This is a genomic window from Streptomyces sp. NPDC098789 (assembly GCF_044759975.1).
Taxonomy (GTDB): Bacteria; Actinomycetota; Actinomycetes; order Streptomycetales; family Streptomycetaceae; genus Streptomyces.
Genome location: NZ_JBIWAJ010000013.1, coordinates 109,556 through 275,472, shown reverse-complemented (window position 1 = coordinate 275,472; position 165,917 = coordinate 109,556). Strand labels below are relative to the sequence as shown.

At 73.2% G+C, this 165,917-nt stretch carries 149 protein-coding genes, 1 pseudogene and 1 riboswitch (1 of these 151 cut by a window edge); of the genes and pseudogenes, 73 read left to right on the top strand and 77 right to left on the bottom strand.

From position 1 onward, the window contains the following. Positions 1–32: 32 nt before the first annotated feature. Both ACIQWR_RS25925 and ACIQWR_RS25920 read right to left on the bottom strand, forming a co-directional pair. Positions 33–905, bottom strand: coding sequence for a trypsin-like serine peptidase (locus ACIQWR_RS25925; RefSeq protein WP_404013856.1), 873 nt, complete (start codon positions 903–905; stop codon positions 33–35). 253 nt (positions 906–1,158) lie between these two features. Then, on the bottom strand, positions 1,159–2,376 hold the full coding sequence (locus tag ACIQWR_RS25920; protein ID WP_404013853.1) for an amidohydrolase family protein: 1,218 nt from the start codon (positions 2,374–2,376) through the stop codon (positions 1,159–1,161). Positions 2,377–2,508: 132 nt separating this feature from the next. Between ACIQWR_RS25920 and ACIQWR_RS25915 the strand changes: the two genes are divergently transcribed. Beyond that, a complete protein-coding gene (locus ACIQWR_RS25915; RefSeq protein WP_404013850.1) occupies positions 2,509–5,634 on the top strand; it encodes a BTAD domain-containing putative transcriptional regulator in 3,126 nt (1,041 codons plus the stop codon). Positions 5,635–5,832: 198 nt separating this feature from the next. After that, positions 5,833–6,084 carry a hypothetical protein gene (locus ACIQWR_RS25910; protein WP_399268619.1) on the top strand — a complete coding sequence of 84 codons (252 nt, stop codon included), beginning with the start codon at positions 5,833–5,835 and terminating at the stop codon, positions 6,082–6,084. 222 nt (positions 6,085–6,306) lie between these two features. Here the strand turns inward: ACIQWR_RS25910 and ACIQWR_RS25905 are convergent, their stop codons facing one another. Beyond that, positions 6,307–7,107, bottom strand: a complete 801-nt coding sequence (locus ACIQWR_RS25905) for an IclR family transcriptional regulator (protein ID WP_404013847.1) — start codon at positions 7,105–7,107, stop codon at positions 6,307–6,309. A gap of 207 nt (positions 7,108–7,314) precedes the next feature. Here ACIQWR_RS25905 and ACIQWR_RS25900 point away from each other — a divergent pair. Continuing rightward, a pseudogene (locus ACIQWR_RS25900) lies at positions 7,315–8,067 on the top strand (class I SAM-dependent methyltransferase); the annotation flags it as partial. Positions 8,068–8,189: 122 nt separating this feature from the next. On the opposite strand, the gene ACIQWR_RS25895 reads toward ACIQWR_RS25900, so the two are convergent. After that, a complete protein-coding gene (locus tag ACIQWR_RS25895; RefSeq protein ID WP_404013908.1) occupies positions 8,190–9,791 on the bottom strand; it encodes a FadD3 family acyl-CoA ligase in 1,602 nt (533 codons plus the stop codon). A gap of 218 nt (positions 9,792–10,009) precedes the next feature. On the opposite strand from ACIQWR_RS25895, the gene ACIQWR_RS25890 reads away from it, so the two are divergent. From ACIQWR_RS25890 to ACIQWR_RS25880, 3 genes are all read left to right on the top strand, one after another. Beyond that, on the top strand, positions 10,010–11,161 hold the full coding sequence (locus ACIQWR_RS25890; RefSeq protein WP_404013844.1) for a lipid-transfer protein: 1,152 nt from the start codon (positions 10,010–10,012) through the stop codon (positions 11,159–11,161). Between the two features lie 91 nt (positions 11,162–11,252). Beyond that, positions 11,253–11,684, top strand: coding sequence for a Zn-ribbon domain-containing OB-fold protein (locus ACIQWR_RS25885; RefSeq protein ID WP_404013905.1), 432 nt, complete (start codon positions 11,253–11,255; stop codon positions 11,682–11,684). Next, the gene (locus tag ACIQWR_RS25880) at positions 11,681–12,460 is read left to right on the top strand and encodes an enoyl-CoA hydratase/isomerase family protein (protein ID WP_404013841.1); all 780 of its coding nucleotides are present in this window, start codon (positions 11,681–11,683) and stop codon (positions 12,458–12,460) included. The genes ACIQWR_RS25885 and ACIQWR_RS25880 overlap by 4 nt, the downstream gene beginning before the upstream one ends. Before the next feature lie 24 nt (positions 12,461–12,484). On the opposite strand, the gene ACIQWR_RS25875 is transcribed toward ACIQWR_RS25880, so the two are convergent. Next, positions 12,485–12,970: a hypothetical protein gene (locus ACIQWR_RS25875; protein WP_404013838.1), complete on the bottom strand. Its 486-nt coding sequence runs from the start codon at positions 12,968–12,970 to the stop codon at positions 12,485–12,487. 152 nt (positions 12,971–13,122) lie between these two features. Here ACIQWR_RS25875 and ACIQWR_RS25870 point away from each other — a divergent pair, with 152 nt between their 5' ends. The 3 genes from ACIQWR_RS25870 to ACIQWR_RS25860 all read left to right on the top strand — a co-directional run bounded on the left by ACIQWR_RS25870 (position 13,123) and on the right by ACIQWR_RS25860 (position 14,702). Continuing rightward, complete coding sequence (locus ACIQWR_RS25870) at positions 13,123–13,632, top strand: hypothetical protein (RefSeq protein WP_404013835.1); 510 nt, start codon at positions 13,123–13,125, stop codon at positions 13,630–13,632. A gap of 80 nt (positions 13,633–13,712) precedes the next feature. Continuing rightward, on the top strand, positions 13,713–14,174 hold the full coding sequence (locus ACIQWR_RS25865; protein ID WP_404013832.1) for an SUKH-3 domain-containing protein: 462 nt from the start codon (positions 13,713–13,715) through the stop codon (positions 14,172–14,174). A 33-nt stretch (positions 14,175–14,207) separates the two neighbouring features. After that, complete coding sequence (locus ACIQWR_RS25860) at positions 14,208–14,702, top strand: SUKH-3 domain-containing protein (RefSeq protein WP_404013829.1); 495 nt, start codon at positions 14,208–14,210, stop codon at positions 14,700–14,702. 84 nt (positions 14,703–14,786) lie between these two features. On the opposite strand, the gene ACIQWR_RS25855 is transcribed toward ACIQWR_RS25860, so the two are convergent. From ACIQWR_RS25855 to ACIQWR_RS25840, 4 genes are all read right to left on the bottom strand, one after another. After that, a complete protein-coding gene (locus ACIQWR_RS25855; RefSeq protein WP_404013827.1) occupies positions 14,787–15,065 on the bottom strand; it encodes a hypothetical protein in 279 nt (92 codons plus the stop codon). Positions 15,066–15,242: 177 nt separating this feature from the next. Continuing rightward, a complete protein-coding gene (locus ACIQWR_RS25850; protein WP_404013824.1) occupies positions 15,243–15,737 on the bottom strand; it encodes a peptidylprolyl isomerase in 495 nt (164 codons plus the stop codon). 68 nt (positions 15,738–15,805) lie between these two features. Then, the gene (locus ACIQWR_RS25845) at positions 15,806–18,286 is read right to left on the bottom strand and encodes a serine/threonine-protein kinase (RefSeq protein ID WP_404013822.1); all 2,481 of its coding nucleotides are present in this window, start codon (positions 18,284–18,286) and stop codon (positions 15,806–15,808) included. A 225-nt stretch (positions 18,287–18,511) separates the two neighbouring features. After that, entirely contained in the window at positions 18,512–19,312 is an 801-nt protein-coding gene (locus ACIQWR_RS25840; protein ID WP_404013819.1) for a VOC family protein, read from the bottom strand. Between the two features lie 325 nt (positions 19,313–19,637). Here ACIQWR_RS25840 and ACIQWR_RS25835 point away from each other — a divergent pair, with 325 nt between their 5' ends. Continuing rightward, positions 19,638–20,285: a TetR family transcriptional regulator gene (locus ACIQWR_RS25835; protein WP_399268649.1), complete on the top strand. Its 648-nt coding sequence runs from the start codon at positions 19,638–19,640 to the stop codon at positions 20,283–20,285. Between the two features lie 65 nt (positions 20,286–20,350). On the opposite strand, the gene ACIQWR_RS25830 is transcribed toward ACIQWR_RS25835, so the two are convergent. Both ACIQWR_RS25830 and ACIQWR_RS25825 read right to left on the bottom strand, forming a co-directional pair. After that, positions 20,351–20,824 (bottom strand): nitroreductase family deazaflavin-dependent oxidoreductase, encoded by a 474-nt coding sequence (locus ACIQWR_RS25830; RefSeq protein ID WP_404013816.1) that lies wholly within the window; start codon positions 20,822–20,824, stop codon positions 20,351–20,353. Next, positions 20,824–22,083, bottom strand: coding sequence for an acyl-CoA dehydrogenase family protein (locus tag ACIQWR_RS25825; protein ID WP_404013813.1), 1,260 nt, complete (start codon positions 22,081–22,083; stop codon positions 20,824–20,826). Before ACIQWR_RS25825 ends, ACIQWR_RS25830 begins: the two co-directional genes overlap by 1 nt. A 123-nt stretch (positions 22,084–22,206) precedes the next feature. Here ACIQWR_RS25825 and ACIQWR_RS25820 point away from each other — a divergent pair, with 123 nt between their 5' ends. The 4 genes from ACIQWR_RS25820 to ACIQWR_RS25805 all read left to right on the top strand — a co-directional run bounded on the left by ACIQWR_RS25820 (position 22,207) and on the right by ACIQWR_RS25805 (position 25,324). After that, entirely contained in the window at positions 22,207–23,403 is a 1,197-nt protein-coding gene (locus ACIQWR_RS25820) for a thiolase C-terminal domain-containing protein (RefSeq protein WP_404013810.1), read from the top strand. Between the two features lie 90 nt (positions 23,404–23,493). Beyond that, on the top strand, positions 23,494–24,165 hold the full coding sequence (locus ACIQWR_RS25815; RefSeq protein WP_404013807.1) for a pyridoxal 5'-phosphate synthase: 672 nt from the start codon (positions 23,494–23,496) through the stop codon (positions 24,163–24,165). Positions 24,166–24,329: 164 nt separating this feature from the next. Continuing rightward, entirely contained in the window at positions 24,330–24,701 is a 372-nt protein-coding gene (locus ACIQWR_RS25810) for a DUF1304 domain-containing protein (RefSeq protein WP_404013805.1), read from the top strand. After that, positions 24,701–25,324 (top strand): TetR/AcrR family transcriptional regulator, encoded by a 624-nt coding sequence (locus ACIQWR_RS25805; protein WP_404013802.1) that lies wholly within the window; start codon positions 24,701–24,703, stop codon positions 25,322–25,324. Before ACIQWR_RS25810 ends, ACIQWR_RS25805 begins: the two co-directional genes overlap by 1 nt. Here the strand turns inward: ACIQWR_RS25805 and ACIQWR_RS25800 are convergent. Further along, positions 25,321–25,746, bottom strand: coding sequence for a Zn-ribbon domain-containing OB-fold protein (locus ACIQWR_RS25800; protein WP_404013799.1), 426 nt, complete (start codon positions 25,744–25,746; stop codon positions 25,321–25,323). The genes ACIQWR_RS25805 and ACIQWR_RS25800 overlap by 4 nt on opposite strands. 14 nt (positions 25,747–25,760) lie before the next feature. Beyond that, entirely contained in the window at positions 25,761–26,213 is a 453-nt protein-coding gene (locus ACIQWR_RS25795; protein WP_404013796.1) for a DoxX family protein, read from the bottom strand. A gap of 217 nt (positions 26,214–26,430) precedes the next feature. Between ACIQWR_RS25795 and ACIQWR_RS25790 the strand changes: the two genes are divergently transcribed. The 3 genes from ACIQWR_RS25790 (at position 26,431) to ACIQWR_RS25780 (ending at position 31,013) form a co-directional block, all read left to right on the top strand. Then, positions 26,431–27,684 carry a flavin-containing monooxygenase gene (locus ACIQWR_RS25790; protein ID WP_404013793.1) on the top strand — a complete coding sequence of 418 codons (1,254 nt, stop codon included), beginning with the start codon at positions 26,431–26,433 and terminating at the stop codon, positions 27,682–27,684. A gap of 237 nt (positions 27,685–27,921) precedes the next feature. Next, complete coding sequence (locus ACIQWR_RS25785) at positions 27,922–30,165, top strand: acetate--CoA ligase family protein (RefSeq protein WP_404013902.1); 2,244 nt, start codon at positions 27,922–27,924, stop codon at positions 30,163–30,165. 59 nt (positions 30,166–30,224) lie between these two features. Then, complete coding sequence (locus ACIQWR_RS25780; protein WP_404013790.1) at positions 30,225–31,013, top strand: enoyl-CoA hydratase/isomerase family protein; 789 nt, start codon at positions 30,225–30,227, stop codon at positions 31,011–31,013. A gap of 257 nt (positions 31,014–31,270) precedes the next feature. Here ACIQWR_RS25780 and ACIQWR_RS25775 read toward each other — a convergent pair whose 3' ends face one another. The 4 genes from ACIQWR_RS25775 to ACIQWR_RS25760 all read right to left on the bottom strand — a co-directional run bounded on the left by ACIQWR_RS25775 (position 31,271) and on the right by ACIQWR_RS25760 (position 33,511). After that, positions 31,271–32,050 (bottom strand): VOC family protein, encoded by a 780-nt coding sequence (locus tag ACIQWR_RS25775; protein ID WP_404013788.1) that lies wholly within the window; start codon positions 32,048–32,050, stop codon positions 31,271–31,273. Between the two features lie 208 nt (positions 32,051–32,258). Beyond that, positions 32,259–32,900 (bottom strand): DUF4937 domain-containing protein, encoded by a 642-nt coding sequence (locus ACIQWR_RS25770; RefSeq protein WP_404013785.1) that lies wholly within the window; start codon positions 32,898–32,900, stop codon positions 32,259–32,261. A gap of 192 nt (positions 32,901–33,092) precedes the next feature. Continuing rightward, the gene (locus ACIQWR_RS25765; RefSeq protein ID WP_404013782.1) at positions 33,093–33,278 is read right to left on the bottom strand and encodes a hypothetical protein; all 186 of its coding nucleotides are present in this window, start codon (positions 33,276–33,278) and stop codon (positions 33,093–33,095) included. Then, a complete protein-coding gene (locus ACIQWR_RS25760; protein ID WP_404013780.1) occupies positions 33,278–33,511 on the bottom strand; it encodes a hypothetical protein in 234 nt (77 codons plus the stop codon). Before ACIQWR_RS25760 ends, ACIQWR_RS25765 begins: the two co-directional genes overlap by 1 nt. A gap of 70 nt (positions 33,512–33,581) precedes the next feature. Between ACIQWR_RS25760 and ACIQWR_RS25755 the strand changes: the two genes are divergently transcribed. The 5 genes from ACIQWR_RS25755 to ACIQWR_RS25735 all read left to right on the top strand — a co-directional run bounded on the left by ACIQWR_RS25755 (position 33,582) and on the right by ACIQWR_RS25735 (position 37,579). Next, positions 33,582–34,226: a TetR/AcrR family transcriptional regulator gene (locus ACIQWR_RS25755; RefSeq protein ID WP_404013778.1), complete on the top strand. Its 645-nt coding sequence runs from the start codon at positions 33,582–33,584 to the stop codon at positions 34,224–34,226. Between the two features lie 333 nt (positions 34,227–34,559). Continuing rightward, the gene (locus tag ACIQWR_RS25750; RefSeq protein ID WP_404013776.1) at positions 34,560–34,925 is read left to right on the top strand and encodes a WXG100 family type VII secretion target; all 366 of its coding nucleotides are present in this window, start codon (positions 34,560–34,562) and stop codon (positions 34,923–34,925) included. Beyond that, positions 34,922–36,211, top strand: coding sequence for a hypothetical protein (locus tag ACIQWR_RS25745; RefSeq protein WP_404013773.1), 1,290 nt, complete (start codon positions 34,922–34,924; stop codon positions 36,209–36,211). The genes ACIQWR_RS25750 and ACIQWR_RS25745 overlap by 4 nt, the downstream gene beginning before the upstream one ends. After that, positions 36,208–37,119 carry a hypothetical protein gene (locus ACIQWR_RS25740; protein ID WP_404013771.1) on the top strand — a complete coding sequence of 304 codons (912 nt, stop codon included), beginning with the start codon at positions 36,208–36,210 and terminating at the stop codon, positions 37,117–37,119. Before ACIQWR_RS25745 ends, ACIQWR_RS25740 begins: the two co-directional genes overlap by 4 nt. Positions 37,120–37,204: 85 nt before the next feature. Further along, positions 37,205–37,579 (top strand): VOC family protein, encoded by a 375-nt coding sequence (locus ACIQWR_RS25735; RefSeq protein WP_404013768.1) that lies wholly within the window; start codon positions 37,205–37,207, stop codon positions 37,577–37,579. 4 nt (positions 37,580–37,583) lie between these two features. Here the strand turns inward: ACIQWR_RS25735 and ACIQWR_RS25730 are convergent, their stop codons facing one another. Next, a complete protein-coding gene (locus ACIQWR_RS25730) occupies positions 37,584–38,525 on the bottom strand; it encodes a hypothetical protein (RefSeq protein ID WP_404013766.1) in 942 nt (313 codons plus the stop codon). Between the two features lie 179 nt (positions 38,526–38,704). Here ACIQWR_RS25730 and ACIQWR_RS25725 point away from each other — a divergent pair, with 179 nt between their 5' ends. Beyond that, positions 38,705–39,316, top strand: a complete 612-nt coding sequence (locus ACIQWR_RS25725) for a flavin reductase family protein (RefSeq protein WP_404013900.1) — start codon at positions 38,705–38,707, stop codon at positions 39,314–39,316. Positions 39,317–39,341: 25 nt separating this feature from the next. Here ACIQWR_RS25725 and ACIQWR_RS25720 read toward each other — a convergent pair whose 3' ends face one another. Then, a complete protein-coding gene (locus ACIQWR_RS25720; RefSeq protein ID WP_404013764.1) occupies positions 39,342–39,785 on the bottom strand; it encodes a hypothetical protein in 444 nt (147 codons plus the stop codon). A gap of 90 nt (positions 39,786–39,875) precedes the next feature. Here ACIQWR_RS25720 and ACIQWR_RS25715 point away from each other — a divergent pair, with 90 nt between their 5' ends. Further along, on the top strand, positions 39,876–40,955 hold the full coding sequence (locus ACIQWR_RS25715; RefSeq protein ID WP_404013762.1) for a sigma-70 family RNA polymerase sigma factor: 1,080 nt from the start codon (positions 39,876–39,878) through the stop codon (positions 40,953–40,955). A 67-nt stretch (positions 40,956–41,022) separates the two neighbouring features. On the opposite strand, the gene ACIQWR_RS25710 is transcribed toward ACIQWR_RS25715, so the two are convergent. From ACIQWR_RS25710 to ACIQWR_RS25700, 3 genes are read right to left on the bottom strand one after another with little or no spacing between them, the layout of a single operon-like run. Further along, complete coding sequence (locus ACIQWR_RS25710) at positions 41,023–42,090, bottom strand: Zn-dependent alcohol dehydrogenase (RefSeq protein ID WP_404013760.1); 1,068 nt, start codon at positions 42,088–42,090, stop codon at positions 41,023–41,025. Beyond that, positions 42,087–43,292, bottom strand: a complete 1,206-nt coding sequence (locus tag ACIQWR_RS25705; RefSeq protein ID WP_404013757.1) for an acyl-CoA dehydrogenase family protein — start codon at positions 43,290–43,292, stop codon at positions 42,087–42,089. Before ACIQWR_RS25705 ends, ACIQWR_RS25710 begins: the two co-directional genes overlap by 4 nt. Before the next feature lie 8 nt (positions 43,293–43,300). Continuing rightward, on the bottom strand, positions 43,301–44,221 hold the full coding sequence (locus ACIQWR_RS25700) for an SDR family NAD(P)-dependent oxidoreductase (protein ID WP_404013755.1): 921 nt from the start codon (positions 44,219–44,221) through the stop codon (positions 43,301–43,303). 97 nt (positions 44,222–44,318) lie between these two features. Here ACIQWR_RS25700 and ACIQWR_RS25695 point away from each other — a divergent pair, with 97 nt between their 5' ends. Beyond that, positions 44,319–45,245: a cyclase family protein gene (locus tag ACIQWR_RS25695; RefSeq protein ID WP_404013752.1), complete on the top strand. Its 927-nt coding sequence runs from the start codon at positions 44,319–44,321 to the stop codon at positions 45,243–45,245. Between the two features lie 223 nt (positions 45,246–45,468). Here ACIQWR_RS25695 and ACIQWR_RS25690 read toward each other — a convergent pair whose 3' ends face one another. The 4 genes from ACIQWR_RS25690 to ACIQWR_RS25675 all read right to left on the bottom strand — a co-directional run bounded on the left by ACIQWR_RS25690 (position 45,469) and on the right by ACIQWR_RS25675 (position 49,645). Beyond that, positions 45,469–45,942: an ATP-binding protein gene (locus tag ACIQWR_RS25690; protein WP_404013750.1), complete on the bottom strand. Its 474-nt coding sequence runs from the start codon at positions 45,940–45,942 to the stop codon at positions 45,469–45,471. Positions 45,943–46,199: 257 nt separating this feature from the next. Beyond that, positions 46,200–47,252 carry an acyl-CoA dehydrogenase family protein gene (locus ACIQWR_RS25685; RefSeq protein WP_404013747.1) on the bottom strand — a complete coding sequence of 351 codons (1,053 nt, stop codon included), beginning with the start codon at positions 47,250–47,252 and terminating at the stop codon, positions 46,200–46,202. 6 nt (positions 47,253–47,258) lie between these two features. Beyond that, on the bottom strand, positions 47,259–48,428 hold the full coding sequence (locus tag ACIQWR_RS25680; RefSeq protein WP_404013745.1) for an acyl-CoA dehydrogenase family protein: 1,170 nt from the start codon (positions 48,426–48,428) through the stop codon (positions 47,259–47,261). A 5-nt stretch (positions 48,429–48,433) separates the two neighbouring features. Next, entirely contained in the window at positions 48,434–49,645 is a 1,212-nt protein-coding gene (locus ACIQWR_RS25675; protein WP_404013742.1) for an amidohydrolase family protein, read from the bottom strand. 216 nt (positions 49,646–49,861) lie between these two features. Here ACIQWR_RS25675 and ACIQWR_RS25670 point away from each other — a divergent pair, with 216 nt between their 5' ends. Beyond that, complete coding sequence (locus tag ACIQWR_RS25670; RefSeq protein ID WP_404013740.1) at positions 49,862–51,436, top strand: class I adenylate-forming enzyme family protein; 1,575 nt, start codon at positions 49,862–49,864, stop codon at positions 51,434–51,436. Between the two features lie 37 nt (positions 51,437–51,473). On the opposite strand, the gene ACIQWR_RS25665 is transcribed toward ACIQWR_RS25670, so the two are convergent. Beyond that, complete coding sequence (locus ACIQWR_RS25665) at positions 51,474–52,364, bottom strand: aldo/keto reductase (RefSeq protein WP_404013897.1); 891 nt, start codon at positions 52,362–52,364, stop codon at positions 51,474–51,476. Positions 52,365–52,559: 195 nt separating this feature from the next. On the opposite strand from ACIQWR_RS25665, the gene ACIQWR_RS25660 reads away from it, so the two are divergent. Beyond that, the gene (locus ACIQWR_RS25660; protein ID WP_404013737.1) at positions 52,560–53,564 is read left to right on the top strand and encodes a DUF5937 family protein; all 1,005 of its coding nucleotides are present in this window, start codon (positions 52,560–52,562) and stop codon (positions 53,562–53,564) included. Positions 53,565–53,653: 89 nt separating this feature from the next. Here ACIQWR_RS25660 and ACIQWR_RS25655 read toward each other — a convergent pair whose 3' ends face one another. Then, positions 53,654–54,202, bottom strand: a complete 549-nt coding sequence (locus ACIQWR_RS25655; protein ID WP_404013733.1) for an EF-hand domain-containing protein — start codon at positions 54,200–54,202, stop codon at positions 53,654–53,656. A gap of 277 nt (positions 54,203–54,479) precedes the next feature. On the opposite strand from ACIQWR_RS25655, the gene ACIQWR_RS25650 reads away from it, so the two are divergent. Together ACIQWR_RS25650 and ACIQWR_RS25645 are read left to right on the top strand one after the other, a co-directional pair. Then, complete coding sequence (locus ACIQWR_RS25650) at positions 54,480–55,043, top strand: sigma-70 family RNA polymerase sigma factor (protein WP_385774981.1); 564 nt, start codon at positions 54,480–54,482, stop codon at positions 55,041–55,043. After that, a complete protein-coding gene (locus tag ACIQWR_RS25645) occupies positions 55,040–56,353 on the top strand; it encodes a zf-HC2 domain-containing protein (protein WP_404013731.1) in 1,314 nt (437 codons plus the stop codon). The genes ACIQWR_RS25650 and ACIQWR_RS25645 overlap by 4 nt, the downstream gene beginning before the upstream one ends. A 490-nt stretch (positions 56,354–56,843) precedes the next feature. Here the strand turns inward: ACIQWR_RS25645 and purU are convergent, their stop codons facing one another. Together purU and ACIQWR_RS25635 are read right to left on the bottom strand one after the other, a co-directional pair. Then, positions 56,844–57,719, bottom strand: coding sequence for a formyltetrahydrofolate deformylase (purU, locus tag ACIQWR_RS25640; protein WP_404013728.1), 876 nt, complete (start codon positions 57,717–57,719; stop codon positions 56,844–56,846). 37 nt (positions 57,720–57,756) lie between these two features. Next, on the bottom strand, positions 57,757–58,203 hold the full coding sequence (locus tag ACIQWR_RS25635) for a hypothetical protein (protein ID WP_404013894.1): 447 nt from the start codon (positions 58,201–58,203) through the stop codon (positions 57,757–57,759). Positions 58,204–58,410: 207 nt separating this feature from the next. Between ACIQWR_RS25635 and ACIQWR_RS25630 the strand changes: the two genes are divergently transcribed. After that, complete coding sequence (locus ACIQWR_RS25630; RefSeq protein WP_404013725.1) at positions 58,411–59,727, top strand: ABC transporter substrate-binding protein; 1,317 nt, start codon at positions 58,411–58,413, stop codon at positions 59,725–59,727. 15 nt (positions 59,728–59,742) lie between these two features. Here ACIQWR_RS25630 and ACIQWR_RS25625 read toward each other — a convergent pair whose 3' ends face one another. Both ACIQWR_RS25625 and ACIQWR_RS25620 read right to left on the bottom strand, forming a co-directional pair. After that, a complete protein-coding gene (locus tag ACIQWR_RS25625) occupies positions 59,743–61,326 on the bottom strand; it encodes a hypothetical protein (protein ID WP_404013723.1) in 1,584 nt (527 codons plus the stop codon). 71 nt (positions 61,327–61,397) lie between these two features. After that, positions 61,398–62,780, bottom strand: a complete 1,383-nt coding sequence (locus tag ACIQWR_RS25620; RefSeq protein WP_404013721.1) for a transcriptional regulator — start codon at positions 62,778–62,780, stop codon at positions 61,398–61,400. 292 nt (positions 62,781–63,072) lie between these two features. Between ACIQWR_RS25620 and ACIQWR_RS25615 the strand changes: the two genes are divergently transcribed. The 3 genes from ACIQWR_RS25615 to ACIQWR_RS25605 all read left to right on the top strand — a co-directional run bounded on the left by ACIQWR_RS25615 (position 63,073) and on the right by ACIQWR_RS25605 (position 66,334). Beyond that, complete coding sequence (locus ACIQWR_RS25615) at positions 63,073–63,759, top strand: bifunctional DNA primase/polymerase (protein ID WP_399268869.1); 687 nt, start codon at positions 63,073–63,075, stop codon at positions 63,757–63,759. A 134-nt stretch (positions 63,760–63,893) separates the two neighbouring features. Then, entirely contained in the window at positions 63,894–64,712 is an 819-nt protein-coding gene (locus ACIQWR_RS25610) for an ABC transporter ATP-binding protein (protein ID WP_404013718.1), read from the top strand. Further along, the gene (locus ACIQWR_RS25605) at positions 64,709–66,334 is read left to right on the top strand and encodes a transporter (protein ID WP_404013715.1); all 1,626 of its coding nucleotides are present in this window, start codon (positions 64,709–64,711) and stop codon (positions 66,332–66,334) included. Before ACIQWR_RS25610 ends, ACIQWR_RS25605 begins: the two co-directional genes overlap by 4 nt. A gap of 226 nt (positions 66,335–66,560) precedes the next feature. Here ACIQWR_RS25605 and ACIQWR_RS25600 read toward each other — a convergent pair whose 3' ends face one another. Both ACIQWR_RS25600 and ACIQWR_RS25595 read right to left on the bottom strand, forming a co-directional pair. Further along, positions 66,561–67,457 carry an alpha/beta fold hydrolase gene (locus ACIQWR_RS25600; protein WP_404013712.1) on the bottom strand — a complete coding sequence of 299 codons (897 nt, stop codon included), beginning with the start codon at positions 67,455–67,457 and terminating at the stop codon, positions 66,561–66,563. A gap of 284 nt (positions 67,458–67,741) precedes the next feature. Continuing rightward, the gene (locus ACIQWR_RS25595) at positions 67,742–68,434 is read right to left on the bottom strand and encodes a metal-dependent transcriptional regulator (protein ID WP_404013709.1); all 693 of its coding nucleotides are present in this window, start codon (positions 68,432–68,434) and stop codon (positions 67,742–67,744) included. Between the two features lie 212 nt (positions 68,435–68,646). Here ACIQWR_RS25595 and ACIQWR_RS25590 point away from each other — a divergent pair, with 212 nt between their 5' ends. Then, the gene (locus ACIQWR_RS25590) at positions 68,647–69,402 is read left to right on the top strand and encodes an SIS domain-containing protein (RefSeq protein WP_404013706.1); all 756 of its coding nucleotides are present in this window, start codon (positions 68,647–68,649) and stop codon (positions 69,400–69,402) included. 16 nt (positions 69,403–69,418) lie between these two features. Here ACIQWR_RS25590 and ACIQWR_RS25585 read toward each other — a convergent pair whose 3' ends face one another. Continuing rightward, positions 69,419–70,738 carry a PAS domain-containing protein gene (locus ACIQWR_RS25585; RefSeq protein WP_404013703.1) on the bottom strand — a complete coding sequence of 440 codons (1,320 nt, stop codon included), beginning with the start codon at positions 70,736–70,738 and terminating at the stop codon, positions 69,419–69,421. 385 nt (positions 70,739–71,123) lie between these two features. After that, complete coding sequence (gene pdxH, locus ACIQWR_RS25580; RefSeq protein ID WP_404013890.1) at positions 71,124–71,747, bottom strand: pyridoxamine 5'-phosphate oxidase; 624 nt, start codon at positions 71,745–71,747, stop codon at positions 71,124–71,126. 239 nt (positions 71,748–71,986) lie between these two features. Between pdxH and ACIQWR_RS25575 the strand changes: the two genes are divergently transcribed. After that, positions 71,987–73,087, top strand: a complete 1,101-nt coding sequence (locus ACIQWR_RS25575) for a citrate synthase 2 (RefSeq protein ID WP_404013701.1) — start codon at positions 71,987–71,989, stop codon at positions 73,085–73,087. A 38-nt stretch (positions 73,088–73,125) separates the two neighbouring features. Here the strand turns inward: ACIQWR_RS25575 and ACIQWR_RS25570 are convergent, their stop codons facing one another. From ACIQWR_RS25570 to ACIQWR_RS25525, 10 genes are all read right to left on the bottom strand, one after another. Further along, on the bottom strand, positions 73,126–73,758 hold the full coding sequence (locus ACIQWR_RS25570) for a TetR/AcrR family transcriptional regulator (RefSeq protein WP_399268810.1): 633 nt from the start codon (positions 73,756–73,758) through the stop codon (positions 73,126–73,128). Then, positions 73,746–74,483: an enoyl-CoA hydratase family protein gene (locus tag ACIQWR_RS25565; RefSeq protein WP_404013699.1), complete on the bottom strand. Its 738-nt coding sequence runs from the start codon at positions 74,481–74,483 to the stop codon at positions 73,746–73,748. Before ACIQWR_RS25565 ends, ACIQWR_RS25570 begins: the two co-directional genes overlap by 13 nt. 24 nt (positions 74,484–74,507) lie before the next feature. Then, positions 74,508–75,671 (bottom strand): acyl-CoA dehydrogenase family protein, encoded by a 1,164-nt coding sequence (locus tag ACIQWR_RS25560; RefSeq protein ID WP_404013697.1) that lies wholly within the window; start codon positions 75,669–75,671, stop codon positions 74,508–74,510. After that, positions 75,668–77,662 carry a biotin carboxylase N-terminal domain-containing protein gene (locus tag ACIQWR_RS25555; protein ID WP_404013695.1) on the bottom strand — a complete coding sequence of 665 codons (1,995 nt, stop codon included), beginning with the start codon at positions 77,660–77,662 and terminating at the stop codon, positions 75,668–75,670. The genes ACIQWR_RS25560 and ACIQWR_RS25555 overlap by 4 nt, the downstream gene beginning before the upstream one ends. 8 nt (positions 77,663–77,670) lie before the next feature. After that, positions 77,671–79,269, bottom strand: coding sequence for an acyl-CoA carboxylase subunit beta (locus ACIQWR_RS25550; RefSeq protein ID WP_404013692.1), 1,599 nt, complete (start codon positions 79,267–79,269; stop codon positions 77,671–77,673). After that, on the bottom strand, positions 79,266–81,011 hold the full coding sequence (locus ACIQWR_RS25545; RefSeq protein WP_404013689.1) for an acyclic terpene utilization AtuA family protein: 1,746 nt from the start codon (positions 81,009–81,011) through the stop codon (positions 79,266–79,268). The genes ACIQWR_RS25550 and ACIQWR_RS25545 overlap by 4 nt, the downstream gene beginning before the upstream one ends. After that, positions 81,008–81,832, bottom strand: a complete 825-nt coding sequence (locus tag ACIQWR_RS25540) for a TIGR03084 family metal-binding protein (RefSeq protein WP_404013686.1) — start codon at positions 81,830–81,832, stop codon at positions 81,008–81,010. The genes ACIQWR_RS25545 and ACIQWR_RS25540 overlap by 4 nt, the downstream gene beginning before the upstream one ends. A 104-nt stretch (positions 81,833–81,936) precedes the next feature. Further along, on the bottom strand, positions 81,937–83,247 hold the full coding sequence (locus ACIQWR_RS25535) for an MFS transporter (protein ID WP_404013684.1): 1,311 nt from the start codon (positions 83,245–83,247) through the stop codon (positions 81,937–81,939). Between the two features lie 1,312 nt (positions 83,248–84,559). Beyond that, a complete protein-coding gene (locus ACIQWR_RS25530) occupies positions 84,560–85,513 on the bottom strand; it encodes an EamA family transporter (RefSeq protein ID WP_404013682.1) in 954 nt (317 codons plus the stop codon). An 82-nt stretch (positions 85,514–85,595) separates the two neighbouring features. Continuing rightward, positions 85,596–88,370, bottom strand: a complete 2,775-nt coding sequence (locus tag ACIQWR_RS25525; protein ID WP_404013679.1) for an FAD-binding and (Fe-S)-binding domain-containing protein — start codon at positions 88,368–88,370, stop codon at positions 85,596–85,598. Between the two features lie 84 nt (positions 88,371–88,454). Between ACIQWR_RS25525 and serC the strand changes: the two genes are divergently transcribed. The 4 genes from serC to ACIQWR_RS25505 all read left to right on the top strand — a co-directional run bounded on the left by serC (position 88,455) and on the right by ACIQWR_RS25505 (position 94,747). After that, positions 88,455–89,573, top strand: a complete 1,119-nt coding sequence (serC, locus tag ACIQWR_RS25520; protein ID WP_404013676.1) for a phosphoserine transaminase — start codon at positions 88,455–88,457, stop codon at positions 89,571–89,573. A 353-nt stretch (positions 89,574–89,926) separates the two neighbouring features. Next, a complete protein-coding gene (locus ACIQWR_RS25515; RefSeq protein WP_404013673.1) occupies positions 89,927–90,736 on the top strand; it encodes a hypothetical protein in 810 nt (269 codons plus the stop codon). Then, entirely contained in the window at positions 90,729–91,349 is a 621-nt protein-coding gene (locus ACIQWR_RS25510; RefSeq protein ID WP_404013670.1) for a class F sortase, read from the top strand. Before ACIQWR_RS25515 ends, ACIQWR_RS25510 begins: the two co-directional genes overlap by 8 nt. An 83-nt stretch (positions 91,350–91,432) precedes the next feature. After that, positions 91,433–94,747: a sacsin N-terminal ATP-binding-like domain-containing protein gene (locus ACIQWR_RS25505; protein ID WP_404013667.1), complete on the top strand. Its 3,315-nt coding sequence runs from the start codon at positions 91,433–91,435 to the stop codon at positions 94,745–94,747. Between the two features lie 387 nt (positions 94,748–95,134). On the opposite strand, the gene ACIQWR_RS25500 is transcribed toward ACIQWR_RS25505, so the two are convergent. Next, a complete protein-coding gene (locus ACIQWR_RS25500) occupies positions 95,135–97,603 on the bottom strand; it encodes a cation-translocating P-type ATPase (RefSeq protein WP_404013664.1) in 2,469 nt (822 codons plus the stop codon). A 94-nt stretch (positions 97,604–97,697) separates the two neighbouring features. After that, on the bottom strand, positions 97,698–98,021 hold the full coding sequence (locus ACIQWR_RS25495) for a DUF2530 domain-containing protein (RefSeq protein ID WP_404013662.1): 324 nt from the start codon (positions 98,019–98,021) through the stop codon (positions 97,698–97,700). 266 nt (positions 98,022–98,287) lie between these two features. On the opposite strand from ACIQWR_RS25495, the gene ACIQWR_RS25490 reads away from it, so the two are divergent. Beyond that, a complete protein-coding gene (locus tag ACIQWR_RS25490; protein ID WP_399266668.1) occupies positions 98,288–99,727 on the top strand; it encodes an NCS2 family permease in 1,440 nt (479 codons plus the stop codon). 30 nt (positions 99,728–99,757) lie between these two features. Here the strand turns inward: ACIQWR_RS25490 and ACIQWR_RS25485 are convergent, their stop codons facing one another. Then, the gene (locus ACIQWR_RS25485; RefSeq protein WP_283458154.1) at positions 99,758–99,940 is read right to left on the bottom strand and encodes a ribbon-helix-helix protein, CopG family; all 183 of its coding nucleotides are present in this window, start codon (positions 99,938–99,940) and stop codon (positions 99,758–99,760) included. A 120-nt stretch (positions 99,941–100,060) separates the two neighbouring features. Between ACIQWR_RS25485 and ACIQWR_RS25480 the strand changes: the two genes are divergently transcribed. The 3 genes from ACIQWR_RS25480 to thpR all read left to right on the top strand — a co-directional run bounded on the left by ACIQWR_RS25480 (position 100,061) and on the right by thpR (position 102,757). Next, a complete protein-coding gene (locus ACIQWR_RS25480; protein WP_404013659.1) occupies positions 100,061–100,498 on the top strand; it encodes a MarR family winged helix-turn-helix transcriptional regulator in 438 nt (145 codons plus the stop codon). Between the two features lie 24 nt (positions 100,499–100,522). Continuing rightward, positions 100,523–101,890, top strand: coding sequence for an MFS transporter (locus ACIQWR_RS25475; protein ID WP_404013656.1), 1,368 nt, complete (start codon positions 100,523–100,525; stop codon positions 101,888–101,890). Between the two features lie 324 nt (positions 101,891–102,214). Continuing rightward, a complete protein-coding gene (gene thpR, locus ACIQWR_RS25470) occupies positions 102,215–102,757 on the top strand; it encodes an RNA 2',3'-cyclic phosphodiesterase (RefSeq protein ID WP_404013653.1) in 543 nt (180 codons plus the stop codon). A gap of 135 nt (positions 102,758–102,892) precedes the next feature. On the opposite strand, the gene ACIQWR_RS25465 is transcribed toward thpR, so the two are convergent. After that, a complete protein-coding gene (locus tag ACIQWR_RS25465; RefSeq protein ID WP_404013651.1) occupies positions 102,893–103,882 on the bottom strand; it encodes an aldo/keto reductase in 990 nt (329 codons plus the stop codon). A gap of 59 nt (positions 103,883–103,941) precedes the next feature. Further along, positions 103,942–104,643, bottom strand: a complete 702-nt coding sequence (locus ACIQWR_RS25460) for a GDSL-type esterase/lipase family protein (RefSeq protein ID WP_404013648.1) — start codon at positions 104,641–104,643, stop codon at positions 103,942–103,944. Between the two features lie 92 nt (positions 104,644–104,735). Between ACIQWR_RS25460 and ACIQWR_RS25455 the strand changes: the two genes are divergently transcribed. After that, positions 104,736–105,788: a WD40 repeat domain-containing protein gene (locus tag ACIQWR_RS25455; protein ID WP_404013646.1), complete on the top strand. Its 1,053-nt coding sequence runs from the start codon at positions 104,736–104,738 to the stop codon at positions 105,786–105,788. Between the two features lie 194 nt (positions 105,789–105,982). Here ACIQWR_RS25455 and ACIQWR_RS25450 read toward each other — a convergent pair whose 3' ends face one another. Beyond that, positions 105,983–106,570, bottom strand: coding sequence for a TetR/AcrR family transcriptional regulator (locus tag ACIQWR_RS25450; protein WP_404013643.1), 588 nt, complete (start codon positions 106,568–106,570; stop codon positions 105,983–105,985). 86 nt (positions 106,571–106,656) lie between these two features. On the opposite strand from ACIQWR_RS25450, the gene ACIQWR_RS25445 reads away from it, so the two are divergent. The 3 genes from ACIQWR_RS25445 to ACIQWR_RS25435 all read left to right on the top strand — a co-directional run bounded on the left by ACIQWR_RS25445 (position 106,657) and on the right by ACIQWR_RS25435 (position 110,267). Then, positions 106,657–108,183 (top strand): MFS transporter, encoded by a 1,527-nt coding sequence (locus tag ACIQWR_RS25445; protein ID WP_404013641.1) that lies wholly within the window; start codon positions 106,657–106,659, stop codon positions 108,181–108,183. Positions 108,184–108,250: 67 nt separating this feature from the next. Continuing rightward, on the top strand, positions 108,251–108,469 hold the full coding sequence (locus tag ACIQWR_RS25440) for a hypothetical protein (protein ID WP_404013638.1): 219 nt from the start codon (positions 108,251–108,253) through the stop codon (positions 108,467–108,469). Between the two features lie 196 nt (positions 108,470–108,665). Next, positions 108,666–110,267 (top strand): SPFH domain-containing protein, encoded by a 1,602-nt coding sequence (locus ACIQWR_RS25435; protein ID WP_404013635.1) that lies wholly within the window; start codon positions 108,666–108,668, stop codon positions 110,265–110,267. A gap of 55 nt (positions 110,268–110,322) precedes the next feature. On the opposite strand, the gene ACIQWR_RS25430 is transcribed toward ACIQWR_RS25435, so the two are convergent. The 3 genes from ACIQWR_RS25430 to ACIQWR_RS25420 form a co-directional block, all read right to left on the bottom strand. Beyond that, entirely contained in the window at positions 110,323–111,690 is a 1,368-nt protein-coding gene (locus ACIQWR_RS25430) for a nitrate/sulfonate/bicarbonate ABC transporter ATP-binding protein (protein ID WP_404013632.1), read from the bottom strand. Positions 111,691–111,700: 10 nt separating this feature from the next. Continuing rightward, positions 111,701–113,464: an ABC transporter permease gene (locus ACIQWR_RS25425; RefSeq protein ID WP_404013630.1), complete on the bottom strand. Its 1,764-nt coding sequence runs from the start codon at positions 113,462–113,464 to the stop codon at positions 111,701–111,703. Positions 113,465–113,969: 505 nt separating this feature from the next. Further along, positions 113,970–114,896 (bottom strand): DUF3027 domain-containing protein, encoded by a 927-nt coding sequence (locus ACIQWR_RS25420; RefSeq protein ID WP_404013627.1) that lies wholly within the window; start codon positions 114,894–114,896, stop codon positions 113,970–113,972. A gap of 358 nt (positions 114,897–115,254) precedes the next feature. Here ACIQWR_RS25420 and ACIQWR_RS25415 point away from each other — a divergent pair, with 358 nt between their 5' ends. The 4 genes from ACIQWR_RS25415 to ACIQWR_RS25400 all read left to right on the top strand — a co-directional run bounded on the left by ACIQWR_RS25415 (position 115,255) and on the right by ACIQWR_RS25400 (position 118,927). Then, positions 115,255–116,637 carry an MFS transporter gene (locus ACIQWR_RS25415; protein WP_399266652.1) on the top strand — a complete coding sequence of 461 codons (1,383 nt, stop codon included), beginning with the start codon at positions 115,255–115,257 and terminating at the stop codon, positions 116,635–116,637. A gap of 109 nt (positions 116,638–116,746) precedes the next feature. Then, on the top strand, positions 116,747–117,253 hold the full coding sequence (locus ACIQWR_RS25410) for a DUF2771 domain-containing protein (RefSeq protein ID WP_404013625.1): 507 nt from the start codon (positions 116,747–116,749) through the stop codon (positions 117,251–117,253). Positions 117,254–117,261: 8 nt separating this feature from the next. After that, complete coding sequence (locus ACIQWR_RS25405) at positions 117,262–118,041, top strand: futalosine hydrolase (RefSeq protein ID WP_404013622.1); 780 nt, start codon at positions 117,262–117,264, stop codon at positions 118,039–118,041. Then, positions 118,028–118,927 carry a 1,4-dihydroxy-6-naphthoate synthase gene (locus ACIQWR_RS25400; RefSeq protein ID WP_404013619.1) on the top strand — a complete coding sequence of 300 codons (900 nt, stop codon included), beginning with the start codon at positions 118,028–118,030 and terminating at the stop codon, positions 118,925–118,927. Before ACIQWR_RS25405 ends, ACIQWR_RS25400 begins: the two co-directional genes overlap by 14 nt. 152 nt (positions 118,928–119,079) lie before the next feature. Here ACIQWR_RS25400 and ACIQWR_RS25395 read toward each other — a convergent pair whose 3' ends face one another. Beyond that, positions 119,080–119,463: a cold-shock protein gene (locus ACIQWR_RS25395; protein WP_385778512.1), complete on the bottom strand. Its 384-nt coding sequence runs from the start codon at positions 119,461–119,463 to the stop codon at positions 119,080–119,082. A 145-nt stretch (positions 119,464–119,608) separates the two neighbouring features. Between ACIQWR_RS25395 and ACIQWR_RS25390 the strand changes: the two genes are divergently transcribed. Beyond that, entirely contained in the window at positions 119,609–119,884 is a 276-nt protein-coding gene (locus ACIQWR_RS25390) for a hypothetical protein (RefSeq protein ID WP_404013616.1), read from the top strand. 76 nt (positions 119,885–119,960) lie between these two features. Here the strand turns inward: ACIQWR_RS25390 and ACIQWR_RS25385 are convergent, their stop codons facing one another. Then, on the bottom strand, positions 119,961–120,617 hold the full coding sequence (locus tag ACIQWR_RS25385; RefSeq protein ID WP_404013613.1) for an HAD family hydrolase: 657 nt from the start codon (positions 120,615–120,617) through the stop codon (positions 119,961–119,963). 81 nt (positions 120,618–120,698) lie between these two features. Between ACIQWR_RS25385 and ACIQWR_RS25380 the strand changes: the two genes are divergently transcribed. The 3 genes from ACIQWR_RS25380 to ACIQWR_RS25370 are packed head-to-tail and all read left to right on the top strand — an operon-like array spanning position 120,699 to position 123,585. Beyond that, positions 120,699–121,730: a FecCD family ABC transporter permease gene (locus ACIQWR_RS25380; RefSeq protein ID WP_399266646.1), complete on the top strand. Its 1,032-nt coding sequence runs from the start codon at positions 120,699–120,701 to the stop codon at positions 121,728–121,730. Beyond that, positions 121,727–122,800, top strand: a complete 1,074-nt coding sequence (locus tag ACIQWR_RS25375; RefSeq protein ID WP_404013610.1) for a FecCD family ABC transporter permease — start codon at positions 121,727–121,729, stop codon at positions 122,798–122,800. Before ACIQWR_RS25380 ends, ACIQWR_RS25375 begins: the two co-directional genes overlap by 4 nt. Continuing rightward, entirely contained in the window at positions 122,797–123,585 is a 789-nt protein-coding gene (locus ACIQWR_RS25370; RefSeq protein WP_404013607.1) for an ABC transporter ATP-binding protein, read from the top strand. The genes ACIQWR_RS25375 and ACIQWR_RS25370 overlap by 4 nt, the downstream gene beginning before the upstream one ends. Before the next feature lie 638 nt (positions 123,586–124,223). On the opposite strand, the gene ACIQWR_RS25365 is transcribed toward ACIQWR_RS25370, so the two are convergent. Further along, on the bottom strand, positions 124,224–125,306 hold the full coding sequence (locus ACIQWR_RS25365; protein ID WP_404013604.1) for a hypothetical protein: 1,083 nt from the start codon (positions 125,304–125,306) through the stop codon (positions 124,224–124,226). Positions 125,307–125,436: 130 nt separating this feature from the next. Here ACIQWR_RS25365 and ACIQWR_RS25360 point away from each other — a divergent pair, with 130 nt between their 5' ends. From ACIQWR_RS25360 to ACIQWR_RS25350, 3 genes are all read left to right on the top strand, one after another. Continuing rightward, a complete protein-coding gene (locus ACIQWR_RS25360; RefSeq protein ID WP_404013601.1) occupies positions 125,437–127,902 on the top strand; it encodes a helicase C-terminal domain-containing protein in 2,466 nt (821 codons plus the stop codon). Between the two features lie 85 nt (positions 127,903–127,987). After that, positions 127,988–128,578, top strand: a complete 591-nt coding sequence (locus tag ACIQWR_RS25355) for a DUF4291 domain-containing protein (protein WP_404013598.1) — start codon at positions 127,988–127,990, stop codon at positions 128,576–128,578. Between the two features lie 97 nt (positions 128,579–128,675). Next, a complete protein-coding gene (locus tag ACIQWR_RS25350; RefSeq protein ID WP_399266639.1) occupies positions 128,676–130,319 on the top strand; it encodes a DNA repair helicase XPB in 1,644 nt (547 codons plus the stop codon). Between the two features lie 68 nt (positions 130,320–130,387). On the opposite strand, the gene ACIQWR_RS25345 is transcribed toward ACIQWR_RS25350, so the two are convergent. Next, complete coding sequence (locus tag ACIQWR_RS25345; RefSeq protein WP_404013595.1) at positions 130,388–130,621, bottom strand: hypothetical protein; 234 nt, start codon at positions 130,619–130,621, stop codon at positions 130,388–130,390. A gap of 502 nt (positions 130,622–131,123) precedes the next feature. Here ACIQWR_RS25345 and ACIQWR_RS25340 point away from each other — a divergent pair. Both ACIQWR_RS25340 and ACIQWR_RS25335 read left to right on the top strand, forming a co-directional pair. Beyond that, positions 131,124–133,127 carry a HelD family protein gene (locus tag ACIQWR_RS25340; protein ID WP_404013887.1) on the top strand — a complete coding sequence of 668 codons (2,004 nt, stop codon included), beginning with the start codon at positions 131,124–131,126 and terminating at the stop codon, positions 133,125–133,127. A gap of 197 nt (positions 133,128–133,324) precedes the next feature. Continuing rightward, on the top strand, positions 133,325–133,726 hold the full coding sequence (locus ACIQWR_RS25335; RefSeq protein ID WP_404013592.1) for an SHOCT domain-containing protein: 402 nt from the start codon (positions 133,325–133,327) through the stop codon (positions 133,724–133,726). Between the two features lie 69 nt (positions 133,727–133,795). Here the strand turns inward: ACIQWR_RS25335 and ACIQWR_RS25330 are convergent, their stop codons facing one another. Next, positions 133,796–134,482 carry a copper homeostasis protein CutC gene (locus ACIQWR_RS25330; protein WP_404013590.1) on the bottom strand — a complete coding sequence of 229 codons (687 nt, stop codon included), beginning with the start codon at positions 134,480–134,482 and terminating at the stop codon, positions 133,796–133,798. Positions 134,483–134,607: 125 nt separating this feature from the next. Between ACIQWR_RS25330 and ACIQWR_RS25325 the strand changes: the two genes are divergently transcribed. Together ACIQWR_RS25325 and ACIQWR_RS25320 are read left to right on the top strand one after the other, a co-directional pair. Continuing rightward, positions 134,608–135,303 (top strand): hypothetical protein, encoded by a 696-nt coding sequence (locus ACIQWR_RS25325; protein WP_404013588.1) that lies wholly within the window; start codon positions 134,608–134,610, stop codon positions 135,301–135,303. Positions 135,304–135,389: 86 nt separating this feature from the next. After that, a complete protein-coding gene (locus ACIQWR_RS25320) occupies positions 135,390–136,613 on the top strand; it encodes a Cmx/CmrA family chloramphenicol efflux MFS transporter (protein ID WP_404013884.1) in 1,224 nt (407 codons plus the stop codon). On the opposite strand, the gene ACIQWR_RS25315 is transcribed toward ACIQWR_RS25320, so the two are convergent. The 5 genes from ACIQWR_RS25315 to ACIQWR_RS25295 form a co-directional block, all read right to left on the bottom strand. Then, positions 136,610–137,938 (bottom strand): lanthionine synthetase C family protein, encoded by a 1,329-nt coding sequence (locus ACIQWR_RS25315; protein ID WP_404013586.1) that lies wholly within the window; start codon positions 137,936–137,938, stop codon positions 136,610–136,612. The genes ACIQWR_RS25320 and ACIQWR_RS25315 overlap by 4 nt on opposite strands. Next, a complete protein-coding gene (locus ACIQWR_RS25310) occupies positions 137,935–141,117 on the bottom strand; it encodes a lantibiotic dehydratase (protein WP_404013584.1) in 3,183 nt (1,060 codons plus the stop codon). Before ACIQWR_RS25310 ends, ACIQWR_RS25315 begins: the two co-directional genes overlap by 4 nt. A 119-nt stretch (positions 141,118–141,236) precedes the next feature. Next, positions 141,237–141,392, bottom strand: coding sequence for an SCO0268 family class II lanthipeptide (gene lanA / locus ACIQWR_RS25305; protein ID WP_354381260.1), 156 nt, complete (start codon positions 141,390–141,392; stop codon positions 141,237–141,239). 488 nt (positions 141,393–141,880) lie between these two features. Further along, positions 141,881–142,150 (bottom strand): DUF4031 domain-containing protein, encoded by a 270-nt coding sequence (locus ACIQWR_RS25300; RefSeq protein ID WP_351041706.1) that lies wholly within the window; start codon positions 142,148–142,150, stop codon positions 141,881–141,883. Between the two features lie 14 nt (positions 142,151–142,164). Beyond that, positions 142,165–142,536, bottom strand: a complete 372-nt coding sequence (locus ACIQWR_RS25295) for a hypothetical protein (protein ID WP_404013580.1) — start codon at positions 142,534–142,536, stop codon at positions 142,165–142,167. 190 nt (positions 142,537–142,726) lie between these two features. Here ACIQWR_RS25295 and ACIQWR_RS25290 point away from each other — a divergent pair, with 190 nt between their 5' ends. The 3 genes from ACIQWR_RS25290 (at position 142,727) to ACIQWR_RS25280 (ending at position 146,372) form a co-directional block, all read left to right on the top strand. Continuing rightward, positions 142,727–143,680 carry a MurR/RpiR family transcriptional regulator gene (locus ACIQWR_RS25290; protein WP_404013881.1) on the top strand — a complete coding sequence of 318 codons (954 nt, stop codon included), beginning with the start codon at positions 142,727–142,729 and terminating at the stop codon, positions 143,678–143,680. A gap of 124 nt (positions 143,681–143,804) precedes the next feature. Next, a complete protein-coding gene (gene murQ, locus ACIQWR_RS25285; protein WP_404013577.1) occupies positions 143,805–144,776 on the top strand; it encodes an N-acetylmuramic acid 6-phosphate etherase in 972 nt (323 codons plus the stop codon). Positions 144,777–144,821: 45 nt separating this feature from the next. After that, on the top strand, positions 144,822–146,372 hold the full coding sequence (locus ACIQWR_RS25280) for a PTS transporter subunit EIIC (RefSeq protein ID WP_404013574.1): 1,551 nt from the start codon (positions 144,822–144,824) through the stop codon (positions 146,370–146,372). Positions 146,373–146,408: 36 nt separating this feature from the next. On the opposite strand, the gene ACIQWR_RS25275 is transcribed toward ACIQWR_RS25280, so the two are convergent. Genes ACIQWR_RS25275 through ACIQWR_RS25265 form a run of 3 tightly spaced genes read right to left on the bottom strand, consistent with a single transcriptional unit; the run spans position 146,409 to position 148,477 of the window. Beyond that, a complete protein-coding gene (locus tag ACIQWR_RS25275) occupies positions 146,409–147,653 on the bottom strand; it encodes a serine hydrolase domain-containing protein (protein ID WP_404013571.1) in 1,245 nt (414 codons plus the stop codon). A 48-nt stretch (positions 147,654–147,701) separates the two neighbouring features. After that, positions 147,702–148,262 carry an amidase gene (locus tag ACIQWR_RS25270; protein ID WP_404013568.1) on the bottom strand — a complete coding sequence of 187 codons (561 nt, stop codon included), beginning with the start codon at positions 148,260–148,262 and terminating at the stop codon, positions 147,702–147,704. Continuing rightward, positions 148,259–148,477 (bottom strand): hypothetical protein, encoded by a 219-nt coding sequence (locus tag ACIQWR_RS25265; protein WP_399266625.1) that lies wholly within the window; start codon positions 148,475–148,477, stop codon positions 148,259–148,261. Before ACIQWR_RS25265 ends, ACIQWR_RS25270 begins: the two co-directional genes overlap by 4 nt. A gap of 114 nt (positions 148,478–148,591) precedes the next feature. Here ACIQWR_RS25265 and ACIQWR_RS25260 point away from each other — a divergent pair, with 114 nt between their 5' ends. Further along, a complete protein-coding gene (locus tag ACIQWR_RS25260; RefSeq protein WP_404013564.1) occupies positions 148,592–149,428 on the top strand; it encodes a Scr1 family TA system antitoxin-like transcriptional regulator in 837 nt (278 codons plus the stop codon). Next, positions 149,415–149,669 (top strand): DUF397 domain-containing protein, encoded by a 255-nt coding sequence (locus ACIQWR_RS25255; RefSeq protein WP_404013562.1) that lies wholly within the window; start codon positions 149,415–149,417, stop codon positions 149,667–149,669. Before ACIQWR_RS25260 ends, ACIQWR_RS25255 begins: the two co-directional genes overlap by 14 nt. 62 nt (positions 149,670–149,731) lie before the next feature. Here the strand turns inward: ACIQWR_RS25255 and ACIQWR_RS25250 are convergent, their stop codons facing one another. Together ACIQWR_RS25250 and ACIQWR_RS25245 are read right to left on the bottom strand one after the other, a co-directional pair. Then, positions 149,732–151,210 carry an MFS transporter gene (locus ACIQWR_RS25250; protein WP_404013559.1) on the bottom strand — a complete coding sequence of 493 codons (1,479 nt, stop codon included), beginning with the start codon at positions 151,208–151,210 and terminating at the stop codon, positions 149,732–149,734. A gap of 388 nt (positions 151,211–151,598) precedes the next feature. Next, positions 151,599–152,189, bottom strand: a complete 591-nt coding sequence (locus ACIQWR_RS25245; RefSeq protein ID WP_404013556.1) for a TetR/AcrR family transcriptional regulator — start codon at positions 152,187–152,189, stop codon at positions 151,599–151,601. A gap of 19 nt (positions 152,190–152,208) precedes the next feature. Between ACIQWR_RS25245 and ACIQWR_RS25240 the strand changes: the two genes are divergently transcribed. Continuing rightward, positions 152,209–152,694, top strand: coding sequence for a DUF6463 family protein (locus ACIQWR_RS25240; protein WP_404013553.1), 486 nt, complete (start codon positions 152,209–152,211; stop codon positions 152,692–152,694). Here the strand turns inward: ACIQWR_RS25240 and ACIQWR_RS25235 are convergent. The 3 genes from ACIQWR_RS25235 to ACIQWR_RS25225 form a co-directional block, all read right to left on the bottom strand. After that, positions 152,640–154,100, bottom strand: coding sequence for an alanine/glycine:cation symporter family protein (locus ACIQWR_RS25235; protein WP_404013550.1), 1,461 nt, complete (start codon positions 154,098–154,100; stop codon positions 152,640–152,642). The genes ACIQWR_RS25240 and ACIQWR_RS25235 overlap by 55 nt on opposite strands. Positions 154,101–154,211: 111 nt before the next feature. Next, positions 154,212–154,937: a beta-glucanase gene (locus ACIQWR_RS25230; RefSeq protein WP_404013547.1), complete on the bottom strand. Its 726-nt coding sequence runs from the start codon at positions 154,935–154,937 to the stop codon at positions 154,212–154,214. A gap of 96 nt (positions 154,938–155,033) precedes the next feature. Next, complete coding sequence (locus ACIQWR_RS25225) at positions 155,034–155,660, bottom strand: phosphoribosylanthranilate isomerase (RefSeq protein WP_404013546.1); 627 nt, start codon at positions 155,658–155,660, stop codon at positions 155,034–155,036. A gap of 136 nt (positions 155,661–155,796) precedes the next feature. On the opposite strand from ACIQWR_RS25225, the gene ACIQWR_RS25220 reads away from it, so the two are divergent. Then, complete coding sequence (locus ACIQWR_RS25220) at positions 155,797–156,369, top strand: Uma2 family endonuclease (protein ID WP_404013878.1); 573 nt, start codon at positions 155,797–155,799, stop codon at positions 156,367–156,369. A 45-nt stretch (positions 156,370–156,414) separates the two neighbouring features. After that, positions 156,415–156,750, top strand: coding sequence for a helix-turn-helix domain-containing protein (locus tag ACIQWR_RS25215; protein ID WP_404013543.1), 336 nt, complete (start codon positions 156,415–156,417; stop codon positions 156,748–156,750). An 86-nt stretch (positions 156,751–156,836) separates the two neighbouring features. Here the strand turns inward: ACIQWR_RS25215 and groL are convergent, their stop codons facing one another. The 4 genes from groL to thrC form a co-directional block, all read right to left on the bottom strand. After that, entirely contained in the window at positions 156,837–158,459 is a 1,623-nt protein-coding gene (groL, locus tag ACIQWR_RS25210; protein ID WP_330331771.1) for a chaperonin GroEL, read from the bottom strand. A 350-nt stretch (positions 158,460–158,809) separates the two neighbouring features. After that, on the bottom strand, positions 158,810–159,016 hold the full coding sequence (locus tag ACIQWR_RS25205; protein WP_003967346.1) for a cold-shock protein: 207 nt from the start codon (positions 159,014–159,016) through the stop codon (positions 158,810–158,812). A 416-nt stretch (positions 159,017–159,432) separates the two neighbouring features. Further along, entirely contained in the window at positions 159,433–159,708 is a 276-nt protein-coding gene (locus ACIQWR_RS25200; RefSeq protein ID WP_399266612.1) for a ubiquitin-like small modifier protein 1, read from the bottom strand. A gap of 33 nt (positions 159,709–159,741) precedes the next feature. Continuing rightward, positions 159,742–161,052 (bottom strand): threonine synthase, encoded by a 1,311-nt coding sequence (gene thrC / locus ACIQWR_RS25195; protein ID WP_404013542.1) that lies wholly within the window; start codon positions 161,050–161,052, stop codon positions 159,742–159,744. Between the two features lie 17 nt (positions 161,053–161,069). Then, positions 161,070–161,221: riboswitch (SAM riboswitch) on the bottom strand. 237 nt (positions 161,222–161,458) lie between these two features. Here thrC and ACIQWR_RS25190 point away from each other — a divergent pair. The 3 genes from ACIQWR_RS25190 to ACIQWR_RS25180 all read left to right on the top strand — a co-directional run. Continuing rightward, on the top strand, positions 161,459–162,409 hold the full coding sequence (locus tag ACIQWR_RS25190; RefSeq protein WP_404013540.1) for a glucosyl-3-phosphoglycerate synthase: 951 nt from the start codon (positions 161,459–161,461) through the stop codon (positions 162,407–162,409). 46 nt (positions 162,410–162,455) lie between these two features. Then, complete coding sequence (locus tag ACIQWR_RS25185; RefSeq protein ID WP_404013538.1) at positions 162,456–163,898, top strand: trehalose-6-phosphate synthase; 1,443 nt, start codon at positions 162,456–162,458, stop codon at positions 163,896–163,898. Between the two features lie 153 nt (positions 163,899–164,051). Then, positions 164,052–165,917: the 5' portion of a CHAT domain-containing protein gene (locus ACIQWR_RS25180; RefSeq protein WP_404013536.1), read on the top strand. 567 nt of this gene lie beyond the right edge of the window; 1,866 of the gene's 2,433 nt are visible here — the first part of the coding sequence; the start codon lies at positions 164,052–164,054; the stop codon falls past the right edge of the window.

Genomic DNA, 165,917 nt, shown 5'->3' with positions numbered 1-165,917 from the left:
CTAGGGGGTGTGACCTCCGCTCCCCGGGGCCGTCAGGCCTTGGGGGCGGTCGCCTTCGTGTAGAGGGCGCCGGCCCAGTCGCCGAAGACCGTGCTGGTCGAGACGTCGTCGGTGTCGCCGCCGGTCAGGATGCCGATGATCTTTCCGTCGCGGGCGATCCAGGCGCTGCCGCTCGTGCCGCCGGGGAAGTCCGCGCAGTCGAAGCGCTGCTCGGTGGCGCTGTCGCGGATCGTGACGGCCGTGCAGGTGCGGGGCACCTTGCGGTCGGCGGGGTAGCCGGTGACCGTGACCTCCTCGGCCGCCCGGCCGGAGACGTCGAGGGCCGCGGCGCCGGTGACGTCCTCGACGTTGCGGCCCGCGGAGTCCGGGGCGAGCCGGGCGAAGGCGAGGTCGAAGGCGTCGTCGTTGCCGTCGGACCAGCGCTCGTCCTCGAAGACCTTCTCGATCTTCCAGGTGCCGTACGGGGCCGCCCCGTTCGCGTACGCGGGTGCGAAGACCGGCCCGGCGTCACCCTGGTCCCCCTCGACCAGGCAGTGCCCGGCCGTGACGATCATGTTGTGGCCCGCGCTGCGCACCACGGTCGCCGTGCAGAAGTGGTCGCCGTCCAGACCGCCGGTGAACAGCGCCCCGGCGATGGCCGTGGGCTTGCCGGGCGGGGACGAGGGGGCGGGCTTCCCCGAGGCGGAGGGTGCGGATGAGCTGCCCGGGGCCGGAGTGGTCAGCTGCGACTGCGTGGATGATTGCGATCGCGACGACGAGGGGGTCGGCCGCTTGGGCGCGGGCGCGGCCTTGACCTGTACGGACGGCTCGGACCCGGGGCTCGGCACCACCTCGGTCATGGCCGCGGAGGCGCCGATCGCCGCCACCGCGCACAGCACGACCGTCACCACGGTCCGCTTGTCCACCACAGCCACTCCTCCCTCTTTGCTCCGGCGAAGCATGCCCTGAGGTCAACACGACCGCAAGGGGTACTCCGTTGGTGGAGCCCCGGGCCCCACCATCTCACTTCCGGAGCGGGAGAGTTGACGCCTCGCCGGGATCCCGCGGCGCCGCCCGGGCCGTTCGGCGGCAACCGCGGTGATCAGGTCGGGCACGGACACCGCCTTCCAGTCGCCGGCGAGGATGAGCCGGCAACTGGACTCCCGACGCCCGCGCCCCCTACCCCGCCCACAGCCCTTCCGGGCTCAGCCCCAGCAGGTCGATCGCGTTGCCGCGGACGATGCGGTCCACCACGTCCGGGGCGAGGTGGCCCATCTGGGCCTCGCCGACCTCGCGGGACTTCGGCCAGGTCGAGTCCGAGTGGGGGTAGTCCGTCTCGTACAGGACGTTGGCGGCCCCGATCGAGTCCAGGTTCTTCAGCCCGAAGGCGTCGTCGAAGAAGCAGCCGAAGACGTGCTCGGCGAAGAGTTCCGACGGGGGTCGCAGCACCTTGTCGGCGACGCCGCCCCAGCCCCGGTTCTCCTCCCAGACCACGTTCGCGCGCTCCAGGATGTAGGGGATCCAGCCGATCTGGCCCTCCGCGTACATGATCTTCAGGTTGGGGAAGCGCTCGAACTTGCCGCTCATCAGCCAGTCGACCATCGAGAAGCAGCAGTTGGCGAAGGTGATGGTGGAGCCGACGGCGGGCGGGGCGTCCGCCGAGGTGGACGGCATCCTCGACGAGGAGCCGATGTGCATGGCGATGACCGTGCCGGTCTCGTCGCACGCCTCCAGGAAGGGGTCCCACTCGTCCGTGTGAATGGACGGCAGGCCCAGGTGCGGCGGTATCTCGGAGAAGGCGACCGCCCGCACGCCGCGCGCCGCGTTGCGCCGGACCTCGGCGGCGGCGAGCCGCGGGTCCCACAGCGGGATGAGGGTGAGCGGGATCAGCCGGCCCTGCGCGAGCGGGCCGCACCACTCCTCCACCATCCAGTCGTTGTAGGCCCGTACGCCGAGCAGCCCCAGCTCACGGTCATTGGCCTCGGTGAAGGTCTGCCCGCAGAACCGCGGGAAGGTCGGGAAGCACAGGGCCGACTGGACGTGGTTGACGTCCATGTCGGCGAGGCGCTCGGGAACCGAGAAGGACCCCGGGCGCATCTGCTCGTAGGTGATGACTTCCAGCTTGATCTCGTCGCGGTCGTACCCGACCGCCGTGTCCAACCGGGTCAGCGGCCGGTGCAGGTCCTCGTAGACCCACCAGTCACCGATCGGCCCGTCGTCGCCCTTGGCGCCCATGACCGGGGCGAACTTGCCGCCCAGGAAGGTCATTTCCTTGAGGGGGGCGCGTACGACGCGGGGGCCGACGTCGTGGTACTTGGACGGGAGCCGGTCCCGCCAGACGTGGGGGGGCTCAACCGTGTGGTCGTCCACCGAGATGATCTTCGGGAAGGTCTCCATGGCTCCCACGTTAGCGCCGATCTGACGATGCGTCAGCTAGTTGGACGGTGATCGGTCCACCGCGGACTGACGTCTCACCGCAAGACAGGGCAGACTGGCCACCACACCGACGGAAGGCAGGGGGGACGAGAGATGCAGGGCATACCGGCCATCCCGCACCAGCGGAACCACCCCGAGGCGGCCCGGCCCGGCTCCGCGGCAGCCCGATCCGCCGTCCCGCCCCCCGCTCCCGCCGAACCGGAACGGGACCCGGCGCCCACCGCGCCGGCCCCGAAAGCCGCGAAGGCCCCGAAGGCCCCGCCGGGGCCCACGGCCCCCACAGCCCCCGCGGCCGACTCCCGGTTCGCCGTGCTCGGCCCCATCCGCGCCTGGCGCGGCAGCGAGCCGCTGTCCTCCGGCAGCCCGCAGCAACGCGCCCTGCTCGCGGCCCTGTTGCTGCGCGACGGCCGGACCGCCACCGCCCCCGAGCTGATCGACGCGATCTGGGGCGAGGACCCGCCGCCGCAGGCCCTGGCGGCCGTACGGACCTACGCCTCCCGGCTGCGCAAGGTGCTCGACACCGGCCTGCTCGTCAGCGAGTCCGGCGGGTACGCCATCCGCCTCGGCTCCGCCGCGGCCCTCGACCTCGGCGTCGCCCGCTCCCTCGCCGCGGACGCCGACAAGGCCCGTACCGCCGGTGACCGGGCCCTCGCCCGGACCCTGCTGGCCCGCGCGCTGGACCTGTGGGACGGCGAGCCGCTGGCCGGGGTGCCCGGGCCCTACGCCGAGACCGAGCGCGTCCGGCTCGGCGAATGGCGCCTCCAGCTGCTGGAGACCCGTCTCGACCTCGACCTCGACATCGGCCACCACGCCGAGGCCGTCTCCGAACTCACCGCGCTCACCGCCGCGCACCCGCTGCGCGAACGCCTGCGCGAGCTGCTCATGCTCGCCCTCTACCGCAGCGGGCGCCAGGCCGAGGCCCTCGCCGTCTACGCCGACACCCGCCGCCTCCTGGCCGACGAACTGGGCGTCGACCCCCGCCCCGAACTCGCCGCCCTCCAGCAGCGGATCCTGCGCGCCGACGCCGAACTCGCGGTCGCCGCCGACCCGGCCCCGACCGCCAACCCGGTCCAGATCCGCCCGGCACAACTGCCGGCCACCGTGCCCGACTTCACCGGCCGCGCCACCTTCGTCACCGAGCTCAGCCGGGTACTCGCCGGCGCCGACGGCCAGGTCATGGCCGTCTCCGCGCTCGCGGGCATCGGCGGCGTCGGCAAGACCACCCTCGCCGTGCACATCGCGCACGCCGCCCGCCCCCACTTCCCCGACGGACAGCTCTACGTCGACCTCCAGGGCACCGAGGCCCGCCCCGTCGAGCCCGAGGCCGTCCTCGGCGCCTTCCTGCGGGCGCTGGGCACCCCCGACGCCCGGATCCCCGACTCCCCCGCCGAACGGGCCGCGCTCTACCGCTCCACCCTCGACGACCGCCGCGTCCTGGTCCTCCTCGACAACGCGCGCGACGCCGCCCAGGTGCGCCCCCTGCTCCCCGGCACGGCGGGCTGCGCCGCCCTGGTCACCAGCCGGATGCGGATGGCCGGGCTGGCCGGGGCCCACCTCGTCGACCTCGACGTGATGAGCCCCGACGAGGCCCTGCTCCTCTTCACCCGGATCGTCGGCGGCGAGCGGGTCGGCGCCGAGCGCCAGGCCGCCCTCGACGTCGTCGGCGCCTGCGGGTTCCTGCCGCTGGCCATCCGCATCGCCGCCTCCCGGCTCGCCGCCCGCCGCACCTGGACCGTCTCCGTCCTCGCCGCGAAGCTCGCCGACGAGCGCCGGCGCCTGGACGAGCTCCAGACCGGCGACCTCGCCGTCAAGGCCACCTTCGAGCTGGGCTACGGCCAGCTCGAACCCGCCCAGCAGCGCGCCTTCCGACTGCTGGGCCTCGCCGACGGCCCGGACATCTCGCTGTGCGCCGCGGCCGCCGTGCTGGACCGCAGCGAGCACGACACCGAGGACCTCCTCGAAGCCTTAGTCGACTGCTCCCTGCTGGAATCCGCCGCGCCCGGCCGCTACCGCTTCCACGACCTCGTACGCCTCTACGCGCGTGCGTGCGCCGAACGCGACGAGCAGCCCGCGAGCGCGCGGACCGCCGCCCTGGACCGGCTCCTCGACTTCTACCTCGCCACCGCCGCCCGCGTGTACGCGCTGGAGCGCCCCGGCGACCGTCTGGTGGCCCACCTGTCCCCAACCCGGTACCCGGGGCGGGACTTCGCCGACCCGCGCGCCGCCCTGGACTGGCTCTACGCCGAGGCCGACACCGTCCTCGCGTGCGTGCGCCAGACCGCGGCCCGCAGCGCGCCGCCCACGGCGCCGGGCGGCGCGCCCGACGACGTGCTGCGGCGCGCCGTGGACCTCCTGTGGGCGGCGAAGGACCTCGCCGAGTCCGGGGCCAACTCCAAGCAGTACGAATCCACGGCCGGCGCCGTCCGCGACGCGGCCCGGGCCGCGTGCGACCCGCGATCCGAGGGCCGGGCCCGCACCACCCTCACCACCGTCCACCTGATCGCGGGCCGCTTCACCGCGGCCGACGACGAGGCCCGCCAGGCCCACGCCCTGGCCAAGGCCGCCGGAGACCCGCTGCCCAGCTGCTGGGCGCCCAACGACCGCGGGATCATCGCGCTGCACCAGGGCCGCTTCGCCGACGGCGAGCGCTTCCTGCTGGAGGCCATCGACAACTTCCGCGCCGACGGGAACCACGTCGGCGAGGCCTCCGCCCTGTGCAACCTCTCCCGCATCCACGTGGAGCTCGGCCGGCTGCCCAGCGCCATAGAGCTGGCCCAGCAGGGCATCGCCATCTACGACCGGATGGGCCTGAGCCTGCGCCTCGCCAACGGCCGTTACGCGCTCGGCATCGCCCTGACCCAGGCCGGCCGGCTCCAGGAGGCCCAGGACCAGCTCACCGAGGCGCTGTCGCTGTTCCACGAGAACCGACAGCCCTTGTGGGAGGGCGTGACCCACTACCGGCTCGCCGAGGCGCACCTGGCCGCGCGCCGTCCCACGCTCGCCGCCTCGCACGCCGAGCAGGCGATCGCGCTGCGCGGGATCGGCGGCGAGTGGCGGCGGGCGACCGTGCTGACGGTGCTGGGCAAGGCGCTGCGCAGCCTGGGGCAGACGGACCGGGCGCGGGTCTGCTGGCGGGACGCGGAGTCGGTGTTCGAACAGCTCGGTTCCTCCGAACTGGCGGAAGTGCGCGCGCTGTTGGCATCGGCGATCGCCGCGTGAACGCATCCGGTCAGCGGACGCCCCGGCCCTGACCTGGGGCGGGCGAAGATGAACGACTCGTTCATCGTTCGTTTATCGCCACCCGCCACCATGAGTACATCGACTCGTCGCTTCGGGGGAGGCGGGTCGGCTGGACCACCCGTTCGGCGGTCGCGGGGGAATCGCCGAACGGGCCCGACCCATCATCAGGAGTGCGCGATGACGACGAACGAGAACGCCCTGCCGAACGTGCCGAACGTGACGGCCGTACCCAAGGCTCCGACCGCGCCCGGCCTGCTGCCGCTGACCGATGACGGCGAGTTGAATCCGCTCGACAACCACGCTTCCGGTGGTGAGACCAAGCCGCTGGACAACCACGCCTCGGGGGCCGAGACCAAGCCGCTCGACAACCACGCCTCCGACGAGGAGCTCCGGACGATGGACAACCACGCGTCGGGGCCGCGTCCGTAGGGACGCCCACACGTCCGGTCCTCGCCCGTCACAGGGGGTCACGGGTAAGGACTGACGAAGGTACGGGGGACGGCGGTCGCGATGGCCCGGAGGGGGAGCCATCGCGACCGCCGTGTACGTATGTCCGGACCCGGGTGCGCGCGGGCGGTCGTACGGGCGGCGGTCGTACGGGCGGCGGTCGTACCCGCGGCTCGCGGGGGCCGTACGGTCAGCCCGGTACGGTCAGCCCAGCTGGAGCAGCCGTTCCACGCCGCGCGCCGCCTCCGACAGGGCCGGCGCGTACGCCTCCAGCTCCTCGCCCGAGGTCAGGAAGGTGACCGCGCTCAGGCCCAGCCCGCCGACCGGCGCGCCGTCGCGGTCGAAGACCGGGGCGGCCATGCAGCGCACGGAGACCTCGCTCTCCTCCTGGTCCAGCGCGTAGCCGCGGGCCCGCACCGCGACCAGCTCGTCCGCGAGGCGCTCGACCGTGGTGATGGTCCGCCGGGTGATCGGCGCCAGCCCGGTCGCGAGCGCCAGCGCCTCGACCTCCGCGCCGGGCAGGTGGGCCAGGACGGCCTTGCCGATGGCGCTGGCGTGCAGCGGCAGCCGCGTACCGACACGGGTCGAGGTCCGAAAGGCCCGGTCGCTCTCGGCCTTGCGGACGCAGGTGAGGCCCGTCCCGCCGTCGTAGAGGGCGAGGTGGACCGACTGGCCGGTGCTGCGCTGGAGGAATTCCAACAGCCGCACGATGCCCTCGGGCCGGTCGGCCCCGACCTGGGCGGCGAGCGTGCGCAGCTGGAGGCCCATGCCGTAGCCGCCCTCGCCGTCGGTGACGGCGTAGCCCTGCTCGACCAGGGAGACCAGGACCCGGTAGGTGCTGGACTTGGGGACGCCGGAGGAGGCGGCCACCGATCCGAGCCGGTGCGGGCCACCGGGGGCGGCCAGCGCCTCCATGATCCGCAGGGTCTTCTCCAGCGCACTGCCGGCCGCCGGGGCGCGGTCGGCCGACCGCGGGGCCGGCACCCCGGTCCGTATGGCATTCACCACGAAATCCTCAAGAATTGGCAAAATCATCTGTTTCACCCTACGACACGCACCGCGGGCCCCCGGGCGGGCCGAAGGACCCGAACCGCCGGTCCCTAAGGCGCGAACCACCCCCGCGGCCCTGGGGCCTGTCGTCAAAGTCGAGTCTGCCCCGCGACGCCTGCCGGGCGACGACCCGACTTTGACGACAGGCCCTACGCTGACCCGGTGTTCACCACCGAGGGTCCGAGCGTGCGCGAGCTGGCCGTACAGGCCCTGTCCTCCGTCGAGCGGGGCTACGACCTGCTCGCGCCCACCTTCGACCACACCCCCTTCCGCACCCCCGACCGGATGCTCGACGCCGTCGAGGAGACCCTCGCCCAGCGCGAGGGGTCCTTCGGCGCCGGGCTGGACCTGTGCTGCGGGACCGGGGCCGGGACCGGAATGCTGCGGCGGCTGTGCCGGGACCGGGTGACCGGGGTCGACCTCAGCGCCGGGATGCTGGAACGGGCCCGCCTCGCCCACCCGGGCGGGGAAGGGGCGGCCGACGGGGGCGGTCCGGGCGCGCCCGAGTTCGTACGGGCCGATGTCCTCGCCCTGCCCGCGGACTTCGCGGACTCCTACGACCTGGCCGTCAGCTTCGGCGCCTTCGGGCACTTCCTGCCCGCCGAGCGGCCCGCCCTCTTCGCCGCCGTGCACGGCGCGCTGCGTCCCGGCGGGCTCTTCGCCTTCCCCATCGGGGCGCCCTTCGCGCCGGGCTCGGCGGCCTGGTGGGTCACCACCGGCTTCGACGCGGCGATGCGGGTGCGCAACGCGGTGTGGCGGCCGCCCTTCGTCATGTACTACCGGACCTTCCCGCTGGGCGCGGTCCGCGGCGACCTCGCGGCGGCCGGCTTCTCCGTGGAGACGGCGCCCCTGGAACACTTCGGGCGCCGCCCGCGCGACGGCAGGCCGAACTGGCGGCTCGTCCTGGCCCGCAAGACGGCCTGCCGCCCGGTCCCGACGCGGGGCCCACGCCCGCCCACGACCGCGCGCCCGGTCCCGACCGCCCGCACGCTCGTCACCGCGCGCCCGTCACCGCCCGCCCGTCACCGCGCGCCCGCTCACGGCCGGGCGCGCAGCTCCGTCTTGAGCACCTTGCCGCTCGCGTTGCGCGGCAGGTCCACCACGAACTCCACCGACCGCGGCACCTTGTAGTTCGCCATCTCCCGGCGCGACCAGGCGATCAGGTCGTCCGCGGTCAGCGTCGAGCCGGGGCGGCGCACCGCGTACGCCCGGCCGACCTCGCCCAGCCGGGGATCCGGTACGCCGATGACCGCCACGTCCGCGATGTCCGGGTGCAGGCCGATGAGTTGCTCTATCTCGGCGGGGTAGGCGTTGAAGCCGCCCACGATGAACATGTCCTTGATCCGGTCGGTGATCCGCAGGTTGCCCGCCTCGTCCCGCACCCCGACGTCACCGGTCCGCAGCCAGCCCTCGGGGGTGATGGCCCGCGCGGTCTCCGCGGGGTCCTCGAAGTACCCCCGCATGACGTGGTGCCCGCGGACCCAGACCTCGCCCGCCTCCCCCGCGGCCCGCGAGCGGCCCTCCGCGTCGGCGATCATCACCTCGGTCCCGGGGATGGGCCGCCCCGAGGTGGCCGCGATGGTCTCGGCCGGGTCGCCGCGCCGGCACATGGTCACGATGCCGCTGGCCTCGGAGAGCCCGTAGGCCGTCAGGACCGTCGCGATCCGCAGCTCGCCGCGCAGCCGTTCCACCAGCCGCAGCGGGACGACGGCGGCGCCGGTCACCACCAGGCGCAGCGCGGAGAGGTCGTGGTGGTCGCGGGAGGGGTGGTCGAGGAGCGACTGGTGCAGGGTGGGCGGACCGGGCAGGACGGAGATCCGTTCGGCGGCGACGTTGGCGAGGACGGTGTCCACGTTGAAGACGGGCTGCGGCACCATCGTCGCCCCGCGCATCAGGCAGGCGATGATGCCGGCCTTGTAGCCGAAGGTGTGGAAGAACGGGTTCACGATCAGGTAGCGGTCGCCCTCGCGCAGCCCGGCCAGCTCGCTCCACACCTGGTAGCAGCGCAGGGTCTGGGCGTGCGTGATGACGGCGCCCTTGGGACTGCCGGTGGTGCCCGAGGTGAAGATGATGTCGGAGGGGGCGTCGGGGCGCACCGCCTCGGCGCGGGCGCGGACGGCGTCCGCGGTGACGGCGTCGCCGCCCGCCAGGAAGTCCTTCCAGGTGCGGAAGGACTCGGGGGCGTCGTCGGCGAGGACCACCACGTGCTCCAGGTGCGCCAGCCCGGGCAGCGGCCCCCGACCGGGGCCCTCGGCGGCGGCGCGGCGCAGGGAGGCCACGTAGGAGGTGCCGAGGAAGGTGCCGGTGACGAAGAGCATCCGGGCCCGGCTACGCTGGAGCACGTACGCCGCTTCCGCGCCCTTGAAGCGGGTGTTCAGCGGCACGAGCACCGCTCCCGCCGAGACCGCGCCGAGCGCGGAGACGATCCACTCCAGGGTGTTGGGGGCCCAGACCGCGACCCGGTCGCCCGGCTCCAGACCGGCCGCGATGCAGGCGGCCGCGGCGCGCTCGACCCGCTCGCCGAGCTGCGCGTAGCTGATCCGGACCCGGCCGTCGACGACGGCCTCCCGCGCGCCGAACCGGTCGGCGGCATCGCGGACCAGACCGGCGATGGTCCCCCAGCGCAGGTCGCCGCGCAGGTCGCCGGACAGACTGCCGGGCAGATCGCCAGGCAGATCGCCGGTCAGGTCCTCGCCGCCGGAACCGTCCTCGTGCCCGCCGTCGCGCAGGTGCTCTTCCGCTTCCTCGCCCATCGCACGCCCCTCACCCGTCGTCGTCCGTGAACCAGTAGCTGACTGTTCGTCAGATTAGCTGTACCCTTCGCGGCTGTCAGTACTGACGCACCCCGGAGGTGGCGATGGCGGCAACGCTCAAGGACGCTACGGCGATAGTCGGCATCGGGCAGACTGCCTTTGCCAAACAACTGCCGCAGACGGAGAAGGAGTTGGCCTGCCGCGCCATTCTGGCGGCACTCGCCGACGCGGGGATAGCCCCCTCCGAGGTCGACGCCTTCTCCTCCTACACGATGGAGGAGACCGACGAGGTCGAGGTCGCCAAGGCCATCGGCGCCGGCGACGTGACCTTCTTCTCCAAGATCGGCTACGGCGGTGGCGGTTCCTGCGCCACCGTCGGCCACCTCGCCGCCGCCGTCGCCACCGGCCAGGCGAGCGTCGGCGTCGCCTGGCGCTCGCGCAAGCGCGGCTCCGGCCCGCGCCCCTGGAAGAACACGGCGGTCCAACTGCCCACCCCGGGCCAGTGGACCCGCCCCTTCGGCCTGCTGCGTCCGGCCGACGAGATCGGCATGCTGGCCCGCCGCTACATGCACGAGTACGGCGCCACCCGCGACCACCTCTTCAACGTGGCCCTGGCCTGCCGCAACCGCGCCAACCAGAACCCGGCCGCGATGATGTACGAACGCCCCATGACCCGCGAGAGCTACATGACCGCGCGGATGATCAGCGAGCCGCTCTGTCTCTTCGACAACTGCCTTGAGACCGACGGGGCGTTGGCCTGCGTGATCGTCTCCGCCGAACGGGCCCGGGACTGCCGCCAGAAGCCCGTCTACGTGCACTCCGTGGCCCAGGGCCTGCCCGCCCAGCACCACGGGATGGTCAACTACTGGAACGACGACCCGCTGACCGGTCCCGCCTGGACGGCCGCCCGACACCTGTGGAAGCAGGCCGACTTCGGCCCCCAGGACGTGGACGTCGCGCAGATCTACGACGCCTTCACCCCCCTCATCCCGCTCTCCCTGGAGGGCTACGGCTTCTGCGGGCGCGGCGAGGGCGCCGCCTACACGGAGGGCGGGGCGCTGGAGATCGGCGGGCGCCTGCCCATCAACACCGGCGGCGGCGGCCTCAGCGAGGCCTACGTCCACGGCTTCAACCTGATCAACGAGGGCGTCAAGCAGCTGCGCGGGATCTCCACCGCCCAGGTGCCGGACGCCGCGACCTGCCTGGTGACGGCGGGCGAGGGAGTCCCGACGTCCGCGATCCTGCTGAGGAGCTGACCGCCCCATGACCACCACCACCGCGGACGCCGCCGCCTCCCCGGCCCCGGAGCCGACCCCGGAGCCGACCCCGGACCCGGCCGCCGAGGGGCTGCTGCTGCCCGTCCCCGACGAGGACGGCGCGCCCTTCTGGGAGTACGCCGCCCGGGGCGAGCTGCGCATGCAGGCCTGCGCCGCGCCCGACTGCGGCGAGCTGCGCTTCCCGCCCCGCCCCTGCTGCCCGCACTGCCAGTCCTTCGAGAGCGAGTGGCGGCTGATGAGCGGCCGGGGCCGGTTGTGGTCCTACGTCCGACCGCATCCGCCGCTGCTGCCCGCCTACGCCGCGCAGGCCCCGTACAACGTGATCCTGGTCGAGCTGGTCGAGGACCCCCGCATCCGGCTCGCCGGGAACCTGGTCACGGCCCCCGACGCCCCGCTGGACTCCCTGGACCCGGCGCGGCTGCGGATCGGGGCGCGGGTGCACGTGGCGTTCACCGTGCAGGACGGCGTGAGCGTGCCGCGCTGGCTGCTGGAGAAGTCGTGAGCGTACGGGTCGAGCGGGACGAGAAGACCGGCGTCGCGGTCGTCACACTCGACCGGCCGGACCGGCACAATGCGGTCGACCTGGAGACGGCCGCCGAACTGTCGTCACTGTGGCGGGAGTTCCGCTTCGACGAGGACGTGCGCGCGGTCGTGGTGACCGGCGCCGGGTCCGCCGCCTTCTGTACGGGCATCGACCGCTCGGTGGAGGTGCCGCAGCCGGCGTCCCCGTACTCCATCGACGACCCGATGATCGCGATCGGGCCCAAGGCCAACGACCTGTGGAAGCCGGTGGTCGCGGCCGTCAACGGCATGGCCTGCGGCGGCGCCTTCTACCTGCTGGGCGAGGCGGAGTTCATCGTCTCCTCGACCACCGCGACGTACTTCGACCCGCACACCAGCTACGGCATGGTCAGCGCCTACGAGGCGATCTACATGGCGCAGCGGATGCCCTTCGGGGAGGTCGCCCGGATGTCCCTGATGGGCACGGCCGAACGGCTCTCCGCGCAGCGGGCGTACGAGATCGGGCTGGTCTCCGAGCTGGCGGAGCCGGCGGAGCTGCTGGCGGCGGCGGAGCGGGCCGCGCGGACCCTGGCCGGCTTCCCGACCGGGGCCGTGCAAGGGACGGTACGGGCGCTGTGGGCGGCGAAGGAGGCCGCCCGGGCCCAGGCCCTGGCCCAGGCGCCGCACCTGATCGCGCTCGGCAACCTGCCGCCGGAGCGGCAGGCGGAGCTCTTCGGCGCCCGGCGCCCGCGGTCCACGGACTTCCGCGTCCGCTGAGCCCCGGGCCCCCGCGAGCCCCGTTTACGAAACGGTGCCGATCCGGCAGGTGCGGACCTTCGCCGCGTCGCCGGGGGTGCGCATCGGCACGGTGACGGTCCGGGTCTCGCGCGCCTTGAGCGTGACGGTGGCGGAGCCGTAGTCGTCGCCGCTCACGCCCTCGGCCGTGCTGAGCACCGGGACGGTGACCGTACGGGTCACGTCGACGTCGGAGGTCACCCGGACGGTGGCCGTGGCCGAGGCGGGCCCCGCGCAGCTGACGACGACGGCGTGGGCGGGCGGGCCGGACTTGCTGGGCCTGGGCGTGGGCGACGCCGTGCCGCCCGCACCGGAGCCGCCGCTGCCGCTGGACCCGCCGCTGGTACCGCCGGAGGTGCTGGTGCGGTGGGTGGACTTCGAGCTGGAACACCCGTGCCCGCCGCTGCTCTTGTGCTTCCCGCTCGAGAACCCGGTCAGCGCGCACACCACGGCGACCACGACGATCCCGAACCTCATACGACGTGCCAACACGGCGCGTTCCCTCCCCCGGACGACGGCGCGTCACGCTACCAGGCCCTTACGCGCCCCTTACGGGCCGTACGGCGGCGTCCCGGCATGCGGGCGGACCGGCCCCGACGTAGCGTCGGGGATCAGGACCCACCCCACTCCCCGGAGGCCGGGCTTTGATCCGCAACGCAATCGGTTCCCTGCTGGGCCTCATCGGAGCGGCGGCGGCCGTGTGGAGCCCCTTCCGCGCCTGGTACGACGAACGGCACGGGCGCGACTACCGCCTGACCGACCTCTTCTCCGGCTCGGGCATCGACCCCACGGACAAGTCCGGCGTCATGACGTCGATCCTGCTGGCCTTCCTCGTCGCGGCCCTGCTCACCCTGGCCGCGGTCGTCCTGCGCTCGCGCGTCCTCATGGGCCTCGCCGCGGTCGTGGTCATCGGGGTCACCGTGCTGTGGATGGTCCGCCAGGGGCAGGCCGTGGGCAGCCTCTCCGTCGGCGGCGACGGCACCGGCCTCGGCGTGGGCGTGGCGAACGCCTTCGGCGGCGGCGCCCTCCTGATCCTGGCCACGGCCGTCATGCGCGGCCGCCCCCGCCGCAGAACCCGCGCCCCGGCCCCGCACGAACCCCTCGACCTCCCCCCGGTCACCCCCACGAACCCCGCCTGGCCCCCCGCCCCCTGACCCGCGCCACCACCACCGTCCCTATCCTGGCGGCAGGTCACAGCCGCACGATCGAGCCGGGGGCGCGGGCAATGGCGAGGATGACACCCGCAGAGGTGGAGGCGGCGCTGACGGAAGCCGGCTGGTACCGGGGGCGGAACGTCAGCGGGCGGGTGCCGGAGCTGCTGCGCGTCGTCACGGACAAGTACGCGACCGAAGGGTTCACCACCGAGCCGATCCCAACGGCCGTGGAGTTCCTCCAGGAGTACGGCCTGCTCCGACTGACCGTCCCGGGAGAACCTGCCGAGACCGTGGTCTTCACCCCGCACTGGGTGTACGAAGAGAGCGGAGAGGACGTGGCCGAGCTCGCTTCCAGCCTTGGAACGAAGCTCTTTCCCGTCGGGTACGAGACGTTCGACGGCTCGATGATCCTCATCGACGAGCGGGGGCGCTTCTTCATGCTGCACCACACGGGCAGCTACTCCGTCGGCTCCGACGCCCGCGACGCACTCAGTTGCCTGCTGCGCGGACCGCTCACGGACGCGGAGCATCACTTTGTCTGACGGGCCCACCCGCACCCGGCCGTGCCGGCGCTCATGAGACCGCCCGCGCCACCGGAAGAGGTGGAGGCCTGGCTCCGTGGCCACGGCTGGAACCCGGATCTGCGCCGCACGGCCGAGGCCGACCGGCTCATCGACGCCCGGGTCAGGGATTGCGCCGAGCAGGGATTCCCACTGCTGCCCTGGGACGCCGTACGGTCGTTCGTCAGCCGCTACGGCGGAGTGAAATTCCCTGTACCACGGGCTCCCGAGCGGGTCTTCGTCGCGGACCCGACCCTGGGTTACGACGGCGACGCCGAAGACATCACCGAGCTGGCGGCCGAGGTGGGGCGCCGGGTCTTCCCCGTCGGATACGAATGCGGCGAGGCGGGGATCGTCCTCATGGACGATCTGGGGCGGTTCTTCTACCTCCACCACACCGGACCGTACTTCCTCGGTCAGGACGAGGCCCAAGCCCTCTCCAGCCTGATGCGGGGCGACCAGGCCGAATGGGACGACCACCACCGCGAGGGCCGCCCGTGCCGAGACTGACGAGCCGCCGCCGAAGACCTCTCCGCATGCCCCCACCCCGGCGCAGGCCGGTGACGCGCACCCGCTCAGCGGTGGGCGGGCCGGTCAGGACTCGTCCTCGACGAGGCCGAATCCCTCCGCGAACCCTTCCAGGAACTCCCGGCGGGCCGGGTCGTCGGACGCCGCTTCGGCCATCTCCCCGAGCAGATCGATCAATTCCTGTCGCTGAGCGTCCGACAGCGCGCCGAACAGCTGGGCGACACCCTCCAGTACCTTCACGGCGTCATCCGGATCCATCTGTTCGTCCTCGCTGCCCTCGATGAACCACAGGGCCCCGACCAGCGCCTCGGCCAATGCGTGGGTCAAGGACGGGTACTCGGGCATCACAAGGCCTCCCAGGTCTTCGGTTGCAGTGCCCGGCCATGCCACCACACCCCACTGACATCACCTCGCCACGCCGTATCGGGTGCCCGGCTGCGGGCACCCGATACGGCGCCGGCCCCGCCCCCTGGTGGGGGCGGGGCCGGCGTGCCTGGGGGCTGGGAGCCTCCGGGGGACTGACTACTTCTCGACGACGCCGGAAGCGGCGATCTCGATCTTGGCGCGGGTGGCGCCGGACTGGGAGCCCAGGGACTCGATCTTCTGGACCAGGTCCGAACCCTCGACGACCTCGCCGAAGACGACGTGCTTGCCGTCGAGCCACGGGGTGAGGACCGTGGTGATGAAGAACTGCGAGCCGTTGGTGTTGCGGCCGGCGTTCGCCATCGACAGCAGGAACGGGCGGTCGTGCTTCAGCTTGAAGTTCTCGTCCTCGAACTTCTCGCCGTAGATGCTCTTGCCACCGGTGCCGTTGTGGTTGGTGAAGTCACCGCCCTGCAGCATGAACTGCGGGATGACGCGGTGGAAGCCCGAGCCCGCGTAGCCGTAGCCGTGCACGCCCGTGGCCAGCTCGCGGAAGTTCGTGGCGGTCTTCGGGACGACCTCGTCGAAGAGGTTGAAGACGATGCGGCCAGCGGCCTCGCCGTTGATGTTGATGTCGAAGTAAACGTTGCTCATGGGGTCCATCCTGTCACTCCCGGTGCCGTGCGCGACCCGGCGGGGCCGCAGTGCCTCACCCGTGCAGGTCAGGCGCCCGTGCGCGTGCCCGTCCCCTTCGCCGCGTCCAGGGCGTACACGCAGCGGTCCTTGCTGCACGCGTACACCACCCCCGCCTCCGCCACCGGCGAGCCGGTGATCTCCCCGCCGGTGGCCAGTTTCCAGCGGAGCTGGCCGCCCGCCGCGTCCAGCGTGTACAGGCAGTGGTCGGCGGAGCCGAAGTGCACCCGGCCGTCGGCGACCGCCGGGGACCCGGTGATCTCGCCGCCCGCGGCGAAGCGCCACTTCGGGGTGCCGGTGACCGCGTCCAGGGTGTAGAGCGCGCTGCCCGCGCCCAGGTGGACGTTGCCGTGCGCGACGATCACCGGGTCCGGGGACTGGCGGGGCTCGGTGGAGATCCGCCAGCGGTCCGCGCCGGTGGTGGCGTCGAGCGCGTACACCGTGCCCAGGTAGTCCACCAGGTACACGCCGCCGCCCGTCACCGCCGGGCCCGGCGCGAAGGCGGGCGGGGCCATGAAGACCGCGGGGGCCTCGAAGTGCCAGCGGACCCGGCCCGAGGCCCGGTCCACCGAAAGCACCCGCGAGCCGGCCGCGACGTAGACGTTGCCGTCGGCGGCCGGAGCGACCCGCACGGGCACGTTCCCGCAGGACGCCGCGTCACCGACCGGGTACGACCAGGCCTCGCGGCCGGTACGGGCGTCCAGCGCGCGCAGCCGGGCGTCCTGCCAGACGTACACCGTGCCGTCGTGCAGCGTCGGAGCGCCCTCCGGGGTCTCGAAGTCGCTCTGGGCCCCGGTCAGCTCCCACAGCTTCTGACCGTTGGCGGCCTCCCAGGCCTGTACGCCGCCCCCGCGCGTCGCGGTGACCACCGTGCCCCGGTCGGCGCGCAGCGCGTACACCCAGGCGTCGGTGGACAGGCGCCAGCGTTCGGAGCCGTCGACGGAGTCCAGCGCGTAGAGCGAGGGGCCGTCCGAGGCGTGGATGCGACCGTCGGAGACGGCCATGGACCAGGCGACGTCCCGGGTCTTGAACTGGCGTCGACCGCTGGCCACGTCCAGGGCGTGCACCTCGAAGGAGGAGACGTACAGCAGCTCGCCCGCGACGGTCGGGGTGCCCCAGACCTCGTTGGACATGCGGAAGCGCCACGGCCGCCAGCGACCGCTGTCCGGCGCCGCGCCGGGGCGCGGCACCCCGGCGGTGTCCGGGAGTGCGCCCGGGGAGACCCGGGACGGCGGGACGGACCCGCCGGACGGGCTCGTGGAGCCGCCGGGCGGGCGGACCCACCCCGTCGCCGAGTCGGCGCCGGCGGGGGCCGCCGACAGCGCGGCCACGGCCACCCGCGGCCCGGGACCGATCGGCACCGGGGAGGAGCCGAGCCGCACCGGCTCGCCCGGCAGCGGAGCCATCGGCGGGTGCTCCGGACGCGGCGGCGGGGCCTGCCCGGTGCGCGGGTCGGCCCAGGGGTCGGAGCCGCGCGGCGGGGTGGTCCGGCGCTGGTGGGTACCGGCGCCGCGGCCCGCGGAATCGCGCCCGCCCGCGCCGGGGCCGGGACCCGGGCCGCCTGCCGCGCCGCCGCGCGCCGCCGCACCGGATCCGGGCGTACGGTGGCCCACCGCGCGCCGGGTCTCGATCATCGCGACGGCCCGCGGGGGCAGCCAGGCCGAGGCCGTACCGCTGTCGTCGCCGACCTCGCCCGCGGCGAAGAGGTGCGGGGCGAGCTGGGCCTGGAGGTCGGCCGGGGTCGGCCGGTTCAGCGCGTCCATCTGCATGCACGAGTCGATCAGCGGCCGCAGCTCGTCCGGCAGCCCCTCCAGGTTCGGTCCCTCGCGCAGCAGCATGAAGACCGTCTCGACCGGGTTGGCCCCGTGGTAGGGCGGGTGTCCGGTGGCGGCGAAGACCAGGGTGGACCCGAGCGAGAAGACGTCGCTCGCGCCCTTGACGCTCCGCGAGTCCTTGGCCTGCTCGGGCGACATGTAGGCGGGCGTGCCGACGGCGACGTTCGTCATGGTCAGGCGGGTGTTGGAGACCCCGCTGGCGATGCCGAAGTCGATCACGCGCGGCCCGTCCTCGACGACCAGCACGTTGGACGGCTTCAGGTCGCGGTGGACCAGGCCGGCCCCGTGGATGGACTGGAGGGCCTCGGCGATGCCGGCGGCCAGCCACCGGACGGCCTGGGCGGGCATCGGCCCGCACTCGTTGATGATCTCCTCCAGGGAGGGCGCCGGCACGTAGGCGGTGGCCAGCCACGGCACGGCGGCGCGCGGGTCCGCGTCGACCACGGCGGCGGTGTAGAAACCGGACACGGCGCGCGCGGCCTCGACCTCGCGCGTGAAGCGCACCCGGAAGAGCTGGTCCTCGGCGAGCTCGGTGCGCACGGTCTTGATCGCGACCCGTCGTCCGGACGCCGACCGTGCGAGATAGACCAGCCCCATGCCGCCGGCGCCGAGCCGTCCCAGCACCTCGAAGGGGCCGATCCGTCTCGGGTCGTGCTGCGTCAGCTGCTCCACCACTCGCCTCACACCTCCCCGTACGGACCTCCGACGGCCCGTTTCCGCCGGCGTCCCCGCCGGCCCCGTGCAGCGTCTCACTCCCCGGGCACCCGCCCGGGGGTCGCGCATGCCGATTCTGTCAGGCCCGCGCCGGGTCCGGGCCCTGGCTCCGCCGAGGCTCCGGCACCGGCTACGTCACACTTCGCGCCCGCGCCCGCCCCCCGGACCCGCCCCCGGACCCCCGGGTCACGCCTGAACGCCTGGTTCCGCCGACGGTTCCGCCAAGAGGGCGAAGACGGCGCCCTGGTTGTCGGCGACGACCGCGATCCGGCCGTAGGGGGTGTCGAAGGGGTCGGCCGTGATCCGGCCCCCCAGGCGGCGCACGGTCGCGGCCGCCGCGTCGCAGTCCCGGACGGCGAAGTACACCAGGAAGTGTGCCGGCATGGCCTCGGGGAAGGCGTCCGTGATCAGGCTGCGCCCGACGACGGCGGTGGCCGGTCCGGGGACGCTGCCGGGCGGGGACCACGTGCGGTAGTCGGTGCCCGCGTCGTCCTGGTCCTCGGCGACGTAGCCGAAGACGTGGGTGTAGAAGACGTCCACGGCGTCGCGGGCCCGCGTGTACAGCTCGGTCCAGCAGTACGAGTTCGGCTGCTGCTGGACCTCGAAGCCGTCGTGGGTGCCGGGCTGCCACAGCCCGAAGACCGCGCCGCCCGGGTCGGCCGCCATCGCGGCCGTGCCGTACGGGCCCACGGCCACCGGGTCGGTCACCAGCTGCCCGCCCGCCGCGCGGATGCGGGAGGCGGCGGCGTAGGCGTCGGAGGTGTGCAGGTAGACGCCCCAGACGGTGGGCATCCGGCCGTCGGGCTTGGGCGCGAGGGCGGCGACGTTGCGGCCCTGGTGGTAGGCCTGCGTGTAGTGCCCGTAGGCGGCGCCCGCGCTGTCCCCGAAGGTCCAGCCGAAGAGTTCGCCGTAGAAGCGCTTGCCCGCCTCGACGTCCGGAAGGGAGGCGTCCACCCAGCAGGGCGTGCCCTCCGAGAATGCGGCCATGGACCCTCTTCCTTCCGATTTCATGCGGTGCCATACGGTGTCATGCGATCTCGCACCACATGCGCCAGTCTGCCCCCCCAGCCCATGATCCCCCCGACAACTTGTCCACAGCCTGTTGATAAGACTATTCGGGGGACAGCGCGGGGCACCCGCGGGGGCGGACCCCGGGGCGGGCGCCCGGGCCGGCGCGAAGGCGGCTACGGGGGCACGGCCGGGGTGCGGCCGGATTCCGCCCCCTGGGCGCGGTACGCGCAGGCCACGCACCGGTAACCCCATTTGCAGGCGGCCGAATCGCGCGCCGATCACCCCTCGGTAAGCTGACGGCATGACAGGACAAGTACGCACCGTCGACGGCCGCGTGGCCGGTCGGCGCGGCCAGGCGACGCGGCAGAAGCTGCTCGACTGCCTCAGCGAGATGCTCAGCTCCTCGCCGTACCGCGACGTCAAGGTGATCGACGTCGCCCGCAAGGCCGGCACCTCCCCCGCGACCTTCTACCAGTACTTCCCGGACGTCGAGGGTGCCGTCCTGGAGATCGCCGAACAAATGGCCAACGAGGGCGCCCAGTTGACCGCGCTCGTCGAGGGTCGGGCCTGGGTCGGCAAGGCCGGCTGGGCCGCCGCGGAGGAACTCGTCGAGGGCTTCCTGGACTTCTGGCGGAGCAACGACGCGATCCTGCGGGTCGTCGACCTCGGCGCGGCCGAGGGCGACAAGCGCTTCTACAAGATCCGCATGAAGATCCTGAACTCGGTCACCAACTCCCTCACCGAATCGGTGAAGGAGCTCCAGGCGAAGGGCAAGGTCGACAAGGACGTCAGCCCTGCCGCGATGGCCGGTTCCCTGGTCGCGATGCTCGCCGCGGTGGCCTCGCACCAGAAGGGGTTCCAGACCTGGGGCGTGAAGCAGGCCGAGCTCAAGCCGAACCTGGCGCTGCTCGTCCACCTCGGCATCACCGGCAAGAAGCCCACCCGGTAACGGCGGACCCCCAGGGGTCCGCCGCCCCGGCGGTCACCGCTCCAACTCCCGTCCCTCCGGCGCGATCAGCGACGCTCCAGCCGGAACAGTCGGATCTCGCGCTCGATGCGCGCCTGGTACGCCGCGTACGGCGGCCAGAACGTCAACGCCGCCTGCCACGCCGCCACGCGCTCCTCGCCCTGGAGCAAACGGGCCCGTACGGCGATGTCCTGGCCCTTCCAGCTGACGTCGGCGTCCGGGTGCTTGATCAGGTTCCCCGTCCAGGCCGGATGGCCGGGGCGACCGAAGTTCGAGCCGATCAGGATCCAGCTCGCCCCGCCCTGCTCCGGCATGCACGCGAGCGGCGTGGTGCGCGGTTCACCCGTCCTGGCGCCCTTCGCCGTGAGGATCACGCCGGGCAGCATCTGCGCGCTCAGGATCACCTTGCCGCGCGTCAGTCTGTGCACCGCCTTGTCCATGGCGGGGATGACGTGCGGTGCGATCTTGGCGAAGAGGAGGGTCGAGGAGACCTTCTGCATGAGTTTGACGCCGAGAGCCATCAGACGGCCACCCTTTCTCTGCTCGGCGGCGGGCCCGGTGCCCGCCCCTGCGGGGCGAAGAGGCCGGCCCGGTCCGCGGCGTGCGCGCGCAGCCGGTGGACCGGCCCGAAGAGCAGCTCGTCGGCCGCCGCGCGCTTGAAGTACAGGTGGGCGTCGTGCTCCCAGGTGAAGCCGATCCCGCCGTGCAACTGGATGGCCTCCCCCGCGGTCACGCGCAGCGCCTCCAGGGCCTGGGCGAGCGCGAGTGCGCCCTGTTCCGGGTCCCAGGCGGTGTAATAGGCGGCCGACCGTGCGGCCTGGACCCGGACGTACAGGTCGGCCAGCCGGTGCTTGACCGCCTGGAACGATCCGACGGCCCGGCCGAACTGTTCGCGCTGGCGCACGTACTCCACGGTGCGCGCGAGCGCCTGCCCGGCCGCGCCGACCGCCTCGGCGGCCAGCACGGCGGCCGCGCCCCGCCCGGTGGCGGCCAGCGCGTGCGCGATGTCCGCGTCCCCGGCGCGGCCCCCAGCATCGCCATGGCCAAGGCCATGACCATCGCCATCGCCGAGCAATTCCGCCGGGGTGTCCCGTAGTTGGACGCGCGCCTGCGGCCGGGTCTCGTCGAGGGCCGCCTGCCGCGACCGTACGAGCCCGGGCGCGTCCGCCCGTACGAGGAACAGCAGCACGCGGCTGCGCGCGAAGCCCCCGGCATGGGCGGCGACCAGCAGCACGCCCGCGCTGTGCCCGTCCAGGACCTGGGCGGCCTCCCCGTACAGGCGCCACCCCTCCTCCCCCTCGGGGCGGCGGGCCTGCACCCCGCCGGCCCGGCCGCCGCCCGCCCACTCGCCGCCGGTGTTGTCGGCGGTGAGCCCCAGGGCCGTGGACAGCGCGGCGCCGGGGACGGCGAGGGCGGCGGTCAGCGTGCCGGCGGCGAAGCCCGGCAGCAGGGCGGAGCGCTGGGCGGGGCTGCCCAGCGCGGTGACCAGCGGCGCGGCGAGCACGGCGGTGGCCAGCAGCGGCGAGGGGAGCAGGGCGCGCCCGGTCTCCTCGCAGGCCAGCACCAGGTCGGCGGGGGTGCAGCCGACGCCCCCGTGCTCCTCGGCGACGGCGATGCCCGGCAGCCCGAGCTGCTGGGCGAGCTGTTGCCACAGCTCCGGGTCGTACCCGGCGTCGGTGCGGACGGCGGCCTTGACCTCGTCCGGGCCGCAGCGTTTGCCCAGGATTTCGCGCAGGGTGCGGCGTATCTCTTCCTGCTCCGCGGTGAAGGCGGCGTCCATCGTCGGGCTCCTCCCCAGATCTGACGGGCCGTCATATTAGGCCGGAGGGGCGCAGATGCACAGAGGGGCGGCGACCGCATCACCCACTAGAAACTGACGTCCCGTCAGTTGTACCGTCAGCCCATGCCTGGACCCCTAGCTGTCTCCGCAGCCACCGCCGCGCCCCGCCGCCGGGTCGCGGTCGCGGGCGTCGCCCTCTCGGACTGCGGCCGGGTGGACGGACCCACCCCCTACGCCCTGCACGCGCAGGCCGCGCGCCGCGCGCTCGCCGACTCCGGGCTGGAGCGCTCGGTCATCGACGGCTTCGCCTCGGCGGGCCTCGGCACCCTCGCACCGGTCGAGGTAGCCGAGTACCTGGGGCTGCGCCCCACCTGGGCGGACTCCACCTCGGTCGGCGGATCGACCTGGGAGGTGATGGCGGCCCACGCCGCCGACGCCATCGCGGCGGGCCACGCCAATGCCGTGCTCCTGGTCTACGGATCCACCGCGCGCGCCGACATCAAGGCCCGCCGGCGCACCTCCAACCTCTCCTTCGGCGCGCGCGGCCCGCTGCAGTTCGAGGTGCCGTACGGGCACACGCTCGTCGCCAAGTACGCGATGGCCGCCCGGCGGCACATGCACGAGTACGGGACCACCCTGGAGCAGCTGGCCTCGGTGGCCGTCCAGGCCCGGGCCAACGCCGCGACCAACCCGGACGCCATGTTCCGCGACCCCATCACCGTCGAGGAGGTCCTCTCCGGCGACATGATCGCGGACCCCTTCACGAAGCTGCACTGCTGCATCCGCTCGGACGGCGGCTGCGCCGTCCTGCTGGTGGCGGAGGACCTCGTGCCCGACACGGCGAAGGCGCCGGTGTGGGTGCTCGGCACCGGCACGGCCGTCTCGCACACCACGATGTCCGAGTGGGACGACTTCACCGTCTCCCCTGCGGCCGTCTCGGGGCGACTGGCCTTCGAGCGCGCGGGGGTGACCCCGGCGGACGTCGACGTCGCCGAACTCTACGACGCCTTCACCTACATGACCCTGGTCACGCTGGAGGACCTCGGTTTCTGCGCCAAGGGCGAGGGCGGCGCCTTCGTCGAGAAGGGCCGCCTGCTGCGGGACGGGGAACTCCCGGTCAACACCGACGGCGGCGGCCTCTCCGCCTGCCACCCCGGCATGCGCGGCCTCTTCCTCCTCGTCGAAGCGGTGCGCCAGCTGCGCGGCGAAGCGGGCGCCGGCCAGGTCCGCAAACCGGGCGACCGCCTCCCGGAAATCGCCCTCGCCTCGGGCACGGGCGGCTGGTTCTGCTCCTCGGGGACGGTGATCCTGGGGCGCTGAGGGCGCGGGCGCGGGAGCGGGAACGGTGGCGGGCGCGGGTCCGGGGGCGGGGTCGGGGGCAGGCCCCCGGCCCTGGTGTTCGATGGCCGCATGACCACCCATGACGAGTTCCGCGAGACCCTCCACTCCCTGCGCGTGTGGGACACGGACGAGCTGCCCGCCTTCGACCCGGACGGCGCCCCGGCCGAACCGCTGCCGCTCTTCCACGACTGGTTCACGCACGCCGCCGCGGCCGGGCAGATCGAGCCGCACACCATGACGCTGGCCACGGTCGACGCCGAGGGCCGCCCCGACGCGCGGACGGTGATGCTGCACGACGCCGACGCCGCCGGCTGGCACTTCGCCTCCCACGCCACCAGCGCCAAGGGCCGCCAGCTCGCGGACCGCCCCGACGCCGCGCTCGGCTTCTACTGGCCCGCCGTCGCGCGCCAGGTCCGCATCCGCGGTCGGGTCGGCGCGGCCGGCGCCGCCGCGAGCCGCGCGGACCTCTCCGTACGCTCGCGCGGCGCGCTCGCCGCCGCGCTCACCGGGCGCCAGAGCGAGGTGCTCGGCTCCCTGGACGAGCTGGCGCGCGCCTCCGCCGCGGCGTGGGAACGGGCCGCCGCCGAGCCGGACGCCCCGGCCCCGACCTGGACGCGGTACGTCCTGGACGCCGACGAGGTCGAGTTCTTCCAGGGCGACGCGCAACGCCGGCACGTCCGGCTGCGCTACCGCCGCACGCCCGAAGGCACCGGCTGGACCCGCGAACTGCTCTGGCCCTGAACCCGGGGCCCGGCCCTCCAGCCCACAACCGGCACCCGGCACCCGGCACCCGACGCCCGGCACCCGGCACCCGGCATCCGGCAGATGGACAATGGACAGGTGTCCATTTACTCTGGACACCTGTCCATCATTGGGATCGAAATCGGGAGAGGACGGACCGGACCGTGCACATCACCGCGCAGGTACTCGTCGGACTCGTCGCACTACTGCACGCCTACATCCTGGTGCTGGAGATGTTCCTGTGGGAGCGGGCCCCGGGCCGCGGCCTGTCCGGCTTCGACGCCGCCATGGCCAAGGCCACCGCCCCGCTCGCCGCCAACCAGGGCCTGTACAACGGCTTCCTCGCCGCCGGCCTGGTCTGGGGCCTGATCGCCGCCGATCCCACCGGCTACCGCGCCCAGGTCTTCTTCCTCGGCTGCGTGGTCGTCGCCGGGGTGTACGGCGGCATCACCGCCAACCGGCGGATCCTCCTCGCCCAGGCGCTCCCGGGCGCCCTGGCCCTGGCCGCCGTCCTCGTCGCCGGGCAGAGCGCCTGATGGGGCCGCGGCCCGTCGGTGACCCGCGGACCGCCCGGACCCGGGAACGGCTGCACGCGGCCCTGCTCGCGGAGTGCGCCGAGCGGCCGCTGCGGGAGATCTCGGTGGCGATGCTCGTCCGGCGGGCCGGGGTCGCCCGGGCCACGTTCTACCTGCACTACACCGACGTGCAGGACCTCGCCGTGGACGCGTGCGCCGAGACGGTACGGGAGGCGGTCGACGCGCTGCACTCCTGGCGCGGGATCCCCGACCCGGTGGCCCCGCCGCCCGCGCTGACCGCCTTCTTCGAAAGCGTGGCCGACGGCGCCCGCACGGACCTCTACCGCACCCTGCTGCACCCGGGCGGCGGTGGCCCGCTGGGCGACACCCTGCACCGGGAGCTGCGCGAGCGCAGCCTGGCCGAGCGCACCGCGGCGGGCGGCGCCGCCCCGGAGCTGATCGCCTCGGCGGTGGCGGCCACCTTCACCGGGGTCCTGGCGGACTGGGTCCACGGCCTCCTGACCGGACCCCCGCACACCCTGGCGACCGACGCGTGGCGGCTCCTGATCGTCCTCCACCGCCACGGCGCCCCGCCCCCGGCCCCCGGGACCCCCGCGACCCCCGCGACCCCCGCGACCCCCTAAACCGCCGGCCGGAACACCGCCACGGAGACGGCGGCCCCGCCCTCCCCCTCGACGCGGAAGGCGACCTCCAGCGGCATCCCGATGCGCAGGGCGTCCGCCGCGCAGTCGACCACCTCGGTCATCATCCGGGGCCCTTCCGCGAGGTCGACCACGGCCGCGACGTACGGCACCCGCGCGCCGAAGGGCGGCAGGTCGTTCCGGTACACCACCGACCAGGTGTAGAGGGTCGCCCGGCCGCTCGCCGGCTCCCAGGCCACCCGGTCCTCGCCCGCCCAGCAGTGCGGGCAGAACTCGCGCGGGTAGTGGTGGACCCGGTCGCAGTCGGCGCAGCGGCGCAGCAGGAGCCGCCCGTCGGCCGCCGCGTCCCAGTAGGGGCGGGTGAAGTCGTCGACCTCGGGCAGGTCGAAACGGGCGGAGCTCACGGCCCGCGCCCCGCTCACAGGAAGAGTCCGATCGCCGCGTCGAAGGACCAGACCTGCCAGCTCATCGTCACCAGCGCGACGAACGAGATGAGCGCCATCATGGCGTTCTGCCCCTGCTCGGCCCAGTCGTGGATCATCAGCACCAGGTACAGCAGGTTCAGCAGCAGGCCCGCGACCAGCGCGACGGGCGTGAGGAATCCCGCGACCAGCCCCAGCCCCAGGGCGAGTTCGGCGTAGACGACGACGTACGCCATCACCTTCGGCCGCGGCTTGACCACCGAGTCGAAGCCGCCGCGGACGAAGCCCCAGCGGTGCTTGCCCGCGACGTCCGCCGCCCAGGCGATGCCCGTGCCGCGCTCGAACCAGCCCTTCTTGTCCTTGTGCCGCCAGCTCTCCAGCCACCACAGGCCGAGGCCGATCCGGAGCACGGCGAGCCATTCGGCCCCACTGAGCCAGACGCTCTGCATGCGGCAGTCCCTCCACCCTCGACAACAGCCATATCTGACGGTACGTCAGTTCACCGGATGCGCCGCCTTCCCGCAAGGGCCCGCGCACCAGGAGGACGCTCCGGGGTCCACCCGCGAGGCGCGCCGGGCCCTCAGGGGCGATCCCGTGACCGATCCGCAACCGATTCCCTCCTCGTCCGAGACCCACCGGCCCCTCCCGGCGATACGCTCACACCTCATGCCTGGAGCGCCCGCACAGCCCGACATGACGACCCGACCCCGCCCCGTGTACGTGATCGGCGCCGGACCGGGCGGCCTCGCCGTCGCCGCCGCGCTGCGCGCCCGGGGCGTCCGGGCCGTGGTGATCGAGAAGTCCGACCGGGTCGCCACCTCCTGGCGGGGCCACTACGACCGGCTCCACCTGCACACCACGCGCCGCCTCTCCGGCCTCCCGGGGCTGCGCATCCCGCGCCGCTTCGGGCGTTGGGTCTCGCGCGACGACGTGGTGCGCTACCTGGAGAAGTACGCCGAGCACCACGAGCTGGAGATCATCACCGGCGTCGAGGTCACCCGCATCGACCCCGCCCCCGAGGGTGCGGAGGCCGGCGGCTGGACCCTGCACGCCACCGGAGGGCGGGAGTTGGCCGCCGCCGCCGTGGTCGTCGCCACCGGCTTCAACCACACCCCCGCACTGCCCGACTGGCCGGGCGCGGGCACGTACACCGGGCGACTGCTGCACGCGAGCGAGTACCGCGACGCCGCCCCCTTCGCCGGCCTCGACGTCCTCGTCGTCGGGGTCGGCAACACGGGCGCCGAGATCGCCGTGGACCTCACCGAGGGCGGCGGCGACCAGCGCCGGAGCAGACGCCGGCGCGGGCGCGGGGCTGCCGGCGACGCCACCGACGCCACCGACCGGCGGGCCGCGAGCGTCCGCCTCGCCGTGCGCACCGCCCCCCACATCGTGCGCCGTTCCACCGCCGGCTGGCCCGCCCAGCGCACCGGCATCCTGGTCCGCCGGCTGCCCGTCCGGCTCGTCGACCGGCTCGGCGCCCTCGTCGCGAAGGCGTCCGTGCCGGACCTGTCGGCGTACGGGCTCCCGCGCCCGACCACGGGCCTCTACAGCCGGGTCCGCGAGGGCGCGATCCCCGTCCAGGACGTCGGCCTGATCGACGCGGTCCGCGCGCGCACCGTCGTACCGGTCCCCGCGGTCGAGTCCTTCGACGGCGCCGAAGTGGTCCTGGCGGACGGCTCCCGGATCGCTCCGGACGTGGTGATCGCGGCCACCGGCTACCGCCGCGCCCTGGAGGGACTGGTCGGGCACCTCGACGTGCTCGACGGGCGCGGCCGCCCGCTCGCGCGGGCCGGGCGCAGCCCCGTTTCGGCCCCGGGGCTGTATTTCACCGGTTTCACCAACCCGATCAGTGGAATGCTGCGGGAACTGGCCCTGGACGCCGAAAAGATAGCCAAAGCCCTCCCGCGCCGCCTCTCCTAGCCGCACTCCCCACCACCTTCACCAAACCCACGCACCAGCTTTCCTGCGCAGCCCTGTTCCTGACGGCCCGTCAGTTCAGTAACCTGACCATGCGTCAGTTGCGTGACGGTCACCGCGCACCCAGCGGTCACCGCGACAGCCGTCGAGACGGTCAAGGCCGTCAAGACGGTCAGGGCCGTCAAGGCCGTCACCGAGGCAGTCATCGAGGCAGTCATCGAGCGGGAAGCGGGCGGAACGATGCTTGGATCTACTCACGGCACCCTCACCACTCACTTCCGCGCCAGGGTCGAGGCGTGCGGCGAGACCCCGCGGACCGCCGTCCACTCCACGACGGCCCCCGACGCGGAAGGCGCGGACCCGGCCGCCGCCGTCGACGTCAGCGGCCGACCGCTGCACGCGGACGTGCCGGACCTGGACCGGTTCTTCCACCCCGAGTCCGTCGCCGTCATCGGCGCCTCCGACTCCGAGGGGCGCCCCAACACCGGCATCACCCGCCAGCTCATCGCCTGGGCGGAGCGCGTCGGCGCCCGCCTGCACCCCGTGCACCCCACCCGCACCACGGTCTTCGGCCTGGACTGCCACGCCTCCGTCGCCGATCTGCCCGAGCAGGTGGACCTGGCGGTGCTCCTGGTCGCCGACCCGCTCCCCGTCATCGAGGAACTCGCCGAATCCAAGGTCAAGTTCGCGGTCGCCTTCGCCTCCGGCTTCGCCGAGACCGGCGACGCGGGCGCGGCCGCCCAGGCCCGGCTCGCCGCCGCCGTACAGCGCTCCGGACTGCGCCTGCTCGGCCCGAACACCAACCTCAACGCCTTCGAGGAGTTCCGCGACGACCTCGACGGCCCGGCGATCGCGCTGATCACCCAGTCCGGCCACCAGGGCCGCCCCGTCTACACCCTCCAGGAGCTGGGCATCCGCCTCTCCCACTGGGCGCCGACGGGCAACGAGGCCGACCTGGAGACCTCCGATTTCATCTCCTACTTCGCCGAGCAGCCCGAGGTCGGGGCGATCGCCTGTTACGTCGAGGGGCTCAAGGACGGCCGGTCCTTCCTGCTCGCCGCCGACCGGGCCGCCCGGGCCGGCGTACCGGTCGTCGCCGTCAAGGTGGGCCGCACCGAGACGGGCGCGCGCATGGCCGCCTCGCACACCGGAAAGCTCACCGGAGCGGACCGGGTCGTGGACGCGGCCATGCGCCAGTTCGGCGTGATCCGGGTCGACGGGCTCGACGAACTCCAGGACACCGCGGCCCTGTTGGCCCGCGCGCGCAAGCCGCTCGCCGACGGCGTCGTCGTCTACTCCATCTCCGGCGGTACGGGCGCCCACTTCTCCGACCTCGCCACCGAGGCGGGGCTGAGCCTGCCCACCCTCGGCCAGGCCAAGCAGGACGAACTCCACCAGTGGATCCCGGAGTACCTGAACGTCGCCAACCCCGTCGACAACGGCGGCCATCCCGTCGGCGACTGGCGGGGGCGGAAGATCATCGACGCGATCCTCGCCGACCCGGCCGTGGGCGTCCTCATCTGCCCGATCACCGGGCCGTTCCCCCCGATGAGCGACAAGCTGGCACAGGACCTGGTCGACGCCGCCGAGGAGAGCGACAAGCTCATCTGCGTCATCTGGGGCTCCCCCGTCGGCACCGAGGACGCCTACCGCACCACCCTCCTCGGTTCCTCCCGCGTGGCCACCTTCCGCACCTTCGGCAACTGCATCACCGCCGTACGGGCCTACCTCGGGCACCACCGCTTCACCGCCGCCTACCGCTCCCCCTTCGACGACGCCCCCCGCACCCCCTCCCCCTCCTACCGCAAGGCCCAGGCCCTCATGCGGCCCGGCCAGCAGCTGAGCGAGCACGCCGCGAAGCAGCTGCTGCGCGCCTACGGCATCCGGGTGCCGCGCGAACAACTGGTCACCAGCGCCGCGGCCGCCGTCCGCGCGGCCGGGCTCGTCGGCTACCCGGTGGTGATGAAGGCCTCGGGCCCGCAGCTCGCCCACAAGACCGAACTCGGCCTGGTCAAGGTCGGCCTGACCTCCGCCAGCCAGATACGCGACGCCTACCGCGAACTCACCGACATCGCCCGCTTCGAGAACATCCCCCTCGACGGCGTCCTCGTCTGCCAGATGGTGGAGAAGGGCGTCGAGATGGTCGTCGGCGTCACCCAGGACGACCTCTTCGGCCCCACCGTCACCGTCGGCCTGGGCGGGGTACTCGTCGAGATCCTCAACGACACCACCGTCCGCGTCCCGCCCTTCGGCGAGGACCAGGCCCGCGCCATGCTGGGCGAACTCCGCGGCCACGCCCTGTTGGAGGGCGTCCGCGGAGCGCCGCCCGCCGACGTCGAGGCGCTGGTGGAGGTCATCCTGCGGGTCCAGCGGATGGCCCTGGAACTGGGCGGCGAACTCGCCGAACTCGACATCAACCCCCTCATGGTCCTCCCGCGCGGCCAGGGCGCGGTGGCCCTCGACGCACTCGCCATCTGCCGCTAGGGGGTGTCTGGCAACCGGAAAGGCTCACCTCCCGCCGACGCCTTGGAGCGACGAACCCCATGAACGAGGTCCTGCACCACACCGAGAACGGCGTCTCCTGGATCACGCTGAACCGCCCCGACGCCATGAACGCCCTCACCTGGGACCAGCGCGAGCACATCATGACCCTGCTCGCCGAGGCCTCCGCCGACCCGGCCGTCCGCGCCGTCGTCATCACCGCCACCGGCAAGGGTTTCTGCGCGGGCGCCGACCTGCGCGGCTCCCCCGCCCCTGCCGGCGAACGGGTCGCGGGCGACGTGGCCCGCATGATCCGGCTCGGTGCGCAGCGGTTCATCACCTCCGTCATGGACTGCGAGAAGCCGGTCATCGCCGCGGTCAACGGCACCGCGGCCGGCATCGGCGCCCACCTGGCCTTCGCCTGCGACCTCGTGCTGGCCGCCGACTCGGCCCGCTTCATCGAGGTCTTCGTGCGCCGCGGCCTGGTCCCGGACGGCGGCGGCGCCTACCTGCTCCCCCGTCTCGTCGGCCCGCAGAAGGCGAAGGAGCTGATGTTCTTCGGCGACGCCCTGCCCGCCGCCGACGCGGAACGCCTCGGCCTCGTCAACCGGGTCGTCCCGGCCGACGCCCTGGCCAGCACCGCCCGGGAGTGGGCGGAGCGCCTGGCCCAGGGCCCGACCCGCGCCCTGGCCCTGACCAAGCAACTGGTCAACGCCTCCCTGGACGGCGACCGCGCCGCCGCACTGGCGGCCGAAGCCACCGCCCAGGAGATCAACATGACCACGGCGGACGCGAACGAGGGCGTGGCCAGCTTCCTCGAACGCCGCACCCCGAAGTACCGCGGCGTCTGACCACCCCACCGACCACCCGGCCACCGGCCCGACCGGGCAGGCGGGGCCGGGCAGACGGGGCCAGGCAGGCGGGCCCGGCCGCAGCGCTGACGGACGAGCTCAGCCCTCCCGCGCGGAGTCAGCCCTGCCGGAGGGCCAAGTCCCGCCGGACGGGGTCGACCCTGCCGGCGGGCGGTGCTTCCAGGCGGGCCGGTCCTCCCAGGAGGCGGTCCCACCAACCGGGACAGTCCTCCCGGAGGGCGGGCCCACCAGGCGGGTCAGCCCTGCCGGGGGTTGGGCTTGAGCAGGGCGAAGACCGCCCCGCTCGGGTCCGCCAGCCAGGCGATCCGGCCGACGTCCGGCACGTCGGCGCCGGGCATCAGCACCGAGCCACCGCTGGTCCTCGCGGTGTCCACCACGGCATCGACGTCCGCGACGGCGAAGTACGGCACCCAGCGCGCGTTCGTCTCCCCCTCCATCAGCGGCGCCACCCCGCCGAAGGACCCGTCCTGCTGGTCACCGTCGGCGATGCTCACCACCCGGTAGGTCATCCCGGGCACGTCCATCTCCTGCGAGCGCCAGCCGAAGAGGTCGCCGTAGAACGTGACGGCCGCCACCGGATCGGCCACATGCAGCTCCACCCAACAGACGGTGTTGTCGACCGAGGTCAGGCCCAGGCCCGCCGTCTTGCCCGGCTTCCAGATGGCGAAGTCGGCGCCCTGCTGATCGGTGTACTGCGCGAGCCACCCCTCGCCCATGACGTCCATCGGCTCGACGCGCACCGTGCCGCCGCCGTCCCGTACGCCCTGGGTGGTCGCGTCCGCGTCGCCCGTCTTGAAGTACACGGTCCAGGCCGAGGTCGCACCCGGGTCCAGCGAACCGACGGCCGCCACGGTCTTCCCGTCCACCTGGAAGAAGCCGTACCCGCCCGTCTCCGGCCCGAGCAGGTGGAACTCCCAACCGAACACCGCCCGGTAGAAGGCCGCGGCCCGCGGGATGTCCGGGCTGCCGAGGTCGATCCAGTTGGGCGATCCGGGGCGGTAGTCGGTACCGAGCATGGGTTCCTCCTGCGGTCGGGTGGGTGCGGTACGGCGGGGGTGCGGTTGCGGGTGCGGGCACGACCGCTGGTGCGATCCGGCTGCACTGAGCCTCACCCGCGAGGGTTCCGCGTACGTACGACTACACGCCCGAGTACCCCCGCCACGCCGCCTACCCCTGCCCCACCTGCCCTCATTCACCCGCCCGGAGGTACTCCTGGGGCGGCCGTCAGCCGACGCGGACGGGCACGACCCGCCAGTGGGGCTCCAGGGGTATGAGGTGGCCGGTCGTCGAGCGGAGATCCTCGTCCAGGCCCGCACGAGCGAGCAAGGCCGGCAGGTGCGCGGCGGCGTACCGCTCGTGCGCCTGCGGGCCGGACCACAGGGTCGTGACCAGGTAGCGCTGCTCGGCGAGTCGTGTGACGACCCCCGCGAGCATGCCGCCGGCCGCCGCCATGCCGGGCGCCCACACCTCCCGCTGCACCGCCATGAAGTGCTCCTCGCGGCCGGGGAGCACGCGGCAGTCGGCGACCCTCAGCAGCGTCGCGCCGTCGATGGCCTCCGCCAGATCCGCCGCGTCCCCCGCCATCTCCAGGACGGTCGCACCGCCGGCCGTCTCGATGGCGGTGTAGCTGTCCCGCTGCCCGCTCCCCGCGAACACCTCGTCGTGACGGTCATCCATGAACCGCCCGTACGCCTCTGCGTCCCGCCACAGGCCCAGGACATGGGCACGGCCCGTGGCCGCGTCCCAACCACCCACCTGCCCGACCAGTCCGGGCTGGTCACCGATCACCGCCCAAGCGCCCTGCCCCGCGGAGAACAACTCCCGCGCGCCCGCCGGCACCCCGCATTCGATCCACTTGCCCCACATGCTTCCCAGCCCCTCCCCCACCCGCTCCAACGCCCGCTCAAACGCCCGCTCCGACACCAACGATCATCGCCCTGAGGCCCGGGGTAGCGTCAATCACCCTTGAGTAGCGAGCCCGACCCCCTACCCGAGATGTAGGTCCGAGCGGACCGCACCAGAGGGGCGGCGACGACCGACCACCACGCGGTCGGACCGCTACCCCCTCCTCCGCGAGAGGGCGCTTCCATCGGAGCGCTCCTTCACCCGCCCGACCCTGCGCCAGATCACCTTCATCCCGAGCGCCAGGACGCCCAGCGCCACGACCACGATGACGACCTTGAGCGCACGGTCCAGCAACAGGTGCTGGAGGACGTCCGACGACTCCGCCGCGAGGGTGGTCATCACCGGCCGCCCTCCCGCCGAGACCGGGCGGCCCCGTTCCCCCGGCCTTCGAGCCGCCGGGCGGCGGCGCGCAGCCCGACCCGCACGACGGGGGCCGCGTACCGGCGCACCTCGTCGAGCCCGCCCCTGCGCTTGAGCGCCAGGGCGACGGCGAAGACCAGCAGCGCCAGCACCACGAGACCACCCGCCACCAGGCCGAACCTGATGAGCATGAGATTGAGGTACGTCTCCACGAAGGCCTCCACCCGTTTTTATCACGCCTGTGATAAATCAGTTGTATCACAGGCGTGATACAAAGGCTTCGTGCCCAAGCATGTAGACCCGGTCGCCCGCCGCCGCCACGTCGTCGACGCCCTGTTCCAAGTCGTCGTCCGCGAAGGTCTGCATCGCACCTCGCTCCGAGCCGTCGCCGACGAGGCCCAGCTCAACATCGGCTCCCTGCGCCACTACTTCGCCAGCCAGCAGGACCTGATGCGGTTCGCGATGCAGTCGATGCTCGACCGGGTCGGCAGTCGGCTGCTCGAACACGTCGAGCGGATCGGAGACCTGGGCAGCCACCCCCGCCCCGAGCAGCTCCAGCTCGCGGCCGGGCTCCTGGCCGAACTCCTGCCGCTGGACGAACACCGCCGTGCCGAAGTCAGCGTCTTCCTGGACTTCAACACCGCCGCCCGCACCAACCCGGCCTTCGCCGACCTGTCGCACCAGGCCGCCGAAGGCACGAGAAGACTGATGCGCCGCGTGCTCACCCGGCTCGACGCGACAGGCACCCTGCGCCCCGGCCTCGACCTCGACCTGGAGGCCGAGCGACTGACCGCGCTCCTGGACGGACTCAGCCTCAGCGCCGTCCTGCACCCCGAGATCCTGCCCCCACAGGCATGCGTCGACGTACTGCTCACCCACCTGCGCGACCTGTCACTACCCATGGGGACCCCGGACCCGCCGCACTGACCACAGCACCCACGGTGCGCGGCCCGCAGGTGGATCCAGTTCGACGAGGACGTCAAAGGACGCCAGCACAGCTCGTCGATGTCGTCAGCGCCCCCTTGATGTGGCGAACCAGCCGACCGCCGGGACAGCGGGCCGACGCAGGGAACGCGACCGGCACCAACCGGGCGACCAACCGATCGCCCTTCGCTAGATCACGGACAGCGACCTACGAGACGCGTCCCCTTTGCAAAGAATTCAAGTTGATCTTTGCGTCTTCTTTGCGCTCCCAACGACCGTGAGACCCCAGCCCCAGTTAGGGTCATACGGCCGCAAGTGCAACGAGAGGAACCGCAAGTGGGCGACGAAGGCAAGATACTTGACATAAAAATGGCTGATCTGAAGGCAACGTCCCCCACCTTCCACGATCAGAGCGAGGCGCTCGGCACGGCCCTCGGCGCACTCCGTGCATCGCTTGCAAAGGCTGGCGCAGCTTGGGGGGATGATGACCCGGGCAAACAATTCCACGACAAGTACGCGCCGATCGTCGCCCAGATCGAGAAGTCCGCGGGCATCATCAAGAACGGCCTGGCGAGCATCCATACGGCGATGACCGACATGGCGGACGGACACATCGAGAACGAGGCGCTGATCGCCTCCATGTTCCGCAAGGCCGATCCCACACCCCCCGGAGGGCCCGACGCTCCGGGTCTCCCACAGTGAGCACCGGCGACAAGGTCCGGGAGGTCGTCACCGACGTCACCGGAATCGAGTGGCCTGCCGCCGACGTGGGGAAGCTACGCGACATCTCGAAGGCCTGGCGTACGTTCGCCGATGCCATGGAAAACGTCGGGGCACCCGCCAACAAGGCCGCACAGAGCCTGATACACAACAACACGGGCGAGGCCATCGCCGCATTCGCCGACCCCTTCTGGGCGCGCTACTACGGCGAGAAAAAGGGGTGGCTCCAGGACCTTGTCGACGGTCCCCGCTCGCTCGCGGACGGAATCGACAAGTACGCCGACGCCGTGGCTGACGCGAAGAAGAAGCTCGACCACGAACTGGAAATCGCCGGCGCTGTCATCGTCGCGGGTACGGCGCTGGCGTTCTTCACCCTCGGTGCCACCGAAGTCGCGGCAGCGGCAGCCACCGCCACCATCGTCGAACTCGCCGCGACCGTGGGCGTGGCCCTCACCACCGAGGTCGCGACCATCGCCGGTACGGTCTTCGCGACCGCCGCGATCGCGGGCATCGAATCCGTCACCATCGACCTCGCCGTCGCCCAACCACTCCAGATAGCCGCGGGCCTCCAGAGCAGCATCAGCCTCGACGAGGCAAAGGATGCCGGATTCTACGGGGCCCTGACTGGCGGCGCGTTCGGCGGCGCCGGCAAGGCCTTCCAGCTCGCTCACGAAGGGGGAGGATTTGCCGGACTGTTCCCGGGCCTGGCCAACGGCCTGGGCGGGCCACGTACTGCCTTCGCCGGTCTCCCTGACGGATTCGGCGGCGACCCGTACCTCTTCCGGATGGGGAACCCTGCCGCGGCGGCGGGATCGGGGCCCGGTCGAGGCCCCTGGCTGGCACCTAGCGAGCTGAAGGGGCCGGCTGCGGGGAAGGAACTCAAGCCGCCCAACGCCCGACACACCGTCTCGGGTTCAGCCAGCGGGGAGGTCAAGGAGAACAACAGTGTCATCCTGCGAGGCCAGCAGGAGTCGATTGCCCAGGACATCGCCGACATCGCCGGTGGCAAGGCTAAGTACGTCAAGGAGACCGACCGGTACGAGGTGAACGGGCGGACCTATGGCGTGGAAGGTTCGGGAAGGGTCTACCCCGACTCCGGCCCGGGCATCGTGAAGCTCGACAGAAACGAATACGCGGCCCTGCAGCAGATAGCCAAGGCCAAGGGCGACCTCAGCGCTGCACCACAGCTCACCAGGAATCCTCGATTCACCAACAACCCGGGCATCGTTGACAAGGCCCTGGCCATTTACCACGGGACGTACCAATGACCTACAACCTCCTGACCGTCGATGCCGTCAGCCCCGCGGCCATGGGCGCCGCACTCGCCGGATGTCTGGGGATCGCGGCCGGCGACGTGGAAGTGGCCGACCCCGACGGCGACCCCGAGCTCCGGAACTGGGAAGCACCCGTCGCGTGCGAGTACCGGTCGGTCCGCGGTGACCTGGCGTGGTCACTCGACGTGTACGTCCAGGAGTCGGGCACGGAACAGCCGCGCGAGGCCGACCTCGCCGCGCGGTTCGCGAAGGCCGCGGCGACGACCGTCCTGTACCCCGCCGAGGAAGCACCCCCCAGCGCCTATTGGGCCGTGACGCCGGAAGGTCTCCTCACCCGCGCCCGTCTCGACCTCTCGGACGACGAGCCGCCCCTCTACACGGTGACCGCCGTCGAATCGCCGGTGCCCCAGCTCCCCCGTGCCGCCGTGACGCGCTTCGCCGAGATCGTCCGGGAGCAGCGGCCCGACACCCCCGTGGCCGGGGCCTTCGCCGCCTCGGTGGACCACATGCGGCAGGCGGCCTCTGGGCTGGCGCGGCTCGCCCTCGAAGACGAGACCGGCAGCCCCATCTGGTCCGCCAGGGACGACCTGATCGTGTGGGAGCGCGTCATCGGGCAGATGGAATCCGGGTGGGCTCCTTCGGGCTGGTACCCGGCCGACCTGTACCGGGAGCGGCTGGACGCCCGAGACGAACTCGCGGACCTCGGTCCCCGCCTGCCCCGCGACGTCGCCGAACTGCTCGCCCGGGCCCTGGACCAGTTGGACGGGCGATTCCTCGCGGCGACGGAGGACGACCCGTCGGGAAGCCTCCACCGCGAACTGACCGGCGCGTCGGCCGACCGCACGCCGGCCGGCTGGTGGTGGCGACGGCGCCCGAATCCCACGCCCTGGGCAACGGACTGACAGAGAACCGGCATAGGGGAGACCAATCCGTCCGCGCTCGACCCGCCGTTCCCCGGCGTTCCCCACCCCCCCTACCCTCGGCCCCATGACCACTGAGCTCGGATCCCACCCCCGGCCCCAACTCGGCCTGTACCAGATCGTCGTGGACTGCCTCGACCCGAAGGCGCTCGTGCGGTTCTGGGCGCGGTTGCTCGGTGGGGAGCCGGTGGACCGGGCTCGGGGCTGGTCGCACGTCGACCTGCCGGGGGGCGTGCGGCTGGCCTTTCAGCCCGTGCCCGAGGAGAAGGCCGGGAAGAACCGCCTGCACCTCGACGTCCGCGCGGACGACATCGGGTCCGCCATCGCCGCGGCGCTCGCCCTGGGGGCGGTGCGGACGGGTGGGACCGTCACCGACGACCAGGGGTCCTTCCAGACCATGCGCGACCCCGAAGGGAACGAGTTCTGCGTGGTCACCGCCTGAACGCTCACCCGCGCCGCAGGATCCGCAGGTCTGCCGCCTCGGCGCCGACCGCGGCGAACAACTCGGGGTGCTCGGCCGTGCCCGCCACCTGCCAGTCCTGGTCACCTCCGCACGAAGGGAGGGTCAGCACGATGCCGTCACGCAAGAAGCGGGTTTCATGACGACCGTCGGAGCCCTCCTCCCGGAACTGCCAGGTCCCCATGCCCGAGCAATGCGAGGTTCCGCTCTCCTGTGCCGGCCAGGGCCGCGGCAGCCGTTCCGCGACGGCGGAGCCGTCCGCCCGCAGGGTCACGCTCGCCCCGTCGTCGCCGGTCCACTGGGCGACGTACTCGGTGCGTTCCAGCCGGGGCGGTACGTACGGGGGCGGCCAGCCCGCCTCAGTGGCGATGATCCCCCCGCCGAAGCCGAACACCAGGGCGACGCCAAGGACCCAGCCCGTTGCCCGCACCATCGCCATCCCCGCACTCCCGCGCCGCGCCGCGTACGCGACCCCCGCGAGCGGGATCACACCGAAGGCGGCGGTCCGGGTCCAGGTCCACCCGAAGGGCAAACCTGCGACCTGGCCGATGAGCCAGGCATAGCCCGCCGCCAGGAGGACGAGTCCCGCCGCCATCCACCACTGCGCCCGCACCCTCGTCCGGTCAGCGCCGAGGCGGGCTAGGGCGGCAACCGGCAACGTGAACGCGAGCGCGTGCAGGAAGCTCCCGAGGACCGCGACGAAGGGGCCCATGCAGCAGATCAGCAGGAACGCACCCTCGATCGGCTGTTCGTAGTCGTCCCGCGTTCCGATCGAGATGAGCTCCCACAGCCCCCATAGCACGACCTGGGCCGCGGCGATCGCTCCGCCGCCCAGCAGGGCCTGCGTCATCGCGAGGTCCCACGGGACCGGCCCCGCCGGCACTCCGGCGCCCGCCCGGGCCTCCGCGTCTTCCGTCCCACCCGTCACCCGGAGCCCCCCACCCGCCACCTGAACGCGTTCAATTCACCCGGACCCTACACGCCCACACCCACCCGCGCCCGCCCGCAGCCCCGCACACACCCCCGCACCCACCCCCGCGCCCTCCCCACCCCTTCCCATCTGACATACCGTCAGGTTCAATCGTTCTCGTGATGGGACACGCAGGGATGGCGGCCACCGTCGTCCGATACCTCAGGTCCGCCGGGCACCCGGGATCCGCCACCTCCCCCGCCGCCGGCGTCGACGCGCATCCGCGGCCCGAGCTACGGGCCGTCGCCGACGACGAGCGCGCGCCCATCGATCCGACCGAATTCCGGTCCGTCATGGGCAACTTCGCCAGCGGGGTCACGATCATCACCGCGCCCGCCGCGGAGGGCGAGGACACCCCGGCGGGGTTCGCCTGCCAGTCCTTCGCGTCGCTGTCGCTCGACCCGCCGCTGGTGACCTTCATGGTCGCCCGTACGTCGACCACCTGGCCGCGGATCGCGCGCGCCGGAGTGTTCTGCGTCAACATCCTGGGGGCCGAACAGGGCCTGCTGTGCCGGGCGTTCGCGGTCAGCGGGGCCGACAAGTTCGCCGGGGTGGTCCACCGCCCCGCCCCCGTGACCGGCTCGCCGCAGCTGGCCGCCGTACCGGCGTGGATCGACTGTCGCATCCACGCCGTGCACACCGGGGGCGATCACCTGATCGTCGTCGGCCGCGTCGAGGCGATGGGCGCCGCGGGCGAGGACGGCCCGCTGCTCTTCCACAAGGGGAAGTTCGGCCGCCTCAGCCAGTGACCGACCGCCCCAGTGACGGACCGCCTCAGCCAGTGATCCGCGCCCCCGGGCGGACGAGGAGCACCCGGCCCAGGTCCAGCACGCTCAGGCCGAACATCAGGACGCCCAGCGGCACGTGGTACGTCGGCGCGTGCGCGATGCCGAGCACCACCTGGACCGAGGCGAGGACGAGGAAGCCCGTCGCGTACAGGGCCGGTCGCGCCGAGCCGCCGCCCGGCCGCCACGCCAGGACCGCGGCGAGCAGGTACAGCATCGAGGCGCCGTACATCACGCGCGCTCCGACCCCGTGCAGGGTCTCGCCGTAGGACGTGGCCAGCAGCAGTCCCGCGGTGGACGCCTGGAAGAAGATCGACAGGGTCTGGAGCGCGATCGAGACCTGTACGAACCGCGCGAACCTGCCCGAACCCTCGCGCACCTCACCGGTAACTCCATTCGGCCCCACCGGTGTTGCCGTCGCGTGCGTGCTCATGATGCGGTCCCCTCGTCTGCCTCACGGCGGTGGATCGGTACTCTCTCGATGGTCCGACGAGACGGGCCCGCGAAATGTGAGGTGAGCGCCATGACCAGCAGCAACACCGCCCGCAGCGCCGACCGCGGCCTGAGCCTCATCGTCGGCGAGCGGCGCCAGCTCACCAACCTCGCCTACCGGCTGCTCGGTTCGCTGTCCGAGGCCGAGGACGCCGTGCAGGAGACCTACGCCCGCTGGTACGCGATGTCCCCGCAGCGGCAGGAGGCGGTCGAGTCCCCGGGCGCCTGGCTGACGACGGTCGCCGGGCGGATCTGCCTGGACGTGCTCGGCTCGGCGCGGGTCCGGCGCGAGCGCTACGTCGGCGAGTGGGTACCCGAGCCGTTGCCCGACCGCACGGAGTGGTTCAGCGGTCGGACGGGCGGCGGGGACCTGCCGGACGACCCCGCCGACCGGGTCACCCTGGACGAGTCGGTGAACATGGCGTTCCTCGTCGTGCTGGAGTCGATGACCCCGGCCGAGCGCGTGGCGTTCGTCCTGCACGACGTCTTCCGGTACCCCTTCGGCGAGATCTCCGACATCGTCGGCCGCACGCCCGCGGCCTGCCGGCAGTTGGCGGCATCGGCCCGCCGCCGGGTGCGCTCCGCGCAGGTGCCGCCGCTCCCCGCGGCCGGGCGGGCCGGGCAGACCGAGCAGGCCGGGCAGACCGGGCAGACGGGCCGGGCCGGGCAGACGGCACGGGCCGGGCGGGCCGGGCAGACGGCACGGGCCGGGCAGACGGCACGGGCCGGGCAGGCCAGGCAGGCCGGACTGGTCCGGCACTTCAAGGAGGCGTGGGAGGCCAAGGACATCGAGGCCCTCGTCGGCCTCCTCGACCCCGACGCCACGATGGTCGCCGACGGCGGCGGCCTGGTCGGCGCCGTCCTGCACCCGGTCGAGGGCAGCGAGCAGATCGCCGCGTACCTGATCCACATCGCCGACAAGGCCCCCGGGCTGATCCTCCTGGAGCGGACGGTCAACGGCGTGCCCGGGCTGGTCGCCCAGCACTCCGGCGTGACGGTGACCGTGGCGGCCTTCGGCCTCACGGACGACGGCCGCGTCAGCCGCATCTGGGCGGTCCGCAACCCGGCGAAGCTCCACCCCTGGAACACCCTCCGACCCGGACCGCAGTAGCGCGCGGGCGCGGGGGCGGGGGCGGGGTCCCGAAGCCCCCGCCCCACCCGGACCGGCACCAGTCCCCTCAGAAGGTCAGGACGCCCCGGGCCACGCGCCCGTGGTGGGCGTCGTCCGCCGCCTTCGCGAAGTCCTCGACCGGGTAGGTCTCGGTGACCAGTTCGTCCAGCAGCAGGCGGCCCTGCCGGTACAGCTCCGCGTAGAGGGCGATGTCGCGCTGGGGGCGGGAGGAACCGTAACGGCAGCCCATGACCGTCTTGTCGAGGTACATGGACGAGACCTGGAACGACGCCTCCTCCGTGAAGCCCGGCACGCCCAGCAGGATCGCCTGGCCGTGGCGGTCGAGCAGGTCGATCGCCTGGCGGATCAGCTTGACGTTGCCCACGCACTCGAAGGCGTGGTCCGCCCCCGTCGGGAGGACCTCGCGGACCGCCGCCGAGGAGTCCGCCACCGCCGAGGCGTCGATGAAGTGCGTGGCACCGAACTGCCGGGCCACCGCCTCCTTCGCCGGGTTGGCGTCCACGGCCACGATCGTCGTCGCGCCCGCGATGCGGGCCCCCTGGAGGACGTTCAGGCCGATCCCGCCGGTGCCGATGACGACCACGGACTCGCCGCGGTCCACCTTGGCCCGGTTCAGCACCGCGCCGACCCCGGTCAGGACCCCGCAGCCGATCAGCGCGGCCGAGGTGAAGGGGATGTCCCCGGGGATCTTCACGGCCTGGACGGCCTTGACGATCGTCCGCTCGGCGAAGGCCGAGTTGGACGCGAACTGGTAGAGCGGCTTGCCGCCCCGCGAGAAGGGCCGGCCCGGCATGCCGATCGCCTTGCGGCACATCGTCGGCCGACCCCGGTCGCAGTCGGCGCACGCGCCGCAGTTCGCGAGGGTGGACAGCGCGACGTGGTCGCCCGGGCCCACGTGCGTGACACCCGCGCCGACCTCCTCCACGACGCCGGCGCCCTCGTGCCCGAGGACCACCGGCGGCGGGAAGGGGATCGTCCCGTCGATCACCGACAGGTCGCTGTGGCACAGCCCGGCCGCCTTGATGGCGACGAGCACCTCCCCCGGCCCGGGGCCGCGCACCTCCAGGTCGTCGACCACCTGGGCCTGCTTGCCGTCGAACACGACGCCTCTCACCTGGACTCCTTAGGCAGGCCGAGCACGCGCTCGGCGATGATGTTCCGCTGGATCTCGTCCGAACCGCCGTAGATCGTGTCGGCGCGGGTGAACAGGAACAGCCGCTGCGCCTCGTCGAGGCCCAGCTCGTACGGAGTCCCGCGCCCCCACGGCGCGGGCCCGGCGGTGGCCGACGCGCCGCGCACCGCGACCGCGAGCTCGCCGAGCCGCCGGTGCCAGCCGCCCCACAGCAGCTTGGCCACGCTGGGCGCGCCCGGGTCCGGCGCGGCCGCCCCCAGGGTGCGCAGCGCGTGCCACCGCATGGTGCGCAGCTCGGCCCACTGGGTGACCAGCCGATCGCGCAGGACCGGGTCGCCGGCCTGTGCGGAGGTGAGGAACGCGGCGACCACCCGCTCCAGTTCGGCGGCGAAGCCGATCTGCTGGACCAGGGTGGAGACCCCGCGTTCCAGGGCGAGCAGGCCCATGGCCACGGTCCAGCCGTTGCCCTCGCCGCCGACCACCTCGTGGGCCTCGGCGCCGTCGAAGAAGACCTCGTTGAATTCGGCGGTCCCCGACATCTGCCGGATGGGCCGGACCTCGATCCGGCCCGGTTGGTCCATCGGTACGAGGAGGAAGGACAGCCCGTGGTGGCGCCGCGAGCCGGCTTCGGTGCGGGCGAGCACGAAGCACCAGTCGGCGTCCTGCGCCAACGAGGTCCAGATCTTCTGGCCGGTGACGCGGTGGCGGCCGTCCGCCGGGTCCCGGACGGCGCTCGTGCGGATCCCGGCGAGGTCGGAGCCCGCGCCCGGTTCGCTGTAGCCCTGGCACCACAGCTCCTCGCCGCGGGCGATGCCGGGCAGGAAGCGGTCCCGCTGCTCCCGGGACCCGTGGGCGATCAGTGTCGGCGCGAGGAGGTTCTCGCCGATGTGGCCTACCCGGCCGGGCGCGCGCAGCGCCGCGTACTCCTCGGCCCACACGACCTGCCCGGTGAGGGAGAGCCGGCGCTGCCCGTAGGCGCCGTCGGCCACGTCCCAGCCCTGGCCGATCCAGCCGCCGCTGCCCAACTCGCGCTCCCAGGCGCGGCGCTCGGCCACGCCCTCGTGCTCGCTGCCGGGCCCGCCGAGGCCGCGGGCCCGCGCGTACGGTCCCACGAGGTGGCCGGACAGCCAGTGCCGCGCGTCGGCGCGCAGCTCCTCGTCCGCCGCCCCGAAGCCGAAGTCCATAGGAGCTCCTACGCGTTGGGGCGGTCCTTGGCGGCCGCCGCCTTGGCCATGGCCTCCAGCTGCGCCAGCATCGGCATGGGGTCGGTGCCGACGGTCCCCGGGAGGAAGTCGGCGATCTTCTCGGGGGTCCAGGACCCCTCGGCGTATCCGGCGCGCAGTTCGCGCGGCTGCGCCCAGACCGCGATCTTGGGTCCGGCGATCGTGTACACCTGCCCGGTGATCCTCTCGCCGCCGACCGCGACGGCCCGGTCGCTGAGCAGGTAGGTGACCAGTGCGGCCACGTCCTCCGGTTCGCCGATCTCCTTGAGCTCCATCGGCACGTTCGCCGACATCCGGGTCCGGGCGACCGGGGCCACGGCGTTGGCGGTGACGCCGTACCGGTTCAGGCCGAGGGCGGCGGAGCGCACGAGGGAGATGATCCCGCCCTTGGCGGCGCTGTAGTTGGCCTGGGCGACCGAGCCTTGGTGGTTGCCGCTGGTGAAGCCGATGAGCGTGCCGGTGCCCTGCTTGCGCATGACGGCGGAGGCGGCGCGGAAGACGGTGAAGGTGCCCTTGAGGTGGGTGGCGACGACGGGGTCCCACTCCTCCTCGGACATGTTGAAGAGCATCCGCTCGCGCAGGATGCCCGCGACGCAGACGACGCCGTCGATCCGGCCGTAGCGCGCGAGCGCGGTGTCCACGATGCGCTGGCCGCCCGCCATGGTCGAGATGTCGTCGGCGACGGCGACGGCCTCCCCGCCCGCCGCGAGGATCTCCTTCACCACCCCCTCGGCTATCTCGCTGGTGGGCTCGCCGCCCCCGATGCCGACGCCGTAGTCGTTGACGACGACCTTGGCGCCCTCGGCGGCGGCCGCGAGCGCGACCGCCCGCCCGATGCCCCGGCCCGCGCCCGTGACGGCGACGACCTTGCCTGCCAAGAAGTTCCCCATGTCCGGCCCCTTCCCGCTGTTTCTGACGGACCGTTAGATTCTATGGGCAGTCAGATGCGCCAGCACAAGCCCCAGTCCATAAGGAGTGACGAGAGCCATGGGCCTGCCCCCCGAGTTCCACGACATCGCCAAGCGCGTCAACAACTGGGGCCGCTGGGGCGCCGACGACGAGATCGGCACCCTGAACCTGATCACCGACGAGGTGGTGCGCGCGGCCGCCGCCGAGATCCGCACCGGACGCCGGATCCCGCTCGCCCTCCCCCTGAAGGAGGACGGCGTCCAGGCGGGCATGATCCCGGGCCGGATCAATCCGCTGCACACGATGGTGCAGATCAACCAGGAGATCTTCGGCCCGGGCACGGTGGCGTGCAGCGACGACGCCGTGACCATGGGCCTGCAGTCGGCGACGCACTGGGACGCCCTGACCCACGTCTCGCACTCGGGGAAGATCTACAACGGGCGGCCCGCCGACACCATCACCGCGCACTCCCGCGCCCAGTTCAGCGGCATCGACAAGGCCGGCCACATCGTCTCGCGCGGGGTGCTGCTGGACGTGGCCCGCGCCAAGGGCCTGGACCGGCTGCCGGGCGGGCACGCGGTGACCCCGCAGGACCTGGTGGAGGCGGAGGAGTTCGGCGGGGTAACGGTCCGGCCCGGCGACATCGTGCTGGTGCGCACCGGACAGGTCCAGGTCTACCTGGCGGGCGACAAGCACGGCTACGGCTATCCGTCGCCCGGGCTGTCCGTCCGTACGCCCGAGTGGTTCCACGCGCGGGACGTCGCGGCCGTCGCCAACGACACCCTGACCTTCGAGATCTTCCCGCCGGAGATCGAGAACCTGTGGCTGCCGGTGCACGCCCTCGACCTGGTCGAGATGGGCATGCACCAGGGCCAGAACTGGAATCTCGAAAAGTTGTCCACAGCCTGTGGAGAAGAGCGGCGGTATTCCTTCCTGCTCTCCGCGATGCCGGAGCCCTTCGTCGGCGGGACGGGCACGCCGGTCGCCCCGGTCGCCATCCTCTGACCCGACGGACCCCCGGCGGGCACGGCAACGCGGGCACCAAGCCCTCGCGGGCGGCGACCGGGCCGTCGACTATGGGTGGCGGCGTACATTCGTGCACGCCCCGAGCGCCGCACGGCAGCCGCCACCCCACGACCCGCACTCGTCAAGGTCTGCCCTTGGCGTCCCCTCGCGACGAATCGCTCCCCCAAGGGTGATCAATGCATGACGGTCCGTCAACACCTCGTTAGAGGTACACGCGCGGTTCCCGTACCTGGTCACATTTTTCGGCAATCTCCTCGGCGGGCCCGCCGAGGGTCCCCGCGGAGCCCTCCCCGGCGCAGTCGATCTCGCACCAGATCTGCTTCCCGGAGCCCTCGCGCTGCCAGCCCCAGCGGTCCGCGAGGCCGTCCACCAGCTCCAGGCCGCGCCCGTTGGTGTCGTCCCCGTCGGCGTGCCGGGGGGCGGGCGGGCGGTCGCTCGCGTCGGCCACCTCGACCCGGACCGCCGGGCCGCCGAAGAGCATCCGCAGCACGGCCGGGCAACCGGTGTGCACCACCGCGTTGGTGACCAGCTCCGAAATCAGCAGGAGCAGGGTGTCCGCGAGCGGCTCGTCGTCCCCCATTCCGCACCCGGCCATGCGGGACCGGGCCCACCTGCGCGCTCGGCCGACCTCTGCGGGATCCGGCCCGACCTCAAGCTGAACCTGAAGCACCTGCACCGCTCACACCACCCGAACCGGCGGACACATCGCCTCGCGACAGTACGGGATCACGGTCCGTGATCCCCTTGCCGAGCAGCATGGTTGACATACAGTCACCACAACAAGCGCTTCGGGCATATTCCAGCGCGAAGGAGTAGGCGTGCTGCATACTGTGCGACGCCCGCGCCGCTCAACCGCTCGCATTCGTCGGAGCGTACCGGAGCACGCGACCGACTCCGGTCCGTAGCGAGGTGGGCGAAGGACACAAACCGATATCAACTCTCTGTAATCGGACATGCGTCCTGCGCCGTCCCACCCGTTACAGCACCAGCCCCTGCGCCCGCCCCGGCGCGGGGCGTTCCGCCTCGGCCCGCCAGCGCGCCCAGCTCCCGCGCCAGCAGTTCCTCCGCCTCGGCCGCCGTGCGCCACTGCTCGGCCCGCACCCACGCCCGCTTCAGGTGCAGGTGCACGTCCGCCTCCCAGGTGAACCCCATCCCGCCGTGCACCTGGAGGCAGTCGCGCGCATTGCGCACGGCCGCCTCGTCGGCCAGCATCTTGGCGCCCGCGATCTCCCCGGGGTCGGCCGTCACCGCCGCCGCGTAGACCGCCGTACGGGCCACCTCGGCCCGCACCAGCATCTGCGCGCACAGGTGCTTGACCGACTGGAAGGCCCCGATCGGCTGCCCGAACTGCTCGCGCTCCTTCGCGTACCGGACCGCCAGCTCGCAGGTCCGCAGCGCGCTGCCCACCTGGAGGGCGGCCGTCAGCAGGGCCCCCTCGTCCCGCAGCGCGGCGGACGGCGCGCCCGCGGATCCCGGCCCCCGCGTCCGGTACAGGGGCGTGAGCGGATCCACGGACCGCACCGGCACGCAGGCGGCCGCCGGGTCAGGGCCCTGCGCGAGGTCTCCCGCAGAGGCCCCCGCACCCAGCACCGCGTCCGCCTCGCCCAGGTACGCGACGAAGGGGCCGTCCAGGTCGAAGGCGGTCACCACCACCGTGCCCTGCGCCGCGCCCGGCACCACCCCGGCCGCCAGGTGCGTGGCCACCAGCGGCCCCGGCAGCAGCACCCGCCCGGCCTCCTCGAAGACGAGCGCCGCCTCCGCGAGCCCGAGCCCCACGCCCCCGTCCGGGCCGCCCTCGGGCAGCCGCAGCGCGAAGAACCCGGCCTCGCCCAGCTCCCGCCACAGCCCCCGGTCGACCACGCCCCCGCCGTCCCTCTCGGCCGCGTCCACCGACTCCCGCAGCGCCTCGCGCCCGTACCGCCCCGCCAGCAGCTCCCGCACGCCCGCGCGCAGGTCCCGCTGGTCCTCGGTCAACTGGAAGTCCACGGTCCCTCACCGGCCCTTCGGGAGGCCGAGGATCCGCTCGGCGACGATGTTCTGCTGGATCTGCGAGGTCCCGGCCGCGATCGTGTAGGAGAGGGAGGAGAGCCGGTCCAGGGTCCACTCCTCCTCCAGCGACAGCGCCCCGCCCGCCGCGCCCAGCACCTCGGCGGCCGTGTCGTACAGCTCCTGGCGCGCGTGCGAGTAGCGCAGCTTGAAGACGGAGCCGCCGATGCCCGGGACCCCGCCGGAGCGCGTCGCCTCGCTCACGTTCCACTGGGTGAGCCGCCACAGGGCGCCGAACTCCCCGTAGAGCCGCCCCAGCCTGCGCCGCAGCACCGGGTCGTCCCAACGGCCGTTGGCCCGGGCCGCACGGGCGAGCGCGGCCAGCGTCCGGCGGCAGGCGACGACCTCCCCGACGAAGGCGGTGCCGCGCTCGAAGGACAGCGTGACCATGGTGACGCGCCAGCCGTCGTTCTCGGCGCCGACCCGGTTGCCGACGGGCACCCGCACCCCGTCCAGGAACATCTCCGCGAACTCGGTCGACCCGGCGAGCGTGCGCAGCGGCCGCACGCTCACCCCGGGCGCGTCCATCGGCATCGCGAGCCAGCTGATCCCGCGGTGCTTGGGCACGCTCGCGCTGACCGGTTCGGTGCGCACGAGCAGTTCGCACCAGTCGGCGACCTCCGCGTGCGAGGTCCAGATCTTCGACCCGGTGATCACGTACTCGTCGCCCTCGCGCACCGCCTTCGTGCGCAGGGAGGCCAGGTCCGAGCCCGCGTCCGGCTCGCTGAACCCCTGGCACCACACCTCGTCCCCGCGCAGCACGGGCGGCAGCCAGCGGGCCCGCTGCTCGGCGGTGCCCTCCGCCGCGATGGTGGGCCCGGCGTGCAGCAGTCCGACGAAGTTGGCCCCGACGTACGGCGCCCCGGCCCGCTCCGTCTCCTCCAGGAAGATCAGGTGCTGGGTCGGGGTGGCGCCGCGGCCGCCCGCGTCGAGCGGCCAGTGCAGACCGGCGTAGCCGGCGTCGTACAGCCGCCGTTGCCAGCCGAGGTCGTAGGAGCGGCGGCCCGGCCAGTCGTCGGGGGACGGGCGGGCGGGCAGTTCGGGGAGCGTCTTGCCCAGCCACTCGCGCAGCCGGGCCCGGAACTCCCGCTCCTCCTCGGTGTAGGTGAGGTCCACCGCGGCTACCGTCCCGCCGGGCGCCGGTCGCGGTCGAGGTCGAGGCCGAGCATCCGGATGGCGTTCCCGCGCATCAGTTTGTAGACGGTCTCCTCGTCCAGTCCCTTGACGTGGTCGAGGGCGACCTCCTTGGTGTGCGGGAAGGTCGAGTCGACGTGCGGGTAGTCGGTCTCGAAGGTGGCGTTGTCGCGCCCGACGACGTCGAGCGAGGCGATGCCGTGCTTGTCGCGGAAGAAGCAGCAGAACATCTGCCGGTAGTAGTAGGTGGAGGGCGGTTCGGGGATCAGGTCGCGGACGCCGCCCCAGGCGCGGTGCTCCTGCCAGACGTCGTCGGCGCGCTCCAGGGCGTAGGGGATCCAGCCCATCTGGCCCTCGCTGTAGGCGAGTTTGAGGGTCGGGAACTTGACCAGCACGCCGGAGAAGAGGAAGTCCATCATCGAGGCCATCGCGTTGTTGAAGCTGAGCGAGGCCTGGACGGCCGGCGGCGCGTCCGGGGAGGCGGCGGGCATCTGGGAGCTCGACCCGATGTGCATGTTGACCACGGTGCCGGTCTCCTGGCAGACCGCGAAGAAGGGGTCCCAGTAGCCGGAGTGGATGGACGGCAGGCCGAGGTAGGTGGGAATCTCGGAGAAGGTCACGGCGCGCACCCCGCGGGCCGCGTTGCGGCGGATCTCGGCGACCGCGAGGTCGATGTCCCACAGCGGGATGATGCACAGCGGGATCAGCCGGCCGCCGCTGTCGCCGCACCACTCCTCGACCATCCAGTCGTTGTACGCGCGCACGCAGGCCAGGGCCACTTCCTTGTCGTGGGCCTCGGCGAAGGTCTGCCCGCAGAAGCGGGGGAAGGTCGGGAAGCAGAGGGAGGCCTCGACGTGGTTGAGGTCCATGTCGGCGAGCCTGGCCTTGGGGTCCCAGCAGCCGCGGCGCATCTCGGCGCGGGTGATCCCTTCGAGGGTCATGTCGTCGCGGTCGAAGCCGACGGCGGCGATGTTGCGCTTGTACGGGAACTTGAGGTCCTCGTAGATCCACCAGTCGGTGGGCGGGCCGTCGGGGTCCATGGTGATCACGTACTTGCCGCCGGTGTAGGCGAGTTCGCCGATGCCCGCGGTGAGCGCCTTGGGCCCGCGGTCGCGGTACTTGGCCGGGAGCCAGACGTCGAAGAGGTGCGGGGGCTCGATCACGTGGTCGTCGACGCTGATGATCCGGGGCAGTTCCATGTATCCGGTTTCCCCTCGCTGGCATCCGATGGAGCTGATGGGTCTGGTCTGACGGGTCTGATCCGATGGGGCTGATCTGATGGGTCGATCTGATGGAGCGTCAGAAACAAGCTAGCTCCGCCACCCCTGGACCGACAAGCGCCGGAGCCCTACGCTCTGCGCTGTATCTGACGGCCAATCAGAAACAGGCCGCGCACCGAGCCGGGGAGGCCGGGAATGACGGACGACACCGCGAGGGACAGCGCCACCGACACCGCACGGGACCTGGAGCGCTCCCCCACCCTCTGGGAGCTGATCGCACGCCGCGCCGCCCTCACCCCGGACGCCCCCGTGCTCGTCGAGGCCGCCGAGCACCCCGCCGACGACCGGACCCTGACCTTCGGCGCCCTGCGGGAGCGCGCCGAACGCGTCGCCGCGGGCCTGTACGACATGGGCGTGCGCCCCGGCACCGTCGTCGCCTGGCAGCTGCCCACCCGCATCGAGACCGTGCTGCTCTCCGTCGCCCTCGCCCGGATCGGCGCCGTACAGTCCCCCGTCATCCCCTTCTACCGGGACCGCGAGGTCGGCTTCGCGCTGCGCGAGTCCAAGGCCGAGTTCTTCGCCGTGCCCGGCGTCTGGCGCGGGTACGACCACACCGCGATGGCCGAACGGCTCGGCGCCCGCGGGATCTTCGAGGCCTACGCCGACCTCCCCGACGGGAACCCGACCCTGCTGCCCCCGCCGCCCGCCTCCGGCACCGACGTGCGGTGGATCTACTGGACCTCCGGCACCACCTCCGACCCCAAGGGCGTCCTGCACACCGACCGCTCCCTGATCGCGGGCGGCTCCTGCCTCGCCCACGCCCTGCGCCTCGGCCCCGCCGACGTGGGCTCGATGGCCTTCCCCTTCGCCCACATCGCCGGGCCCGACTACACCGTGATGCTGCTGCTGTACGGGTTCCCCGCGGTGCTCTTCGAGAAGTTCGCGATGCCGGACGCGCTGGCCGGGTACCGGCGCCACGGGGTCACCATCGCGGGCGGCTCCACCGCCTTCTACTCGATGTTCCTCACCGAGCAGCGCAAGGCCCCCGGCGTCCCGCTGATCCCGACCCTGCGCCTGCTGGCCGGCGGCGGCGCGCCCAAGCCGCCCGAGATCTACCACGCGGTCGTCCGCGAGCTGGGCTGCCAGCTGACCCACGGCTACGGCATGACCGAAGTCCCCATGATCACCATGGGGTCACCGCTGGACAGCGCCGAGCACCTCGCCACCACCGAGGGCCGGCCGCCCGCGGGCATGTCCATCCGCATCACCGCCCCCGACGGCAGCCCCCTGCCCGCCCGCACCGACGGCGAGGTGCGGCTGCGCGGCGAGGCCGTCTGCCGCGGCTACCTGAACCGCGACCAGTCGGCCGAGGTCTTCGACGCCGACGGCTACCTGATCACCGGCGACCTCGGCCACCTCACCGAGGACGGCTACCTGGTGCTCACCGGCCGCAGCAAGGACGTCATCATCCGCAAGGGCGAGAACATCTCCGCGAAGGAGATCGAGGACCTCATGCACCGGCTCCCCGGCATCGGCGACGTGGCCGTCATCGGCCTGCCGGACCCGGAGCGCGGCGAACGCGTCTGCGCCGTCGTCGAACAGGGGCCCACCGCCGCGCCGTTGACGCTGGCCGAGGTGACCTCGTACCTGCGGGCCGAGGGCCTGGCCACCCACAAGCTCCCCGAGCAGCTGGAGCTGGTGGAGGCCCTGCCGCGCAACGACGCCCTGCGCAAGGTCCTCAAGTACCAGCTGCGGGAGCGCTACGCGTAGCGCTCCCGCAGCATCGGGCCCTGATCCACCAGCCCCCCTAGGCGTCCAGGGCGGCCAGCTCCCGCGCGGAGAGCCGGACCGCTCCGGCGGCCACGTTCTGGGCCAGGTGGTCCAGGTCGCCGGTGCCGGGAATGGCCAGCACGTGCGGGCCCTGGTGCAGGGACCAGGCCAGCCGGACCTGCGCCTGGCTCACGCCGTGGGCGCGCGCGACGCTCCGCAGCGCGTCGTCGGCGTTCCCGTGCCCGTCTCCGTCTCCGGCGTAGCCGCGCTCGCCGCCGCCGGCCGCGCCCGCCGTGCGGCCGGCGCCCGCGATCGCGTAGAACGGCACGAAGGCGACGCCCTGTTCGCCGCAGTCGCGCAGGAACTCCGCCTGGTCGGGGGAGCTTCCCAGACCGTAGGCGTTCTGCACGCAGACCACCGGTGCGATGGCACGGGCCTCGGCGAGCTGGTGGGGGCGGACGTTGGACAGCCCCAGGTGCCGGATCAGCCCCGCCGCGCGGAGCTCGGCCAGCACCCCGAACCGCTCGGCGACCGACGCGTCGCCCACGACGCGCAGATTCACCACGTCCAGGTGGTCCCGGCCGAGCTGGCGCAGGTTCTCCTCCACCTGGCCGCGCAGCTGCGCGGGGGTGGCGTGGGCCGTCCACTCGCCGCAGGCGTCCCGGCCCGGGCCGACCTTGGTGGTGACGACGACGTCGTCGGCGTACGGCGCCAGCGCCCGGTTGATCAGCTCATTGGCCGACAGGAGCCGCGAGAAGTAGAACGCGGCGGTGTCGAAGTGGTTCACGCCCAGCTCGACCGCCCGGCGCAGCACCGCGACCGCCTGGTCGCGGTCGCGCGGCACGGCGTCGGCGATCAGCGCCTCGCCGGTCTGCGGCAGCCGCATCGTGCCGAAGCCGATCCGGTTGACTTCCAGGTCACCGAGCATCCAGGTGCCGGCCGCCGCCGCGCTGATCGGGGCGGCCGGGGCAGGGGTCGGGCCGGGGATCGCGTTCGCGTGCGGGGTCACGTGCGGGGTCACGTCGGAAGCCGCTGTCGCGGTGGGGTACGAGGTCATGCCGCCATGATCGCCAGTCGATAGGGTGACCGCCAAAGATTCGGGCATGCGTGAATCCTGGGGGGGGTGGGCGTCCTGGCGGAGCTGGCGTTCTCGGCGAGCGACCTGGCGCAGGTGCGCTTCGCCGTCTCGCCGATGTGGCAGGTCGCGACCAGCTTCCGGCTGCTGACCGGCCGCGCCGGCGCCTCCCCGGTGCACCGGCCGTGGATCGAGCAGGTCCGGCCCCGGGTGGTGGCCGCCGGGCTGGACCGGGGCCGGCTCGCGGAGCTGGTCCCGCCGACGGGCTTCTTCCCGTACTTCCTCACGCCCGCACCCAGCGGGCCCGCCCCGGCGCTGGCCGACGAGCTGGCCGCGATCCGGGCCACCGACCCCGACCGGGTCCGCCGCGACCTCGACCACCTCGCGCACCACCAGGGGCCGCCCGGGCCCCGGCTGCGGTCCCTGCACCACGATCCGCAGGCCCGGCTCGCCCGCGTCACCCAGGAGATCGACGCGTACTGGGAGCTGGCGCTCGCCCCGTACTGGGCGCGGATCCGCGCGGTGCTCGACACCGACGTCCTGCACCGCGCCCGCCAGGTCGCCGCGCACGGCGCCGGTCGGGTCCTGGACGAGCTGCACGCCTCGGTGCGGTGGGACGGCAACGCGCTCCACCTGGTCCGGCGCAGCAGGCCCATGCCCCGCGCCACGACCGGCCCGGGGCTGCTGCTGGTCCCCTCGGCCTTCACCGGGCCGCGGCTGCTGACGACCCAGGTCCCGCCCGATCCGCCGCAGCTCGCCTACCCCGCGCGCGGGGCGGGCACCTTGTGGTCGCCGGGGCCCGGGGCCGACCCGGAAGCGCTGAGCGCCGTACTCGGGCGCTCCCGGACGCTGTTGCTGACCGAGCTGGACACCCCGGCCTCCACCACGCAACTGGCCCACCGCACCGGGCTGTCCCCGGCCGGGGTGTCCCAGTACCTGACCGCGCTGCGACGGGCCGGTCTGGTCAGCGCGCACCGGGCCGGCCGCTCGGTCCTCTACGCCCGCACGGCCGCCGCCGACACCTTGCTCCGGGCGGCTTCGGCCGCCGACTAGACGGAGCCTGCGGCCGGCCGCGTACGGGCGGAGGGCCGATCGACGTACCCGGCGACGGGCCCGGGCGCGCAGGCCGGTCGGCCGGACGCTCAGGCGTCCGGGGCCGCCACTCCGCAGTAGCCGGCGAAGGCGGCCAGGATCTCGTCCTCGGAGATCCGGCCGTCGCCGTCCGTGTCCAGGGCCGCCGCCACGCCGTCCGCCAGTTCCGGTGCGGTCCCGAGCACGCGCAGCACCCGCGCCGCGGCGGAGGGGCTGGTGCCCACCGCCGCGTCGGCGCCCTCGTCCGCCGTCGCGTCCGCGGTCGCGGCCACCGCGATCACCGCGTGCAGGAAGGGCCGGGCGATCTCCGCGAACCGCCGTGGATTGTCCCGCAGTCGTTTGGCCGCCCCGGTGATGAACTCCTCGCGGGTCACCCGCTGGTCACCGTCCACGTCGGCGATCCCGGCCATGCCCTGCCAGAAGGCCTCGGCTCCGATGAAGACGGCCTGGCCCTTGTCGGAGCGGGCCGTGGTACCGAATTCGGCCAGCACGGCCTTCGCGGCCGCGCTGAAGTCCTCGCGGTCGATATAGCCGTTGCCGTCCTGGTCGAAAGTGGCGAATCGGGCGGCGATCTTGCGCTCGTACTCTGCGCTGTCCATCTTCGGCTTCCGCCTTCACGTGTGCGGTGGGGTTCAGATCGAGACAGGCGGAAGCGTAAGGCCTCGGTGGCCTGCGCGTTAAGCGAAGTCGGCAAGCAGGTGGCCGCATCGAACCCGCGCACGGGAAGCGCGACGGGGCGCGTACAGATGTGCCCATGACGCAGCGTCGGCTCCCATATCACGGAGGGTGTGGTTCCAGGGCGGACTTGCCCCGAAACAGGCGCACGAGGCCATGTGCCCACTACATTCAAGGAGTCGACACATGGCTGGGGGCACCATGCCGAAGGACGCACCACCCCGCTGGGACCGCAGGATGCAACAGCGGCTCGCGCGCGGCGAGGCCGCCGCGCTCGGAGAGCTGTACGACCGCTTCGCCTCGCTCGTCCACAGCCTCGCGCACCGCGTCCTGCGCGACGAGAAGGCGGCCGACCGCATCACCCGCGAGGTGTTCGGCTACATCTGGGAGAATCCGGACGCCTACGACCCCAAGCAGGGCTCCATGCGCTCCTGGGTCGCCCGGATCACCCAGGGCCAGGCCGTGGCCCGGCTCCGCCAGGCCGAGCTGGGCCGCGGTTCCCGCGAGGAGCTGGAACAGAAGGTCCGCCGAGCCAACGCCGCCGCCCGCGCCGACTACATCGTCACGTCCATGCCCGCCCCGCTGCGGGCCGCGCTGGAGCTGGCCTACTTCAAGCGGCGCGACTACCGGCAGGCCGCCGCCGACCTCCAGATCAGCGAGGACGAGGCGCGGCGGCGGCTGAGACTCGGCCTCCAGCTCCTGTCGACCGCCAACAACCTGCCGCAGGAAGACCTCTCCCCGCCCGGATACGGAAGCACCCGATGAACGGCCGCGCCGAGTCACATGACGACGAGTACGAAGGCCGGGGAGAGCGCTCCGGTGCCAGTGCCTGGATACCCGGCCCGCGGGACGCCGCCGACGACTGGGAACGGTTGCCCACGGCGGTGGCGCCCCTGCCGCCGGTGCCTGCGGCGACCCCGCCCGCGCCCGCTCCCTCGCCCGCGCCCGAACCTCCGGCACCGGTCGCGCCGATGCCCCCGCCCACCCACGCCGTGCTGAAGTCCCTGCTCGGCGCGTGGGCGTTGGCCGCGTGCTCGCCGGAGGAGACCCAGGCCGTCGAGGACCACCTCACCGAGTGCGCGCCCTGCGCCGACGAGGCGCTGCGGCTGCGCGACGCGGTCGGCCTGCTGCGGCCCGAGGAGAGCCTCGACCTCAAGCCGCTGCTGCGGTCGCGGGTGCTGGAGGACTGCCTGGGCAAGCGGCCGGCCCGGATCCCGGTGCCGGGGTGGGCGAGCCCCTACGACACCGAGACGGCGCGGCTCGACGCCCTGCTGCGGGACTTCGGTGACGCGGAGTGGCACACGCCGGTGCGGCTGCGGTGGTTCGAGGACGAGGGCCAGCAGTCCCGGCGGACGACGGTGGCCGGGGTGATCGGGCACCTGCTGTCGGTCGACGGGCTGATCGCGGCGGCGCTCGGGCTGGACTACCCGCTGGGGCCCGACGCGCCGCCGGGGGCGGTGGAGCGCACCGAGCACTTCTGGACCTCCTCGCCGCACCCGGTCACCCGGCAGGTCCGCGAGCCGTGGCGGGAGCAGGGCCACACGCTGGTGCGGACCGTGTCCTTCGCCGGGCACGGGGTGGCGGAGCTGACCGTGGGGTACGGGGACTTCGCGCTGCCGCTCGGGGACGCGTTCCTGGAGCGGGCCTTCGAGTGCTGGGTGCACGCGTGGGACATCGCGGACGCGGTGGACTACCCGTACGACCCGCCCTCGGGGCCGCACCTGCACCGCATGGTCGACCTGGCGGCGCGGCTGTTGCCGGGCGCGCTGGCGGACCGCCGGCGGTCGGGGCTGGCGGCCCCGCCGCGGCGGCTGGTCGCGGCCGGGACGCCGGGGCGCACGCTGCACCTGGAGATCGAGGGTGCGGGCGGGGGTGGCTGGGACATCGCCCTGGACTCGCCGGCGGCGACGACGTCCGCGGAGCACACGGTGGCGGAGATCGCGCTGGACGGGGTGGAGTTCTGCCAGTTGGCGGCGGGGCGGATCTCGCCGGACGACGCGGCCGCCGGCCAACACGGCGACCGCGAAGCCATCCGCGACGTCCTCACCGCCGCCGCCTCTTTGAGCCGCCTGTAGTCCCGCCGGGGCGCACAGTAGGCCCCGGCGGAGCCAAGGTCAGCCCCGCCGGCGCTTGAGGCGCGGGTCCGGGCGGAGCCCCTGGTCCCCTTCCAGTCGGGCCTGGCCCACTCCAGCCTCGCCCGGGGGCCCCTCCCAGCGGTAGCTGGGGGAGTTTGAGGCGCGGGGTCTGGGGCGGAGCCCCAGGAGCCCCGCAGGGGACAACGGCCCTGGCGGGCCGCCCCGGGCTCCGCCCGGACCCGCGGCGGCCACCCCCCCGCGGGGGGGGGGGGGGGGGGGGGGGGCGGGGGCCGCCCCCCCCCCCCCCCCCCCCCCCCCCGGGCGGCCCCCCCGCCGGGGGGGGCCCCCCCGGGGCCCCCCCCGCCCCCGCGCCTCAAACGCCGGCGAGGCTGAAGTGGGCGGGGCCAGATATGGCTCCGCCCACTGGAGCGTGCTCAAGCGAGGCTGGAACGGCTCCGGCGGAGCCGGGCAGGGACGGGCCGGGGACGGGTCAGGCGAAGACGACCGTGCGGGCGCCGTTCAGGAGGACGCGGCGCTCGCTGTGCCATTTGACCGCCCGCGCGAGCGCCTGGCACTCGACATCCCGCCCCACCGCCACCAGCTGGTCCGGCGTCACCTCGTGCCCCACCCGCTCGACCTCCTGCTCGATGATCGGGCCCTCGTCCAGGTCGGCCGTCACGTAGTGCGCGGTGGCACCGATCAGCTTCACGCCCCGCGCGTGCGCCTGGTGGTACGGCTTCGCGCCCTTGAAGCTCGGCAGGAACGAGTGGTGGATGTTGATGATCCGCCCGCTCAGCGCCTTGCACAGGGTGTCGGACAGCACCTGCATGTACCGCGCCAGGACGACCAGCTCGACGTTCTCCGCGCGGACCAGCTCCAGCAGCTCCGCCTCGGCCGCCGCCTTCGTGTCCTTGGTGACCGGGATGTGCACGAAGGGCACCCCGTACGAGCCGACCAGCTCGGCGAAGTCGGTGTGGTTGGAGACCACGGCCGCGATCTCGACCGGCAGCGCCCCGATCCGCGAGCGGAAGAGCAGGTCGTTCAGGCAGTGCCCGAACTTCGACACCATGAGCACGATCCGCATCCGCTCCTCGACGCGGTGGATCTGCCAGTCCATCCGGAAGGAGTCGCCGATGGCCGCGAAACTGGCCCGCAGCTTCTCGACCGTCACCGGCGGCGTCGCCGAGAAGTGGACCCGCATGAAGAAGAGGCCCGTGTCGTGGTCGCCGAACTGCTGGCTGTCCTCGATGTTGCACCCGGTCATGAACAGGTAACTGGACACGGCGTGCACGATGCCCTGCTTGTCGGGGCAGGACAGGGTCAGTACGTACTGCTGGGGCTCGCTCTGCTGCGGGTCGTCGCTCATGACCGGCAAGACTTTCACATCCGGGCCCCACCTCGCCTCACGCGGCCCGCGTGATGATCCTCAGCACGTCGAGGGAGCGCGGGCGCACGTCGGGGTCCTCCCCGTCGGCCGCCGCCAGCCGTACGTGCGCCTCGCGCGCGGCCCGGACCGCCTCCGGCCAGCCGTGGTGTTCCAGGTAGACGGAGACGGGGGCGTCCGGTCCGACCTGGTGCAGGATCCGCAGCACGCGCAGGACGGCGAGGTCCACGAGGGCCGCCTCCTGGGAGTCGCGGAAGATCGTGCCGACGTACTTCTCGGCGGACCAGCTGTCGAGCCAGGTGTCCTCGACGAGCCGGTAGACGGCATCGGTGACGTCACCGTAGCCGTCGAGCCCGGTGAGCCAGGTGTCCTCCTGGAAGGCCGGGTCGGAGAGCATGTGCAGGGCCGAACGCACGTTGGTGCGCCAGCGCCACCACGGCATGTCGTTGAGGGGCATGCCGCCCATGGTGGAGGAGCGGCGGCCGCGGCGGGAAGAGTTCTTCGGACCTGGGTCGAATGTCACGCGCTCGATCGTACGTTCCCCCGCGCGCCCGCCTTGCCTGCCCTTGCCCGCCCTTGCCCACCGGCGGTCCCCCGCAATTCACCCGGGCGTCACCCGATGTTGTGTACACCTCGCACTTCAGTTCCCCGTGGGCCGGAAGTGTGACGGGTCATGACCGACTGGCGAACAGCATCACGTTCCCGCTACCGCTCCCGCGCGCTCCTGACCAGGGCGGTGACCACGGCGACGAGCACGGTGGCGGGTGCGTGTCTCCTGACCGGCTGTGGCCTTGTCCCCGGAGCCACGGGGGGCTCCGGGGACACCATCACCGTCATGACCTGGGCCCCCGAGGGCACCAAGGCCACCAACATGGGCGGCATGCCGGCCATGGCCAAGACCTACGAGCGCTGGATCAACGACAAGGGCGGCATCAGCGGCCGCAAGCTCCGCGTCCTGACCTGCAACGAGCACAACACCGCCACCGGCGCCGCCGACTGCGCCCGGCAGGCGATCGCCGCCAAGGCCGTGGCCGTCGTGGGCTCGTACAGCCAGTGGGGGCGCGCCTTCATGGCTCCGCTCGAAGCCGAGGGCATCCCCTTCATCGGCGGATACGGCGTCTCCGCCGAGGAGTTCCAGAGCACCCTGTCCTACCCCGTCAACGGCGGTCAGCCGGTGCTGCTCGCCGGAGCCGGGCACCAGCTGGGCAAGGCCTGCGAGGACGTGGCGCTCGTCCGGCCCGACACCCTCGCCGGCGACTCCATGCCCATCCTCCTCAACGCCGGCTTCAAGGCCGTCAAGCCGCAGCGCGAGGCCGCCGACGTCCGGGCGCCCGAGGACTCCGCGAACTACGGCGCCCAGGCGACCGAGGCCCTCACCGAGGCCGGGAAGGGCAAGGACAAGTCGAAGGGGTGCGTGGCCGCCGTCCTCGGCGAGCGCACCGAGACCTTCTTCGACTCCTTCCGCCGCCTCGACACCCAGGCCAAGAAGCCGCAGCTCTCCTCCGTCCTCGGCAGCGTCAGCCAGTCCCTGGTGGACCGCACCGGCGGCAGGGAGAGCCAGTTCGAGGGCGCCTACGTCACCAGCTGGTACCCGGTGTCGAGCGATCCGCTGTGGCAGCCGATGCGGAAGGTCATCGCCGACAACGCCTTCGGCGACAACCGGGTCGACCCGGACGACACCGGCACCCAGACCACCTGGATCGCCTACTCCGTCTTCACCGAGGTCGTCAAACGCCTCGGCAAGGACGAGGACGTCACCGGCCGCACGGTCACCCGCGTCCTCAACCACTCGGCGGGGATCAGGACCGGCGGCCTCACCCCCGACCTGAGCTGGCGCTACCAGGACATGCGCGCGGTCGGCGGCTTCCCCCGCATGGCGAACGGCCGGGTCACCTTCCAGATCGTCCAGGACGGCCGGATCGTCGGACAGCCCGGCGAGGGCACCATGGACATGACCCAGACCCTGGAGGCGGCCCCCCGCGCCAGCTGAACCCGCTCGCGCGGCTCAGAGGTCGGAGGGGTCCCGCTTCGTGAGGCCGTACTGGGTCGCGATCTTGTTCCACATGCCCGAGGCGGACTCCTTCGCCTTGGTCGCCTCGCCGCTCGCCTTGTCGCCGTTGTTGGCGTTGCCCGTGGACTTGGCCTTGCCGTCCTTGCAGGTCTTGCGGTCGCCCGCGGCCTCGTCCGCCCAGGCCGCGTAGTACTGGTCCGCCGAACCCGACGACTTCCACGCCTTGGTGAGGGCCGCGGTCAGCTTCGCGTGGTCGGGCAGCTTGTCGGTCTTGAGCTCCTGGAGCTTGGTGACCAGCTCCTCGCGCTTGCGGGCCGCCTCGCGCAGGTCCTCGGCCGACTGCGCGAGGTTCTTGCAGGACCGCACGTCGTCCACGGCGCGGATCACCGTCGCCCGGCTGTCGTTGCTGTCCGCGAGCACCTTGTCGAGCTGTACGGCCTGACCGCGCGCCGGATCCACCGGCGCCTCGTCCGCCGGGGGCTTGGCCGAACCGGTACCGGCCGGCTTGCTCGCCGCGACGTCCACCGCCGCCGGGTCGTTGTTCTGCGCCTTGCCGTCGCCCAGCAGGGAACCCACGCCCAGACCGACCACGGCGAGCGCGATCACCGAGACCCCGATGACCACGGGCGACACCTTCCGCGCGGGCTCCGGCGGCGGCTGCTGGAAGGGCGCGGGCTGCTGGCGGTGCGGGGGCGGCGGGGGCTGCTGGAAGCCGGTCGCCTGCTGGTGGTGCGCCGGCTGCTGCTGGAAGGGCGGCTGGGGCTGCTGCTGCGGCTTCGGGCGGCGCCGCTGGACGGGCGGCGCGGGCGGCGGCGCCTGGCTGCGCACCGGCTCCTGGACGGGCGGCAGCACCTGGGTGTGCGCCTGGTCGTCGCCGGCGCCGACGCCGCGGAACAGGCCGTCGAAGACGTCCGGCTGGCCCTGGCCCTGGCCGGGGCCCGCCGCGATCGGCGGGATGTACTGGGTCGCCGCCTCGTGCATCCCGGGTCCGGGTCCGGCCGGAACGGGCGGGATGTACTGCGTGGCCGCATCGCCGTGGTCCGGAGCGGCGGGGACGGGCGGGATGTACTGCGTCGCCGCATCGCCGTGGTCCGGAGCGGCCGGAACGGGCGGGATGTACTGCGTGGCGGCTTCCCCGTAACCCGGCGCCGCGGAGACCGGCGGGATGTACTGCGTCGCGGCATCGCCGTACGCAGCGTTCCCGTAGGCCGCACCGCCGTAGGCCGCGTCCCCGTACGACGCACCGCCGTGCGCCGCGTCCCCGTACGCCGGAGCGGCGGGGACGGGCGGGATGTACCGCGTCGCCGCCTCCCCGTGCGCCGGGGCGCCGAACTGCGGCTCCGGCTGCGCCGGGACCGGCGGTATGTACTGGGTCTCGGCCTCGGGGATCGGCGGGTAGCCGTAGCCGTGCGGGGCGCCCGGGCCCTCGTACCCCGGTCCCAGGACGTGGCCGGGCGGCGGCGCGTCCTGGGGCGGGTGTCCGTATCCGTACGGCGGCTGGGGCTGGGGGGCTTCGTACACGGGAGGCTGGGGCTCGGGCTGCCGCGAGTCGCCGCCTCGTCCGCCGCTCTGCGTCACCGGGACTCCTTATCCGACCGTCCGAACCTACGGAACAGTCGGTCACGCTACCCCGTCACCCCCCGTGTCCGTCACGCCACCTGCGTCTCCAGCCGCGCGCTGAACTCCCTTACCGCCGCTTCCTCCCGGTACGGCTCCAGCCGCGACCGGAAGTCGTCGAGGTAGTCCGCGCCCCGGTTCGAGCGCAGGCCGGAGAGCAGGTCGACCGCCTGCGCGGCCGTGTGGCAGCCCTGCTCCACCTCCCGCCGCTGCACCTGCGAGGTCGCCAGCAGCAGCATCCCGATGGCTCGTCTGCGGGCCTTGGTCCGGGGCAGCGCCCGCAAGGCCTCCTCCGCCCGCCGCCCCGCCGCGTCGGCCTGCCCCAGGTCGCGGTGGCAGTGCGCGAGCTCGTCGGCGAGGTAGGCCTGGTCGAAGTGCCGGATCCACACCGGGTCGTCGCCGGACTCCGGTTCCGCCCGCTCCAGCGCGGTCACGGCCCGCGAGGACAGCACCGCCGTGGCCCGGGCGTCGCCCAGCAGCGCGTGCCCGCGCGCCTCGGCCGCGTAGAACATGGCCTCCGCCCGCGGCGTGACCTGCCCGCGCGTGCCCTCCTGCGCGGCCCGGGCCAGCTGCGCGATCTCCCGGGGGTTGCCCAGCTCGGCCGCGAGGTGGCTCATGGACGCGGCCAGCACGTAACCGCCGTAGGCGCGGTCGCCCGCCGCCTGCGCGAGCCGCAGGGCCTGGATGTAGTAGCGCTGGGCGAGCCCGGGCTGGCCCGTGTCCACCGCCATGTAGCCCGCGAGTTCGGTGAGCCGGGCCACCGCCGCGAAGAGCGCGCGGCCCACCGGCTCCCGGTAGGACCCGCCGATCAGCCCGGAGACCACGCTGTTGAGGTAGTGGACGACCACGGGCCGTACGTGGCCGCTGCCGAAGCGGTGGTCGAGGTCGGTGAGGGCGTCGGTGGTGGCCCGCACCGCCTCGACGTCGGACATGCCGACGCGCGAGCCGCCCGTACGGGCCACCTGGGCGTCGGCCCCGGTGATCAGCCAGTCGCGGCTGGGCTCGACGAGGGCGGAGGCTGCCACGGTCGACCCGGACAGGAAGTCGCGGCGGCCCACGTCGCTGCGCCACAGCTCGCAGACCTGCTCGATGGCGCCCATGACGGTCGGGGAGAACTGCAGGCCCACGCCGGAGGCGAGGTTCTTGCCGTTGGCCATGCCGATCTCGTCGATGGTGACGGTCCGGCCGAGCTTGCGGCCCAGGGCCTCGGCGATGATCCCCGGGGCCCGGCCGCGCGGCTGCTGTCCGCGCAGCCAGCGGGCCACGGATGTCTTGTCGTAACGGAGGTCGAGGCCGTGTTCCGCGCCGCACATGTTGACCCGACGAGCGAGGCCGGCGTTGGAGCAGCCGGCTTCCTGGATGAGTGCCTGCAACCGTTCGTTCGGCTGGCGGGCGACGAGAGGCCTGGCTGCCATGAGTAAACCCCCTGCTGGCCGCGGGTGATCGTGCATGTGATCACTTCCCGGCTGATCTGCGAAGAATGCGGAACACCGTCCGGAACGTGGTGAGTCGTACCCAGTCGTGCACTCATGCGTCACGCAAGTGGTGGACCGCCGCTCTCCGGTCTGCTGCGAGTTGTCGCTACCCAACCCCCGGCTCCCGGTCCCCTGCGCGCCCCCGCCCGTGCACCGGTGCGCCCCACATGCAGGATCGATGCTCCGTCCACCGGCCGGTTTGCGCCCGTAACTCCCGGTGACCGCGGTAGTTGTGCTGATCGTGGAAGAGACCATCGGAGTCACGGAGACCGCGCCCATCCCCCAGCAGCGCGGCGAGCTGCTGCTGGACCATGCCGTGCGGTACGCGGAAGAGCGGCACTGGGACGTGTTCGCGGGCACCTGGCTGGAGCCCGGCGACGGCCGCGAGGTCTGCTCCTGCGGGGTCGCGACCTGCGAGAAGCCGGGAGCGCACCCGGGGGTGAAGGAGTGGGCGGCCCTGGCCTCGGGCAGCGCGGTCCGGGTCCGTCAACTGTGGTCGCGCCAGCCGGCCGCGTCGATCCTGCTGCCCACCGGCCGCACCTTCGACGCGATCGAAGTACCGGAGGTCTCCGGCTTCCTGGCGCTCGCGCGGCTGGAGCGGCTCGGCCTGACCATCGGGCCGGTGACCGCCACCCCGGACCGTCGGATGCAGTTCTTCGTCCTGCCCGGCGCCGGGGCGAAGCTCCCCGACCTGCTGCGCAAGCTGGGGTGGCAGCCCGCCTCCCTCGACCTCGTCGCGCGCGGCGAGGGGGACTACGTCGCCGCCCCGCCCACCCGCTACGGCGGCCGGGGCCAGGTGCAGTGGGTCCGCCGCCCCACCCCGGCGAACCGGTGGCTGCCCGACACGGAGGAGCTGATCGACGTACTGGCCTACGCCTGCGGGCGCGAGGCGGCCGCGGCCCGGGCCCGCCGGGGCTGAACGGCCCCAGGGCTGATCGACGTCGGGCCGGCAGCCGATCGACGCAAGGTCGGTACATTCAGCCCTACGGCCGCCCCGGCCTGCCCTCGTAAGGTGAACGCGACCAACGGGGACGGAACGAGAGGCAGGGCGCGATGCCGGACCAGGCATTGTCGACGGGGGACAGGGCATCGGTTGCCGCCCCCGCCGTACGGATCGAAGGGCTGTGGAAGCGCTTCGGCGAACAGATCGCGGTCGCGGGGATCGATCTCGAACTGCCCGCGGGGCAGTTCATCGGTCTCGTCGGACCGAACGGGGCCGGCAAGACCACCACGCTGTCGATGGTGACCGGGCTGCTGCGCCCGGACCAGGGCCGGGTCGAGGTCGCCGGACATGACGTATGGCAGGACCCGGTTCAGGTGAAATCCCGGATCGGAGTGCTGCCGGAGGGGCTGCGCCTCTTCGAGCGGCTGTCCGGTCGGGAACTGCTCGGCTACATGGGTCGGTTGCGCGGGGTGCCGGGCCCCGAGACCGACAAGCGCGCGACGCAGCTGCTGGAGGTCCTCGACCTCGCGGGCTCGCAGCACAAGCTGGTCGTGGACTACTCGACCGGCATGCGCAAGAAGATCGGCCTGGCGGCGGCGCTGCTGCACAACCCCGAAGTGCTCTTCCTCGACGAACCGTTCGAGGGGGTGGACCCGGTGTCGGCGCAGACCATCCGCAGGGTGCTGGAACGTTACACCGCGTCCGGCGCCACGGTCGTCTTCTCCTCGCACGTGATGGAGCTCGTCGAGTCGCTGTGCGACTGGGTCGCGGTCATGGCGGCCGGGCAGATCCGCGCCGCGGGCCCGCTGGACACCGTGCGCGGCAGCGCGCCCAGCCTCCAGAGCGCCTTCCTCGAACTCGTCGGCGCCCAGGGGGTCGACACGGGCGAATCCCTGGACTGGCTCGGCGGCGGGGCGGGCTCGCGATGAGTGCCGCCGCTCCCGCCACCGGGGCGGAGGCCGGCCTCACTGCGGTCTTCGTCCGGCTCAAGCTGTCCCTGCTGCGCAACGGCCTCAAGGGCTCGTCGAAGCGGAAGGCCGCCTACATCAGCACGCTGGTGCTGGCGCTCGGCGTCGGCGTGCTCCAGATGATCGGCCTGGCCGTGCTGCACGGGAACGCGCACGCGGGCACCGTCGTGGTGCTGCTCGCCGCGATCCTGGCCCTGCTCTGGTCCGTGATGCCGCTGTTCTTCCCGACCGGGGACGAGACCCTCGACCCGACCCGGCTGGTGATGCTGCCGCTGCGGCCGCGGCCGCTGGTGCGGGCCCTGCTGGCGTCCTCGCTCGTCGGCATCGGGCCGCTCTTCACGCTGTGCCTCGCCGTCGGCTCGGTGACCGCGGTGGCCCAGGGCCCGGCGGGCATCGCCGCCGCCGTCCTCGGCGTGCCGCTGCTGCTGCTCGGCTGCGTCGCCCTGGCGCGGGCGGTGGCCACCGCCAACGTCCGGCTGCTGACCAGCCGCAAGGGCCGCGACCTGGCCGTGCTCAGCGGACTGCTGATCGCGGTCGTCGCCCAGTTCGCCAACTTCGCCAGCCAGCGCCTCTTCCAGGCCGGCGGGCTGGCCACCCTGGAACCCGTCGAGGCCGTGGTGCGGTGGCTGCCGCCCGCGACGGCGGTCGGCATGGTCGACTCGGCGAGCCGGGGCGCGTACGCCGTCGCCGCGGCCCAGCTCGCGCTGACCGTCGGCGCGATCGGCGCGTTGCTGTGGTTCTGGGAGCGCAGCCTGACGAAGCTGATGGTGACCCCGGACGGCTCCACCATCGGGGCGGCCGACTCGGGCAAGAAGCGCGGCTCCGGTGCGGGCGCCGGCGGCTGGTCCCCGCTGCCGGACGGGCGCACCGGCGCGGTCGTCCAGCGCGCCCTGCGCTACGCCGTCCGCGACCCCAAGACCAAGGCCGCCTGGCTGAGCTCGCTGGCCATCGGCCTGATCATCCCGGTCGCCAACGCGCTCCAAGGGCACGGCTCGGTCTACCTCGCCTGCTTCGGCGCGGGCATGCTGGGTGTCCAGATGTACAACCAGTTCGGGCAGGACACCTCGGCGTTCTGGATGGTCGCCCAGACCATTTCCACCCCGCGCGAGGCCTACGCCGAAATGCGCGCCCGGGCCCTCGCACTGGCCCTGGTCACCGTCCCGTACACGGTGCTCGTGACCGTGGTGACGGCGGCGATGGTGGGCGACTGGGCCGCCCTGCCGGAGGTCGTCGGGCTCGCCCTGGGGCTGCTGGGCGCGATGCTGTGCTCGGGGGCGCTGGCCTCGGCCCGCTTCCCGTACTCCATCCCGACCGACGGCGCGTTCAAGAACGTCGCCCCGGGCCAGGCCAGCCTCGCCTGGATCGGCATCTTCCTCGGCCTGGTCTCCTCGGCCCTGCTGTGCGCACCGCTGATCGTGCTCGCGGCCTGGCTGCACCTGGCGGACCACCAGGACGCCACCTGGCTGCTGCTCCCGCTGGGCATCGCCTGGGGCACCCTGATCACCTGGTCGGGCCTCCGCCTGGCCGCCCCCACGGTAGCCCGCCGCATCCCGGAAATCCTGACAGCAGTAAGCAAGGGCTGACCCTGACCCCCGGCCAATTCCAGCCCGTCCGGCGCTTGAGGACCGGGTCCGGCCCCCATCCAGCCCGTCCGGCGTTTGAGGACCGGGTCCGGGCGGAGCCCGGGGAACGGAGGAAGGGCGGGGCGGGGCAGCTCCGCGCAGCGGCACCCCGCCCCGCCCCCGCACCCAGCCCCCGCACCCCGCGCCCAGAACCTGGCCCCCCGGCACGCAGCCCGCAACCCGGACCTCAGGCCGAGGCCGTGACCCCGTCCAGGAACGGCTCCAACGCCGCCCGCCAGGCCCCCGGCTGGTCGTAGTGGAGGTAGTGACCGGCATCGGGGATCTCCGCGTACTGCCCGGCCGGCAGCACCCGCACCATCTCCTGCGCCTCGGCCCGCCCCAACTCCCCGTCCAACCCCCGCACCACCAGCGTCGGGCAGCGGACCTGCGCCAGCTCCTCCCAGTGCGCGTCGTGCACCCACGTCTCCCGGGCGGTGAGCATCTGCCGGCGGGAGAAGAGCGGGCGCCACCCGTCGGACGCCTGGTGCATCACCTCGGCGAAGAAGGCGCCGCGGCCGGGATCGGGCCGCTCCACCCGGGGATCGTCCTCGCCGAACCAACGGCGCGCGGCGTCCTGCGTGGGGAAGGGCAACGGCCAGCGGTGGAACCACTCCTCCCACTCCCGCTGCGAGGCGGCCCCGAGCGCGGAGGCCCGCATGTCGCAGATGACGAGGGCCTCGACGAGGTCGGGGCGGCGGGCGGCGAGCTGCCACGCGGTGAGGGCGCCCATGGAATGGCCGACGAGGGTGACGGGGGCCAGGCCGAGCTGCTCGACCACGGCTTCGGCATCGGCCACGAAGGCCTCGCGGGCGAAGGCGGTCGGGATGTCCGGACCGTTGGCCAGACGCTCGCTCTGGCCGTGTCCGCGTTGATCGAGGGCGACGACGCGGCGCCGCTCGCCGAGCCAGCGGGCGGTTCCGGCCCAGTGGAAGGCCCGGCCCATCAGCCCGTGGAGTAAGAGGACCCCGGAGCCGGACCCCGGGCCGCAGCCTTCGGCCGGGGCACCGGGGGAGGCGGGTTCCCGGAACTCCCAGGCCGCCAGGCGTACGCCGTCGGACCCCGTTACATCGAAGCGCTGTACCACCGCAGATGCACCCCCTTCGCTCCCCACCAGACTATCGAACCCGCATTCGAAGACAGCCTTCTCGACGGCAACACCACTCTTTCGAATGACCTTGCTCAAGGATTGGCCGCCGCTGCCGAGGGGAGATCTTCAACGGGAGGCGGGCCGCTCGGGGAAGACGGTCCGAGGGGATGACCTTGAGAGCTCGGGGCTCCGGGTCAAACAGGGGAGGACCGGTCCCGGCGCCGCGAGGCGCCGGGACCGTCCACACCGCAAGCGTCAGTCCGTACCGGCGGTAGGGACGGTCACCGCTTGGCCACGAACACGTGCGAGGCGACTTCCGCCTCCAGCTCGGCGGCCTCGCCGCCACTGCCGACCAGCACTCCCCCCGGGGACTCGGTGACGCTGACGACCGAGCCGGGCTGCACGCCCGCCCGCCGCAGCGTGTACATGAGCTGGGCGTCCGTCTGGATCGGCTCGCCGATCCGGCGCACGACCACGGTCTTGCCGTCGACGCCCGGGTCCAGCTCCGCCAGGCTCACCATGGTGTCGTCGAGGAAGGGATCGGCCTCGGCCTTCTCGCCCAGCTCCTCCAGCCCCGGGATCGGGTTGCCGTACGGCGACTCGGTCGGGTGGCGCAGCAGCTCCAGCACCCGCCGCTCCACCGCTTCGCTCATCACGTGCTCCCAGCGGCAGGCCTCGGCGTGCACCTGCTCCCATTCGAGCCCGATGACGTCGACGAGGAGACACTCGGCCAACCGGTGCTTGCGCATCACGCGCGTGGCCAGCCGGCGTCCCTCCTCCGTCAGCTCCAGGTGCCGGTCGCTGGCGACGGCCACCAGGCCGTCGCGCTCCATGCGTGCCACCGTTTGGCTGACCGTCGGGCCGCTCTGGTCGAGCCGCTCCGCAATTCGGGCGCGCATGGGGACCACGCCTTCCTCTTCCAGCTCGAGGATGGTGCGGAGATACATCTCCGTGGTATCGATCAGTCCGGACATTCGTGCCCCTCGGGATATCGTGCGCTGGCCCTGCACCCAATTCTGACGCATCGGGCCGACAACCGTTCCGTGCTGGAGGTCAAGGCCCGTCCTGGACCGCTCCCGGGGCTTTCGCCCCTGGATTGACGACGGTATTGACACGCCCTTGGTCCAGACCGCACGGTGAGCGGCGGACACGGACGCACCCCACCTCTGGAAGGGCCCCTCAGCGCATGAGCGAGAGCAAGCTGGCCGGTCAGTTCATCGATGCCGCCATCGGCCTCCTGGAACGGGTGCGGGACGAGGAAGGGTCGAACATCGCCGAGGCCGGCGCCGTGATCGCCGAGGCGGTCGCGGCCGGGAACCGGCTCTTCGCCTTCGGCGCCGGGCACTCCTCCCTCCCCGCCCAGGACGTGGTCTACCGGGCCGGCGGACTCGCCCTGATGAACTTCCTCGCCGTCCCCGGCACCGCCGGGATCGACGTCATGCCCGCGACCCTCGGCAGCGCGCTGGAGCGGGTGGACGGCCTGGCCGGGGCGGTCCTGGACAGCAGCCCGGCCGCGGACGGCGACGTCCTGGTGATCATCTCCCTCTCCGGGCGCAACGCGCTGCCCGTCGAGATGGCGATGAACGCGCGGGCCATCGGGCTCAAGGTGATCGGCGTGACCTCGGTGGCCTACGCGACCGAGACCCGCTCGCGGCACGTCTCGGGCACCTTCCTCAGGGACCACTGCGACATCGTCCTCGACAGCAAGATCGCGGTCGGTGACGCCGAGCTGAGCCTGGCGGGGATCGACGCGCCCTTCGCCCCGGCGTCCACGGTCGTGACCAGCGCGATCATGCAGGCGGTCATGGCCGCCGCGGCGGGTGACCTCGCCGCCCGCGGCGTCGAGCCGCCGCTGCTGCGCTCGGGCAACGTCGACGGCGGGCACGAGTGGAACGGCCGCGTGATGCAGGAGTACGGCGACCGGATCTTCTTCCGCCACTAGGACCTGCCCTCCACCCCTACGCCGCCGACGTCGACAGCGCCAGGTCCGTGGCCACGCGCGAGGCGACCTCTTCGGCGTAGGCGGCGTCCGCGCGGTCGAACGGCGGGCGCGAGGGGCCGCGCAGGAACGTCAGGATCCCCAGGCTCCGGCCCCGGCTGCGCAGGACCACGCACAGCGCGTGCGCCGCGCCCTGGGGCCACCGGCGGGCCGTGAGCCAGCCCTCGGCCGCGGCGCCGCCCGGCGCACTGGCCCGGACCGAGCCGATCCGGTCCAGCGCCTGGAGCGCCGGGTGCCCCGGCTCGTAGCGGACCGGGATCGCCCCCGGCCCCGGTAGCAGCGGGCCCGCGGCGGGCACCGCCCCGGACGGGGACACGGGCGAGCGGACCAGCCGCGCCCCGTCCGCGGCCAGTACGTCGATCAGCGCGTGGTCCGCGAAGCCGGCCAGCGCGAACTCCAGCCGGACCGCCGCCGCCTCCGCCGCCTCCTCGCACTCCCCCGCCGCCCGGCCCGCCCGGTGCAGCTGCTGGGAACGGAAGCGCAGCTGCGCGGTGTCCAGCTCCGCCTGCCGGGCCTCGGTGATGTCCTGGAACAGCCAGCCGACCCCCAGCGGCACCGGCTCCTCCGCGAGCGGCGAGGCCAGGCGCAGGAAGCCACTGCGCCAGCAGCGCCGGCGGACGCCGGCGGCCGTGCGCACGGAGACCCACAGCTCCACGGGCCCGGGCGGCGGCCCCTCGGCCAGGACGTGCTGGAGCGCGCCCTCCAGCTCCTCCACGCCCTGCGCGAGCAGCTCCCCGAGCGGCCGTCCCAGCAAGGCGGTCCGCCCCGATCCGAAGGCGGCGGCCGCCTGCGCGTTGACCACGGCGGGCCGCAGGTCGACGTCGACGAGGACGACCCCCCACGAGGCGTCGTCCATCAGGGCTTCGCTGAGCGCGATGGAGCGTTCCAGGTCGATCTGCGCGTGCACCTCGCTGAAGGCGCAGTACACCCCGGCCGGTTTTCCGTCCGCGCCCGGCACTCCGGCCGACTGGGTCCGTACGAGCACCCGCCCGCCGTCCTTGGTGAGCAGGGCGAACTCGTGCACCTGGCGGCCGGGCACGTCCTGCGCGCCCATCAGCCTGGCCTCGACGTCCTGCGCGTCGGCGGCCCGCGCCGCCCATCCGGCGAATCCGCGCCGCCCCACCGCCTCGGCGGCCGACCAGCCCAGGATCCGCTCGGCCTCGCGGTTCCAGTGGGTGATCACGCCGTCGGCATCGAACGCGCAGAGCGCCGCGTCCATCCCGTCCAGCAGTGCGGCGAGCAGATCGTCAGTGGTCTCGCTACGTCCGGAAGCACTCACCTGGGACCCCCTGCAGGTGTTCGCGTGTGCGGCACGTCAGATCATTGAACTGGAACGTGACGCAGCCCACACCTGATTCCCCGGATTCCCCCCGAATTAAATCGCTTGAGCGTCGTGCGGGGCCGTCCTAGGCTCTGCCGTACACGAGAAGGGAGGTGGTTCCGGAAATGTCTGGCAACCGGACGCGTGAGGTGACTGCGGGCTGACGCCCGCTGTCGTACGCACCCAAGCAGTGCAGTGCCGACAGGTTCGTCGGCGCCAATCCCAAGCAGTCACCCGACCCGCGGGCTCGCCGGTACGTCCGGCCGGCTCCTCTCACTGCAGGAGAGGAACCCGAGCCCGCGGGTCGCCTGCTGTCCCCGTCCGGTCGGGCGGGGACCGCCCTTCAGGGGCAGAGCCGCTCGACGCGCCACTTCTCGCCGTCGCGGACGTACTTCAACCGGTCGTGCAGGCGGTTCTCGTGGCCCTGCCAGAACTCCACCTCCTGCGGCACCACCCGCACCCCGCCCCACTCCGGCGGCACCGGCACCTGCTCCCCCTCCGGGTACCGCTGCGCCAGCTCCGCGTAACGGCGGTCCAGCTCGGCGCGCGAGGAGATCACCCGGGACTGGTCGCTGGCCCAGGCACCCAGCTGCGAGCCGTGCGGGCGCGAGCGGAAGTACGCGGCGGTCTCGTCCCGGCCGATCCGCAGCGCGCTGCCGGTCACCAGGACCTGCCGGGCGATCGGGTGCCACGGGAAGAGCAGGCCCGCGTGCGGGTTCTCGGCCAGCTCCCGGCCCTTGCGCGAGCCGTAGTTGGTGAAGAAGACGAAGCCGCGCTCGTCGAACTGCTTGAGCAGCACCGTGCGGGAGCTGGGCCGCCCGTCGGGGGTGGCGGTCGAGACGACCATCGCGTTCGGCTCGAACAGGCTCGCGTCGGCAGCCTGCCGGAACCACTGCGCGAACTGCTCCATGGGGTCCGCGGCGAGGCCGTCCTCGGCGAGGATCTCCGAGCGGTACTGCATCCGCATGAGGGCGGGGTCAAGATCCTTGTCTGTCACCCCGCCATCCTGCCGCAGGACGTCTTGCGGGGGTGTGCCGTATGTCACGCTTCCGCAGGCCATCCGGAACGGACAAAATCTTGGGGCCGGTCCGCTGGTCCACCCGAGGGTGACCATCGGCCCTGCCGGGCATCAACGGGGATGACCGCGCCGGACCGCGAATCACGCCGGGAGCCGCGCGTGTTCGCATCTATCTGAGGAGCCGCCTGATGTCCGACTTCGTACCCGGGCTCGAAGGGGTCGTCGCGTTCGAGACCGAGATCGCCGAGCCCGACAAGGAGGGCGGATCGCTCCGCTACCGGGGTGTCGACATCGAAGACCTGGTCGGTCACGTGTCCTTCGGGAACGTCTGGGGACTGCTGGTCGACGGTGCGTTCAACCCGGGGCTGCCCGCCGCCGAGCCCTTCCCGATCCCGGTGCACTCCGGGGACATCCGCGTCGACGTGCAGTCCGCGCTCGCGATGCTGGCGCCGGTGTGGGGCCTGAAGCCGCTGCTGGACATCGACGAGCGGACCGCCCGTGACGACCTCGCGCGCGCGGCCGTGATGGCCCTGTCGTACGTCGCCCAGTCCGCCCGCGGCCAGGGCCGGCCGATGGTCCCGCAGAGCGAGATCGACAAGGCCGAGTCCGTCGTCGAACGCTTCATGATCCGCTGGCGGGGCGAGCCCGACCCCAAGCACGTCAAGGCCGTCGACGCGTACTGGACCTCGGCCGCCGAACACGGCATGAACGCCTCCACCTTCACCGCCCGGGTCATCGCGTCCACCGGCGCCGACGTCGCGGCCGCGCTGTCGGGCGCCGTCGGCGCCATGTCCGGGCCGCTGCACGGCGGTGCGCCGTCGCGGGTGCTGGGCATGATCGAGGAGATCGAGCGCAGCGGCGACGCCGTGGCGTACGTGAAGAAGGCCCTGGACAAGGGCGAGCGGCTGATGGGCTTCGGTCACCGCGTCTACCGCGCCGAGGACCCGCGCGCCCGCGTGCTGCGCCGGACGGCCAAGGAGCTGGACGCGCCGCGCTACGAGGTGGCGGCGGCGCTGGAGAAGGCCGCGCTGGAGGAGCTGCACGCGCGGCGCCCCGACCGGGTGCTCGCGACCAACGTGGAGTTCTGGGCGGCGATCATGCTGGACTTCGCGGAGGTCCCGGCGCACATGTTCACCTCGATGTTCACCTGCGCCCGCACCGCCGGATGGTCCGCGCACATCCTGGAGCAGAAGCGCACCGGCCGCCTGGTCCGCCCGTCGGCGCGCTACGTGGGCCCGGGCACCCGGGAGCCCCGGGCCATCGAGGGCTACGCCGACATCGCCCGCTAGCGGGCAGATCGCCCGACCCGCCCCGCCACCGCCCCGGGTCAGTCCCGGGGCGGGCCGAGGGCGGTGTCGAGGATGGCCGCCCACTGCGTGACCACCCGGGCCCGGCGGGCGGTGTCGTCGGTCAGGACGTTCGCCAGGCCCAGCCCGCGCGCCATGTCCAGGAACCCCTGGACGCTCTCGCGCACCCCGGGCACGGACTCGTCGGCGCCCAGCAGCTCCACGGCGATGCGGTGGGTCTCGCGCCCGACCCGCGCCTCCAGTTCGACGACCGGGGGCCGCAGCTGCTCCTCGTTGGAGGCGGCCACCCACAGCTGGAGCGCGGCCCGGAAGAGCGCGCCCGTGTAGAGGTCCACCACGGCGTGGACCACCTCGGCGCGCGGCGCCGGGCCCGCCTGGAACAGCTCGCGCAGGGCGGTGGACCGCTCCTCGGCGACGTACTGGACGGCGGCGGTGAACAGCGCCTCGCGGGTGGGGAAGTGGTGCTGGGCCGCGCCCCTGGAGACGCCCGCCCGTTCGGCGACGACGGCGACGGTGGAGCCGGCCCAGCCGTGCTCGGCCAGGCAGGACACGGCCGCTTCCAGGAGGTGGCGGCGGGTGACCCGGCTGCGGGCCTGCTTGGGTCCCGCGGGCCGGCGCGGACCGCTGTGCTGCGGGTCGGTCAGAACGTCCACGACGGGTCCCGGCGCTCGAAGAGGGCGGTGATGCCCTCGCGGGCCTCCGCGGAGCCGAAGAGGCTCGCGGACAGCGCGGTCAGCCGCTCGCCGTCCCGCTCCAGCGCTGCCCGTACGGGTGCGGTGACCAGTGCCTTCGATGCGGCGAGGCCCTGCGGCGAGGCCCTGCGCAGGCCCGCCAGGACCGGTTCGAGGGCCTGGTCGACGTCATCGGCGTGCAGGGTGAGCAGGCCGATCCGGGCCGCCTCGGCCGGTCCGAAGCGCTCGGCGGTCAGGAAGTAGCGGGCCGCGGCCCGCGGGTCGAGCCGGGGCAGCAGCGGGATCGAGATCACCGCCGGGGCCAGGCCCAGATGGCTCTCGGTGAAGGCGTACGAGGACTGCGGCCCGGCGGCGGCGATGTCGCAGGCCCCGAGCAGCCCGAGGCCACCGGCCCGGACGTGGCCGGTTACCCGGGCCACGACCGGTGTGGGCAGTTCGGCCAGCTCGCGCAGCAGGGCGAGGAAGTCCTCGGGCGCGAAGGGGTTCTTCAGGTCCGCACCGGCGCAGAAGGTGGTGCCGGTGTGGGTGAGGACGATGGCCCGGACCGCCGGGTCCGCACCCGCCGCGGCGAGGGCCGCGCGCAGCTCGCCGACGAGTTCCGCGGAGAGCGCGTTGCGGTTGCCCGGCGAGTCGAGCGTGAGGGTGGTGATGCCGCTGGCGTGCGCGGATCCGACGATCGGGGTCATGTCCGTTCCTCCGGCCGTTCCGTTCTAGTAGGACTTGGGCAGGCCCAGGGTCTGGTGCGAGACGAAGTTGAGGATCATCTCGCGGCTGACGGGTGCGATACGGGCCACCCGGGAGGCGGTGATGAGGGAGGCGAGTCCGTATTCGCGGGTGAGGCCGTTGCCGCCCAGGGTGTGGACGGACTGGTCCACCGCCCGCACGCAGGCCTCGCCGGCAGCGTACTTGGCCATGTTGGCCGCCTCGCCTGCGCCCATGTCGTCGCCGGCGTCGTAGAGGTGGGCGGCCTTCTGCATCATCAGGCGGGCCAGCTCCAGCTCGATGTGGGCGGCCGCCAGGGGGTGGGCGACGGCCTGGTGGGCGCCGATGGGCTCCTTCCACACCTGTCGGGTCTTGGCGTAGTCGACCGCCTTGGCCAGGGCGTAGCGGCCCATGCCGATGGCGAAGGCGGCCGTCATGACGCGTTCGGGGTTGAGTCCGGCGAAGAGCTGGAGCAGGCCCGCGTCCTCGTCGCCGACCAGGGCCCCGGCGGGCAGCCGCACCTCGTCCAGGACCAGTTCGAACTGCTTCTCGGCAGCCTGGAGTTCCATGTCTATGACCGAACGGGTGAAGCCGGGGGTGTCGCGGTCCACGATGAACAGGCAGGGCTTGAGGCGTCCGGTGCGGGCGTCCTCGGTGCGCCCGACGATGAGGGTGGCGTCGACGATGTCCACGCCGGAGATGAAGACCTTGCGCCCGGACAGCACCCAGTCGTCGCCGTCGCGCCGTGCGGTGGTGGTGATGCGGTGGGAGTTGGATCCGGCATCGGGCTCGGTGATCCCGAAGGCCATGGTCCGGCTGCCGTCGGCGAGGCCGGGGAGCCAGGCCCGCTTCTGCTCTTCGGTGCCGAAGCGGGCGATGACCGTGCCGCAGATGGCGGGCGAGACCACCATCATCAGCAGCGGGCAGCCCGCGGCGCCCAGCTCTTCGAGCACGATGGAGAGTTCGGCGATGCCTCCGCCGCCGCCGCCGTACTCCTCGGGGAGGTTGACCCCGAGGTAGCCGAGCTTGGCGGCGTCGGCCCACAGCTCGTCGGGGTGGCCGCCCTCGCGGGCCACCCGGGCGAGGTACTCGCGACCGTAGCGCTGCCCGAGGGCGGCGACGGCCGCGCGCAGGGTCCGGTGTTCTGCTGATTCCACAACGGCGTTGCTCATGCGGGCGGTTCCTCCTGGACGACGGCGAGCAGGGCGCCGAATTCGACCTGGCGGCCGAGGGCGGCGTGGAGCGCGGTGAGCGTGCCGGAGGCGGGCGAGACGATGCGGTGCTCCATCTTCATGGCCTCCAGCCAGAGCAGGGGCTGCCCGGCGGTGACGGCGGAGCCGGTGGCGAGGCCCTCGGCGATCCGTACGACGGTGCCGGGCATGGGGGCGAGCAGGGATCCCGGTTCGGTGCGGTCCTGGGGTTCGGTGAAGCGGGGTCGCCGGGTCAGGGTGTGCGCGCCGAGCGGTGAATCGACGTACACCTCGGGACTGTTCGATTCGTGTTTCACGTGGAACACCCGGTGGACGCCGTCGACTTCGAGGGTGACCGACCCGGGTCCGGCGGCCACGACGCGGACGCCCGGCTGGTCCACGAGCTGCGGGGGCCCGTTGCGGGCCGGACGGTAGCGGACCTCGTACGTCGTCCCGTCCACGGTGTAGCTGCGGCTCTGCGGCTGGGACGGCACGTTGCGCCAGCCGCCGAGCCGGCCGGCGAGCGGAGCTGCGGCGGCGGGGGCGGCCTCCGCGAGGGCGGCGGCGAGGGCCGCCCGAGCGGCGTCCGGGGCCGCCGCGGTGAGCTCGGCGAGGTGGCGTTCGTAGAATCCGGTGTCGAGGCGCGCGGCGGTGAACTCCGGGTGGCGCAGCGAACGCACCAGCAGGTCCCGGTTGGTGGTCAGCCCGTGGATGCGGGCCCGGGCCAGGGCGCGGGTGAGCGCGCGGACGGCTTCGGCGCGGGTGGGGGCGTGGGCGATGACCTTGGCGAGCATCGGGTCGTAGTGCACGCCGACGGTGTCGCCGTCGGCGAAGCCCGTGTCGATCCGGATCCCGTCCCCGGGCACGGACAGGGTGTGCAGGACCCCGGCCTGCGGGCGCCAGTCCCGGGCCGGGTCCTCCGCGTACAGCCGGGCCTCGACGGCGTGGCCCTCGGCCCGCGGCGGGTCCAGGGGCAGCGCCCGGCCTTCGGCGATGCGCAGTTGGAGGGCGACGAGGTCGATGCCGAAGACGGCTTCGGTGACGGGGTGTTCCACCTGGAGGCGGGTGTTCATCTCCAGGAAGTACGGGCGGCCGTCGGCGGTGACGAGGAACTCGACGGTGCCCGCGCCCTGGTAGGACACCGCGCGGGCGGCGGCGACGGCGGCTTCGCGCAAGGTGGCGCGCAGGCTCTCGGGGAGGGCGGGGGCCGGGGCCTCCTCGATGACCTTCTGGTGGCGGCGCTGGAGGGAGCAGTCCCGGGTGCCCAGTGCCCAGACGGTGCCGTGGGCGTCGGCGAGGACCTGTACCTCCACGTGCCGGCCGCGCTCGACGTAGGGCTCCGCGAAGACCTCGCCGTCGCCGAAGGCGGACCGGGCCTCCGCGGCGGCGGCTTCGAGCTCCTCCTTCAGGGAGTCGAGGTCGCGGACGACCCGCATGCCCCGGCCGCCGCCTCCCGCGGCGGCCTTGAGGAGCAGCGGCAGGTCCGCGGTGGTGGCCGCGGCCGGGTCGACCGGGTCGAGCAGGGGGACCCCGGCGGCGCGCATCAGCTCCTTGGCACGGGTCTTGGAGGCCATGGCCTCGATCGCCTCGGGCGGCGGCCCGATCCAGAGCAGCCCGGCGGCGCGCACGGCCCGGGCGAAGTCGGCGTTCTCGGAGAGGAACCCGTACCCGGGGTGTACGGCGTCGGCGCCGGCGGCGAGGGCCGCCCGTACGAGGAGTTCACCGCGCAGGTAGGTCTCGGCGGGGGCGGCCCCGGGCAGCCGGACGGCCGCGTCGGCCTCCCGCACGTGCAGGGCCCCGGCGTCGGGGTCGGCGTACACGGCGACGGTGTCGAGGCCCAGGGCGCGGGCGGTGCGGAAGATCCGCACGGCGATCTCCCCGCGGTTGGCGACGAGCAGCGAGCCGATCGTCTTGGGCGCCGCGAGGTCGGCGGCCGCGTGGTCGGACGCGGTGGGCTCGGGTGAGGTGGTCATGTGGGGGCTCACATCCGGAAGATGCCGAAGCCGCCACGGGCGCCCTCGACGGGGGCGTTGTGGACGGCCGAGAGGCACAGGCCGAGGATGGTGCGGGTGTCGCGCGGGTCGATGACCCCGTCGTCGTACAGCCGCCCGGACAGGAACATCGGCAGGGACTCCGACTCGATCTGCTGCTCCACGAAGGCCCGCATCCCGGCGTCGGCCTCGTCGTCGTACGGCTGCCCCTTCGCGGCGGCCGAGGCGCGCGCGACGATCGACAGCACGCCCGCGAGCTGCTGCGGTCCCATCACCGCGGACTTCGCGCTGGGCCAGGCGAAGAGGAAGCGGGGGTCGTAGGCCCGCCCGCACATGCCGTAGTGCCCCGCGCCGTAGGAGGCGCCGATGAGGACCGACAGGTGCGGGACCTTCGAGTTGGACACCGCGTTGATCATCATCGAGCCGTGCTTGATGATCCCGCCCTGCTCGTACTCCTTGCCGACCATGTAGCCGGTGGTGTTGTGCAGGAAGAGGAGCGGGATGTCGCGCTGGTTGGCGAGCTGGATGAACTGGGCGGCCTTCTGCGACTCGGCGCTGAACAACACGCCCTGGGCGTTGGCGAGGATGCCGATCGGGTAGCCGTGCAGGCTCGCCCAGCCGGTGACCAGGCTGGTCCCGTACAGCGGTTTGAACTCGTCGAAGTCGGAGCCGTCGACCAGCCGGGCGATGACCTCGCGCGGGTCGAAGGGGGTCTTGAGGTCGGACGGCACGATGCCGAGCAGGTCCTCGGCGTCGTACAGCGGTTCCTGCGCCGCCGGCGGCTCCGGCCGCGCCTTGCGGTGATTGAGGCGGGCCACGATCCGTCGGGCCCGGCGGATCGCGTCCTCCTCGTCGACGGCGTAGTAGTCGGCGAGGCCCGAGGTGCGGGCGTGCATGTCGGCGCCGCCGAGGGACTCGTCGTCGCTCTCCTCGCCGGTCGCCATCTTGACCAGCGGCGGGCCGCCGAGGAAGACCTTCGACCGGTCCTTGATCATCACGGTGTGGTCGGACATCCCCGGGATGTAGGCCCCGCCCGCCGTGGAGTTGCCGAAGACGACGGCCACGGTGGGGATCCCCTCGGCGGAGAGCCGGGTGATGTCCCGGAAGATCGCCCCGCCGGGGATGAAGATCTCCTTCTGGGACGGGAGGTCGGCGCCGCCGGACTCGACCAGGCTGATGCAGGGCAGCCGGTTGGCGCGCGCGATCTCGTTGGCCCGCAGCGCCTTCTTCAGGGTCCACGGGTTGGAGGCACCGCCGCGCACCGTCGGGTCGTTGGCGGTGACCAGGCATTCGACGCCCTCGACCACACCGATCCCGGTCACCATCGAGGCACCCACCGGGTAGTCGCTGCCCCAGGCCGCGAGCGGGGACAGCTCCAGGAACGGGGTGTCCGGGTCGAGGAGCAGCTCGATCCGCTCCCGGGCGAGCAGCTTGCCGCGCGCCCGGTGCCGGGCCGTGTACTTCTCGCCGCCGCCCGCGAGCGCCTTGGCGTGCTCGGTGTCGAGGGCCTCGATGCGTTCCAGGGCGGCGGCCCGGTGGGCCAGGTGGTCGGGGTCGCGGGTGTCGACGCTGGTGCCGAGCCGGGTCATGGGCGGCTCACCTCCGAAGGGGGTGCGAGAGGGGGGAGAAGGCTGACGGGGACGTCCAGGTGGCGGGCGCGCAGCCATTCGCCGAGCGCCTTGGCCTGCGGGTCGAAGCGGTGCCCGGAGGCGACGCCGTCGCCGAGGATGCCGGTGACGACGAAGTTCAGCGCGCGCAGGTTCGGCAGGTCGTGCCGGGTGACCGGCAGGGTGCGGGTCTCGGGGAGCAGCTCCCGGAACAGGTCGACGGTGAGGGTGCTCCGCAACCAGTCCCAGGCGTCCGCGCTCTGCGCCCAGACGCCGACGTTCGCGTCCCCTCCCTTGTCCCCGCTGCGGGCCCCGGCCACCAGCCCGAGGGGCGCGCGGCGGGTGGCGACCCGCCCCGCGGGGGTTCCCGGGGGAGCCGGGTCGGGCGGGGCAGGCAGTGGCGGCAGCGGGGAGGCCGGCGGCGCCGCGGGGCCGGGCGCCGGGATGGCCAGGCGGCTGCCGTCCGGGAGGACCGCGATGTGGGGGACGGTGGCCGCGGGCAGCTGCCCGGAGCTGAACACCCCGTACGGCTGGGCCGGTCCGGGCGGGGCCGTCACGTGGAACCCCGGGTAGCTGCCGAGGGCCAGCTCGATCGCCGCCGAGGTCAGGGCCCGCCCGACCCGGTCGGCCGAGGGGTCCCGGACCACCAGCCGCAGCATCGCGCTCGCCGCTTCCTGGGTCGGCGCGTCCGCGTGATCGGTACGGGCGAGGGTCCAGCCGACGTCGGCCACGCCCTCCAGCACCCCGGCCAGCTGCGCGCGTACGAGCGCCGCCTTCGCCTCGATGTCGAGGCCGGTCAGGACGAAGACCACCTCGTTGCGCCAGCCCCCGATCCGGGTGACGCCGGTCTTCAGGGTCGCCGGCGGTGCCTCGCCCCGCACCCCGCTGATCCTGACCCGGTCCGGGCCCACCTCGCGCAGCCGCACGGTGTCGAGGCGGGCCGTCACGTCGGGGCCGAGGTAGCGGGCGCCCTGGGTCTCGTAGAGCAGCTGCGCGGTGACGGTGCCGGTGGTCACCGCGCCGCCCGTGCCCGGGTGTTTGGTGAGCGTGCAGGAGCCGTCCGACTCGATCTCGGCGAGCGGGAAACCGGGGCGGGCCATGGCCGCGTGGCGGGTGAAGAAGGAGTAGTTGCCGCCGGTCGCCTGGGTCCCGCACTCCAGGACGTGCCCGGCGACCACCGCTCCCGCCAGCCGGTCGTGGTCCCCCGGCGACCAGTCGAACCACCAGGCGGCGGGGCCGCTGACGAGCGCCGCGTCGGTCACCCGGCCGGTGACGACGACGTCCGCGCCCGCCCGCAGGCAGGCCGCGATCCCGGCGCCGCCGAGGTAGGCGTTCGCGGTCAGCACCCCTTCGGCGTAGGGCATCACGTCATCGCCCTCGACGTGCGCGACGCGCACCGGCACGCCGGTCTTCGCGGCCAGTTCGCGCACGGCGTCCGCGAGGCCGGCCGGGTTGAGGCCGCCCGCGTTGGCGACGATCCGCACGCCCCGCTCGTGCGCGAGGCCGAGGCCCTCCTCCAACTGGCGCAGGAAGGTCTTCGCATAGCCGAGGCCCGGGTCCCTGAGCCGGTCGCGGCCGAGGATCAGCATGGTCAGCTCGGCGAGGTAGTCCCCGGTCAGGACGTCCAGCTCACCGCCGGTCAGCATCTCGCGCACCGCCGAGAACCGGTCGCCGTAGAAGCCGGACGCGTTGCCGATGCGCAGGGCGCGCCGCGCGCCGCTCACGCGAGGCCGCCGCCCGGCTCGCGGCCGGGACCGGCCGGGCCCGCGAAGGCCTGCGCGATGTCGAGCCACCGCTCGGCGTCGGCGCCCAGCGCCCGTACGTCGAGGTCGGCGCGGTGCGCCCGCTGGGTCACCAGCAGGCAGAAGTCGAGCGCGGAACCGGTGACGCGCTGCGGGGCGTCCGGAGGGCCGTACGTCCATGCGCCCGCCCCGTCGGGGGCGGTCAGCTCCACCCGGAACTCCTCGGTGGGAGCGGGCAGTCCGCGCACCGCGAAGGCGTAGTCGCGGGCCCGCACGCCGATCCGGGCGACGTGCCGCAGCCGGTCGGTGGGCGTGCGGCGCGCCCCGAGCGCGTCGGCGACGTCCTGGCCGTGCGCCCAGGTCTCCATCAGCCGGGCGCTGGCCATCGAGGCGGCCTTCATGGGCGGCCCGTACCAGGGGAAGCGCGTGTCGGGCGAGGCCGCGGCGAGCGCCCGGTCCAGGGCGGCGCGCCCGGCCCGCCAGGTGCTCAGCAGCTCCGCGGGCGCGAGCGCGGCCCCTTCGGCCGCGCCGTCGTCGACGAACCGGTCCGGTGCGGCGAAGGCGGCCGCGACCATCTCCGCGAAACCGTCGGCGTCGGTGAGCGCCAGCAGCGCCGCCCGGTCGGTCCACGCCAGGTGGGCGATCTGGTGGGCGATGCTCCAGCCGGCGGCGGGGGTGGCCGCGGCCCAGCCGGGGTCGGACAGCTCGGCGACGAGGAGGTCCAGCTCACGGCCCTCCTCGCGGAGATCGACGTACACCGCTGCTGCGGCGTGTTCGGTGGCGGCGGACGACGGCTCGGGCACGGTGCGCTCCCTCGGGACCCCAGGACACGGCTGTGGGGGAAGCGTGGCAGCGCACGACAAAACAATCAAGCATGCTTGCATTATTTGTCCGGAGCACGCCCCCTTCAGGAACGGAAGGTGACCGCAGGGGAGTTGACGCCCTCCAGGGCGTCCAAGCGGCGCAGGCACTGCCGCCGCTGCACCACCGACAGGCCCGCCACCGCACCGCCCAGCAGGAGCCAGCCGGCCGGTCCCGCCGCCATGACCGCACCGGTGAGCAGGAGCGGCCCGGCGGACTTCTGGATGGACTGGGCCATGCCGGCCACGCCCAGGTAGGCCGCCCTGGACTCCGGCGGGGCGAGGGAGACGGCCAGCTCCCAGGAGCTGACCGAACGGATCAACTCGGCCGCGGTGACCAGCATCGCGGCGGCGAGCAGGGCGAGCGAGGCGCTCCACGCCCCGCCGCCGGTGGCGGTCGCCAGCACGACGCAGCAGCCGAGCAGGGTGGCGCCGTAGAGGAGCGCCACCCCGGCGGCCCGGCGCGGCCCCCGCACCCGGGCCGACACGTGCAGTTGGAGGATGACGACGAGCACGGTGTTGATCGCCAGGAAGGCCGGGACCACGGCGTGCGGCGCCGAGGTGTGGTCCACCAGCCACAGCGGCAGGCCGACGTTCAGGATCGAGTCGTCGAGGCTCATCGGGATGTCCAGCAGGACGAACCGCAGATAGCCGCGATCGCGCCACGGACTGGCGGGGGCGGCCGGCTCGGCGCCCTCGGCGCCCTCGACGCCCTTGGACCGGGCCACGACGTGGGCGCGGGCCCGGGGCTCGCGGGTGCGCCGCACGAGGGCGGCGGCCAGGACGAACGACAGCGCGTTGGCGAGGATCAGGGCGGCGTACGCCCCGCGCGTCCCGACGGCGAGGCCGAGCGCCGCGATCCCCGCGCCCACCGCGTACCCGGCGTTCGCCGCGCTGCGCGAGAGGGCCTGGTACTCCGCGCGCCGCTCGCCCGCGACGCGCGTGGCGAAGAGCATCTCCAGCGTCTTGGCCGCCCGGTCGCCCAGGTAGGTGACCGCGACGACGACCAACAGCACGTCGAAACGCGTGCACACCAGCATCAGACACAGGGTCGCCAACCGCAGGAGGTGGCACCCGATCAGCAGCGCCCGTACGGAGAAGCGCCCGGCCAGCCGTCCCGCCAACGGCGACCCGGCGATCCCCGCCACCCCGGCCACCCCCAGCAGCAGGCCGAGCTGCCGGCCGTCGAAGCCGACGACGAACGTGAAGTACAGGACCGAGGAGGCGGCCCAGACCCCCGACCCGGTGCGGTCCAACAACTGGGCGAACAGCATGATCCGCGCGTCCCGCCCACCCGGCGGCCGACGCAACCGCGACCACAGCCCGGCTCGGGGATCGTCCCCTGACTCGGCCCCCATCGCACGCCCTCCACTCACCCCGAAAGTCTCTCGACATCAAGAGACCCGACGCCCGCAGCCTGCCGGACACCTATCTCGACGTCAAGATACTTTCGCGGGGTGGGGGTGAGTGTGGGGGTGGGGGGCTGGGGGTGGGGCGGTGGTGGGCGCGGCTTCGCCGCGGTGGGCGGGTGCTTCGGCGGGGCGGGGTCGGTGGGGTTCCGGGGGCTGCCCGTCAGTTCAACTGTCTCTCCGTGGGGCCGTGACCTGTCAAGGGCGCTCCCTGCGGTCGCGTCGCTGCGCGATGGCCTACGGCCACCCTTGACAGCCCCCGTCCCCACGGAAAGCCAAGAACTGTCGGGCGGCCCCCGGGGGAAGGCAGGGGGGACCTGATCCTGTGCGACTGGATTCCGGACAATGAGGCAGCGGCCCTGAGTACGGCCTTGCCGCGCCCTCCGGGCGAACAGCAACAGACGACAAGCCACAAGCGACAAGCCACAAGAACGCCCTCAGATCGCTACGCGCTTCTCCGAGAGAAGCGTCAGCGGGCTGATTTGGGCTGGTGGGGGGGGTGGTGAGTGGTGCGGGAGGGTGGATGCTCGGCCCCACCGAGCAGGAGTCGGGTCAGGAGGCGGTGGGGACTCCATACCCCTCCAATATGCCCCTTTTGTTGGCATTTGGAGCCCTCGTGTGAGGGGTGGACGGCTTCAGACCCGCCCATTACTCGGCCTCGCCGAGTAACCACCCCGAGCAGCCCCCGGCAGGCACCCAACAGCCCTCATCGGCCCCCCACCAACCCCCACCAGCCCCTATGCAGCCCCCACCAACCTCCACCAGCCCTCACCAGCCCACAACACCCCGCAGACGCTTCTCTCGGAGAAGCGCGTAGCGATCTGAGCGCGTGCTTGTCGCTTGTCGCTTGTCGTCTGTTGCTGTTCGCCCGGAGGGCGCGGCAGGGCCGCACTCGGAGCCTCCGGCCCATGCGCCCATAACTGGGCCGTGGAGGATCCGGTCCCCCATGCCTTCCCCCGGGGGCCGCCCGACAGTTCTTGGCTTTCCGTGACGGGGTGGCCTGTCAAGGGTGGCCGTAGGCCATCGCGCAGCGACGCGACGAAGGAGCGCCCTTGACAGGTCGCCCCGGCGCGGAGAGACAGTTGAACTGACGGGCAGCCCCCGGAACCCCACCGACCCCGCCCCACCCGAAGCACCCGCCCACCACGACAAAGCCGCGCACACCCCGACCCCGCCCACCCGAAGCACCCGCCCACCACAGCAAAGCCGCCCCCACCCCGACCCCGCCCCCCCAGCCAAAGGCGATCGCGGCGGAGCCGCGTTATCCCCGCTTGCGGGCCGTTTGGGCGCGGACCGCGCCCATGCTCGCCGCGATCACCAGGGCGATCGCGAGGGCGTCCAGTGCGGAGAGGGCCTGGTGCAGGATCAGGAAGCCCGCGGTCGCGGCGATGGCCGGCTCCAGGCTCATCAGGATCGCGAAGGTGGGCGCCGGCAGGCGCCGTAGGGCCAGCATCTCCAGCGTGTACGGCAGCACCGAGGACATCACCGCGACCCCGACGCCGAGCGCCAGCGTGCTGGGGACGAGCAGGGCCGGGCCCGCCTCGATGATGCCGAGCGGCAGCGACAGCACCGCCGCGACCGCCATCGCCAGGGCGAGGCCGTCGGCCTGCGGGAAGCGGCGGCCCGTACGGGCGCTGAAGACGATGTACGCCGCCCACATCGCGCCCGCGCCCAGCGCGAACGCGGCCCCGACGAGGTCGAGCGAGCCGAAGCCGCCGCCCCCGCCGTGGCCGGAGAGCAGCACGATGCCCGCGAGGGCCAGCCCCGCCCACAGCAGGTTCACCAACCGCCGCGAGACGATCACGGACAGCGCGAGCGGCCCGAGCACCTCCAGGGTGACGGCCGGGCCGAGCGGGATCCGGTCCACCGCCTGGTAGAACAGCCCGTTCATGGCCGCCATCGTGATCCCGAAGACCACCACCGTGGTCCAGTCGGCGCGCGCGTACCCGCGCACCTTGGGCCGGCAGATCAGCAGCAGCACGATCGCGGCGGCCGCCAGTCGCAGCGTGACCACGCCCGCCGCGCCCGCGCGCGGCATGATCATGACCGCCAGGGCCGCTCCGAACTGCACCGAGAGCCCGGCCGAGACGACCAGCGCGACCGGCCCGAACCGGCTCGTACCGCCCGCGGGCGCGGGCGTCGAGGGGGTGGCGGAGGCGGCGGGCGTCGAGGATGCGGAGGGGGCCGGGGCGGGCGCGGGGGAAGGTGCGGACATCTCTCCAGGCTAAGGGGTTGGTAAGGAGTCTGGCTCTATGTGTTTCCTTACAACCGTGTTTCTCACCTCCGCGTCCCGTCCCTCACAGCCCCTCCGCCAGGAGTTCCGCCAGGTGCAGCGCCCGCTGCCCGCCCAGTTGGGCGATCTGGGTGCGACAGGAGTAGCCGTCCGCGAGGACCGCGGTTCCCGCGTCCGCCGCGCGCAGCGCCGGGAGCAGCTGTTCCTCGGCGCAGGCCACCGACACCTCGTGGTGGCCCGGCTCGAAGCCGAAGTTTCCCGCCAGCCCGCAGCAGCCGCCGCTGAGCCCGCCGGTCAGCCCGGCCCGCTCGCGCAGTCGGCGCTCCGCGCCGTCGCCGAGGACGGCGTGCTGGTGGCAGTGGGTCTGCCCGACCACCGCGCGGTCCAGCCGGGGCGGCCGCCATCGCGGGGCGCGCTCCTCCAGCACCTGCGCGAAGGTCCGTACCGACGCGGCCAGCCGGGCCGCCCGCGGGTCGTCCGGGAGCAGTGCGGGCAGGTCGGTGCGCAGCGCCGCCGCGCAGCTGGGTTCCAGGACGACGACGGGGGCCCGTACGCCGCCCCCCTCGCCCGCCGCACCCGGCCCACCCACCGGATCCACCGCGTCCAAGGTGCGCCGCAGCACCGCGCGCGCCCGGTCGAGGCGGCCCGTGGACACGTACGTGAGCCCGCAGCAGAGCGCCGTCGAGCGGCCGCCGGCCCGGGACACCCGTAGCCCCGCCGCCTCCAGGACCCGTACGGCGGCCCGCCCGACCTGCGGGGACAGGTGTTCCGTGAAGGTGTCGGGCCACAGCAGCACCTCCGGGCCGTCCACCCCCGGAGCGAATGGCTCCCGCCACTCCCGGCCGAACGGCGCCCGCGCCAGCCGCGGCAGCGACCGTTCCCGGGCCAGCCCCGGCACCGGCACCACCCGCCCGACCGCGTTGACCAGCGGGGCGGCGCGCAGCGCGGCGATGAGGCGCAGCCACTGCGGGAGCCCGCCCATCGTGTAGTGGGCCAGCGGTCGGATCCGGCCCGCCCAGTGCCGGTGCAGGAACTCGCTCTTGTAGGCGGCCATGTCCACACCCACCGGGCAGTCGCTGCGGCACCCCTTGCAGCCGAGGCACAGGTCGAGGGCCTCGTGCACCTCGGCCGAGCGCCACCCGTCCGTGACGATCTCGCCGGCCAGCATCTCGTGCAGCAGCCGGGCCCGGCCGCGCGTGGAGTGCCGCTCCTCCCCCGTCACCCGGTACGAGGGGCACATCACGTCCGCGGCGGGCCCGGTGGACCGGCACTTCGCGACCCCCACGCACCGGGCGACCTCCCGGGCGAGCCCGCCTTCGGGCCCGGGCGCGGCCCCCTCCCCCAGCGGCAGCACCGCGAAGCGCAGGTTCTCGTCCAGTCGGGCCGGGCGGGCGAGCATGCCGGGGTTCATGCCGCCGGCCGGGTCCCACACGTCCTTGTACGCGCCGAAGAGGCGGACCAGCTCCGGTCCGTACATCCGGGGCAGCAGTTCGGCGCGCGCCTGGCCGTCGCCGTGCTCCCCCGACAGCGAGCCGCCGTGGGAGACGACCAGGTCGGCGAGCTCCTCGGAGAAGGTCCGGAAGCGGGCCACGCCCGCCGCGGAGACCAGGTCGAAGTCGATGCGGACGTGCACGCACCCCTCGCCGAAGTGCCCGTACGGCGTTCCGCGCAGCCCGTGCGCGGCGAGCAGGGCCCGGAACTCGCGCAGGTAGGCGCCGAGCCGGGCGGGCGGGACCGCGCAGTCCTCCCAGCCGGGCCAGGCCATCCGTCCGTCCGGCCCCCGCGTCGCCGTGCCCGCGGCGTCCTCGCGGATCCGCCACAGCGCGCGCTGTCCGGCCGGGTCGGCGATCACGCGCGCGTCCAGCGCGTCGGCGGCCCGTACGGTCTCGCGCGCGGCGCCCGCGTCCCGCGCCTCCACGAACAGCCAGGCGCCCCCGCGCGGCAGCGATCCGGCCTCCGCGTCCCCCACCAGGTCCGCCGCCATCCCCTCCACGGTCAGCGGTCCCAGCGGCAGCAGCCCCGCGGCCGCGTCCGCCGCCGCGCCCTCGTCGGCGTAACCGAGCACCACGAGGACCGGCGCGGGCGGCGCCTCCACCAGGCGCACGACGGCCTCGGTCACCACCCCGAGCGTGCCCTCGCTCCCGCAGAAGGCCCGGGCCAGCCGCACGCCCCGTTCGGGCAGCAGCGCGTCCAGCGCGTAGCCGGAGATCCGGCGCGCGAGGTCGCGGGGCATCCCGGTGCGCAGCGGTTCCAGGTTCTGCGCGACCAGGTCCCGCAGCCCGGTCGGGGCGCCGGCCCAGCCGGTGCCGATCCGGTGCGCGGCGCCCCCGTACGTGGTGACCGCGAGCTCGTGCACGTTGTCGGCGGTGGTGCCCCAGGCCACCGAGTGGGCCCCGCAGGCGTTGTTGCCGATCATGCCGCCGAGGGTGCAGCGGGAGTGGGTGGAGGGGTCCGGTCCGAAGGTCAGGCCGTGCGGGCGCGCCGCGTCCCGGAGCCGGTCGAGGACGAGGCCGGGCTGGACCACCGCCGTCCGCGCGGCCGGGTCCAGCGACACCAGGGCGTTCATGTGCCGGGTGAGGTCGAGCACCACGCCGGTCCCGGTGGCCTGGCCGGCGATGGAGGTCCCGCCGCCGCGCGGGACGACGGGCACGCCCGCGTCGGCGCACACGCGCAGGGCCGCCGCCACGTCCTCGGCGTCGCGCGGGGCGACCACGCCGAGCGGGACGCGGCGGTAGTTGGAGGCGTCCATGGTGGTCAACGCCCGGGCCGCGGCGCCGAAATCCACCTCTCCGCGCAGCTCGACCCGCAATGCCCGCTCAAGATCCCCGGTTCCCGTCACGCGAACACCCTGCCACCGGCCCCGCGCGTCTCACCGGGTGGACGCGCCTCCGAGGGGCGGCCCGGTACCGGATACGCTCCGCTCGTGGCTGAGATCCAGATTCCCGCTGACATCAAGCCCGCCGACGGACGTTTCGGCGCGGGCCCCTCCAAGGTGCGGACGGACGCGCTGGACGCGCTGGCCGCCACCGGTACCTCCCTCCTCGGAACCTCCCACCGACAGGCCCCGGTCAAGAACCTGGTCGGCTCGGTGCGGCGCGGCGTCCGGGACCTCTTCTCCCTCCCCGAGGGCTACGAGGTGATCCTGGGCAACGGCGGCTCCACCGCCTTCTGGGACATCGCGGCCGCCGGTCTGATCGAGCGGAAGTCCCAGCACCTCACCTTCGGCGAGTTCTCGTCCAAGTTCGCGACGGCCGCGAAGCTCGCGCCGTGGCTGGACGCGCCGTCCGTCATCTCCTCCGAGCCGGGGACGCACCCCGAGCCGGTCGCCGAGGCGGGCGTGGACGTGTACGCGTACACGCACAACGAGACCTCGACGGGTGTCGCCGCGCCCATCAAGCGCGTCGCGGGCGCCGACGAGGGTTCACTCGTCCTGGTGGACGCGACCTCGGGCGCCGGCGGCCTGCCGGTGGACATCACCGAGACCGACGTCTACTACTTCGCCCCGCAGAAGTCCTTCGCCTCCGAAGGCGGCCTGTGGCTGGCCGCGTTCTCCCCGGCGGCCCTGGAGCGCGCGGCCCGCGTGCACGCCTCCGGCCGGCACATCCCGGAGTTCTTCTCGCTGCCGACGGCGATCGACAACTCGGTCAAGAACCAGACCTACAACACCCCCGCGCTGTCCACCCTCTTCCTGCTGAACCAGCAGCTGGAGTGGATCAACGGCCAGGGCGGGCTGGACTGGGCGACCTCCCGTACGGCGGCCAGCGCGGCCAACCTGTACGGCTGGGCCGAGGCGTCGAAGTACGCGGAGCCCTTCGTCACGGACGCCTCGAAGCGCTCGTCGGTGATCGGCACGATCGACTTCTCGGACGACATCGACGCGGCCGCGATCGCCAAGGTGCTGCGCGCCAACGGCATCGTGGACACGGAGCCGTACCGCAAGCTGGGCCGCAACCAGCTGCGCGTGGCGATGTTCCCGGCGATCGACCCGGCGGACGTGCTGGCGCTCACCGCCTGCATCGACTTCGTGATCGAGAAGCTCTGACCGCACGGCACGGCACGGCACGGCGCCGCGCCGCGCCGCACGACCCCGCTCACCCGTGAGCCTTCCGGAACCCCCGGTGACGATCCGTCACCGGGGGTTCCGCGTTCGTACGCCCCGCCCCTACGCGACCCCTACGCGCCCCGCCCCGACACCCCGGGACTTTGGTCCCAAAAATCGGGGCAAAGAGCCCGCAAATGGAACATCTCAACCCCCCTGCCGGCCTGCGGATTCACCCCGCGGGACCTTCGGCAGGCCCCCTCCCCGTCCGCCCGGAGTCCTGCAACCAAGCGCCCTGGATGTCGCTCATGTCTGGTGTGCCGGGAAAAACCCCGGCCCGTTCAGGAGGAAATCCCATGCGCAAGGCACTTACCTTCTCGGCGATCGCCCTCGCCTCCTCGATGGCCCTGGCGGTCCCCACCGTCGCCTTCGCCGCCGATGCCGGCCCGACGGCGTCGAGCAGCCCCACCAAGGACGCCCACGCCCCCGGCAAGGACGCCCACGCCGCGCCGGCAGCCCTGAAGCTGTCGACCTCCACCGCCAAGCCGGGCGACTCCATCGCGCTCTCGATGGAGGTGCCGGACGGTTCGACCAACCTCCACATCTCCTCCAAGGCGCTGGACGACGTCAAGATGACCGACGGCCGGGGCGCCACCGCCAAGGTCGCCGAGGTGGCCGCGGGCAACTACGGCGTCTCCCTCACGGGCACGGGCCCCGACGGCCAGAAGATCCAGGCCAGCGCGCAGCTCACCGTCAAGTCCGGCAAGCCCGACCCCAAGCCGCAGCCGTCCACCCTCCAGCTCTCCACCGACTTCGGCCACCCCGGTGACAAGGTCGTCGTCACCCTCAAGACCACCGAGAAGAGCGCCTCCGTCTCCTCGAAGGCCTTCGGCGGCACGGTGAACCTGAAGAACGACGGCAAGGGCACCTGGACCGGCACCGCGACCGTCGCCAAGGACGTGAAGACCGGCTACTACGGCGTCGACGCCTTCGCCGGCGGCAAGAAGTTCGACACGGCCAAGTTCTCCGTCGAGGCCAAGGGCAGCAAGGGCGACCACGACCTGAAGCCCCTGAACCCGAGCGAGCACAAGAAGCCCAAGGGCTCCGTGAACACCGGCCAGGCCCCCGTCGGATACGTCGTCGAGGACACCGCGAACCATGGCTGACCAGCTCCTCCCCCGCCAGGGCGGCCGCGCACGCCGCGCGGCCGCCCTGGCGGGCGCCGCCGGCCTCGCCGCCGTCCTCGTCACCGGCTGCTCCGGCAGCGGCGCCGACACCAAGTCCGCCCCGGCGGGCGCCTCGAACGCCTCGGTCCTGGAGGCGTCGGTACCGGACCACATCAAGATCCCGGACATCAAGGTCGACGCCCCGCTCGACACGGTCGGCCTCGACGCCCAAGGCGTCATGCAGGAACCGGACTTCGCCAAGCCGAAGGACGCGGCCTGGTACAAGGAGGGCCCCACCCCCGGGGAGAAGGGCGCCGCGGCCGTCGTCGGCCACATGGACACCCCGCAGGCCCCCGAGGCCGTCTTCTTCAACCTCAAGCAGCTGAAGAAGGACGAGAAGATCGAGATCCACCGGGGCGACGGCACCACCGCCGTCTTCGCGGTGGACCACGTCGAGACCTACAAGAAGGACGCGTTCCCCACCGACACGGTCTACGGGGACACGCACGGCAAGGCCGAACTGCGCCTGATCACCTGCGGCGGCAAGCTCACCGCGGACCGCCACTGGGACGCCAACGTCGTGGTCTTCGCCCACCTCACGGGCAAGGCGTAGGCCGCGCCGGCCCCCGCGCGACCGGCGCGGCCCGGCGCGACCGGGCCGCCGCGACCGCGATACCTTCGGGGCTTCGGCATTCGATGAATGCGGTACAGCTGGGAGGCAGCGGCGTGAGCGTGCGAGTAACGGCGGCCGAAGGCGGCGTGGACCCCTTCGGGACGGCCCGGCTGCGACGCGGAGTCCTCGATTCCTGGGGCGCGGGCCCGACCCGCTTCCGGGAGGACGCCAACGCCGAGGAGGACCTGGCGCTCGGCGGCTACCGGGACCGGCTCGTCGTCGAGCTGGCCCAGAACGCGGCCGACGCCGCCGCCCGGGCCCACACCACCGGCCGGCTCCGGCTCACCCTGCACTCCGGCGAGGGCGGTCACGGCGTGCTCGCCGTCGCCAACACCGGCGCCCCGCTGGACGCCACCGGCGTGGAGTCCCTGAGCACCCTGCGCGCCTCCGCCAAGCGCGAGGCCGCCGGGGACCGGCCCGGCGAGAGCGCCTGGGACAGCGTCGGCCGCTTCGGCGTCGGCTTCGCGGCCGTCCTCGCCGTCACCGACGAACCCGCCGTCCTCGGCCGGCACGGCGGGGTCCGCTGGTCCCTGGTCGAGGCGCGCGAGTTGGCCCGGGGCGCCTCCCGGGGCAGCCCCGGCCTCGGCGACGAACTGCGCCGCCGCGACGGCCACGTACCGCTGCTGCGGCTGCCGTTGCCCGCCGAGGGCACCGCGCCCGACGGCTACGACACCGTGGTCGTCCTGCCGCTGCGCGACGCGGCCGCCGCCGACCTCGTCGAGCGGCTGCTGGCCGGGATCGACGACGCGCTGCTGCTGACCCTGTCCGGGCTGACCGAGGTGGTCGTGGAGACCCCGGCGGGCGTGCGCACCCTGCGCCGCCGCGCGGAGGGCCCGTACACGGTCATCGAGGACAGCGCCGCCGCCGGTGGCGACGGCGTCCGGCGTTGGCGCACCGTGCGGGACACCGGCGCCATCGCCCCCGAACTCCTCGCCGACCGGCCCGTCGAGGAACGACTGCGGCCCGCCTGGTCCGTCTCCTGGTCCGTGCCCGTCGACACGGACGGCGCGCCCGTGCGCCCGGCCACCGCGCCCGTCGTGCACGCGCCGACCCCCACCGACGAACCCCTCGGCATCCCCGCGCTGCTCATCGCGACCCTGCCGCTGGACACCACCCGCCGCCACCCCGCGCCCGGGCCGCTGACCGACTTCCTGGTGCAGCGCGCCGCCGACGCCTACGCCGCGCTCCTCGGCGCGTGGGAGCCGGTGAGCACCGCCCTGGTCGACCTGGTGCCCGGACCGCTCGGCAAGGGCGAGTTGGACGGCGCGCTGCGGGCCGCCGTGCTGGAGCGGCTGCCCCGGACCGCCTTCCTCGCCCCGGCCGCCGTGCCCGCCGCCGCGCCCGACGCGGATCCGGAGGAGGGCCGGGCCGCGCTGCGCCCCTTCGAGGCCGAGGTGGTGGAGGGCGCGGGCGCCGACACCGTACGGGTCCTGGCCGAGGTGCTGCCGACCCTGCTCCCCGCCGGGTTGGAGCGGCGCGCCGAGCTGCGCACCCTGGGCGTCGGGCGGCTCCCGCTCGGCGACGCCATCGAGCGGATCGCGGGCGCGGACCGGCCGCCGCACTGGTGGTACCGGCTGTACGACACCCTCGCGGGCGTGGACCCCGACCGCCTGTCGGGCCTGCCGGTACCGCTGGCGCCGACCGCCGAAGAGCCCGGGGGCCCCGGCGACCACACCGCGTTCGAGACGCACGACACGTACGACACGCACGACGCGTACGACGCCTTCGGTGGGCCGGAGCGCTCCGCCGCCCCCGGCATCCGCACCGCCATCGGCCCGCGGCACGTCCTGCTCCCCGGCCCCGAGACCCCGGACGGGCTGACCCGGCTCGGCCTCAAGGTGGCCCACCCGGACGCCGCGCACCCGCTGTTGGAGAAGCTGGGCGCGCTGCCCGCGACCCCGCGCGCCGTTCTGGGCACCCCGCAGGTGCGGGCCGCGGTGGCCGCTTCGCTGGATGCGGGCGAGATCTGGGACGAGGACGCGCTCGACCCCGACGAGCTGGCCGACATCGTGCTCGGCCTGATCCGCGGCGCCGCCCTCGCGCCCGGTGACGAACCCTGGCTGGGCGCCCTCGCGCTGCCCGACGAGGACGGCGAGCTCACCCCCGCCGGCGAACTGCTGCTGCCCGACAGCCCGCTGGCCTCGGTGATCCGCGAGGACGAGATCCCGTACGTCGACGGCGAACTGGCCGCGAAGTGGGGGGCGGACACCCTCGCCGCGTGCGGGGTGCTCGCCACCTTCCAGCTGGTGCGGGCCACCGACGTGGTGCTCGACCCGGACGAACTGGAACCGCGCGAGGGCGACTTCGCCGAGCCGGACGACGCGGGGCTGCTGGACGCGGTGGACGTCTGGTGCGAGGACCTGCTCGACCAGCTCCCCGAGACCCCGGTCCCGCCGGTCGCCACCGAGCTGGTCGCCGTACGGGACCTGGACCTGGTCGACGACGACTGCTGGCCGCGCGCGCTGGCCATGCTCGCGCAGCCGCCGCTGCGGGACGCCCTGACCCAACCGGTGCGGGTGTTGCTCCCCGACGGCACCACGCGGTCGGTGCGCTCGTACACCGCGTGGTGGCTGCGCGACCACCCGGTGCTCGACGGCCGCCGCCCGGCCGGGCTGCGCGCGGCGGGCGGGGACCCGCTGCTCGCCGGGCTGTACACGCCGGCCGACGCCACCGGCTTCGAGGACGAGCAGGTCCTGCGGGCGCTGGGCGTACGGACCTCCGTGGCCGCCCTGCTGGAGGAGCCCGGCGGCGCGGCCGAGCTGCTGGGGCGGCTCGGCGACCCGGACCGCGAGGTGAGCGGACACCAACTGCACGCCCTGTACGGGGCGCTGGCGGACCTGGACCCCGAGCAGGTCACGCTGCCCGACGCGCTGCGCGCGGTGGAGGACGGCGAGGTGGTCGTGGTGGACGCGGCCGACGCGCTGGTCGCGGACGCCCCGGACCTGCTCCCGCTGGCCGCGGGCCTGCCGCTGCTGCCGGTGGCTCCGGCGCGGGCGGCCGACCTGGCGGAGCTCTTCCAGGTGCGGCGGCTCTCGGACACGGTGGCCGCGGAGATCGACGCCCCCGGTGAGGAGCACGACGTACCGGAGCCGGTGCGGGTGCTGCTCGGGCCGGCCACGCCTGCGACGTACGTCGAGCACGAGGAGCTGCTCGCGGGCGGGGTCGAGCTGGACTGGCGTCGCACGCCGGACGGCACGGTGCACGCGGCCACGCTGGAGGGGGTGGCGGCCGGTCTCGCCTGGGCGGCGGGCCAGTGGCCGCGCCGCTTCGAAGTCGCCGCCCTCCTGGAGGACCCCTCCCGCACCCCGGAACTGGCCCGCGACCGCTGGTTCGACTGACCCCACGCCTCAATCGCCGGCGGGGCTGGACAATCCAGCCCGCCGGGCGATTGAGGGCCCGCAGCCCGGTGGAGCCTCCGGCGGCGCCTCAAACGCCGGCGAGGCTGAGGGTGACCACCCCCGGGCAATCCAGCCCGCCCGGCGTTTGAGGGCCCGCCGGAGGCCCCACCGGGCCCCAGCCCGGACACCTCATAACGGCAACCGGGCCCGCAGCCCGGTGGGGCCTCCGGCGGCGCCTCAAACGCCGGCGAGGCTGAGGGTGACCACCCCCGGGGCGGTCCAACCCCCGGCGGGGCAATCCAGCCCGCCCGGCGATTGAGGGCCCGCCGGAGGCCCCACCGGGCCACGGCTCGGGCACCCCGTGGCGGCACACGGACCCGGTCCGGGCTAGGCCGGGAAGCGGCGGTCCACCCAGCGGAAGACGAGCTCGATCAGGGCGGAGGCGACCACCGCGATGCCGACGGCGGTCCACGGCATCACCGCCCCCTCCAGCTTCAGCTGGAAGAAGTCCTGGAGCCACGGCACCACCAGGACGATCAGGAAGGCCGCGCCCATCGCACCGACCAGCGCGACCCGCCACCACGTGTACGGCCGGGCGATGATCGCCAGCACCCACATCGAGGTCAGGAAGAGCGCCAGGGTCGCGGCGCTGGTCTCGGCCTTGAGGGAGTCCGGCCCGGTGTAGTGGGCCCGCGCGATCAGGTACGTCACGAAGGTGGCCACGGCCGCGATCGCCCCGCCCGGAATGGCGTACCGCATGACGCGTTTCACGAAGTGCGGCTGCGCCCGCTCCCGGTTCGGCGCCAGGGCCAGGAAGAAGGCCGGGATGCCGATGGTGAGCGTGGACAGCAGGGTCAGGTGGCGCGGCAGGAACGGGTACTCGACCTGGCTGCACACCACCAGGACGGCCAGCAGCACCGAGTAGACCGTCTTGGTCAGGAACAGGGTGGCGACCCGGGTGATGTTGCCGATCACCCGACGCCCCTCGGCCACCACCGAGGGCAGGGTCGCGAAGCTGTTGTTGAGCAGCACGATCTGCGCCACCGCACGGGTCGCCTCGGAGCCCGAGCCCATCGAGACGCCGATGTCGGCGTCCTTGAGCGCGAGGACGTCATTGACCCCGTCGCCCGTCATGGCCACGGTGTGGCCCTTGGACTGGAGGGCCGCGACCATGTCCCGCTTCTGCTGCGGGGTGACCCGGCCGAAGACCGAGTTCTCGTCGAGGACCTTGGCCAGCTCGGCCTGGTCGGTCGGCAGGTTGCGGGCGTCGACGGTGTTCTCGGCGCCCGGCAGGCCCAGCTTGGCCGCGACCGCGCCGACCGAGACCGCGTTGTCGCCGGAGATGACCTTCGTGTGGACGTTCTGCTCGTCGAAGTAGCGCAGGGTGTCGGCGGCGTCGGGGCGCAGCCGCTGCTCCAGCACCACCAGGGCGGTCGGCTTGACGGCGCTGGTGAGCTGCTCGTCGTCCAGCTCGCGGGCGGAGCGGGCGAGCAGCAGGACGCGCAGGCCCTGTTCGTTGAGGTCGTTGATCTCGTCGAGGGCGGGGTCGCCGACGGGCAGCAGGACGTCGGGGGCGCCGAGCAGCCAGGTGGAGTTCTCGCCGTCGCCCTCGCTGAAGCTGGCGCCGCTGTACTTGCGGGCGGAGGAGAAGGGCAGCGACTCGGTGCAGCGCCACTCCTCGCTGTCGGGGTAGGCGTCGATGATGGCCTGGAGGCTGGCGTTGGGCCGCGGGTCGGACTCGCCGAGGGCGCCGAGGACCCTCTTCACGTACGCCGCGTCCGCGCCGCCGAGCGGGCGCAGCTCGGTGACGTCCATGCCGCCCTCGGTGAGGGTGCCGGTCTTGTCGAGGCACACGACGTTCACGCGGGCGAGGCCCTCGATGGCGGGCAGCTCCTGCACCAGGCACTGCTTGCGGCCGAGCCGGATGACGCCGATGGCGAAGGCCACGGAGGTGAGCAGGACCAGCCCCTCGGGGATCATCGGGACGATGCCGCCGACGGTGCGGGCGATGGAGTCCTTGAGGTTGGAGTCCTTGCCGACCAGCTGGCTGATGATCAGGCCGATGGAGGTCGGGATCATCATCCAGGTGACGTACTTGAGGATGGTGGAGATGCCGGTGCGCAGCTCGGAGTGGACGAGCGTGAAGCGGGAGGCCTCTTCGGCCAGCTGGGCGGCGTAGGCCTCGCGGCCCACCTTGGTGGCGGTGAAGGCGCCGCCGCCGGCGACGACGAACGAGCCGGACATCACGGGGTCGCCGGGCTTCTTGAGGACGGGGTCGGCCTCGCCGGTGAGCAGCGATTCGTCGATCTCCAGGCCGTCGGCCTCGCCGGTGACGCCGTCGACGACGACCTTGTCGCCGGGGCCGAGCTCGATGACGTCGCCGAGGACGATCTCGGAGGTGGAGATCTCGGCGGTGGCGCCGTCGCGGCGGACGCTCGGTTTGGCCTCGCCGATGACGGCGAGGCCGTCGAGGGTCTTCTTGGCGCGCAGTTCCTGGATGATGCCGATGCCGGTGTTCGCGATGATCACGAAGCCGAAGAGGCTGTCCTGGATCGGCGCGACGAACAGCATGATCACCCAGAGCACGCCGATGATCGCGTTGAACCGGGTGAAGACGTTGGCCCGGACGATGTCCGGGGTGGAGCGCGAGGAGCGCACGGGGACGTCGTTGACCTCACCGCGGGCGACCCGTTCCGCGACCTCGGCGGTGCTCAGGCCGCCGGCCCGGAAGCGCGGTGCGGGCGGCGCCACCGGGTGCACCGGGTCCAGCTCCGCCCCTGCGTCGATGGCGGTGGTGCCGGCGGTGGTGCCGCCCGGCTCCGGCCCGTCGGAATCTATCCTCGCCCGCTGCGTCATGCTTTCGACGGTAAAGGGCCTTCGAACGGTTCACCCGCCGAGCAGTACGAAGATCCGACTTCGGGATGACCCGAATCGTCCCCCGGTACGCCCTTTAACCGGCGGTCTGGTTCCCGGGGGGCTTGACTGCGGCCCCCGACGCCTGTTCGGCCGCCCGGGTCTCGGCCGCCCGGGCAGCCGCGTGGCGCTTGAGGGCCGCGTCGCGGCCGCGGACGTACCAGACGCCGATGAGGCCGAGCACGCCGCCCGCCGCACAGCACCACACCCACCACAGCAGGTCGTGGTCCGCGAACCAGCCGTAGAACGGCAGCTGGACGAGGAAGAGCGCGAACCAGAGGATCGTGCCACCGGTGACGGTCGCGACGATCGGGCCCTCCAGGGGCTCGGGCGCCTCGTGCTGTGCGGTCCATTTCGCCATGTCACCAGTCTATTGGGCGTCGGAGCGGGGCCCACGGCGGGCGCCCGATCACCTCCCGCCCGACTCCCGCCCGACTCCCGATCGCCTCGCGCTCGACTCCCGCTCACCTTCCGGGTCGCCTCCGGGCCGCCGCCACGCCCCTTTCACCCCTTGGCTCTACGCGCGGAGATGGACGCCACAGTTCTCATCTGTTCATACTGAAACGGTTTGCCTATGACGGGTTTCATTCGTATGAACCCACCAAAACGAACCAGTTTGAGGACCGCATGAGCACCTCGGCACCTGCCGCGGCCCCCACTCCGACGCCCACCAACGGCGTCGACCGCTACTTCAAGATCTCGGAGCGCGGTTCCACCGTCGCCCGCGAGATCCGGGGCGGCTTCGCCACCTTCTTCGCGATGGCCTACATCATCGTGCTGAACCCGATCATCCTCGGCAGCGCGAAGGACATGTACGGCCACCAGCTCGACGGCGGCCAGCTGGTCACCGCCACCGTGCTGACCGCGGCCTTCTCCACCCTGCTGATGGGCGTCATCGGCAACGTGCCGATCGCGCTCGCGGCCGGGCTCGGCGTGAACACCGTCGTCGCCCTCCAGCTCGCCCCGCGCATGAGCTGGCCCGACGCGATGGGCATGGTGGTCCTGGCCGGCTTCGTCGTGATGCTGCTGGTCGCCACCGGGCTGCGCGAGCGGGTCATGAACGCCGTGCCGCTGGGCCTGCGCAAGGGCATCGCGATCGGCATCGGCCTCTTCATCATGCTGATCGGCCTGGTCGACTCGGGCTTCATCTCCCGGATGCCCGACCTCGCGCACACCACGGTCCCGCTCCAGCTGGGCAGCAACGGGCACCTGCACGGCTGGCCCGTGCTGATCTTCGTCGTCGGCGTCCTGCTCACCCTGGCGCTGATCATCCGCAAGACGCCCGGCGCGATCCTGATCTCGATCGTCGCCATGACCGTCGTCGCGGTCGTCGTCCAGCTGGTCACCGAGCTGCCGAACGAGGCCTGGGGCCTGACGGTCCCCGAGCTCCCGGGCAACCCGGTGGCCGCGCCCGACTTCGGACTCGTCGGCCAGGTCAGCCTGTTCGGCGGCTTCCACAAGGTCGGGGTGCTGACCGGCGTCCTCTTCGTCTTCACCGTGCTGCTGTCGTGCTTCTTCGACGCGATGGGCACGATCCTCGGCGTCGGCGACGAGGCCAAGCTGATCGACGCGGACGGCAACTTCCCCGGCATCAACCGGGTCCTGCTGATCGACGGCCTCGCCGTCGCCTCCGGCGGAGCGACCTCCTCCTCGGCCACCACCTGCTTCGTGGAGTCCACGGCGGGAGTCGGCGAGGGCGCGCGCACCGGCCTCGCGAACGTGGTGACAGGCGGCCTCTTCACCGTGGCGCTGTTCCTCACGCCGCTCGCCACGATGGTCCCGTCGCAGGCCGCGACCCCCGCCCTGCTGGCGGTCGGCTTCCTGATCCTGGCGGGCTCGGTCAAGGACATCGACTGGAGCGACTTCACCGTCGCCGTCCCCGCCTTCCTGGCGATGACGATGATGCCCTTCACCTACTCGATCACCAACGGCATCGGCATCGGCTTCGTGAGCTTCTGCGTGCTGCGACTGGCGACCGGCCGGGGCCGTGAGGTCCCGGTGGCCATGTACGTCGTGTCGGCGGTGTTCGTCTTCTACTACGCGATGCCCGCCCTGGGCCTCACGTGATCCTCACCTGAGCCCCGCCTCACGTGAGGATCACGTGAGGCCGTAGAACCTCTCCGTCTCGTCGACCGCCACCTTGAAGCGCTCGTCGAAGTCGTCGCGAATGAGCGTCCGGACCACATAGTCCTGGACGCTCATTCCGCGTTTTGAGGCGTGTTCCCGGAGCCGGTCCAGCAGCTCCCCGTCTATCCGCATGCTGAGCACATGAGTCCCCATGCCCACAGGGTCGGGCCACGGGGCGTGGACGCGTGTCACTTTCCGGAGCCGACTCACCCGTACGAGTGACGAAAAGAAGCCGGTGTTCTTTAGCTAGAGTAATGAGTTACTCTAATGAACATGCAAGACCTTTCCCATGGCGACGACGTCGCCGCCGTGAACGACCTCCGGTCCGCCGTGATGCGGCTCGGCCGACGCCTCAAGCACCAGCGCGTCGACGAGTCGCTCAGCCCGACCGAGATGTCGGTCCTCGGCACCCTCGCCCGCTGTGGCCAGGCCACCCCCGGTGAGCTGGCCCGCCGCGAGCACGTACAGCCGCCGTCGATGACCCGCATCGTCGCGCTGCTGGAGGCCAAGGGACTGGTCCGGCTGGAGCCGCACCCCGACGACCGCCGCCAGAAGGTGGTCAGCCAGACCGAGGAAGCCGAGGCGATGCTCGAAGAGAGCCGCCGCAAGCGCAACGCCTTCCTGGCCGGGCTCGCGGCCGAGCTGACCGAGGACGAGTGGGCCAAGCTGCGCGAGGCCGCACCCGTCCTGGAGAAGCTCGCGCACTTGTAATCGAACACGCCAGGAGGCGCACCCTTGAGTACGGGAAACGGAGCAGACTCCGCACCCGGCCACACATCCGCTCCCAACGCCACACCCGCTTCACCCGCTTCACCCGCCGGCACCACCAAGAACTCGATGTTCAGCTCGCTGAAGATCCGCAACTACCGGCTCTTCGCGACGGGACAGGTCGTCTCGAACACCGGCACCTGGATGCAGCGCATCGCCCAGGACTGGCTGGTCCTGTCGCTGACCGGCTCGGCCAGTGCCGTGGGCATCACCATCGCGCTGCAGTTCCTGCCGATGCTGATGTTCGGCCTCTACGGCGGCGTCCTCGCCGACCGGCTGCCCAAGCGGCCGCTGCTGATCGCCACCCAGAGCGCCATGGGCCTGACCGGGATCGCGCTCGCCGCGCTCACCCTCGCGGGACACGTCCAGGTCTGGCACGTCTACCTGGCCGCCTTCCTGCTCGGCCTCGTCACCGTCGTCGACAACCCGGCCCGACAGTCCTTCGTGTCCGAGATGGTCGGACCGGACCAGCTCGGCAACGCCGTCAGTCTGAATTCGGCCAACTTCCAGTCCGCGCGGCTGGTCGGCCCGGCACTGGCCGGCGTGCTGATCACCGCCGTCGGATCCGGCTGGGCCTTCCTGCTGAACGGGCTGTCCTTCGCCGCGCCGATCGCGGGGCTGCTGCTGATGCGGGCGCACGAGCTGCACCGCACGGAGGTCCAGCCGCGGGCCAAGGGCCAGCTGCGGGAGGGCCTGCGCTACGTCGCCGGTCGGCCCGAGCTGATCTGGCCGATCGTGCTGGTCGGCTTCATCGGAACCTTCGGCTTCAACTTCCCGATCTGGTTGTCGGCCTTCACCAGTGACGTCTTCCACGGCGACGCGGGCACGTACGGCCTGTTCAACACGCTGATCGCGGCGGGCTCCCTCGCGGGTGCGCTGCTGGCGGCCCGGCGGGCGCAGTCCCGGCTGCGGGTGCTGGTCGCGGCGGCCGTGCTGTTCTCCGTCCTGGAGATCGTGACCGCCTTCGCGCCGGGGTTCTGGTTGTTCGCGCTGCTCCTGGTGCCGATCGGGATGTTCGGGCTGACGGTCAACGTCACCGCGAACTCCAGCGTCCAGATGACCACCGATCCCGAGATGCGGGGGCGGGTCATGGCGCTGTTCATGATGGTCTTCACCGGGGGTACGCCGGTGGGCGCGCCGCTGGTCGGTTGGGTGACGGACACCTACGGGGCGCGGATCGGCATGGCGGCGGGGGGTGCGGTGGCGCTGGTCGCTGCGCTGGCGATCGGGCTGGTGCTGTCCCGGGTCGGGAACCTCCGGCTCCGCGTGGACCGCCACCACGGCCTGGCCCTGGTCCCCCGCCAGCCCTCCCGAACCCTGGTCCCCGCGGCCTGACCCGGCCCCGGCCCTCGCCCTCAATCGCCGGGCGGGCTGGGATCGGCGCGGCCCCGAGCCCACCCCCGGCACTGCCCTCAATCGCCGGGCGGGCTTGATCAGCCCCGTTCAAGCCCCGCCGGCGTTTGAGGCGCCGCCGGAGGCACCACCGGCCCGCGGCCGCCCCACATGCCTCCGGCGGGCCCTCAAACGCCGGGCAGGCTGGATTTGCCCCCGCCGGGCGGGACCCACCTAAGCCCCGCCCGGGGGTACCTCCCAGCGGTAGCTGGGGAGTTTGAGGCGCCGCCCGGTGGGCCGGGAACGGGGTCGCGCTAAGGTCGGGGGATGAGACTGTTCGCGGCCGTGTTGCCGCCCGCGAGGGCCACCGCGGAGCTGGCGACGGCCGTGCGCGCCGTCTCCGCCGCGCCGGACCTCCGCTGGACCGCACAGGCCGGCTGGCACTACACCCTCGCCTTCATGGGCGAGGTCGGGGAGGAGCTCCTCCCCGACCTCCACGCCCGCCTGGCGCGGGCCGCGGCGAAGTCGGCCCCCTTCACGCTCCGCGTGCACGGCTCGGGCCACTTCGGCGACCGCGCCCTCTGGGCCGGCGCGGCCGGCGGCCTGGACGGCCTGCGGATGCTCGCCGAGGCCGCCGACGCCGCCGCCCGGCGGGCCGGCGTACCCATGGAGCAGCACCACCGCTACACCCCGCACCTGACCCTGGCCCGCAGCTCCGAAGGCACGGACCTGCGCCCGTACACCGAGGCCCTCGCCGGCTTCGAGGGCACGCCGTGGCCGGTGCGCGAGCTGAGCCTGGTGCGCAGCAACCTCACCCCGGCGGACGGGCCCCGCTACGACGTCGTCGGGGCCTGGCCGCTCGGCGGCTGACCCCGACGCGTTAGTCTCAACAGGTGGATCCCAAGACCCGTAACCGTGTGATGGCCGGTGTGCTCGTACTGATGTTCGTCGTCGTGGCGGTGGCCGCCGCCGTCGGACAGTAGGCGGCGGCCACCGCACCCGCCGCTACCAGGCGAAGGCCTCCGGCGAGGCGCCCGGTCCCGGGAAGATCTCGTCGAGGCCGTCCAGCACCTCCTGCGAGAGCTCCAGCTCGACCGCGCGCAGCGCGGAGGCGAGCTGCTCCGGCGTACGCGGCCCGACGATCGGACCGGTGATGCCGGGGCGGGTCAGCAGCCAGGCGAGGGCCACGTCACCCGGCTCCAGGCCGTGCTTGTCGAGCAGGTCCTCGTACGCCTGGACCTGTGCCCGCACCGTGCTGTTGGACAGCGCGTCCGCCGAGCGGCCCGTGGCGCTGCGACCGGATTCCGCGGACTTGCGGATGGCGCCGCCGAGCAGCCCGCCGTGCAGCGGGGACCAGGGGATGACGCCGAGCCCGTACGCCTCGGCGGCCGGGATGACCTCCATCTCGGCGCGCCGCTCGGCCAGGTTGTAGAGGCACTGCTCGGTGACCAGGCCCAGCCGCCCGAGCCGCGCCGCCGCCTCGTTGGCCTGGGCGATCTTCCAACCGGGGAAGTTGGAGGAGCCCGCGTAGAGGATCTTGCCCTGCTGGATCAGGACCTCGACGGCCTGCCAGATCTCCTCGAAGGGGGTGTTCCGGTCGACGTGGTGGAACTGGTAGACGTCGATGTGGTCCGTGTTCAGGCGCTTGAGGCTGGCCTCGACGGCCCGCCGGATGTTCAGCGCCGAGAGCCGGTCGAAGTTCGGCCACGGGTCGCCCTCGGCGGCCATGCTGGCGTAGACCTTGGTGGCGAGGACCGTCTTCTCGCGGCGGCCGCCGCCCTGGGCGAACCAGGTGCCGATGATCTCTTCGGTGCGGCCCTTGTTCTCGCCCCAGCCGTAGACGTTGGCGGTGTCGAAGAAGTTGATCCCGGCTTCGAGCGCGGAATCCATGATCGCGTGGCTTTCCGGCTCCCCGATCTGGGGGCCGAAGTTCATCGTGCCGAGGACAAGTCGGCTGACCTTGAGGCCGGTGCGTCCGAGCTGCGTGTACTTCATGGGGCCCAAGCCAACTGCTTGGAGCGCGCTCGAAGCAAGACCCTTCGGTGAAGGGCGTGTTACAGCGCCCCCGGCACCCCGGCCACCGCGTACGGCGCGCCGATCCCCCAGGCCTGGTGCATGACGGCCGCGAACTCTCCGGCGAGCCGGTGTTCGCCCGAGGCGCTGGGGTGGGTGCCGTCGTAGGTGTCGTGGCTCAGGGCGTAGTCCTGCGGGCGCGCGGCCAGCAGCAGCGGCGAGGCGTCGGTGGAGAGGTCGGCGACGGCCTTGGCGAGCAGCTCGTTGAAGCGGGCCACCTCGCTGGCGAAGGGCGCGTCCACATCGGCGCGGACGTTGGGGATGACGGGGAGCAGCACCATCCGGATGCGGGGGCGTGCGGCCCGGGCCGCGGCGACGAACAGCCGGACGTTGGCGGCGGTCTGCTCGGCGTCCGTGTAGAAGCCGAGGTCGATCAGGCCGAGGGAGACGAGCAGCACGTCCGGCCGGTGCGTGCGGGCGGCGTCGCCGATGAGCGGGACCATGTGCTGCCAGCCCTCGCCCCAGCCGGCCAGGTGGCGGCGGGCGTGGTCGGGGAAGTCGGGGTCGGCGTAGACGTGGCTGGTCGGCGCGTCGGCGCAGGTGTCGTAGACCTCGCTGCGCGGACCGACGATCTCGTGGGGGCCGCCGAAGTGGGCGCTCAGGTGCTGCCACATCCGGTAGCGCCAGGTGAAGTCGCCGGCGCGTCCGATGGTCATGGAGTCGCCGACGAACATGAAACGCATCCGGTCATCATCGCGGATCACCGCCCGGCTGCCCACGTGATGCCGGACACGCGGGTACGCGGGTACGCGCGCGGGCCTGGCAGGCTGGGGGGATGCGCCCGCTCCTGCCTGCCGCCGCCGTCACCACCGCCGTTGCCACCGCCGTCACCGCCTTCGCGGCCCTCGCCGCACTGGCGGCGGGGACGGGCGTCGCGGCCGCCGCCGGGTCACCGGCGCCCGCCCCGGGGTCCTCCTCCTTCACGATCTCGGACCCGCGGATCAAGGAGTCCAGCGGGCTGGCGGCGAGCAAGCTCCATCCGGGGATCTACTGGACGCACAACGACAGCGACGACGGGCCGTACGTGTACGCCGTCGACTCGGCCACGGGCCGCACGGTCGCCCGCGTCACGATGGAGGGCGTCGGCGCCCCGCGCGACGTCGAGGCGATCTCGCTCGGCCCGGACGGGCAGCTCTACGTCGGGGACATCGGCGACAACCTGGGCGGCACCTGGGACCACGTGTGGATCTACCGCTTCCCGGAGCCGGCGCAGCTCGGCGACGTGACGGTCAAGCCGGTGCAGTACACGGTGCGTTATGCGGACGGGCCGCGCAACGCCGAGGCCCTGATGGTCCATCCGGTGACCGGACGCGTGTACATCGCGAGCAAGAGCGAGGACAAGGGCGGCCTGTACGAGGGGCCCGAACACCTGTCGGCGTCGGGGAGCAACGAGTTCCGCCGGGTCGCGGACGTGCCGTGGGTGACGGACGGGGCGTTCTCGCCGGACGGCGGGAGCCTGACGCTGCGCGGGTACTTCTTCGCGCGGACCTTCCCCTGGAAGGACGGCAAGCCGCAGGGCGAGGGCGCCCGGGTGGACGCGCCGTGGCAGGGGCAGGCGGAGTCGGTGACGTACACGCCGGACGGCAGGACGCTGATGTTCGGGTCGGAGGGGGCGAACAGCCGGGTGGTGGCGGTGCCGGTGCCGGGGGCGGCTCCGCCGCCGAAGCCGGGGTCCACGCCGTCGCCCGGGGGGACGCCCGCCACCACGGGGTCGGCGGACGCCCCCGACGGGGGCAACTTCGGCGTCGGGGCGATGGTCCTCCTCGGCGCCACGGCGCTCGTACTGCTGGGCAAGCGGGTCGTCGGCCGGGGCCGCCGCGACGCCTGACCCTGCGGGGTGCGGGGGCCCGGGCAGCGGCGCCTCAAACGCCGGCGAGGCTTGAAGTGGGCCACGCCCAGGACGGCCGGCCAAAATCCAGCCCGCCCGGCGCTTGAGGGCCCGCCGGAGGCACGCGGGACGGCCGCGGCCCGCCGCGCCTCCGGCGGCGCCTCAAACGCCGGGCGGGCTGGAGGGGGCCACGGCTACGCCTTGGGGGCGCGACCCCCCGGCAGCCCGCCCGCGAGCCTGCGGATGCCCTCCGTCAGGTCCGCCGCCGTGGCCGCGGTGGCGGGGTTGAAGCGCCACTGGACCATGACCCCGGTCAGCAGCGCCTGGTAGACCGCCCCCAGCGTCCGTACGTCGTCCTCGTCGAGGTCCTCCTCCGGGATGCCCGTGAACAGGGCGATCAGGCCGCGCCGCCCCTCGCCCTCCGAGGCCGCCAGCATGGCCGCCAGCTCCGGCATCCGGTCCGGGGCGAGCGCGATCTCCGTGCTGGCCGCCCACATCGCCGTGAACTGCTCGTGCCGGCCGAGGATGCCCTCCCAGACCGAGGTGAAGCGGTCCAGCGTGCCGCCCTCCCCCGTCACCTCCGGGGTGACCGCGGCGCCCCAGTCCTCCGCGATCCCGATGAACGCCTGGATCAACAGGGCGTCCTTGGAGCCGTAGTGGTAGCCGATCGAGGCGAGATTGGCGCCGGACGCGCTGACGATGTCCCGCGCGGTCGTGCGCGCGAAACCCTTCGCCAGCAGGCACTTCTTGGCACCTTCGAGCAGATCTTCACGATGTCCCATGCCCCCGAGGATATACGAGCGTTCTATACAGACGTTCCATACATCCGTACTAGACAAGCGTTTATGACGCTTGTACATTGCTGCTCATGACGAACCCCGCAGCACGTCTCGCAGGTCGCCGGGAATGGATCGCCTTCACCGTCCTCCTGCTCCCCCTGCTCCTGGTCTCGATGGACGTCTCCGTCCTCTACTTCGCGATCCCCTCCATCACGCAGGAGCTGGATCCCACGGCGACGCAGCAGCTGTGGATCTTCGACAGCTACGCCTTCGCACTCGCCGGACTGCTCATCACCATGGGTTCGCTCGGTGACCGGATCGGCCGCCGCAAGCTGCTGCTGATCGGCGCCGCCGCCTTCGGCCTCGCCTCCGTCTGCGCCGCCTACGCCACCAGCGCCGAGATGCTCATCGCCGCCCGCGCCCTGCTCGGCATCGGCGGCGCGACCCTGATGCCGTCCACGCTGGGGCTCGTGCGCAACCTCTTCCAGGACGACAAGCAGCGCGGCCGGGCCATCGGCATCTGGTCCGGCGCGATGGCCGGCGGCATCGCCCTCGGCTCGGTGATGAGCGGGCTGATCCTGAACCACTTCTGGTGGGGCTCGGTCTTCCTCATCAACGTCCCCGCGATGCTGCTCCTGCTGGTCCTGGTCCCCGTGCTCGTACCGGAGTTCAAGGACCCCGCCCCCGGCCGCTTCGACCTGCTCAGCGTCCCGCTCTCGATGGCCGCCGTGCTCCCCGTCGTCTACGGCCTCAAGGAGATCGCCGCCGAGGGCTTCGAGCCCCTCTACCTCGGCTGCCTCGCCGCCGGACTGCTCTTCGGGCTCCTCTTCGTCCGCCGCCAGCTCACCCGCGACGACGCCATGATCGGCCGGGACCTCTTCCGGGGCCGCGGCTTCGCCGCCGGGGTCGCCTTCAACACCGTCGCCGCCTTCGCCATGATGGGCTCGGCCTACTTCACCACCCAGTACCTCCAGTCCGTCCTCGGCATGGGCACCCTGGAAGCCGCCCTGTGGTCCCTGGCCCCCTCGGTCGCCGTCGGCGTCGCCGCCCCCGCCTCCACCGCGCTCGGCCAGAAGTACGGCCGCCCCGTCGTCATCGCCGGCGGGCTCGTCATCGGCGCCGCCGGATTCGCCGTCCTCGCCCTCACCGGCACCGACTCGCTGTGGCTGCTGCTGACCGGCGCCGCCGTCCTCGCCTCCGGCATGGTCACCGTGATGGCGCTCGTCTCCGACATGGCCCTCGCCTCGGCCCCCGCCGAGAAGGCCGGTTCCGCCGCCTCGGTCCTGGAGACCGGCAGCGAGTTCGGCGGGGCGCTCGGCATGGCCCTGATGGGCAGCCTCGGCACCGCCGTCTACCGCGGCGACCTGACCGACGCGCAGCCCGCCGTACGGGAGACCCTCGGCGGGGCCGCCGCGGTCGCCCACCAGATCGGCGGTGCGGCCGGGGAGACCGTACTGGCCGCCGCCCGCGCAGCCTTCGTCCACGGCATGCACACCGCCTCCTACGGCGCCACCGCCCTGCTGCTGGTCGCCGCGGTCATCGCGGTGACCCGGGTCCGGCGCACCGAGGCCGGCCGGGCGGCACAGCCGGAGCACCCCCCGGTCCTCGCCGGCTGAGGGGCGCGGGGAGAACGGATGAAGGGGCCCGGGGTCTCCCCGGGCCCTTCCCGCGTAACCTGCCGCTATGGATCAGGACATGGTGGGGATGACCGGGCGGGTCACCGGCACGGTGGGGCCCGGACTCGTGGGCGAGGTCATCGTCCGGATCCGGGGCGGCGCGGAGCACTTCCTGGCCCACCCGGCGCTGAACGAGCGGGAGTCGATCCCCGTCGGCACGGTGGTCACGGTGGTCGAACACCTGCCGCCGCGCACGGTGTACGTCACGGCCGCCTACGTCAGCTGACCCTCTCTTGACCTGCGCCTGACCTCCCGCCGCCCCTCCGCCGACCCACTGGCGAGCGCCGCGGCGGCCGGCCTCCGCGGCGTTGCGTATCAAGATTGCGACAAGGACCCGCTCGCGTCTTCACGCCAAACGGCGACGGGCGCAGACTCGCCCTCATCGGTGCCGCAACGGCACTGCACTAAGGGGGCGTTTGCCGATGGCTATCGGCGTCGTGGCGGGACTCGTTCTCGCCGCACTACTCGTTCTGATCGGCCTCTTCAAGCTCATGTGGCGGGTGGCCGAGCCGAACGAAGCACTTGTCATCTCCGGCTCCACGCACAAGACCGAGGGTCTCGGCGAGGGCATGGGCTTCCGGATCGTCACCGGCCGCGGCACGCTCGTCCTGCCCGGCGTCCAGGCGGTCCGGAAACTGTCCCTGGACCTGAACGAGACCCAGCTGCTGGTGGACTGCGTGACCCACCAGGGCATCCCGCTCAAGGTCAAGGGCGTGGTGATCTTCAAGGTCGGGGACGACATGGTCTCGATCGCGAACGCGGCACGGCGTTTCCTGGACCAGCAGAAGATGATCCCGGAGCGCGTGCACATCGTGTTCGCCGGTCACCTGCGCTCCATCGTCGGCGGGCTGACGGTCGAGGACATGATCCGCGACCGCGAGAAGCTGACCGGCCAGACCCGGGCGGCCTGCGGCAGCGAGATGGAGAAGCTCGGCCTGATCGTCGACTCGCTCCAGATCCACGAGATCGAGGACCCGACCGGCTACATCAAGAACCTCGCGATGCCGCACGCGGCCGCCGTCCAGCGGGACGCGCGGATCGCCCAGGCCGACGCGAACCTGCTGGCGACCGAGGCCGAACAGGCCGCCTTCGCCCGCATGTCGGAGGCCACCCGGGACAGCGAGATCCTCCAGGCGGGCTACCAGGCCGAGCGGGACAAGGCCGCGGCCTCCTCCCGCCAGGCCGGTCCGCTCGCGGACGCCGCCGCCCGCCAGGAGGTCGTCGTCCAGGAGACCCGGGTCGCCGAGCTGGAGGCCAACCGGCGCGAGCAGCAGCTCCAGGCGGACGTGCGCAAGCCCGCCGACGCCAAGGCCTACGAGCAGCGCACGCTCGCCGAGGCCGACCGCGACTCCCGGATCTCGGCCGCCCAGGCCAAGGCCCAGGAGACCGAGCTCGCGGCAGCCGCCGAGGCCACCCGGGTCAAGACGGCGGCCGCCGCCGAGGCCGAGGCCATCGAGGCCCGCGGTCTGGCGGCGGCGAAGGCCACCCGGGCCACCGGTGAGGCCGAGGCCGCGGCGACGCAGGCCAAGGGCCTCGCGGACGCCGAGTGGGCGCGGGCCAGGGGCCTGGCGGAGGCGGACGCGGCGAAGGCCAAGGGTCTCGCCGAGGCCGAGTCCATCAAGGCGCGCGCGGCGGCCCTGGCCGAGAACCAGGAGGCCGTGGTCGCCCAGCAGCTCGCCGAGAACTGGCCCAAGATCGTGGAGGCGGGCGCGAGCGCCTTCGGCAACGTCGAGCACATGGTGCTGCTGAACGGCGCCGAGGGCATGTCGGAGATGTTCGCGAAGGCCCTCACGATGGGCGGCACCGGACTGGGCCTCGCGCGCCAGCTGCTGTCGTCGATGAACCAGGCGCCGAACGCCCAGGGCGGTGCGACGGGCAGTGCGACGGGCGGTGCGACGAGTGCGGTGACGGGCAGTGCGACGGACGCGGTGACGGGCGCCCCGAAGACGTTCGTACCGGCGCCGGGCGCCCCCTCGGCGAACGGCGTCCAGCCGATCCCGATCACCGAGGACGAGCGGGCGTGACCCACGGCCCGGGGGGCGGCGGGCCCGCGCCCGCCGCCCACCGGGCCCGGGCCGTTCATCGGGGGGCCCGCTCCCCCGCGGCCGACTCGTCCAGCCGGTACTGCTCGCTGTCCGCGCGGTAGCCGTACAGCTCCGCGTAGCGGCCCCAGTCGGTGGCCGTCTCCAACTGCTGCTCCAGTTGCTCGCTCGTGTAGTGGTGCGCCAACAGGTCCCGGAAGAAGCCCGCCCGCTGGGTGCCGCCACCCGAGCGGCGCAGGGTCGTGGTGATCAGGTGGACCAGCGGGGCCTCCATCGCGCCCTGCGCGAAGAGCTCCTTGGACTCCTGTACGTCGGCCCCCGCGAAGGCGATCCCGCGCGGGGTCAGCACCAGGTGCAGGTCCCGTACCTCGGCCAGCCCGAGCAGTTCCAGACCGTCCACCAGGGGCAGTACGTCGTCCACCTCCAGCCCCAGCTCGTCCGCGAGGTCCGCCAGGTCCTCGCTGTTGTCGCGGCCGCGCTGGAGCACGATCTCGGCGAGGCCCGCCATGCCGTCCACGCTGGCCGCCGGGAGCGGGGTGTTCGCGGGGGTCCGGCGCGCGGGCGGGGCGGCCGGGGCGGCCGCCTTCGCGGTCCGCCCGGTCATCACCGCGTACACCGCGTCGACCACCCGCTCGAACTCGGGCGCCGTCCGGTCGCGCGGCCGCTCCAGCGCCACCTCGAAGGTCTCCTTGATCGTGCCGTAGGGACGCGAGCCGAGGACGACCACCCGGTCCGCCATCAGTACGGCCTCCTCGATGTTGTGCGTCACCAGCACCACGGCCTTCGCCGGGAAACGGCCCGAGACCCACAGCTCCATCAGTTCGCCGCGCAGGTTCTCGGCGGTCAGCACGTCCAGCGCGGAGAACGGCTCGTCCATCATCAGCACGTCCGGCTCGACCACCAGCGCGCGGGCGAAGCCGACGCGCTGGCGCATGCCGCCGCTCAGCTCCTTCGGGTAGGCCGACTCGAAGCCGTCCAGACCGATCAGGTCGATGGCCTCCACCGCCTGACGGGCCCGGGCCGCACGGTCCACGCCCTTGGCCTCCAGGCCGAGTTCCACGTTCTGCTGGACCGTCAGCCAGGGCAGCAGCGCGAAGGTCTGGAAGACCATCGCGGTGCCCGGATTGGCCCCGCGCAGCTCCTCGCCCCGGTAGGTGACCGCGCCCGAGCTGACCGGGACCAGCCCGGCCAGGCAGCGCAGCAGGGTGGACTTGCCGCTGCCGGACTTGCCGAGCAGGGCGACGATCTCGCCCTCGTGGATGTCGAGGTCGATGCCGCCGAGCACGGGCAGTTCGCCGTCGGCGCCGGCGTAGGACTTGGTGAGCCCGGCGGCCCGCAGGATGGTCGGCGGGGACGTCGGCGAGGGCGTCGGCGAGGGCGTCGGCGAGGGCGTCGGCAGCGTCATGGCGGGGTCCTCACATCGAGTAGCGGCGTTCGGCGAGGGCGTAGAGCGGCCGCCAGAAGAGCCGGTTGAGCCCGACGACGTAGAGGCTCATCACCGCGATCCCGGCGATCAGCTTCGGGAAGTCACCCGCCTCGGTGGCGTGGAAGATGTACGCGCCCAGGCCCGTCGCCGTCAGCGTGGTGCCCGCGAAGGTGACCACCTCGCCGACGATCGAGGCGTTCCAGGCGCCTCCGGAGGCGGTGATGCCGCCGGTGACGTACGCGGGGAAGACGGCCGGGAGGATCAGGCGCTTCCAGCGCTGGAGGCCGCGCACCCCGAGGTCGTCCATCGCCTCCTTGAGGTCGGTGGGGATGGCCATGGCGCCGGCGATGGCGTTGAAGAGGACGTACCACTGCGCGCCCAGCGCCATCAGCAGGACGCACCCGATGTTGATGTCGAGCCCGGTCTTGAGGAAGAACCAGACGGCGAGCGGGAAGAGCAGGTTCGCGGGGAAGCTGGCCAGGACCTGGACGACGGGCTGGGCGATCTTCGTCAGCCGGGGCGACGAGCCGATCCACACGCCGATCGGCACCCAGACGACGGTGGCGGCGGCGACCAGGACGACCACCCGGACGAAGGTGATCAGGCCGAGCCACAGGGGCTCCCCGAAGACCCCGAGGCCGGTCTCGCGCTGGAGGTAGCGCAGCAGGTCGTACAGGCCCCACAGCAGCACGGCGCAGGCGACCAGCCCGAAGAGCAGGTCGCCGGTGCGACGGCGGACGGGGTCCACCGCGAGCGCCTTGTCGTCGCGCCCCAGCACCACCCGGCCGGCCCGGCCGAGGCCCTCGCGGGCCGGTGCGCTCGCCCGGCCGAGGAGGGTGGACCACTGGGAGCGGCGCAGGAAGTCCAGGACGTAGCTGCGCTGCACGTCGGTGGCCTCGGACTGCTCGTTCTTGAACTTCTCGGCCCAGGCGGTCAGCGGCCGCCAGAAGAGGAAGTTGACGGTGACGATGGTGAGCGTCATCGCGACGATGCACCACCCGATCTTGTCGAGGTCGCCCTCGCCGATGGCGGTACCGGCGTACGAGCCGAGGCCCGGTACGGCGTAGTCGTGGCCGCTGACGCTGACGGCCTCGGAGGCGACGAGCATGAACCAGCCGCCGGCGAAGCTCATCATCCCGTTCCAGACGAGGTCGATGACCCCGGCGGGGACCTCGATCCGCCAGAAGCGCATCCAGCGGCTGAAGCCGAACGAGCGGGAGACCTCGTCGAGTTCGCGCGGGAGGGAGGTGAGGGTGGCGTAGAACCCGAAGGTCATGTTCCAGGCCTGGGAGGTGAAGATGGCGAAGACGACGGCGCACTCCAGGCCGAGCAGCGAGCCGGGGAAGAGGGCGACGAAGAACGTCACGAGGACCGAGAGGAACCCCAGGACGGGGACGGACTGGAGGATGTCCAGGGCCGGGATCAGGATCCGCTCCAGGCGGCGGCTGCGGGCGGCGGCGTAGGCGTAGCCGAAGGTGAAGACGACGGAGGCGCCGAGCGCGATGAACATGCGCAGTACGCTGCGGGCGGCGTAGTACGGCAGCCGCGCCGGGTCGGTGTCCACGTCGGGGACGTCGGCGGGGTCGAAGTTGACGGTGGTGCCCTTGCCGACCCGCAGGGCCAGGTAGCCGATCACCAGGACGGCCGCGGCCACGGCGAAGTCGACCCAGGACAGGCGGCGTCGCGTGGGGACGAGCTGGCCCCCGCCGCCTGTTCGCCTGGCGGCGGGCCGCCGCCGCTCGGTGATCCTCATCCCGCCCAGCGGACCACGCCACCCCCCACCCCACACCCGGGGTCACCCATCCGGGCACCTTTGCCCTCAAACGCCGGGCGGGCTGGACTTGCCTCGACCCGGCCGACATCCGCGACTCAACGCGCCCTCAAACGCCGGGCGGGCTGAACTTGGCCCAACCCAGCCTTGACGCGCCCTCAATCGCCGGGCGGGCTGAACCTGGCCAACCCAGCCTTGACGCGCCCTCAAACGCCGGGCGGGCTGAACCTGGCCAACCCAGCCCCGCCGGCGTTTGAGGCGCCCCCGGAGGGACACCGGGCCGCAGCTGCCCTCAAACGCCGGGCGGGCTGGGATGGGCTCGACCCGGCCGACATCCGCGGCTTGACGCGCCCTCAAACGCCGGGCGGGCTGATGCGGCCCAACCCAGCCTCGCCCGGGGGTACCTCCCAGCGGTAGCTGGGGGAGTTTGAGGCGCCCCCGGAGGGGCGCCGGGCGGGCCGGACGGGGCGGGACCGGAACGGGTCGGTCAGGAGTGGCCGAGGTCCGAAGGGGTCGGGTCCTGCTCGGGGGCGGTGCCCGCGGCGGCGACCGGCCGCAGCGAGAACTCGTCCGAGGCCATGGAGTCCAGCACCGGCGGCGCAGGCCGCATCGGCGCCGGCATGACCGCCGCCTCGGAGTGCCCCCCGCACCCGTACGACAGGGACACCAGCCGCCCGTCGGCCGGACCGAACTCGTTCGCGCAGATGCCGAAGGCCTGCCCCAGCGAGCCGCCGATCGCCACGAGGAAGCCGCAGGACATGCAGGAGGCGGGCGCCGCCTGCGCCATCGGGGTCTTCGCGCCGAAGGACTCGTCCCAGCGGTCGGCCGCGGTGTGCAGGCCGTAGCGGGACAGGACCCGCGCCCGCCGCATGCCGAGCTCCTCGGCCACGGAGGCGATGGAACCGCGCGCCGGCACCACCGGCGTCACCGCACGGTCCGTGACGTCGGCGTCTTCCGCTTCGACCAGCTCGGCCATCTCCGCGGAGACCACGGAGTTCGGCGGCGGCGCGTCCTCGCCGGACCAGCCGGGCTCCAGCCGCAGGTCCTCGGCATCGGTGGGCAGCAGGTCGCCCGGCCCCATGTCACCCGGCCGCAGCCGCTCGCTCCACGGCACCCACTCGGGCGCGAGGAGCGCGTCGGAGCCGGGGAGCAGCACCGTTTCGTCGAGGGTGACGTTCTTCGCGCGGGAAGCGCGGGTCACCGTGACGGCCCACCGCCAGCCGCGGTAGCCCGGCTCCTTGGCCTCGAAGTAGTGGGTGACGACCCTGTCGCCCTCCGCCACCGCGGAGACGTGCTCTCCCACCACTCCGGGGAAGGCGGCATCCTCGGCCGCCGCCCGCGCGAGTTCTACCGCCTCGACGCACAGGCGGTCAGGGGTACGCGGGGTACGGCTTCGCGTCGTCGCAGCACTCACTGGTCTCGTTCTCTCCTACGCCGTCTCACGTGTGCGCCGTCCGTACTGTCGTCCACAACGACCCGTCGGTGCTGTCCGTACGTGGCGCGGGCGGAGCGGACCAGAGGGCCGCGTCGACGTCCGCACCCGATCGGCCTCGGGCGCACCTAGCGCGATCCATTCTGCGGGATCGCGAAGAGGCGCGCGGCCAAGAGCAACCGCCGGTGGCGCGCTACGCACGCTACCTCTTCTTCGGGCCTGGGCCCACATGCAAGTCCGATTCGCGGACGTCCGGCTCCCTCCGGTTCGGTCCGTGAGCACGCCGCGGGCGCGCCGGGAGCACGCCGGGAGCGCGCCGGGTGGGGTCCTCGGGGGTCGCGTGGGGCACTATGGCCAGGTGGCACCCGTACGGTCGTCCGATGACGGCTCGGGACCGGTCCGGAGGGCCGGCCGGGCATTCGGTCGTGCCCTGCACCTGCCGATCACCGGTACGGCGCGCGGGATCCGGCGGGCCACGCACGCGCACGGGGCGGGTGAATCCGGCCTCGGCAAGCTGATCGAGCTGCACGCGATCAACGGCGCCGGCGATGTGATGATCACAGTCGCGCTCGCCTCGACGGTCTTCTTCTCCGTCCCCACGGACGAGGCCCGCGGCCGGGTCGCCCTCTACCTCGCCATCACCATGGCGCCCTTCACCCTCCTGGCCCCCGTCATCGGCCCGCTGTTGGACCGCTTGCCGCACGGCCGCCGGGCGGCGATGGCGGCGGCGATGTTCACCCGCGCGGTGCTCGCCGTGATGATGTCGGGCGCGGTGGCCACGGGCGGGCTGGAGCTGTATCCGGCGGCGCTGGGGGTGCTGGTCGCGTCCAAGGCGTACGGAGTGGTGCGCAGCGCGGTGGTGCCACGGCTGCTGCCGCCCAAGTTCTCGCTCGTCAAGGCGAACTCCCGGGTGACACTGGCCGGGCTGTTGGCCACCGGGGCCGCGGCGCCGGTGGGGGCGGCCCTGCACGCGATCGGCCCGCCCTGGCCCTTGTACGGGGCCTGCGCGATCTTCCTCGCCGGTACCTTCGCGGCGTTCACGCTGCCGCACAAGGTGGACGAGGCGAAGGGCGAGCGGCGGGCCCGGCTCTCCACCCACGAGGCGCACTCGCGGCGACCCGGGCTGCGGACGGTCAGCAGGTCGGTGCTGTGCGGGCTGCTGGCGAACGCCGCCATGCGCGGCCTGTCCGGGTTCTTGATCTTCTTCCTGGCGTTCCTGCTGCGGGAGCACCCGTTGGCCGGGCAGAGCGCGGCCGTCTCGCTGGGGATCGTGGGCGTCTCGGCGGGCGTGGGCAACGCGTGCGGGACGGCGGTGGGCGCCTGGCTGCGGGCCCGTGCCCCGGAGACGATCATCGCGGTGGTGCTGTGCGTCACGCTCGGCGTCGCGGTCGTGGCGGCGGTCTTCTTCTCCGGGGTCCTGATGGCGGTGCTGGGCGCGACGGCGGGCTTCTGCCAGGCGCTGGCCAAGCTGTCGCTGGACGCGATGATCCAGCGGGACGTGCCGGAGGCGGTGCGCACCTCGGCCTTCGCGCGCTCGGAGACGCTGCTCCAGGTGGCCTGGGTGCTGGGCGGGGCGATCGGGATCGCGCTCCCGCTGCACGGGGTGTTGGGGATGGGGGTGGCGGCGGCCATCGTCGCGCTGGGCACGGTGATGGCGGTCCGCGGACTGCTGGCCTCCCCCCGTCACCACCACCCGGGCGCGTCCCGTCCCCGGGTGGCCTGACCCGCCGCTCAGCGCGGAGGTGACGGCCCACCGGAAAAAACTTCCGCGGGCGGCCCGCCAGGGGACCCGGTGCGGGGCGGGGGCGCGGTGGCCCGATAGCCTTCGGCTCATGACCGCACCGCTTTTCTCGGGTAGGGCCCGCCGCAGTGTCGCGGCCCTCGGAGCCGTTTCCGCCGGCCTCCTCGTCCTCTCCGCCTGCGACAAGCCGACGCCTCTGGCGACCGTGACGGTCGGCAGCTCGTCGGTTTCCGCGCAGGCCGCCTGCCGCCTCCAGGGCTCGGAGAAGGAGTTGTCGGAGGCGCGCGTCCAGGAGTGCCTCTCCGACGAGAAGGGCACGGAGGGCGCGAAGACCATCGACTACACCGCTGGTGAGACCCTGCGCCTGGGCGTCGAGCCCGACGTGGTGGAGGACGGCAAGAAGTGGCTGGCCGCCGTCGGCACCCAGCGCCTCGGCGACCTCAGCACCAACACCTACCAGAGCTTCCCGGGCCTGAACCCCTTCGCCACCGGTGGCCAGGGCGCCGCTCCGGAGGCCCAGCCGCTGCACATCATCGAGCTGAGCAAGGCCGGCAAGCCCACCTCCGTCTGGACCTTCAACCTCAAGCTCAAGAAGTAGTCCGTCCGGTGCGCGCGCTCATCGTGACCGCGGTGGCGGCGGAGGCCGACTCCGTCGTCGCCGGTCTCACCCCTCATCCGGACCCCTCCGGGTCACCTGAGCCGCGCACCCTCCCCGGCGGGTACCTCATCACCCGTCGGGACCTGCCCGGCCTCGCCCTCGACGTGCTCGTCGGCGGGGTCGGCCCGGCCGCCGCCGCCGCGGCCACCGCCACCGCGCTCACGGCCTCCCTCGTGGGCGCGCCCGGCAAGGGCGGCCCGGCCTCCTACGGCCCCGCCCCCTACGGCCTCGTCGTCAGCGCCGGCATCGGCGGCGGCTTCCAGCCCGCCGCTCCCCTCGGCTCGCTCGTCGTCGCGGACGCGCTCGTCGCCGCCGATCTGGGGGCCGAGACCCCCGACGGCTTCCTGGACGTCCGCGCACTCGGCTTCGGCCACACCGTGCACCTGCCGCCCGCCGAGTTGGCCGCCCGGGCCGCCGAGGCGACGGGCGCCCTGCTGGCGCCGGTGCTCACCGTGTCCACCGTCACCGGCAGCGCCGAGCGCGCCGCGCTGCTCGCCGCCCGGCACCCGCTCGCGGGGGCCGAGGCCATGGAGGGCTTCGGGGTCGCCGAGGCCGCCGCCGCGCACGGACTGCCGGTACTGGAGATCCGCGCCGTGTCCAACGCCGTGGGCCCGCGAGAGCGCGCTGCCTGGCGGATCGGGGACGCGCTCGCCGCGCTCACCGACGGCTTCCGCGCGCTGGGGCCCGTACTCGCGAACTGGGGAGAACGCCAGCATGAGCACCACTGAACCGCTCACGGACGCGACGCTGAAGATCGCCTACTCGCCGTGCCCCAACGACACCTTCGTCTTCGACGCGTGGGCGCACGGCCGGGTGCCGGGGGCGCCCGCGCTGGAGGTGACCTTCGCGGACATCGACGTCACCAACGGCATCGCCGAGCGCGGCCCGGACGCCCCCGCGGACGCGGCCGGCCTGGCCGGGCTCGACGTGCTGAAGGTGTCGTACGCCGTACTGCCCTGGGTGCTGGAGGACTACGCGCTGCTGCCCTGCGGCGGGGCACTGGGCCGCGGCTGCGGGCCGCTGGTCCTGACCCGGGAGCCGGGCACCGACCTGACCGGTAAGACCGTGGCCGTGCCGAGCGAGCGCTCGACCGCCTACCTGCTCTTCCGGCTGTGGGCCGCCGACGTGCTGCCGGGCGGGGTGGGCGAGGTCGTGGTGCTGCCGTTCCACGAGATCATGCCCGCGGTGCGCGAGGGCCGGGTGGACGCCGGACTGGTGATCCACGAGGCGCGCTTCACCTACCGGGACTACGGGCTGCACTGCCTGGCCGACATGGGCGAGCACTGGGAGTCCACGACCGGACTGCCGATCCCGCTCGGTGCGATCATCGCGCGGCGCTCGCTGGGCGCCGAGGCGCTGCGCGCGCTGGCCGAGGCGGCCCGTACGTCGGTGCGGATGGCGTGGGAGGACCCCGAGGCGTCCCGCCCCTACGTCCGGGCGCACGCGCAGGAGCTGGATCCCGCGGTGGCCGACCAGCACATCGGGCTGTACGTCAACGAGTTCACGGCGGACCTGGGCGAGGACGGCTACGCGGCGGTGCGCGGGCTGTTGACCCGGGCGGCGGCCGAGGGCCTGGTCCCGGCGATCGCGCCGGGGGCGCTCGACTTCCCCTGAGGCCGCGCGACGGCGCCCCGGTCCCCCGCCGGGTGGCGGTGGGACCGGGGCGCGGTCGTACGGGTCGGACGCGGGTCTCGGACGCGGGTCTCGGACGCGGGTCTCGGACGCGGGTCTCGGGCGTGGGTCTCGGGCGTGGGTCTCGGACGCGGTCAGACGTCGAGCTGGTCGGCCACCGCGCGCAGCATGCCGGCGATCTTCGCCCCGTGCGCCTTGTCGGGGTAACGGCCGCGCTCCAGCTGCTGCGTGACATTCTCCAGCAGGGTCGTCAGGTCCTGGACGATGGAGGCCAGTTCGTCCGGCTTGCGGCGCTGCGCGGCCGCGACCGACGGCGCCGGGTCCAGGACCGTCACCGAAAGGGCCTGGTCGCCGCGCTGGCCCGCGACCACGCCGAACTCCACGCGCTGGCCGGGCTTGAGCGCGTCGAGCCCGTCCGGCAGTACCGACGAGTGGACGAAGACGTCGCCGCCGTCGTCGCGGGAGAGAAAGCCGAAGCCCTTCTCACTGTTGAACCATTTGACCTTGCCGGTAGGCACGTCCGTCCTCTGTCCTTGTGCTCGTCGGTGTGGCAGGTCATCCGTGACCTGATCACCTTCAAGGCTAATGATCAGGGCAGCCCTGACAAGGCGTCCCCCGGTCCTTCCTGCAGTGTCCCTTCGGCCAGGGAACTACCCTGGTGAGGTGACTCCCACTCCCCATTCGGAAAATGCGCGGCCCGACGAAGCGCGCCCCGGCGACGCATTGGTCAAGGCCGGCGGCATCGTCTTCATCCTCGGCGCCGTGGCAACGCTCGCGACGATGGCCCCGCTGTTCCTGCACACCGATCCGTTCCCGTCGTACGCGTGGGCCGTGTGCATGCTCATGGGCGTCGGCTTCGCGATCTCGGCCGCCGGCGTGCTCCGCTCGGCCGGCGCGGGGCGCCGCGCCGCCCGCCGCGCGCAGGCCGCCGCCCGGTAGACCCCCGGCCCGGTGGACCCGGTGGACCCGGTGGACCCGCCGAACCCGGTGGACCGGGCCCGGCGGGCCGCGCGCCTCAGGCTTCCTGGGCCACCGCGGCGGGCAGGTGGGTGTCGACGTACCGCGCCAGCCAGGCCGGCAGCTCCGTCAGGTCCGCCAGGACCACGTCCGCGCCCGCCTCGCGCAGCTCCGGCGCGGGGCAGGGCCCGGTCGGCACGGCCACCGACAGCGCGCCCGCCGTCCGCGCCCCGCGCACGTCGCCCACGTGGTCGCCGACGTAGACCCGCGCCCCGTACTCGCGCAGCGCGACCGCCTTCGCCTCGGCCCAGAGCGAGCCGACCACCGCGTCGGGCTCGATGCCCAGGTGCGTCAGGTGCAGCCGCGCGTTGGGCTCGTACTTCGCCGTCACCACGATCGCCCGCCCGCCGAGCGCCCGCACCGCCTCGACCGCCTCGCGCGCCCCGCTCATCGCCGGGCTCGGCTCGATGGCGTACGTCGGGTACATCGCCCGGTAGCGGTCGGCCATCTCCGCGATCCGCTCCTCGGGGAACCAGTGCGCCAGCTCCTGGTCCAGCGGCGGCCCGAGCCGGGTGACGGCCGCGGCGGCGTCGATGAACGTGCCGGTCTCGGCGGAGAGCACCTCGAAGGTGGCCTTGATGCCGGGGCGCGAATCGATGAGCGTCATATCGAGGTCGAAGCCGACGGTGAAGGGGTGGGACGCGGGGGAAGTCATGTCCTCCATTGTGCCGAGACCGGACGAACGCGGGGGAACGTAGACTTAGGCTCGCCTTACCAGATCATGAAATTGGGTGAGATGTCAGCCCCCGCTCCCAGCGCCGCCCCGCGGCGCGCCCTGACGGCCCGTCGCCTCGGCTGGACGGTGGCCGCGCTCGCCGCGCTGCTGTGCGCCGTCGTGCTGAGCCTCGCCGTCGGCGCCCGTTCCATACCCCCCTCCGAGGTCTTCGACGCGCTGTTCCGCGGCGCGCACACCCCCGACGCAGAGGTCGTCCGCAGCCTGCGGGTCCCGCGCACCCTGGTCGCCCTGATGGTCGGCGTGGGCCTCGCGCTCGCCGGGACCACGCTCCAGGGCATCACCCGCAACCCCATCGCCGACCCCGGCATCCTCGGCATCAGCCAGGGCGCCGGGGTCGCCGTCGTCTGCGCGATCGCCTTCGCCGGGGTGCACACGCTCACCGGTTACGTGTGGTTCGCCTTCGCGGGGGCGGCGGTGGCGTCCGTCGCCGTGTACGCCATCGCCGCGAGCGGGCGCGGGGGCGCGACCCCCGTGAAGCTCGCCCTCGGCGGGGCCGCGATCAACGCGCTGCTCGCCTCCGTCACCATGGCGGTCCTGACGACGAAGGCCTCCACGCTGGACGAGTTCCGCTTCTGGCAGGTCGGCTCGGTCGCCGGGCGCGACCTCCAGGTCGTCTCCCAGATCTGGCCGTTCCTGCTGGTGGGCGCGGTCCTCGTGGCGTCCGTGGCGCGCGGTCTGGACGCGCTCGCGCTCGGCGAGGACGTCGCCAAGGGCCTGGGGCAGAACGTCGCCGCCGTCCGCGTCGTCGGCGGCCTCGGGGCCACCGTGCTGACCGGCGCCGGGGTCGCGGCGGCCGGGCCGATCGCCTTCATCGGGCTCGCCGTGCCGCACATCGCGCGGGCCGTGGTGGGCGGCGACCACCGCTGGGTGCTGCCGATGGCCGCCCTGATCGGGCCCGTGATGCTGCTGGTCGCGGACGTGGTCGGGCGGGTCGTGGTACCGCCGGGCGAGGTGCCGGCCGGGGTGATGACCGCGCTCATCGGGGTGCCGTTCCTGGTCGCCCTGGTCCGCCGCAAGGCGGTGGCCGCGTGAGCACGGCACGGACGTCCCTTTCGACCCGACCGGCCGGCTACGCGCTCGTACGGGCCGGGCGCGGATCCTTCCTGCTGCACCGGCGGGCCGCCGTGGTCGCGCTCTGCCTCGCGGGGCTGCTGGCCGCGGCGTGCGTGGCGTACCTCTGCGTCGGCGAGTCCTTCGTGGCGCCCGGGGAGGTCGTCAAGGTGCTGCTGGGGCGGCCCTCCCCGGACGAGCTGGTCGTCGCCGACCTGCGGCTGCCCCGCCTGACGGTGGGTCTGCTGGTCGGGATCGCCTTCGGGATCGCGGGCGCGCTGATCCAGACCGTCGCCCGCAACCCGCTGGCCAGCCCCGACATCATCGGGATCAGCCAGGGCGCGGGCGCGGTGACCGTGGCGGCGCTGACCTTCGGGGTGACCTCGTACGCCGTCCTGCCCTACCTCTCGGTGCTCGGCGGGCTCCTCGCGGCCGCCCTGGTCTACGTCTTCGCCTGGCGCGGCGGCCTGCACGCGGGGCGCTTCGTCCTCATCGGCATCGGCTTCGCCATCGCGCTGCGTTCGGTGACGACGCTGCTGATGACCAAGGGCGACTACCTGGTGGCCCAGCAGGCCCAGATCTGGATGACCGGCTCCCTCAACGGGCGCGGCTGGGACATCGCGGCGCCGCTCGGCTGGGTGCTGCTGGCGCTGGCGCCCGCCGTGCTGTGGGCGGCGCGGGCGCAGCGCACGGTCTCGCTCGACGACGACACCGCGACCGCGCTCGGGGTCCGGCTGGGGCCGGTGCGGCTCGGGCTGGTCGCGCTGGGCGTGGCCTTGGCATCGGTGGCCACGGGGGCCGCCGGGCCCGTCGACTTCGTCGCGCTGCTGGCCCCGCAGATCGCGCGCCGGATGACCCGGACCGCGCAGATCCCGCTGCTGTGCTCGGCACTGACCGGCGCCGTGATCGTGGTCCTGGCCGACCTGTCGGCGCGCCGGCTGCTGTCCCCGATCGAGCTTCCCGTGGGCGTGCTGACCGCCGCGGTGGGAGCGCCGTACCTGATCTGGCTGATCGTCCGCAGCCGTGGTGTCCGTAGTGGAGGTAAGGCATGAGCCGTCTGACGGCGAGCGGGCTGACGCTCGCGTACGAGGACCGGGTCGTCGTGGAGGACCTCGACCTGTCCGTCCCGGACGGGAAGGTGACGGTGATCGTCGGGCCGAACGCCTGCGGGAAGTCCACCACCCTGCGGGCGCTGGGTCGGCTGCTGAAGCCGCGGGCGGGGGCGGTCCTGTTGGACGGCGAGGCGCTCGCCTCCCTGCCCACGCGGCGGATCGCGCAGGCCATCGGGCTGCTCCCGCAGTCCCCGGTGGCGCCGGAGGCGATCACGGTCGCGGACCTGGTGGCGCGCGGGCGCCAGCCGCACCAGCGGTGGTGGCAGCAGTGGTCCGAGGCGGACGAGCGGGCCGTGGTCGCGGCGATGGAGCGGACGTCGGTCGCCGACCTCGCGGAGCGGCCCGTGGACGCGCTGTCCGGTGGGCAGCGGCAGCGGGTGTGGATCGCGATGGCGCTGGCCCAGGAGACGGACCTGCTGCTGCTGGACGAGCCGACGACGTTCCTGGACATCGCGCACCAGGTGGAGGTGCTGGACCTGGTGCGGCGGCTCAACCACGAGCGGGGGCGGACGGTGGTGGCCGTCCTGCACGACCTCAACCAGGCCGCGCGGTACGCGGATCATCTGGTGGCGATGAAGGCGGGGCGGGTGGTGGCGCAGGGGCCGCCGGCCGCCGTGGTCACGGCCGACCTGGTCCAGGAGGTCTTCGGCCTGACCTCCCTGGTCATCCCGGACCCCGTCACCGGCTCCCCCCTCATCATCCCCACCTCCCCGTGGTCCCCGTAACCCGCCCTCAATCGCCGGGCGGGGCTGGATTTCAGCCCGGCCCGGCCGACACCCGCGCCTCAACCCGCCCTCAATCGCCGGGCGGGCCGGGATTGACTCGGCCCGGCCGACACCCGCGCCCTAACGCGCCCTCAAACGCCGGGCGGGCTGGACTTGTCCGGGCCCAGGCTGGATCTTCCGGGCCAGCGGCCCGACCCAGCCCCGCCGGCGTTTGAGGCGCGGGTCCGGGCAGAGCCCGGAGGCCCGGCGCGGCCCCGCCCCCACAACCCGCCTCCGGCGGGCGCCCTCAAACGCCGGGCAGGCTGGAATCTCAGCCCCGGGCGGCCGACACCGGCGCCCTAACGGGCAGGCTGGATTCCAGCCCCGCCGGCGTTTGAGGCGCGGGTCCGGGCGGAGCCCGGGGGCCCGGCGCAGCCCCGCCGCCATCACGTGCCTCCGGCGGGCCCTCAAACGCCGGGCAGGCTGGACTTGGCGGGCCAGCGGACACCGGACGGGCTGGATCTGGTGGGCCAGCGGGCACCGGACGGGCTGGATCTGGTGGGCCAGCGGGCACCGGGCCGGCCTTGGCCCTGGCAGCCTCGCCAGGGGGTACCTCCCAGCGGTAGCTGGGGAAGCTTGAGGCGACGGGCCGGGCCGGATCAGCGGCGGCGGGCTCGCCAGGCCAGGTGGAGGGCCGAGGCGACGGCGGCCCCGCGGACCAGCCAGGGCCACATCCCCTGGAAGGCCTCGCCGAGCTGGCCGTCGACGATCGGGTCACCCCAGTGGCCGTTCATCCGCCCCCACACCCACACCACCGCACCCGCGAACACCACCCCCGGCAGCCCGAACACCACCCACTTCTTCTCGGCGGGCCCGAGCACCCGCGAGAGGTAGGCCACCAGCCAGCCGAACCCGAGCAGCACCCAGTACCCGGTGACCGCACCGACCGTGAGCAGCAGCGCCGCGAGCAACAGGAAGGCGTGCGGTCTCGGGTTCCCGGAGACGACCGCGCGCCCCTCCCCCTCCCCCTCGCCCTGCGCCGCCGCGGCGGCCGCCGCGGCGGCCTTGCGCCGCCGACGCCGCTCGCGCAGCGCCCGCAGCGCGGCCCGCCCCCGCGATCCGCCCGTGCCCGCCGCCCCGGTCGCGGCGGCCTCGGCCGCCTCGTCCTCCTCCGCCGGGACCTTGAAGAGGTCCGGCAGGTCCGGCATCTCGATGCCGCCCGCGAAGCCCTCGACCTGCGGACCGGCGCCGTAGCGGCTCGGCCCGACCCGCCACCAGTCGGGCTCGGCCGACCCGCCCCCGTCGGGGCCGAGTTCGTCCATCCCGGCCAGGTGCGGCGACGCGGGCCCGACCGGCGCGGCGGCCGTCGGCTCCGCGGGCCGCGGCGGCGGCACGGGCTTGCGGCCGAGCAGCCGTCCCGGCCCCCGCTGGACGGGCACGCCCCGCGGCGCCGGAGTCGGAGTCGGAGCACGAGTCGGAGCCGGGGCGGGAGTCGGGGCCGGGGCCGGGTCACGACCCGCCGCCAGCGCGTCGAGGATCTCCTCCGGGCTGCCGATCCGTTCGAGGATGCGGCGCACGGCGGCCGGGGTGTCCGGGTCGTACTTGGCTCGGCGCCGGTCGATCTCGTCCCGCAGGCCCGTCACCAGCCGCATCCGGTCGCCCGACGCCAGCTGGCGCCGCTGGGCCAAGTCTCCGACCCGGCTCAGATATTCGTAGACCAGATGGTCGCTCTCGATCCCCACGCCCCGGCTCCTCCCGTACCACCTCGTCGAAAGGTAGCGCGTGCGCCCGTGGAGCGGCCGCCCACGCAGCGGATAACGTGGACCGGATGGGGACCGGCCGACGACCGGCCGACGCGACCAGGAGGCGACCGTGCCCGAGGCAAGCACCGCAGGGACCGCTCCGCGTTCCCTGGCCGAGGCGCTGCGCGCCCGTGACGACGCCGCGCTCGCCGCGCTGCTGCGCGCCCGGCCCGACCTGCTGAGCCCGGTGCCCGGCGACGTCACCCAATTGGCGACCCGGGCCGGCACCCGCGCGTCGGTGGTGCGCGCCCTGGAACACCTGGACCGCTTCGCCCTCCAGTGCGCGGAAGCACTGGCGGTGGCCCCCGACCCGTGCCCGTACCCGGTGCTGGAGGCCCTGCTCACCGGTACGGCCCCGGGCGGCGAGGACGACCGCGCACCGGTCGCCGACGCCGTGCGGGCCGCGCTGCCCGGGGCCCTGCGGACCCTGCGCGACCAGGCCCTCCTGTGGGGCGGGGAGGACGCGCTGCGACTGGTGCGCACCGCGCGCGAGTTGCTGGCCCCGTCCGCCTCCCGGCCCTCCGCCACCGGGCTCGGCCCGACCGTCGCCGAGGCGACCGCGGGCATGTCCCCGGGCCGGGTCCAGGAGATCGTGCTGGCCGCCGGACTGCCCGCCACCCACGACCCGGTGTCCGCGGTGTCCGCGCTGACCGCCCTGTTCACCGACGGTTCGCGGATGTCGGCGCTGCTCGACGAGGCGCCCGCCGAAGCCCACCAGGTGCTGGGCCGGCTGGTGTGGGGGCCGCCGTACGGAGAGGTGACCGCCAGCCCGACGCCGCCCGTGCGCTGGTTGCGCGACCGCGGTCTGTTGCTGCCCGCCTCGACGCGCACGGTCGTCCTGCCGCGCGAGGTCGCCCTGCACCTGCGCGGCGGGTTGGCCCACCGGACGGTGGAACCCGTGGCCCCGACGGTGGCCGCCGCGCGCGAGCACCGTCCGCCGCTCGTGGACGCGAACGCGGCCGGGCAGGCGCTCGCCGCGCTGTCCACCGTCGAGGAGCTCGTCAAGCACTGGGACCACACCGGCCCCGCCGTGCTGCGCGCCGGCGGCCTCGCCGTGCGCGACCTCAAGCGGGCCGCCTCCGCCCTGGACACCACCGAGGCCCTCGCCGCGTTCTGGATCGAACTCGCCTACGCGGCGGCCCTGTTGGCCAGCGACGGCGAGGCCGACGAGCGGTACGCGCCGACCCCCGCCTTCGACACCTGGGTCGAACTCCCGCCCGCCGAGCGGTGGTCGGCGCTCGCCGTCGCCTGGCTCCCCGCCACCCGGACGGCCGCGCTGGCCGGGGAACAGGACGCCAAGGGCCGCACCCTGTCCGTCCTCGGCCCCGATCTGGACCGCAGCGCCGCCCCCGAGGTGCGCCGCCGGGTCCTGGAACTGCTCGCCGCGCTGCCCGAGGGCGGCTCCGCCGATCCGGCGGAGCTGCTCGCCCGCCTCGCCTGGGAGCGCCCGGTGCGCGGCACCAGCGAGCTGCGGGCCCGGCTCGCGCGCTGGACCCTGGACGAGGCGGAGCTGCTCGGGGTGACCGGGCGCGGGGCGCTCTCGGGCCCCGGCCGGGCGCTGCTCGCGCACCGGGACCCGGGGCCGCTGCTGGCGCCGCTGCTGCCGGAACCGGTGGACCACGTCCTGCTCCAGGCCGACCTGACGGCCGTCGCGCCGGGCCCGCTGCGGCGGCCGCTCGGGGACGTGTTGGCCGTGCTCGCCGACGTGGAGTCCAAGGGCGGGGCGACGGTGTACCGCTTCACTCCCGGCTCCGTGCGCCGTGCCCTGGACGCCGGTCGGACCGCTTCCGACCTGCACTCCTTCCTGGTCGAGCACAGCCGCACGCCGGTGCCGCAGCCGCTGACCTACCTGATCGACGACGTGGCGCGGCGACACGGGCACCTGCGCGTGGGCACGGCCTCCTCGTACGTGCGCTGCGACGACGACGCGGTGCTCGGCGAGCTCCTCGCCGACAAGCGTTCGGCCGGGCTCGGGCTGCGCCGGCTCGCGCCGACCGTCCTGGCCGCGCAGGCCGAGCCGGGCGCGCTGCTCGACGGGCTGCGGGCGATGGGCTACGCCCCGGCCGCGGAGTCGCGCACCGGTGACGTGCTGGTGGCGCGGGCCGACACGCACCGCGCCCCGCGCCGCGCCGCGCCCGTCCCGGTGCCGGACGGGCCGCCGGTGCCCGACGCGACGCTGCTGGGCGCGGCGGTACGGGCGATCCGCGCGGGCGACCTGGCGGCGACGGCGGTGCGCAAGGAGACCGCGCCGAGCGGTTCGGCGGCTTCGAGCACGGGGGCCGCTCCGCTGCCCGGCGAGCTGCCGCGCACCAGCGCGGCCGAGACCCTGGCGACCGTGCAGGCGGCGGCGCTGACCGGGTCGGCGGTGTGGATCGGTTACGTGAACGCGGACGGCGCGGCCAGCCAGCGCGTGATCGCACCGGTCCGGGTCGAGGGCGGCTACGTCACCGGCTACGACCACACCGCGGACGAGGTCCGCACGTACGCCCTGCACCGGGTCACGGGCGTGGCGGAACTGGCCGACGACCAGGTGTGAGCCGCCGTACGCCGGGGCGCGCGGGCCGGTCCGGGCGGTGAAAACCGGTGGCCGGACGGGTCGGCGGGCGGTGATCCTGGGGGGCATGTCCACCGAACCGTCCCGCCGGATCCGGGCGGCGCACACCGCCGACACGATCACCGTCTACCAGGCGTACTCCCCGCGACTGGGCCTCCCGGCCGCCCGCGACGGCCGGTTCCCGCCCGACTGGAAGCGGGACCGGATGACGTGGATCAAGCCGTCGTTCCTGTGGATGATGTACCGCTGCGGCTGGGGCGCCAAGGAGGGCCAGGAGACGGTCCTCGCCGTCGAGATCGCCCGGGCCGGCTTCGACCACGCGCTGCGCCACGCCTGCCTGTCCCACTACGCGTCCGGCGTCCACCCCGACCGCACCGCCTGGCGCCACGCACTGCGCGCCGCTCCGGCCCGCGTCCAGTGGGATCCCGAACGCGACCTCCACCTGAACGCGCTGCCCCACCGGTCCCTGCAACTGGGCCTGTCCGGATCCACCTCCCGCGCCTACGCCGACGAGTGGACGCTCTCCATCCGCGACGTCACCCCACTGGCCCACGAGGTCCACGCCCTGGTCCGTGCCGGTGACGAGACCGCGGCCCGCGCCCTCCTCCCGGTCGAAACCCCCTACCCCGCGCCCCCGTTGCCCCATCTGGGCGCCTGAGCGTTCCCGCGGGACCCCCACACCCGGCGGGGGATGCGGCAGACTGGAGGTTTGGCCGTCCGCGCCCGGACGGCCACACCGCCGGAAAGGGACGCTCTTGAACGGGCCTCTGATCGTCCAGAGTGACAAGACCCTCCTGCTGGAGGTCGACCACGAGCTGTCCGCCGCCGCGCGGCGGGCGATCGCGCCCTTCGCCGAGCTGGAGCGGGCCCCCGAGCACATCCACACCTACCGGATCACCCCGCTCGGGCTGTGGAACGCCCGGGCGGCCGGGCACGACGCCGAGCAGGTCGTGGACGCGCTCGTCGAGTTCTCCCGCTATCCGGTGCCGCACGCGCTGCTCGTCGACGTCGCCGAGACGATGGCCCGCTACGGGCGGCTCACCCTCAGCAAGCACCCCGTGCACGGGCTGGTCCTGACCAGCACGGACCGGCCGGTGCTGGAGGAGATCCTGCGCTCCAAGAAGGTCGCCCCGCTCGTCGGCGCACGGCTCGACGCCGACACGGTCGCCGTGCACCCCTCCGAGCGCGGGCAGATCAAGCAGACCCTGCTCAAGCTGGGCTGGCCCGCCGAGGACCTCGCCGGTTACGTCGACGGCGAGGCGCACCCGATCGAGCTGGCCGAGGACGGCTGGGCGCTGCGCCCCTACCAGCAGCAGGCCGTCGAGGGCTTCTGGCACGGCGGTTCGGGCGTGGTCGTGCTGCCCTGCGGCGCGGGCAAGACGCTGGTGGGCGCCGGGGCCATGGCCCAGGCCAAGGCGACCACGCTGATCCTGGTCACGAACACCGTCTCGGCCCGTCAGTGGAAGCACGAGCTGATCAAGCGGACCTCGCTCACCGAGGAGGAGATCGGCGAGTACTCGGGCACCCGCAAGGAGATCCGCCCGGTCACGATCGCGACGTACCAGGTCCTGACGACGAAGCGGAAGGGCATCTACCCGCACCTGGAGCTCTTCGACTCCCGGGACTGGGGCCTGATCGTCTACGACGAGGTGCACCTGCTGCCCGCGCCGGTCTTCAAGTTCACGGCGGACCTGCAGGCCCGGCGGCGGCTCGGGCTGACCGCGACGCTGGTGCGCGAGGACGGCCGCGAGTCGGACGTCTTCTCGCTGATCGGTCCCAAGCGCTTCGACGCGCCGTGGAAGGAGATCGAGGCGCAGGGCTACATCGCGCCGGCCGACTGCGTCGAGGTGCGGGTCAACCTCACCGAGAGCGAGCGGCTCGCCTACGCGACGGCCGAGACGGAGGAGAAGTACCGCTTCTGCGCGACGACCGCGACGAAGCGGAAGGTCACCGAGGCGTTGGTGCGCAAGCACAAGGGCGAGCAGACGCTGGTCATCGGCCAGTACATCGATCAGCTCGACGAGCTGGGCGAGCACCTGGACGCGCCCGTCATCAAGGGCGAGACCTCGAACGCGCAGCGGGAGAAGCTCTTCAACGCCTTCCGCGAGGGCGAGATCAGCGTGCTGGTGGTGTCGAAGGTCGCGAACTTCTCGATCGACCTGCCGGAGGCGACGGTGGCCATCCAGGTGTCGGGCACCTTCGGCTCCCGTCAGGAGGAGGCACAGCGCCTGGGCCGTGTGCTGCGCCCGAAGGCGGACGGTCACGAGGCGCGCTTCTACTCGGTGGTGGCCCGGGACACGATCGACCAGGACTACGCGGCCCACCGCCAGCGCTTCCTGGCCGAGCAGGGCTACGCCTACCGGATCATGGACGCGGACGAACTGCTGGCTTCCGACTAGCGGATCGTGGCCGAAGCCGAACGGTGAGGGGCCGGGTGTGAGGGGCCGGGGGTAAGGGCCCGGGGGCGTCAGCGGCGTACGACGCCGGCGTCCTCGGCGTACTCACCGAGCAGGACCACGCTGACGGCGGTCCCGGCGAATATCTTCGCGGCCCGCAGCAGGCCGCCCTTGCGGCGCTGGCCGGGGTGCGTGGCCCCGGCCGCTCTCGCGGTGTGGCCGTCGGGCGCGGAGCCGGCGGGGGTCGTGGTGGTGGCGCCGCGAGTGTGGCGGCCCTGGCTCGGGGTGAAGGTGGCGGTGCTCATGTATCCCATGGTCCTTTTCCGGCCCGGACATCACATCGCCCTGGGGGCGGAACCCCACCCCCTCCCAGCTCCTCCTCGCGGCGCACGGCATCCCCTAGGGACTCTGCCGAAGGTAGGACCCCGCTCCCCCTCCCGTACTACCCCCCGCACGAGGTCCGGGGCGCGGTCCCGGACACGGTCCCGCACGACCCGGTGGCCCCGGTAATCCGTTCGCGCCGCGCCGCCGCGCTGACTACACTCTCCGCTCTTGCCGCCTCCCCTCCCGCCGTCGCTCCATCACGCCGCCGGGGAGAGCCGCCGTCCGCTCGGAAACCGGACGGTCCGATCACAGAGATCAGCAGCTGGAGGCAGTTCCGTGTCCGCAGGTAGTTCCACGTCGTCGGCCGAGACGTCCGCCGAACCGTCCGCCGAGGTGTCCGCCGGGCCGTCCCTCGACCCGTCCGTCGACCCGCTCGCCCGCGAACGGGCCCACCTCGCCGCGTCCCGTTCCGCGCTGCGCGCGATGCGCGAGGACGTCGAATCCCTCGACATCCGCGACGTCACCGCGAACTGGGTCAACGCCATCGTCCTGCAGGCCCAGATCGACGACCGGATCAAGGCCCTCGCGGACCTGGCCCACACGCCCCTCTTCTTCGGCCGCCTCGACTACCTCCACGCGCCCGGTGCCTCCCTGGCCGAGGGCGCGGAGGGCGAGCAGTTCTACATCGGCCGCCGCCACGTCCACGACGCGGGCGGCGACCCGATGGTCATCGACTGGCGCGCGCCCGTCTCCCAGCCCTTCTACCGCGCCTCGAAGAACGACCCGCAGGACGTCGGGCTGCGCCGCCGCTTCGGTTACACGGCCGGCGAGCTGACGGCGTACGAGGACGAGCACCTCTCCGACCCCGCCGAGGCCTCCGCCGTCAGCAAGCTCCTCCAGCAGGAGATCGAGCGCCCGCGCGTCGGCCCGATGCGCGACATCGTCGCCACGATCCAGCCGGAGCAGGACGAGATCGTCCGGTCCGGCCTCGGCGGCTCGGTCTGCGTCCAGGGCGGCCCCGGCACCGGAAAGACCGCAGTCGGCCTGCACCGCGTCGCCTACCTCCTCTACGCGCACCGCGACCGGCTCGCCCGCACCGGCACCCTGGTCATCGGGCCGAACCGTTCCTTCCTCCACTACATCGAGCAGGTCCTGCCGGCCCTGGGCGAGCTGGAGGTCAAGCAGGCGACCGTCGACGACCTGGTGGCCCGCCCGGGCGTGGCCGAGGTCCGGGCCGTGGACGGGGCCGCCACGGCCGTGGTCAAGGGCGACGCCAGGATGGCGGAGGTGCTGCGCCGGGCCGTACGGTCGCACGTCGCGCCGCCGACCGAGCCGCTGATGGTGGTCCGCGGATCGCGCCGCTGGCGGGTCCCGGCGCACGAACTCGCCGAGATCGTCGAAGAGCTCCAGAACCGCGACATCCGCTACGGCGCCGCCCACGCCGCGCTCCCGCAGCGCATCGCGCACACCGTGCTCGTCCGGATGGAACAGGCGGGCGAGGCCCCCGACGACCGCGTCCAGGACGCGGTGGCCCGCACCCCCGCCGTCAAGGCGGTCGTCAAGCAGGCGTGGCCGCCGGTGGACCCGGCGAAGCTGGTGCTGCGGCTGCTCGCCGACCCGGAGTTCCTCGCGGAGCACGCCGCCGGGATCCTCGACGAGGACGAGCAGCGGCTGTTGCTGTGGCCGAAGCCCTTCCGCAGCGTGAAGTCGGCGAAGTGGTCGCCGGCCGACCTGGTCCTGATCGACGAGGCGAGCGACCTGGTGGAGCGCACGCACTCGCTCGGCCACGTCGTCCTCGACGAGGCGCAGGACCTGTCCCCGATGCAGTACCGGGCGGTGGGGCGGCGCTGCACGACGGGCTCGGCGACGGTGCTGGGCGACCTGGCCCAGGGGACCACGCCGTGGGCCACGCGGAGCTGGGCGGAGGCGCTGGGGCACCTGGGCAAGCCGGAGGCGGTGCTGGAGGAGCTGACGGCCGGCTTCCGCGTGCCGCGCGAGGTGATCGCGTACGCCTCGCGGCTGCTGCCGCAGATCTCGCCGGGGCTGGCGCCCGTGTCCTCGGTGCGTGAGACGCCGGGGTCGCTGGACGTGCGGGAGGTGGACGCCGGAGAGCTGACCGGTGCCGTCGTCGCGGCGTGCCGGGAGGCGCTCGTGCACGAGGGGTCGATCGGGCTGATCGCGGCGGACGCGCGGATCGAGGAGCTGGGCGGGGCGCTGGTCGCGGGCGGCCTGCCGTACCTGGCGCCGGGCGAGGAGACCACGGCCGAGTCGCGGTTGACGCTGGTGCCGGCGTCGTTGGCGAAGGGTCTGGAGTACGACTACGTGGTCCTGGACGAGCCGGGGGCGATCGTGACGGGCGAGCCGGACGAGCGGACCGGGTTGCGGCGGCTGTACGTCTGCCTGACGCGTGCGGTCTCGGGGCTGACGGCCCTGCACACGGGTGCGTTGCCGGGGGCGCTGGTCACATCCAGCCCCGCCAGCGATTGAGGCGCCCCCGGAGGGCAGACGCGCCGCGGGCAACCACCGGGGCCGCTCAGGCTGGCCGGGCCGGATGGAGCGGCGTCCCCCGGATGGGCTAGTCCTCGTGGTGGTCGGCGGGGTCCGGGTCGAGACTCGGACGTGGGCTCCGGCCCGGCCGACCCGCATCCGGGGCGGCCCACCCGCGGACGACCTCGGAGTGAGACGTGGACGACTATCCGCTGCTCAACCTCTTCTGGACCATGCTGTGGCTCTTCCTCTGGGTCATGTGGTTCTTCCTGCTCTTCAAGGTGATCTCGGACATCTTCCGCGACCACGAGCTGCACGGCTGGGGCAAGACCGGCTGGCTGGTCCTCGTGCTGCTGCTGCCGTACATCGGCGTCTTCATCTATCTCGTCGTCCGTGGCCGGGGCATGGGCAAACGGGACGTGAAACAGGCCGAGGACGCGGAGCAATCGTTTCGCCAGTACGTGCAGAAGGCGGCCGGGACCGGCGCCGGGGCCCACGGCAGCGCGGCCGACGAGCTGCACAAGCTCTCCGCGCTGAAGGAGAAGGGCGACATCACCCAGGAGGAGTTCGACCGGGCCAAGGCGAAGGTGCTCGCCTGATCCCGCGGCCGGCGGCGTGAGTCGAACCGGGTCCGGGGCGTTCCCCGGGCCCGGTCGCCGCGGGCGGCGTCAGGCCAGCGCCTCGCGCCACTGCGCCACCGCGGCCGGGTTGACCGGGGCCGACCAGCCCTCGGGGCGGGCCGCCCCGCCGATGTGGAAGGCGTCCACGCCCGCCGCCCGCAGCTGCGGCAGGTGGTGCAGCCCCAGGCCGCCCCCGACCAGGATCCGCGGCCCGTACCCCGGCTCGCCGCGCCGCGCGGCCTCCGCCAGCAGGGTCGGCAGACCGGCGTCCACCCCGTCGGCGGCGCCCGCCGTCAGGTAGGTGTCCAGGCCCGGCAGGTCCGCGAGCGCCTTGCGCAGCCCGTCCCGGTCCGCGGCCCGGTCGATGGCCCGGTGGAAGGTCCACCGGCAGCCGTCCAGCTCCGCGACCAGCGCCTCGACGGCCTTGAGGTCCGGGGTCCCGTCGGGGTTCAGGAAGCCGAGCACGAACTCCTGCGCCCCCTCCGCCCGCAGCTCCCGCGCGTCCTTGAGCAGTCCCTCGACGTCGCCCGCCGCGAACCCGTCCGCCGCCCGCAGCATCACGCGCAGCGGGATGTCCACGGCCGCCCGGATCGCCGCGAAGGTCTCGCGCGGCGGGGTGAGCCCGTCGGCCGCCATGTCGGTGACCAGTTCGAGACGGTCCGCCCCACCGGCCTGGGCCGCGACCGCGTCCTCCACGTCGAGGGCGATCACCTCCAGGAGCGCACGGTTGCTCATTTGACCCCATCCTTCGGATTGCTGCTCGTATGACTGATATGGAAAATAGGTCTAGTCCAATGTCCAGGGTACGGCTCCGTCGGCACCCTCCACCAGCAGAATCACGCCACCCGCACAATGTGGGCATGGACTCCGACACACCGCAGCCCCAGCAGCGCACCTACGAGGACCTGCGCGCCGCCTGGCACCGGACCGCCACCGAGGCCGGAGCCGACCGCGACCCCGCTCCCTACGCCGACCGACTGCTGGCCGCCTGGGCCGAGCCCCAGCGCCGCTACCACTCCACCGCGCACCTGGCCGCCGTGCTCGCCCACGTCGACACCCTGGCCGCGCACGCCGCCGACCCGAGCGCAGTCCGCCTCGCCGCCTGGTTCCACGACGCCGTCTACCGCCCCGACCGCTCCGAGAACGAGGAGCGCAGCGCCGCCCTCGCCGAGCGCGCCCTGCCCGAACTCGGCATCGGCGCGGCCCGCACCGCCGAGGTCGCCCGGCTCGTCCGGCTCACCGTCACCCACGACCCGGCCCCCGGCGACACCGACGGCGAGGTGCTCTGCGACGCGGACCTCGCGATCCTGGCCGGCGCCCCGGACGCGTACGCCGCCTACGCCGCCGCCGTCCGCGAGGAGTACGGCTTCGTCCCCGACGAGACCTTCCGCGCCGGCCGCGTCGCCGTGCTGCGCCAGCTCCTCGCCCTGCCGCGGCTCTTCCGCACCCCGCACGGCGCCGCCCACTGGGAGGCGCCGGCGCGCGCCAACCTCGCCGCCGAGGCGGCCGCGCTGGAACGAGCGGCCCATCCGGAACAGGCAGCCCATCAGGAATAAAAACACACAAAAGGGAATCACCGGGAATGCGCGAGCGTTCCGCGTCGTTGGTGCAAGTCATGCCCGCAGCAGCCGAACGCACCCGCATGCCCGTCGCCGTCTACGTCCTCGGCCTCTCCGTCTTCGCCCTCGGGACCAGCGAGTTCATGCTGTCCGGGCTGCTGCCACCGATCGCCGAGGACATGGGCGTCAGCATCCCGCAGGCGGGCCTGCTCATATCCGCCTTCGCGATCGGCATGGTCGTCGGCGCCCCGCTGCTCGCCGTGGCCACCCTGCGCCTCCCCCGCCGCACCACCCTCGTCTCCCTCATCAGCCTCTTCGGCCTCGGGCAGGTCGCGGGCGCGCTCGCCCCGACCTACGAGCTGCTCTTCGCCTCCCGCATCGTCTCCGCCCTCGCCTGCGCGGGCTTCTGGGCCGTGGGTGCGGCCGTCGCGATCGCCATGGTCGAGCGGCACCAGCGGGCGCGCGCGATGGCGGTCATGATCGGCGGCCTGTCCATCGCGAACGTCCTGGGCGTCCCGGCCGGCGCCTTCCTGGGCGAGCACCTCGGCTGGCGCTCCGCCTTCTGGTCGGTCGGCGCCGCCTCCGCCATCGCCCTCGTCGGCATCCTGGCGCTGATCCCGCCGATCCCGCTGGCCGCCGAGAAGCCCCGACTGCTGCGCGAGCTGGCCATCTACCGCGACCGCCAGGTCTGGCTGTCCATCGGCGTCACCGCGCTCGCCGCGGGCGGCGTCTTCTGCGCCTTCAGCTACCTCTCGCCGCTGCTCACCGAGGTCGCCGGGCTGGACTCGGCCTGGGTCCCGTGGATCCTGGGCCTCTTCGGCGTCGGCGCGCTCGTCGGTACGACCGTGGGCGGCCGGGTCGCCGACGCGCACCTCTTCGGGGTGCTGCTGTGGGGCATCAGCGCCTCCACCGTCTTCCTGACCGCCCTCGCGCTGCTGGCGTCCGTGCAGGTGGCCGCGATCGCCCTGGCGTTCCTGCTCGGCTTCTCCGCCTTCTTCACGGCCCCGGCGCTCAACGCCCGCATGTTCAACGTGGCGGGCGCCGCCCCCACCCTGGCCGGGGCCACCACCACGGCCGCCTTCAACCTGGGCAACACCGGCGGCCCCTGGCTCGGCGGTACGGTCATCGACGCCGGCTGGGGCTTCGCCGCCACCGCCTGGGCGGGCGCCGCCATGACGGTCACCGCGATCGCGCTGGCCGTCGTATCCCTGCGCCTGGAACGCCGTACGCCGCCCCGCGCGACCCGCGTCGTCACCTCCTCCGCCGCCACCGCGGACGCCACCACCCCGGAACAGCAGCCGGTCTAGGAGAGCAGCAGCGGCATGTCCCAGCCCGAGGGCGCGCCCCCGGTGGAGTACGCGTCCAGTGCCAGCGCCAGGCCCGCCGCCCCGTCCAGGTAGCCCGAGACGTCCGTGCCGTACGGCGCCTTCGTCATCGTGAAGCGGAAGCCGAAGGGCAGCTCCGGATCGAAGTCCGCGACGAGCCGGGCCGCGATGCCGTCCCGGACCGACTGGATCCGGGGGTCGCCGGCGTGCTCGTTCAGCCGGCCGAGCTGGTGCAGGGCGCCCGCCCAGCCGTGGCACAGCGCGTTGTCGTTGATCCCCCACCGCTCCGGGGGCAGCGTCAGCATCCGTTCCACCGAGGCCAGCGCCGTGGCCGTCCAGTCCGCCCGGCCCAGCGCCAGCCCGGCCAGTTGCAGCGCGCGCGAGACCCCGGGCGCGCCGTAGCACCAGGACGGCCAGCCCGCGGGGACGGCGTAGGCGTCGGGGCCGGCGAGGTAGTCGGCCAGGCTCAGGTGCGGGGGCCAGTACGTCCCGTGTTCGTCGCGCACCACCCACCGGGTGAGCAGAGCCGCGGCCGACTCGATGGCGTCCTGCTGCCCGGGGACCCGTACGCCCTGGCTCCAGGCCAGCGACAGCAGCGCCAGCGGCCCCGCCACCCCGTGCGAGATCCCGAGGTTGAGGTGGCCGTCGGGGAGCTTGGCCTCGGAGCCGATCCGCGGCGCGTCCAGGGCCCACCAGCGCGGCACCTTGTGCCCGCGGTGCTCCACCTCGCCCTCGGCCAGCCGGACGAGGTAGGCCAGTACGGACTCCAGCTCCTCCCCGCAGGTCTCGGCGCGGGCCAGCAGGTAGCGGCCCACGCCGGTCATCCCGCGCACCACCTCGTAGTGGCCGATGGTGGGCAGCGGGGAGTCCTCCGGGACGGCGGGCATCGCGGTGCGGACCAGGCCGCGCTGGTACGCGTCGAGCTTCTGGAGGACGGAGACGTAGCCGCCGGTGGCCCGGTGGGCGAGCAGCGCGGCGAAGGCGAGGGCGCCGGGCCCCTTGAAGATGCCGCTCGGGACGGTCTCCCCGGTGCCCGCGGCGCGGGTCGCGAGCGTCAGGTAACCGTGCGCGCGGGCCGTGCGGTCGGTTCCGGGGCGGGCCGCGCCGCTGAAGGCGATGGCCAGGCCCGGGCTGCCGCTGCCGAGGGTCAGCTCGGCCCAGATCCCCTCGGGCTCGCCGTCGTCGGAGGCCTCGGCGGGGATCCGGGTGGCGGCCATCGTGGCGACGGGGTCGGCGAGCCGGTCCAGTACCTGCTCCGAGACCTCTCCGGCGCGCTCGCGCAGCCGGGCGTTGTCGGCGGCGGTCATCGGCTGCTCCTGCTCATCGGTCGCTCCTGCGCGTGGGGGTCGGCGTCGGGGGCCGTGCGAAAGGCGTGGGCGCGGGTGGCGAGTCGGGTGCGGGCGGCTCCGCGCAGTACCGCGTAGGCGCGGGCCTCCGCCGCCGGGTCGATGCCGAAGAGCCGGTTGTGCCGCATGTGCAGCAGGGACAGCACGGCCTCGTCCCGGTCGGCCTCGGGCGCGGCGAGCAGCAGTGCGCCGAAGGCGCGCGGTTCGGGGGACTGCGTCCACAGCTCGCCGAGGGCCGGGACCCCGAGGCGTTCGCCGACCCGCAGGGCGGTGTCCCCGGGGGCCGCGCCGGGGCGGACCAGCTCGTCGGCGAGGGCGCGGTGGCGCTGGTAGACCTCGTGGTCGGGGCCCTTGGTGAACATGTGGTCCGCCCAGGCGCACCAGTCCCACCCGCCGAGGGAGTCCAGCAGGACCGCGTGCCCGGCGGCGGCGAGGACCTCGTCCGGCACGGCGGCCGCTCCGGCGCGCCGGGCCCGCAGCTGGATCAGCGCGGACCGGCTGTCCGCCAGGAAGATCCCCTCGGCGGCCTCCTGGGCGTCCGCGCCCAGGTAGCGGTCGGTCTCGGGCCGGTAGGCGTCCAGGACCAGCGTCCGCACGGTGCCCGCCTCGACCAGCCGGCGCACGTGCCGGGCCACGGCGGGCAGCACCCGCGCGTGCAGCGCCGCCGGGTCGCCGTGCAGCCGGATCCGCAGGTGCGGGTCGGGATCGCGGTAGCGCAGGAAGAACCAGCGGTCGACGTCCTCGTCGACCTCGGCGAGCAGCCGCGGGAGGTGGTCGGCGAGCAGCGCGTCGTGGACGCCCGTCTCGGCGTACAGCTTGAGGGAGAGCCAGTCCTCGCCGGGCAGGTGGACGGCGGTGGGCGCGGTGCGCACGGCGGAGCGGGCGAGCGGCGCGGGTCCGCCGGGCGCGTCCGGCGCGGCGGCGCGGGCGGCCCGTACCAGCGGGACGACGATCTCGGTGGCGTGCCCGGCGTTCCAGCCGAGCCCGGCGCCGCCGGCGGTGAGGTCCTCGTACAGCTGGAACCGCGGTTCCTTCGCGGTCAGTTCGGCGCGCAGCAGCCCCTGGTCCCAGGGCTCGCCCAGGTCGACCGGGAACATCTGGTCGTTGCGGGCGATCTGGATCCGGTCGGGCACCCGCCCCCGGCGCCGCCAGTCGCGCAGCCCCTCCTCCCACACCGCGTCGTCGGACGAGCGGGCCGCGTCCAGCAGCCGGCGCCCGGCGAGCCAGCGGCGCGGGGCGGTGATCACGCGGCCGTAGCGGACGCTCGGGAGGTACGGGAGCACGTCGAGCCCGGCCCAGTCCCACCCGGACCACACCCGCGGGCGGGCCGCGGCGAGGTCGCTGAGGAAGCGGGCGACGGGCGGGGCCTGGGCGTCGAGGGCCAGCATGTGCGGGAAGACGGGGACGACCGGGCGGCCGGTGGGCCCGTGCAGCAGGCGCAGCCCGTCCTCCCCGGCGGCGACGAGGAGGGTGCGCCAGTCCAGGCAGTGCGGGTCGCCGCGGTCGTCGGCGACGCCGATCGGGATCCGGTGCTCCAGCAGCGGCGGCACCTGCACGATGTTCAGGGAGCGCGGGTCGCCCGGCATGACGTCGACCTGCGCGAGGATCGGCTCGTCGGCGACCGCGGTACCGGCGTCGGCGTCCGGTCCCGCGGCCAACGCGCGCAGCTCTTCGGTGAGTCCGGTGACGGCGGCGAAGCGGCCCGCGGTCGCACCGGCCGTCCAGGAGCCGATGTGCGGGCTGCCGAGCAGGGTGAACTCGCCCCGGTCGAGGGCCTCCTGGCTGTCGGCGAGGACCTGGAAGCAGAGTTCGAGGGTGCGCGGGGCGCGGGCCTCCGGGTCGTGTCCGACGGCGGCGGCCAGCCGGGCCACGTCCGCGTCGGTGAGCTCGATGTCACCGCCGTCGAGGACGGCCTGTTGGGTGAGTTCCGCGATCGCCGCGCGGCGCGGGCGGTCGGCGTCCTCGCCGGGGCCGACGCGCGGGTGCGCGGGCGCGGGGGCTCCGTAGGAGGGCGGCAGGCCGAGCCCGCGGTGCGGGTCGACGAGGTCGCCGAGCGGGACGGCGCAGGCGGTGCCGTAGCGCTCGATGAACCGCTCGCGGTAGTCCCGCATGTGGTCGAGGCTGGTCCACTGCGGGGTCATCGCCCAGATCGCGGCGGCGTAGCGGCGCACTTCCTCGCCGATCGCCTCGGGCAGCACGAGCTCGGCGGGCATCCGCAGGTCGACGTGGACGGGCGGCCGCGCCCCGGCCCCGTCCCGCGCGGCGTCCGCGGCGCCCGGTCCGTCGAGGGCGCGTACGGCGTCCAGCAGGGCCCGCCAGGACGCGCGGCCCTCGCCGGGCCGGTCCGCCTCGTGCGCGGCGGCCGCGGCGCGGACCGCGCGCAGCCCTTCGGCGGCGCCGGGGACCGCGCCCCGCACGGCGGCCTCGATCCGGTCGAGGAGCGCGGCGTCGATGCGGTGCGGGGTCAGGGAGGTGAGCAGGAAGCCGTGCTGGACGAGTCCGGCCAGCAGCCCGTCGATGCGCTCCGCCCCGACCGTCGGGAAGCGCTCGACCAGGGCGTCGAGCAGGTCGGTGTACGGGACCGGGCGGGCGGCGGCCTCGCGGACGACGGCGACGAGCGCGTTGTCCTGGACCGAGACCTCCCGCTCGCCGGTGTGCCGCACGAGCCGCCCGTCGCGGCGCACGCACAGGTCGCTGAGCACCACGTCGGTGCGCCGGCGCACCTCGGGCACCGCGAGCCACTCGCGCACCCGCCGGTGCAGCCAGGCCCCGTCGAGCCGGACCGCGACCTGGCCGGGGCCGGTGGGCGGGGCGGTGGGCGCGCTGGCGGGCCGCACCTCGGCGGTCGCGCCGCCGAAGCGGGCCCGGGTGACACCGGCGAAGAGACCGAAGGGGGTGGGCCGCCCGCCCGCCCGGCGGGCGTAGCGGGTGAGTGTCCTGGCCGCGCTGAGGGTCCGCTTGCGGCCGAGGGCGGCGGCGCCCTCGTCGGTGGCGAGGCGCTGGAGGCTGAGCGAGAGGCTGCCGCTGGCGACCTCGACGGCCTGGCGCAGCAGCGGGTCGGCGGCCAGCAGGCGCAGGCCGGGGACGGGGTCGGCCGCGTCGATCCGGGCCTCGGTGCTCCCGCGCGGTGTGCTCGCCATGCGCACGAGCACCGGTCCTCGCACCTCGAAGAGGTCCAACGTCGTTCATCCCCCGTGTCGGTACGAAGAAGCGGGGCGGGCACCGGCCCGCCCCGCTTCACATCACGTCGTCCGTTGCGTCAGCAGCAGGTGGGGCAGCGGGTGCCGATGGCGTAGCTGCTCGGCGAGGTGAAGGTACCGGCGCCGAACTCCTGCGACTGGTCGGAGACCTCGGAGATGCTGAGGTCGAGGTCCAGGTCGGACGTGTCGTTGGCGAGAATCATTTCGATGCGCATGTGTCCCCCATCGGGTTCGTGAAGCGAACAAATGATCGATCCATCAGAGCGCCTGTTCGGTGCCCGCCCTCACACCCTTCATTGCGGCAGCATTGCGCGGGGAGTTGTTTTTCGGCCAACCGAAAGAAATGCCGGAGCGGGCCCTTTCCGGCGCAAGAACGGAGCCCACGAGGGCCTCCGCACGTCCCCCTCGACCGGAACCACCGCTTCAGCCAGGAGCTTCTCCGGCCCGCCGCAACAACGGAGTTACGCGCTCCAGCGCCCCGGAAGCCGGGCCCCGAGGGCACACGTCGACCCACGAACGGTCACATCCGGCCGCGCACCGGGAACCCACCGCCCACCTCAGGACCCACCCGTCACACCAGTGGCGGCGTGGCGCGATCGCGCCCTTGCCATGATCGCGTTCGACGGCTTATCGGACAGCCCCCGCGGTCGACTCATGCGGACGGGCGGCCCACGCGGACCGGCGGCTCACGCGGACCGGCGGCTCACGCGGACGGGCGGCCCTTCGGCCGGCGCAGGCCCGCCGCCGTGATCCGGCGGACGATCTCCTTGCTGCCCACCTCGACGGCGCCCGCGCGCACCGCGTCCGCGTACCGGTGCGAGGGGACGTCGTAGTGGTCGCGCTCGAAGGCCCGCTCGGGGCAGCCGATGGCCGCCGCGAATGCGTGCAGTTCCTCGAACGAGACGTCACTGACCAGGTGCGACCACATGCGGCCGTGCCCCGGCCAGGTCGGCGGGTCGATGTAGAGGGTCACCCGGGGCCCCGGCCCTAGTGACCGAGGACGGAGCCGAGCCCGCCCACGGCGGCCACCTTCACGCCCTGCTTCCCGCACACCCAGTGCGGATCGGGCCCCAACTCCGGGTCCACGTCCAGCGCGTGGAGGTCGGTGTGCGAGCAGACCGGACACAGTGGCCAGCGCCCGTGCTTCTCCAGGAGCGCGTCCTGCACGTCCTGGGCGACGAGCCCGGCGAGGTAGTCGGCACCCTCCGGCCACTGCTCCGCCCACCAGCGGCGGTGCACGACCGAGTCCTCGACGAGGGAGACGACATCGGCGTCGGCGACCTCACCCGCGATGAGGTCGGCGAGTACGAGAGCACGAGCGGCGTGCAGCGCCTGCTCCAGGGGGGTCGCGTGGTCCATACGAGTCATTGTGGACCCCCGCGCCCCAAGTGGCGAAGGTCCCGCCCAGCAGGTGCCCTATGGCTTCTTGACGCCCGGAACCATCTGAAAATATCTTTCATGTGTGAGCGAAAACCAGAAGGAAACTTTCAGCCAGGGCCCGGCGGCGAGCGCGCCCGCGGTCGCCCCGGCCGGGCCGGCCGGCCCGGCCTTGATCCCCGGTCCCGAGACCCTGCGCGCCAAGATCCGCACGCTGGGCCCCGCCATGACCCGTTCCATGCTGGTCGTCGCCGAAGCCGTCGCCGCGGACCCGGCCGACTGCTCGAAGCTCACCGTCACCGCGCTGGCCGCCCGTACCGGCACCAGCGAGGCCACCGTGGTCCGCACCGCCCGCCTGCTCGGCTACCCCGGCTACCGGGACCTGCGCCTCGCGCTCGCCGCGATCGCCGCCCGCCAGGAATCCGGCGCCGCCCCCGCCGTCACCGCCGACATAGCCGTGGACGACCCGATCGCGGACGTCATCGCCAAGCTGGCCTACGAGGAGCAGCAGACCCTCGCCGAGACCGCCGCGGGCCTGGACCACGCCCAGCTGGCGGCCGCTGTCAACGCGCTCGCCGCCGCCCGCCGCATCGACATCTACGGCGTCGGCGCCTCCGCCCTGGTCGCCCAGGACCTCGCGCAGAAGCTGCTCCGCATCGGGCTGATCGCCCACGCGCACGGCGACCCGCATCTGGCGATCACCAACGCCGTCCTGCTGCGCCCCGGCGACGTGGCCGTCGCGATCACGCACTCCGGCGCCACCGGCGACGTGATCGAGCCGCTGCGGCACGCCTTCGAGCACGGCGCCACCACCATCGCCGTCACCGGCCGGCCCGGCGGCCCGGTCGCCCACTACGCCGACCTCGTCCTCGCCACCTCCGCGGCCCGGGAGACCGAGCTGCGCCCGGCGGCCATGTCGAGCCGGACCAGCCAGCTGCTCGTCGTCGACTGCCTCTTCGTCGGCATCGCGCAGCGCTCCTTCGCGACGGCCGCCCCCGCCCTGGCCGCCTCCTACGAAGCCCTGGCCCCCCGCCACCGAGCCACCGCCCCCGGCACCCCCCGAGCCTCCCCTCCGGGAGCGCCCCGGAACCGCCCCTCCGGGGGCGCCTCAAACTCCCCCAGCTAACGCTGGGAGGGACCCCCGGGCGAGGCTGAAATTTCGCCCCGGCGCCGAGGACCCGCCACATCCAGCCCGCCCGGCGTTTGAGGGCAAGACACCGGCCACAGACCACCCGCAAGGAGCCCCCGCCATGACCGGCACCCACACGGCCAGCGCCAGCGCAACGGCCCTCCGAGCCCAGCTGGACACCCTCACCACCGAGGCCTTCCGCCCCGAGCTCGCCGACATCGACCGCCTCCCCACCCTCGACCTCGCCCGCACCATGAACGCCGAGGACGCCGCCGTCCCCACGGCCGTCGCCGCGCAGCTGCCGCAGATCGCCGCCGCCATCGACGCCATCGCGCAGCGCATGGCCCGCGGCGGCCGGCTGATCTACGCCGGCGCGGGGACGGCCGGCCGGATGGGCGTCCTGGACGCGAGCGAGTGCCCGCCCACCTTCAACACCGACCCCTCCGTCGTCGTCGGCCTGATCGCGGGCGGCCCCTCCGCCATGGTCCAGGCCGTCGAGGGCGCCGAGGACTCCGTGGAGCTGGCGGTGGCGGACCTCACCGCCCTCGGCCTGACCGCCGACGACACGGTCATCGGCATCTCCGCCTCCGGTCGCACCCCGTACGCCATCGGCGCCGTCGAGTTCGCCCGTACCCGCGGCGCGCTCAGCGTCGGCCTGTCCTGCAACGCGGACTCCGCGCTCGGCGCGGCCGCCGAACACCCCGTCGAGGTCGTCGTCGGCCCCGAGCTGCTCACCGGCTCCACCCGCCTCAAGGCCGGCACCGCGCAGAAGCTCGTCCTGAACCTCATCTCGACGATCGTGATGATCCGGCTCGGCAAGACCTACGGGAACCTGATGGTCGACCTGCGCGCCTCCAACGAGAAGCTGCGCGCGCGCTCCCGCCGCATCGTCGCCCTCGCCACCGGCGCCCCGGACGCCGAGATCGAGGCCGCGCTCGGCGCCACCGCCGGCGAGGTCAAGCACGCGATCCTCGTCATCCTCGGCGCGGTCGACGCCCCCACGGCCGCGGACCTGCTGGAGTCCTCCCACGGCCACCTCCGCGAGGCGCTCACCGCCGCGCGCCCCGCCCCGGCCCCCGCCCCCACCGCCTGACCGTACGACCGCCACCCGACCCACCACCGAGGGACGACCCGCACCATGTCCACAGACAAGAACCGCGCCACCGCCGCCGCGATCCTTCCGCTGGTCGGCGGCCCCGACAACATCACCTCCATCGCCCACTGCATGACCCGCCTGCGGATCGGCCTGCGCGACCGCAGCCTGGTCCAGGACGAGGCCCTCAAGGCCCTGCCCGCGGTCATGGGCGTCGTGGAGGACGACACGTACCAGATCGTCCTCGGCCCGGGTACGGTCGCCCGCGTCACCCCCGAGCTGGAAGCCCTGGTCGCCGAGGAGCGCGCCGCCGCCCCCGCCCCGGCCACGACTCCCGCCCCGGCCCCGGATTCCCCGCACGCCGTGACGGCCGACGCGCTCGCCGCCCAGGGCGCGGCCCTCAAGCAGGCCCAGAAGGCGAAGAACTCCACCCCCCTCAAGCTCTTCCTGCGCCGCGTCGCGAACATCTTCGTCCCGCTGATCCCCGCCCTCATCGGCTGCGGCATCATCGCGGGCCTCAACGGCCTGCTGACGAACTTCGGTTGGCTGCCCACGATCGTCCCCGCCCTCGCCGCGATGGCCTCCGGCTTCATGTCCCTGATCGCCGTCTTCGTCGGCTACAACACGGCCAAGGAGTTCGGCGGCACCCCGATCCTCGGCGGCGCCGTCGCCGCGATCATCGTCTTCCCGGGCGTCGCGAAGATCGACGTCTTCGGCCAGCAGCTCTCCCCCGGCCAGGGCGGGGTGCTCGGCGCCCTCGCGGCCGCACTGCTCGCCGTGTACGTCGAGAAGTGGTGCCGCAAGTGGGTCCCCGAGGCCCTCGACGTGCTGGTGACCCCCACCCTCACCGTGCTGGTCTCCGGGCTCGTCACCATCTTCGGCCTGATGTTCCTCGCCGGTGAGGCGTCCCACGCCATCGGTACCTTCGCCACCTGGCTGCTCGCCACCGGCGGCGCCTTCGCCGGGCTGGTCCTCGGCGGGCTCTTCCTCCCCCTGGTCATGCTCGGCCTGCACCAGGCCCTGATCCCGATCCACACCACCCTGATCGAGCAGACCGGCTACACCGTCCTGCTCCCCATCCTCGCCATGGCGGGCGCGGGCCAGGTCGGCGCGGCCATCGCGGTCTACTACCGCCTCCCGCGCAACGGTTCGCTGCGCCGCACCATCAAGTCCGCGCTCCCGGCCGGTTTCCTGGGCGTCGGCGAGCCGCTGATCTACGGCGTCTCGCTGCCGCTGGGCCGCCCGTTCGTCACCGCCTGCGTCGGCGGCGCGGCCGGCGGAGCCTTCGTCGGCCTCTTCAACCAGCTGGGCGTGGCCTTCGGTTCGACCGCCATCGGCCCCTCGGGCTGGGCGCTGTTCCCCCTGCTCAACGGCAAGGGCGGGCTGGGCATGACGATCGCCATCTACGCGGGCGGCCTGGCCGTCGGCTACCTGGTGGGCTTCCTCGCCACCTACTTCTTCGGCTTCACGAAGCAGATGCTGGTGGACCTGAACACCGACCCGGAGCCGGCGGCGGGCACGCCCACGGAAACGACCGCCACCGCGGACGGCGGCACCGCCGCGCCGGTCCCCGCGAAGGAACCGGCGCTGTCGTGAGGTCGCGCCCCTAGACCCGGCCGCCGACCCGCGACGTCACCGCGCCGCGGGTTGGCTGGGCAGGTTGAAGACGTTCCCCGGCGAGACGATCTTCGTGATCGCCTCGCCGAAGACCGTACTGGGCTCGGCGCCCTTGTAGTCGACGTCGGTGTTCAGCACGACGACGAGGGTGGCCTTCGCCTCGGGCAGGTAGATGGTCAGCGACTCATAACCCGGCAGCGAGCCGTTGTGCCCGGTCCAGCCCTGCACCCGGAAGATGCCGAGACCGTAACCGGCGCCCGGGATCGTCGTCTTGATGGTCTCCAGCCGGTCCTTCTGCGTGGCCGCGCCGACCATCGCCTTGCCGTCGGGGAACACCCCCGTGGCCACGGTCGGCGCCCAGGTCCGCAGGTCGTCGAGGGTGGAGATCATCGCGCCCGCCGCCCAGCCCCAGGAGGGGTTCCAGTCGGCCGAGTCCTCCAGCTTCCCGCTCGCGGTCTGTTCCGTGTACCCCTGCGCGTGCGGCTCCGGGAACTCCGCGCCCTTCGGGAAGAGCGTCTGGCCCATCCCGGCCGGGGTGAGCACGTGCTCCTGGACGTAGTCGGCGAGCGTCTGCCCGCTCTGCTTCTCGACCACCAGGCCCAGCAGGATCAAGTTGGTGTTGCAGTAGTAGAACTGGGCGCCCGGCGCGAAGAGCACGGGGTGCTTGAAGGAGTACGCGAGCAGCTCCTGCGGGGTGAACGGCCGGTCGGGATTTCCGGTGAGCGCCTTGTAGAAGCCCTCGTCCGCCGAGTAGTTGAAGAGCCCGCTGCGCATCTCCGCCAACTGCCGCAGGGTGATCTTGTCCCCGTTGGGCACCCCGCTGATGTACTTGTCGATGGTGTCGTCCAGCTTCACCTTGCCCTCGTCCACGAGTTGGAGGAGGGCGGTCACGGTGAAGGTCTTCGTCTCGCTGCCGATCCGCATGTGCAGGTCCCGAGCCATCTTCTGCCCGGTGGCCTTGTCGGCGACGCCGAAGGAGCGTACGTACTCCCCCTTGTCCGGAGTCCACAGCCCCACGCTCACCCCGGGGACCTTCGCCTCGGTCATGACCTTCTGCACGGCCGCGTCGAGCTGCTTCGCCACGGCCGGCGTCAGCTCCCGTACGCTCCCGGGCGCGACCGGCGGATCGGTCGCGGCGGAGACGCCCGGCGCGGCCGTCCCCTGCGCGAAGGCGGCCCCGCCGGCGAGCGGCACCAACAACATCCCGGCCGCGACGGCGGTCACGGCCCCCCTGCGCAACCGCATGGACGAGTGCGTCATGGCCAGACTCCTGCCACCGAGGACAAACCCGACTTCCAGCCTAGGCCGTCAGGGGTGGGGCCGCTCGGGGAGTACGGGCCCGGCGAGCCTGGCCCGCTTGGCGGCCACGGCCTGCGGGTCGGCCGGCCCGTTGACGGCCTCACAGTCGGCGATCAGCTCGTCCAGACCGCTCCGGCCGTCCGAGCCCGCCTCACCGGTCGCCGCGCGCAGGAAGCGGACCAGGTCATCGGTGTCGTAACCCACCTTCGCGCCACGCTCCGCGGCCATCAGCAGCAGTTGGCCCACGATCTCCGCACCCCAGCCGTCCGCGCCATCCGCCGACCATTCCCAGAGCTTCTCGATACCGAGATCGGCCATGAGCAGCCCGTACCGGCCCCGGATCTCGCCACAGGTCTCCGCCACGGCGTCCAGCAGCCGCCCGCCCGGTCGCTCGCACCGCAGCCCGAAGTACCCGCCGACGTCCTCGGGCACGCACCCCTGCGGCGGGTCCGCCTTCACCCCGTCGTACCGAGCGTCGCCGAAACCCGGGAAGTCGTCCACAGGGCTGTGGACCAGCGTGAACCGCTGCAACACCGTCGGCTCCGACTCGACCGTCGGCGCCCCGCTCACGGGTGGGCCCGCTCGTGCAGTACGGCCGCCAGGCGCATCGCGGTGTCCAGGTTGCAGCGCCCGAGGTCGACGAGGGGCATCCCGTACGTCCCGGCCGCCGACACCACGTCCACCCCGAGGGACGGGAACACCACCCCCACACCGTCCAGGGCGTCCTTCAGCTGCCAGACGGCCTCCTCGGCGGCCTGGCGCCGCTCCTTGGGGGTCATCACCATCACATGTCACCTTTCGCTCTGAGTAATCAATTTCTACACACAGAGTGGCGACCGGCTCGCTAGCCTTTCAATGCGAACCCCGCAACAACGGGACGTGTTGACCAAGGAGTTGGCATGCCACCAAAGCCCCTGGACCCTTCCTCATCACCCCGCGCCCTCCTCGGCGCCGAACTCCGCGTGGCGCGCGACCGCGCGGGCCTCAGCCAGGCCGAGTTGGGCGAACCCCTCTTCGTGAGCGGCTCGTTCATCGGCCAACTGGAAGCCGGTACGCGCCGCATGCACCTCGACATCGCCAGCCGGATCGACGAAATCCTCACCACGGGCGGCTTCTTCGCCCGCAACTGCGAGGCAGCCGCCAAGTCGAAGTACCCGGACCACTTCGCCGCAGCGGCCGAGGCGGAGGCGATGGCCACCGGGATCCGCGAGTACGCGCCGCTGATCATCCCGGGGCTGTTGCAGACGGAGGCGTACGCGCGCGCCGTCTTCCGCGCCTATCAGCCGACGGCACCCACGCCAGTGATCGACGACCTCGTCACGAATCGATTGGCCCGGGCCGCGCTGCTCAATGATCCAACAACGCCGTTGCTGTGGTGCGTGTTCGGGGAGGCCGTACTGCGCTGCGAGGTCGGGGGTCCAGCCGTCATGGCAGAGGCCCTCGATCACATCGCGACGCTAATCCGGGACCACCGGATCATCGTCCAGGTCATCCCGTTCAGCATGGGCGCCCACGCAGCTATGGGTGGCTCACTCCAGCTGCTGTCATTCGAAGACGCTCCGACGCTCGCCTACGTGCAAGGTAACGGGACGGGCCAGCTCTTCGATGATCCCTCCACGGTCTCCCGCCACTTCCTGACCTACGATCTCCTCACAGCCAGCGCGCTGCCCCCGGCGCAATCGCTGGCCTTGATCGAGTCCGCAGTGGAGGGGTACAAACGTGATGCCGGAGCCTAAGTACGATTTGTCAGCGGCTACTTGGCACAAGTCCAGCTACAGCGACGGCAGCGGCGGCAGCTGCGTAGAGATGGCCACCTGGCGCAAGTCCACCCACAGCGGCGGAGACGGCGGGGACTGCCTTGAGGTCGCCGACGGCCACCCCCACGTCGTCCCCGTCCGCGACAGCAAGCGCCCCGACGGCCCTCACCTGGCCTTCGCCGCCCCGGCCTGGACCGCCTTCGTCGCCACCCTCGGCTAGGACCGTGGCGCGGGCGCCGGGTCAGGGACGTCGCCCCTGACCCGGCGCCCGGGCGCCGCCGTTCAGTCGGTCCGCTCGTCGGCGTGCCCGGGCAGGTAGAACATCAGGGCCCACATCAGGGCGAGCAGGCTGCCGACCCACCACAGCACGGTGAGGAACGCGTCGCGGTTGAGTCCGGCGTCGGGTGAGCCGTTGGTGGTGGTGAAGAACACCACGGCGGTCAACGCGGTGCCCAGCGCGATGCCCAGGTGCATGACGGTGTTGAACAGGCCCGAGGCCGATCCCGCGTCCTCGTGCGGGACCTTGGAGAGCGACATGTCCGCGAGCGGGCCGCTGACCATGCCGAGGCCGAAGCCGATCAGGACCACCGGAGCGGTCATCGCCAGCAGGGTCAGATCCCCCTGCACCGCGTCGATCTGGAGCCCGTAGGCGGCCATCGAGGCGAGCGTGACGAGGACCCCGGTCTGCGGCAGGCGGCGGGCGAAGCGCCCGGCGCTCTTCGTCGTGATCGTCGCGCCGGCCAGCTCTCCGATGGAGAGCAGCACGAAGGCCAGGGCCGCGTGGAAGGGACCCATGCCCAGCCCGTGCTGGAGGTAGAGGGTCCAGGTCATGAAGAACAGCCCGCACAGCAGGCCGTGCGTCAGCTGCGCGGCCATGCCGCCGGAGAACTGCCTGCTCCGGAACAGCGACAGGGCCACGAGCGGCGCGTTGCCCTGCTTGCGCCGCTGCTGGCGCAGGAAGACGGCCAGCAGGAGGAGGCCCGCGGCGGGCAGGAGGAAGCACCACAGCGGCCAGTGGCGCAGGTGGCCCTCGGTGAGCGGGAAGACGATCAGGACGATGGCCAGCGCGGACAGCAGCATGCCGGTCAGGTCGATCCGGTCGGCCTTCCGCACGGTCGACTCGGGGATGAACCGGCGCCCCAGGAGGAGCACGGCGAGGCCGACGGGCACGTTGACGAGGAAGATCGGCCGCCAGGACAGCCCGAAGAGGTCCGCCTCGGTCAGCAGGCCGCCCATCACCGGGCCCAGCACATTGGCGAGCGACATGACGGCCCCGTACAGGCCGAACACCTTGCTGCGGTTCTGTCCCTCGAAGGTGACGTGGAGGGTGGCCAGGATCTGCGGGATCATGACGGCCACCGCCACGCCCTGGAGGGCGCGGGCGCCGATCAGCACGCCGGGCCCGGCGGCGAGGCCGCACAGCAGTGAGGCCGTGGTGAAGACGGCGGTGCCGATCATGAGGATCCTGCGCCGGCCGTAGAGGTCGCCGAGGCGGCCGCCGGTGATCAGCCCGACGGCGATGGGCAGGGAGTAGCCGGTGGTCAGCCATTGCACGGCGTCCGGTCCGGCGCCGGTCGACTCCTGGATCGCGGGCAGGGCGGTCAGGACGACCGACTGGTCGATCAGGTCCATCAGCTCGGCGCCCAGAAGCACCAGGAGGGCGATCCAGGCGGCCAGGCCCATCTTCGACAGGCCGGGTGTGGGGTGCTCTGGGGAGTGGGTGGTGTGCTGCGGCTCGTTGTCGAGCGCGGAGGAAGACACGACGGGGGAACTCCTGTTCCGAAGGAACCGGGGAGCTCTGCCGACAGTCGCACCAGGGCCGGAAAACAGCGAAGCCCGGGGCAGACGGCAGAGCTGCACCCGGGAGAAGACAGAAAACTGCGAGGGAGGGTGACGCAACTCAGGCCAGCGCGACGTCCGCCCCCGCACACGTGCGACACAACAGCACGCGGGAACACGGACGACTACATGGCCTGGTGGATAAGAAGTCACCTCAAGATCGCGAAACAGAAGGAACAGGAAACTCGGTCGAGCACGGTCACCGCCACCGAAAGCTCGGCACAGCGACCCGATCCACCATAAAACACCCCTGGCCCCCGTCGCACGCGATTATTCGGACTCCCCGACCGGCACGGAAGCCCCCCGGGCGCTACGCGCCGGCCCCGCACGCCACCATCGCCATCGCGGCGATGCGCGGCGCGAGGTCCGGGGCGGGCGGGTGTTCCAGGAGGAAGACCCAGGCGAAGACGGTGCCCAGGACGGCGGCGTGGACCAGCGCGGGGTCCGGCAGGACGGCCAGTTCGCCGCGCGCGACGGCCCGTTCCAGGAGCCCCGTCACCAGGGCGCGCTCCTCGGCGATGAAGGTGGCCTGGAAGCGGGCGGCGATCTCCGGCTGCTGCTTCACGTCGGCGAGCAGGCCGGGGGTCGCGGCGGCCGCGACCGGGTCGGAGAAGATCCCCAGGATCAGGGCCGCGAGCGCGGTGAGGTCCCCGCGGAGCGTCCCCGTGTCCTCCAGCGGCTGCGGTGCGCGCCCGTGGACGAGCGCGGAGAAGACCAGCTCACCGCGGGAGGCGTGGCGGCGGTAGATGGCCGCCTTGCCCACGCGCGCCCGGGCGGCCACGGCGTCCACGGTCAGCGCGGCGTACCCGACCTCGGCCACCAACTCCCGTACGGCGTCACGGATCGCGTCGTCCACGCGGCTGTCCCGCGGTCGGCCGGGGGGTTGCTTCGGAGGCTGCATGGGTCCACCATACGGAACCATGAGTATCGAAACTGCCAGTACCGTAACTGCACCCGCATCCGGCGCCACGCACCGCGCCCGCGGCCTGAACCTCTGGGCCGGGCGCACCAGCGTGGCGATCGGCGCCCTGCACATCGCCGCCTTCACCACCAAGACCTGGCCCAGATGGGGCGACTGGATCGGCGGCGCGCTGCACGGCCAGGGCGCCATCAAGGACCCCGCCAACGCGGCCTCCATGGCCGAGTTCTGGGCCCTGCCCGGCAGCTTCGCCGTACCGCTGGTCCTGTTCGGGCTGCTCGTGTCGCGGATGGCCCGCACCGGCCAGGAGGTCCCGCGCTACCTGGGCTGGACCGTCGGCGCGTGGGTCCTCGTCGGCGCCTGGATCCTGGAACCCTCCGGCTTCCCGCTCGGCCTCGTACCGACGGCGCTGCTCCTGCTCGCGGAGCGCGGTCAGGGCCGCCCGGCCGCCGCGGGGACCGTCACCCGGACCGGGTCCCAGCACTGAACGCCCCGCAGGTCAGGCATCCGGTCGCGGGTGAAGACCGGGTCCAGGCCCGCGCGGCGCTGGCCGAGGTAGTCCTCCAGGAGGCGGAAGGCGATCGTCGACAGCGGGATGATCGCGAGGAGGTTCACCAGGGCCATGAAGCCCATGAAGACGTCCGCCAGGTTCCAGACCACCGAGACCGAGCCCAGCGAACCGAGCACGACCGTCACCAGCACGAGCGCCCGGTACGACGGCAGCACCCACCGCTTGCGGGTGATGAACTGGATGTTGGACTCGCCGTAGTAGTAGTTCCCGATCATGCTGCTGAAGGCGAGCATGAAGACGACCACCGTCAGCAGGTGCCCGGCCCAACTGCCCAGCGTGTCGCTCAGCGCGGTCTGCGTCAGGTCCGCGCCCTGGCGCCCGGCCAGTTCCGGGTTGCTGACGAGCACGATGAAGGCCGTCATCGTGCACACGAGCAGCGTGTCGAAGAAGACGCCCAGGGACTGTACGAGGCCCTGCTTGACCGGGTGCGAGACCTCCGCCGCCGCGCCCGCGTTCGGGGCCGAGCCGAGGCCCGCCTCGTTCGAGAACATGCCGCGCCGGATGCCCTGCTGGATCGCCGCGCCGATGCCGCCCGCCGCCAGCTCCCGCAAGCCGAAGGCGCCGCCGACGATGTCCGCGATGACCCGGGGGAACTCCGAGGCGTTCAGCAGCACGACCGCCGCGCCGAGCAGCAGGTAGACGATCGCCATGACCGGCACCAGCACCGTGGTCACCGCCGCGATCCGCTTGACCCCGCCGAAGACCGCCAGGCCCAGCAGCGCGGCCAGCAGCAGCCCGAGCGCGGGCGCGAACCAGGCCCCGTCCGTCTCCGGCAGCGAGCCCGTCGCCACGGAGGCGATCGTGTTGGCCTGGACGGCGTTGAAGACGAAACCGAAGGTGACGGTGATCGTCACCGCGAAGAGGACCCCGAGCCAGCGCTTCCCGAGCGCGCGCTGCATGTAGTAAGCCGGACCGCCCCGGTACGCGCCGGTGGCGCCCCGCACCTTGTAGAGCTGGGCGAGCGCCGACTCGACGAAGGCCGAGGCCGCGCCGATGACCGCCATCACCCACATCCAGAAGACGGCGCCCGCGCCGCCCAGGGTGATGGCGGTGGCAACACCGGCGATGTTGCCGGTGCCGACCCGCGCCGCCGCGGAGATCGTGAAGGCGCCGAAGGACGACACCTGCTTGCGGCCGTCCGCGCGCGGCGGGGTCTTCTCCTTGACCACCCGGAACATCTCCGGCAGCAGCCGCAGCTGCACGCCCCTGGACCTGACCGTGAAGTACAGGCCGGCGCCGACCACCAACGGGATCAGCAGGTAGGTCCAGAAGCGGTCGTTCACGGCGACGATCAGCGCGTCCAGGGAGGCCAGGGAGTCCATGGCTCGAAGTCTCCCGGGGCGGAAGGCCCCCGGACAGGGACCTTGGTCCACGGCCGCAGGGCCCGAAGGCCCCGGCCCGGCCGGTCCTTGGCCCCGCCCCCGCGCACCGCCCTAGCGCCGGTACACGCGCAGCGCCGACACCTCGTAGGACAGCTCCGTCGTGCCGGGATCCGGGGCCGGGTGGTAACGGCCCGCGCAGACGGAGAGGTTGACGATGAGGTAGGCGCGCCAGGAGCGGCCGACGCCCCGGCCGTCGCTGAAGACCCGGGAGCCGTTGACCCACCAGATGACCGACGACCTCCCGAACTCGACCTTGAGGTCGATCCAGCCACCGGGCCGCACCGTCGGGTCGCGGTAGTAGAGGTGCGCCTCGCGGACGTGGTTCGACAGCTCCAGCAGGTCCGGGTTGTCGGGGTGGTACTCGAAGACGTCGATCTCCTGGCCGCCGTCGCGCCAGGTCCAGATCCCGGGCCAGGCGCCCCGCCCCACCGGCAGCTTCACCCGGGTCTCCAGCACGTCGCCGGTGCGCAGCATGAAGCCCTCGTCACTGCCCTCGGTGGTGAGCAGCCCGCTGTCCCAGTCGCCGTCGGGGCGCAGCGTCGCCCGGAAGACCCCGCCGCGACTGTAGGCGGGGTCCGCGACGAGGTGGTCCAGCTTGTTGTCGCCCGGATTGACCGGGCCGCCGCGGGGATACGCCCACGAGCGGCCGGCGACCCATTGGGTGGGCGAGGTGAAGTCCGCGGTGAAGACGGGGGCGGCGCCGCGCGGGCGCGGCAGCAGCCCCCCGCCCTCCCCCGGGGCGAGGCGGCGGGTCAGCCGCCACAGTCGTTCGAGCATGTCCGAGACCATGAGGAAGAACTGCCCGCTCGGCGGCGCACCACACTCGAATTCTCGCTCAGAGTAATCGTACGAACACCCCTGGTGACACAGGGGTCAGCTCCCGTCGCGCCGCGCGGCCAGGACGAACGCCCGGATCAGCTCGGCGGACTTGATCCCGCGCTCCCGCTCCACCCCGCTGGAGACGTCGACCCCCCACGCCCCGGTGGCCCGTACGGCCTCGCCCACATTGCCCGGGGTCAGCCCGCCGGCCAGCACCCAGCGGCCCCGCGGCGCGACGAACTCCTCGGACCCCCAGTTCCAGGGCTTGCCCGAGCCCGGGTCCGGGGCGTCGATCAGCAGCAGGTCCTCGCCGTACTCCCCGCAGCTCGCCGCGTACCGCGAGGTGGCCCGCAGCAGGGTCCGGCCCTCGGCGCGCAGGGCCGCGAAGTCCTCGGGACCCTCGTCCCCGTGCAGCTGCACCCCGCGCACGCCGCTCTCCTCGGTGAGCCGGCGCACCTCCGCGACGGACTGCCTCCGGAACACCCCCACCGTCAGCACCCGCTCCGGAATCCGGGCGACCAGCTCGCGGGCGATGGCGGGGTCGACCGTACGGGGGCTACCGGCGGCGAAGACGAACCCGATGGCATCGGCCCCGGCGGCCACCGCCACGTCCACGTCGACCGCGGTCCGCAGCCCACAGATCTTGACGAACACGCCCGCCCCACCCACCTCATCAGTCATGCCCATCAGTCAACCAAACGCGCCCGGACCCCGGCACCGCGTCCCAGATGCCGGGCGGGAAAACCTCCCCACCACTAGCCTGGGACGAGGTACACGCACTGGGCAGCACGCCATCCGGAGGACGACGGTGACGATCATGAGCGAGCGGGCCACCCCCATAGAGACCCTGTCGCCACCGACCTTCGAGACCCTCCTGCGCACCGTCGAGGAGATGAACACGCCAGACGGCTTCAAGGCCGAGCTCATCCGGGGGAAGATCGTCGTGTCACCGTGGTCCAAGCTGCGCTACTACCGCCCCATGCGCGCCCTGCGCGAGCAGCTCCAGGCACACGCCCCCGAAGGGCACGTCGCCGACACCGCACCCTTCCTCTTCCAGTTCCCCTCGGCGAACCGCGCCTACGGCCCGGACCTGTACGTCACGGACGAGTCGGCCTTCGACGAGGAGGGGCGGCACGCCGACGGGACCGCCCTGGCGCTCGTCGCGGAGTTCACCTCCCTGTCCACGAAGGACGTGGACTGGCAGGAGAAGCTGGACGTCTACGGCGCTGTGGTGCCGATCTACCTCGTCGTCGACATGCAGGAGCGGGAGATCACCCGCTTCTCCGATCCCTCGCCGCACGGGTACCGATCCCGCACGACGGTGTCCTTCGGCGAACCTCTGCACGTCCCGTACCCGATCGAATGCGACATCGACACCACCGGTTTCTGACGCCGTGAGGGGTGAACCGGACCACGGGGGGGGACGCGTCACGTGATGAACCACAGCCGCTGGAAGCCAGCCCGTGAGCGGCGGGCCTCGGGGGGCGGCTCCGAGCCGCCCGAGATCGAGGCCGAGCGGGCGGAGATCCGGCTCGCGATGGCCTTCGCCAAGGCCGTGTACGACCGGCGCAAGGCGTTGGGCCTGTCCCAGGCCCAACTGGCCGAGCGCGCGGGACTCACCCAGGCGAAGATCTCCCGCGTCGAGGGCGCGGACGCCGTCCCGACGCTGCCCCTCCTACGACGCCTCGCCACCGCCCTGGACGCTTCGCTGACCATCGACCTGGGCCAGGACCACGAAGAGGTCGCCTTCGTGGCCCGCCCCGCCGCGTAGGAACGCCCGAGGGCGGCACCCCCCGTGGGGAGTGCCGCCCTCGTTCGAAGAACAGCCGATCTGCTGCGGGCCGGGGCCCGGGCGGATCAGAAGTCCATGTCACCGCCCGGCATGCCGCCGCCCGCGGGGGCACCGGCCTTCTCGGGCTTGTCGGCGATGACGGCCTCGGTGGTGAGGAACAGCGCGGCGATCGACGCGGCGTTCTGCAGCGCGGAGCGCGTGACCTTCGCCGGGTCGATGATGCCCTCGGCGATCATGTCGACGTACTCGCCGGTCGCGGCGTTCAGGCCGTGGCCGATCGGAAGGTTGCGCACCTTCTCGACGACGACGCCACCCTCGAGACCACCGTTGACGGCGATCTGCTTGAGCGGGGCCTCCAGCGCGAGCTTCACGGCGTTGGCGCCGGTCGCCTCGTCGCCCGTGAGCTCCAGCTTCTCGAAGACCGCGGAGGCCTGGAGGAGTGCGACGCCGCCACCGGCGACGATGCCCTCTTCGACGGCCGCCTTGGCGTTGCGGACGGCGTCCTCGATGCGGTGCTTGCGCTCCTTGAGCTCAACCTCCGTCGCGGCGCCGGCCTTGATGACGGCCACGCCGCCGGCCAGCTTCGCGAGGCGCTCCTGGAGCTTCTCGCGGTCGTAGTCCGAGTCGGAGTTCTCGATCTCGGCGCGGATCTGGTTGACGCGACCCTGGACCTGGTCGCTGTCGCCGGAGCCGTCGACGATCGTGGTCTCGTCCTTGGTGATGACGACCTTGCGGGCACGGCCGAGCAGGTCGAGGCCCGCGTTCTCCAGCTTGAGGCCGACCTCCTCGGAGATGACCGTGCCGCCCGTGAGGATGGCGATGTCACCGAGCATGGCCTTGCGACGGTCACCGAAGCCCGGGGCCTTGACGGCGACAGACTTGAAGGTGCCGCGGATCTTGTTGACGACCAGGGTCGACAGGGCCTCGCCCTCGACGTCCTCGGCGATGATCAGCAGCGGCTTGCCGGACTGCATGACCTTCTCGAGGAGCGGCAGCAGGTCCTTGACCGAGCCGATCTTCGAGTTGACGATCAGGATGTACGGGTCGTCGAGGGACGACTCCATGCGCTCCATGTCGGTGGCGAAGTACGCCGAGATGTAGCCCTTGTCGAAGCGCATGCCCTCGGTGAGCTCAAGCTCCAGGCCGAAGGTCTGCGACTCCTCGACCGTGATGACGCCTTCCTTGCCGACCTTGTCCATGGCCTCGGCGATGAGCTCGCCGATCTGGGTGTCAGCGGCGGAGATGGAGGCCGTAGAAGCGATCTGCTCCTTGGTCTCGACGTCCTTGGCCTGGGCCAGCAGGGCGGCGGAGACGGCCTCGACGGCCTTCTCGATACCACGCTTGAGGGCCATCGGGTTCGCACCGGCGGCTACGTTGCGCAGGCCCTCGCGGACGAGCGCCTGGGCCAGCACGGTGGCCGTGGTCGTACCGTCGCCGGCGACGTCGTCCGTCTTCTTGGCGACTTCCTTGACCAGCTCGGCGCCGATCTTCTCGTACGGGTCCTCGAGCTCGATCTCCTTGGCGATGGAGACACCATCGTTGGTGATCGTGGGGGCGCCCCACTTCTTCTCAAGGACGACGTTGCGACCCTTGGGGCCAAGGGTGACCTTGACGGCGTCGGCGAGCTGGTTCATGCCTCGCTCGAGACCGCGCCGGGCCTCCTCGTTGAACGCAATGATCTTGGCCATCTGAAGTGGTCCTCCCGGACAGCGGTGGATTGCTCCGGACCGCGCCCGCGCCCGCGACGGACGGCCTGCGGGTCCGACGGTTCCTTCCCGCCGACCCGCTGGGCCTCACCGACCCGGTCCTCGTTTTGGTAGCACTCTCACCAGGAGAGTGCTAACGCCAATGATTAGCACTCGGCACCCCCGAGTGCAAGCGGCTTCGAGGAACACCCGGTGAACGCCCGGGCCCCGCACGCCCTCCCGCGTGCACCGCGGGCGGGCGCGGCGGCCCGCCGGGAACGCACGCGGGGCCCGCATCCGTGTCTCAGGATGCGGGCCCCGCGCGTTCGTGTGTCGGTGGTCGATCGCTCCGGCTAGCCGACTGCGAGCTTGACCATGTCCGCCTGCGGACCCTTCTGGCCCTGCGAGATCTCGAACTCGACCCGCTGACCTTCTTCAAGGGTGCGGTACCCGTCCATCTGGATGGCGCTGTAGTGGACGAACACATCCGCACCACCGTCGACCGCGATGAAGCCGTAGCCCTTCTCCGCGTTGAACCACTTGACGGTGCCCTGAGCCATGCCTAACTCCCCTATTACTGGCCCTTGCGCAGGACCGCACTTCGCGGACCCGGGTCAGAACTTGCGCCGGAACGCCTCGACCGGGGCTGAATGTATCTGCACCGCTGCTGTCTGCAACAGGTCATTCCCACGAGAATTCTGGACACGCCATTACATTGAAATAGGGTGAAAATTAGGAATCTTCCAGGGCAACTCGGGCCGGACAAACCACGCCAACGACCCATAGCGCGCACGCATGTTGACTCAATGTCAACCCTTCCGCGACCCGTTCATATGCGGCGGGCAAGAACAGCGGTGGGGACTTCCCCAACTCTACCGCGCCCAATCAAGCAGAATTGCCCCCTCCGTTTCCTACCGGAGGGGGCAATTCAGGTTTTGGCCCACGAGGCCGGGTGTCCGGACCTCGCCGGGGTGGGTCAGCCGCCCGCGACCGCGGGGATGATCGAGACGCCCACGCCGTCGGGCGTCGGCGTCTGCAGCCCGCTCTCGAAGCGCACGTCGTCGTCGTTGACGTAGACGTTCACGAAGCGGCGCAGCTTGCCCTGGTCGTCGAGGACGCGGGCGGAGATGCCCGGGTGGCTCTGCTCCAGGGAGTCGATGACCTCGCTGAGGGTCGCGCCCTCGGCGGCGACCTCGGCCTGGCCGCCCGTGTAGGTGCGCAGGATGGTGGGGATGCGGACGTTGACGCTCATGGCGCTACTGCCTTTCCGGGGTTCGAGGAGTGATCAGACCAGGCCGGCGGCGCGGAACGCGTCCAGGCTCGGGCGGATGGTGGCGGTCTGGCCGCTGTCGGCGGCCACCGCCTCCAGGGTCTTCAGGCCGTCACCGGTGTTCAGGATCACGGTCGTCAGCGCCGGGTCCAGCTGCCCGTTCTCGATGAGCTTCTTCGTCACGCCGACGGTCACGCCGCCCGCGGTCTCGGCGAAGATGCCCTCGGTCTGGGCCAGGATCTTGATGGCCTCGACGACCTGGGTGTCGTTGACGTCCTCGACGTAACCGCCGGTGCGGCGGGCGATGTCCAGGACGTACGGGCCGTCGGCCGGGTTGCCGATCGCGAGCGACTTGGCGATGGTGTCCGGCTTCTGCGGGCGGACCACGTCGTGACCGGCCTTGAAGGCGGTCGAGACGGGCGAGCAGCCCTCGGCCTGGGCGCCGAAGATCTTGTAGGGCTTGTCCTCGACCAGGCCGAGCTTGATCAGCTCCTGCAGACCCTTGTCGATCTTCGTCAGCTGCGAGCCGGACGCGATCGGGATGACGATCTGGTCGGGCAGCTGCCAGCCGAGCTGCTCGCAGATCTCGTAGGCCAGGGTCTTGGAGCCCTCGCCGTAGTACGGGCGCAGGTTGACGTTGACGAAGCCCCAACCCTCGCCGAGCGGGTCGCCGATCAGTTCCGAGCAGAAGCGGTTGACGTCGTCGTAGTTGCCCTCGATGCCGACCAGGTCACCGCCGTACACGCCGGCCATGACGACCTTGCCCTGCTCCAGGTCGTGCGGGATGAAGACGCAGGAGCGCAGTCCGGCGCGGGCGGCGGCGGCGCCGACGGCCCCGGCCAGGTTGCCCGTGGAGGAGCAGGAGAGCGTGGTGAAGCCGAAGGCGCGGGCGGCCTCGACGGCGATCGCGACGACCCGGTCCTTGAAGGAGTGCGTCGGGTTGCCGGAGTCGTCCTTGACGTAGAGCTTGCCGGTGACGCCCAGCTCCTTGGCCAGGTTCTCGGCGTCCACGAGCTTGGTGAAGCCCGGGTTCAGGTTCGGCTTCGAGGCCACGTCGGCGGGGACGGGCAGCAGCGGGGCGTAGCGCCAGATGTTGTTCGGGCCGGCTTCGATCGCGGCGCGCAGCGCCTCGGGGTCACCGGTCGGAAGCTCGTAGGCGACTTCGAGCGGGCCGAAACACTCGGCACAGGCGAAAATGGGACCCAGCTCGAACCGGGTGGCGCATTCGCGGCAGGAAAGCCCGACGGCGGGTCCGAGATCAACGGTGGTCGCGGCAGAGGTGGCGACAGGGGTGACAACAGAGGTGACGGCAGTCTGTGCAGACATGACGGCGAGGCCCTTTCTCCTCATCTTCCCCGTGGCGCACTTCGCCACGAGACGGATTTGGCACCTTCCCTAGTCGGGGACCTCGCTGACTTTGCAAAAAATCGCGAGACCGACTGGAGGGTTGCCGGGGCTTCAACGGGCCGTATCCCTCTGCCCCTCTGGATGAGCGGTATGGCGCGAACGCGCCTTGGCGGCGCACCCGTGCGTTTGTACGGAAGGACCCCCGACATGCGATGGTCCTCCGCGTTGTTCAAGACTGTAACCGAAGGCATGGATGGTTGAGACAGCCGTCCGAACCGCGAGATGGATCACATTTCGGCCATATCGATGGCCGACCATGAGGTGACCACGACCCCATCGCGACCCCATCGCGACTCAATCACGACTCAATCAGGGAGTACTGAAGGTGCTGGAAGAGGTGGAGCGCTGGCTGGCCGACCGCTCCTGGTCCGCCACCGACCGACCGCTGGAGCAGCTCCTTTCGGCCAAGCGGGCCTCGGGGACCACCGTCAGCGTCGTGTTGCCCGCGCTCAACGAGGAGGCGACGGTCGGCGCGATCGTCGAGGTCATCCGCCGCGACCTGATGGACGCCCTCCCCGTCCCCCTCGTGGACGAGCTCGTCGTCATCGACTCCGGCTCCGACGACCGCACCTCGCAGGTCGCCGCGAAGGCCGGCGCCCGCGTGGTGCACCGCGACGACATCCTGCCGCGGGTCCCGGCGGTGCCCGGCAAGGGCGAGGTGCTGTGGCGCTCGCTGCTGGTGACCAGCGGGGACGTCGTCTGCTTCGTCGACGCCGACCTGCGCGACTTCTCCGCCACCTTCGTCTCCGGGATCGTCGGCCCGCTGCTGACCGAACCGGACGTGCAGTTCGTCAAGGCGATGTACGACCGCCCGCTCGGCGACGCGCCCGGCCAGGGCGGCCGGGTCACCGAGCTGGTGGCCCGCCCGCTGCTGAACCTGCACTGGCCGCAGCTGGCCGGATTCGTCCAGCCGCTGGGCGGCGAGTACGCGGTGCGCCGCTCGCTGCTGGAGCGGCTGCCCTTCCCCGTCGGCTACGGCGTGGAGCTCGGCCTGCTGGTGGACGCGCTGCACACGGCCGGTCTGGACGCGCTCGCGCAGGTCGACGTCGGCGTCCGGCTGCACCGCCACCAGGACGGGCGGGCGCTGGGCCGAATGGCCGCCGCGATCTACCGGACCGCGCAGCTGCGGCTCTCGCGCGGGCACCTCGTACGGCCCGAGCTGACCCAGTTCGAGCGCGGCCCGGACGGCTTCGAGCCGCACACCTACCCGGTGGACACGGTGGAGCGGCCGCCGATGCGGGGCGTCGAGGAGTACGCCCACCGGCGCGTGGCATGACGGCACTCACAGTTTGAGCGCGGGCCCGCCGGGCTAGGTTGCCCGCATGGCCTCTCAGGTACTCGTCGCCGCCAACCGCGGTCCGCTCTCGTACGCCCTCGACGCCGACGGGGGCCTCAGCGCCCGGCGCGGCGGGGGCGGTCTCGTCTCCGGCCTCTCCGCCGCCCTCGCCCGCCAACCGGACGCGCTGTGGATCTGCGCGGCGCTCTCGGAGGCGGACCGCGAGGCCGTGCGCCGCGGGGTCGCCGAGCCGGGCGTGCGGATGCTGGACATCGACCCCGAGGTCTACGACGACGCCTACAACGCCATCGCCAATTCGGTGCTCTGGTTCACCCACCACCACCTGTACGACGTCCCGCGCGAGCCGGTCTTCGACGCGGCGTTCCACCAGGCCTGGGAGTCGTACGTCGCCTACAACCGGACCTTCGCCGAGGCGCTGGCCGAGGAGGCGGAGCAGGGCGCGCGGGTCCTCGTCCAGGACTACCACCTGGCCCTGGTGCCCGGGATGCTGCGGGTGCTGCGGCCGGACCTGCTGATCGCGCACTTCACGCACACGCCCTGGGCGTCCCACGACTACCTGCGGATCCTGCCCTCCTACGTCCGCGAGGAGCTGGCCTGGGGGATGCTCGGGGCGGACATGGTGGGCTTCCACACCGGGGAGTGGGCGCGGGCGTTCCTGGACGCGATGGACCTGGACGACGCGTACGGGACGGCGTCGCCGGGCGGCCCGGACGGCACGGAGATCGTGCACCGGCGGTACACGGTGTGGCCGCGGCGGACCACCTCGGTGCGGGTCTTCCCGCTGGGCGTGGACGGCGACGAGCTGCGGGCGCTGGCCCACCGGCCCGAGGTGAACGACAAGCTGGCCGCGCTGCGGACGGAGGTCGCCGGGCGCAAGGCGATCGTCCGGGTGGACCGCACGGAGCTGTCGAAGAACATCCTGCGCGGGCTGCTGGCCTACCGGGAGCTGCTGGTCACCCGGCCCGAGTGGCACGGCCGCGTGGTGCACCTGGCGTCGGCCTACCCCTCGCGGCAGGACCTGGCCGTCTACCGCGCGTACACGGAGTCGGTGCGGGAGCTGGCCGCGGAGATCAACGCGGAGTTCGGCGCGCCGGACTGGCAGCCGGTGCTGGTCTCGGTCGAGGACGACTTCGCGCGCTCCCTGGCGGCGTACCGGCTGGCGGACGTGGCCCTGGTGAACCCCGTGCGGGACGGGATGAACCTGGTGGCCAAGGAGATCCCGGTGGTGTCGGAGGCGGGGTGCGTGCTGGTGCTGTCGACGGGGGCGGGCGCGTACGCGGAGCTCCGCGAGGACGCGCTGACGGTGAACCCGTACGACGTCACGGAGACGGCGGCCGCCCTGCACGCGGCGCTGTCCATGCCGGAGGGGGAGCGGGCGGAGCACACGAAGCGCCTGGCGGCGCAGGCCACGGCCCTTCCGCCGGCGGCCTGGTTCGAAGCCCAGCTGACGGCCCTGGGGCCGCGGTAGCCCGCGCGGGTCCGACTGCGCTGGTGGACCCAGGTGGCGGGCCGCATCATGGTCGTGTAGGCGGTTCCGGCTGTTCTCACCTGTGTTCTCACTGTGTCGGCCGCGGCTCTGCCGCTCAGCTGCCCGTGGTCATGCCCGGCGAAAGGGGCAGCGATGGCCACTGACCTCGAATTGGAAGTCTCCAGGACGCGCCCGGACGCGTACGAGGTGCGGGTCGTGCACGCGGCGGCCGGCGGGGAGCCCAGCGCCGAGCTGCGGCTCGACGTCGACGGACTGCTCGGGCGGCGCGCCGCGCTGGAGGCAACGGTGCTGGCCTCCTCGGTGCACGCGCGGCGTGCGGTGCCGGCCACGGAGGAGCCGGTGCGGCAAGTCGGGCAGCAGCTCTTCGAAGCGCTCTTCACCGGCCCGGTCTACGGCACCTACCGGGCGAGCAGCGGGGTGGCGCAGGAGCGGCAGGAGCGGCTGCGGATCGTACTGAGGCTGAAGACGCCGGAGCTCGCGCTGCTGCCGTGGGAGACGCTGTACGACCCGGACGCCGACGTCTACCTGTGCCGGCAGGAGCCGCTCGTGCGGCACGTACCCGCCCGCTACACGCCCGAGCCGCTGCGGGTGAAGCCGCCCCTGCGCATCCTGGCGGTGATCGCCTCGCCGCGCGGGCTGCCCCTGCTGGACACCGACGCGGAGCGCCGTCGGCTCGAAGAGGCGTTGGCCGACCAGATCGAGGCGGGCCGGGTCGAGCTGACCTGGGTGCCACAGGCCGGCTGGGACAGGGTGCACGGGCACCTGTTGGAGGGCGAGTGGCACGTACTGCATTTCATCGGCCACGGCGACTACGACGAGAGTGCGGACGAGGGACTGATCGCACTGGTCGACAGCGGCGGCGGCGCCGATCTGGTCGAGGCGTCCCGGCTGGCGGACCTGCTCCGTGAGGCCCGGCCCACTCCTCAGCTCGTCGTGCTCAATTCCTGCTCCTCGGCGCAGGGCGGGATGCGCGACGTCTTCTCCAGCACCGGCGCGACGCTGGTCCGCAGCGGCATCAGCGCGGCCGCCGCGATGCAGTTCACCGTCAGCGACGGGGCAGCCATCCGCTTTGCCCACGGCTTCTACACCGCGCTCGCCCACGGTCGCCGGATCGACGAAGCGGCGCAGAGTGGGCGGATCGCGATTCTCGGTACCGGCCGCCATACCTTGGAGTGGATCACGCCCGTGCTGTACGTGCGCGGCGGCGTCACCCAGTTGTTCAGCTTCACCCCGAACTCCCCCCCGCCGTCGGACCCGTCACCCCTTCCGAAACAGCCGCCGACCGGTGACCGGCGCGACGCCGCGTTGCGCGCCCTGTACGTCAGGGCCGCCGCGGAGATGCGCGTGGGCCGCCACGACCGTGCCGTCGAGCTGCTCGACGACCTGCTCACCTTGGCCCCGGGCAGCCGGGACGCAGTGGCGCTGCGCGACACCGCTGTCGACCAGCGGCGGCTCGCGGAAACGTACGAGCGGGCCACGGCCGCCGAGGACGCCGGCGACTGGGCAGCCGCGATCGATGCGTACTCGGAGCTCCTGCGGTCCGACCAGGGCTACTCGGACGCCGTCGCACGACGCGAGGCGTGTCGGGCCCGGCAGCGCGTCGCGGACCTGGAGGCCGAACTGCGCTACCACGCGGATGCCGACCGGTGGCAGGCCGTCATCGAGGTCAGCGAGGACCTCCACGCGCTCGACCCGGACGCCGCCGATCCCGACGGCCTGGCCACCCGCGCCCGCCGAAGCCTGCGGGAGGCGCAGGACAAGCGCCGCTACGCCGAGGCGCTCGGGACGGAGGCGGCCTACGACTGGGCGGCGGCGGCCGACCGCTACGGCGAACTCGCGGCCGACGGCGGTTATCGCGACGCCGCTCAGCGAGGCGCCGTCTGCCGGAAGATCGCCGACCTGCGCACCACGTTGTACGCGCGTGCCGACGCCCAGGAGTGGGCGCAGGTACTGGACACGGTGGCCGAGCTGAAGGGCGTGCAAGCAGGTGCGTCGGAC

Bases quoted from the DNA above. Each gene is read 5' to 3' on its own strand.
- ACIQWR_RS25920 (WP_404013853.1), bottom strand. From the start codon at position 2,376: ATGGAGACCTTCCCGAAGATCATCTCGGTGGACGACCACACGGTTGAG.
- ACIQWR_RS25915 (WP_404013850.1), top strand. From the start codon at position 2,509: ATGCAGGGCATACCGGCCATCCCGCACCAGCGGAACCACCCCGAGGCG.
- ACIQWR_RS25910 (WP_399268619.1), top strand. From the start codon at position 5,833: ATGACGACGAACGAGAACGCCCTGCCGAACGTGCCGAACGTGACGGCC.
- ACIQWR_RS25890 (WP_404013844.1), top strand. From the start codon at position 10,010: ATGGCGGCAACGCTCAAGGACGCTACGGCGATAGTCGGCATCGGGCAG.
- ACIQWR_RS25865 (WP_404013832.1), top strand. From the start codon at position 13,713: ATGACACCCGCAGAGGTGGAGGCGGCGCTGACGGAAGCCGGCTGGTAC.
- ACIQWR_RS25860 (WP_404013829.1), top strand. From the start codon at position 14,208: ATGAGACCGCCCGCGCCACCGGAAGAGGTGGAGGCCTGGCTCCGTGGC.
- ACIQWR_RS25855 (WP_404013827.1), bottom strand. From the start codon at position 15,065: ATGCCCGAGTACCCGTCCTTGACCCACGCATTGGCCGAGGCGCTGGTC.
- ACIQWR_RS25850 (WP_404013824.1), bottom strand. From the start codon at position 15,737: ATGAGCAACGTTTACTTCGACATCAACATCAACGGCGAGGCCGCTGGC.
- ACIQWR_RS25840 (WP_404013819.1), bottom strand. From the start codon at position 19,312: ATGGCCGCATTCTCGGAGGGCACGCCCTGCTGGGTGGACGCCTCCCTT.
- ACIQWR_RS25835 (WP_399268649.1), top strand. From the start codon at position 19,638: ATGACAGGACAAGTACGCACCGTCGACGGCCGCGTGGCCGGTCGGCGC.
- ACIQWR_RS25830 (WP_404013816.1), bottom strand. From the start codon at position 20,824: ATGGCTCTCGGCGTCAAACTCATGCAGAAGGTCTCCTCGACCCTCCTC.
- ACIQWR_RS25825 (WP_404013813.1), bottom strand. From the start codon at position 22,083: ATGGACGCCGCCTTCACCGCGGAGCAGGAAGAGATACGCCGCACCCTG.
- ACIQWR_RS25820 (WP_404013810.1), top strand. From the start codon at position 22,207: ATGCCTGGACCCCTAGCTGTCTCCGCAGCCACCGCCGCGCCCCGCCGC.
- ACIQWR_RS25815 (WP_404013807.1), top strand. From the start codon at position 23,494: ATGACCACCCATGACGAGTTCCGCGAGACCCTCCACTCCCTGCGCGTG.
- ACIQWR_RS25805 (WP_404013802.1), top strand. From the start codon at position 24,701: ATGGGGCCGCGGCCCGTCGGTGACCCGCGGACCGCCCGGACCCGGGAA.
- ACIQWR_RS25795 (WP_404013796.1), bottom strand. From the start codon at position 26,213: ATGCAGAGCGTCTGGCTCAGTGGGGCCGAATGGCTCGCCGTGCTCCGG.
- ACIQWR_RS25790 (WP_404013793.1), top strand. From the start codon at position 26,431: ATGCCTGGAGCGCCCGCACAGCCCGACATGACGACCCGACCCCGCCCC.
- ACIQWR_RS25785 (WP_404013902.1), top strand. From the start codon at position 27,922: ATGCTTGGATCTACTCACGGCACCCTCACCACTCACTTCCGCGCCAGG.
- ACIQWR_RS25780 (WP_404013790.1), top strand. From the start codon at position 30,225: ATGAACGAGGTCCTGCACCACACCGAGAACGGCGTCTCCTGGATCACG.
- ACIQWR_RS25775 (WP_404013788.1), bottom strand. From the start codon at position 32,050: ATGCTCGGTACCGACTACCGCCCCGGATCGCCCAACTGGATCGACCTC.
- ACIQWR_RS25770 (WP_404013785.1), bottom strand. From the start codon at position 32,900: ATGTGGGGCAAGTGGATCGAATGCGGGGTGCCGGCGGGCGCGCGGGAG.
- ACIQWR_RS25765 (WP_404013782.1), bottom strand. From the start codon at position 33,278: ATGACCACCCTCGCGGCGGAGTCGTCGGACGTCCTCCAGCACCTGTTG.
- ACIQWR_RS25740 (WP_404013771.1), top strand. From the start codon at position 36,208: ATGACCTACAACCTCCTGACCGTCGATGCCGTCAGCCCCGCGGCCATG.
- ACIQWR_RS25735 (WP_404013768.1), top strand. From the start codon at position 37,205: ATGACCACTGAGCTCGGATCCCACCCCCGGCCCCAACTCGGCCTGTAC.
- ACIQWR_RS25725 (WP_404013900.1), top strand. From the start codon at position 38,705: ATGGCGGCCACCGTCGTCCGATACCTCAGGTCCGCCGGGCACCCGGGA.
- ACIQWR_RS25720 (WP_404013764.1), bottom strand. From the start codon at position 39,785: ATGAGCACGCACGCGACGGCAACACCGGTGGGGCCGAATGGAGTTACC.
- ACIQWR_RS25715 (WP_404013762.1), top strand. From the start codon at position 39,876: ATGACCAGCAGCAACACCGCCCGCAGCGCCGACCGCGGCCTGAGCCTC.
- ACIQWR_RS25705 (WP_404013757.1), bottom strand. From the start codon at position 43,292: ATGGACTTCGGCTTCGGGGCGGCGGACGAGGAGCTGCGCGCCGACGCG.
- ACIQWR_RS25700 (WP_404013755.1), bottom strand. From the start codon at position 44,221: ATGGGGAACTTCTTGGCAGGCAAGGTCGTCGCCGTCACGGGCGCGGGC.
- ACIQWR_RS25695 (WP_404013752.1), top strand. From the start codon at position 44,319: ATGGGCCTGCCCCCCGAGTTCCACGACATCGCCAAGCGCGTCAACAAC.
- ACIQWR_RS25675 (WP_404013742.1), bottom strand. From the start codon at position 49,645: ATGGAACTGCCCCGGATCATCAGCGTCGACGACCACGTGATCGAGCCC.
- ACIQWR_RS25670 (WP_404013740.1), top strand. From the start codon at position 49,862: ATGACGGACGACACCGCGAGGGACAGCGCCACCGACACCGCACGGGAC.
- ACIQWR_RS25665 (WP_404013897.1), bottom strand. From the start codon at position 52,364: ATGCTCGGTGACCTGGAAGTCAACCGGATCGGCTTCGGCACGATGCGG.
- ACIQWR_RS25655 (WP_404013733.1), bottom strand. From the start codon at position 54,202: ATGGACAGCGCAGAGTACGAGCGCAAGATCGCCGCCCGATTCGCCACT.
- ACIQWR_RS25650 (WP_385774981.1), top strand. From the start codon at position 54,480: ATGCCGAAGGACGCACCACCCCGCTGGGACCGCAGGATGCAACAGCGG.
- ACIQWR_RS25645 (WP_404013731.1), top strand. From the start codon at position 55,040: ATGAACGGCCGCGCCGAGTCACATGACGACGAGTACGAAGGCCGGGGA.
- purU (WP_404013728.1), bottom strand. From the start codon at position 57,719: ATGAGCGACGACCCGCAGCAGAGCGAGCCCCAGCAGTACGTACTGACC.
- ACIQWR_RS25635 (WP_404013894.1), bottom strand. From the start codon at position 58,203: ATGGGCGGCATGCCCCTCAACGACATGCCGTGGTGGCGCTGGCGCACC.
- ACIQWR_RS25630 (WP_404013725.1), top strand. From the start codon at position 58,411: ATGACCGACTGGCGAACAGCATCACGTTCCCGCTACCGCTCCCGCGCG.
- ACIQWR_RS25620 (WP_404013721.1), bottom strand. From the start codon at position 62,780: ATGGCAGCCAGGCCTCTCGTCGCCCGCCAGCCGAACGAACGGTTGCAG.
- ACIQWR_RS25610 (WP_404013718.1), top strand. From the start codon at position 63,894: ATGCCGGACCAGGCATTGTCGACGGGGGACAGGGCATCGGTTGCCGCC.
- ACIQWR_RS25605 (WP_404013715.1), top strand. From the start codon at position 64,709: ATGAGTGCCGCCGCTCCCGCCACCGGGGCGGAGGCCGGCCTCACTGCG.
- ACIQWR_RS25595 (WP_404013709.1), bottom strand. From the start codon at position 68,434: ATGTCCGGACTGATCGATACCACGGAGATGTATCTCCGCACCATCCTC.
- ACIQWR_RS25590 (WP_404013706.1), top strand. From the start codon at position 68,647: ATGAGCGAGAGCAAGCTGGCCGGTCAGTTCATCGATGCCGCCATCGGC.
- pdxH (WP_404013890.1), bottom strand. From the start codon at position 71,747: ATGCGGATGCAGTACCGCTCGGAGATCCTCGCCGAGGACGGCCTCGCC.
- ACIQWR_RS25575 (WP_404013701.1), top strand. From the start codon at position 71,987: ATGTCCGACTTCGTACCCGGGCTCGAAGGGGTCGTCGCGTTCGAGACC.
- ACIQWR_RS25565 (WP_404013699.1), bottom strand. From the start codon at position 74,483: ATGACCCCGATCGTCGGATCCGCGCACGCCAGCGGCATCACCACCCTC.
- ACIQWR_RS25560 (WP_404013697.1), bottom strand. From the start codon at position 75,671: ATGAGCAACGCCGTTGTGGAATCAGCAGAACACCGGACCCTGCGCGCG.
- ACIQWR_RS25555 (WP_404013695.1), bottom strand. From the start codon at position 77,662: ATGACCACCTCACCCGAGCCCACCGCGTCCGACCACGCGGCCGCCGAC.
- ACIQWR_RS25550 (WP_404013692.1), bottom strand. From the start codon at position 79,269: ATGACCCGGCTCGGCACCAGCGTCGACACCCGCGACCCCGACCACCTG.
- ACIQWR_RS25535 (WP_404013684.1), bottom strand. From the start codon at position 83,247: ATGGGGGCCGAGTCAGGGGACGATCCCCGAGCCGGGCTGTGGTCGCGG.
- ACIQWR_RS25530 (WP_404013682.1), bottom strand. From the start codon at position 85,513: ATGTCCGCACCTTCCCCCGCGCCCGCCCCGGCCCCCTCCGCATCCTCG.
- ACIQWR_RS25515 (WP_404013673.1), top strand. From the start codon at position 89,927: ATGCGCAAGGCACTTACCTTCTCGGCGATCGCCCTCGCCTCCTCGATG.
- ACIQWR_RS25510 (WP_404013670.1), top strand. From the start codon at position 90,729: ATGGCTGACCAGCTCCTCCCCCGCCAGGGCGGCCGCGCACGCCGCGCG.
- ACIQWR_RS25505 (WP_404013667.1), top strand. From the start codon at position 91,433: ATGAATGCGGTACAGCTGGGAGGCAGCGGCGTGAGCGTGCGAGTAACG.
- ACIQWR_RS25500 (WP_404013664.1), bottom strand. From the start codon at position 97,603: ATGACGCAGCGGGCGAGGATAGATTCCGACGGGCCGGAGCCGGGCGGC.
- ACIQWR_RS25495 (WP_404013662.1), bottom strand. From the start codon at position 98,021: ATGGCGAAATGGACCGCACAGCACGAGGCGCCCGAGCCCCTGGAGGGC.
- ACIQWR_RS25490 (WP_399266668.1), top strand. From the start codon at position 98,288: ATGAGCACCTCGGCACCTGCCGCGGCCCCCACTCCGACGCCCACCAAC.
- ACIQWR_RS25485 (WP_283458154.1), bottom strand. From the start codon at position 99,940: ATGGGGACTCATGTGCTCAGCATGCGGATAGACGGGGAGCTGCTGGAC.
- ACIQWR_RS25480 (WP_404013659.1), top strand. From the start codon at position 100,061: ATGCAAGACCTTTCCCATGGCGACGACGTCGCCGCCGTGAACGACCTC.
- thpR (WP_404013653.1), top strand. From the start codon at position 102,215: ATGAGACTGTTCGCGGCCGTGTTGCCGCCCGCGAGGGCCACCGCGGAG.
- ACIQWR_RS25465 (WP_404013651.1), bottom strand. From the start codon at position 103,882: ATGAAGTACACGCAGCTCGGACGCACCGGCCTCAAGGTCAGCCGACTT.
- ACIQWR_RS25460 (WP_404013648.1), bottom strand. From the start codon at position 104,643: ATGCGTTTCATGTTCGTCGGCGACTCCATGACCATCGGACGCGCCGGC.
- ACIQWR_RS25455 (WP_404013646.1), top strand. From the start codon at position 104,736: ATGCGCCCGCTCCTGCCTGCCGCCGCCGTCACCACCGCCGTTGCCACC.
- ACIQWR_RS25450 (WP_404013643.1), bottom strand. From the start codon at position 106,570: ATGGGACATCGTGAAGATCTGCTCGAAGGTGCCAAGAAGTGCCTGCTG.
- ACIQWR_RS25445 (WP_404013641.1), top strand. From the start codon at position 106,657: ATGACGAACCCCGCAGCACGTCTCGCAGGTCGCCGGGAATGGATCGCC.
- ACIQWR_RS25440 (WP_404013638.1), top strand. From the start codon at position 108,251: ATGGATCAGGACATGGTGGGGATGACCGGGCGGGTCACCGGCACGGTG.
- ACIQWR_RS25435 (WP_404013635.1), top strand. From the start codon at position 108,666: ATGGCTATCGGCGTCGTGGCGGGACTCGTTCTCGCCGCACTACTCGTT.
- ACIQWR_RS25430 (WP_404013632.1), bottom strand. From the start codon at position 111,690: ATGACGCTGCCGACGCCCTCGCCGACGCCCTCGCCGACGCCCTCGCCG.
- ACIQWR_RS25425 (WP_404013630.1), bottom strand. From the start codon at position 113,464: ATGAGGATCACCGAGCGGCGGCGGCCCGCCGCCAGGCGAACAGGCGGC.
- ACIQWR_RS25410 (WP_404013625.1), top strand. From the start codon at position 116,747: ATGACCGCACCGCTTTTCTCGGGTAGGGCCCGCCGCAGTGTCGCGGCC.
- ACIQWR_RS25400 (WP_404013619.1), top strand. From the start codon at position 118,028: ATGAGCACCACTGAACCGCTCACGGACGCGACGCTGAAGATCGCCTAC.
- ACIQWR_RS25385 (WP_404013613.1), bottom strand. From the start codon at position 120,617: ATGACTTCCCCCGCGTCCCACCCCTTCACCGTCGGCTTCGACCTCGAT.
- ACIQWR_RS25380 (WP_399266646.1), top strand. From the start codon at position 120,699: ATGTCAGCCCCCGCTCCCAGCGCCGCCCCGCGGCGCGCCCTGACGGCC.
- ACIQWR_RS25370 (WP_404013607.1), top strand. From the start codon at position 122,797: ATGAGCCGTCTGACGGCGAGCGGGCTGACGCTCGCGTACGAGGACCGG.
- ACIQWR_RS25355 (WP_404013598.1), top strand. From the start codon at position 127,988: ATGTCCACCGAACCGTCCCGCCGGATCCGGGCGGCGCACACCGCCGAC.
- ACIQWR_RS25345 (WP_404013595.1), bottom strand. From the start codon at position 130,621: ATGAGCACCGCCACCTTCACCCCGAGCCAGGGCCGCCACACTCGCGGC.
- ACIQWR_RS25340 (WP_404013887.1), top strand. From the start codon at position 131,124: ATGCGCGAGGACGTCGAATCCCTCGACATCCGCGACGTCACCGCGAAC.
- ACIQWR_RS25330 (WP_404013590.1), bottom strand. From the start codon at position 134,482: ATGAGCAACCGTGCGCTCCTGGAGGTGATCGCCCTCGACGTGGAGGAC.
- ACIQWR_RS25325 (WP_404013588.1), top strand. From the start codon at position 134,608: ATGGACTCCGACACACCGCAGCCCCAGCAGCGCACCTACGAGGACCTG.
- ACIQWR_RS25320 (WP_404013884.1), top strand. From the start codon at position 135,390: ATGCCCGTCGCCGTCTACGTCCTCGGCCTCTCCGTCTTCGCCCTCGGG.
- ACIQWR_RS25315 (WP_404013586.1), bottom strand. From the start codon at position 137,938: ATGACCGCCGCCGACAACGCCCGGCTGCGCGAGCGCGCCGGAGAGGTC.
- ACIQWR_RS25310 (WP_404013584.1), bottom strand. From the start codon at position 141,117: ATGGCGAGCACACCGCGCGGGAGCACCGAGGCCCGGATCGACGCGGCC.
- lanA (WP_354381260.1), bottom strand. From the start codon at position 141,392: ATGCGCATCGAAATGATTCTCGCCAACGACACGTCCGACCTGGACCTC.
- ACIQWR_RS25295 (WP_404013580.1), bottom strand. From the start codon at position 142,536: ATGGACCACGCGACCCCCCTGGAGCAGGCGCTGCACGCCGCTCGTGCT.
- murQ (WP_404013577.1), top strand. From the start codon at position 143,805: ATGACCGGCACCCACACGGCCAGCGCCAGCGCAACGGCCCTCCGAGCC.
- ACIQWR_RS25280 (WP_404013574.1), top strand. From the start codon at position 144,822: ATGTCCACAGACAAGAACCGCGCCACCGCCGCCGCGATCCTTCCGCTG.
- ACIQWR_RS25275 (WP_404013571.1), bottom strand. From the start codon at position 147,653: ATGACGCACTCGTCCATGCGGTTGCGCAGGGGGGCCGTGACCGCCGTC.
- ACIQWR_RS25265 (WP_399266625.1), bottom strand. From the start codon at position 148,477: ATGGTGATGACCCCCAAGGAGCGGCGCCAGGCCGCCGAGGAGGCCGTC.
- ACIQWR_RS25260 (WP_404013564.1), top strand. From the start codon at position 148,592: ATGCCACCAAAGCCCCTGGACCCTTCCTCATCACCCCGCGCCCTCCTC.
- ACIQWR_RS25255 (WP_404013562.1), top strand. From the start codon at position 149,415: ATGCCGGAGCCTAAGTACGATTTGTCAGCGGCTACTTGGCACAAGTCC.
- ACIQWR_RS25245 (WP_404013556.1), bottom strand. From the start codon at position 152,189: ATGCAGCCTCCGAAGCAACCCCCCGGCCGACCGCGGGACAGCCGCGTG.
- ACIQWR_RS25240 (WP_404013553.1), top strand. From the start codon at position 152,209: ATGAGTATCGAAACTGCCAGTACCGTAACTGCACCCGCATCCGGCGCC.
- ACIQWR_RS25235 (WP_404013550.1), bottom strand. From the start codon at position 154,100: ATGGACTCCCTGGCCTCCCTGGACGCGCTGATCGTCGCCGTGAACGAC.
- ACIQWR_RS25230 (WP_404013547.1), bottom strand. From the start codon at position 154,937: ATGCTCGAACGACTGTGGCGGCTGACCCGCCGCCTCGCCCCGGGGGAG.
- ACIQWR_RS25225 (WP_404013546.1), bottom strand. From the start codon at position 155,660: ATGACTGATGAGGTGGGTGGGGCGGGCGTGTTCGTCAAGATCTGTGGG.
- ACIQWR_RS25220 (WP_404013878.1), top strand. From the start codon at position 155,797: ATGAGCGAGCGGGCCACCCCCATAGAGACCCTGTCGCCACCGACCTTC.
- ACIQWR_RS25215 (WP_404013543.1), top strand. From the start codon at position 156,415: ATGAACCACAGCCGCTGGAAGCCAGCCCGTGAGCGGCGGGCCTCGGGG.
- groL (WP_330331771.1), bottom strand. From the start codon at position 158,459: ATGGCCAAGATCATTGCGTTCAACGAGGAGGCCCGGCGCGGTCTCGAG.
- ACIQWR_RS25205 (WP_003967346.1), bottom strand. From the start codon at position 159,016: ATGGCTCAGGGCACCGTCAAGTGGTTCAACGCGGAGAAGGGCTACGGC.
- ACIQWR_RS25200 (WP_399266612.1), bottom strand. From the start codon at position 159,708: ATGAGCGTCAACGTCCGCATCCCCACCATCCTGCGCACCTACACGGGC.
- thrC (WP_404013542.1), bottom strand. From the start codon at position 161,052: ATGTCTGCACAGACTGCCGTCACCTCTGTTGTCACCCCTGTCGCCACC.
- ACIQWR_RS25185 (WP_404013538.1), top strand. From the start codon at position 162,456: ATGGCCTCTCAGGTACTCGTCGCCGCCAACCGCGGTCCGCTCTCGTAC.